This is a genomic window from Geodermatophilus nigrescens (assembly GCF_900129495.1).
Taxonomy (GTDB): Bacteria; Actinomycetota; Actinomycetes; order Mycobacteriales; family Geodermatophilaceae; genus Geodermatophilus; species Geodermatophilus nigrescens.
The window spans coordinates 957571-1183258 of sequence record NZ_FQVX01000001.1 but is presented as its reverse complement, the minus strand read 5'-3'; the positions used below and the strand labels follow the sequence as shown (position 1 = coordinate 1183258).

Here is a 225688-nt window from a genome sequence, read left to right as displayed (position 1 = left end):
GGTCGAGGAAGCTGGTGATGTGCCGGATCCGGCCGTCCTCGATCTCCAGCACGTGCAGCGCCCAGGGCACGTGGCCGCCGTCGTCGGTGGGCCGCCACTGCGCGACGGCCGGCGAGCCGTTCGCCTCGGTGAGCATGAGCCGCGAGTTCCGGCAGCCGCTGCCCGGGCCGAGCATCCAGGTGCCGATGTCGGCGGCGCTGCCCAGCCACATCTCGAACGGCGGCATGTGCTGCGTGGCGTCCTCGTGCAGCAGCTTGACGAACGCGTCGATGTCGTAGCGCTCGAACGCGTCGAGGTAGCGGGTGAGCAGCTCGCGGTGGTCGGCGTCGAGCGGGCGCTCCTCCGGGTCGCCGCCCACGGCCGCGAGCGTGGCGCGGGCCCGCTGCAGCGCGCTGTTCACCGAGGCGACCGTGCTGTCGAGCAGCTCGGCCACCTCGTCGGCCCGCCAGCGCAGCACGTCGCGCAGCAGCAGCACCACGCGCTGGCGGGGCGGCAGGTGCTGCAGCGCCGCGACGAACGCCAGCCGCACCGACTCGCGGGCCACCGCGCGCTCGGCCGGGTCGCCGTCCTCGGGCAGGACCTGCCGGTCGAGCACCGGCTCCACCCACGCCTCGGCCGGCCGCTTGGCGGCCAGCGACGCCTCCACCGGCGACCACGACTGGCCCGAGAGGTCCATGGGCAGCGCCCGGCGCTGGCGGCCCGAGAGCTGGTCGAGGCAGACGTTGGTGGCGATCCGGTACAGCCAGGAGCGCAGCGACGAGCGGCCCTCGAAGTCGCCCAGGCTCTTCCAGGCGCGGACCATCGTCTCCTGCACCGCGTCGTCGGCGTCGAAGCTCGACCCGAGCATCCGGTAGCAGTAGCCGGTCAGCTCCCGCCGGTGCTCGAGCAACCGTGGGTCGAGCTCGCCGGACACCCCGCGCAGCACGCTGGTCACCGCAGACCACCTCTCCTCGTCGACAACCCCGTCGGCGGGCGTCAGTCCACCACGGGGCACCGACCGAACGGGAGTCCCCGGCGGGCTACTGGTAGGTGACCAGCTCCGGGCGCGGGGAGACCTGGGCGATCGTCTCCTCGGGCGTGAGCATCGGGGCGTCCTCGTCGTAGAAGTTCTTCCAGCCCCAGGTCAGCCCCTCGGGGCCGATGCCGCGCAGCACCCGCCAGGTGTCCTGCTTGCTCGGCTGGGGCCCCTGCCCGTCGGCGTGCACCATCACCGAGAGCTCGTCGCGGGAGAGGTCCACCCGCTCGCGGCCCGGGATCATGTCCACCCGGAACTGGTGCAGCACGAGCAGCTTCTGCGGCAGCCGGTTCTCGCGGGTGAGGTCGGCCAGCCAGGTGACCACGCGGTTGACCTCCTCGACGTCGACCGAGCCGATCTGGGTCAGGTGCACCTCGTTCGGGCCCAGCCGCCACTCGGGGTCCAGCGCCAGCCCGACGTGCGGCAGCTCCAGCAGCGGCCGGTAGACCTCGGCCTGCGTGACGAAGTCGGTGCGGCCGGGCTGCAGGTCCAGGACGACGTAGATCCCGGCCTCGCCGGCGGCCTCGACCAGCGGCCGCAGCTCCTCGACCGGCGCCTCGTAGGAGTAGTCGTTGCCCTCGGTCGGGAACTCCGAGGCGACGGTGGCGATGATCTCGAAGGCCGGCACGACGGTGGCGTCGGGCACCAGCGCCTCGTAGGGCGCGGCGGTGTCGCGGGCGCGCTGCACGGTGGCCGGCACGTCCTGCTCCCCCAGCACGCCGAGCGCGCCGGTGCCGGGGTGGCCGTACAGGGCGACGAGGAAGTGCTGCGGGAACAGCACCTGGCCACCGCCCGGGAGCTGGGCGCCGGTGGCCGCGGTCTCCAGCTTCCAGTCCAGCCCGTCCTCGGCGCCGAAGCCCGCGCCCAGCGCGACGACGGTGTCGGCGCCCGCGACCGCGTCGACGACGTCGGCCGAGCCGCGCGGGTCGGTCTGCCCGTCGGTCACCTGCACGGTGGCGCCGGCGGCCCGCGCGGTGGCGACACCGGCCAGCGCCGCGGGGTCGCCGTCGGAGAGGACGACGGTGCCCTCCAGCGGCTCGGCGCGCTCGACCTCGGACAGCTCCCCGGAGGCCTCGCCCTCGGCCGCGTCGTCGCCGTCCTCGGGGCGCAGCGCGGCCGGGGCCTCGGGGTCCAGCCCGGCGACCGCCGCGGCCTCGCCGCCCTCGGCCACCGGGTCGGCCTCGGCGAGGTCGAGGCCGGTGGCCGCGGCGACGGCGTCGGCGGTGGCGGGCACGGAGACGACGTCGGCGTCGCCGGGCGCGGTGTCGGCGCCGACGGCGAGCACGGTGGTGGCGCCGAGCCGGTCGAGCTCCCCGGCGACGGCCTCGTCGCCGTCCTCGCCCTCGGGGTCGAGCAGCAGCGGCACGCCGAGGCCGACGGCGGCCGAGGCGCCGAGCAGCGCGGCGGCGCGGTCGCCGTCGGGCGCGACCACCACGACGCCGGCCTCCTCGAACAGCGCGCGGCTGGTGCTCACCGCGGCGGCCACGGGCTCGGCGTCGGCGACCACGGTGAGCCGCTCGCCGGGCGCCGCGGCGGCGACCGACGCGGGGCCGGCGTCGTCGTCCCCGCCGGACCCCGACGAGGTGCAGCCGGCGGCCAGCAGCAGGGCACTGACGGCGAGGGGCGCGGCCCTGTGTCGCACGCGGGGACCTCCGTCCGCCGGGCGCCCGGTCGCGGGGGACGCGACGACGGCGGCTCGCCCGACCCCGACGACCCTACGAGGTGCTGGACACCGCGGCCCGGGAGCCGGGAGCATCGCGCCCGACATGGACGCGGCGGCGCAGGGTGTCGGGCCAGCCCGACAGCGGATCGACCGGCTGACGGGATCGGCCGGGCGCCGCCGCGTCGCCAGGCTCGGGACATGACCACCGACACCCTCGTGATGCCCACCGACACCGCCCCGTCGCACGCCCGGTCCCCGCGCGTGCGCCAGCTGCTGGTCGACTCCGGCTACGCCCTGCTGTCCTTCCCGCTCGGGATCGCCGGCTTCGTCCTCGCCGTCACCGGGATCGCCCTCGGCGTGGGCACCCTGGTGATCTGGGTGGGCGTCGCCGTCCTCGCCGTCACCCTGCTCGCCGCCCGCGGCCTGGCCGGCATCGAGCGGGCGCAGCTGCCCGCGGTGCTCGGCCGCCCGCTCCCCCGCCCGGCCTACCTGCGGCCCGACGGCGGCCGGGTGCGGCGGATGCTCACCCCGCTGCGCGACCCGCAGTCCTGGCTCGACGTGCTGCACGCGGTGCTCCGCTTCCCGCTGGCGGTGCTGGCGTTCTCGGTCACCGTGGCGTTCTGGGCGCTCGCCCTCGGCGGGTTGAGCTACGGCCTGTGGGACTGGGCGCTGCCGCAGGGGGACAACGAGGACCTCTTCGAGCTGCTCGGGTTCGAGGGCGGCAGCCTGCTGCGCGTCACCGGCTACACGCTCATCGGCCTGGTCGGCGCGCTGGTGCTGCCCTTCGCCGTCCGCGCCGTGGCGGTGCTGCAGGCGTCCCTCGGCCGGGTGCTGCTGACCTCCCGCGCCGCCACGCAGGCCGAGATCGGCCGGCTGTCGCGCGGCCGTGACGCCGCCGTCGCCGCCGAGGCGGTGGCGCTGCGCCGGCTCGAGCGCGACATCCACGACGGCCCGCAGCAGCACCTCGTCCGCCTGGGCATGGACCTCTCCCGCGCCCAGCGGCAGCTCGACCGCGACCCGGCCGCCGCCCGCACCACCCTCGCCGAGGCCGGCGTCCTCGCCCGCGAGGCGCTGGAGGAGCTGCGGGCGCTGTCCCGCGGCATCGCCCCGCCGGTGCTCGCCGACCGCGGCCTGGCCGCCGCGCTCGCCGCGCTGGCCGCCCGCTCGCCGGTGCCGGTGGAGCTCGCCGTCGACCTGCCCGAGGGGCGGCTGGCCCCGGTCACCGAGAACACCGCCTACTTCGTCGTCAGCGAGGCGCTGGCCAACGTGGCCAAGCACAGCGGCGCCGGGGTCTGCCGGGTCGAGGTGGCGCGGGCGGGCGACGCGCTGCGGGTCGTCGTCGAGGACGACGGCATCGGCGGGGCGCAGCTGGTGCCCGGGCACGGCCTGGCGGGGCTGGCCGACCGGCTGCGCGCCGTCGACGGCGTGCTGACCGTCGAGAGCCCGCGCGGGGGCCCCACCCGGACCACCGCCGAGCTGCCGTGGGGCTGACCCCGGAGGGCCGGCCGCTGCGGGTGGTGCTCGCCGAGGACTCGGTCCTGCTCCGCGAGGGGCTGGTCCGGCTGCTCGAGGAGGCGGGCACCACCGTGGTGGCCGCGGTCGGCGACGGCCCGTCGCTGGTGCGCGCCGTCGGCGAGCACCGGCCCGACGTGGCCGTCGTCGACGTGCGGATGCCGCCCACCCACACCGACGAGGGGCTGCGCGCCGCCGTCGAGGTCCGCCGGGCGGTGCCGGGGACGGCGGTGCTGGTGCTGTCGCAGTACGTCGAGGTGGCCTACGCCGACGAGCTGCTCGCCGACGGCCGCGGCGGCGCCGGCTACCTGCTCAAGGACCGGGTGACCGACCTCGACCAGCTGCTCGCCGCGCTCGCCGAGGTGGTCGCCGGCGGCACGGTGCTCGACCCGCAGGTGGTGGCCCAGCTGTTCGCCCGCCGCCGCGGCGACGACCCGGTGCGCCGGCTCACCCCGCGGGAGCGGGAGGTGCTCGGCCTCATCGCCGAGGGCCACTCGAACACCGCCATCGCCCGGGCGCTGGTGGTCACCCCGGGCGCGGTGGAGAAGCACACGCAGCGGATCTTCGCCAAGCTCGGCCTCGCGCCGGACGAGGACCGCAACAGCCGGGTCATGGCGACGCTGGCCTACCTGCGTGGCTGACTGGCCCCCGGCCCTCCGGCAGACCACGGTGGTGCCCGTGACCCGCCGCCCGGTGCTCCTGCTGCTGACCGCCGTCCTGCTCTCCGGCTGCGCCGACGTGGCCACCCCCGACGACGAGGAGCTGCCGGGCGCGGCGCCGTCGTCGACGTCGGCCTCCGCCACCCCCTCGCCGACCCCGGCCTCCGACGACCCGGCTGGCTGCCCCGTCGACGGCGCGGCGGGCGTGCCCGACGGCGCGGCCTCCCGGCCGACGATCGACGTCGACGGCGACGACCGGCCCGACACCGCGTGGATCGCCGACGCCGGCGACGGCGAGGTGCGCTTCGGCGTCGCGACGGCCTCCGGCGGCGGCGCGTCCGCGCCGTTCCCGTCGGCCAGCCCGGTGACGCGCTCGGTCCTGGTCGCCGACGTCACCGGCGAGGGCGAGCTGGTGGCGCTCGCCGACGACGGCCGGCAGGTGCTGCTGTTCGCGCTCAGCGGCTGCGAGATCGTGCCGGTGACGGACCCGGAGGGCGCCCCGTACGCCTTCGACCTCGGGTTCACCGGCTACGGCACCGGGGTGGGCTGCGTCGACGTCGACGGCGACGGCGTGCGCGACCTGGCCGGCCTCGACGCCGCCGACGACGGCACGGGCTACACCGCCACCGCCGTGCGCCTCGACGGCCCGCGGGCCAGCAACACGGACGTGAGCATCACCGTCTCCGACGCCCCGCCCGCCCAGGTGGAGGCGGCCCGCTCGGTCACCTGCGGCGACCTCAGCCTGCTCGACGACGGGGTCGCGCTGCCCGGCTGAGCCGGAACGCGGTCGCGGGCCGTCGGTGCCGCCGGGTAGACAGCGGGGGTGACCGATCCCGCCGACCTCCGCCCCGTCACCGCCGAGGAGTGGCCCGCCTTCAGCCGGGCGATGCTCGAGGTCTTCGGCGACGAGCCGATCGACGACTTCACCGAGAAGGTGCCGGCCACGGCGGAGCTCGACCGGTCGCTGTCGCTGTGGTCCGCCGACGGCCGGGTCGCCGCCACCGCGGGCCTCTACAGCCGGCAGCTCACCGTGCCCGGCGCCGTCGTCCCGTGCGCGGGCGTCACCTGGGTGACCGTCTCCCCCACCCACCGCCGCCGGGGCGTCCTCACCGCGGTGATGCGGCGGCAGCTCACCGAGCTGCACGAGCAGGAGCGCGAGCCGCTGGCGGCGCTGTGGGCCTCGGAGGGCTCCATCTACGGCCGGTTCGGCTACGCGCCGGCCACCCTGCGCGGCAACTGGCGGGGCAGCACCCGCCGGCTGGGCTTCCGGCCGGGCGTCGACGTGGGCACCGGCACCGTCGCGCCGGCCGACGCCGACACCTACCTGGCCGGCGCCTCGGGCGTGGCCGAGGCGCTGCGCCGCTGGGTGCCCGGCGTCCTCGACCGCGACGAGCGGTGGTGGCGGCGCTCGCTGCGCGACCCGGCCGGGCGGCGGAACGGGGCGAGCGCGCTGCGGTTCCTGCTGCACCGCGAGGCCGACGGCGAGGTGACCGGCCACGCCGCCTACCGGGTGCGCTCCCGCTGGACCGACGACGGCGAGGCCGACGGCACCGTCCTGGTCGACGACGTGCGGGCGCGCAGCACGGCCGGGTACGCGGCGCTGTGGCGGTACCTGCTCGACCTCGACCTGGTGCGCTCGGCCGAGTTCGGCTACGGCCCGGTCGACGACCCGCTGCGCCACCTGCTCGCCGACCCGCGCGCGCTGCACACCCGCCCGCTCGACGGGCTGTGGCTGCGGCTGGTCGACGTCGGCCGGGCGCTGGCCGCGCGCCGCTACCCGGCCCCGATCGACATGGTCCTCGAGGTGCGCGACCCGTTCTGCCCGTGGAACGACGGGCGCTGGTGGCTGCGCGGCCACCCGGCCGGGGCGTTCTGCGCGCCCAGCGAGGGCGACCCCGACCTGGTGGTCGACGTCGACGCGCTGGCCGCGGCCTACCTCGGCGGCACGTCGCTGGGCACGCTGCAGGCGGCCGGCCGGGTCACCGAGGTGAGCCCCGGCGCGGTCACCCAGGCCGCGACGGCGTTCTCCTGGCCGGTGACCCCGTGGTGCAACGACCAGTTCTGAGCCGTGCCGGCGGCGGGTCCTAGACGACGTCCTCGCGGGTGGGCAGGCCGCCCGCGGGGCGGTGCCGGTTCTGCTCGTAGTCGTGGACCAGGCCGATGCGGCGGACGTGCCGCTCGTCCTCGCTGAACGGCGTCCGGAGGAACTCGAGCACCAGCTCGGTGGCCTCCTCCACGGAGTGCTGCCGGGCGCCGATGGACACGACGTTCGCGTCGTTGTGCTGGCGGGCGAGCTGGGCGGTCTCGGTGTTCCACACCAGCGCCGCGCGTACGCCGGGGACCTTGTTGGCGGCGATCTGCTCGCCGTTGCCGGAGCCGCCGATGACCACGCCGAGGGTGCCGGGCTCGACGACGACGCGCTCGCCCACCTCGAAGCAGAACGGCGGGTAGTCGTCGACCGGGTCGTACTCGAAGGCGCCGCAGTCCACCGGCTCGTGGCCGGCCTCGGTGAGCGCCTGCTTGAGGTGCTCCTTGAACTCCAGGCCGGCGTGATCGGTGCCCACGAAGACGCGCATGGCCCGAGTCTGTCAGGGTCGGCGCGTGGCGGTGCTCGGGGTCGACGGCTGGCGCGGGGCCTGGGTCGGGGCGCTGCTCGACGGACGATCCGTCCGGTTGCTGCACTTGCGCGACGCCGAGGCGGTCCTCGCCGTCCCGGACGTCGAGGTGGTCGCCATCGACATGCCCATCGGCCTCTCCGACGACGGCCCCCGCGTCTGCGACCAGGAGGCCAAGGCCCTCCTGGGCAGCGCGGGGAGCTCGGTGTTCGCCTCGCCCGTGCGGCCGGTGCTCGCGACGGACGACTACGCCGAGGGGCGCCGCATCTCCGTCGCCGCCACCGGCGGCACGTCGCTGTCCGCGCAGGCGTTCCAGCTGGTCCCGTCCATCCGCGCGCTCGACGACGCCCTCGGCGAGCCGCCGGCCGACCACGTCGTCGAGGTGCACCCGGAGCTCGCGTTCCGCGTCGGCCTCGGCGGCGTCAGCGACCCGAAGGGCACAGCACGCGGGGCGGCGCAGCGGCTCGCCGCCCTGCGCGCGGTGATGGACGTCGAGGAGGCGATGCTCGCCGCGCCGCCGCGGGTGCCGGCGGTCGACGCGCTCGACGCGTGCGCCGCGGCGTGGTCGGCCCGGCGCGTCGCCGACGGCACGAACGCGTGCGTGGGCGACGGCGCCCTCGATGCCCGCGCCCGGCCGATGCGGATCTGCTGGTGACCTTCCGCGAGGTCGGCGACGGGGTCTTCGTCCGCCGGCACGCGTCCCTGGACCTCAACTGCGGCCTGGTCGTGGGCGACGGCGCCTGCCTCGTCGTCGACACCCGCTCCTCCCCCGCCGAGGCCGCCGACCTCGCCGCCGCCGTGCGCCGCGTGACGCCGCACCCGTGGGCCGTGGTGAACACCCACGCCCACTACGACCACTGCTTCGGCAACGCCGCGTTCCGGCCGGCGACCGTCTGGGGCAGCCGGGGCTGTGCGGCGGACCTGCGCGCCACCGGGGAGGCGCAGCGCGCCGCCCGGGTGGCCGAGCTGTCGGCCGCCGGGGACGCCGAGGCGGCGGCGCAGGTCGCCGGGGCGCCCCTCGACCCGCCGGACGCGCTCGTCGACGACGTCGCGGTCCTCGACGTCGGCGGCGTCGAGGTGGTCCTGCGGTTCCTCGGGCGGGGGCACACCGGGCACGACCTCGTCGTCGAGGTGGAGGACGGGACCGTGTTCGCCGGGGACCTCGTCGAGCAGGGCGCCCCGCCGGCGTTCGAGGACGCCTTCCCCGCCGAGTGGCCGGCCACGCTGGGCCGGCTGCACGCCATGGCCCGCGGCGCCGTCGTCCCGGGGCACGGCGCGGTGGTGGACGCCGACTTCGTCGGCGCGCAGCGCGAGGAGCTGCTGGCGGTCCTGGCCGCCGTCCGCGCCGGCCGGCCCGACCGCGGCCCCTACGACGCGGCGACCATGCGCGTGGCCGCGTCCCGGCTCAGGTGGGGCGGGGTCAGGTGAGGCGGCGGACCACCGGCAGCGGGAGCACCCGCAGCAGCGCCGACACCGGCCGCCACGGCCACTCCGGCACGTAGGCGCGGACCGGCTCCCGCTCGATGGCGGCGACCAGCGCGTCGACGCCGGTGTCGAGGTCGACGGTGAACGGCCCGCGGCGGCCCACGTTGATGTCGGTCTCGATGTAGCCGGGCAGCACGGTCGTCACCCGGATGCCGGTGCCGAGGAGGTCGGACCGGATGCCCTCGGCGAGCGCGTTGAGCGCGGCCTTGCCGGCGCCGTAGGCGGTGCGGGTGCCGCGCATCCCGCGCACCGAGGCCACCGAGCTGATGACGACGAGGTGCCCGGAGCCCTGCGCGCGGAACAGCTCGACGGCCGCCTCGCACTGGGCGTGGGTGCCGAGCACGTTGGTGAGCAGCGTGGCCCGGTTGGCCCGGCCGGCGCCGGTGCCCACCGAGGCGCCCCTGCCGATGCCCGCGTTGGCGACGAACCGGTCGATGCCGCCGAGCTCCGCCGCGAGCTCGGGGACGCCGCGCGCGACGGCGTCGGCGTCGTCGACGTCGATCGCCGCGGTGACCACCCGGATGCCCGGGGACGCGGCGAGCAGCTCGTCGCGGAGCTCCTCGAGCAGCTCGCCGCGGCGGGCGACGAGCGCGAGGTCGCGGCCGCGGGCGGCGAAGCGGCGGGCCATGCCCCGGCCGAGGCCGGAGCTGGCGCCGGTGACCAGGATGCGCTGGCGGACGGGTCGCGGCACGCGCTCAGCATGCCGCGCCCGTCCGGACCGGCTCAGCGGCGGGTGAGCTCCAGGGCGTCGGCCGGCACCGAGGACATGTCGGGCTCGGACGTGCGGGTGCGCTTGAGCTCCCAGAAGTCGGGGAGGTTCGCCAGCAGGACGGCGCCGTCGAAGGCCCGCCCGGCGTCCTCGCCCGTGGGCACCTTGCTGATGACGGGGCCGAAGAACGCGACGCCGTCGATGTGCATGACCGGCGTGCCGACGTCGTCACCGACGGGGTCCATGCCCTCGTGGTGGCTCTTCTCCAGCGCCTCGTCGTACTCGGTGGAGGTCGCGGCCCCGGCGAGCTCGGCGGGCAGGCCCACCTTCTCCAGCGCCGGCGCGATGATCTCGTCGAGCTCGCGGCCCTCGTGGTGCCGCAGCGTGCCCATGGCGGTGTAGAGGTCGCCGAGGACCTCGTCGCCGTGCTGCTGGGCGGCGGCGATCGCGACCCGCACCGGGCCCCACGCCTGCTCCATGATCCGCTGGTACTGCTCGGGCAGGTCGCGCCCGCGGTTGAGCACCGCCAGCGACATGACGTGCCAGTGCAGGTCGATGTCGCGGACCTTCGCCGCCTCCAGGACCCAGCGGCTGGTCAGCCAGGCCCACGGGCACAGCGGGTCGAACCAGAAGTCCACCCGCGCCTTCGTGGGGGCGCTCTGCACTGCCTCGGTCATCCGTCGTCTCCCTCTCGTCGTCGGCGGCGCGGGGCCTGTGCACCCCGCGTCCCTGCCGGCTGCCAAGTGCCCCGGACCTGCCCTTGTTCCCCGTGCCCGCCGGGCGTGTCGGCCGTCCGTGGGAAGCTGCCGGTCGTGGCCGTACCCAACCTGACCCGCGACGACGCCGCCGCACGCGCCCGCCTGCTCGCCGTCGACGCCTACGACCTGCAGTTCGACCTGACCGACGGGGACGGTCGCCCCGGCGCCGGCACCTTCCGCTCGACGACGACGGTGACCTTCACCTGCCGCGAGCCCGGCGCGGACACCTTCGTCGACCTGGTCGCCGCGACCGTCCGCTCGGCCACGCTCAACGGGGTGGAGCTCGACGTCTCCACCTACACCGAGGAGGGCGGCCTGCCGCTGCCCGGCCTCGCCGCCGACAACACCCTCGTCGTCGACGCCGACTGCCGGTACTCCAACTCCGGCGAGGGCCTGCACCGCTTCGTCGACCCCGAGGACGGCCAGGTCTACCTCTACACGCACTTCGAGCCGGCCGAGGCCAAGCGCGTCTTCGCCTGCTTCGACCAGCCCGACCTCAAGGGCACCTACACGGTGCACGTCGTCGCGCCGTTCGACTGGCAGGTCGTCTCCAACACCGGCGGGCGCACGATCGAGGCCGGGCCGCAGGGCAGCCAGCTCGTGCACTTCGAGCCGACCAAGCGCCTGTCGACCTACCTGGTCGCGCTGATCGCCGGCCCCTACGCCCGGGTGACCGACGCCTACGAGGGCATCCCGCTGGGGCTGTACTGCCGCGCGTCGCTGGCCCAGCACCTCGACCCGGAGGAGCTGTTCCGGGTGACCAAGCAGGGGTTCGAGTTCTACCACCGGGTGTTCGACTACCCGTACCCGTTCGACAAGTACGACCAGCTCTTCGTGCCGGAGTTCAACGCCGGCGCCATGGAGAACGCCGGCGCGGTCACCGTGCTCGAGGACTACGTCTTCCGGTCCCGCACCAGCCGCGCCCGCTACGAGCGCCGCGCCGAGACGGTGCTGCACGAGCTCGCGCACATGTGGTTCGGCGACCTCGTGACCATGCGCTGGTGGGACGACCTGTGGCTCAACGAGTCCTTCGCCACCTACATCTCCACGCTGTGCCAGGCCGAGGCCACCGAGTACGAGACGGCCTGGACGACGTTCGCCAACGCCGAGAAGGCCTGGGCGTACGCGCAGGACCAGCTCCCCTCCACCCACCCGATCGCCGCCGACATGGTCGACGTGGCCGCCGTCGAAGTGAACTTCGACGGGATCACCTACGCCAAGGGCGCCTCGGTGCTCAAGCAGCTGGTGGCCTACGTCGGCCGCGAGGAGTTCCTCGCCGGCATCCGCCGCTACTTCCGCACCCACGAGTACGGCAACACCACCCTCGCCGACCTGCTCGACCCGCTGTCGGAGGCCACCGGCCGCGACCTCACCGAGTGGTCGCAGCAGTGGCTGCAGACCAGCCAGGTCAACACCCTGCGCCCGGTGTTCGAGCTCACCGACGACGGCCGCTACGCCTCGTTCGCCATCGAGCAGACCGCCGTCGCCGAGCACCCCGTGCTGCGCCGGCACCGGCTGGCCGTCGGCCTCTACGACCGCGGCCCCGACGGGCTGACCCGCACCACCCGGGTGGAGCTCGACGTCGACGGCGAGCGCACCGAGGTCGCCGAGCTGGTCGGGCACCCGGTGGCCGACCTGGTGCTGGTCAACGACGACGACCTCACCTACGCCAAGCTCCGGCTCGACGAGCGGTCGCTGGCCACGCTGCGCACCGACATCGGCGCGCTGCCCGACTCGCTGCCCCGCGCGCTGTGCTGGTCGGCGGCGTGGGACATGACCCGCGACGCCGAGCTGCCCGCCCGCGACTGGGTGCAGCTGGTGCTCGCCGGCATCGACGCCGAGACCGAGATCAGCGTCGTGCAGTCGCTGCTGATGCGGGTGCAGTCGGCCCTGACGTCCTACGCCGACCCGGCCTGGGCCGAGACCGGCTGGACGGCGCTGGCCGACAAGGCGCTGCAGGCGCTCGAGGCCGCCGCGCCGGAGAGCGACGAGCAGCTGCAGTGGTCGCGCACCTTCGCCGCCGCCGCGCGCACCGACGAGCACGCCGCCGTGCTGCGCGGCCTCCTCGACGGCTCCCGGGCGTACGAGGGGCTGGCCGTCGACGCCGACGCCCGCTGGGCGTTCCTCAACGGGCTGGTGGCGATCGGCGCGGCCGGCGGCGCGGAGATCGACGCGGAGGCCGAGCGGGACGCCACCGCCACCGGCGTGCGCCGGGCGGCCACCGCGCGGGCGCTGCGCCCGACGGCGGAGGCCAAGGAGGAGGCGTGGCAGCAGGCCTTCCACGACGCCGACGTGCCGAACGCGGTGCACGAGGCGCTGGTGGCCGGCTTCTGGCACCCGGCGCAGCGCGAGCTCACCGCCGGCTACGTCGACCGCTACTTCGCCGAGATCGGCCCCATGTGGGACCGCCGCCCCGGGGAGATCGCCAAGAACGCCGTCCAGTACCTCTTCCCGCCGGTGGTCGAGGAGCGCACGGTCGAGGCGGCCGACGCCTGGCTGTCCGGCGGGGAGCACCCCGCGCCGCTGCGCCGGCTGGTGAGCGAGGGCCGCGACGGCATCGCCCGCGCGCTGCGCGCCCGCGAGCGGGACGCCGCCGCCGGCTGACCGGCAGGGACGACCGAGGCCCAGGACCCCGCGGGGTCCTGGGCCTCGGTCGTGGAGGGGCCGTGCGCCCGGGGCGCGCGGGTCGCTCAGTGGGCGGCGCGGGAGCTCCGCGGGTGCCCGGCCTGGTCGGACAGCTGGCGCAGGCCGTTGACGATGCCGCCCACCAGGTCGCCGGCGGCGAAGGAGTTCGTCATCGACAGCACGGCCAGGGCGCACGCGCGGTCGGGCAGCCGGCGGGCGGCGGAGGCGCCGGTGACCACCTCGATCACCCGCTGGCCCGGCGAGACGGCCAGCAGCACCGAGTCGGCCGGGTGGCCGCCGCGGGCGTGCAGCTCCTCGGCGCGGATGCGGGTCTTCGGGCCGAGGTCGCCGATCCAGAGCGTGAAGCGCAGGCCGGTCTCGCGCGAGGACATGGTCAGCGCCTCGTCGAGGCGGGCCAGCTCGCGGTAGCTGAAGACGTTGTCGTAGCCCTCGTCGGCCCGGTTCGGCGCGGTGTCGACCGTTCCGGTGTCGTGGGCGTCGGCATCCAGCACGCGGGTCATCGCGGGTCTCCGGGGAGTGTCGTCGGGGAGGTCGGGGTCAACGGGTCACGGGTCCCCGGGTCACCAGGTGCCGCGGGCGCCGCCGAGCGGGCCGCCCGCCGCGGGGGCCGGCGCGCCGGCCGAGACGGCGGTGGCACCGTGCGAGGCACCACTCGCGCTGCCGGCGATGACGTGCGAGCCCACGGCGCTCGAGCCGTGCCCGCCGCCGTGCCCGCCGCCGTGCGCACCGCCGTGGCCGTCGCCGGAGCCGATCGCCGCGGGCTCGCCGTAGAGCGAGGAGCCGACGGCCTGGGTGTCGCCCTCACCGGCCGCGTGGGTCGGGGCGCCCGTGGGCTGCGGCTCGTACCAGACCGGCTCGTGGTCCCACGCCTGGCCGGGCCGGTACCGCACGCCCTGGCGCCTGCGGCCGCCGGGCAGGTAGGTGAGGGCCCACAGGAGGAGGTAGACGGCCAGCGGCGCGACGAGGAAGACGAGCAGGGTCTCGACGACGGTCACGCCCCGGAATCTACCGTCCGGGGAGATCAGCTATGCGTCGGCATGCCAGCCCGGCGGGTGCCGGTGCGCCCACGGGCGGGCCTGCTCCAGCTGCGCGGCGAGCGCGACGAGCGTGACCTCGTCCGCGGGGCGCCCGACCAGCATCGTGCCCACCGGCAGGCCGTCGCCGGTCCAGTGCAGCGGCACGCTGACGGCGGGCTGCCCGGTGACGTTGTACAGCGCGGTGAAGGCGGCGTAGGCCTTCTGCCGCTCGAAGTCGGCCGCTCCGTCGCCGTCGGCGTCGAACCAGCCCAGCGGCCGCGGCGTCATCGTCGTCACGGGCGAGAGCAGGACGTCGAACGCGTCGGTGGCCTCGACGTAGCGGCGGGAGAACAGCCGCAGCGCGGTGAGCGCCTCCATCGCCGCCTGGGCCGACAGCGCCAGGCCGCGGCCGCGCAGCTCGCGGGTGAGCGGCCGCAGCTCCCCCACCCGCTCGGGCGGGACGGGCAGCAGCGTCCCCGACAGCGACCACACCCGCTCGAAGGCGGCCAGCACGTCGGGGGTGAGCAGCCCACCGGGGACGTCGGCCACCTCGTGCCCGAGCGACTCCAGCAGGGCGGCGGCGTCGTCGAGGGCCGCGGTCACCTCCGGCTGCAGGACGGCGCCGGGCATCGGCGACTCCAGCGCCCGCCCGATCCGCAGCCGGCCGACCGGGCGGTCGGCGGCGGCCAGGAAGGTCTCCCCCGGCGGCAGCGGCGGCGCCCACGCGGCGTCCCCGGTGACCGGGCCCGCCATCGCGTCGAGCATGGCCGCGGCGTCGCGGACGGTACGGGCCAGCGGCCCGTTGGTGCCCAGGCCCGTCACGTCGCTGCCGAACGGCGCGTTGCTCACTCGGCCGCGGGTGGGCTTGATGCCGAACAGCCCGTTGACGCTCGCCGGGATGCGGATGGAGCCCCCGCCGTCGCTGCCCTGCGCGAAGGGCACCATCCCGGCGGCCACCGCCACCGCCGCGCCGCCGCTGGAGCCGCCGGCCAGCCGCTGCGGGTCCCAGGGGCTGCGGGCCGGGCCGACGAGGTCGTTGTCGGTGTAGCAGGGGAAGCCGAACTCGGGGGTGTTGGTCTTGCCCAGGCTGATCGTCCCGGCGGCGGCGAGCTTGGTGACGACGGCGTCGTCGGTGGTGGGCACGAAGTCGGCGAAGACCGGACAGCCGAAGGTGGTGCGCACGCCCGCGGTGTTGTTGAGGTCCTTGATGGCCGTCGGCACGCCGAGCAGGGGCGGCAGCTCGCCCCCGGCCCGCACCCGCGCCTCCGCGGCGGCGGCCGCGGCCAGCGCCCGCTCGGGGGTGACGGTGACGAACGCGCCGAGCCCGGCGTCGAGGGCCGCGACCCGGTCAAGGGCGTGCCGCACGAGCTCGGTCGGGGAGACCTCCCCGGCGCGGACGGCGGCCGCCTGCTCGAGCGCGGTGAGGTCGTGCAGCTGCGTCACGGACGGCGACGCTAGCCCCGGCATGTAGAACCGGCGCCGTGGACCCGACCCGCGCCGCGGCCCAGGCGCTCGACGACGCCGACCCCCTCGCCGGCTTCCGCGCCCGCTTCACCGGGGCGGGCGACGACGGCCTGCGCTACCTCGACGGCAACTCGCTCGGCCGCATGCCGCGCGAGACCCCGGCCGCCCTGGCCCGGGTGGCCGAGCAGGAGTGGGGCCGGGGCCTCGTCGGCTCCTGGGCGTCGTGGATCGACGTCGGCACGCGGGTGGGCGACCTGGTCGGCACCGGCGTGCTGGGCGCCCGACCCGGCGAGGTGCTGCTGGCGGACTCCACCTCGGTCGACCTCTACAAGCTGCTGGTGGCCGCCGCCGACGCCCGGCCGGGCCGCGACGCCCTCGTCTGCTGCGCCGACGACTTCCCGACCGACCGCTACGTCGTGGCCGGGGTGGCCGCCGCCCGCGGGATGACCGTGCGGGAGGTGCCCGCCGACGTCGACGAGGGCCTCGACCCGGCGGTGCTGGCCGGGGCGCTGGACGGGCGGGTCGCCGTCGTCGTGCTGTCGGCGGTGGCCTACCGCTCGGGCGCGCTGGTCGACGTCGCGGCGGTGACGGCGGCCGCGCGGGAGGCCGGCGCCCTGGTGGTCTGGGACCTGTCGCACGCGGCCGGGGCGGTGGAGCTCGACCTCGCGGCCGCCGGCGCCGACCTCGCCGTCGGCTGCACGTACAAGTACCTCAACGGCGGGCCGGGGGCGCCGGCGTTCCTGTACGTGCGGCGGGAGCTGCAGGAGGAACTGCGGCAGCCGATCTGGGGCTGGTTCGGGCAGCGCGACCAGTTCGCCATGGGCCCGGCCTACGACCCGGTGCCGGGGATCGGCCGGTTCGCGGTGGGCACGCCGCCGGTGCTGGCCGCGGCGGCGGTGGAGGTGGGGGTGCGGCTGGTGGCCGAGGCGGGCATCGGCCGGCTGGCGGCCAAGGGGCGCGCGCTGACCGCGCTGCTGGTCGACCTCGCCGACGCCTGGCTCGCCCCGCACGGGGTGGCGCTGGCCAGCCCGCGCGACCCCGCCCGCCGCGGCGCGCACGTGACGCTGGCGCACCCGCACGCCTGGCAGCTGACCCAGGCGCTGGTCGACCGCGGCGTGGTGCCCGACTTCCGCACGCCCGACCGGGTGCGGCTGGGCCCGGCACCGCTCTACACGCGCTTCGTGGACGTGTGGGACGCCCTCGACGTGTTCCGCGGCGTGCTCGAGGACCGCTCCTGGGAGGGCTACCCCGAGGAGCGGTCCCGCGTCACCTGAGCCCGGTCAGGCGTGCGCGACGACGACGAGGTTCTCGGTCGAGGCCTGGCCGGCGCGCTGGAAGCAGGTGATGAGGACGAGCCGACCCGGGACCGCCGCCCAGATGTCGGCGGCGCCGGCGAGCTCGTCCTTGTCGTAGCGCTGGGTGCGCTCGACGGTGTAGTCGACCGTGCCCTCGGGCGTGCTGACCTCGACGACGTCGCCGGCGCGCAGGCCCTCGTCGTCGGCCTCGGCGTCGACCAGGGCGTCGAAGCCGTACTCGCCGGTGCCGGTGGCGTGGGCGGCGATGTACACGGTGTTGTCGGCCTGCGCGGCGTCGCCGACCGGGTCGCCGTAGGAGTCGATCCAGTAGGCCGCGGTGAGCAGCGGCGGGTTGATGACCCCGCCGCTCGGGGTGAGCGGCAGGACCGGCAGGTCGAGGCCCAGCGCCGGCACCGCCACGTGGACGTCCGACGACGGCGTCGGGAGGACCGTCCCCTCGGGGGGCAGGGTCGGCTGGGCGGGCTCCCCCGCAGGGGCCGCGGCCACCGGGTCGAGGGACCCGGTGGCCGCGGCGGACCGCCCGTCGGGGGCGACGCCGACGGCGAGCAGTGCGCTGCCGGCGACGCCCAGGGCGGCGACCGCCGTGATCGCGGCGGTGCGCCGCCCCGGTCGCATCAGGCCTGGTCCGTGCCGTCCTCCACCGCGGGGCGGCGGCGGGTGCGGGCGAGGGCGAGGCCACCGGCGCCGGCGAGGACCAGCAGGCCCGCACCCGCGGCGGCGAAGCCGGTCGCGCCCTCGGCCGCCGGGGCGGTCACGCCGGTGTTGGAGCGGAGGCCCGCGTTCCCGGTGACGGCCTGGGTGGTCGGCGCGGCCGGCGGCACGACGGCCGGGGTGTCCGCGGCGACGACGGTGACCTCGACGAGGACCACCGAGACGGCGCCGGACGGCGCCTGCTGGGCGACGACCACGCCGTACTGGCCGGCGGCCGTGCCGGCCGGCAGCACGAAGGTCGCGCGCGACCCGGCGACCTGCGTGGCGAGCGGCGCGGCGGCGCCGGTCGGGTCACCGTTCGCGTCCAGGTTCACCAGGCCGACCTCGACGCCGGTGAGGTCGGGAAGCCCCAGCTCGCGCAGCGGCGAGGCGGCGGTGAGGTCGAGCGTCACGGTCGAGCCGGCCGTCACCGGGGTCGGGAAGGGGCACCGGACGCCGGAGGTCACGTCACAGGGCACCTGCGAGAAGGCGAGCAGCTCGGGGGTGACCGTCACCGAGGCGGGCGCCGCGGCGTCGAAGGTCAGCTCGTAGCCGACCGGGTCGTAGTAGGTCAGCGCCGTGCCGAGGGTGTCGGTGAGGGGCTCGACGAACAGCGTCGCGTCGTCGACGCCGGCACCGTCGTCGGCGGGGAGCGTGACCGTCAGCGTCCCGGTGCCCTGGCCGCTGACCGCGAGGTACAGCGGGTCGAGGGGCGCGAGGGCCGAGGAGTAGGTGACGTCGTAGCTGCCGTCGCCGTCGTCGTCGAAGGACAGCTCGACCTCGGCGGCGGTGTCGTCGAGCTCGACGGGCACCTCGACCTCGAGGGTGCCGGAGTACTGCACCTCGACGGGCGTGAAGACGCCACCGGCGCTGGGATCGCCCATGGTCATGGGGTCCATGGCGCCGCCGAAGTTCTCGACCGGGAGGGCGCTCAGCACGACCTCGGAGGGCTGCAGCGGGATGACGACGTCGGTCGCCGCGGCGGCGGGACCGGCGATGGAGACGAAGAGCACGGCCGAGCCGATGCCGGCGAGGCCGAAGCGCTGGACCTGCCGGCGCACGGGGGTGGAGCTGGTCACGGGGACACCTCTGTCGACCGCAGCGCCCGGTCGGCGCCGATTGCCGCGGAACGTAGCGTCACCGGGCGGTCTCGCTGGGTGGAGGACACGCGACGTGGGACGCGTGGGACGGGACGGGCGGATGGTGCGATCGGGTGGCGCCGACCTCGACACGATCTGCCGTCCGCGAGGCCCCGACGGCGCCGCGGGAGGGCGCGAGTTGCCGAAGAGCGCCGCCGAAGGACGTCGGCAACTGACGGTGCGCTGCCGGCCCTCAGGTCTCGTCGGGGGCGACGCCGATCGGGTTGCGGTCGGGGAACAGGCCGGCGGTGACGACGGCGCGGCGCACCGGCACGAGCAGCTCGCCCAGCCGGTCGCAGCCCGGGTCGCCCAGCGCGCGCCACGGCCCGAGGGCCAGCCGGTCGGTGTCGGCCTCGATGGCGGTGGTCATCGCCAGGCCCTCGGCCGACAGCTCGTCGCCGTCGAGCCAGCCGCGGGTCCGGAGCTCGTCGGCCGCGGCGGCCCACGCGTCGTCGTCCCAGCCGCGGGCGCGCTGCAGCCACTCGCGGTCGACCCGGCCGGCGGCCGCGACGAGCACGTGGGCCCCGGCGCCGGGGACCTCGCGCCCGAGCAGCGCCGCGGTGTGCCCGTCGCCGCGGTGCTCGCGCAGGGTGGTCAGCGCCTGCCACAGCGCCAGGTGCGGTTCGTCGGGCGCGGGCAGCCCCGCGTTGGCCGCCGCCAGCGGCCGGCCGGGCAGGTCGACGGCCGCCGCGGCGGTGGACGCCAGCGCGGCCGCCTCGGCCGCCTCCGGGGACGCCGCCCACTCCCCCAGCACCCGGCGCACCGCGGCGTCGACCCCGGCCAGCCGCGCGTCGAGCGCCGCGGCCGGGGTCACCGCGTCCCACACGGCCGGCACCCGCCGGGCCACGAAGGACGGCGCGAAGTTGTAGAAGACCGCCGTCACCACCTCCGGGCCGACCGGGCCCAGGGGGGCCGCCCGCAGCGCGAAGTAGGTGGACCAGAAGCCGGTGGTGCCGGCCGCCTCACCGGCCGCCCGCGCCTCCTCGGCGAAGTAGGTCAGTGCGTGGAACGGCTCGGCCAGCGCCCACATCCGCCGGGCGGTGCCCGCCGACGTCATGCCGGGGCCCCGCTCACGCGCTGACGCTCTCGGGCACGCCGAGCCACTCGCGCCAGCGCGGGTCGACCGTGCGGGCGCCGAGCAGCCGCCAGGCCGCCCCGCTCGGCGTCCGCGGTGGGTGCGGCAGCTTCCAGCCGAGCTCGGCCAGCGACCGGTCGGCCTTGGTGTGGTTGCACTTCCGGCAGGCCGCCACGACGTTGTCCCAGGTGTGGGTGCCGCCGCGGCTGCGCGGGACGACGTGGTCGATGCTGGTGGCCGAGCTCCCGCAGTAGACGCAGGTCTGCCCGTCGCGGGTGAACACCGCCCGGCGGGACAGCGGCACCTGCGCCGGGTAGGGCACCCGGACGTAGCGGGTCAGCCGGACGACGACGGGCACCGGCAGGCTCACCCGCTCGGCGTGGACCACCTCGGCGGCGGCGTCGACCGGCACCGCCTTCTCCGCGAGCACGAGCACGATCGCGCGGCGGCTGGAGACCACGCACAGCGGCTCGTAGGTGGCGTTGAGCAGCAACGTGGCGGCCGTCGTGCCGGACGAGGGCACGGGCAGCCGGGGGACGGGGACGGGGTCGCGTCGCGGACCTGGGTGGCCCACCGGCGACGACCCGGACGCGGAACGCGACACGGAGCACCTCCGACACCCCGGACCGCCGTACCGGGGCGGCCCGCGGGGTTGTGCCCATCCTGCCCTGACGAGCGGGAACGGCGCGCGGGGGAAGTCCGGGGCACCTCCCGCCCGCCCGGTTACGGTCGGGCGGTGCGCTACCCCGACGCCGAACGGCTCGACCTCGTCGAGGACCTGCACGGCCACCGCGTGGCCGACCCCTACCGCTGGCTCGAGGACCCGGCCGACCCGCGGACGCGGGCCTGGACGGAGGCGCAGGACGCGCTGACCGCCGGCGTCCTCGGCGCCCTGCCGTTGCGGCCGGGGTTCGCCGCCCGGCTCGAGCGGCTCGTGCACGCCGGCGCCGTGGGCGTCCCGGTGCACCGCGGCGGCCGCGCCTTCTCCACCCGCCGCGACCCCGGCCAGGAGCACGCCGTCCTGCGGGTCCGCGAGGCCGACGGCACCGTGCGCGTCCTGGTCGACCCGGTGGCGGTCGACCCCTCCGGCACGACGACGCTCGACGCCTGGTCGCCGTCGTGGGAGGGCGACCGGCTGGCCTACCAGCTGTCCACCGGCGGCGACGAGGAGTCGCGGCTGTACGTCCTCGACGTCGCGACCGGCGAGCAGCTCGACGGGCCGGTCGACCGCTGCCGCTACTCCCCCGTCGCCTGGCTGCCCGGCGGCGAGGAGCTGTTCTACGTCCGCCGGCTGGCGCCGGGACAGGTACCCGCCGGCGAGGAGCAGTTCCACCGCCGGGTGTGGCGCCACCGCGTCGGCGCGGACCCCGACGGCGACGTCCTCGTGCACGGGGAGGGGCTCGACCCCACGAACTACTACGGCGTGCGGGTCAGCCGCGACGGCCGCTGGCTGGTCGTCTCCGCCTCGGCCGGCACCGCCCCCCGCGACGACGTGTGGCTCGCCGACCTGGGCGGGACCGGGGAGCTGCGCGAGCTGCAGGTCGGCGTCGACGCGCAGACCGCCGCCTGGGTGGCCCGCGACGGCCGGCTCTGGCTGCTGAGCGACCGCGGCACCCCGCGCTGGCGGCTCGCCGTCGCCGACCCGGCCGACGAGGCGACCTGGCCGGTCGGCGCGTGGGCCGACGTCGTCCCGGAGGCGGAGGACGGTGTGCTCTCCGACGTCGCGCTGGTCGACGGCGCGGACGGGTCGCTGCAGGTGCTCGCCGTCCACTCGGTGGACGCCACCGACCGGCTGTCGGTCTGGGCCGGGGACGGCTCCGGCCGCCTGGCCGGGGTGACCGGCCTCGGCGCCGGCAGCGTCTCCGGGGTGAGCGCCCCGCCGGAGGGCGGGACGACCGCCTGGGTCGGGTACACCGACCACTCCACCCCGCCGTCGGTGCTGCGCTGGGACGCCGCCGAGCCCACCGCGCTGGTCGAGGACGAGCGCGCCCCCGTGGCCGGCGAGGTGCCGGACCTGACCGTCGTCGAGACGCACGCGACCTCGCGCGACGGGACGCCGGTGCACCTGTTCGTCCTGTCGGCCGGCGGGGTGCCCGACACCCCGCGCCCGGCCGTGCTGTACGGCTACGGCGGCTTCAACGTGGCGCTCACCCCCGCGTACTCGGCGCAGGCGCTGGCCTGGGTGGCCGCAGGCGGGGTGTGGGCGGTGGCCAACCTGCGCGGCGGCTCCGAGCACGGCGAGGAATGGCACCGCGCCGGCATGCGCGAGCGCAAGCAGAACGTGTTCGACGACTTCGCCGCGGCCGGCGAGCACCTGGTCGCGCAGGGCTGGACGACGCACGCGCAGCTCGCGGTGATGGGCGGCTCGAACGGCGGGCTGCTCGTCGGCGCGACGCTCACCCAGCGCCCCGACCTCGCCGCCGGCGTCGTGTGCAGCGCGCCGCTGCTGGACATGGTGCGGTACGAGCGCTTCGGCCTCGGGCGCACCTGGAACGACGAGTACGGCACCGCCGAGGACCCCGAGGAGCTCGGCTGGCTGCTGGGCTACTCGCCGTACCACGCGGTCCGCGAGGGCACCGCCTACCCGGCGACGCTGTTCACGACGTTCGAGTCCGACACCCGGGTCGACCCGCTGCACGCGCGCAAGCTCGCCGCGGCGCTGCAGGCCGCGACGAGCGGCGAGGCGCCGGTGCTGCTGCGGCGGGAGACGTCGGTGGGCCACGGCGCCCGGGCGGTGAGCCGCACGGTGGGTCTCGCGGCCGACCAGCTGGCGTTCCTGGCGGCGGCCACCGGGCTGTCCGGGTGGGGCGCGGCGGGTGGCGGGGACGGCGCCGCGACCTGACACGATGGGCGGTGATGACTGCCCTACCCTCCGTGACGGCCGCCGACTCGGGGCTGGCCGACTCGATGCCCGAGTGCGTCTCGGACCCGACGACGCTGTGCGCGAAGGTCTACGACCTGTCCGGGATCGACTGGCTGGCGAACAACGCCGAGGCGCTGATCGAGAAGCCGGCGCGGATCCTGCTGGTCCTCGTCGTCGCCTTCGTCGCCCGGTTCATGCTCCACCGCGCCATCCGGCGGCTCACCGACCGCACCGCCACCGGCGGGGTGCCCACCCTGCTGCGCCCGCTGCGCAACCGGGGCGCCGCCGGGCAGGTCATCGAGCAGGTCGCCGCCCGCCGCACGCAGCGCGCGGAGGCGATCGGCTCGGTGCTGCGCAGCGTCGCGTCGTTCGTGGTCATGGGGATCGCCGTCGTGCTGGTGCTCGGTGAGCTCGGCCTCGACCTCGCGCCGATCGTGGCCAGCGCCGGCGTCGTGGGCGTCGCGCTCGGCTTCGGCGCGCAGAACCTGGTCAAGGACTTCATCGCCGGGATCGGGATCATCCTCGAGGACCAGTACGGCGTCGGAGACGTCGTCGACCTCGGCGAGGCCAGCGGCACGGTCGAGGCCGTGGGCCTGCGGATCACCCGGCTGCGCGACGTCAACGGCGTCGTCTGGTACGCCCGCAACGGCGAGGTCCTGCGGGTCGGCAACAAGAGCCAGGGCTTCGCGCAGGTGGTCATCGACATGCCCGTCGCGCACGACACCGACCTCGAGCGCTGCCGCTCGGTGATGCAGGAGGTCGCCGACGCGATGTACGTCGAGGAGGAGTGGTCGGCGGTGCTGCTGGCCGAGCCGGAGTCGCTGGGCGCCGAGCAGATCACCGCTGCCGGCGTCACGATGCGGCTGCAGGTCCGCTCCACCAGCGCCGACCAGTGGAGGGTCGCCCGCGAGCTGCGGATGCGGCTGCAGGAGCGGTTCGCCACCGAGGGCATCCGCACGCCTCCCCCGCTGCTCGGGGCGAGCACCGCGACCGGGACGGGCGTCCCGTGACCGGGGAGGCCGGCGGAGGCGAGCGGCCCTCCTTCCGCGCGGTCTTCGCCGTCCCGGAGTTCCGGCCGCTGTTCGGCACCTACACCCTGTCGACGATCGGCGACGAGCTCGCCCGGGTGGCGCTGACCGTCCTCGTCTACCAGCGCACCGACTCCCCGCTGCTCGCGGCGGTCACCTTCGGGCTGAGCTTCCTGCCCTGGGTGGTCGGCGGCCCGGTGCTGGCCACCATCGCCGACCGCTTCCCCCGGCACCGCGTGCTGATCGTCAGCGACGTCGTCCGGGCCGTGCTCGTCGCGCTCATGGCCCTCCCCGGCCTCCCGCTGTGGGCCCTGCTGGCGCTGCTGCTCACCGTCTCGCTGTGCGCGCCGCCGTTCGAGTCGGCGCGGTCGGCGCTGATGGCCGACGTCCTCGACGGCGAGCGCTACGCCGTCGCCTCCTCGCTGACCAACACCAGCTCCCAGCTCGCCCAGGTCATCGGCTTCGTCGGCGCGGGCGCCCTCGTGGGCCTGCTCGGCCCGTCGGCGGTGCTGCTGCTGGACGCCGCCACCTTCGCCGTCTCGGCGGTGTGGCTCTCCGCCGGCCTGCAGCGGCGGCCGGCGCCGGCCGCGTCGTCGGACGAGCCGGCGTCGGTGTGGCGGGAGACCGCCGAGGGCCTGCGGCTGATCCGCGGGATCCCGCGCCTGACGGCGATCATCGCGCTGCTGTGGCCCGGCGTGCTGTTCACCAACGTGGCCGAGGGCATCGCCGCGCCGCTCACCGACGACCTGGGCGGCGCCGCGCTGCAGCTCGGCGTCCTGCTCGCCGCCAACCCGCTCGGGCAGACCGTCGGCGGGCTGGTGGTGGCCCGGTTCCTCGGCACCGAGCGGGCCGGGCGGATGGTCCCGGGGCTCGTCGTCGCGTCGCTGGTGCCGGTGCTCCTGGCCGGGCTGGTCGCGCTCGTGGCCGGCCCCGGGCGTGCGGCGTTCGTCACGGTCGTCGTCCTGCTGTTCGTCGGCGGGCTCGGCTGCAGCTGGCTCATCCCGCTCAACGTCGCCTTCGTGCAGGCCGTGCCGGCGGCGTTCCGCGGCCGGGCCTTCGGCGTCGCCGTCAGCGGTCTCTACGGCGTTCAGGGCCTCGGCGCGCTGGGCGCGGGGCTTGCGGCCGAGCGGGTGCCGCCCGCCGCCGTCGTCGCCGTCGCGGGCGGGCTGGGCCTGGTCGCCGTCCTCCCCGGGCTGCTCGGGCTGGTCCGCACCCGACCCGGCGTGGCGGGACGGCACCGCGCTGCGGGACCATCGGTGTCATGAGCGAGGCGAGCCGGTCCCTGCCCTCGGCGCGGACCTTCTACGACGAGGTCGGCGGCGAGCCGGTCTTCCGTCGGCTGGTCGCCCGCTTCTACGCCGGTGTCCGCAGCGACCCGGTGCTGGCGCCGCTGTACCCCCAGGACGACTGGGAGGGGGCCGAGACCCGCCTGCGCCGCTTCCTGGAGCAGTACTGGGGCGGCCCGACGACGTATTCGCAGGAGCGCGGCCACCCCCGGCTGCGCATGCGGCACGCCCCGTTCGCCATCGGCCCGGCCGAGCGCGACGCGTGGCTGCGGCACATGCGCGACGCCGTCGACTCCCTCGACCTGACCGCCGAGCAGGACGCGGCCCTGTGGGGCTACCTGACGATGGCGGCGCACAGCATGCAGAACCGCTGGCCCGACGACGCGCCCGGCGACCTCTCCCCCGCCTGAGCCCCGACCCCTGCCGCCCGCCGTCACCGACGCCGGTCAGGAGCGCGCGCCCGCACCCCCGAGGAGCCCGGTGACCTCCCCTGCCCCCGCCCCGTTCCGCCGCACCGACGCCGACTGGTGGCGCGACGCGGTCTTCTACCAGGTCTACATCCGCAGCTTCGCCGACGGCAGCGGCGACGGCGTCGGCGACCTCGCCGGCATCCGCGCCCGCCTGCCGCACCTGGCCGCCCTCGGCGTCGACGCGCTGTGGATCACGCCGTTCTACCCCTCGCCGATGGCCGACCACGGCTACGACGTCGCCGACCCGCGTGACGTCGAGCCCGTCTTCGGCGACCTGGCGGAGTTCGACGCGCTGCTCGCCGAGGCGCACGCCGCCGGCATCCGGATCACCGTCGACCTGGTGCCCAACCACACCTCCGACCGGCACGCCTGGTTCCAGGCGGCGCTGGCCGCCGGCCCCGGCTCCCCGGAGCGGGCGCGCTACCTGTTCCGCGACGGCCGCGGGCCCGACGGGTCGCAGCCCCCGAACAACTGGCCGTCGGTCTTCGGCGGGCCGGCGTGGTCGCGGGTGCCCGACGGCCAGTGGTACCTGCACGTCTTCGCGCCGGAGCAGCCCGACCTGGACTTCACGCACCCGGAGGTCGTCGCCGACCTCGAGACGACGATGCGGTTCTGGCTGGACCGCGGCGTCGACGGGTTCCGCATCGACGTCGCGCACGGCATGGCCAAGCCCGCGGGCCTGCCGGACATGCAGCCGATGGAGGACACCGGCCTGCTCGACGACCACGGCCCCGGCGACCTGCGCTTCGACCAGGAGGGCGTGCACGACGTGCACCGCCGCGTCCGCGCCGTCCTCGACGGCTACCCGGGCACGATGGCCGTGGGCGAGGTCTGGGTGTCCGACGACGCCCGGCTGGCCCGCTACCTGCGCCCCGACGAGCTGCAGCTGGCGTTCAACTTCAAGCTGCTGACCGCCGACTGGGACGCCGACGACCTGCGCGACGCCGTCGTCCACTCGCTGGATTCGGTGGCGGGCGTGCCCGCGCCCGCCTGCTGGGTGCTGTCCAACCACGACCGGCCGCGGCACGTCACCCGCTACGGCGGCGGGGAGACCGGCACCCGGCGGGCCCGGGCCGCCGCGCTGCTGCAGCTGGCGCTGCCGGGCGCTGCCTACGTCTACAACGGCGACGAGCTCGGCATGCCCGACGTCGACCTGCCCGACGAGGCGCTGCAGGACCCGATCTGGGAGCGGTCCGGGCACACCGAGCGCGGCCGCGACGCCTGCCGCATCCCGGTGCCGTGGTCGGGCGACGCGCCGTCCTACGGGTTCTCCACCTCGCCGGACACCTGGCTGCCGATGCCCGCGGGCTGGGCGCCGCTGACCGCCGAGGCGCAGGCCGCCGACCCCGGCTCGGTCCTCTCGCTGTACCGGGCCGCGCTGGCGCTGCGCCGCACCTCCCCCGCCTTCGACGGCGAGTCGCTGGAGTGGCTGCCGGCGCCCGAGCGGTGCCTGGCGTTCCGCCGCCCGGGCGGGCTGGTGTGCCTGGTGAACCTCTCGGCGGCGCCGGTCCCGCTGCCCGAGGGGCGGGTCCTGCTGGCCAGCGAGGACGTCGCCGGGGGCACCCTGCCGGCCGACGCGGCGGTCTGGCTGGTCGCCTGACGGCGCGCCTCCCGGGACTCGCCGTCCCGGGAGGCGCCTCCGGCCCGCGCGGGTAGCATCCGGAACGGAACAGAGCGTCACGGGGGACGCTGCCACGCGGTCCTCGACCCCTGGTCGGGTGACCTTCTCCGGGGGAGGCTCGCCCAGCCATGGCGCTGCTGCAGGTCCAGGGTCTGCGGAAGTCCTTCGGGGCCCGCCGGGTCCTGCGGGACGTCTCCTTCACCGTCGACGACGGCGAGGTCGTCGGGCTCGTCGGCACCAACGGGGCCGGCAAGTCCACCCTCGGCGACGTCCTCGCGGGCATCACCGCCGCCGACGCCGGCTCGATGACGCTGATGGGCCACCCGTACGCGCCGCTGTCCCCCGACGACGCCCGCCACCTCGGCGTCGGCGTGGTCCAGCAGCTGGTGCGGATCGACCCCGCGCTCACCGTCGCCCAGGCCGTCTTCCGCGGCACCCCGCAGGCCGGCCGGCCGCAGGCCGAGCTGCGCCGGCAGGCCCAGGTGCTGCTCGCCGAGGTGGCGCTCGACGTCGACCCCGACACCCCGGTCGGCGACCTGCCGCACTTCGTGCACGGCCTGGTGGAGACCGCCCGGGTGCTCGCCGAGGACACCCGGATGGTCGTGCTCGACGAGGTGTCCGCGGCGCTGCTGCCGATGGAGGTGTCGAGCCTGCACGCCGTCACCGGCCGGCTCAGCCGTCAGGGCCGCGGCGTCCTCTACATCAGCCACCGGCTCCCCGAGATGCTCGAGGTCGTCGACCGGGTGCTCGTGCTGCGCGACGGCCGGATCGCCCTCGACCGCCCCGCCGCCGAGCTCGACCCGGTCCGCCTGGCCGCCGAGACCGTCGGCGAGCCGGTGTCCCTGCCGGCGCCCCGCGTGGCGTCGGCAGCCGCCTCGGTCCCGGAGCCCGCCGTCCCCGAGCCCGCCGTCCCGGAGCCCGCCGGAGCGGCGCCGGTGCCGGCGCGCACCTCCCCGCGGCTGGCGCCGTCGGACGAGGTGGCGCTGCGCGTGCGCAACCTGCGGGTGCCCGGCGCCGTGGAGGGCGTGGACCTCGTGCTGCGCCGCGGCGAGGTGATCGGCCTGACCGGCCACCGCTCCTCCGGCGTCCGCGAGATCGCGGGCGCGCTGAGCGGCGAGCTGCCGGCGATCACCGACGAGCTGGTCCTGCACGGCGAGGAGCGCTGCCTCGGCGAGGACGACGCCGCGCTGCACCTGCCGGCCTACCGGCCCGACGACGACGCCTACGGGGTCGACCCGGGCGAGACGATCGCCCGCACCCTGAGCCAGGAGGCGTGGGGCGCGCTCACCGACGTGCGCAGCGAGATCGCCACCCTGCGCGGCGTCATCCGCACCGTGCACCAGCTCGACGTGAAGACGCTGAGCATCACGACGATGTTCGGGGCGTTGTCCGGCGGCGACCAGCACAAGCTGGCGCTGGCGCGGTGGATGTCCTCGGCGCCGCGCGACGTCGTCGTGCTGCACGAGCCGACCCGCGGCCTCGACGTCCGGGCGCGCACGCAGGTGCGCAAGCTGCTCGACGAGGCCACCGCGGACGGCACCTCGGTGGTCGTCGTCTCGGTCGACCCCGACGAGCTGGCCGAGTGCTGCGACCGCGTCGGCATCGTCTCCGGTGGCCGCGTCGCGCGGTGGATCGACACGAGCGAGCTCGCCGTCGACGCCGTCCGCGACCGCATCGTCGAGGCCGCCACCGCCGCCTGAGCGGCCGGGTCACCCCGCCCCGGCCGTCCCTGCCCGGCGCCCTCCCCGGCCCCCGTCCGGGGAGAGCGCCGGAGCGGGTCAGACGGCGACGGCGCCCGCGACGGCGCGCAGCTTGTGCCGGGCCAGCGCCAGGTTCCCGGTGACGCGGTTGAGCACCAGGTAGATGAACAGGCCGGCGTTGCCCTGGCCCTTGAGCACGTTGATCAGGTGGTACTGGCCGGCCAGCGTGATGAGGATGTCCTCGATCTCGTCCTTGAGCTCCAGGTCGGAGATCGTGCGGAGCTTGGCGCGGACCACGTTGGAGTTGCCCGCGGCCGCGACGTTGAGGTCGAAGCCGGGCGTGCCGCCGTAGGCGAGGGCCATGCCGCTGTCGATGTCGACGATGGCCGCGCCGCTGGCGCCGTCGATGGAGAGCAGGTCGGCGATGACGTTGTCGAGCTGTGCCACGGATGGGGCTCCTGTCGTTCTCGGAGGGGGACGCAGCGGGGCGCTGCGCACCGGGTCGGGGGGTGACCCGGGCCGGCCGGGAGGGCCGGCGTGGTGGTGCTGCGGGGCGGGCCGGGGCGGTGCCCCGGTCCCGTTCCGCACCGCCCCGGCCGGAGCCGGGTGCGGAGCCTGACGCTGGGCCGGTACGGCGACGGCGGGACGGTCCGGTGCGGGATCCGGGGGCGGCGGTCCCGGCGGGGGGCCCGGTCGGGGTCCCGGTTGGGGTCCCGGCCGCGCTGCCGGGGCCGCCGGGGCTGCCGGCGGGGGCTCGGCCGGTGGTGCCGCCGGGCGCTCCTCCGGGGCGGGACCCGCGTCCGGCCCCGGCCGCGGGTCCCGGTCGGGGACCTGCGACCGCTCCGGTCCTCCTGTGTCCGCGGGATCGACGGGGTCCACCAGGTCATGGCGTCCCCACGACCACAGCGATGCCCACCACCCGGTTGCCATGCCTGTGTTCCGCCTTCGCCGAGGGCCTTGCACCACCCAGACAACACGTCCCGGGAGGGCCGGGCAAACCGGCGGGCGTCTCTGCAGGTGAGCGGGCCGCCACCCACCGCGACGGTCCCGGCGACCCGCCGGAGGCGGCCCGGCGGGCCCGCGGGCGCGCCCGCCCGGCCGCCGCCCCGGCGCACTCCGGTACCTTCCGCCGGGAACTCGCGGGCCCGCCCGCCGCCTGTGGAGGAGACGCCGTGAAGACCCGGGACCTCGCCTACGTCGCCCTCTTCGCCGCGATCATCGCGGTGCTGGGGACCCTGCCGGCCATCCCCGTCGGCGCCGTGCCGATCACCGCGCAGACCCTCGGCGTGATGCTCGCCGGCGCCGTCCTGGGTGCCCGCCGCGGCTTCCTCGCCGTGCTGCTGTTCCTCCTGCTGGTCGCGGTCGGCCTGCCGCTGCTCTCGAGCGGCGCCGGCGGCCTCGCGCCCTTCGCCGGCCCGACGGCGGGCTACCTGTTCAGCTGGCCGTTCGCCGCGGCGCTCATCGGCTGGCTCACCGAGCGCCTGTGGGACCGCTACAACGTCGCCTGGGGCATGGCCGTCAACGTCCTCGGCGGCATGGTGCTCGTCTACGCCGTCGGCATCCCGGTGACCGCCGCCGTCCTGGACGCGCCGCTGTGGGCCACGGCCACCAGCGCGCTCGCCTTCGTCCCCGGCGACCTGCTCAAGGCGTTCGTCGCGGCGGCCATCGCCGACGTCGTGCGGCGCAGCTACCCGGTGATCGAGCGTCCCCGGCGGGCCGTCGGCAGCCGGTGAGGTTCCGCCGTCCCGGGACGGCCGGGGCGCCCGCCGCGGCCGACGTCGCCGACCCCGGCCGCGGCATCGAGCTGCGCGGGGTCGGGCACCGGTACGGCGAGCGGGTGGTGCTCGACGGCATCGACCTGACCCTCACCGAGGCGCGCGTGGGCGTCGTCGGCGCCAACGGGTCGGGCAAGTCGACGTTCGCCCGGCTGCTCAACGGGCTGGTGGTGCCCACCTCCGGCAGCGTCACCGTCGACGGGCTGGACACCCGCACCCAGGTGCGGGCGGTGCGCCGGCGGGTGGGCTTCGTCTTCCAGGACCCCGACGCGCAGATCGTGCACCCGACGGTGGCCGAGGACGTCGCCTACGGGCTGGAGAACCAGGGCGTGCCGCCCGCCGAGCGGGCCGCGCGCGTGGCGGAGGTGCTCGAGCGGTACGGCCTGGCCGGGCACGCCGACCACCCCGCCCACCTGCTCTCCGGCGGGCAGAAGCAGCTGCTGGCCATCGCCGGGGTGCTCGTCATGCGCCCGGCCCGCATCGTGTTCGACGAGCCGACGACGCTGCTGGACCTGGTGAACGCGCGCCGCGTGGCGGGGCTCATCGCGGGGCTGGAGCAGCAGGTCGTCGTGGTGACCCACCAGCTCGACCTGCTCGACGGCTTCGACCGGGTGCTGGTGGTCGACGGCGGCCGCGTGGTCGAGGACGCCTCCCCCGGCCCGGCGGTCGCCGCCTACCGCGCGCTGATGGCCGGCCGGTGACCCTCGCGCTGTACGTCCCGCGGGCGAGCCTCGTGCACCGGCTGCCGGCCGGGGCGAAGCTGCTGTGCCTCGCGGCCCTCGCCGTCGCGCTGTTCCTCCTGCCGACGCTGCCCGCCGCCGCTGGCGCGCTGGCCGGCGTGCTGGTGGTGGGCCTGGCGGTCGCGCGGCTGCCGCCGGCCGTGCTGGCCCGGCAGGCGCGGGCGGTGCGCTGGTGGCTGCTGGCGCTGCTCGTGGTGCACGCACTGACCACCGACCTGCGCACCGGGGCGCACGTGGCGCTGCGGCTGCTCGCCCTCGTGCTGGCCGCGGCGGTGGTGACGGCGACGACGCGGGTCAGCGAGATGGTCGCGGTGGTCGAGCGGCTGTGCGGCCCGCTGCGCCTGGTCGGCGTCCGCCCGGCGCGGATCGGGCTCGTGGTGGCGATGGCGCTGCGGTTCATCCCCGTGCTCGTGGAGCGCGCCGACCGGATCCGCGCCGCACAGGCCGCGCGCGGCGGGTCCCCCCGCGGGGTGCGGGCGCTGCGGACGACGGTCGCCCCGCTGCTGGTGCAGGTGCTGCAGATGGCCCACGACGTCAGCGAGGCGCTCGACGCCCGCGGCGCCGACGACGACCCGCCCCGGCGCCGCCGGCGCCCGGCTCCTGCGGAGGCCTCCCCGTGACCGTGACCGAGATCTGGTTGACCACCGAGGCCGCCGCCCCGATGCGCCGGGTGCCCACCGCGCGGCTGGTGGCCGGGCTGGGGCTGGAGGGCGACCGCTACGCGCTCGGCGGCGGCACCTGGGCGCGGTACCCGGACCTGGAGAAGCAGCTGACGCTGATCGACGGCGCCGACGTGGCGGCGGTGGCCGCCGAGGTGGGGGTGCCGCTGACGCCGGGCGACACCCGCCGCAACCTGGTGACCACCGGCGTCGACCTGCCCGCGCTGGTGGGCCGCTTCTTCGCGGTGGGCGACGCGCTGCTGTTCGGCATGAAGCGCTGCCCGCCGTGCGCGCACCTCGAGCGGCTGACCGGTGCGCGGCTGGTGAAGGCGATGGTGCACCGCGGCGGGATCAACGCCGCGGTGTTCGCCGGCGCGGAGATCGCCGAGGGCGCCGTCGTCCGGCCGGTGACCGACGAGGAGGCCGCCCGCCGCGGCGCGCCGACCGGTGCCGACCGGCCCGTGCCGCGGCTGGTCGCGGGCTGAGCCGTCGGCTCCTCCGTCCGCCCGGCCGCCCGGCGGAACCCCGGCGCCCGCCGGTCCGTCGAACCGGTGTGGACACCCTCCGCACGCTGCTGAACCTGGTCTGGCTCGTCCTGCACGGCTGGATGCTGGCGCTGGCCTACGCGCTGGCCGGGCTGATCGCCTGCGTCCTCGTGGTCACCATCCCGTTCGGGATCGCCGCGTTCCGGCTGGCCGGCTTCGTGGTCTGGCCCTTCGGGCGGACGACGGTGCGCGCGCCGGGCGCCGGGGTGGCGTCGGCGGTGGGCAACCTGCTGTGGTTCCTGGTCGCCGGCTGGTGGCTGGCGCTGGTGCACCTCGCCGCGGGCGTCGTCTTCTGCCTGACGATCGTCGGCATCCCGTTCGGCGTGGCGTCGTTCAAGCTGGCCGCCGTCGGGCTGTTCCCGCTGGGCAAGCGGGTGGTCGAGACGGCGCCGCCGCGCGACTGGATGCACGCCGGCGGCGGCGTGGTGCAGGCCGGCGCGTACCGCTGAGGCCTACTCCCCCGCGGCGGCGGCCGGCTCGGGCTCGTCGGCCCAGCGGAGCAGGAACTCCTTCTCGTCGGGGCTGAGCCGGCGCGGCCGGTCGATCGTGAAGTCGAACGGCACGAGCAGGGTGCTGCCGGTGACCGCCAGGCGCTCGTGGTCGAACACCTCGTAGTGGCAGGTGAAGGCGGCCGCGCGGATGCCCGACACCCAGATCTGCACGTCGAGCGGGCGGGCGGAGTAGACGACCGGCCGCTTGTAGGCGATCTCGTGGGCGGCGACGACGGTGCCGCGGCGCAGGCCGGTCCGCTCCTCCAGCGACGCCCGCTCGAAGAACAGCGCCACGCGGGCCATCTCGAAGTACTGCAAGTACACGACGTTGTTGACGTGCCCGTAGGCGTCCATGTCCGACCAGCGCATCGGGACCTGCACCGTGAACCGCACGGTCCGACACCCTGCCGCACCGGTCCCGTGCCCGTCGACCGCGACCTACCGTCGGGACCGTGGACCCGTGGGACGACGGCGCACCGGGCGTGCTCGTCCTGCCGTCGGGACGCCGCGTGCGCGGCCGCGGGCTGCGCCGTCCCCTGCCGGCAGGACCGGAGCCGGGCTTCGGCGTCTACCTGCTCGGGCGGCGCCCGCCGGCCCTCGCCTGGGAGGGCCGCTGGGTGCGCTGGCCGGACTTCCGGCTGCCGGCCGACCCCGGCGACCTGCGGGCCGCGCTGACCGAGGCCTGGGAGCGCTCGGCGACCCAGCGGGTCGAGGTCGCCTGCGGCGGCGGGACTGGCCGCACGGGGACGGCGCTGGCGTGCCTGGCCGTGCTCGACGGCGTCCCGCCGGAGGAGGCGGTGGCGTTCGTGCGCCGCCGCTACCGGGCCCGCGCCGTGGAGACCCGCCGGCAGGCCCGCCTCGTCGCCGCGTTCCGCCCGTGAGCGGCCCGGAGACGCCGACGGCCGGCCGGAGCGGGTGCTCCGGCCGGCCGTCGGGGGGCCTCGCCGCGGACTGGCCGCGGACTAGTCGCGGGTGAGCTTGCGGTAGGTGGCCCGGTGCGGGCGGGCGGCCTCGGGGCCGAGCCGCTGCACCTTGTTCTTCTCGTAGTCGGCGAAGTTGCCCTCGAACCAGAACCACTTCGAGTCGCCCTCGTAGGCGAGGATGTGGGTGGCCACGCGGTCGAGGAACCAGCGGTCGTGGCTGACCACCACGGCGCAGCCGGGGAACTCCAGGAGCGCGTTCTCCAGGCTGCTGAGCGTCTCGACGTCGAGGTCGTTGGTCGGCTCGTCGAGCAGCAGCAGGTTGCCCCCCTGCTTGAGCGTCAGCGCCAGGTTCAGCCGATTGCGCTCACCGCCGGACAGGACGCCGGCCGGCTTCTGCTGGTCCGGGCCCTTGAAACCGAAGGCCGCGACGTAGGCCCGCGAGGGCATCTCGACGTTGCCGACCTTGATGTGGTCGAGACCGTCGGAGACGACGTCCCACAGCGTCTTCTTCGGGTCGATGCCGCTGCGGCTCTGCTCGACGTAGGAAACCTTGACCGTCTCGCCGACCTTGATGTCGCCGTCGTCGGGCTTCTCCTCGCCGACCAGCATCTTGAACAGCGTGGTCTTGCCGGCCCCGTTCGGGCCGACGACGCCGACGATGCCGTTGCGCGGCAGCGTGAAGGACAGGTCGTCGATGAGGAGGCGGTCGCCGAAGCCCTTGGTCAGGTCCTTCGTCTCCACGACCACGCTGCCCAGCCGGGGGCCCGGCGGGATCTGGATCTCCTCGAAGTCGAGCTTGCGGAACTTGTCGGCCTCGGCGGCCATCTCCTCGTACCGCTGCAGGCGGGCCTTGCTCTTGGCCTGGCGGGCCTTGGCGCCCGAGCGCACCCACTCGAGCTCCTCGGCGAGGCGCTTCTGCCGCTTGGCGTCCTTGGCGCCCTCGACCTTGAGGCGGGTGGCCTTGGTCTCCAGGTAGGTGGAGTAGTTGCCCTCGTAGGGGTAGGCCCGGCCGCGGTCCAGCTCGAGGATCCACTGGGCGACGTTGTCGAGGAAGTACCGGTCGTGGGTGACGGCGACGACGGTGCCGGCGTACTTCTCGAGGTGCTGCTCCAGCCACGCGACGCTCTCGGCGTCGAGGTGGTTGGTGGGCTCGTCGAGCAGCAGCAGGTCGGGCGCCTCGAGCAGCAGCTTGCACAGCGCGACGCGGCGGCGCTCACCACCGGACAGGACCGAGACGTCGGCGTCGCCGGGCGGGCAGCGCAGCGCGTCCATGGCCTGCTCGATGCGGTTGTCGAGCTCCCAGCCGTCGTTCTGCTCGATGACCTCCATGAGCTCGCCCTGCTCGGCGAGCAGCGAGTCGAAGTCGGCGTCGGGCTCACCCATCGCCGCGCTGACCTCCTCGAAGCGGGTCAGCGCGTCGCGCAGCGGCTTGACCGCCTCCTCGACGTTGCCGCGCACGTCGAGCTCCTCGTTGAGCGGCGGCTCCTGCAGCAGGATGCCGACGGTCGCCTCGGGCGCCAGCGACGCGTCGCCGTTGGAGGGCTGGTCGAGGCCGGCCATGATCTTGAGGACGGTCGACTTGCCGGCGCCGTTGGGGCCGACCACGCCGATCTTGGCGCCGGGCAGGAAGGACAGCGTGACGTTGTCCAGGATGACCTTGTCGCCGTGCGCCTTGCGGGCACGGGCCATGGTGTAGATGTACTGAGCCACTGGGCGTTCGAGCCTTCCGTCGGTGCGCGGTGTCCGTGCGCAGGGAGGGCGGGCCGGTGCGTGGTCCGGCCCGGCCCCCGTGCGTTCTCGGTCCCGATCCTCCCAGTCGCGGGCGGCTAGTGGAGAGCCGGTTCGGGCAGGGCGCCGTGCGCCGTGCCACCCGCGGACGAGTCGGGGTCCAGCTCGTACAACGGCTCGGAGGGCCCGGAGTAGTCCCGGCCGTCCATCTCGTCCTCCGGCGTCCCGTCGAGCGCCTCCCGCAGCGCCTCGTCCACGGCCTCCTGCACCGGGGGCGCGGCGGTCGTGCTGCGCTGCGTCTTGCGGAACTCGGCCGTGCCCCGGCTCAGGTCGAGGCCGACGGCCCGGGCCCGGATCCGCGGCCGGCTGCCCCGGCCCTTCTCGTTCTCCCACTCCTCGGTGCGCAGGAGGCCGCGGACGACGACCGGGTCGCCCTTGCTGACGCTGGACGCCACGTTGGCGCCCAGCTCGTTCCAGCACTCGACGTCGACGAAGAAGCTGGACCCGTCGACGTAGGTGCCGGTGGCCGCGTCGTAGCGGCGCTCGGTGGAGGCGACGCGGAAGTTGGTCACGGCGCCGTTCTGCGTGCGCACGCGGGTGGGTGAGGCGACGACGTTGCCGGTGACGGTGATCTCGGTGGCGCTCACGGTGCTCCTCGGGGTCTCGCGGCCGGCGCGGTGCCGGCCCGACGACGACCCTGGGCCCGCCGGCGGCCCGCGGACGGCGTCCGCGGCGGCCTGTGGACCCACCGGCGCCTGTGGACGCCGCACGAGCGGATCGTCACCCCGCCGTGCCACGGCGCACACGGGTGCCGCGGGAGGTGCCATCATCGGCGACCGAGCGCCCGTAGCTCAGCGGATAGAGCAGGTGCCTTCTAAGCACTTGGTCGCAGGTTCGATCCCTGCCGGGCGCGCTCCTCCGATCGGTCGCCGCGCACTTGTCGTCGCGTGCAAGTGACGCCGAAGGTCGCCGCAAGTGGCGCGCGGCACGGTGCTCCCGAGCACCCGGGGACGGTCCCGGGCCCGATCGAGGAGCCGGACATGACCCAGGTCCACGACCCCCGCCACACCGCCCAGCCGTACGCCCCCCAGGGACACGGCCCCTACGCCCCGCCGCCGTTCCCGGCCCCCGGCTTCGGCGCCCCGGCGCAGCAGCCGAGGAAGAAGCGCACCGGCGCGATCGTCGGCAGCGTCGTCGCCGTCCTCGTGCTCGCCGGCCTCGGCATCGGCGCGTTCCTGCTCTTCGCCCCGCGGGTGCTCGACACCGCCGAGGCCGAGCGGGAGATCGCCTCGCTGGCGCAGGAGCAGGTGGGCGTGACGCTGACCGACGTCAGCTGCCCCGACGACGTCGACCTCGCCGCCGGCACCGTCACCACGTGCACCGGCTCGCTCGAGGGCCAGGACGTCACCTTCACCGTCGAGCAGACCGACGACGAGGGCAACGTGACCATCGAGAGCGACCAGGTCTACGTGCCGGTGGCCGACGTGGAGGCGCTGCTGACCGAGCAGTTCGCCACCGAGGCCGGCCTGACCGTGAGCTCCACCTGCGACGCCGGCGAGCGCACCGTGCTCGTCGCCGCCGACGGCCTGCAGCTGACCTGCACCGTCGCCCTCACCGACGACCCGGCCAACACCGGCGAGGTCCTGGCGAACGTCGACGCCGCGGGCAACGTCACCTTCGACGCCTCCTGACCGACCGCCCCGCGGGCGCCCCCTGACCCCGGGCGCCGCGACACCTCCTCACAGACGAGTGGCCCGGGACCGCACAGGTCCCGGGCCACTCGTCGTGGTGCAGGTCAGCGCGAGGGTGACCAGCCGATGGCCGGTGCCACGTGCCGCGCGACGTTCTCCAGCAGCGCGGCGTTGTACTCGACCCCGAGCATGTTCGGCACGGTGATGAGCAGGGTGTCGGCCTCGCGGACGGCGGCGTCCTTGGCCAGCTCCTCGGCGACCTCGTCGGGCTCGCCGGCGTAGCTGCGGCCGAAGCGGGCGCGCACGCCCTCCAGCAGGCCGACCTGGTCGGACGAGCGGCGCTCGTCGCCGAAGTAGACGCGGTCGAGGTCGGACACGATCGGGACGACGCTGCGGCTCACCGACACCCGCGGCTCGTGCTCCCAACCGGCCTCCGCCCACGCGGCGCGGTAGCGAGCGATCTGCTCGGCCTGCAGCTCGTCGAACGGCACTCCGGTGTCCTCCGACAGCAGCGTCGAGCTCATCAGGTTCAGCCCCTGGCGGGCCGCCCACTCGCCCGTGGCCCGGGTGCCGGCGCCCCACCAGATGCGGTCGGCGAGGCCGGGCGACTGCGGCTGGACGGCGAGCCGGCCGCGGGCGCCGCCGGTCATGCCGGGGGCGGCGTCGACGACGGTCGCGCCGCGCACCGCGGCGAGGAACAGCGCCGTCTTCTCCCGCGCCAGGTCGGCGTCGGTGGCGCCCTCCGGCGGGACGTAGCCGAAGGCCTCCGAGCCGCGCAGCGCCGTCTCCGGGGATCCCCGGCTCACGCCGAGCTGCAGCCGGCCGTCGGCGAGCAGGTCGGTGGCCGCGGCCTCCTCGGCCATGTACAGCGGGTTCTCGTAGCGCATGTCGATCACGCCGGTGCCCAGCTCGATGCGCGAGGTCCGCGCGGCCATCGCCGACAGCAGCGGGAACGGCGAGGCCAGCTGCCGGGCGAAGTGGTGCACCCGGACGAACGCCCCGTCGAGGCCGAGCTCCTCGGCGGCGACGGCGAGCTCGACGGTCTGCACCAGCGCGTCGCGCCCGGTGCGCACCCGCGAGCCCGCGATCGGCTGCCAGTGACCGAAGCTCAGGAACCCGATCTTCTTGTCCACGCCGGAGACCAGCGCGAGGGGCGGGGCGGATGTTCCCGTTGGGACGGTGTCGTCACCGGATGTGACCAGGTGACCACGACATTCCGAGGGCGGGTTCCGTCACTCCGGCAGGGACGTCGGCGAGGCTGTCCGGGTGACTCTCAGCGCCCCCCACGTGCCGCGGCCCCGGGCCGACCAGCCCGGCGAGCGCGGCAGTGCACCGGCGGGGACGAGGCTGCGGGCCATCGACACGCTGCTGGCCGACCGCGGCCAGATGTTCCGGGCCCTCTTCCTCTCCTCCCCCGTCCCCAAGGCCCTCGTCGACCTCGACGGGCACCTCCTGGTCGTCAACGACGCGCTGTGCGCGCTGGCCGGCCGCGGGATGGACGACATGGTCGGCCGGCACGTCGACCTGCTGGCCCACCCCGACGACGCCCCGCTGCCCGACGCCCCCGCTCCCGGCGAGGACGCCGCCCTCGACCCGTGGCTGCGCCAGGACGGCGAGCGCCGCCTGCGCCGCGCCGACGGCACCGAGCTGTGGGTGCAGCAGAGCCACGACGTCGTCCACCGCAGCACCGGCGAGCCGCAGTTCGCCGTCCTGTCGCTGGTCGACGTCACCGACCGCCGCCGGGCGGAGGAGGACCTCGTCCGCCGGGCGTTCACCGACCCGCTGACCGGCCTGCCCAACCGGCGGGCGCTGACCGACCGGCTCGCCCACGCCCTCGCCCTGTCCCGCCGCCGCGGGCTGCAGGTGGGCCTGGTGCACCTGGACCTCGACCGGTTCCAGGCGGTCAACGACACCCTCGGCACCGAGGCCGGCGACCAGCTGCTCAGCCAGGTCGCCGACCGGCTGCGCTGGAGCACCCGCGTCGAGGACACCGCCGTGCGCCTGGGCGCCGACGAGTTCCTCATCCTCGCCGAGGACGTCGAGGACCTCGACGGCCTGCGGGCGCTCGCCGACCGGCTGCTCGCCGTCCTCGACGACCCGTTCCAGCTCGGCGGCCGGGAGATCGTGCTGTCGGCGAGCGTCGGGCTGACCCTCGGCTCCGACGTCGCCCCCGACGACCTGCTCAAGCAGGCGCACAGCGCGATGACCCGCGCCAAGCGCGACGGCAGCCAGGGCCGCATCGAGGTGCACGACGGCGGCCTCACCGAGGACGAGGTCGACCTGCTGCAGCTGGAGACCGACCTGCGCCGCGCGCTGGAGGAGGACGAGCTCCGGCTCTTCTACCAGCCGATCGTGTCCCTCTCCGACGAGACGCTGCTCGGCTACGAGGCGCTGATCCGCTGGCAGCACCCCACCCGCGGGCTGCTGCCGCCGGGCGCCTTCCTCGACGCCGCGGAGAACAACCGGCTGACGTCGAAGCTGGGCGCCTGGGTGCTCCGCCGGGCCTGCACCGACGCCGCCGGCTGGCCGGCCGGGCTGCGGGTGCACGTCAACGTGTCCGCGCGGCACCTGGCCGAGGAGGGCTTCACCCGGCTGGTCGCCGACGCCCTCGACGAGTCGGGCCTGCCGCCCGAGCGGCTGGAGCTGGAGATCACCGAGTCGACGGCGCTGTTCGCCGCCGAGGCCACGCTGCAGGCGGTGCAGGAGGTGACCGAGCGGGGCGTCACGCTGGCGCTGGACGACTTCGGTACCGGCTACTCGGCGATCACCGCGCTGCACCGGCTGCCGATCCACACGGTGAAGATCGACCGGTCCTTCGTCGCCGGGGTGGTCCGCGAGCCGTCGTCGGCCGCGCTGGTGCAGGGGCTGCTGCAGCTGGGCCAGGGCATGGGCCTGCAGGTCATCGCCGAGGGCATCGAGGACCTCGACCAGGCCGAGTGGCTGCGCCGGCACGGCTGCGCGATGGCCCAGGGCTACGCCTTCGGCCGGCCCGCGCCGCTGCCCAGCCGCGCGGACACCACCTCCGCCGAGGTCATCGTCGGCAAGGCCGCCGAGGAGGCTGCCGCGGTGCTCGAGGCGGTCACCGGCGAGCTCGAGGCCGTCGTCGCCGAGGACCTGCCGGTGGCCGGCGGCGACGGCATCGACCTCATCGCGCTCGAGGACGACGACGACCTGCCGTTCCCGCCGCGCCCGTTCCTCAAGGTCGTCGACGACACCGACGAGCCCCACCGCGACGGGGACGAGCCCCGCGCCTGACCCTCAGGCGCGGGGCAGCGCCAGCGGCACCGGCCGCTTCGGCGCGCGCCCGTCGCCGGAGGACCGGCCGCGCACCCGGCGGGCGATCCACGGGGCGACGAACCCGCGCACCCAGGCCGCCTCCTCGGCCAGCGCCGCCCGCAGCGCGCGCGGCGGGGCCGGGGGCAGCGGGGTGCGCCAGTCGTCGCCGCCGGTCACGGGCACGCCGAGCGCCTCGGCCGCCGCACGGGCGATCCGCCGGTGGCCCTCGGCGGTGAGGTGGATGCGGTCGCTGTCCCAGAGCCGCCAGTCCAGCAGCCAGTCCGCACCCCACTGGTCGAGCACGACGGCGCCGTGCCGCGCCGCGATCGACCACAGCGAGGCGTTGAACACCGCGACCCGGCCGCGGGTACGCCGGATGATCGGCGTCAGCCGCGGGTCGACGCCGGTGGCCAGCAGCACGTCGGCGCCGTCGGCCCGGAAGCCGGCCACCGCCTCCTCCAGGGCGGCGGCCAGCCGGTCGGGGTCGGCGCCCGGGCGGAGCAGGTCGTTGCCGCCGGCGACCAGGCTGACCAGGTCGGGCCGGGCGGCGCGGGCCACCGGCACCTGCTCGGCGAGCACCTGGGGCAGCAGCCGGCCGCGGATGGCGAGGTTGGCGTACTCGACGTCGTGCGGCGCGGCAGCGGCCAGGTGCCCGGCGAGCCGGTCGGCCCAGCCGCGGTACTCGCCGGGGCGATCGGGGTCGGGGTCGCTCAGCCCCTCGGTGAACGAGTCGCCGAGGGCGACGTAGCGGCGCCAGGGAGAGCGGGACGGTGCGGGCACCCGACCACCTCAGCACGCGCCCCCGGCCTCACCCGCGCCAGGTCTCGAGCAGCCGCAGCCAGATCTCGTTGACCGTGGGGTAGGCCGGGACGGCGTGCCACAGCCGGCTGATCGGCACCTCCCCGACGACGGCGATGGTGGCCGCCTGCAGCAGCTCGGCGACCGCCGGACCGACGAAGGTGACGCCCAGCAGCACCTCCCGCGAGGTGTCGACGACGGCGATCGCGGTGCCCTCGTAGCCGTCGGCGAACAGCGAGGCGCCGGCGACCGAGCCGATCGGGTACTCGACGACGCGGTGCGGCACGCCGGCCTCGCGGGCCTGCGCGCTGGTCAGCCCGACGCTGGCCACCTGCGGGTCGGTGAAGACGACGGCGGGGGTGGCGGCCCGGTCGGCGGTCGCGGTGTACGGCGACCAGTCCTCGACGGCGACCTCCTCGCCGCGGGCGCGGGCGACGATCGCCGCGGCGGCCTGGCGCGCCTGGTACTTGCCCATGTGGGTGAGCTGGCGGCGGCCGTTGACGTCGCCGACGCCGTAGAGCCAGGGCAGCCCGCGCACCTGCAGCGTGTCGTCGACGTCGAGGTACTCCCCCGGCTCCAGGCCGACGGTCTCCACGCCGATCCCGGTGGTGCGCGCCTCGCGGCCGGTCGCGACGAGCACCTCGTCGCCGCGCAGCTCCTCGGTGCCGACGGTGAGCACGACCTCGTCGCCGTCGCGGCGGGCGGCGGTGACGTCGGCGTCGAGGCGGACGTCGACGCCGCGGTCGCGCAGCGAGGCGAGCACGGCGTCGCCGGCCTGCGGCTCGGCGCCGGGCAGCAGCCGGTCGCCGCGCTGCAGCAGGGTGACGGTGGAGCCGAGGGCGTTCCAGGCGAAGGACATCTCGCAGCCGACGTAGCCGCCGCCGATCACCAGCAGCCGGCGCGGGGCTTCCTTGGCGCTCGTGGCCTCGCGCGGGGTCCACGGCTGCACGTCGGGCAGGCCGTCGACCGGCGGGACCGCCGCGGCCGACCCGGTGCAGACGGCGACGGCGTGCCGCGCGCTCAGCCGGGTCTCGGTGCCGTCGGGGCCGGTGACGACGACGGTGCGCTCGCCGTCGAGGCGGGCGGTGCCGCGCAGCAGGTCGATGCCGGCGCCCTCGACCCACGAGACCTGGCCGGCGTCGTCCCAGTTGCTCGTGAAGGAGTCGCGCCGCTCGAGGGTGGCGGCGACGTCCTGCTCGCCGGTGACCGCGGCGGCCGCGCCCTTGACCGCCCGCGCCTCGGCGATGGCCTCGGTGCCGCGCAGCAGCGCTTTGCTCGGCATGCACGCGTAGTAGGAGCACTCACCGCCGACGAGGTGCTCCTCCACCAGCACGGCGCTCAGCCCCCCGCGGACGACGACGTCGGCCACGTTCTCACCGGTGGACCCGGCACCCAGCACGACGACGTCGTAGGTCTTCTCATCTGCGCTGCTCACGGGCCCATCCTGGCCGGTGTGGTCGACTGGCCGCATGCCCGTGTCCCCCGCCGAGTTCAGCGCCGCCCTGCGCCGGTACGCGGCGGGGGTGGGGCTGCTGACCGTCCGCGACGACATCGACGACGTCGGCACGACCGTCACCTCGGTGATGAGCGTGTCGGCCGACCCGCCGCTGGTGGCGGTCGGGCTCACCGCGGACGGCTACCCGGCGGAGGTGCTGGAGGCCGTGGGCTCGTGCGCGGTCAGCGTGCTCGCGGCCGGGCAGGCGATCCTCGCCAGCCGGTTCTCCTCGGCCGGGCGCCCCTCGGCGCGCCACCTGCTGGAGGGCGTGCCGTGGTCGCGGGCGCCGCACAGCGGGGCGGTGGTGCTCGACGGCGGCGTCGTCGGACTGGACTGCCGCCTCGACCGGCTGGTGGAGGCCGGGGACCACGTGCTCGCGCTGCTCGCCGTCGAGGGGGTGCCGGTGCTGCACGAGGACGCCGCTCCCCTGCTCCGCCTGGGCGGCCGCTACGTCGACGCCCCCGGGGGCCGATAGCGCTACAACGGCCCCGACGGTCGGCGTGACCTGGGACACAGGCGCTTCCCGGCGCGGGCAGGTCTAGCGTCGGGGGCGATGAGCGAGCCGCAGACCCCCGTGCCGTCCGCGCTCCGGCGCGCCCTCGCGCGCGCCGAGCGGGGGGTGACCCTCGACGCCGGCGAGGCGGAGACGCTGCTCTCGGCGAGAGGCCTCGGCGACGGTGAGCCGCTCGACCGGCTGCTCACCGCCGCCTCCCGGGTGCGCGACGCGGGCCTCGCCTCGGCCGGCCGTCCCGGCGTCGTCACCTACAGCCGCAAGGTCTTCATCCCGCTCACCCACCTGTGCCGCGACCGCTGCCACTACTGCACGTTCGTGACCACGCCCGGGCAGCTGCGGGCCCAGGGCAAGGCGCCGTTCCTCTCCCCCGACGAGGTGCTCGACATCGCCCGGCAGGGCGCGGCGCTGGGGTGCAAGGAGGCGCTGTTCACCCTCGGCGACCGCCCCGAGGACCGCTGGCCGGTCGCCGCCGAGTGGCTGGAGGCGCACGGCTTCGACTCCACGCTCGGCTACCTGCGCGCGATGGCGATCCGGGTGCTGGAGGAGACCGGGCTGCTGCCGCACCTCAACCCCGGGGTCATGACCTGGGAGGAGGTGCAGCGGCTCAAGCCGGTGTCGGCGTCGATGGGGATGATGCTCGAGACGACGGCGACCCGGCTGTGGTCCGAGCCCGGCGGCCCGCACTTCGGCTCCCCGGACAAGGAGCCGGCCGTGCGGCTGCGGGTCCTCGAGGACGCCGGCCGCTCCGCCGTCCCGTTCACCACCGGCGTGCTGCTCGGCATCGGCGAGGACGCCGCCGAGCGGGTCGACGCCGTCCTGCGGATCCGGGCCGCGCACCAGCGGCACGGGCACGTGCAGGAGGTGATCGTGCAGAACTTCCGCGCCAAGCCGCGCACCGCGATGGCCGCGCACGACGACCTCGCGCTGCAGGAGTACGTGGCCGCCGTGGCCGTCACCCGGCTGCTGCTCGGCCCGCGGGCGCGGGTGCAGGCGCCGCCGAACCTGTCGGACTCCACCGAGCTCGGGCTGCTGCTGCGCGCCGGCGTCGACGACTGGGGCGGGGTCAGCCCGCTCACGCCCGACCACGTCAACCCCGAGCGGCCCTGGCCGAACATCGACAAGCTGGCCGCGCTGACCGCGGAGGGTGGCTTCACGCTGCGCGAGCGGCTGGCCGCCCAGCCGCGGTACGTGCTGGAGCCCGAGCCGTGGCTGGACCCGCGGGTGCGCCCGCACGTGGCCGCGCTGGCCGGGCCCGACGGCCTCGCCGTCGAGGGGCGGGTCCCGGCCGGGCTGCCGTGGCAGGAGCCCGACGAGGCGTGGGTCTCCACCGGCCGCACCGACCTGCACGTGGAGGTCGACACCGTCGGGCGCACGTCGGACCGGCGCGGCGACTTCGACGCCGTCTACGGCGACTGGGCGGACCTGCGGGACCGGACGACGGCGGCCCGCGACGGTTCCTCCACCGCCCTGCCCGTCGGCTCCCCCGAGGTGCACGCCGCGCTGCGCGCCGCCGAGCGCGACCCGGCCGGCCTCAGCGACGCCCAGTACCTGGCGCTGCTCGGCGCCGACGGCGCCGACCTCGAGGCGCTGACCGCGCTGGCCGACGGCGTCCGCCGCGACGTCACCGGCGACGACGTCACCTACGTCGTGAACCGGAACGTCAACTTCACCAACGTCTGCTACACCGGCTGCCGGTTCTGCGCGTTCGCCCAGCGGCGCACCGACGCCGACGCCTACACGCTCTCGCTGTCCGAGGTGGGCGACCGGGTCGACCGCGCGTGGGCCGCCGGCGCCACCGAGATCTGCATGCAGGGCGGCATCCACCCCGACCTGCCGGGCTCGGCCTACCTCGACCTGGCCCGCGAGGTGAAGCGCCGGCAGCCCGGCATCCACCTGCACGCCTTCTCGCCCATGGAGATCGTCAACGCCTCCGCCCGCACCGGGCTGTCGTTCGAGGACTTCCTGCGCGCGGCCAAGGAGGCCGGCCTGGACAGCGTTCCCGGCACGGCCGCGGAGATCCTCGACGACGACGTCCGCTGGGTGCTGACCAAGGGCAAGCTGCCCGCGGCGACCTGGCTGGAGATCATCGCGACCGCGCACCGCGTGGGCATCCCGACGACGTCGACGATGATGTACGGCCACGTCGACACCCCGGCGCACTGGGTGGCGCACCTGCGCACGATCGCCCGCCAGCAGGACGAGACCGGCGGGTTCACCGAGTTCGTGCTGCTGCCGTTCGTGCACCACAACGCGCCGATCTACCTGGCCGGCGTCGCCCGGCCCGGGCCGACGGTGCGGGAGAACCGGGCGGTGCACGCCGTCGCGCGGCTGCTGCTGCACGGGCGGATCGGCAACATCCAGACGTCGTGGGTGAAGCTCGGCGACGTCGGCACCCAGGCGGTGCTGCAGGGCGGGGCCAACGACCTCGGCGGCACGCTCATGGAGGAGACGATCAGCCGGATGGCCGGCAGCGAGAACGGCTCGCTGAAGACCATCGCGGAGCTGGAGGCCATGGCCGCCGCCATCGGCCGGCCCGCTCGCCAGCGCACCACCGGGTACGGCACCCCGACCGACGAGCGGCTCGCCACCGCCCGCTCGGAGGAGGGCCGCCGGGCGCTGACCCTGTCGATCACCCCCGCCTGAGCCGGGAGGGCGCGGCCGGCCGATGAGTCCGCCCGGGCCGCGCCGTCTCCCCTCATGACACCGGCACGACGCGAGGGAGCACCGATGCTGACCGACACGAGGGCCTTCAGCGGCATCGCCGTCCGCGACCTGGCGGCGGCCCGGCAGTTCTACGGGGAGGTCCTCGGGCTGCGGACGTCGGAGGACAACGGCAACCTCTGGCTGCACCTGGCCGGCGGCCGGGACACGTTCGTCTACGAGCAGCCCTCCGCCACCCCGGCGAGCTACACCGTCCTCAACTTCCAGGTCGACGACGTCGGCGCGGTGGTGGCCGGGCTGACCGCCCGAGGGGTGCGCTTCGAGCGCTACGACGGCATCCCGCAGGACGAGCACGGCGTCATGCGCGGGCGGGGCCCCGACATCGCCTGGTTCACCGACCCGTCGGGCAACGTCCTGTCGGTGCTCGCGGGGGGCTGAGCCGCGGGCTGACGGGCCCGGACGCGCCGATGGGCCGCCGCGGGAGGTCCCGCGACGGCCCACCGGGTCACGCCGTCAGCCGACCGGGTAGTCGACGACGTACCGCGGCTGGCCCTGGTTGCTGGTGTCGGCCTGTGCGCCGACGTCGTTGACCACGTGCCGGATCACGCCGATGCCGTCGAGGTGGACGGTCATCACGTGGTGCAGCCGCACCCCCGGCGTCTCCGGCACCTCGAACCCGCGCTCGGTCGTGATCCCCGGGGCGGCGTTGCGCTGGTAGCCGTAGACCCCGCCGCCGTACAGCTGGTGCCGCTGCACGTCGTCGGCGACCTTGTACCCGGCCCAGCCGAGCGTGCCGTCCGGCTGCTGCCAGTCGGCCTGCGACGGCGGGTCGTAGGGCAGCTCGTTCTGGTACAGCACCGTGGTGCCGTCCTCGCCGTTCCAGATCGTGTTGAACGTCTGGAAGTGCTCCACGAACAGCCCGGTCGCGGTCACCCGGTCGCCGTTGACCTCCGCGCCCACCCGGCCGGTGTTCGTGCGCCACCGGTCGGTGTCGCCGAGGTAGCCGGCGGTGAAGGGCTCGAGGCCGTGGTCGGCGCGCCACACCCAGGTGTGGTCGATGAGCACGTCGTCGCTGTTGACCTCGAGCGCGGTGTCCACCTTGCCCACGTGCGGGCCGCCGACGCGGAAGTAGACGTCGGACAGCGTCGTCGGGTCGGCCGCGTCGGACCGCCCGCCGTTGCCGTTCGGCTTGCCCACCTGCAGCAGAGCGGGCGACTCGACGGCGCCGGCGTCGATGGTCACGCCGGCCACGACGACGCCGGGGACGTCGGCGACCGTCATCGGCACCGCACCCCGGGCGGCGGTCAGCGTCGCGTGCCCGATGCCGAGCACCACGGTGCCCGCACGCTTGACGTCGATGCTGCGCGCGACGTCGTACACGCCGGGCGTGAGCAGCAGGTGCCCGCCGCGGGCCAGGTGGTTGTTGATCTGCTGCACCGGCGTCGACGGCGTCGCCACGAGGAATTCGCCGATCGGGATGGTGCGCCCCGCCGTCGTCCCCTCGTCCCAGCTCACCCCGCGGGTGTCCTGCCGGGCCGCGGGCACCCGGACGTTCCACCGGCCGTCGTCACCGACGAACAGGTAGGGCTTCTCCCGGCTGACCGGGGTGGTGTCCAGCGTCGTGTACGGCGGGTTCGGGAAGCCCGCCTCCGACGGCGCGCCCTCGACGCCGGCGAACACCTGGTTCCAGACGCCGTTGGACCACGAGGCGAGCGAGCTGTTGCGGGTCAGCCACTGCTGCTGCGAGCCGTTGACGACGTCGCCGAACGCCGAGTCGGCGATGAACCCGCCGCTGGCGTACTGCGGGCCGGCGGTGCAGTAGTCCATCAGCGACAGCGTGCCGCCGGTGACCTGCACCCGGCGCAGCGAGACCGCCTGGGAGACCGCCCAGAAGTTGGCGGTGGAGCGGCAGCCGTCCTGGCCGGCGGCGTTCACGTCGACGGTCAGGTTGGACACGGTGCGCCAGAAGTTGTTCAGCGCGATGCAGTTGCTGGTGCCGCCGCCGTCGAGGCAGCGGTTGTAGCTCTCGACCTTGCCGTTGATGACCACGTCGGAGGGCTGCTCGCCGAGGCCGGTGATCTCGGTGTAGTAGCCGACCTTGATCTGCAGCGGCTGCTCGTCGGTGCCGTACGTGCCGGGCCGGAAGAGGTAGGCGTAGCGCTCGGTGCCCATCTCGTTGTCGCGCTGGCGCTCCCAGGTGGCGTCGAGCGTCGCCTGGATCTGGCTGACGGGCATGGACGGGTCGAAGACCGTGACGTTCTGCCCGAGGGCCGGCGCGGTCGGGCTGGTGGAGGGCGGCGGGGCGGCGGTGGCCACGCCCGCGGCGAGGGGCGAGACGGACAGGGCCGTCGCGACCGCGAGGGCGGCGCCGAGGCGGCGCCGGGCGGGAGAGGGAGCTGCTGGCTGCACGGACGTCCTCATCGTCGAGGGTGTACGCACGGTGTGACTGCTGTCACGGTGCGGTCACAACGTAGACGATCCCGTCTCGCCTGCCACTCCCCTCCCGGGCTCAGGTGGCCGGCAGCAGCTCCCGGCCCGCGGGAGCCGCGGCGGGCAGCGGCTCGTGGTCGTGCACCGGCGCCGGCTGCGGCCGGCCGAAGAGGTAGCCCTGCGCGTGCGAGCAGGCCAGGTCGCCGAGCAGCGCGTGCTGCTCGCGGGTCTCCACGCCCTCCGCGACGACCTCCAGCCGCAGGCTGCGGGCCAGCTCGATGATCGAGGCCACCAGCGTCGTCGAGCGGCCCTCGGAGCCGAGGTCCTGCACGAAGCTGCGGTCGATCTTGACGATGTCGGCGGGCAGCCGGCGCAGGTAGGACAGGCTGGAGTAGCCGGTGCCGAAGTCGTCGATGGCGATCCGCACGCCCAGCTCCCGCAGCTCCCCCAGCTGGCCGACCACCTGGTCGACGTCGCGCAGGAGCACGCCCTCGGTGACCTCGAGCGTCAGCTGCCCGGCCGGGAGGCCGGCGGCGGCGAGCACCCGGGAGACGGTCCCGACGACGTCGTCGTCGGCGAGCTGACGCGGCGAGAGGTTGACCGCGATGCCGATGGGCCGGCCCGACTCCGCGGTCCACGCGGCGGCCTGCCGGACCGCCTGCTCGAGCACCCAGCGCCCGATCCCGACGATCGAGCCGGACTCCTCGGCCAGCGGCACGAACTCCGCCGGGGGCACCAGCCCCCGCTCGGGGTGCTGCCAGCGCACCAGCGCCTCGTAGCCGGTGGTGACGCCGTCGGCCAGGGAGATCGTGGGCTGGTAGTGGACGGTCAGCTGGCCGGCGGCCGCGGCGACGGCGAGGTCCTCGACCATCGTGGCCTTGTCCTCGGCGGCCTGCGCCATGCCCGGCGAGTAGCGGACCAGGCGGTTCTTGCCCAGCGTCTTGGCCCGGTACATCGCCAGGTCGGCGTTGCGCAGCAGCGTCCCGGGCCGCCGGTCGCCCGCGGTCGCGGTGTCGGCCACCCCGATGCTCACGTGCACCGACAGCGGCCGCCCGCCGGCGTCCACCGGCTCGGCCAGCGACGCCAGCACCCGCTCGCCGACCCGCTCGGCGACGTCGGCCCCGCCGTCGACCACGACGGCGAACTCGTCGCCGCCGAGCCGCGCGACGGCGTCCGAGGGCCGGGTGCTGGCGCGCAGCCGCTCGGCGATCGCGGTCAGCAGCTGGTCCCCGGCGGCGTGGCCGCGGGTGTCGTTGACGTCCTTGAAGTCGTCCAGGTCGAGGAACAGCACGCTGACCGGGCCGGGGCGGGCGGCCAGCAGCCGCTCGGTCAACTCGAGCAGCAGCGTGCGGTTGGCCAGGCCGGTCAGCGGGTCGTGCAGGCCCTGCTGCTCGTTGAGCCGCCAGGAGGCCAGGTGCGCCAGGCTCGCGGCCAGCACGAACACGCCGTGCACGACCGCCCACAGCCACGGGTCGTGCTGCGCGGAGGCGTGCCCGAAGACCTCGTGCGGGAACAGCGCGCCGAGCGCCCCGTGGTGGAGGACGACGACGGCCAGCGCCAGCCCGAAGGGCCACCAGTCCTGGTAGAGCGAGACCACCCCGACGACGACGAAGAAGGCGAAGTGCGCCTCGGTCAGGCCGTCCATGACGTGCACCAGCAGCGCGCAGGCGACGAGCAGGCTGAGCGAGGTCCCGGCGGCGCGCATCCGGCGGCCGGCCCCGGGCAGCAGGCTGAACGACAGCGGGTAGAGCGTGAGGGCGGCCGAGACGAGCACCGCCACGACCGACTCGCCGCGGGCGAGCGCGAGCGCCGCGAGGCCCGCGGCGCCGAGGACCGACAGCCGCAGGATCATCGTGTGCCGGCGCTGCCAGATCTCGTCGGGCAACAGGCGACCCTCGGGGAGCAGGGCGCGGACACGGGCGAGCACGCGGGGGGCCATGCGGTCCCATCGGCGGGATCGGTCGTGCACGACAGGATCGATCCCGTTCCGCTCCCCCTCCGGGGTGAGCGGCGCTCAGACGGTGGCGACCGGCTCCGCCCGGGGCGCGGGGACCACCACCGGCGCGGCCGGCACGTCGTGCGCCGGCTGCGGGCGGCCGAACAGGTGCCCCTGGGCGTGCGAGCAGGCGAGGTCGCCGAGCAGGGCGTGCTGCCGGGCGGTCTCCACGCCCTCCGCGACCACCTCCAGGCCGAGGCTGCGGGCCAGCTCGATCATCGAGGCCACCAGCGTCGTGGAGCGGCCGTCGCTGCCGAGCTCGGCGACGAAGCTGCGGTCGATCTTCAGGACGTCGGCCGGCAGCCGGCGCAGGTAGCTCATGCTCGAGTAGCCGGTGCCGAAGTCGTCGATGGCGATCCGCACGCCTAGCTCCCGCAGCGCCGCGAGCCTGCCGACGACGCGGTCGACGTCGCGCAGCAGGACGCCCTCGGTCACCTCCAGGGTCAGCTGGCCCGCGGGCAGGCCGGCGTCGGCCAGGGTCGCGGCGACCAGGGCGACGACGCCGTCGTCGTCGAGCTGGCGCGGCGAGAGGTTGACCGCCATGCCGACCGGCCGTCCCGCCTCCGCCGACCAGACCGCCGCCTGGCGCACCGCCTGCTCGAGCACCCAGGCGCCGATCTCGACCACCTGCCCGCCGGCCTCGGCCTGCGGGATGAACTCCGCCGGCGGCACCAGGCCGCGGGTGGGGTGGTGCCAGCGCACCAGCGCCTCGTAGCCGGTGGTGCGCCCGTCGGAGAGGTCGACCGTCGGCTGGTAGTGCACCTCCAGCTGCCCCGACGACGTCGCCAGCGACAGGTCGGCCAGCAGGTCGACCTCGTCCTGGGCCGCCTCGGCCATCCCCGGCAGGTAGCGCACCAGCCGGTTCTTGCCGAGCGCCTTGGCCCGGTACATGGCGAGGTCGGCGTTGCGCAGCAGCGTGCCGGGGCGCCGGTCGCCGGCGGTGGCGGTGTCGGCGACGCCGATGCTCACGTGCACGGCCAGGGGGCGGCCGCCGATGTCGATCGGCTCGGCCAGCGCCGCGAGCACCCGCTCGCCGACGGCGGCGGCCTCGTCGGCGTCGCCGTCGACCACCACGGCGAACTCGTCGCCGCCCAGGCGCCCCACCTCGTCGTCCTCGCGGGTGCACGCCCGCAGCCGCTCGGCGATCGTGACGAGCAGCTCGTCGCCGGCGGCGTGACCGCGGGTGTCGTTGACGTCCTTGAAGTCGTCCAGGTCGAGGAACAGCACGCTCACCTGGCCGCCGCGGCGGGCCAGCCGCGCGACGATGCCCTGCACCAGGCGGGTGCGGTTGGCGAGGCCCGTGAGCGGGTCGTGCAGCCCCTGCCGCTCGTTGAGCCGCCAGGAAGCCAGGTTGGCCAGGCTCGCGGCCAGCACGAAGCCGCCGTGCACGCACGCCCACAGCCACGGGTGGCGGAAGGCCGCATCGTGGTCGAACACGGAGTGCGGGAAGAGCGTGCCGACGGCGCCGTGGTGCAGCACGACGACCGCCAGCGCCAGGCCGAACGGGAGCCGGTCCTGGTACAGCGACACCAGCCCGACGACCACGAAGAAGTGGAAGTGCGCCTCGGTCAGCCCGTCGGCCACGTGCACCAGCAGCACCGACGTCGCCAGCAGGCTCGCCGTCGTGCCGGCCGCGCGCAGCGTGCGGGACGCGCCGGGCAGCAGGCAGAACGACAGCGGGTAGGCCGCCGCCGCGGACGCCGCCAGCGCCGCCGCCGGTGACCAGTCCCGGAGCAGCGCGAGGACGCCGATCGCCACCGCCTGCACCGCGGCGAGCCGCAGGAGCACGGTGTGCCGCCGCTGCCAGACCTCGTCGGGCAGCGGCCGGCCCTCGGGGAGCCAGCGGCGGAGGCGGCCGAGCACGGGGACGTCCATGCGGCGGGTATCGGCCGCACATCCGCACCGGATCAGTTCCGTTGCGTAGTGGTCACCCCGCGGGGTGAGCGGAGCGGAACGAGGCCGTGCGCAACAGCCGGCCGGCACCGGGTAGGACGGCGCGGTGCGAGCCATCACCTACACCCGGCCCGGCGGTCCCGAGGTCCTCGAGCTGACCGACCGCCCCACCCCGCAGCCCGGTCCCGGCGAGGTGCTCGTGCGCCTCGCGCGGGCCGGCGTGAACCCGACCGACTGGAAGTCCCGCACGAACACCCAGCCCGGCCCCGAGGGGCAGGTCCCGGGCCAGGACGGCGCCGGCACCGTGGAGGCGGTCGGCCAGGGCGTCGACGCCGCGGTCGTCGGCCAGGCCGTGTGGGTGTGGGAGGCCGCCTGGCAGCGCCCGTGGGGCACCGCCGCCGAGTACACCGTCGTGCCGCTGCGCCAGGCGGTGCTGCTCGGCCCCGACCCCTCGTTCGAGCTCGGCGCGGCCCTCGGCATCCCGTTCCTCACCGCGCACCGCTGCCTGACCCTCGGCGAGTCCGTACCCGACCGGGTCGGCCCCGGCTCGCTCACCGGCCGCACCGTGCTGGTGCAGGGCGGCGCGGGCGCCGTGGGCAACGCCGCGATCCAGCTGGCCCGCTGGGCCGACGCCACGGTGATCGCCACGGTGAGCAGCCCGCGCAAGGCCCAGCTGGCGGCCGCGGCCGGCGCCTCGCACGTCGTCGACTACCGGCAGCAGGACGTCGTCGCCGAGGTGCGGAAGGTGGCCCCCAAGGGCGTGGACGTCGTCGTGGAGGTGTCGGCGGCCCGCAACGCGGCCGTCGACGCGCAGGTCGTCGGCATGCACGCCGCGGTCGCCATGTACGCCGACGACGGCGGCGCCGAGGTGACCATCCCGGTACGCGCGCAGATGGCGCCGAACGCCCGGTGGAACTTCGTGCTCGTCTACACCGAGCCCGAGCGGGCCAAGGTCATCGGCGTCGAGGACGTGAACGCCGCGGTGCTCGACGGCGCCGTGCGGGTGGGCGAGGACGTCGGCCTGCCCCTGCACGTCTTCCCGCTGGCCGAGACCGCGCAGGCGCACCAGGCGGTGCAGGACGGCGCCGTCGGGAAGGTGCTCGTCGACGTGACCGCCTGATCAGGCGGGCGTCATCGAGGGCAGGCGCTCGGTCCGCTCCGCCACCCGCCAGGCGGCGTGGGCGGGCAGGGCGCGGCTCCACGCCTCACCGTCGTCGGTGCGCCGCCCGTCGCCGTGCAGCGGGGTGCCGCCGCGGGCGTGCTGCACGCCGTAGGCGACCTGGACGAGCTTGGTGCCCACGCCGCGCCGGCGAGCGGCCGGGCCGACGTAGACCTGGTGCACCAGGCCCGGGCCGGTCCACCAGCGCAGGGCGGCCACCTGGTCCTCGCCGCGGACCCCGGCGCGGCGGGCCTCCGCCGCGGTGAGCACCGTGCCGTCGGCGAAGCGGGCGTCGGAGAAGGCGACGAGCGTCGTGGCCGGCGGGGCCGCCGCCGGCTCGGGCAGCTCGACGTACCAGAGCAGCGGCGCGGTGGGCATCGCCACCTGCACCGACCGGACGCGGTCCCCGGCGACGTCGGCGCGCACCAGGAGCTGCCAGCCGCCAGGCAGGCGTCCGTCCGGCAGGTCGACGACGCTGCCGGCGGGGAAGGCGTCGCCGAGGACGGCGGCCAGCACCCGCTGCGCCGGCGAGCCCGGCTCCCCCTCGGCGGGGAGCCGGGCCCACCAGCCGGTGCGCGGACCGTCAGGCACGGCGGACGCGGCGCCGCAGCACCCCGATGAGCACGACGACGAGCGCGACGAAGAGGACGCCGAAGCCCCAGAGGGTCAGCTCGGACCCGCCGCCGGTGGTCTCGAGAGCCGGCTCGTCGACGGCGTCGGCCACGGGCGCGGGCGAGCTGCCGCCGGCCGTCCCCGTGCCGGCCCCGGAGGTCCGCCCGGCCGAGGGCGCCGGCGCGCCGTCGGACTCGGCGGCGGTCCCGCCGGCAGTGTCGTCCGCGGTGCCGGTCGTGCCGCCGGACGCCGTCCGCCCGGTCCCGGCCGGCGCGGCGGCCGCAGTGCCGGTGCCGCCCGCGGGGGCGGTGCCGGTGGTGCCGGTCGTCGTGCCCGTGGTCGTGCCCGTGGTCGGCCCGGAGCCGGTGGTGGTCCCGCTGCTGCCGTCGCCGCCGGTGGGCGTGCCGCCGGTGCCGGTCCCGTCCGGGACACCCGTGTCGCCGCCCGTGGAGCCGCTGTCCCCGCCGGTCGAGCCGCTGTCCCCGCCGGTCGAGCCGCTGTCCCCGCCGGTCGAGCCGCTGTCCCCGCCGGTCGAGCCGGTGCCGCCACCGCCAGGCACGGGGACGACCGTGCCGCCGTCGCCGCCGGTGCCCCCGTCGGACGGGCCGCCGTCACCGGCGGGCGTCCGGGTCAGCGGGCGCGCGAGGGCCAGGGGCAGCGACACGTCCCCCGCCACGGTGAAGGTGGTCGCGGTGTCGGGGTCGTAGCCGGCCGGCGGGTCGGCCGGCTGCAGCGTCCACGAGGATCCCGGCAGGAAGTGACCGGTGTGCACCAGCACACCCTCGGCGTCGCTCGTCTCCGTGCCGAGGTCCGCACCGCCGGTGCCGATGACCGGCACGGGCTCGCCGTCCTCTCCGGGAACCGTCGTCCGCGCGGGGTAGCCGTCACCGGTGAGCGCGTAGGCGGCGCCCGCGACCGGCACCTGCTCGTCCCCGACCAGCGTGGTGACCGTCGTGGTCACCGTGGTGCGGAAGACCGACTGGACCGGCACGGCGACGTCCTGGCCGGTCCAGCAGTCCGGCCCGGCGCCTCCGAGGAGCACGAGCCCGAGGTCGGGCTGGCAGATGCCGACCGTGCCCAGGACGAGGCCGGCCGGGTCGGCGAAGCCGGTCCCCGCACCGGTGACGACCGCCTCGTAGACGCCGTCCACGAGGCGCTCCTCGTCCGTCTCCTCCCAGAGGCCGGCCATGGTCGCCGAGACGGTGCACTCGCCCGCGGGGTCCGTGGTGCAGGACGCCCGCCAGCCGCTCCCGTCCACCGCAGTCAGCGTGACGGTCGTACCGGAGAGGTCGAGGTCGTCGGGCACGGGCCCCTGGGGCGCGACGGTGAACGTGACGTCCTTGCCGGTCCCGAAGGTGGGGACGATCGGCTCCGGACCGGGCTCGGGCGCCGGATCGGGGGTGGTCTCCGGCGTCGGCTGGGTCGTGGGCACCGTCGGCGCGGGGACGACGGGTTGGGTGGCGTTGCCGTTGCCGTTGGCCGCGCCGTTGCCCCCGGGGACCGAGTCGCCGACGCCCTGGCCGTTCGTCGCGCCCTGACCGGAGCCGCCGACGCCGCCGGTCCCCTGTCCGTTGCCGTTCCCGCCCCCGGTGCCGGGCACGGGGTTGAGCGGCGGCGCCGTGTCGGCCGGCCTGTTCTGCCCGGCCGCGTTGCCGTTGTTCGCGCTGCCGTTGCCGGTGCCGTTGCCGTTGCCCGCGCCCTTGTCCGGGCCCGCCAGCGCGGGGCCCGCGGTCGCGCCGGCCACCACCACCAGTCCCAGGCCGAGGGCGGCACCGCGGGAGGCGCCGCGGCGCCACGGGGATCGAGTGAGCTGGGCGGGCATGGGATCTCCTGACGCGGTCTCCTGCGACCGTCGTCAGGAGCCGGTCGGAGGGTGCCGCGCGCCCCGGCGCCGACAGCCCCGGGAGACCCGACACGCCGCGGCGACCTGCGGCGACGTCCCGCCGTTCCCACCGGTCACTCGGGCCGGACGTGACCGTCCGGGTCCGGCGGACCGCTCAGCCGGTGGACGGCTCCGGCATCGGCAGCGCGAGACCGGTGCCGGCGACGACGTCGAGGTCGGCGGTGTCGCCGTCCCCGCCGTCCACCCAGGAGGACTCCACGATCGTCACCACGGTGCCGGCGACGGAGCTGGCGTACTCGGCGCCGGAGAGCTCGTCGGGCCCGCCGGGGTAGCGCACGCCCTCGCGCAGCAGGTCGCTGACGTTGCCGCTGCCGTTGGTGTCGGCGAGCGCACGCAGCTGGCGGGCGGCCGCGGCGTCGCCCATGTCGACCGTCGACACCGACACGACGACGTCGCGGCCCTCGACGTCGGTGGACCACAGCGCCCGGGACAGCCCGGCGCAGTCGGTGGACTCGAAGAAGGAGGCGACGTCGCCGTAGGCGTTGCCGAGGCAGGTGTCGGCCGTCTGCACCTGCTGCAGGACGTAGGTGCGCCCGTCCTGGACGCTGGTGGTCCCGGGCGTCGGCCCGGTGGCCGTGGGGGTGGCCGGCGCGCTGGTCGGGGCGGGCGGCTCCTGCGCGGCGGCGTCGCCGTCCCCGCCGCCGGTGAGGCCGACGACGAGCCCGACCAGCAGCGCGACGACGACCAGGCCGGCGACGGCCAGCAGGACCAGCCGCCGGCGGTCGGACGGCGGGCGGTCCCGCGGGCCGTCGAGCGGGGCCGGCGGCGGCGCGGCGGGCGCGGCCGGGACGGCGTGCGGCCAGCCGCCACCGGGCGGCCCGGTCGGGTCGTCACCGAACAGGCCGCCGAGCCCGCCGGTGTGGTCGGCGAGCTGCTCGGGCTGGGGTGCGAGACCGGGAGCGGGGACGGCAGCGGGTGCCGGGGCGGCCGTGCCGGATTGCACGGCGGGGGCGTCGAAGCGGGCGGTGGCCGGCGCCGCCGGGGGCGGGACCGGCGCGGCGGGAGGCGCGGGCGGCGCGGCGGGCGGCGCGCCGGGGCCGGCGGACGCCGGCGCGAGCCCCGCGGCGGCGGCCCGCGCCGCGGCCTCCTCGTCGGCGCGGATGGCGGCGGCGGCCACGGCCGCGGCGGCCACCGGGTCGACCAGCGGCCCGCCGGGCGCCCGCGCCGGAGCGGGCGCCGGGACGGCCGCAGGCGGCGCGGGGGCGGACGGGGCGGGCGGAGCCGTCGGGGAGGCGCCCGCCGCGGAGGCCGCCATCGCCGCCGGGGCCAGCAGCTCGCGACGGCGCAGGACGTACGGCGAGTACGGGAAGCCCTCGCCGTTGAGTTCCTCGACCGTGGGTCCGCGGCCCTCGTAGCCCAGCGCGGACAGCGCGGCGCGCACGTCGGCGGTGGTCCAGAGCCGCGGGTTGTCCACGCCGGCGTAGCGGGCCGCGCGGGAGACGCCGAGCAGCAGCGAGCGGGACTCGAGGAGGGCCACCTGGTCGCCGTCGCCGAGGTCGCCGTCGGCGGGCACGAGACCGGTGAGGTCGCCCACGAGCACCGTGAGCCGGGCGATCCGCCCCGGCTCCAGCCCGGCGCGGCGCAGCCGCACGGCGGCGTCCATCCCGGCGCGCATCAGGCCGTCGAGCGGCGTGGAGCCGCCGCCGGCGATCTGCAGCACCTCGCCGGGGCCGGCGCCCGGGCCGATCGTCCAGGAGCCCTCCGGCGTCGCGGTGACCACGCCGCCCTGGCGGACCTCGGCCACCCGGACGACGGCCACGCCCTCGGGCACGAAGAGCACGGCGTCGGAGATGCGCCGCTCCATCGGCCCGTCGACGACGGGGAGCGAGGCGACGACGGCGCCGCGCACCGCGCCCCCGCGGTCCCAGCGGGTGAGCTCGGCGAACAGTGCTCGCTCCCCCGCCGTCTGCGGCGGCACGGGGGTCAGGGGCAGCACGGGGTCCTCCGGGGAACGGGTGGGGTGCGCGGGCGCACGGGCGCGGCGCGGACCGGGGACGGGCCCACACGGGCGTCCGCGACCGACGCTACGTCATGTGACGGGCCGGTCCGGGACGTCAGCGGGTCGGCGCGCCGCCCAGGGCCGCCGCCGGCTCGGCGGTGCGGCCGGGCTCGACCGGCTCCCGCCAGGTGGCCAGCCAGCGGCTGCGAGCGACCAGGTCGACCGCCGTCCACAGCGCCGTGAAGGAGGCCAGGACCAGCGCGATCGACCACCACGACCAGTTCCACGGCGGCAGCAGCCCGGCCGCGTCCTGGAGCCAGCCGGCGGCGTAGACCGCGGCGGCCGTGGCCGGCGCCGCGCTCCAGCCGGGCAGCCGGAAGGTGACGGCGAGGTCGATGCAGACCGCCCCGACGAGCAGCACGAGGGGCAGCACCGACGGCGGGAAGTCCAGCGCCACCAGGCCCAGCCACATCACCGCGCGGTAGGCGAGGTAGACCCCGGCGACCGTGGTCGAGGTCCAGCGCAGACCGACGACCTTCCGCGCGACGACCAGCGAGAGCAGCCCGGCGCACAGCAGCCAGGCCGGGTGCACCCAGGAGGGCACCGGCAGCATGAACATCGTGGGCGTCTGGCCCTGGGAGGCGGCGAAGTCCAGCAGCTGCTGCTCCGCCGTGGTCTCCCCCGCCTCGTAGGCGCGCAGCGACAGGACGCCGTACTCCTGGTGCTGGTTCGGGAAGACGACGTTCTCGGCGAAGAACAGCCACAGCCCCAGCGACACCAGGTCGCGGACCCGGCCCGGCGCGGCGTACAGCCACCAGCCGCGGACGGCGCCGGCGAGCATGATCGCCGTGCCGATGTAGAGCAGCGCGTGGCTCGGGCTCCAGCTGGTGATGTCGAGCCCGTTGATGCGGTGGTTGAGGATGTCGATCGGGATGGCCACCAGGAAGGTGGCGATACCGACCTGCATGAGCCGCAGGGCGCGGCGGTCCACGCCGTAGCCGGTGTAGCTGTGGAACACCACGAGCGCGATGACCACCGCGGTGCCCGCCGAGTTGAGCAGGTGCGGGGGCGCCAGGTCGTCGCGCAGCCACTTGAAGTGCCAGGACACGTCCCAGGACGAGCCGAGCATCTTGAGCAGGAACGCGCCGAGCCAGGCGGTGTAGATCCAGCGCAGCTCCTGCTGGGTGGTCCCGCGCCCGGGCCGGCCGGGCGTCATGTAGGCGAGCCACAGCCAGCGCAGCAGCGCGACCGGGTGCCGGAGCCCGGCGCCCAGGGAGCCCGGTGCCGGCGGCACGGTCCGGGCGGGCGCGGAGGGGGCGGGTCGGGGCACGACGGGACTCCCAGGGAAGCGGGTCGGGATGGGCCGAGGCTACCGGCGCGGACGGCGGATTCCGACCCCTCGAGTGGCACCGGTGTGCCGCGTGCGGTAGACGGCGGGCGCACGGGGCGGCCGGGACGGACGGGACGCCACGGCGGACGCGACGTAGGGTCGGTCGCCGTGGCGGACAACGGCGGGCACCTGGTCTGGATCGACTGCGAGATGACCGGGCTGGACCTCGGCCGGGACAAGCTCATCGAGGTCGCCGTCGTCGTGACCGACTCCGAGCTCAACGTCCTCGACCCCGGCCTGGACCTGGTGATCTCCGCCGACGACGCCGACCTGGAGGGCATGGCCGACGTCGTCACCGAGATGCACGCGAAGTCGGGGCTGACCGAGGCGGTGCGCGCCTCCACCCTCACCGTCGCCGAGGCCGAGCAGCAGGTGCTGGCCTACGTGAAGCGGTGGGTGCCCGAGCGGCGCACCGCTCCCCTGTGCGGCAACTCGATCGGCACCGACCGCGGGTTCCTCGCCCGCGACATGCCGGAGCTCGACGACCACCTGCACTACCGGATGGTCGACGTCAGCTCGATCAAGGAGCTGGCCCGCCGCTGGTTCCCGCGGGTCTACTTCGCCCAGCCGCCGAAGGGCCTCGCGCACCGGGCCCTGGCCGACATCATCGAGTCGATCCGCGAGCTGGCCTACTACCGGCGGACGCTGTTCGTCGACCTCCCCGGCCCCTCGACGTCGCAGGCCCAGCGCGCCGCCGGCGAGGTCACCGGCACCTTCGCCGACGTGCTGGCCGCCGCCGACGCCACCCCGCCGGCGCCCGCGCCCGGTGTCACACCCCCGGCCGCGTCGGAGGGCTGAGCGGCTCCGGTATCCTCGTCCGTGCTCCCCGGTGCCTCAGGGTCCCGGGAGTGCGCGCGGTGGGTGTAGCTCAGCTGGTAGAGCACCAGGTTGTGATCCTGGGTGTCGCGGGTTCGAGCCCCGTCACTCACCCCATGTCCGGAGGCCCCGGTCGGTTCGCCGACCGGGGCCTCCGCGCGTCCCACGCCGATCCCGCCGACGTGGTCGGACCGGGACTGCGGCGCGCGCCGCGGCTGTTGCACCAAGATGCCGCGGGGCGTGCGCGCCGCCGCCCCTCCGCCGTTCCGGCGACCACCGCACCACCCCGGGAGACCTCCGCATGACCACGACCGCCCCGCCCCGCCCCGACGACGCCGGGACCTCCCCCGGGGACGTCGTCGCGGAGGCCGCGCGGCGCCGGACCTTCGCCGTCATCAGCCACCCCGACGCCGGGAAGTCCACGCTCACCGAGGCGCTGGCCCTGCACGCCCGGGTCATCGGCCAGGCCGGCGCGGTGCACGGCAAGGCCGGCCGGCGCGGCACGGTGTCGGACTGGATGGACATGGAGCGCGCCCGCGGCATCTCCATCACCTCGGCGGCGCTGCAGTTCTCCTACCGCGACGCGGTGGTCAACCTGCTCGACACCCCGGGGCACGCCGACTTCTCCGAGGACACCTACCGCGTCCTCACCGCCGTCGACGCCGCCGTCATGCTCATCGACGCCGCCAAGGGCCTCGAGGAGCAGACGATGAAGCTCTTCGCCGTCTGCCGGCACCGCGGCATCCCCGTCGTCACCGTGGTGAACAAATGGGACCGCCCCGGCAAGGACGCGCTCGAGCTCATGGACGAGGTCGCCGAGCGCACCGGCCTCACCCCCACCCCGCTGACCTGGCCGGTGGGCATCGCCGGCGACTTCCGCGGCGTCCTCGACCGGCGCGACGGCTCCTACCGGCGCTACACCCGGACCGCCGGCGGGGCGACGATCGCGCCCGAGGAGGTCCTCTCCGCCGAGGCCGCGGCCACCCGCGAGCCGGAGGCGTGGGCGCAGGCCCGCGAGGAGGTCGAGCTGCTCGACGAGACCTCCGGCGCGCACGACCAGGAGCTGTTCCTCTCCGGCGAGACCACCCCGGTGCTCTTCGCCTCCGCGGTGTCGAACTTCGGCGTGGCCGCGCTGCTCGACGTGCTCGTCGACCTCGCGCCCGCCCCCGCCGGGCGGCCCGACGAGGGCGGCGTCCCGCGCCCGGTCGACGCCCCGTTCAGCGCCTTCGTCTTCAAGGTGCAGTCGGGCATGGACGCCGCGCACCGCGACCGGCTGGCCTACGTCCGCGTCTGCTCCGGCGTCTTCGAGCGCGGCATGGTGGTCACCCACGGCCCGACCGGCCGCCCCTTCGCGACCAAGTACGCCCAGCAGGTGTTCGGCCGCGAGCGGGAGAGCATCGACACCGCCTACCCCGGCGACGTCGTCGGGCTGGTCAACGCCTCGGCGCTGCGTGTGGGCGACACGCTCTACGCCGGCCGCGCGGTCACCTTCCCGCCGCTGACCACGTTCGCGCCCGAGCACTTCGCCGTCGTCCGCAGCCTGGAGACCGCCAAGCACAAGCAGTTCCGCCGCGGCATCGAGCAGTTGGAGTCCGAGGGCGTGGTGCAGGTGCTGCGCTCCGACCGCCGCGGGGACGCGTCCCCGGTGTTCGCCGTCGTCGGCCCCATGCAGTTCGAGGTGGCCGCGCACCGCATGGCGCAGGAGTTCTCCGCGCCGGTGCACCTGGAGCCGCTGCCGTACACGCTGGCCATGCGCACCGACGAGGAGTCGGTCGCGGGCATCACCGCGAGCTCGGGCACCGAGGTGATGCGGCGCAGCGACGGGGAGCTGCTCGCGCTGTTCACCACGAAGTGGGTCATGGGCATGGTGCGCAACGGCAAGCCGCACCTGACCCTGGAGCCGCTGGTGGCCGCGCAGCTGGCCTGAGCAGTCAGGGCACCCGCGCCGGCCGGTCGAGCGGGTGCGCCGCCTCGTCGGCGGGCATCCGCGCCAGCAGCACGGTGAGGAGCGCGAGCACCGGCGGCGCGAGCCCGGCGACGAGGAACACCGGCCCGACGCCGGCACCCTCGCTGAGCGGCCCGGCCAGCGCCACCGACACGGGCACCAACGCCCCCGAGACGACGAAGTCCAGGCTGGAGACCCGGCCGAGCAGCGCGGGCGGCACCCGGCGCTGCAGCAGCGTGCCCCACAGCACCATGCCGCCGTGGATGCCGGCGCCGGACAGCACGGCCGCGCCGACCATGACGCCGACGTGCGTGGCGAGGCCGAAGGCCAGCAGCGGCACGCAGCCGGCGGCCCACAGCGCCATGGTCGCGGTCAGGTAGCGGCGCGGTAGCGGCCGGGAGGCGACGGCGAGGGAGGCGAGCGCCCCGCCGACGCCGAAGCCGGCGAGCACCAGCGCGTGCTCGAAGGGCCCGCCGCCTGCCCGGTCGCGCAGCGCGAACGGCGTGAGCACCTGCAGCGGGCCGGTGGTCGCGAGCAGCATGAGCGAGCCGAACAGCAGCGTGGCCAACAGCCAGCGGGTGCGCACGAGGAAGGCCAGGCCCTCGCGCAGGTCGCCGAGCAGCGCCCGGGCCGGGTGCCGCTGCTCGGCGCCGGGCTCGCGCGCGACCGGGAGCAGCGGCAGGCCCAGCACGCACGCGGTGGCGGCCAGTGAGGCGCCCGCGGTGGCCAGCAGCGCCGCGCCCGGGGAGACGGCGGCCACCAGGAGCGCGGCCATCGCCGGCCCGGCCACCTGGTAGAGCACCGGCCGCATGGCGCCCTCGAGGCCGTTGGCGGCGAGCAGCTGGTCGGCCGGCAGCAGCGCGGGCAGCAGAGCCGAGTACGCCGGGTAGTGCAGTCCCAGCGCCACCCCGCCGAGCAGGCCGACGACGGCCAGCAGGCCGAGCGGGAGTTCGCCGGCCAGCGACAGCAGGGCCGCCGCGCCGACCGGCACCGCCGACAGCAGCGTGACCGCCAGCAACAGGTGCCGCTGCGGCACCCGGTCGGCCAGCACCCCGCCGGGCAGCGTGGCCGCCAGCGTCCCGGCGGCGGCCAGCCCGGTGACCAGCGACAGCTCCGCCGGCCCGCCGCCGAGCGCCACGACCTGCCACACCGCGGTGACCGCCCACGCGCCGTTGGCCACGAGCGACAGCCCCAGCGACAGCGCCAGCCGCCAGTAGGCCGCCGTCCGCAGCGGGACCAGCGCCCTGGGCAGCGTCACCGGCCCTCCTCCCCCGGCGGCGCGTCCGGCCGGTGGTCCCATCGTCGCCCGCGGGGGCCCGCAGCACGCGCCGGTCCGCGCAGGGCGCAACGCGGACGCGCCCGGCCGCAGCGACACGCCGGGGCGTCCCGCGCCGCCGCATGCCCGGCGCGCCGGGCGGGCACCGGTCCTCCATGACGGACTGGCGTGACTCCCTCGACGGACTCCCGCTGGAGAGCCGCCTCAAGGCGCTGCTCGTCTACGAGCTCGCCTCCGACCGGGTGCCGGGCGCACCGCTGGAGGTGACGACGTCGGCCGTGCGGGCCGTCGCCACGGCGGAGGGGCTCGACCCCACCCAGCCGTGGGTCGGCGCGGCCGCGGCGCGCATCAGCGCGCTCCCGGCGCAGGCGCCGGTGCCGTCGCGGGTGTGACGGCCGGGGCAGCCGGGGCTCCTGCGCCCCGGCTGCCGGACACGCGCCCGGAGGGTGCCGCCGCACCCGCCCCGCGCCTCGGACGCTGGCGCCATGACGACTGCCTACGCCTACGGGACCGCCCACGCCGTCGTGATGGTCGGGTCGGTCGGCACCCCGGAGGGTCTCCAGCCCCGGCAGATCGGGCCGGCGCACGCCACGATCGGCCGGGTGCACGGCCGCAGCCGCAAGTCGCTGTGCGGCGCCTACGTCGCCGTCGACGACCAGGTGGAGTGGCCGCCGTCCGAGCTCGAGGAGCACCAGCTGTGCGCCGAGTGCGCGGAGCTCGCCCGCCTCTGACCGCTCAGCCCCCGGCGACCGAGGGCAGCACCTGCACCACCGCGCCGTCGTGCACGGGGGTCTGCGCGCCCGCGGAGAAGCGGACGTCGTCGCCGTCGACGTAGACGTTGACGAACCGGCGCAGCGCCCCGGCCTCGTCGCGGATCCGCCGCTCGAGGACGGGGTGCCGGGCGGCGAGGGCGTCGAGCAGGCCGGCGACGGTCGGCGCGGCGGGGTCGACCCGCAGCCGCCGCTCGCCGCCGGCCAGGTCGGCCAGCACGCCGGGCAGCACCACCTCGACGGTCACGGCAGCCGGGCCGCGCGCACGCACAGCACGTCGGGCAGGTGCTGCGCCACCGTGGTGAACGTGTCGCCCTCGTCGGCGCTGGCGTAGACGCAGCCGTCGCGGGTGCCGACGTAGACGCCGGTCGGGTCGCCCTCGTCGACGCAGGCCGCGTCGCGCAGCACCGCCGTCCACGACGCCTCGGGCAGGCCGGCGCCGAGCTCGGTCCAGCTCTGCCCGGCGTCGCGGGTGCGGTGCACGCGCAGGCGCCCGCCCGGGGGCGTCCGGTCGGCGTCGGCGACCAGCGGCACGACCCAGGCCGTGCCGGGCGTGCGCGGCGAGGCGAGCACGGGGAAGCCGAAGTCGGCCGGCAGGCCCGCGGCGATCGACGTCCACCCCACCCCCGCGTCGTCGCTGCGGAAGACGCCGAAGTGGTTCTGCGCGTAGAGCCGGTCGGGATCGCCGGCGTCGGGGGCGACCTTGTGCACGCACTGCCCGTACTCGGGCGCGGGCTCCGGCAGGAAGGGGGCGGTGATCCCGGAGTTGCGCGGCGCCCAGCCGTCGCGGCCGTCCTCGCTGGCGTAGACGCCGCCCGCGCTCATCGCCACGACCACCCGGTCGGCGGTCGGGTGCGGCAGCACGGTGTGCACGGCGCCGCCGCCCCCGCCGGGCTCCCAGGTGGGCCGGTGCGGGTGGTCCCACAGGCCGCGGACCAGCGCGAAGCTCTCGCCGCCGTCCTCGCTGCGCCACAGCGAGTGCGGCTCGCAGCCGGCCCACACGACGCCCGGTCGCGCGGCGACGTCGGGGCGCAGCTGCCAGACCCGGGCCAACGCGGCGCCGGTGTCGGCCGGGAAGCGGATGGCGCCCTCGTCGGTCTCCGACCAGATGCGCCCGAGGTCGTCGGACCAGGTGACCGTCGGCCCCCAGTGCCCGTACTGGACGCCGGCGAGCACCCGGGGCGCCGCGCCGCGGACGTCGAGCCCGACGGCGGCCACCTCCTGGGCCACCAGGTGCGGGCCGTCGAGGGTCCAGGTGCGCCGGTCGTCGTCGCTGCGGGCCAGCCACAGCCCCTTGCGCGTGCCGATGGCGAGCAGGTCGGCCACGGGTGTCCTCCCGGTCCCGGCGGGGCCCGGCCGACCCCGCTCGGAGGACAGACCGGGCCGGCCGCCGGAACTGAGCGGTGGCCGCTCAGCGGCGGGTGGCGCCCCCGGGGCCGTCACCGGTCACGTGCGCGCGGCCGTTCTGGTCGGCCAGCCCGGGTGCGAGCTTCTCGGCCTCGGCGCGCAGCTTCTCGGCGGCGGTGGCGTGCTCCTGCGCGTGCGCGGCCCGCTGGCGGGCCTCCTGCTCGGCCAGCCGGGTGCGCTCCTCGACCTCGGCGCGCTCACGGCGGGCGCGGGCGGCCTGCTCCTCGGCCAGCGCCTGCTCCTTCTCCGCCTGCGCACCGCGCAGGCGCGCCTCCTCGAGGTGCTCGCGCGCCTGCTGGCGCTGCTGCTCGCGGCGCCGCGCCCCGGCGACCCTGTTGCGCTTGGCCAGGGCCAGCGCCAGCACGGCCAGCAGGGCGAGCGCGACGACGACGATGAGCACGATCAACCAGGTGTCCACGGTGGTCCCCCTCCTCGGGTCGAGCGGGGGGTTCCCGGGCGCGGACGCCCGGAAACGGAGATCACTTCAGGGCGGACCCGGCCTGCCACTGGTCCCACGGGACGGTCCAGTCGGCGATGTCGGAGGTCAGCGTGCCGGCGTCGGAGTTGACGATCTCGACGACGTCGCCGGGCTGGGAGAACTCGTAGAACCAGCGTGCGTTCTCGTTCGACAGGTTGATGCAGCCGTGGGACACGTTCTCCCGCCCCTGCTGCGCCACCGACCAGGGGGCGCCGTGGACGAACTCGCCGCTGTTCGACAGCCGCACCGCCCACTTGACCGGCGTGCGGTAGCCCTCGGGGCTGTCGACCGGGACGCCGTAGGTGCTGGAGTCCATGACGCGGTCGGCGTTGAGCTCGGTGACCACGTGCGGGCCGTTGTAGCTCGGGTTGTCGGGGCTGCCGGCGCTCATCGGGAAGTCCTGCACGAGCGTGTCGCCGTCGTAGACCTGCAGCCGGTGGGTGCTCGCGTCGGCCACGGAGACGTGCCGCTCGCCGACGCGGAAGCTGACCGTGCGGTCCTTCTCGCCCCACACGCCGTCGCCGAACGGGACGCCGAAGAGGTCGGCGTCGAGGGTGACGTCGGTCTGCGCCGGCCAGTACTGCGACGGGCGGAAGTGCACCTCGGTGTCGCTGATCCAGCTCCACACGCCGTCGGTGGGCGTGGAGCTGGTGACCAGCAGGTGGCTCTCGACGGCGGCCTTGTCGGTGATCGGCTCGTCGAAGTAGACGCGGATGGGCATGCCGACGCCGACCGTCTGGCCGTCGAGCGGGCCGATCGAGGGCGTGCTCACCGACGCGGGCGTCACCGTGGTGAAGGTGCTGCGCGCCTCGGCCCGCTCGTCGTCGGCGTTCGCGGCGGTGGCGGTCAGCGTGTACGTGGTGCCGTACGCCAGGTCCTCGTCCGGCGTCCACAGCTCCGTGCCCTCGGCGGGGCCGTCGGTGACCTGCCCGGGCACGGCAGCGCCCGCGCCGTCGGTGACGGTGACCTCGGACAGCTCGCCGTCGGTGACGGAGATCTCCACCGGGGAGGACGGCGCGACGTCGGCCGCGCCGTCGCCGGGCAGCAGCGACACCTGCGCCGGCGGGGCGTCCTCGGTCGTCGGTGCCGCCGCGGAGGTCTCGCCGCCCGCCCCGGTGCACCCGCTCAGCAGGGCCAGCGCCCCCGCCGTGACCAGCGCCGCTGTCCGTCGCACGCCTGCTGCCTCCTCGTCCCCGGCCGGCCGCGGCCCGGTCGGGCACGGCGCGTCCGGGCCCAGTGTCCCCTCGATGTGCGGAACGGCACCGTCTCGGCGTCCCGGCCCCGGCGGTGACCTCCCGCGGGGCGCTGGTATCGTTTCCCCTCGGAGCCCGGCCAGCCGGGCGACACGCGCCATTAGCTCAATTGGCAGAGCAGCTGACTCTTAATCAGCGGGTTCGGGGTTCGAGTCCCTGATGGCGCACCAGGCCACCTGGCCACTGACCTGCACATCCACCTGCTCGGACGGCCCTCACGGGCTCCTCCGGCGCGGCTGCAGTCCGCAACGAGTCCGCGGCGCCATCCCCCTGGAGCCCCCTCCACGCAGCTGACCCGCCGGTCGCACCGGCCTCGAGCGCGACTCCGACGCGGTGCGCCTCCGTCCCGCGGCACCCATCGGCGTGACGTCGGGCACAGTCGATGTCCGACCGCGTCCTCGGAAGCGGCCGTCACCGGTGCACGTGCTCGGTCGACGGCCCGGCGGCGTGAGCGTCGGTGCGCGCCGAGCGGCGCGCCCGTCCTGTCACCGCCCCCGGCGCGGTGTCACGCCGGCGGAGCGGAGCGCAGCCGCGGGGGCACGCGATTCGGACCGGCTTCGGCGGGCCGGGCTCGGTCCTGGCGGTGCAGCCGGACGGCCACGACCGCGACGTCGTCGTCGGGTCGCCCGTGGACGAGCTGGCTGATGAGCCCGTCGCAGAGCTCGTCGAGCGGCCGCTCCGCGAGCTGGGCGGCGGCCTGCTGCAGGCGGGTCATGCCCTCGTCCAGGGGGCTGTCCCGGCGCTCGAAGAGCCCGTCGGTGAAGAAGAGCACCGTCGTCCCGCGGGGGAGCACGACCGTCCGCTCAGCACGGTCGACACCCGTGCGCACACCGAGCAGGAGGTCGGCGCGCTCACCCTGCAGGAAGTAGGGACGCTGTCCGGGCTCGACCACCAGCGGCGGCGGGTGCCCGGCGTTGGCCCACACCAGCCGCGTGACCCCGCGGTCCCACTCCTCGGCCGTCTGCTCCAGGCGGGCCACCGCGGCCGTCGCGAGCGTGTGCACCTCGAGCAGCGCCATCGACGACTCCAGGCCGGCGAGCGCCTCCGCCGGTCCGGCGTCGCTGAACGTCGCGATCCCCCGGAGGAGGCCACGGAGCTGGGCCATGGCCGCGGCCGCGGTGACGTCGTGCCCGACGACGTCACCGATGACGAGCATCGTCGCGCCGCTGGGTTGCATGAAGGCGTCGTACCAGTCGCCGCCCACCCGAGCGGCCTCGCTGGCCGGGACGTAGCGGACGACGATCTGCGCGTGGTCGGGCTCCGGCGGCCGGGTGAGGAGGGTGCGCTGGAACTCGACGGCGATCCGCTCCTGGGCCGCCGCGAGCCGGGCGTTGTCCAGCACGAGCCCCGTCCGCTGCGCGATGTCCCGCGCGGTCAGCTCGTCGTCGACGTCCTGCCGCCGGCCGGCGTCCCGGAAGAGGGTGAGCGCGCCGAGCACCCGGTCCCGGCCCCGGACGGGGAGCACCACCGCCTCCTGCACGGCCGTGGTGGCCAGCAGGTCGCGCGCCTCGCCGGGCGGGAGGGCGGCCAGCTCCTCCGCCCGTGACCTGCGGACCACCTCACCGGTCACGAGCACGCGCGCCACCGCGGAGGTCACCGACAGGACGTCCTGCCGGACCGCGGCATGGCGCTGGAGCACCTCACGGGACCCCGCCTCGACGTGCCAGCTGCCGATGTCCCGGGGGTGGCCGTCCTCGTCGAGCAGGGTCACGATGCACCCGTCCGCGAGCGCCGGGACCAGCAGCCGCGGCAGCCGGGCGACCGACGCGTTGACGTCGGTCGCCTCGACCAGGATGGTGTTCACCTGCACCAGCAGGGCCAGCCGCCCGGCGGCCCGCTCGGCGAGCTCCGTCGCGCGCTTGCGGGCGGTCACGTCGGCGAAGTACAGCGACAGGCCCTCGGGCGTCGGCCAGCAGAGCACGTCGTACCAGGCGTCGAGCGGTGCCGGGTAGTACGCCTCGAGGGTCTGCGGCTGCTGTGTCTCCACCGCCGTCCGGTAGCCGGCCTCGAACTCGTTGCCCACCGTCGCGGGGAACGCCTCCCAGATGGTCCGACCGATCAGCGATCCGCGGGGGTGCCCCAGGAGGTGCTCGGCCGCGGCGTTGAGCATGGTGAACCGCCACTCTCGGTCCAGGGACAGGAAACCCGAGGGCATCGCCTCCAGCACCCGGGTCGTCCGGAGCTGGGAGTCCCGCGTGTCGGTCGTGTCGTAGGCCGCACCGAGCAGGCGGGTCGCCGTCCCGAGCGGATCGCAGAGCGTCTTCCCCCTGGCCTGCACCCAGCGCGTCGCACCCCCCGGGAGGACGACGCGGTACTCCGCCTCGTACTCGCCGCAGGTGTCGATCGAGGTCTGGACCGCCGATCCGACCCGGCCCGCGTCGTCGGGGTGCACCCGGGCGTCGAAGCTCTCGATGCGCTCGTCGAACTCGCCGGGAGCGAAACCGAAGATCTCCTGCAGGCGCGCGTCCCAGACCAGCCGCCCGGTGAGGAGGTCCCAGTCGAAGCTGCCCACCTCGCCCGCGTCGACCGCGAGCGTCCAGCGCAGCCGCTCGGCGTGGTGCTCGGCGGTCAGGGTGGCCACCTGCAGCTCGCCGCCCACGGCCCGGCCGACCATCTCCAGCAGCCGCACCTGCGCGTCGGTCCACTGCCGGGGCTCCGGGTCGAACACGCAGACCGACCCGAGGACGTGGCCGTCGATGTCGATCAGGGGCACGCCGAGATAGCCACGGACACGTCCCGCGCGCACCGGCGGCAGATCCGACGCCGCAGCATGATCCCGCGCGTCGGTGAGTGCCATCGGCCGGCCGCCGGCCGCCGTCAGGCTGCACAGGGAGTCCTCCAGCGCGTCGCGGGTGCCCGTCGTTCCCGCCGCGGCGCCGCCCGCCCCGGCCACGATCTGGACATCGGCCAGCAGGGACACCTGGCCCGCCGCCGCACCGAGCAGCCGGGCAGCCTCGTCGGCCAACCGGTCGAGCACCGGCCCGCTGTTCGACGCCCGGAGCCGCTCGACCGCCTCGACCCGGCGCCGGTCGCCGGTCAACGCAGCCGCGGCCTGCGCCGCCGGGAGCCGGGATCCGTCGGCGTCCCCGACCTGCACATCAGACGATCGGTCCACGCCAGTCCACGACCTCTCGTCCCGGCCGGCATCCACCAGCGGTGGACAATGTAAACGGCCCCCACCGATCGAGGTCTCCTCGGCTCGACACGCCGACCGGCGGTCGCATGTCGCTCGTCGCTGTCGGGGCGGCCCGCTCCGCGCGAGCGGCTCGCCTGACCCACGGGCGGGCGGTGGAGTAGAGCACTGCACCGAGGGGGCTCCCATGGGGTGGCCGACAGGACGCACGACCCGGCCCGCGGGCACGGGCCGGCGCAGGGTCGTCCGAGCGAGCCGACGAGCGCCTGCACCGAGCCGAGGAGCTCCGAGCCGCGGACGACGCCGGCGCGGGTGGCTGACCCACCCGGGGCGGTGCTAAGCCATGCACCATGGTTGCCGACAGGCCTCCGCCCGAGGGACCGCAACCGTTGAGCGAGCGCTTCGCGGTGGTCTCGACGGCGACGGTGCAGCGCTGGGCGCGCTCGGCTCGACGGCAGGCGCAGGTGCTGCGCGAGCAGGCCGTCGTCGAGCGCGCGCGTGCGCGTGACCGTCGAGGCGGGGGATCTCGAGGCGACGCCGACAGCGCGGCGACCGCCGTCCTGGCCGAGCGGCTCCGCGCGGCCGACGCCCGAGCCAGGAACCTCGCACAGGCGCAGCGCAGCAACCGACGCATCGGCATGGCCATCGGCATCCTGATGGCCCGCCACGGCCTCACCGAGGAACGGGCCTTCGACGTCCTGCGCGCCGCGAGCAGCCACCGCAACATCCGGCTGGCGAGCATCGCCGAGGAGGTCATCCTCACCGGCGCTCTGGACGGCGGACCGGCGCGCCCCCGCGCCCCTGGCCGCGGACGCGCCGGCCGGCCCTGAGCCGGCCGGCGCGACGCGGTCGAGTGCGCCGCTCTCGCCCGGATGAGCACGAGGGAGGACCGCACCGAGCACGCGAGTGGGGTCGGCTCACGTGACCGCCGTGACGTCCACGGGCGATCCCGCTCCTTCCCTCGGCGTCCGGCGGGGGGGGGCGGCTGTGCTCGTTCGGACCGGCCCGGCGTGTCCGCTGACTCTGCTCACCTGGCTCCTCGGAGCCCTGACGCTCGCCGAGCCCTGGTTGCGCTACCGCCGTCGGGGCGGTGACCACGGTCCGGACGCGCGGGCCGCCTACCTCGACGGTGCCGCCGCGTGGTCGGACGCGGAGCACGACGTGCCGGCCCCGACGCTCAACGAGGGACCGTGGGACCTCGGCCTTCCTGGCCTCGTCCCACTGCGCGCCGACGAGTCGGCGACTGGGTGGATGGATCAGGAGACCGAGGCGGCTCCGGTGGCCACCGCGGCTGAGTTCCGGCAAGGGCGGCTGAGCGGCCGCGTCGGCCGCCTGGAGCGGGCGGCCCGACAGCCCGCGGATGGACTGCCGGACCTGGGCACCGCGCCTGCCGGCCCAGCGCGGCGCCGTGTCGCCAGCATGCCCTCGGTCAGCGACCCCCGCCGCCCCGCCCGGGATCCGGCCCGGGCATGGCGCCGGTGACGGACAACTCCTCGGCGATCGTGACCAGCTTGCGGTTCGTCCTCGAGGAGGTGGTCACCAGGAGACGGAACGCGTCATCCGCGGTGATCTTGTACCGCTCCATGAGGATGCCTTTGGCCTGCCCGATCAGGTCGCGGCTGGCCACCGCGACGCGCAGGTGCTCCTCCGCCTGGGCGCCGGCCAGCGCGATGGCGCCGTGGCTGGCGAAGACCAGGCCGATGGACTCGGCCTCCTCACCGAAGGCGCGGGGCTCCTGGGCGTACAGGTTCAGCGCGCCAAGGGTGCCGCCGGTGACGAACAGCTGGAACGACAGCATGCTGCGCACCCCGAGGCGTGCGGCCTCGGCGGCGAAGCGAGACCATCGCCGCTCCTCGCGGATGTCGTCGATGCGCACGGTCTGCTCCTCGTAGACCGCGTCGAGGCACGGCCCCTCTCCGAGGCGTTCCTGCAGCCGGTCGATCCGACGCGGCAGGTCGCCGGTCGGCGCGCGGGACTCCACCTTGCGGCGTTTGATCACCAGCGTGATGCCGCACTCGTCGGTACCGGGGACCGAGTGAACCGCCGCACTGGTGATCGCCTCCAGCGTCGCCCCGACGTCGCCGTGCTCCTCCTGCAGGGAGCGGGCCACTTGGCTCATGACCTCGCCCAGGTCGGATCCGGAGCCGTGGGGGGCGCGGCCACTCCCGGAGGTCGGCGCCGGCCGCTGCTCCTCGCCGCTCTGCTCCGAACGGCCGGCTCGGTCCGGGCTGTCGTTCACCTCCCGCACCCTAGGACGGGGCCGCCGCCTGGAGCAGTGCCGGGAGCCCCACCGTCCGCATGCGCACGGAGCAGCGGGTGGCGCTCGTGCGGGGCGGACCGGTTGCGCTCGGCCAGGAGCGCAGGGCCGTGCCGGGTGGGGCGGCTCGACGAGCGAACCGGTACACGTCCCGAGCCTCAGCGGGGCAGTCGTCAGCGGCTGACCTCCGGGACGTCCGCGGATCGTCGCCTCACCGCTCGCGCGTCGACCACGGTTGCGCGACGTCGGCGATGACGGCCTCCCGTCCCCCGATCACCGTCGGGTCAGCTCCGCAGGGCGTCACCGGCGCGCACTGGGGCCTGCTCCACTCGGGACCCGGAGATCGATCTGCCGCGGAATCGATGAGGCGACACACCTCATGCACTGTCGGGATCGCCATTCGTGGTGACGAGTTCCGGGAGTCCGGTCAAGAACCCCGGCGGCGCGGGCAGCGAGCAAGAGGCCGGCCGCCGACGACGAGGACCTGGCGTCGAGCGCCGGCCGAGGCCAGGAGGCGCAGCGGACGCCGCGCGGGCGCGGGCGATCGCTCGCAGCGGACAGCCGCGCCCGTCGACACGACGACGGGGCGCGACTCGGGCTCCCGGTGCGGCGGTCCGCGACCCGGCGAGGCCGGGGCTCGGTCCCGACGGGGTGCCCGGCCACCTGGCGGCACCGCGCCCGAGAACAGACGCGAGCCGCGGCCACAGGCCTGTCCCCCGTGCAGCTGGTCGAACGACCGCACCGGCCCGCTCCCGTCCTACTCGACGCGATCGTCGATCGCTACGAGCCTTCTTCGCCGCCCGATCGGTCACGGCCGCCGCGACGACCGCGACCTGTTCGACGCGGGCGGAGCTTTCGTGGCGGCGTGCCGCCGCCGTGCACGCGTGCGCAGCGGCTCGATCGACGCCCAGCGCCGGGCGGGCGCGGCACCCGGTCCTCCGACAGGAGATCGACGGAGGTGATCGCCACAGTCGTACTGCAGGCCGACTGGAGAACGCCGCGCACGCTGGCTGGTGCGTGAGGAGGCCGGACGACGCTGGCGGTGATGGCGGCCACCTCGTCGGCGACCAGCCGCCTTCCGGCGCTCGGGGAGAAGCCGCATGCCATCCGTCGACACGCCCGGCAGCGCGGGCGACCTCATGACGCTCGCGGAGACCGCGGCCTACCTGCGGACACCGGTCGCCACACTTCGCTACTGGCGGCACCGCGGCGAGGGGCCGGCCGGTTTCCGTCTGGGCCGCCGGGTGGTGTTCCGGCGGGCCGACGTCGACCAGTGGCTCGACGCCCGGCGGCGAGCCCAGGCGCGCTGACCTCCGCGGAGGTCAGCCCTCGCCTGGGTGCAGTCGCGGCAGGCCGGCGTTGACGAGCGCCTCCTCCGCGGCCGCCAGCAGCATCGCGTCCTCGACCGCCGGCCAGCCGGCACCGAGGGCGAGCCGCGCCCACAGGTCCACCTCGGAGGCCGAGCCGCCCATCCCGACGTAGGCGATCCACAGCTCCGTCAACGTGAGCCCGCTGAGACGGCAGGCCAGGTCGACGTCGTCGATGTGCACCGACACCACCGCTCGAGTCGTGCTGTCCCCGCTGCCCGGGGTCGTCCCCACGTTACGTCCGACGCCGGGTCCCAGCACTCCGTCGCCGCCCTCGCCGGCGTCGTCCGCCACCGGGCGTGGCCGGCGCTCGCCGTCCCGGTCAGTGCGGGAGCCGCAGCGCCGTCACCGACGCCTCCGCACGCCGGGCGGCGCCGCTCGCCCGGGCGGCGTCCATGGCGTCGGCGACCTCGTCGAGCTGGTCGGCCAGCAGGTGGCCGTACAGGTCGAGGGTCATGGTGGCCGACTGGTGCCCGAGCATGGTCTGCACGACCTTGACGTTCGCGCCGCTGGCGATCGCCAAGGAGGCGGCGGTGTGCCGCAGCCCGTGCGGGGTGAGTCCCTCGAGGCCGGCGGCGCGGACCGCGGGGTCGAAGCTGAGCCGGCGGAAGTTGCGCAGGTGCAGCAGCCCGCCCTTCTCGGCGGTGAACACGAACTCCGCCGGCCCCTTGCCCGCCACGTGCGCGGCCAGGTCGTCGGCGAGGAAGCGCGGCACCGGCACCTGCCGGCGCTGGTGGGTCTTGGGCGTGCCGAACACCGCGTGGCCGTTGACGTCGGCGACCGCCTCGGTGATGAGCGCGCGGCGGCGCAGCAGGTTGAGATTGCGCACCCGCAGGGCGGCCATCTCGCCGTACCGGACGCCGGTGTAGGCGAGGAAGTAGATGACCAGCCGGTCCCGGCCCGCGGCGTCCGCGAGCGCGTCGACCTGCTCGTGGGTGAGGAAGACCTGCTCCTTGCGCGCCGCCCGGGGCAGCGGCACGCCGGTCGCCGGGTTGCGCGCCAGCCGGCCGTCGCGGACGGCGAAGGTGAGCACTAGCGACAGCACCCGGTGGGCCTGGCGCACCGTGGCCGCGCTGAGGCCGGAGCGGTACAGGTCGGCGACCCAGCCCGCCACGCCCTGGTAGGTGACGTCCCCGAGCCGGACCGGCCCCCAGACGGGCAGGACGTGCGTCCGCAGCGCGCTGTCGTACCCGCGCCGGGTGGTCGCCTTAAGGTCCACCCGGGTGGACAGCCACTGCCCGGCCCACTCGGTGACGGTGATGCGGGTCTTGCGCGGGTCGACGTAGGCGCCGGTGTGCACCGAGGTGGTGATCGAGTCCAGCCAGGCCTGTGCGTCGGCCTTCCGCGCGAAGTGCCGGGCGTGCTCCTTGCCGGCGACGTCCCGGTAACGCGCCCGCCACTGCCCGCCGGGACGGCGGGCGATGCTCGGCACGTCAGCGGACGCCGGCGGACCGGCCGCCGACGCCCCCGGCCGAGGAAATGGCAGTCCGCAGCGAGTCCGCAGAACGCCAATCTTCGACCATTCCCGGCCGTCGATCTCCGACCATTACCGTCATCCTCGACACCCCCCGGTGACCGGACGTTTGCGCAGGTCGGCAGGCTAGCGGACGCTTACGGTGCAGGTCGAGAGCGCACCGGGGGAAGACCAGAGAATGGCACTCCGGGGCCGCTCTTAATCAGCGGGTTCGGGGTTCGAGTCCCTGATGGCGCACCACCCCGAGAGCGGCCCCTCCCACCTGGGACGGGTCGCTCTCGTCGTCTCCGGAGCTCAGCGGAGCGCCAGGCCGTGCTCGGCCAGCGCCTCGTCGAGGAGGCGCAGTGCCTTCGGGCCGACGCCGTGCAGCGCGGCGAGCGACGCCCGCGGCACACCGGCCAGCTGGTCGAGACGGGTGTAGCCGGCCAGCTCCAGGGCGGCGGTGGCCGGCCGGCCGATGGGCGGCAGCGTGTCCAGCGGCGTCACGCCGCGGAGGCTAGCGGCGCACGGCACGCACCAGCCCGCGGACGCCGAGCACCGCGGCGCCCGCCCCGACCACCCACGGCCCGGCGGTGACGAGCGGGTCGAGCGCCTGGTGCCGGGCGTCGGAGCGCCCGGTCCGGGAGCTGAGCCCACCGTGGGTGGTCTCCGTGGAGAGCCCGGTCGCGGGCGGCACCGGCCGGCCCGAGGCGAGCTGGCGCAGGGTGCTCCCCCACGCGTCGATGCGGTCGCCGACCACCAGCAGCGTCCAGTGCGCCAGCCGGCCCTCGCTGAAGCGGGCGTAGGCGAACCGGCGCACCGCCCCCGAGACGCCGTGCAGCGGCTGGGCGGTGCCGAACACCGGCGTCACGAACGCGTGCTCGATCGACCGCTCGCGGCCCTCGGCGCCCGGCTGCCGCTCGGGGAAGTCCCACCGGGCGCCGGTGTCGGCGGGGTACTGCAGCTTCGGGTACGACGGCCGGTCGGCGGGGTCGAGGTCGGCGCCCCAGCCGGGGATGCGGGCCCGCAGCTCCTCCCGGCTCGGGGTCGGCGTCCGCTTGTCGCGGAGGTAGGCGCTGGGGATGTCGGACTCGGTCACGGGGACTCCTCAGGCCGCGTCGGGGACGATGACCGGCTTGATGCAGCCGTCGAGCTTGCCGGAGAACACGTGGTAGGCCTCGGCGATGTGCTCCAGCGGGAAGCGGTGGGTGACCACCTCGCGCGGGGTCAGGTGGCCGTTGCGCACGTGCTCGAACATCCGCGGCCACTGGCGCTTGACCGGCGTCTGGTTCATCCGCAGCGTGAGGCCCTTGTTCAGCGCGTCGCCGAACTTCACCGCGTTGGGGATCGGCCCGTAGGCCCCGACCACGGAGACCGTGCCGCCCTTGCGCACGCCGTCGATGGCCCAGTTCAGCGCCACCGGTGAGCCGCCCTGCAGCTTGAGCTTGGTGCCGGCGACGTGCTGGAGGAGGTTGCCGTCGGCCTCCGCGCCCACCGCCTCGATGACGACGTCGGCGCCCAGGAAGTCGGTCTGCTTCTTCAGCTCGACGACGACGTCGTCGTACTCGTCGTAGTCGAGCGTCTCGGCGTGGGCCATGGTCCGCGCCTTCTCCAGCCGCTCCTGCAGGTGGTCGACGACGATCACCCGCCCGGCGCCCATCAGCCACGACGACTGCGCGGCCACCAGCCCGACCGGCCCGGCCCCCAGGACGACGACGGTGTCCCCCTCGGCGATCTCGCCGAGCTGGGCGCCGAAGTAGCCGGTGGCGGCGGCGTCGGTGAGGCAGACGGCGTCCTCGTCGTGCATCCAGTCGGGGATGCGGACCGGCCCGACGTCGGCGAAGGGCACCCGCACGTACTGGGACTGGCCGCCGTCGTAGCCGCCGGTGGTGTGCGAGTAGCCGTAGATCGCGCCGACGGCCGTCGCGTTGGGGTTGACGTTGTGGCAGTTGGAGTACAGGCCGCGGGCGCAGAACCAGCACGACCCGCAGAAGATGTTGAACGGGACCATCACCCGGTCGCCGACCGCCAGGTCCTGCACCGACGGCCCGACCTGCTCGACCACCCCGATGAACTCGTGGCCGAAGGTGTGCCCGACCCGCGTGTCCGGCATCAGCCCGTGGTAGAGGTGCAGGTCCGAGCCGCAGATCGCGGCGAGCGTGACCCGCACGATCGCGTCGTTCGGGTGCTCGATCCTCGGCATGTCCTTGTCCTCGACCCGGACCTTGTACGGGCCTCGGTAGACCATCGCGCGCACGCGGCGCCCCTCTCGTCGTGCCGGGACGCCGGTCGCCGGCGTCCTCGCGGGCGTGCCCGCGGTCCGGAGCCGGGAAACGGCCCGGGGCCGTCCGGCCGGGGTCAGGCGGTCGTGCCCTCCCGGCGGACGGCGGGACGGGACCGGCGGGCGGCCGCCCGGGTGGCGACCCCGAGCAGCCGCCGCAGCTCGGCCGCGTCGGGACCCAGGTCGTCCTCCAGGCCGGTCAGCACCCCGGCGGCGTCGCGGGTGAGGTCCCGGCCGGCGGGAGTGAGCCGCACCAGGCGACCGCGGCGGCGGGTGGGGTCGTCAACGGTCTCCAGCAGGCCGAGCCGGGAGAGCCCGGCGACGAGGTCCTGCTGGGCCTGCCGCGTGGTGCCCAGCCGGCGGGCCAGCTCGGCCGGCGCGGTGCCGTCGGGCCCGAGGTGGGCGAAGACGAGCGTCTGCGCGGCCGACAGCCGCGGCCAGCCGCGCGCCGCGAGGTCCTCCCGGACGACGGCGTCGAAGGCCCGCCCGGCCTGCAGCAGCAGGTAGGCCAGCGGCAGCGCGTCCGGCGGTTGCACAGCCGTCAGGTTACCTGACACCCTTGTGTCAGGAGACCTGACAGCAGGAGGGCGCGGTGCGGATCGTGGTGTTCGGGGCGGCGGGCGGCGTGGGCCGGCACGCGGTGCGACTGGCGGCCGGGCGCGGCCACGAGGTGGTCGCCGTGGCGCGGCGGGCGGGCGACTCCCCCGGCGTCGAGGAGCGCACCGGGGACGTCCGCGACGCCGCCCTGGTGGCCGGGGCGGTGAAGGGCGCGGACGCAGTGCTGTGGTGCGTCGGGGTCACCCGCTCCTCCGGCGGGGACGTCGGCCGGTCGGTGCTGCCCGGCCTGGTCGAGGCGATGCGGGCGGCCGGCGTCCGGCGCTTCGTCGGCGTCTCCGGCGCGGGCGCGGACCTGCCCGGTGACCGCAAGGGTCGCGGCGCCCGCCTCGTCTCGGGCCTGACCCACCGCCTGGCCCGCGACCTCGTGGAGGACAAGGAGGGCGAGTACCGGGTGCTCGCCGCCTCGGAGCTCGACTGGACGCAGGTGCGCCCGCCCCGGCTCGCCGACCGGCCCGGCACGGGGAGCTACCGGCTGACGGACGAGGCGCCGGGGCTCCGCGCGGCGCCGGTGGCGAAGGCCGACGTCGCCCTCGCCCTGGTGGAGCTGGCCGAGGGCCGCGACTGGCTCGGCGCCGCCCCCTTCGTCGTGGCGGGCCGGCCGTGACCGTGCTGGTCGCCGGGGCCACCGGCACGGTCGGCGGCGAGGTCGTCCGCCGCCTGGCCGCGCTCGGCGCCGACGTCCGCGCCGGCGCCCGCGACCCCGGGCGCGCGGCCGCCGGGCTGCCCCCGGGCGTGCCGCCCGTGCGGCTCGACCTCGAGGACCCCGCCTCCTGGCCGGTCGCGCTCGAGGGCGTCGACGCGCTGTTCCTGCTGCGCCCGCCGGAGGTGGCCCGGGCGAGCCGGCTGCAGCCCTTCCTCGACGCGGTCGTCGCGGCCGGGGTGCGACGGGTCGTCGTCCTGTCGGTGCAGGCGGCCGGCCGCAACCCGCTGCTGCCCCACCGGGCACTGGAGGAGCGGGTGGAGGCCACCGGGCTGGCCTGGACCCACCTGCGGCCGGCCAACTTCTTCCAGAACCTGCTCACCGTGCACCGCGAGGAGATCCGGGACCGGTCGCGGATCTCGGTCCCGGCCGGGAACGGGCGGACCGCCCACGTCGACGTCCGCGACCTCGCCGAGGTGGCCGCCGCGGCGCTGACCGGGCCGGGCCACGAGGGACGCGCCTACGAGCTCACCGCCCGTGAGGCCCCGACCTTCGCCGAGATCGCGGCGACCCTGTCGGCGGTGCTGGGCCGCCCGGTCGTCTACCCGCGGCCGGGCATCGTGGCCTTCGCCCGCGAGAAGCGGGCGCAGGGCGTCGCGCCCGGCCTCGTCCTGGTCATGACCCTGCTGTTCACGACCACCCGGCTCGGCCTGGCCGGACGCACCACCGGCGACCTCGCCCGCCTGCTGGGCCGCGAGCCGACCACCCTGCGCCGGTTCGTGGAGGACCACGCCGACGCGTGGCGGACGCCGGAGGGCGCAGGGGCATAGCGCCCGGCCGGGCGGCGTTCCGCGGACGTGAGCGAGCCCCGGGACGTCGACGTCGTGGTCATCGGCGCGGGCCAGGCCGGCCTCTCCGCCGCACACCACCTGGCGCGACAGGGGTTCGCTCCCGGCAGCGGCTTCGTGGTGCTCGACGGCGACGCCGCGCCGGGCGGTGCCTGGCAGCACCGCTGGCCCTCGCTCACCCTCGCCACCACGCACCGCGTGCACGAGCTGCCCGGCCTGGCCTTCGAGCCGGCGTCGGAGGACCTGCCCGCCGCCGAGGCCGTGCCCGCCTACTTCGCCGAGTACGAGCGCCGCTTCGCCCTGCCCGTCGAGCGGCCGGTGCGGGTCTCGGCGGTGCGCCGCACGGACGACGGGCGCTTCGCCGTCGAGACCGACCGCGGCACCTGGCGGGCGCGCGGCCTGGTCAACGCCACCGGCACGTGGACCCGCCCCTTCGTGCCGCACTACCCCGGCCAGGAGACCTTCCGTGGCCGGCAGCTGCACACCGTCGGCTACCGCGGCGCGGCGGAGTTCGCCGGGCGGTCGGTGGTGGTCGTCGGCGGCGGCGCGTCCGCCGTGCAGCTGCTCGGCGAGATCGCGCCCGTCGCCCGCACGACCTGGGTCACCCGCCGCCCACCGGTCTGGCGCGAGGGCCCCTTCGGCGAGGAGCAGGGCCGGGAGGCGGTCGCCCGGGTGGAGGCCGCCGTCCGCGCCGGCCGGATGCCCGGCAGCGTCGTCGGCGTCACCGGACTCGTGGTCACCCCGTGGGTGCGCCGGGCCCTCGACGACGGCGTCCTCACCCGGCTGCCGGTGTTCGACCGGATCACCCCCGACGGCGTCGCGTGGGACGACGGCCGGACCGTCGCGGCCGACGTGATCCTGTGGGCCACCGGCTTCCGCGCCGCCGTCGGCCACCTGGCCCCGCTACGGCTGCGCACCCGCGACGGCGTCATCCCGGTCGAGGGCACCACCGCCGTCGACGAGCCCCGGCTGCAGCTGGTCGGCTACGGCCCGAGCGCGAGCACGATCGGCGCCAACCGGGCCGGCCGGAGCGCGGCGGTGGCGCTGCGCCGGCTGCTCGCCGCGGACCTGCCTCGCAGCGCCTGACGGGGGCGTCCCCCAGCACCGGATGGGGGACGGTCCAGGGTCGGCCTGGGGTCCTCCCCGATGTGCCCGGCACCCCCGGGCCGGGAGGGTCTCCGCCATGACCTCGCAGCCCCTCCCCCTCGCGCGGTGACGCCGTGATCGTCGCCACCGACCTCACCAAGCGCTACGGCGACCGGGTCGCCGTCGACGGCGTCTCCTTCACCGTCCGCCCCGGCCACGTGACCGGCTTCCTCGGACCCAACGGCGCCGGCAAGTCGACGACGATGCGGATGGTCATCGGTCTGGACCGGCCGACCTCCGGCACGGTCACCGTCGACGGCGCCCGCTACGCCGACTCCCCCGCCCCGCTGCGCGCGGTCGGCGCGCTGCTCGAGGCCCGCGCGCTGCACCCGGGCCGCACCGCCCGCGCACACCTGCGCTGGCTGGCCGCGAGCAACGGCATCCCGGACTCCCGGGTCGAGGAGGTGCTGGGCCTCGTCGGGCTCGGAGCGGTGGCCGGGCAGCGGGTGGGCCGCTTCTCCCTGGGCATGGGCCAGCGGCTGGGCATCGCCGCGGCGCTGCTCGGCGACCCGCCGGTCGTCGTCCTCGACGAGCCGGTCAACGGCCTGGACCCCGAGGGCATCCGCTGGGTGCGCACCCTGGCCCGCAGCCTCGCCGCCGAGGGCCGCACGGTGCTGGTGTCGAGCCACCTCATGTCGGAGATGGCGCTGACCGCCGACCACCTCGTCGTCATCGGCCGCGGCCGGGTGCTCGCCGACTGCCCGATGCCGCAGTTCATCGCCGAGCACGCGGCGTCCTTCGTCCGGGTGCGCAGTCCCCGCGCCGGGCAGCTCGCCGAGCTGCTGCGCCGCTCGGGCGCCGACGTCACCCGCGACGGCGACGAGCTGCACGTGCAGGGCGTCGACGCCGCGACCACCGGCGAGCTCGCCGCGGGCGCCGGGCTGGCGCTACACGAGCTCGGTCTCGTCACCTCCTCGCTCGAGGAGGCCTTCATGACCCTGACCGCCGGCAGCGTCGAGTACGCGGCCGCCCGTCCCGCCGCTCCCCGGACCGAGGTGACCCGGTGACCGCATCGACCCTGACCGCGCCCCGCACCGCCGCCGCGCCCGCCCGCGCCGGCCTCGGCCGCGCCCTGCACGCCGAGTGGATCAAGCTCTGGACGGTGCGCTCGACCGGCTGGTCGGTCGTGTCGATGGTCGCTCTCGGCGCCGGCCTGACCACCCTGGTCTGCGCGCTCATCGCCCCCGACCTCGCCGCCGGGACCGAGAACGAGCCGGTCGGCGCGTTCATCACCTGGGGCCTGCTGTTCGCCCAGGTGACCGCCGTCGTCCTCGGGGCGCTCGCGGTCACCAGCGAGTACGGCACCGGGATGATCCGGGCGACGCTGGCCGCCACCCCGCGCCGCGGCACGGTCCTCGTGGCCAAGGCGGTCGTGCTCTCCGCCGTCCTGTTCGTCGCCGGCGTCGTCACCGCGACCCTCGGCTGGCTCGGCGGCAACGCCTTCCTCTCCGCCGAGGGCATCGGGATCGGCCTGGGCGACGACGGGATGCTGCGCTCGCTGCTCGGCTCCGGGCTCTACATGGCCGGCCTCGGCCTGCTCGCGATGGGTGCCGGGCTGCTGCTGCGGTCGACCGCCGCGGTGGTGTCGGTGGTGCTCGCGGTGGTGTTCCTCGTCGGCAACCTGGTGATGCTGCTGCCGGGCGCGCTCGGCGAGTGGCTGACCAAGCTGATGCCGGGCAACGCGGGCTCGCGGATCGCGATGCCGGAGTCGTTCAACCCGATGCTGCTCGAGCCGTGGACCGGGTTCGCCGTCTTCGCCGCCGAGGTCGCCGTCGTCCTCGCCGTCGGGGCGCTGGTCTTCACCCGCCGCGACGCCTGAGGGGTCTCCCGCACGCCCGTGCTCTGCCCACCCACGGTGGGCAGAGCACGGGCGTGCACAGTGGAGGGGTGACCTCCCCCGACCCCACCGCCGCCGACCCGACCGCCCTCGGCCGCGAGCGCGCCGCCGCCCTGCTGGACCGCCTGGAGGCCGGCGACGGCCCGGGCGCCGACGCCGTCCTCGCCGACGTGACCGAGGTGCGCGACCTGGTCTACGTCGGCGCGGCGCTCACCTCGCTGGCCCGCGCCGAGGGCCGCTCGCTCCCGCCGGCCCAGCGGGCGCAGGCCAACACCCGCCAGCTGAACCTGGGCGCCGCCCGCGACGCCGCCCGCAACGACCCCGCCGCGCTGCGCGTGTGGCTGCGCCGCTCCGCCGAGGAGCTGCTCCTCCTGCGGGGGCTGCGCGCGGCCGCCGACGCGATCGCCGGCTGAGCCTCAGGCCGGGACCGGGTCCGGCACGGACACGGGCACGACGGCGGTCCGCGGCTCCAGGTGCACCCCGGCGATCATGCAGCGCACCGAGCCGCCGGCCAGTTCCACGGTGGGCACCGCCACCGGCAGCAGCTGCGCGGAGGCCTCCACCGCCGCCCGCTGCTCCCGCGTCAGGCTCGCCGCGGCGCGCGCCGACAGCGCGAGCACCGGCCCGTCGCTGCCCTGCACCTCCAGCGCGTTGCCGGCGAACTCCCCGACCTGCGCGGCGGTGAGCGGGACGACGGTGCGCCCGCCGGCGGCCAGCCGGTCGGCCAGCCGGGACCGCTCCGCGGCGGACGGCAGCAGCTCCAGGCCGGCCAGCGCGTACTCGCCGGCCACGCTCATCAGCACGTTGGTGTGGTAGACCGCGCGGCCCCCGGCGTCGACGGCGTCGAACACGACCGGCTCGTAGCCGAAGCCGCGGCAGAACCGGTCGAGCGCGACCGGGTCCACCCGCCGCGAGCGGGCCACGTAGGCCACCCGCGCGACGTGGTCGAGCACCATCGCGCCGGTGCCCTCGAGGAAGACGCCGTCGTGCTCGAGGCCGGAGAGGTCCACCACCTCGTGCACGCGGTAGGCGGCCTTGAGGAACTCGACGACGTCGCCGCGCCGCTCCCGCCGCCGGTTCTCCGCGTACATCGGGAACAGCGCCACCCGGCCGTCGGCGTGGGTGGACAGCCAGTTGTTCGGGAAGACGGAGTCGGGCCGGTCGGGCTCGGGGTCGTCGAACAGGTGCACCCGCACGCCGGCGTCGGTGAGCGCGTCCGCCAGCGCCGTCACCTCGTCGTGCGCCCGGCGGGCGAGGACCGCCGGGTCCTCCCCCACGGCCGCGGCCTGGAAGGCGTTGTCGGCGAGGGTGAGCGGGTTGGGCCGGAAGGCGTGCGGCCGCACCAGGACGACGGCCGCGGGCGCCTGACCGGGGGCGGTCACGAACCGATCGGCAGGAGCGCGGTGAGCATGCCGAAGAGGTCCTTGGGGTCCTCCGGCTCGGCGACGAGGTCGATGTCGTCGACCCACGGCGTGCCGCGGACCGCGTCGCGGACGTAGCGCAGCGCGGAGAGGTCCTCGATCGCGAAGCCGACCGAGTCGAACAGCGTCACCTGCGACGCCGAGGAGCGCCCGGGGCGGCGGCCGGCGACGACCTCCCACAGCTCGGTCACCGGGAAGTCGGCCGGCATGGCCTGGATTTCGCCCTCGATGCGGGTCTGCGGCGGGAACTCGACGAACACCTCGACGTCGTCGCGCAGCAGGATCGTCGGGTCGAGCTCGGTCTTGCCGGGGCAGTCGCCGCCGATGGCGTTGAGGTGCATGCCCGGCTCGATCCACTCGTCCTGCAGGACCGTGGCACGGGCCTTGTCGGCGGTGCAGGTGGTGACGACGTCGGCGCCGCGGACCGCCTCGCGCCCGGAGGCGGCGATCGTCACGTCGAAGCCCAGCGGCGTCAGGTTGCGGGCGAGCTTGGCCATGGCGGCGGGGTCGGTGTCCCAGACGGTGACCTCGGAGATGCCCAGCGCGGCGCGCATGCCCAGCGCCTGGAACTCGGCCTGGCTGCCGGCGCCGATCAGCGCCAGGCGCCGCGAGTCGGGGCGGGCGAGGTGGCGGGCGACCATCGCCGACATGGCGGCCGTGCGCAGCGCCGTCAGCAGGGTCATCTCGGCGAGGAAGACGGGGTAGCCGTTGTGCACGTCGGCCAGGGCGCCGAACGCGGAGACGGTCTGGTAGCCGCGGGCGGGGTTGCTCGGGTGCCCGTTGACGTACTTGAAGGCGTAGGTCTCGCCGTCGCTGGTGGGCATGAGCTCGATGACGCCGAACGGCGTGTGGCTGCCGACCCGGGCGATCTTGTCGAAGGACTCCCAGCGGGCGAAGTCCTGCTCGATGTACCGGGAGATGCCGTCGATGATCTGCTCGGGCCCGGTCTCGGCCGTCCAGCGGACCATGTTGCGCACGTCGACGAAGAGCGTCATGCGCAGAAGGTAGGGCTGGGCGATCTGCACACACAATGAGCGATGAGCGCGCGTTGTGCGCAGACTCTGACCGGTTTGCCTTGATCACCTGTACGTTCTGTGCATGGCGGACCTGAGCGAACTCGACCGGCGCCTCCTCTCGGCCCTCCGGGAGGACGGCCGCGCCCCGGTGGCCGAGCTGGCGCGCCGGCTCGGCGTCACCCGCGCGACCGTGACCAGCCACCTCGACCGGCTCGTCGCCGACGACGTGATCGTCGGCTTCACCGTCCGGGTGCGCGACGAGGCCGCGGCCGGCGGGGTGCGCGGGGTGTCGCTCATCGAGGTGGAGGGCCGCTCCACCGACGAGGTGATCCGGCGGCTGCGCGGCTTCCCGGAGATCGAGTCGATGCACTCCACGAACGGCGCGTGGGACCTCGTCGCGGAGCACCGCACCGCCGACCTCGTGGAGTTCGACCGGCTGCTCAACCGCATGCGCTCGGTGCCCGGGGTGATCAACAGCCAGACGAGCCTGCTGCTCACCTCCGTGCTGCGCTGAGCGCTCAGCCGCGGGTGGCGGCCCGCGCCAGCGGCAGCCCGGCCACCAGGACGCCGGCGACCAGGACGTAGCTCCACGGCAGCCCGACGCCGGCGGCGAGCAGGCCGAGCGCGAGCGCGCCGATCGCGGTGCCGGCGTCGAAGGAGGCGTTCCACATCGCGCTGGCCGCCGTCGACCCGCCCTCCCCGGCCCGGGCGAAGGCGGTGACCAGCGTCAGGTTCTGCACCGCGCCGTAGCCCGCGCCGAACACCGCCGACCCGGCCAGCACCCAGCCCGCCCCGGCGCCCAGGCCCAGCGCCACCAGGGCGAGGCCGGCCGCGGCGACGACCAGCCCGGCGGGCAGCAGCAGGCGGGTGCCCACCCGGTCGGCGAGCAGGCCGGCCCGCCAGCGGGTGACCGCGCCGGTGGCGCCGAAGACGAGCAGCGCCGCCGTCGCGAGGACGCCATCGGGCCGCTCGATCGGCAGGAAGGTGACCAGCCCGCCGCCGGCGAGGGTGACCAGCAGCAGCACCGCCGAGGGCGCCAGCGCCGCGCGGACGGCGGCCCGCGAGGACCCGCCGGCCGCCCCCTGCCAGGGCACCGACCGGGCGAGCACCGGGACCAGCGGCAGGGCCAGCACCGGGGAGGCTGCCAGCCAGGCCAGCCAGCCGGCGTGGCCGTCCAGGACCAGCGCGGCGCCCGCGGGCACCGCCAGCAGGTTGGGGACGGCGATCGCCAGCCCGTACAGGCCGATCGACTCCCCGCGGCGCTCGGCGGGCGCCACCTGCGCGGCGAGCACCGCCCCGAGCACGGTCAGCACCGCGAAGCCGGCGCCGCGCACCGCCGAGACGGCCGACAGCCACACCACCCCGTCGTCGACGGCGTAGAGCGGCGACGGCGCGCCCAGCGCGAGCAGCCCGGCCGCCAGCACGGGGCCGAGGCCCAGGCGGGCGGTGAGCGCGGGCACGACCGACTGCACGGCGATCGTGACGAGGAGGAAGACAGCGGTGACCACGCCGGCGGTGTCCGGGGAGGCACCGCCGGCGACCGCGTACGCGGGCAGCGAGGCCAGCGTCAGGCAGTAGCTGACGAACCCGAGCGTCGTGGCGCCCACCAGCGCCCGCATGGCCGGGAGCCGCCACAGCGACGTCCGCCCCGTCGTGCCCGGTGCCACCGCGTTCCCCCTCCGCGGGCGACCTCGCCCGGCGGCCCAGCATGACCGTCGCCCTGACGGCCGCCGGGTAGGGGGTGCCCGTGCTGCTGACCGTGGGCCACGGCCCCGACGACCGCGACCGCCTCGGCGCCCGCCTCACCGCGGCGGAGGTGGCGTCGCTGGTCGACGTCCGCCGCTTCCCGGGCAGCCGCGGCGACCCCGACGTCCGGAGTGACCGACGTCCTGGCTCACCGTGACGCGTCCTGGCTCACGGTCGACGATGAGCCAGGACGCAGCACGATCAGGCGGGCTGATCGTGCTGCGAGCCGCGGTCAGCCCATGTGCGGGTAGCGGTGGTCGGTCGGCGGGGCGAACGTCTCCTTGATCGAGCGGGTCGACGTCCAGCGCTGCAGGTTCTGCGCCGCGCCGGCCTTGTCGTTGGTGCCCGAGGCCCGCCCGCCGCCGAACGGCTGCTGGCCGACGACGGCGCCCGTCGGCTTGTCGTTGACGTAGAAGTTGCCCGCCGCGAACCGCAGGGCGTGCTGGGCGTGCGCGATCGCCGCCCGGTCCTGGGCGATGACGGCGCCCGTGAGCGCGTACGGCGCCACCGACTCCATCTGGGTGAGCACGGTGTCGTAGTCGGCGTCGTCGTAGACGTGCACCGCGAGCACGGGGCCGAAGTACTCGGTGGTGAAGACCTCGTGCCCCGGGTCGGTGCCCTCGATGATCGTCGGGCGGACGAAGAAGCCCTCCGAGTCGTCCTTCTGCCCGCCGGCCACGATCGACAGCGCGGGGTCGTCGTCGACGCGGTCGATGACGCCGGACAGCTTGGAGAACGACTTCCGGTCGATGACCGCGCCCATGAAGTTCGACAGGTCGGTGACGTCGCCCATGGTCAGCGACTCGGTGGTGGCGACCAGGTCGTCCCGGAGCCGCGTCCACACCGACCGCGGCACGTAGGCGCGCGAGGCCGCCGAGCACTTCTGCCCCTGGTACTCGAACGCGCCGCGGACCAGCGCGGTGCGCAGCACGTCGACGTCGGCCGAGGGGTGGGCGACGACGAAGTCCTTGCCGCCGGTCTCCCCGACGACGCGGGGGTAGCCGCGGTAGTTCGCGATGTTCTCCCCCACCGTGCGCCAGAGGTGCTGGAAGACCGGCGTCGAGCCGGTGAAGTGGATGCCGGCGAGGTCGCGGTCGGCGAGCACCACCTCGGAGACGGGGATGCCGTCGCCGGGGAGCATGTTGATGACGCCCGGCGGCAGGCCGGCCGCTTCGAGCAGCCGCATGAGGAAGTGCGCGGCGAACTGCTGGGTGGGCGCGGGCTTCCAGACGACGGTGTTGCCCATGAGCGCCGGCGCGGTGGGCAGGTTGCCGGCGATCGCGGTGAAGTTGAAGGGCGTGACCGCGTAGACGAAGCCCTCGAGCGGCCGGTGGTCGCTGCGGTTCCACACGCCCGGCGACGACTCCGGCTGGGCCGACAGCACCTCGCGGGCGAAGTGCACGTTCCAGCGCCAGAAGTCGACGAGCTCGCACGCCGAGTCGATCTCGGCCTGCTGGGCGGTCTTCGACTGGCCGAGCATCGTGGCCGCGTTGAGCGTCTGCCGCCACGGCCCGGCCAGCAGGTCGGCGGCCTTGAGGAACACCGCGGCGCGGTCGTCGAAGGACAGGTCGCGCCAGGCCGGCGCGGCCGCCTTGGCGGTGGCCACGGCCTCCTCGGCGTCGGCGTGGGTGGCGTGCGCCGCGGTGCCGAGGACGGCGGTGTGCCGGTGCGGCTGGACGACGTCGAAGCGCTCGCCGCCGGCCATCCGCTGCTTGTCGCCGATGGTCAGGGTCAGCTCGAGCGGCTCGGCGGCGAGCTCGGCCAGCCGGGTCTCGAGCGCGGCCCGCTCGGGCGAGCCGGGCGCGTAGCCGAGCACCGGCTCGTTGCGCGGCGGGGGGACGCGGGTGGTGCCGTCCATGACAGGGCCTCCTGGTCGGGTCAGCGGGAGACGAGGGCGCGCAGGAAGAAGCGCAGGTTGGCCGGGCGCTCGGCGAGCCGGCGGGTGAAGTAGCCGTACCAGTCGCGGCCGTAGGGGACGTAGGCCCGCACGCGGGTGCCCGAGGCCGCCAGCCGCTGCTGCTCGTCGGTGCGGATGCCGTGGAGCATCTGCACCTCCCACGAGTCCGCGGTGCGGCCGTACTCGGCGGCCAGGCGCTGCGCGAGGTCGACCATCGCGGGGTCGTGGCTGCCGACCATCGGGTACCCCGGGCCGCGCATGAGCACGCCCAGGCAGCGGGCGTAGGCGGCGTCGACGTCGCGGCGGCCCTGGTGGGCGGCCGACGGCGGCTCGTCGTAGGCCCCCTTCACCAACCGCACCCGCGAGCCCGGCATGGCCAGCGCCCGCACGTCGTCCTCGGTGCGGCGCAGCGCGGCCTGCAGGACGGCGCCGGTGCCCGGGTGGTCGCGGCGCAGCTCGGCGAGGACGGCGAGGGTCGAGTCGACCGTCGTCGAGTCCTCCATGTCGAGGGTGACCGTGGTGCCGATCGCGGCGGCCGCCTCCACCACCGGGCGCACCAGGTCCAGCGCGAGGTCGTGCCCGCCGGGCAGCGCCTGGCCGAACGCCGACAGCTTCACCGACACCTCGGCGTCCGGGCCGAGGTCCAGCGGGGCGAGGCCCTCGAGCAGCGCCAGGTAGGCGTCGCGGGAGGCGCGCGCCTCCTCCGGCCCGGTCACGTCCTCGCCGAGGTGGTCGAGGGTGACCGCGATGCCCTCGCCGGTCAGCCGGCGGACCACCGCGAGCGCCTCGGGCAGCGTCTCGCCGGCCACGAACCGCTCGACCACCCGCCGGGTGACCGGCGTCCCCACCAGCGCCCGGCGCAGCGCCGGGCGCCGCGAGGCGCCCAGCAGGACCGTCTTCGTCGTCAGCACCTGCATCCCTCCGTCCCCGTCGGGACCGACGCTAGGGACGCCGGGACGCGCCTGCCAGGGACAGACGTACGGCGCCGTCTCATACAGTCGTATGGTGCGCGACGACCTGCAGGACGTGGTGGACGAGGTGGCGCGGCTGCTCGCCGCTCCCGCGACGCTCGAGGACGTCGACTTCACGCTGGTCGCCTACGCCGCGCACCCGCTGGAGGACGGGGACGTCCCGGCGATGGACGCCGTGCGCACCCGCTCGATCCTCGGCCGCGGCTCCACCCCGGCCACCCGCCGCTGGTTCGAGGACCTCGGCATCGCCCGCGCGCGGGGTCCGCTGCGCACGCCCGCCGACCCCGGCGCCGGGATCCTCACCCGCCTGCTGCTCCCGGTCCGGCACGCCGACCGCACCCTGGGCTACCTGTGGCTGCTCGACGGCGGCCGCACCGACCCCGCCGACGAGGGCGACCCCGCGCTGGCCGCCGCGGTCTCGCTGGCCGCGCGCGCCGGGGAGATCCTGGCCCGCCGGCAGGAGGAGGACGACGACGGCGCCGCGCTGGCCGCCCTGCTCGGCGGCCCCGCGGCCGGGCGCGAGCGGGCCGCGGCCGCCCTCGCCGCCCGGTTCGACGGCGCCGGCGTCGCGCTGGTCGCGCTGCGCCCGGCCGGCGGCGCGCCTCCGTCCGGCTGGCGCCCGCCCGCGGGGGCGGCGGTGGTGGGCGACGAGGTCGCCGTCGCCGTCCGGCTGCCCCGCCCCGGCGACCCGCGCCCGGCCGGCGCCGCCGCGGCCGCCGCGCTCGCCCGGCTGCCCGCCGGGAGCAGCGCCGGGGTGGCCGAGCCCGCGACCGCGGTGGCGGACCTGCCCGGGCGGTGGGCGCAGGCCCGGTCGGCCGCGGCGGTGGCCGCCGTCGTGCCGCGGCTGGCGCCGGTCGCCTCCTGGGCCGAGCTCGGCGGCTGGCGCACCGCGGCGGCGATGGCGGCGCCCGACCCCGCCGTCGCGCCGCTGCTGGCCGAGCCCGCGCTGGCCGCCACCGCCGAGGCCTACCTCGACACCGCCGGCAGCGTGGCGCGGACGTCGGCGGCGCTGGGCATCCACCGGCAGACGCTGTACTACCGGCTGGCCCGGATCACCGCCCTGACCGGCCTCGACCTCGCCGACGGCGACACCCGCCTGCTGGTCCACGCCTCGCTGCGGCGGGCCCGGCTGCCCTGAGGCCCGGCCACCCCGGTGCTCAGCGCCGGGCGAGCTCGCGCTCGGCGGCGGCCAGCACGCGGGGCACCAGGCGGCGGTGCAGGGCCGACAGCGGCGGCCACAGCAGCCGGCCCCACGGTCGGTCGTAGCGCAGGCTCGTCGTCCAGGTGACCCGCCGCCCGGCGGTCCGGACGACCATCTCGGCGCTCAGCGACGCCGACGCGGTCTCCAGCCGGATCCGGTCCGGGGCGCGCTCCCCCACGCGCCAGCCCGCCACGGTGTCCGGCGAGCGCCGCGGGTCCAGGCGGAAGCCGAGCAGGACGCGCCAGATGAGCACCTCCGCCGGGCTCGGGACGTCGCCGAACAGCGCCCGGGCCCACTCCTCGGCGCCCGCCTCCACGCCGGTGGCCAGGGTGCACCGATCGGCGTAGTCGACGGCGTCGAGGCAGCTCCCCGCCCGGTCGGCGGCGAGCGCGCCGCGGACCACTCCCGTGCTGGTGACCATGCCGGTCCTCCCTCTCGTATACGGTGCCGTACACGAGACGGTAGCGCTCGTATACGGCGGCGTACAGGAGGTCGGGTGGGCACGGTCCGGACACCGCGCGAGCGCTGGGTCGAGGAGGGCCTGCGGGCGCTGGCCGCCGGCGGGCCCGACGCCGTCCGCGTCGAGGTGCTGGCCAAGGCGATCGGGGTCACCAAGGGCGGCTTCTACGGCCACTTCGCCGACCGCGGGGCCCTGCTGACGGCGGTGCTCGACGCCTGGGAGCGCGAGGCCACTGACGACGTCCTCGCCCGCGTGGACCGCGAGGGCGGCGACCCGCGCGCCCGCGCCGTCCGGGCCGGCGCGCTCACCTTCTCCGGCGACCGCCTGCTGCCCGTCGACCTCGCCGTCCGCGACTGGGCCCGGCGCGACCCTGCTGTCGCCGAGCGGCTGCGGCGGGTCGACGGCCGGCGCATGGACCTGCTCCGCGAGGTGATCGGCGCGACCGTCAGCGACCCCGACGAGGTCGAGGCGCGCAGCCTGCTGGCCTTCTGCGTGGCGATCGGCGAGCACCTCCTGGCCGCCGACCACCGGGGGCGCAGCCGGGCCGAGGTGCTCCGGCGGGCGGCGGACCTCGTGCTCGGACCGCGGGGAGGGTGACCAGGGACACCCGACGGGTTGCGGAACCGAACCGTCTCGCCGCGACGGCGTCAGCGGCCTGGCCTACCCTCGGGTGGCTGATGGCTGCGGGAGGAGAGGCGTTGCCTCGAGACGCGGGCGGCGCCGGCGACGTCCTCCGGGACCTCCGCACGGCCACCGCCGTGGAGCACGAGCAGGTCGAGACGACCCTCGCGCTCATGGACCACGACCTGGACGCCGGCCGCCTGGTCGGTGTGCTGGCGCTGCTGCACGCCTTCTGGCGCGCCGCCGAGGAGGGGCTCGACGCGTGGGCCGCCGCCCACCCCGCCGACGCCGCGGCCCTGCAGTGGGACCGCCGCCGCCGCGCCGAGGTCTACGCCGCCGACCTCGCCGCGCTGGGCGCCGACCCCGCTGACGGCGACCGGCCCGAGCTGCCCGCCGTCCCCGACACCGACGCCGCGCTCGGCCGGATGTACGTGCTGGAGGGCTCGACGCTGGGCGGCACGTTCATCGACCGGCACCTGGCCTCGCTCCCCGGCCTCGCGGGCGGCCCCCGGCTGCGGGCGTTCAGCCCCTACGGCGAGGACACCGGCGCCATGTGGGCGGCCTTCCGCCGGTTCACCCGCGCGCACGTGGAGGACGGCGGCGACGCCGGCCGCGTCGTGGCCGCCGCCCGTTCGACCTTCGCCGTCCTCGCCGGCTGGTGCGCTCCCGCCGCCCGGCCGCAGGGGGCACCCGCGTGACCGACGTCGACGCCACCGCCGGGGCGGATACCGCCGGGGCCGACACCGCCGGGGCAGACGTCGCCTGGCTGGCCCCGGGCGAACCGGTCGACCTCGACAACTGCGCCCGCGAGCCCATCCACGTCCCGGGCAGCGTCCAGCCGCGCGGCGTCCTGCTGGCGGTCAGCGAGCCCGATCTCGTCGTCGTCCAGGCCTCGGAGAACCTCGCCGGGCTGACCGGGGTGGTCTGGTCCGACGCGCTCGGCCGGCCGCTCGCCGACGTCCTCGGCGTGGCGCCGAGCGACGCGATCGTCCGCTCGGCCAGCGCCTTCGGCGACCTGCGCGAGCGCAACCCGGTCGAGGTGACCCTCGACGTCGACGGCGACCCCGTCCCGGTCGACGCGATCCTGCACCGCGCCGTCCTCGGCGGCGCCCGCGACGGCCACGGCCAGCCGGTCGACGGCGAGCCGCCGCTCACCAACCTCGTGGTGGAGCTGGAGCACGCCCGCGGGCCGCGGCCGTTCTCCTTCCCGAACACCTACCAGGCGGTGCGCGGCACGGTCACCGAGCTCAACCGGGCGAGCAGCCTCCAGGACCTCTACGACATCACCGCCCGCGCCGTCCGGGCCCTCACCGGCTTCGACCGCGTGATGGTCTACCGCTACGACGCCGACTACAACGGCGAGGTCGTGGCCGAGGCGAAGGTCGAGGGCCTCAACTCCTTCCTCGGCCTGCACTACCCCGCCTCCGACATCCCGGCGCAGGCGCGGGCGCTGTACGAGAAGAACTGGCTGCGGCTGATCAGCGACGTCGACTACGAGCCGAGCCGCATCCAGCCGGTCGCGCACCCGGCCACCGGGCAGCCGCTGGACCTGACCTACTCGACGCTGCGCAGCGTCTCGCCCATCCACGTCGAGTACCTGCAGAACATGGGCGTGCGCGCCTCGATGTCGATCTCGCTGCTGCAGGACGACCGGCTGTGGGGGCTCATCGCCTGCCACCACTACGCCGGCCCCCACCAGCCGCCGTTCGCCACCCGCGCGGCCGCGGAGTTCCTCGGCTCGACGCTGTCGCTGCGGCTGGTCGACCGCACCGCCGAGGACGAGGTGCACCGGGCACTGCAGGTGCGCTCGACGATGGCGTGGCTGACCGCCGCCACCCTCGACGAGGACCGCCCGCTCGCCGACACGCTGCTGGGCGGCACGAGCCTGCTCGACGTCCTGCCCGCCGACGGCGTCACGGTCTGCCTGCAGGGCAGCAGCGGGACCAAGGGCGAGGCACTGCCCGGCGACGTCCTGGAGCGCGTCGTGTCCTGGGCGGCCGCGCGCGGCGAGGAGCTGGTCGCCACCGACGCGCTGCAGCAGGACGCCCCGCACCTCGGCGTCCCGCTCGACCTCGTCTGCGGCGTGCTCGTCCTGCCGCTGCCCGAGGGCCAGTACGTGCTGTGGCACCGCCGCGAGGCCGTACGGCACGTCGACTGGGGCGGCGACCCGCACAACAAGGCCCTCGCCGAGCGCGAGGGCGACGAGGTGCGGCTCAGCCCGCGCAAGAGCTTCGACCGCTGGCGGGAGACGGTGCGCGAGCGCTCGCAGCCGTGGACGCCGCAGGAGCGCGGAGAGGTCCTGCAGCTGCGCGGGCACCTGCTCGAGGCGCTCTACGCCCGCTCGCGCAGCATCGTCCGGGCCGCGGAGACGCTGCAGCGCAGCCTGCTGTCCGACCCGACGACCACCGACGGCCTCGAGGTCGCGGTGCGCTACGTGCCGGCCACCCGCGAGGCCCAGGTCGGGGGCGACTGGTACGACGTCTTCGGCCAGCCCGACGGCTCGACCATGCTCGTGATCGGCGACGTCGTCGGCCACGACGTGCAGGCCGCGGCGTGCATGGCGCAGCTGCGCGGGCTGCTGCGCGGCATCGCCTACGACAACGGCGACAGCCCGGCGCGGGTCCTCGGCCGGCTCGACGCCGCGATCGAGGGCCTCGACCTCCGGGCGATGGCCACCGTGCTGGTGGCCCGCCTCTCCCCGTCCGACGACGGCGGCGCGGCGACGCTGCGCTGGTCGAGCGCCGGGCACCTGCCCCCGGTGACCGCCGGCCCCGACGGCACCGCCGTCACGCTGACCGGCGGCCGGCCCGGGCTCCTGCTGGGCGTGAGCCCCGCGGCTCCCCGCGTCGACGCCGAGGTGCGGCTCGAGGCCGGCTCGACGCTGCTGCTCTACACCGACGGGCTCGTCGAGCGCCGCGACGAGGGCTTCGACGACGGCATCGACCGCCTCGGCGTGGCCCTCGCCGACCTGCGCGACGCCTCCGTCGAGGAGGTCAGCGACGCGGTGCTCGCCCGGCTCGTGCCGGAGGGCGCCGAGGACGACGTCGCGCTCGTGGCGGTCCGCCTCCGGAGCTGACGGGCCGGCCGGCGCGGGTCTCCCCGCACCGGCCGCCCGTCCCGGTCACGCCGGGTCGGAGAACCCGGCCTCCAGGCCGTCGCCCTGAGCGCCGCCGTCGGCCGGCAGCGGCGCCTCGTCCTCGGCCGCCCGCACCTCCGCGTCGTTGTCCTGCGGGGCGCGGTCGACGCCGCGCGCGAGCTCGGCGAGCAGGCGCTCCTCGTCGGGGCGCAGGTCGCCGGTGCCGAGGCGCTCGCCCGGCTGCCCGGCGTCGGAGCCGGAGGCCATGCCGCTGTCGGGCAGGTCGGGGTCGGTCACGGTCGCCCTCCGGTCAGCGCGGGAAGTTCGGCTCGAGCCGCGGCACGATCTGCATCTCCGGCACGTACGCCGCCGGGTGCATGGTGACCAGCGTGCGGACGGCGTCGGCCACCGCCGCGGGCGGCATCATCAGGTGCCCGGGGATGCCCCACTGCTCCATCATCGGGGTGTCCATGGCGGCCGGGATGACGCTCATGACCCGCGCCGGGAAGGGCCGCTCGCTGCCGTCCTCGGCCTTCACGGCCTTCTCCCGCAGCTCGCGCTGGATGCAGCGGGTGGCGTTGAGGAAGCCGGCCTTGGAGCCGTTGTAGGCGATCGCGCCGCTGCCCGACGTGATCGCCGACAGCGACACGATGTGCACGACGTCGGCGGTGCGGCCCTCGGGCAGGTGCTGCACCCGCTTCATGAACTCGCTGGTGAGGAAGACCGGCCCCTCGCAGTTGACCGCCATGACCCGGCGGTAGTCGTCGAGGTCGATGTCGGTGATGTAGCCCGGGCGGTCGATGCCGGCCACGTTGACCAGCAGGTCGAAGGCGTCCCCGTGCTGGTCGAAGAGCTGCGCGACGACCGCGCGGCGGGCCGCGTCGTCGGTCACGTCGAGCGTGACGACGTCGGCGCTGCCGCCGGCGTCGGTCACCAGGTCGCGGGTCCGCGCACTGCCGTCGGCGTCGATGTCGGCGACGACGACGTGCGCGCCGGCCTCGCCCAGCGACACGCACGTCGCCCGGCCCAGCCCGCTGGCCCCGCCGGTGACCAGCGCCACGCGGCCCTTGAGCTCCCCTGCCACCCGTTCCTCCGTTCCGGCCCGCGCGGGGCCGTGATCACGATCCGTCCCCGCCACTCTCGCCGAGGACCGCGCGCCCCGCAGGTCGGGACGCCTCCCGCGCGCGGACGGCGGGTCAGGCGGGGGCGGCCCAGGCGTCGGCGAGCGTGACGGTCACCAGCTGCCGGCTCTCGACCAGCGCGAGCATCTGGTCGAGCACCGCGGTGAGCGAGGGCTGGTTGGCGTGGCCGACGACGATCGCCCGGGCGGTGAACCACTGCTCGGCGGCGGCCATGAGCCCCTCGGCGGACACCACCCGGCCGTCGTCGAAGGTGCCGTTCCACATGACCGTCGTCGGGTGGCCGAGGTCGGCGGCGATGGCGTCGACGCGCTCGTCGTGCGAGCCGAAGGGCGGCCGCCAGAACGGGGTGGCGGTCACGCCGAGGGTGCGCCGCATGAAGTCCTGGTTGCGCCGCAGCTCCTCGGCGACCTCGGCGTCGGACACGGTGGTGAGGTCCGGGTGCGACCAGGTGTGGTTGCCGAAGGCGACCTTGCCGGACTCGATCAGCGGCCACAGGTCGCGGGCGTTGTCGCCCCACGTGCGGTAGCTGCCGTTGGGGAAGAAGGTCAGCCGGGTGCCGGTGTCGCGGCACAGGGCGACCAGCGCGGCGACCACCTCGCCGTTGCTGCCGTCGTCGATGGTCAGGGCCAGCTGCGGGCCGTCCCCCGGCAGCTCCTGCACCACGCCCGCCGGCGCGGGGGCCGCGACGATGCCGCCCGGGCCGGTCGGCGTCGCGGGCGCCGGCGTCCGGGCGGGCGCGGGGTCGGGTGCGGCCAGGTCGAGGCCGGCGGCGCCGCGCCCGACGGCGGCGCCGGTGAGCCCGGCGGCGAGGAGGTACAGGAAGCCCCGGCGGTCCACGCGGCGGACGCTAGGAGCACCCCGCGGCGCGTCCCGGGCAGCGACACAGCGGCGCTCGCGCGCCGGGCACGCTGCGTGGGGTTCCGGCTACGCCGCCGGGACCAGCCCGGCCTGCTCGATGAGGCGCGCCTGCTCCCGGCACCACGGCGACCACTCGTCGAACTGGGAGGCCTCCTGGCGACGGCGGAAGTCGGCCCACCCGAGCAGCTCCCACTCCCCCACCTCGCTCGGGTCGGGGTCGGGCGTGCCGGTGAAGCGGCCGAGGTAGACGGGGCAGACCTCGTTCTCCACGACGCCGCGGAACTCCGCGCGGTAGCGGTACCCGGGCAGCGCCGGGCGCAGGTCGGCCACCTGCAGGCCCAGCTCCTGCGCGGCGCGGCGGGCGATCGCGGCGGCGTCGTCCTCACCGGGCCCGGGGTGGCCGCAGACGGTGTTGGTCCACATGCCGGGGAAGGTCTGCTTGTCCTCGGCGCGGCGGGTGACCAGCAGCCGGCCGTCGTCGGCGAACAGGTAGGCCGAGAACGCGCGGTGCAGCGGCGTCTCCCCGTGGTGCACCAGCGGCTTGGGCATGGTGCCGATCGGCGCCCCGTCGTCGTCGACCAGCACGATCAGCTCCGCCGCGGTCACCGTCACGCCGCCCATCCTCCCCGACGCCGGGGGTTCCGCCACAGGCCCTCCGGGCACCGGGGGGACATGGACCGGTTCCGCAACGACGGCCTGACCTTCGACGTCCGCGACGGCGGCCCGCCCGACGGCGAGCCGGTCGTCCTGCTGCACGGCTTCCCGCAGGACTCCTCCGCCTTCGACCGGATGGCGCCGCTGCTGCACGGCGCGGGGCTGCGCACCCTCGCCCCCGACCAGCGCGGCTACAGCCCCGGCGCCCGCCCCTCCGGCCGCTCGCCCTACCGGCTGCGCGCGGTGGCCGGCGACGTCGTCGCGCTGCTCGACGCGGCCGGGATCGAGCGGGCGCACGTCGTCGGGCACGACTGGGGCGGCGCGGTCGCGTGGGCGCTCGGCGCCTGGCACCCCGGCCGCGTCCGCACGGTGACGTCGCTGTCCACCCCGCACCCGGGCGCCGTCACCAAGGCCCTGCTCACCAGCGACCAGTGCCTGCGCTCGTCCTACATGGCCGCCTTCCAGCTGCCGGTGCTGCCCGAGCGGCTGCTGCTGGCCCGCGACGGCGCGGCGCTGCGCGGCGTCCTGGAGAACGGCGGCCTGCCGCCGGACGCCGTCGACCGCTACGTCGACCGGATGCGCGAGCCGGGCGCCCTGCCGGCCGCGCTGGCCTGGTACCGCGCGGTGCCGCTGGCCGCCCGCGACGCCGTCGGCCGGGTGGGCGTGCCGGTGCTCCACGTGTGGAGCACCGGCGATCCCTTCCTCGGCCGCACCGCCACCGAGCGCACCCGCGAGTTCGTCACCGGTCCCTACCGGCTCGAGGTGCTCGAGGGCGTGCCGCACTGGATCCCCGAGCTGGCCGCCGAGCGCGCCGCCGAGCTCGTGGTGGCGCACACCCGCGCAGCCGCCTGAGCGCTCAGGCGGGCGGCCCGTCGGCCAGGGGCAGTCGCACCACGAACCGCGTCTCCCCCGGCCGCGACCGCACCTTGAGCACGCCGCCGTGCCGGGTGGTGACGATCCGCCAGGCGACGTCGAGGCCGAGCCCGGTGCCCTGCCCCACCGGCTTGGTGGTGAAGAACGGCTCGAACACCCGCCGCCGCAGCTCCTCGGGGATGCCCGGCCCGGTGTCGGCGACCTCCACGACGGCGGACTCCCCGTCCAGCGCGGTGCGCAGCGTCAGCGTGCCCTCCCCCGCCATCGCGTCGAGCGCGTTGTCGATGAGGTTGGTCCACACCTGGTTGAGCTCGGCGGCGAAGGCGGGGACCGGCGGCAGCGACCGGTCGTACTCCTTGACCACCCGGATGCCCGGGCCGGTCTTCGCGCTGAGCATCACCAGCGTCGCGTCGAGCCCCTCGTGCAGGTCGGTGGGCTGGTGCGGGGTGCGGTCCAGCTGCGAGTACTGCTTGGCCGCGCCGACCAGGTGGGTGATCCGGGCGGTGCTGTCGACGATCTCGGCCAGCAGGAGCTCCGTCTCCACCGTGTAGGCGAGCCACCGCAGCGCGGGCTCGAGGAAGTCCTCGTCGACGGCGCCGGCCACCTGGTCGAGCTCCGCGGGGCCGAGCCCGGCCGGCACGAACACCGACGCGAGCTCCCAGGGCCGGGCGACGTCGTGGTCGTCGAGCCAGTCCGACAGCTCGTCCTCGCGGTCGGAGCGCTGCAGCGCGGTGAGCTCCACGGCTCCGTCGATCCCGGCGACGAAGCGCTCCTGCAGCTCGGTCAGCCGCCGGAGCTGCTCGCCGTCGAAGCGGCCGTCGGCCAGCAGCGCGAGCTTGTGCCGCATGCCGGCCACCCGCTCGCGCAGCGAGGCGGTGGCCCGCGACGCCGCGGCCGCCGGGTTGTTGAGCTCGTGGGTGAGCCCGGCGGTCAGCTTGCCCAGCGCCAGCAGCCGCTCCCGCTGCGCCACGAGCTCCTCGGTGTTGCGGCTCCCGAGGAACAGGCCCTGCAGCAGGTGCACCGCCATGGGGAACCAGCGGCGGAACACGGCGGCGAACTCGCCGGCCGGCAGGGCCAGGAACGTGCAGTCGGTGACCGCGCGCACCGACGACGGGTAGACCTGCGACACCTGGTCGCCGAGGTAGAACTGCACCGCGCCGGCGTAGACGCCGCGGTGGTCGGTGCGCGCGGTCTCCACCTCGTCGCGGCCCACCCGCCGCGTCATCCGCAGCGTCCCGGACAGCAGCACGTAGAAGCACTCGGCCGGCTCGCCCTCGGTGCAGACGTCGCTGCCGGCGGCCACGTCGACGACGTCGCCGGTCGAGGCCACCCAGGCCAGCTGCTCGGCGTCGAGGTCGCCGAAGAGGAACAGCTCGCGCAGCTCGTCGGGCGCGAGGCGGGTCGGCGCGCTCACCGCTCCTCCAGGTACCGGTGCACCAGCGTGACGGCCATGGCGCCCTCGCCCACGGCGGAGGCGACCCGCTTCACCGACTGGGCGCGCACGTCGCCGGCGACGAACACCCCGGGCAGGCCGGACTCGAGGAAGTACGGGTCGCGCTGCAGCCGCCAGCCCGGTGGCCGCTCGCCGTCGACGAGCAGCTCGGGACCGGTGAGCACGAAGCCGTGGTCGTCGCGGTCGAGGACGCCGTCGAGCCAGTCGGTGCGCGGCTCGGCGCCGATGAAGACGAACAGGTGCGACGTCTTCGCGGTGTGCACCCCGCCGTCGGGGCCGGCGAGGTCGATCTCCTCCAGGTGGTCCCCGCCGCGCACGGCGGTGACGGTGGTGCCGGTGCGGACGACGACGTTGGGCAGGTCGGCGAGCTGCTGGATGAGGTAGTGCGACATCGACGCCTCCAGCGACGGGCCGCGGACGAGCAGGGTGACGCAGCGGGCGTGGCGGGAGAAGAACACCGCCGACTGGCCCGCCGAGTTGGCCCCGCCGACGACGAAGACGTCCTGGTCGGCGCAGGCCTCGGCCTCGGTGAGCGCCGAGCCGTAGTAGACGCCGCGGCCGGTGAAGGAGTCGGCGCCGGCGGCCGGCAGCGTCCGGTAGGAGACGCCGGTGGCGAGGACGACGGCGTGCGCGGCGATGCTGCCGCCGTCGGCGAAGTGCACCACCCGGGCCGGGCCGCGGGCCTCCAGCGCGGTGACCTTGCGGGCGGTGAGCACCTCGGCGCCGAACTTGGCCGCCTGCCGCCGGGCGCGGTCGGCGAGCTGCCCGCCGGAGACGCCGTCGGGGAAGCCCAGGTAGTTCTCGATGCGGCTGCTCTGCCCGGCCTGCCCGCCGGTGGCCTGGCGCTCGACGAGCACCGTGCGCAGCCCCTCGGAGGCGCCGTAGACCGCGGCGCCGAGCCCGGCCGGGCCGCCGCCGACGACGACGAGGTCGAAGAAGTCGGTGCTCGGCTCGACGGTCAGCCCGACCGCGGCGGCGAGCTCGGCCTCGGTGGGCGCCAGCAGCGCGTCCCCGCCCGGCGGCACGACGAGCGGCACGTCCTCCGGCGCGGCCCCGGCCGCGGCGAGCAGCCGCCGCCCCTCGGGCTCCTCGACGCTGTACCAGTGGTAGGGCACCGCGTTGCGGGCCAGGAAGTCCCGCGCGGCGAACGACGGCGCCGACCAGTGGTGGCCCACCAGCTTGACGTCCTCGACGGCGACGTCGGGGCTGGCCGCCCAGGTCTCGACCATCGCGTCGACGACCGGGTAGAGCTTCTCCTCCGGCGGCTCCCACGGCTTGAGCAGGTAGTGGTCGACGTCGACGACGTTGATCGCCTGGATGGCGGCGTCGGTGTCGGCGTAGGCGGTGAGCAGCGCCCGCCGCGCGCGGGGGAACAGGTCCATCGCCTGCTCGAGGAACTCGATGCCGTCCATGCCCGGCATCCGGTAGTCGGCGAGCACGGCGGCCACCCGGTCGCCGCGCAGCTTGAGCTCGCGCAGCGCGTCGAGCGCCTCCTCGCCGGAGGACGCGCGCACCACGCGGAACCGCTCGCCGTAGTGGCGGCGCAGGTCGCGGGCGACGGCGCGCGAGACGCCGGGGTCGTCGTCGACGGTGAGCAGGACGGGGCGGGCCCGGGCGCCGGGCGCGGGGGACTCGGGGGGCGTGGTCACGACTCCTCCAGGGGAACGGGGTGGGGGCCGGCGGCCGCGCCGCCGCCGGCCGGGATCCGGGGGTGGACCTGCGGCCCGTCGACGCCGCAGTGCAGGCACTCCTCGACCGGCAGGCGGCCGCCGGCGGGGCGCTCGGGCGGCCGGCGGACCGCCGCCGCGGCCACCAGCGCCCCGGCGACGAGCAGCCCCGCGCAGATGAGCAGGGCGGTGCGGAAGCCCGCCGCGAACGCGTCCGGGTCGGTGTAGTCGTCGCCGATGCCGGCGACGACCGGCACCACGGCGACGGCGAGCAACCCGGCGGCGCGGGCGACGGCGTTGTTCACGCCGGAGGCGACGCCGGCGTAGCGGTCCTCGGCGGCGTCGAGGACGGTCGCGGTGAGCGGCGCGACCAGCAGGGTCAGGCCGGCACCGAAGAGGACCGTGCCGGGCAGCACGTCGCCGACCCAGGAGGCGTCCTCACCGACCCGCAGCAGGAGCAGCAGGCCGGCCGCGGCGACCAGCGGCCCCGCGGTGAGCAGCGGCCGGGCGCCGATCCGCTGCGCGAGCGCGCCGACCCGGGCGGAGAACAGCAGCATCAGCGCGGTGACCGGCAGCAACGCCGTCCCGGCGACCAGCGGGCTGAACCCGGCGACCACCTGCAGGTGCAGCACCAGCAGCACGAAGACGACCCCGAGCGCGGCGTAGACCAGCAGCGTGACGACGTTGGTCGCGGTGAACACCCGGCTGCGGAAGAGCACCGGCGGCACCAGCGGGTGCCGCGACCGGCGCTGGACGACCGCGAAGGCGGCGAGCGCGAGGACGCCCGCGGCGATCCACGCGAGCGCGCCGGGCCCGCCGCCGTCGGCCGTCGTCAGCCCGTAGGTGAGCCCGCCCAGGCCGGCGACGACGAGCGCCGTCCCGGTCCAGTCCAGGCCGGGTGCGGCGGCCGGGTCGCGCGTCTCGGGGACGTGCTTGGCCGCCACCGCGACGATGAGCACCGCCACCGGCAGGTTGACCAGGAAGACCGCCCGCCAGCTCCACTCGACCAGCCACCCGCCGAGGAACGGCCCGACGGCGCCGGCCACCCCGCCCAGGCCCGACCACGCGCCGACGGCCGCCGCGCGGTCCTCGGGGGCGAAGGACGCCGAGATGATGGCCAGGCTGCCCGGGGTCAGCAGCGCTCCCCCGACGCCCTGCAGCGCGCGGGCGACCACGAGCGTGCCGACGTCGGGTGCCAGGCCGCACAGCAGCGACGCCGCAGCGAACCAGACCACACCGACGACGAACACGCGCCGCCGGCCGAGCCGGTCGCTGAGCGAGCCGCCGAGCAGGATCAGCGAGGCGAGGGTGAGCGTGTAGGCGTTGACCGTCCACTGCAGGCCGGTGAACGAGGCGTCCAGGTCGGCGCCGATGCGCTCGAGCGCGACGTTGACGACGGTGCCGTCGAGCATCGCCAGGCTCGACCCCAGCACGGTGGTGAGGAGGACCCAGCGCCCCTGGGGAGTGCCCATCCGCAGTCCGCGGTCCGGCTGCGGCCGGGACGTCACGCACGGAGCCTTCCCCGCGGCACCGGGGCTGTCAACGAGCCCGGTCCCGCATGGGCGGCGGGCGCCCGGGGCACCCCCGGGGTCCTGACCGACCGAGCCGAGGAGGCCTCGATGTCCACCGCCACCACCCCCCGCCGCCGCTGGCGCGTCGCCCTGGCCGGCGTCGCCGTCGCCGCCGCGTCGTTCACGACCGCCGCGTGCGGGTCCGACGTCGTCGACGACGACGTGCAGCAGAACGTGGAGGAGGGCGTCGACGACGCCGAGCAGGAGGTCGAGGACGCGACCGACGGCGAGGACTCCGACGGCTGACCCGGCCGGGTGCAGAGAAGTCTTTGCAAAGGGTTCTCTGCACCCGTAGCCTCGGCGCGTGCCCGACCTGCCCCCCGAGGACACCGTCGACGTCAGCGACCCGCGCACCCTGCGGGCACTGGCCCACCCCCTGCGCACGGGCCTGCTCGCCCTGCTGCGCTCCGAGGGCCCCTCCACCGCGTCGCGGCTCGGCCAGCGGCTGGGCGAGAGCAGCGGGACGACGAGCTACCACCTGCGCCAGCTCGCCGGCTTCGGGCTGGTCGAGGAGGTGCCCGGTGAGGGCACCGCGCGGGAGCGCTGGTGGCGCGCCCGCCACCGCAGCACCCGCTGGCGCACCGAGGACCTCGTCGACCGGCCCGGCGGCCGGGAGGTCCTCGAGGAGCTCACCCACCAGCTGCTCGGCCGCCAGCGGCGGATGCTGGCCGCGCACGCCGAGCAGCGCGAGGAGCTCGAGCCGGCCTGGCGCGACGCGGTCTCGCTCAACGACTGGGCGCTGCGCCTCTCCCCCGAGGCCGCCGCCGAGCTGACCGAGGAGCTCAACGGCGTCCTGGAGCGCTGGCGGGCGACCCGCGAGGAGCCCGGCCGGCCGCTCGTGCACGTGCTGGTCGACCTCTTCCCGCTGTCCGAGGACCCGGGATGAGCGCGTCGCTGACGGTCCGCGCGGCCGGCCGGCGGTTCGTCGGGCTCACCGCGCTGCGCTGGCTGCCGGTGGGGCTGAGCGCGCCGGTCACCGTGCTGCTGGCCGCCTCGCGCGGGTTGTCGCCGGCCGACGTCGGCGTCGTGATCGCCGTGTACTCCGTCGTCGTCCTGGTGCTGGAGCTGCCGACCGGCGGCCTCGCCGACTCCCTCGGCACCCGGCCGGTGCTGGTCGCCTCCGCCGTGTTCAGCACCGCCGGCCTGGTCGCCCTCGGGTTCGCGGACAGCGTGGCCGCGTTCGCGGTCGCCGAGGCGCTGCGCGGTGTCGGGCGGGCGCTGGACTCCGGCCCGCTGGAGGCCTGGTACGTCGACACGGTCCGCGCCGCCGACCCGGACGCCGACGTCGCGCCGGGCCTGTCCCGCGCCGGCGCGGCCGACGGCGCGGGCCTGTGCCTGGGCGCCGTCGTCGGGGGCCTGCTGCCGCTGCTGTCCGGCCGGGCCGGCGACGACGCCCTCGTCCTGCCGGTGCTCGCCGCGGCGGTGCTGACGGCGGTGTCCGCGGTCGCGGTCGCGCTGCTCGTCGTCGACCCGCCCGGCGCCCCGCGCCGGCGCCTGGCGGACGCGGGGGCCGGCGTGCGGGCCGTGCCCGCCGTCGTCCGGGACACCGCCCGGCTGGTCGCCCGCGACCGGCTGTTGCGGCGGGTGCTCGCGGTCTCGCTGCTGGTCGGCGCGGTGCTGTCCACGCTGGAGCTGCTCGGCCCGCTGTACGCGGCGGAGCTGACCGGCAGCGGCGCGTCCGGGGCGACGCTGTTCGGCGTCGTCATGGCGGTGTCGTTCGCGGCGGCCGGGCTCGGGGCGCTCCTCGCGCCGGCCGCGCGCCGGCTGGCCCGGGGCTCCGGTCCCGTGGCCGCGGCCGGGCTGGCCGCGGTGGGGGCGCTCGCGATCGCGGCGGTGCCCCTGGCCGGCCCGGTCGCCCTGACCGCCCTGTTCGCCGTGTTCTACGTGGGCAACGCCGCCGCCTGGCCGCTGTGGAAGTCGGTGCTGCACGGGCGCGTGGGCGCGGGGCGGCGGGCCACGGCGCTGTCGGCGTCGTCGTTCGCGCTGCAGATCGGGGCGCTCGGCGGCTCCCTCGGCCTGGCCCGGCTGGCCGACGCCGCGGGGCTGTCCGCCGGCTTCCTCGGCGCCGCCGTCGCCGCGCTGCTCACCGGGCTCGTATCCCTGGGGCTGCGGTCCCGGTCACCGGTTGCCGCGTCGCGCACCGGGTAGCGGCGGGTCATGGCTGAGCTCCCCCAGGCACACCTCTCGGGCCTGCGCGTCGCGGTCACCGGCGCCAGCGGCAACGTCGGCACCGCGCTGCTGCGCCGGCTGACCGCACCGGGCAGCGGGGTGGCGGAGGTCCGCGGCCTGGCCCGCCGGCAACCGCCGGACACCGAGCCGTACTCGTCGGTGACCTGGTACCACGCCGACCTGGGCGAGACCGCGAGCGAGCAGGCGCTCACCAACCTGCTCGAGGACGTCGACGCCGTCGTGCACCTCGCGTGGGCGCTGCAGCCCGGGCGGAAGAGCGACGAGCTGCACAAGGCGAACGTCGACGGCACCCGGCGGGTGATGCGGTCCGCCGTCGCGGCGGGGGTGCAGCACGTCGTGCACATGTCGTCGCTGGGCGCGTACGCCGCGGGCGGGGGCGCCCGGCCGGTGACCGAGGACTGGCCGGTCACCGGCATCCCGTCGTCGCAGTACAGCCGGCAGAAGTCCGAGGCGGAGCGCGTGGTGCGCGAGGTGGTGGGCCGCAGGCAGGACGTCACGCTCACCGTCGTCCGCCCCACCCTCGTGCTGCAGCCGGAGGCGGCCAGCGAGATCGGCCGCTACTTCCTCGGCCCGCTGCTGTTCGGCGCCGCGCGCCTGGTTCCCGCGCAGGTGGCGTCGGTGCTGCCGCTCCCCCTGCCGTCGCTGCGGGTGGGGCTCGTGCACGCCGACGACGTCGCCGACGCGATCACCCGCATGCTCGACCGGCGCGCACCCGGCCCGTTCAACCTCTCCGCCGACCCGGCGCTCGACGCCGACGGCCTGGCCCGTGCGCTCGGGACCACGCGGATCCCCGTGCCGGCCGCGGTGCTGCGCGCCGGGCTGACCGCGGCCTTCCGCGCGCACCTGACGCCCACGGAGCCGGGCTGGCTCGACCTCGGCCTGCGGTCGCCGGTGCTGGAGACCGCGCGCGCCCGCACGCAGCTGGGCTGGCAGCCGGCCCACCGCGGTGACGACGTGCTGCGCCAGTTCGTCGCCGCGCTCGCCCGGGGCGACGGCGGCCCCGGACCGCTGCTGAGCGCCTCCGGCGGCCGCGAGCACGACCCGGCCGGAGACCCGCGCAACGTGCCGAACCGCCGCCCCGACTGAGGCGTCGGCGCGCCGCTGACCAGCGGTTCTCTCCTGTCCACAGGGGTTGTTCGCGTCTCCGTTCGAACGTATGATCGAAGGCGTGACGACGGTCCTGCCCGCTCCCGCCGGGACGCCTGCCGTGGGGCGGGCGTCCGGGCCGCTGGGGCTGGCGCAGGCGTGTGATCGGGAGGTGTCGCGGCAGTCGGCGCTGCGGTACCGGGCGGTGGCGGCGTTCGCGCTGTCCCGTCCTGCGTCGGTGGACCGGCCGCAGGGCACGCGGGGTGCGATGTCGGCCGACCGGTGGGCTGTGCGACCGGAGCTGCTGCGGTCGGTGAGCGAGTGGGCCACCCAGGAGCTGTCGATCGCCCTGTCGCTCACCTCTCACGCCGCCGAGTCCCTCTTGACCACCTCCCTGACGCTCGTGCACCGGCTCCCGGCCACCCTCGACGCGCTCGAGGCCGGCGCCGTCCACGCCGGGCACGTCACCGCGCTGCTCGACCACGTCGCACCGATCGCAGACGACACGGTGCGCGCCGCGCTGGAGCGGGACCTCCTGGCCTGGGCCACCCGCCGGGGGACGGTGTGCACCCCGGCGCAGCTGCGGGACAAAGCCCGCCGGGAGGTGCTCAAGCGCAAGGCCCGGTCGGCCGCCGAGGACCTGGCGCGGGCCATCACGCGGCGCGGCCTCTCGTACCGACCGGACTCCTGCGACGGCATGGCGGTCGTCTCCGCACTGCTCACCACTCCCGAAGCCGCGGCGCTGATGGCCGCGCTGGGCGCCTACGCCGATGCGCTGCTCGACGACGGGCGCACCCGCGGCCAGAAGATGGCCGACGCCCTGCTGGACCTGGTGCTGCGGCCCGGGGCGAACGGGCTGTCGCCGGTGCAGGTGGTGCTCACCGTGGTCGCTCCGGTCGGTGCGCTGCTGGGCGGTGACCAGCCGTGCGAGATCGACGGGCAGGTCGTCCCCGCCGAGGTCGTCCGCGCCCTGCTCGCCGCCCTCACCGGCGCGCGCACCACCCCCTCCGAGGACACCGCGGCCGAGGACACCGCGGCCGAGGACACCACGGCCGAGGACACCACGGCCGAGGACACCACGGCCGAAGACACCACGGCCGAGCGCACCGCGGCCTCCGGCACGGCCGAGGGCGTCAGCCTGGTCAAGGGCGAGGACCCGCTGCGCGGCCTGAGCGACGCCGCCATCGCCCAGCACATCGCCGAACTGGAGGCCGACGCCGCCTGGTGGGCGGAGATCGAACGCCGGGTCGCCACCGGCGAGCTGTACGCCGACCTCGACCCCGCCCACGACGACGAACCCTGGCCACCACCCGGCTGGGCGCCACCCCGGGACGACCCCGATCCCGACGACCGGGCCGACCACTCCGAGGACCGGGCCGACCACGACCCAGACCCGCCGCCCGACAACGCCGGCCCACCCGAGCCCGACAGCTGGTGGGCGCGCGCCGACGCTGCGGTGGACGACGCCGGCGCCGCCCTGCTCGACGCCGAGCAGGCGGTCGGGCGTGCCCGGCGCCTGGTGGCCACCGCCGAGCGCGCCGACACCGCCGACGAGACCTCCTGGGCCGCCAGTCCCGCCGGGCGGGTCACCGCCGCACCGGACGCCCTGAGCGCCCTGGCCGCGGCCACCGACGACGCCCGCCTCGACCTCGCCGACCTGCTCGACCGCACCGCCGGCGGCGGCCTGGCCGACCGGCCCCGCATCGCGGTCACCGACGCCCTCACCGGCGCCCTGCTCACCCTCACCGACCTACCGGAGCTGCGCCGCGCCGCCCGCGCCGGCACCGGACTCGCCGCACCCAGGGGAACCGACGGCTACCGCCCGGGTGCCGCCCTCGACCGGCACGTCCGCGCCCGCGACCGCCGCTGCCGCTTCCCCGGCTGCCGCCGACCCGTGCCCAAGCGGGGCGAACTCGACCACGGCACCCCCTGGCCGCTCGGCGCGACCGCCGCCGGCAACCTCACCGGCTTCTGCACCGGCCACCACCGCGGCAAGCACCAGGCCCCCGGCTGGACCCACACGCTGCAGCCCGACGGCACCCTCACCGTCACCACCCCGAGCGGACTCACGGCGAGCACGGAGCCGCCCCCGTACTGACGGCGACGGGGAACCGTCAGCTCCGGCTGGTCCAGGCGCCCACCGACCGGCCGGTGGCGGCGAAGACGTCCGCGGCCTGCTCGGCGCGCAGCGCCACGAACAGGCCCTCCGCCTCCGCGAGCACCACCTCGGGACTGTCCTCGGCCACCAGCCGGGCGTGCGCCGTGGTCCGCCGGCCGACGGTCTCGCCCATCTCCGCGCTGAGCAGCAGCGGGACGCCCAGGTGCACCGGCCGCCGGTAGCGGACGGTCAGCGTGGCCGTCAGCCCGCCCCGCCCGGCCGCGCGCAGGGCGCGGGCGAGCACGTGGTCGAGCAGCGTGGCCACCACCCCGCCGTGCACCAGCCCGGGCGGCCCCTCGTGCGGCTTGCCCACGGTGACCCGGCCGGTCGCCCGCCCGTCCGGGCTGTCGGTGGCCACCAGCGGCGGCGCCACCGGGCTGCCCGGCCCGTACACCGGGCTGTACCAGCGCTCCCCCGTCTCCGGGTCGTCGACGCGGGCGATGTCGTACAGGCCGCGCCCCGCGGTGCGCAGCCGCGCGGCCAGCTCCCGCGCGGCCACCGCCGCGGCCTCGAGCTCGGCGTCGGGCACCTCGGTCCGTACGGCGGCGTCGACCAGCTCGCGCAGCGCGTCACCCAGCTCGCCGACCGCCGCCCGCCGGGCGGCGCGCCCCTCCGGCGTGAGCGGCTCAGCCACGCGGCATGCCGGCCGCGCGCAGCAGCCCGCTGCCGACGATCACCCGCTGCACCTCGCTGGTGCCCTCGTAGAGCCGGTAGAGGCGGGCGTCGCGGTAGAAGCGCTCCACCGGCGTCGTGCGCAGGTAGCCCAGCCCGCCGTGCACCTGGACGGCGCGGTCGGTGGCCCGGCCGACCATCTCGCTGCACCACAGCTTCGCCGACGACGGCCCGATCGAGGTGTCCTCACCGGAGTCGTACCGCGCGGCCACCTCGCGCACCATCGCCCGGCCGGCCACCGTCTCCGCGTGCATGTCCGCGATCAGCGCCTGCACCAGCTGGAACCGGCCGATCGGGGCACCGCCCTGCTTCGCCGTCGCGGCGTAGGCCACCGACTCGTCGAGCACCCGCTGCGCCATCCCCACGCACAGCGCCGCGATGTGCAACCGCCCGCGGGAGAGCACGGTGAGCGCCTTCGAGTAGCCGCGCCCCTCCTCGCCGACCAGCGCGTCGGCCGGCACGTGCACGTCGTCGAAGAACACCTCGGAGGTCCACGCCCCCGACTGGCCCATCTTCACGTCCTTGGGCCCGAGCGTGACGCCGGACGCCTTCGCGTCGACGACGAAGCTGGAGATCCCCCGGCCGCCCTTCTCCTCCGGGTCGGTCCGGGCGAAGACGACGAACAGGTCGGCCAGCGGCGCGTTGGTGATGTAGCGCTTGGCCCCGTTGACCACCCACCCGTCCCCGTCGCGGCGGGCGGCGGTGCGCAGGCCGGCCGGGTCCGAGCCCGCCTCGGCCTCGGTGAGCGCGAACGAGCCGATCAGCTCACCGGCCGCCAACCGGGGCAGGTAGGCCTTCTTCTGCTCCTCGCTGCCGAAGCGCGCGATCACCTGCCCGGCGATGCCGTTGTTGGTGCCGAACAGGGAGCGGAACGCCGGCGTCGTGTAGCCGAACTCGAACGCGAGCTCCACGTCCTCGCTCATCGAGACGCCGAGCCCGCCGTACTCCTCGGGCAGCGCGTAGCCGAACAGGCCCATGTCGGCGGCGGCGCCGCGCAGCTCCTCGGGGATGCGGTCGTGGAGGTCGATCTCCTCCTCGCGGGGGACCACCACCTCCCGCACGAGCTGGCGCACCGCGTCCCTGATCTGCGTGAAGTCCTCGGCGTCCACGCCCCCATGGTGCCGTCCGGAGGCCTTGCGGACGACCGGGGAGGACGTGGGAGATGTAACACGGACGCCGGATGTTCCCCGAGCCCGAGGCCAGGACGTTCAGCTACCGACCGAGCACTCCCCGTTGTGAGCTGCGGCTGCGCGCACTACGTTCGTCCCCGGTGCCCGAACCCAGCGGCGCCCGCAGTCCCCCGGAGTCCCCGTGCACCTCTCCGTCGCACTCGTTCCTGCTCCCGCCCAGGTGGTCGTCCGCCTCACCGGAGACGCCGGGCGGTCGACCCTCGACCGCCTGGTCGCCGCCCTGACCGACGCCGCCGGCCGCGGCACCGGCAGCGTCGTCGTCGACGTCGCCGGCGCCCGCTTCGGCGACGGCACCGGCCTGCAGGCGCTGGCCCGCTTCAGCGACACCCTCGCCGCGGCCGGCCGCCGCCTCCGGGTGGTGGGCGCGCCCGCGGCGGTCCGCCGCCAGGTCGCCGACGCCGGGCTCGGCGCGCGGCTCGAGCTCGACGGCCCGCTCAGCGGGCAGGACCCCGTGCCCCCGCGGCCGGACCGCCGGGTGCCGGCGCAGCGCCGGCACCCGGAGCCCAACCCCCTGCACGGGCGCGAGGCGCCCCTGCCCCCGACCGTCCCGTTCGTCCTCGACCGGCGGCGCTGAGCCCCCGGCCAGGACGTCTCAGGCCAGGGCGTCCAGGCGCGCCATGTCCTCGTCGGAGAGCGAGAGACCGGCGGCGCCCATGTTCTCCGTCAGGTGGTCGACCGACTTGGTGCCCGGGATGGGCAGCACCACCGGCGACTTCTGCAGCAGCCAGGCCAGCGCCACCTGCGCAGGGGTGGCGTCCAGCTCGCGGGCGATGTCGGCCACCGGGCTGTGCGGCGCGGCGAGGTCGCCGGTCGCGATCGGGAACCACGGGATGAACGCGATGCCGTTCTCCGTGGCGTAGTCGAGGACGTCCTGCGACTGCCGGTTCGTGAGGTTGTAGAGGTTCTGGACGCTGACGACGTCGACGATGTCGCGGGCGTCGCGCAGCTGGTCCACCGAGACCTCGGAGACGCCGATGTGGCGGACCTTGCCCTCCTCCTGCAGCTCCTTGAAGGCACCGAGCTGGTCGCCCAGGGGCACCTGGGTGTCGATGCGGTGCAGCTGGATGAGGTCGATGCGCTCCACCCGCAGGTGCCGCAGGGAGAGCTCCACCTGCTGCTTGAGGTAGGCCGGGCGCCCGACCGGCGTCCAGATGCCGGGGCCCTGACGGGTCAGGCCGGCCTTGGTCGCGATGACCAGGCCCTCCGGATAGGGGTGCAGCGCCTCGGCGATGACCTGCTCGCTGACGAAGGGCCCGTAGGAGTCGGCGGTGTCGATGAGGTCGACGCCCTGCTCGACGGCGGCGCGCACGACGCGCAGCGCGCCGTCCCGGTCGGCCGGCTCGCCCCAGACGCCCGGGCCGGGCAGCTGCATGGCGCCGTAGCCGAGACGGTGGACGGTCAGGTCGCCGCCGAGGGCGAAGGTGTCGCTGAGCTGAGCAGTGGTCATGCCCGGTGCCAGCACACCAGCCCGCGCAGGTGTTCCCCGGGGCGTGTTCGATGGGCGGCGTGGGCGAGATCCTGGTGCTGCGGCACGGCGCGACCGAGTGGAGCAAGAGCGGCCAGCACACCGGCGTGACCGACCTGCCGCTGCTGCCCGAGGGCGAGGAGCGGGCCCGCTCGCTGGCCCCGGCGCTGGCGCGCCGCACGATCGTCGAGGTGTGGACCAGCCCGCGGCAGCGGGCCCGGCGCACCGCGGAGCTGGCCGGGCTGACCGCCACCGGCGTCGACGACGACCTCGTCGAGCTCGACTACGGCGGCTACGAGGGCCGCACCACCGCCGAGATCAGCGAGGGGCTCGGCCGCGAGTGGTCGGTCTGGCGCGACCCGGTCGTCGCGGGCGACACCCCCGGCGAGACCCTCGAGCAGGTCGGCGAGCGGGTGGACCGCGTGCTCGCCCGCGCCCGCGCGCGCCTCGACGACGGCGACGTCGCCCTGGTCGCGCACGGCCACGTGCTGCGCGTGCTCACCGCGCGCTGGCTGGGCCTCGAGCCCGCCGCCGGCGCCCTGTTCGCCCTCCCCGCCGGCGCCTACGGCGTCCTCGGCCACGAGCACGCGCGGCCGGTGCTCACGGGGTGGGGACTGGGCTGACCTCCCCGGCCGGCACCGGCGCGGCGGGCCGGCCGAACAGCCAGCCCTGACCCAGGTCGGCACCCAGCGCCGCGACCTCCTCGGCTGCCTGCTCGGTCTCCACGCCCTCGGCCACCACCACGGCGCCCAGCGCGTGGGCGTGCGCCGCGACCGTGCGCACGACGGCGCGGGCGCCGTCGTCGGGCAGCGCCGACACCAGCGCCCGGCCGAGCTTGACCACCTCGGGCCGGACGACGTCGAGCAGCGAGGCGCTCGACCAGCCGGCGGCGACCTCGTCGAGGGCCACCCGCCAGCCGCGCTCCCGGAAGGCCTCGAGGACGGCGAGCAGGTGGCCGCGGTCGGCGACGGCGGCCCGCTCCCCCACCTCGAGCACGAGCTGCCCGGGAGCGATCCCCGCGGCCTCGAGCGCCTCGACGGTGCTGGCGAGGTCGGCGCCGGGCTGGAGCACCGACGTCGGCTGGGTGTTGACGAACAGGTCGGCGCCGCCGAGCCACCCCGCCGCGCCCGCGATCGCGCACTCGCGGCCCACCCGGTCCAGCCGCGGCAGCCAGCCGGCGGAGTCGGCGACGAAGAACAGGTCCCCGCCGTCGACGGCGCGGCCGTCGGAGTCGGCGCGCAGCAACGCCTCGTGGGCGACGACGGACCGGTCGGCGAGGTCGACGATCGGCTGGTAGGCCGACCACAGCTCCGCCTCCGCCAGCACGCCGACCTCCGCGGTGACCCCCCGCCGGGCGAGCTCCTGCGCCAGCGTGGGCGCGGTCAGCAGGCCCCGCACGAGCGCCGTGTACTCGTTCGCCGGGTCGGTGGCCACGCGCACGGACTCCGCCTCGGCCCCGGTCAGCTCCCGCGAGATCCGGTCGAAGAACAGCTCCACCCGCAGGCCGTCGCGCTCGTCGGAGAGGTCGAGCACGCCCGGGGCGGAGAACACCGACAGGCCGACCGCCCGCGCGACGGCGGCCACGTCGGGCAGCACGTGCTCGGCCGGGCTGGCCAGCAGCACCCGGGTGGCGGCCTCCGGGAGGTCCCACGTCTCGCGCCGCCGGGCCGGGGGCAGCACCGTGGACACCGGACTCGACACGCGCTGCAGGATGACCGACGGTGCGTCCCCCCGCGACCAGGCGCACCGGACGCACCAGATCCGGGACGCCGTCGCGCCGCCGGGCGACCGCGCGGGACCCCGGAGGCCCTAGGGTCCCCCCATGGCCGCCGCACTGATCACCGAGCCGCCGGCACGCACCGGACGCGGAGGGCGCCCCCGCGACCCCAGCCGCGACGACGTCATCCGCGCCGCGATCCTGCGGCTGCTCGGCGACGTCGGCTACGGGGCGCTCACGATGGACGCCGTCGCCGCGGAGGCCGGCGTCGGCAAGGCCACGATCTACCGCCGCTGGCGCACCAAGCAGGAACTCGTCGTCGACACCGTCTCCGACCTCAACCGGTCCTGGACGGTCGACGCCGACACCGGCTCGCTCGAGGGGGACCTGCGCCAGCTGGTGCACCGGATGGTCGAGATGATGGCCAGCCCGGTCGGCGCGGCCACCCGCTCGCTGCTCGCGGCCATGCAGCACGAGCCGGCCCTCATCGAGGCCTACCGCGAGGGCCCGCTGGCGGTGTGGCGCCGCGCCTACGCCGACATGTGGGCCCGGGCCCAGGCCCGCGGCGAGGTCGGGCCGGAGATGCCGCAGTCGATCCCGGCCGAGGCGAGCACCGCCCTGCTCGTGCAGCGCTGGCTGGTCACCCGCGAGCCGGTCGACCACGAGTACGCCGACGCGGTCCTCGAGACCCTCGTCCTGCCGGCCATCCGCCGCGGCGCCTGAGGCTCACCAGCCGAGGGTGCCCGGCTCGCCCTTGAACGGGCCGACGACCTCGCCGGTAATCCAGCCGCCGTAGAAGTCGCCGGCCTGGGCGCGCACCTGCTCGCCGTCGACCGTGGCCCGCTCCACCCGGCTCGAGTAGAACGCCAGCGCGCCGCGCAGGTGCTCGTAGCCGGCGGTGGGCTGCTCGTAGGACCAGGCGACGGCGGGGTACCGGCGCCCGTCGACGACGGCGTCCCAGTAGGTGGCCGCGCCCTTCCACTCGCACCACGACGACCCCCGCGCGCGCTCCAGCACGCCGGGGGCGACGTCGTCGCGGGGCACGTAGTAGACCGGCGGGTGGCTGGTCTCGCAGACCCGCACCGCGCGGGTGGTGTCCGCGACGACCCGCCCGCCGAGCTCGACGACGACCCGCCGCGGCGTCACCTCGGCCGAGGGCGGGCGCGGGTAGTCCCAGACCGACTCCTGCCCGGGGCCGGCCGGGTCGCGTCGCGGGGTGCGCACCGGCTCAGCGCGTGCGGCGCACGACCGTCCGCTTCGTGCGCCTGCGCTGCCGCACCTTCTGGGCGACGACCAGCGACGTCAGCAGGCCGAGGCCGCCGATGGCCGCCTTGCCGGCCGGGGACTGCAGGAACCGCACGACGGCGGCCTGCCCCTGGGCCTTCAGGCGCGTGGGGCTGCCGCGGAAGGCCAGCTGGTCCAGGGTGGCCGCCAGCGACTCGCGGGCGGCGTCGATCTCCAGCTGGATCTCTCGTGGGTCGCGAGGCACGGCGACAGCCTGCCAGACGCCGCGCCGACCGGCCCGTTCCGGCGATCACGGGCACCCGGCCGGGCGATCCTGCCTAGACTCGGCGGCCACGCGGGAGTGGTGTAACGGCAGCCACGCCAGACTTAGGATCTGGTGCCCTCGGGCGTGCGGGTTCGACTCCCGCCTCCCGCACCCGGCCGGCTCAGCCCGGCGAGACGGTCAGCTCCACCTGGGGCGACGGCAGGTCCGGGTCGTCGGCGTCGACCACGGCGAGCAGGTGGACGGCGTCGCCGTCGGTGCCGCGCAGCGCCAGGCCCTCGACCTTGGCCACGCGGCCCCCGACCTCCGGCATCGGCGCGACGTCGAGCACCCGGCCGCCGTCGGCGAGCACCAGCGCGGTGGCCACCACCGGGCCGTCGTCGACCGCGTTGGGGGTGTCCTCCGCCGCGGCCGACAGCAGCTCGCGGCCGTCGGGCAGGGCGACGGCGTCGGTGACCGCCAGCCCCACGCCGGCCACCTCCCCGAGGTCGAGGACGTGCACCCGCCCGAGCGGCACCGCCTCCGCGCCGGCGCGCCCCAGCAGCACCGCCACCAGCGGCGCGAGCGGCACCTCGACGGCGGCATTCGGCACCCCGGCGGCGAGGTTGCCGCGCTGGTACCAGCGCAGCACGTCGCCCGCCCGGCTCGCCCCCTCCAGGTTGAGCTGCCCCGCGGGCACGCCGAGGCGCGCGGCGACGGCGGCGTACAGCGGGGCGAGGTCGGCGGTGCGGACCGCCGGCCGCCCGCCGTCGAGGGTGACCAGCGCGCTCCGCGTGCGCCGCGCGGCCGACCCGGAGCCGAGCAGCAGCACGCCGGGCTCCCCGCCGGCCTCCACCGGGCACGCGACCTCGAGGTCGGGCTTGAGCGCCTTCGTCCCGGCCGCCTCGGAGAAGCGGTCGTGGCCCTCGACCGGCGGGAACAGCCGCACCGGCCCGACCCCGCCGGGGCGCTGCCAGGCGGCCCACGTCGCGTCGTCCTGCACGACCAGCCAGCCGTCGCCGAGCGGGGCGATCCCCGAGGCCGCGGTCACCGGGGCGCCGTCGTCGAAGCGCAGCTCGCGCACGGCCGTGACGTCGATCCGCACCGCTCCTGACTGCCCACCCGGCCCGGCGTGACACACCCGTCTTTCCGCAGGTCGGCACGCTGAGGTCGGGTCCGGGGCCGCTGCAGACGGCCGCGAGCCGTCGTACGGTCGGGAGGACCGCCCGGTCGTACAGCGAGGTCCGCCGGGCCGGTCCCTCTTCCCCGCACGCTCGTCCTCCGGACACGACCCGTCGGAGCCCATGACCTCCCCGCGCAGCGAGAACGCCCCCCGTCCCGGCCCCGCCGACGAGACGCCCGACGAGAAGGCCGACGAGAAGCCGGCCCGCCTCCAGCTCAGCCCCGTGCAGGTGGCCGCCGGTGCGCTCGCCGCGGTCTCCTCCGCGGTGGTGCTGTCCTTCTTCGGCGTCGCCGGCACCGTCATCGGCGCGGCGCTGGCCAGCATCGTGAGCACCGTCGGGTCGGCGCTCTACAGCGCCTCGCTCACCAGCACCAGCGAGAAGCTGCGCAGGGCCCGCGAGCACCGGCCGGCCCCCGCGCCGGGCACCGCCGGCGAGGCGGCGACCCGCGAACTGCCGCCCGCCCTCGACCCGCGCCGGGCGCCCGCCCGGCGGCGGCCCCGGTGGGTGCGCGTGGGGGCGTACGCCGCGGCCGTCTTCGTCACCGCGATGGTGATCGTCACCGGCATCGAGCTGGTGGGCCAGCAGCCGGTGTCCGCGCTGGTCGGCGGCACGGAGACGTCCTCGTCCTCGACCACCATCGGCGAGCTGTCCAACGCCTCCTCCTCGCGGGACACCACCGACGACCCCGCGGAGACCGGCGACCCCGCTGAGGGGACGACGGAGGCCCCGGCGAGCACGGCACCGGCCGACGGGACGCCCGCGGACGAGACGTCCACCGACGACGCCGAGCAGACCGGCACGCCGACGGAGGAGCCCGAGGAGAGCACCCCGGCGACCGAGAGCGGAAGCGACGGGTCCGGCGAGGGCTCCGAGGAGGAGCCCGGGTCCGGCGACGACGCCGGGGAGACCGCGCCGGCGGAGCCCACCACCCAGGCGCCGCGGACCGGGGCCGGCACGACCGGGGGGCCCACCGGCTGACCCGCCGGGGCGCTCAGGAGCCGACGAGCGCCCGGTGCAGCACCGCCACCAGCTCGGAGCGGGTGACGATCCCGGCGAGCCGGCCCGCCCCGTCGACGACGGGCAGGTGCCGCAGCCCGCGGTCGGCCATGAGCGCGACGAGCTCGGAGACCGGGGTGTCCTCGCCGACGGTCGTGACCGGGCTGCTCATCACCTCCGACACCGGCGTCAGCGCCACGACGTCGAGGTTGAACAGGTCGTACACCGTCACGATGCCGACCACGTGGCCCTCCGCGTCCACCACCGGCAGCGCCTTCACCGCGTGCTGGTTCATCAGCATCCGGGCGCGGTAGAGGGTCTCCTGCGGCTGCACGGTGCGCACGTCGCGGGCCATCAGCGCGCCGACGCGCAGCTGCCCGAGCCGGCGGTCCAGCGCGTGCGCCTCGGCGTCGCGGACCAGCGCCAGCACGTCCCCGGGCAGGACGTCGAGGCCCCGGTCCAGCCGCTGCATGGCAGCCCGGACGTCCTCGGCCCGCAGCCCGACCCGCTCGGTGGGCGGCGCGTCCGTCCCCGGGGCAGGCGCCGGCGGCTCGGGCACGTGCGGGTAGGGCCGGCCGGTGAGGTTGTTGACGACGGCGGCGACGGCGAGCAGCACGACCGTGTCGACGCCGACCGGCCACAGCGCGAACAGCCACCCGTGGTCGGCCACCGCGGACGTGCCGACGGCGGCGAAGAGCGCGCAGGCGCCGCCCGGCGGGTGCACGCAGCGCAGCACCATCATCAGCGGGATGGCCACCCCGACGGCGACCGCGGCGGCCAGCGTGACGTCGTCGAGCAGCTTGCCGGCGGCGACGCCGACCAGCGTGGACAGCGTGTTCCCCATGAGCACCGGCCACGGCTGGGCCAGCGGGCTGGCGGGCGCGGCGAAGAGCAGGACGGCGGTGGCGCCCATCGGCGCGACGATCCACGGCAGCCCGGCCGGCCCGCCCGGCACCAGCGACGCGCTCAGCCCCGCCAGCCCGATGCCGAGCAGCGCGCCGAGCCCGCCGCGGAGCACCTCCGAGCGGCGGTAGCCCACCGGCCCCGGCCGCAGGCCGCCGATCCACGCCCGCCGGTCCGCGCGCACGCCGCTCCTCCCCCGCGGGTGCCCGTGCCCGCCGCGGGCGGCACCCTACGCGGCGGGGTGCCGGATCAGGCCGGGCCGAAACGCCACCGGGTCTGGCTGGCCGGGGACCGTGCGAAGCCGAACACCGTCACCGGCGCGACGCGGAACACCAGCGCGCCGCCGTAGGGGTCGACGAACGCGCCGTCGGCCACCTCGAAGCGCCACTCCGGGCCGTGGTCGGCCTCCCACGCGGCGGCCAGCCCGCGCAGCCGGTCGTCGTCGGCGACCCGCTCGGCCACCCCCTCGACGACGACGTCGAGGCCGCCGCCCGCCGGGCTGCTCACCGTGAGCACCACGGCCGGGTTCGTCTCCAGGTTGCGGGCCTTGCGCTCGTGCGCGCCGGTGCAGAAGTGCAGGGCGCCGTCGCGCCACACCGTCAGCAGCGGGGTGACGTGCGGGCGGCCGTCGGGCCGGACGGTGGAGATCCAGGTGATCTGCGCGCGGCGCAGCGCGTCCTCGGCCTCCTCCCAGGGGCGGGCGGTCGCGCCGGGCTCGCCGTAGCGGACGTCGACGTCGGTGCGCGGGACGATCGTGGTCACGGCTCCTCCTCGGGGGTCGGAGTGCAGACCCCTGCGGCGCCCGGGACTCATCGCCCCCGCCGGCGCTCAGCCCGCGCGCAGCACCCGGGCGACCTCCGGCACCAGCGCGGCGAACGCCTGGCCGCGGTGGCTGCGGGCGTCCTTCTCCGCGGGCTCGAGCTCGGCGGAGGTGAGCTCGAGGCCGTCGGGCACGAAGACGGGGTCGTAGCCGAAGCCGTGGGTGCCGCGTGGCTCGCGCACCACCCGCCCGCGCCACTGCCGCTCCAGCACCGCCTCGGCGCCGTCCGGGGTGACCAGCGCGGCCGCGCAGACGAACGCTGCGCCGCGCCGCTCGTCGGGGACGTCGCCGAGCTGGCCGAGCAGCAGCGCGGTGTTCGCGGCGTCGTCGCCGTGCCGGCCCGACCAGCGCGCCGAGAGCACCCCGGGCATGCCGTTGAGGGCGTCGACGGCGATCCCCGAGTCGTCGGCGACGGCCGGCAGCCCGGTGTACCGGACGGCCTCGCGGGCCTTGAGCAGGGCGTTCTCCGCGAAGGTCGCGCCGGTCTCGGGCGCCTCCGGGTACTCGGGGACGTCGCGCAGGCCGACCACCTCGACGCCGGGGACGGCGTCGGCGAGCAGCCGCTGCAGCTCGGCGAGCTTGCCGGCGTTGCGGGTGGCGAGGAGCAGGCGGGTGGTCATCGCTGCAGGGCCTCCTGCTGGATCCGGGTGAGCTCGGCGCAGCCGGCGACGGCGAGGTCGAGCAGCCGGTCGAGGGTGGGCCGGTCGAACACCGCGCCCTCGGCGGTGCCCTGCACCTCGACGAAGCCGCCCTCGCCGGTGCAGACGACGTTCATGTCGGTGCCCGCGCGGACGTCCTCCTCGTAGGCGAGGTCGAGCCGGGGCTCGCCGTCGACCACCCCGACGCTGACCGCCGACACCGACTGCACCAGCGGCGCCTTCTTGCCGGCGAGCTTCTTCCGGTCGGCGAGCCACGAGACGGCGTCGGCGAGGGCCACGTAGGCGCCGGTGATGGCCGCCGTCCGGGTGCCGCCGTCGGCCTGCAGGACGTCGCAGTCGAGGGCGATGCTGTTCTCGCCGAGGGCGCCGAGGTCGACGGCGGCGCGCAGCGAGCGGCCGATGAGCCGGCTGATCTCGTGGGTGCGGCCGCCGATCTTGCCGCGCACCGACTCGCGGTCGCCGCGGGTGTGGGTGGCGCGCGGGAGCATGGCGTACTCGGCGGTGACCCAGCCCAGGCCCGAGCCCTTGCGCCAGCGGGGGACGCCCTCGGTGACGCTGGCCGCGCACAGCACGCGGGTGCGGCCGAACTCGACGAGCACCGAGCCCTCGGCGTGGTCGAGCCAGTTGCGGGTGATCTTGACCGGGCGGAGCTGGTCGGCCGCGCGGCCGTCGGGGCGGGTCACGGGCCCCGACAGTAGTGCCGTCGAGGAGGGGGGCCCGGAGGGTCCCGCGACGAGGCGGCCGCCCGGCCGCCCGCCGGGCGAGATGCCAGGATCGCCCGGTGCGATCGGAGCTGCGGACGGTCCGGACCGGCGGGGTGCCCACGGTGGTGGACCTGACCGGGGAGTGCGAGGAGTTCGTGCGCGGGGAGGGCGACGGGCTGCTGCAGGTCTTCGTGCCGCACGCGACGGCGGGGCTGGCGATCATCGAGACCGGGTCGGGCAGCGACGACGACCTGCTCGCCCAGCTCGACGAGCTGCTCCCCCGCGACGACCGCTGGCGGCACCGGCACGGCAGCGCCGGCCACGGCCGCGACCACGTGCTGCCGGCGTTCGTGCCGCCGCACGCCACGGTGCCGGTGCTCGACGGGCGGCTGCAGCTGGGCACCTGGCAGCGCATCTGCCTGGTCGACCCCAACCGCGACAACCCGCAGCGGCAGGTGCGGCTGTCGTTCCTGCGGGGCTGACGCGCCCCTCCCCCCGCGGCGTCGGCGGGGCACGGCAGGATGCCGGTCATGAGCGAGACCGCGCCCGCACCCGTCCGCCTGGCGCCCGGTGACCCGGCGCCGGACTTCACGCTGCCCGACGCCGACGGCACCCCGGTCTCCCTCGCCGACCGCCGCGGCCGGCGGGTGATCGTGTACTGCTACCCGGCGGCGCTGACCCCCGGCTGCACCACGCAGGCGGTCGACTTCACCGCGGCGGCCGGCGAGCTGGCCGAGGCCGGGCTCGACATCATCGGCATCTCGCCCGACCCGCCGGAGAAGCTGGCCCGCTTCCGGGAGCAGGAGGGCCTGGGCATCACCCTGGTCTCCGACCCGGACAAGTCGGTGCTCGCCGCCTACGGCGCGTTCGGCACGAAGAAGCTGTACGGCAAGGAGGTGCAGGGCGTGATCCGCTCCACCTTCGTCGTCGACGCCGAGGGCCGGATCGAGCGGGCCGCCTACAACGTCAAGGCCACCGGCCACGTCGCGAAGCTGCGCCGCGACCTCGGGCTGGGCTGAGCCGGTCGCCCCGGCTCAGTCGCGCACCCCGAGCACGCCGGTCACCAGCGCGTCGATGACGGTGGTGGCCGCCTTGAGGTCGGGGTCGCGGGAGACCATGACGTCGGAGTAGAGGAATGACTCCCCCAGCCGCACCACGGCGTAGGACAGCAGCGGCAGCGCGATCTCCGGCGTCAGCCCCCGCTCCTCGACGTCGCGCTCGAACAGCGCGGTGTAGGCCTCGGCGAGCCGGGGCTGCACGCGACCGCGGGGGTCGGTGAGCACCCGCAGCGCGGTGGTCGGCTCGTCGTCGATGAACCGGCGCAGCGACGGCGCGGTGCCGAGCACGTGGCGGAAGTCCTCGGCGATCGCCAGGCTGCGCAGCCGGCCCGGCGGCTCGGCGCCCTCGGGGCGGGCGTCGTGGGCCTCGGTGGCGCGGCGCAGGGTGCGCTCGGCGAGCCACCACATGGCCTCGCCGAGGATGGCGTCGCGGTTGCCGACCCGCCGGAAGAGCGTCACGCGGGAGATGCCGAGCTGCGCGGCGAGCGTCGTGGTGTCCAGGCGCTCGCCCGCCAGGAGGGTGCGCGCCGCCCGGTGGACGACCTCTTCCCTCGGCGCGATCACGGCCCGAGCCTAGGGGCCGGGCGAGCGGCGGGGACACGGTGCACGGCCGCCCCTCCCCCGGACGCGGGAGGGGCGGCCACCGTGCGAGGACGGTGGCCGCCCCCGGGGGCGGTGCGCGGCTCGGTCAGACCGGGCAGGTGTTCCGGTAGTCGGAGACGTCCCCGAACGCCGAGACCGACGGGCCGGGGCAGATGAACTGCGAGTACCGGGTGTCGGTGTCGACGAACCGCTTGAGCCAGGCGATCGTGTTGGCCGCGATCACCGTGTTCGGGCTGTTGGGCGCGAAGTGGCTGGCGCCGTTGAGCTCGAGGTAGGCCCGCTCGGGCGCGTTGGTCAGCGAGTTGTAGAACGGGATCGAGTGGCTGCTGACCGACGCGACGCTGTCGTTCTCGGCGCCGATGACCAGGGTGGGCGTGCGCACCTCGGGCCAGGTCTTGTCGGTGTTCCAGCCGGTCAGCGGGACGGCGGCCCGCAGCGTCGGCCGGTCCTTGGCCGCCTCGAGCGTGCCGCCACCGCCCATGGAGTGGCCGACGACGGCCAGCCGGTTGGCGTCGACCCGCGCGCGGACCGAGCTCGAGCGGGTCAGGTAGTCCAGCGCGGCCAGCAGCTGGTCACCGCGCGCGGAGGGCTGGTCGTAGCGGGAGTTGGTGTCGAAGACGATGACGACGAAGCCCTGCGAGGCCAGCCGCGGGCCGAGCCAGGCGACCGTCTCCCGGCCGGCGGTGTAGCCCGGCGAGATCGCGACGCCACCGAAGGTCCCCTGCGTGGTGGTCGTCGGGTAGTAGATCGTCGCCGCGCCGAAGCCCGGGGTGGAGAAGTCCGAGACGGTGGTCGACGTGCTGGCGAACGGCCCGGTGGCCGCGGAGATGCTCGCCTGCGTGGGCGCCGGCCCGCGCCACCAGGACTCGTCGGCGCTGGCCGGGGAGGTGCCGGCGACCACGGTCGCCAGGGCCGTGACGGTCGCCGCGACAGCGCCCGTCAGGAGACGTCGGATTCGCACGGAGGTCCTTTCGAGGAACCGCGGGCACGCAGCACCCACCGCGGGAGGGGACGGACCGCTTCGGCGCCGGGCCCACTCTCTGTGGTCTGCGTCACGCCTCTGCGTGACCGAAACGTAACGGGCGGGTCCGCCCGGCGGAAGGGGTCGCTGGAACATTTCTCCGGGATGTTCCACTCCGGGCGTGTCGCGCCCCCACCTGCGTCTTCGCCGGGCCGGTGGCGTCAGGCGGTCCAGGTCCCGGGCCGCGGCTGACCGTACCGACCGCCGTCCCAGCCCGGGTCCCACGGGAACGAGCCGGGCGGGGAGGACCACGTCAGCTGCAGGGCGGGCACGGAGTACTCGGGCGGGCGGCGGTACCAGCGGTTCGCGCCGAAGAGGACCTCCCCCGGGTTCGGGCACTCCTCCACCACCAGGCCACCCCGCACGGCGGGTTCGTCGAGAAGCTCGCCCGGCACCAGGGACCGGCCGAGGACGACCTCGCCGGCGACCGCGTCGAGCAGCGCGTGCGTGGTGGTGGCGCCGAGCCCGACGACGACCAGCTCCGGGTGGCCCAGCCCGAACAGGCCGATCGTGTAGCCGAAGGCCGGCTCGCCCGGCTGCTCGCCGGGACCCACGTACTGCACGGCGAAGCGGGAGCGGCGGATGACGGCGGCGAGGTGGGCGTCCTCCTGGTCGAGCCAGGCGGTGGTCTGCGGGTCGGACGTCATGCCGGAGAGCCTGCGGTCGGGCACCGACAGGACGGCCGGGCGTTCCCCCGGTCGTGGACGGCGGGCGCGCCTGTGGACGGCGGTGCCCAGAACGTCGGTGCCCGGACGTCCGTGCTCAGTCCCCCGCCGCCCCCTCCCCCGCCTGCCGCTTCGCCCGGGCCCGCCGCTTGCCCTCGTGCATCGCCTGGACGCGGGCGACCGGGATGGTGTGGCCCTCCGCGAGCAGGTCCGCCGGCAGCTCCTGCGGGTCGGGCAGCAGCGCCGTCCACGGGTCGCCGTCGCCCAGCCGCCCGGACGCCGTCGTCACCGTGACGTCGCCGGGGCGGACGGCGGCCAGGTCCTCCCACGACACCGGCGCGGACACCGGCAGTCCGGGACGGATCCGCGGGCTGTAGGCGGCCACGATGGTCGAGGAGCCCGAGCGCGTGGAGTCCAGGAAGACGCGGCCGTGCCGGTCCTCCCTGATGTAGGCGGTCGTCGCCACGTCCGGGTCGAGGGCGGCGGCCCGGGCGGCCAGCGCGCGGGTCGCGGCCGCCGCGTCCTCCGGGCCGACGCCGCGCACCGGCACCACGACGTGCACGCCCTTGGACCCGCTGGTCTTCACCGCCCCGGCCAGGCCCGCCGCGTCGAGCGCCTCGCGCACCAGGCCGGCGGCGGCCACCACGACGTCGAAGTCCGCGCCCTCCGGCGGGTCGAGGTCGAGCACGATGCCGGTCGGCGCGGTCTCCGCACCCGCCTGGAAGAAGGGGACGTGGAACTCCACGGCACGCTGGTTGGCCAGCCACAGCAGCGTGCGGCGGTCGTCGCAGAGCACCTGGTGCACCTCGCGGTGCGCACCGTAGGACCAGACCGGCACGGTGCGCACCCAGTCCGGGGCCCCCTTGGCCACGTTGCGCTGCATGAACGGCTCCTGGCCCGGCCGCACCCGCTTGACCGACAGCGGCCGCCCGGCCAGCTGCGGCACGATCCGGTCGGCGAAGCGGTCCAGGTGGTCGACCAGGTCCCCCTTGGTCACCCCCAGCCCGTCACCGAGGGGCTGGTCGAGGCTGGTCAGCCGGACCCCGTCGCGCTCCTCGTCGGCCACCGGGCCACCGTGCCCGCCGGCCGCGCGGCGGGCAAGCGCTCAGACGACGTACGTGGCGCCCGGCCGGACCAGCTCGGCGGCGGGGAACACCGCCTGCGCAGCGGCGAGCTGAGCCGCCGGGTCGACCCAGGCGGGCACGTGCGTGACCAGGAGCCGGCGCACCCCGGCGGCGGCCGCGGCCTCGCCGGCCTGCCGGCCGGTCAGGTGCAGGTCCGGCGGCAGGTCGTCGCGCTCGGGGTGGGCCGCCTCGGCGAGCAGCACGTCGGCGCCCCGCGCGAGGTCGACCACCGCGGCGCTCGGCCCGGTGTCGCCGGTGTAGACGAGCGACGACCCGTGCGCCGTCAGCCGGATGGCGTGGCACTCGGCGGGGTGCGCGGTGCGCGCCGTCCGCACCTCGAACGGCCCGAGGACGGCGGAGACCGGGGTGACGGCGAAGTCGAAGACGTCGGTCAGCGGGGCGCCGTCGGCGTCATACGCCTGCGCCAGCCGGCGGTCGGCCCCGGCGGGCGCGATGAGCGGCACCCGGCGGCGCGAGGAACGGCCCGACCAGCGGTGCCACACGACCATCGGCGCGACGTCGAGGCAGTGGTCGGCGTGCAGGTGGGTGAGGTAGACGGCGTCGATCGAGTCCGGGTCCGCCAGCGCCTGCAGCGCGCCGAACGCGCCGTTGCCGAGGTCGAGGAGCACCCGGAACCCGTCGTGCTCGACGAGGTAGCAGGAGGCCGCCGACGTCGGCCCGGGGCCGCTGCCCGAGCAGCCGACGACCGTGAGCCTCACGGCGTCAGGCTAACGACCGGGCTCAGCGGGCGTGCAGGACGGCGTCGGCCGGGACGGTCAGCACGCCGTCGGCCCAGGTGACGCCGGTGAGGTCGGCGACGACGACGTCCGCCTCGCCGGTGGCGACTGCGCGCTCGCCGATCCCGAGCACGCGGGCCCCGGCGGCGCGGCCGGCGGCGATCCCGGCCGGGCTGTCCTCGACGACGACGGTCTCCGCAGGCTCCAGCCCGAGCAGGCGGGCGCCGATCAGGTACCCCTCCGGGTCGGGCTTGCCGGTCCGCACGTCGCGGCCGGTGACCATCGCGCCGGGCAGCGGCAGGCCCGCCGCGCGCAGCCGGGCGCCGGCCAGGTCGGGGGTGCCGGAGGTGACCACGGCCCAGACGGCGGGCGGCAGCGAGGCCAGCAGCTCGGCGGCGCCGGCGACGGCCGGGACGGTGTGGGCGTCCTCGAGCTCGTAGCGGTCGATCAGCGCGGTCGCGGCGTCCCGCCGGTCGGCGGCGACCAGGTCGGCGACGGTGTCGGCGGCGCGGCGGCCGTGCACCACGGCCATGACCGCCACCGGGTCGAGGCCCTGCTCGAGCGCCCAGCGCGACCACGACGTCGTGACGGCGGAGTCGGAGTCGACCAGGACCCCGTCGTTGTCGAAGAGCAGTCCGCGGGCGGGCAGCGCGATGCTCACGCCCAGAGCTGGCCCTCGAGCGCGGCGGTGGCCTCCTCCAGGGTGCCCGCGTAGGCGCCGGTGGACAGGTACTTCCACCCGCCGTCGCAGACGATGAACACGATGTCGGCCCTGCGGCCCGCGGCCACCTCGCGGTCGGCGACGCCGAGGGCGGCGTGCAGGATCGCGCCGGTCGAGATGCCGGCGAAGATCCCCTCGCGCTCGACGAGCTGCCGGGTGCGGTGGACGGCGTCGTCGGGGCCGACGGAGAAGCGCGAGTCGAGCAGCTCGGGGTCGTAGAGCTCGGGGATGAACCCCTCGTCGATGTTGCGCAGCCCGTAGACGAGCTCGCCGTAGCGCGGCTCGGCGGCGATCACCTGGACGCCGGGCTTGTGCTCGCGGAAGTAGCGCGAGCAGCCCATGAGCGTGCCGGTGGTGCCGAGGCCCGCGACGAAGTGGGTGATCGACGGGAGGTCGGCGAGGATCTCCGGCCCGGTGCCGGTGTAGTGCGCCTCGGCGTTGGCCGGGTTGCCGTACTGGTAGAGCATCACCCAGTCGTCGTGCTCGGCGGCGAGCTCCTTGGCCATGGCGACGGCCTGGTTGGAGCCGCCGGCGGCCGGCGAGCTGATGATCTGCGCGCCGTACATCTGCAGCAGCTGCCGGCGCTCCACCGAGGTGTTCTCCGGCATGACGCAGATCAGCTTGTAGCCACGCTGCCGGGCGACCATCGCGAGCGAGATCCCGGTGTTGCCGCTGGTCGGCTCGAGGATCGTGTCGCCGGGCTGGAGCTCCCCGGCCTTCTCCGCCGCCTCGATCATCGAGATGGCGGCGCGGTCCTTGATCGAGCCGGTCGGGTTGTGGTCCTCGAGCTTGGCCCACAGCCGCACGTCGGACGTCGGCGACAGGTTGGGCAGCCCGACGAGCGGGGTGCCGCCGAGCGAGTCGACGAGGGAGGCGAAGCGGGCCATGCGGGGGCTCTTCCGGGAGGAGGGGTGGGTCGGGGTGGGCGGCGTCAGCAGCCGCCGGCGACCGCCGGGAGGATCGTGACCTGGTCGCCGTCCTTGACGGCGGTGTCGAGCGCACCGGTGAAGCGCACGTCCTCGTCGTTGACGTAGACGTTGACGAAGCGGTGCAGCTTGCCCTCCTCGGTCACCAGGCGGCCCTTGATGCCGGGGTGCTTGGCGTCGAGGTCGTCGACGAGCGCGGCCAGGGTGTCCCCGCTGCCCTCGACGGTCTTGTTGCCGCCGGTGTGGGTGCGCAGGATGGTCGGGATCCGGACCTCGATGGCCATGGCGTGCGGTTCTCCTCGGGAGGGTGGGGACGTGCGGGGACGCCTCGGGGGCGTGGGCTTGCCAGGGGGAACGCCGGTCCGCCGCGGGGGATTCCGTGCCCCGCGGCACAGGAGCCGGGCCGGTCGCCGCTCAGTCGTAGACGACGGTGGTCGGCGAGTGGCCGAACAGGTAGGACTCGACGACCTCGACGTCCTCCTCGCTCACCTCGCCGTCGACGATCCGGAAGCTGCGGAACTCGACCTCGTCGCCCTCGAGCCCGGTGCGGTTCCCGTGCTCCCGCGTGGAGACGAGCACGTAGTGCGCGTTCGGCTCGGAGGCGTAGCTGACGTCGGTGCGCGACGGGTGCGCCTCGGTGGCGGTGTGCGAGTGGTAGATCACCACCGGCTCCTCGTCCCGGTCGTCCATCTCCCGGTAGAGGCGCAGCAGGTCGGCCGAGTCGAACTCGTAGAACGTCGGCGACCGGGCGGCGTTGAGCATCGGGATGAACCGCTCGGGACGGTCGCTGCCCTCGGGACCGGCGACGACGCCACAGGCCTCGTCCGGGTGGTCCTCCCGGGCGTGGGCCACGATGGCGTCGTAGGTCGCGCGGTCGATGCGCAGCACGGGCCCAGTCTAGGTGGCGCCCCCGCGGTGCCGGGACGACGGTCGCCCGACCGGGGCCGGACACCGCGCCGATCCCCACCGGATACGGTGCGGACCCGTGGCGGTCGAGCTGGTCATGGTGGCGGGGGTGCTCGCCGTCGCGCTCCCCGCACTGTGGCTCGGCCTGCGCGGGCTGTCCCGCCGGAGCGGGCACTACAGCAGCGACGTCACCGCCGACCGGGTGTCGCTGGCGCTGCTGGTCGCCGTCCGCTCCCTGACGCTGCTGCTCGTGCTGGCGCTGTCGGCCGTCGTGCTCGTCTCCGCCGTCGGCGCGATGGTGCGCGACCTCGAGCTGCCGAGCCTGGTGCCGGTGTTCTTCGTGCTGGACCTGCTGCTCGCGGCGCTGGTGCTGCTCACCTTCGGGCGTCGCGTGCGGCGGCGACCGCGTCGACCAGCGAGCCCTGCAGCCCGGTGAGCCAGTAGTAGACGGCCAGCTGCTGGCCCTCCTCGCCGGCCGGGTCCTCCGGCGGCTCGGTCTCCTCGGTGACTCCGATCCGCTCGCCGAGCGCGAGCCGCAGGTCGTTGGTGGTGCGCAGCCAGGCGCCGGCCTGCTCGGGGTCCAGGCGCACCTCTCCCCCGCCGGCGGGCAGCGAGGCCCGGACGGCGGCGAGGTCGTCGGTCTTGCCGCCGCGCAGCGCCGTCTCGGTCAGCTCGCGGTAGTCGGCGGCCAGCGCGGGGTCGCTGCGGTGCCCAGCCGGGAGCAGGCGGGCCAGCACCGGGTCGCCGTCGACGTCGTCGGGGTCGGCGGTCAGCAGCTGCTCGAGCTGGTCGAGCAGCATCCCGAGCACGCCGGACTCGGCGGGCTCGAGGCGGGCGACGACGTCGCTGCCCCTGCGGCGGAACGGCCTCATGCGTCCTTCTGGTAGGTGGCCCACAGGCCGTAGGCGTGCAGCCGGCTGGTGTCGTGCTCCATCCGCTCCCGCGGGCCGGAGCTGACCACGGCCTTGCCGTCGTTGTGCACCTGCAGCATCAGCGTGGTCGCCGTCGGCTCGTCGTAGCCGAACAGCTCCCGCAGCACGTGCGTCACGTAGGTCATGAGGTTGACGGGGTCGTTCCAGACGATGGTCACCCACGGGCGGTCGAGGTCCTCGACCTCCTCCACCGTGGGATCGGGCGTCCGTGTCGGCGCGAGCGGTCCGGCCACGCGACCACTCTAGGACGGCGGCCTCCCCGGTCCCCGCGGGTGCGCCCCCGGCGGCCGACCTAGGGTCGGGATCATGCCGACGGGTCCCGCACTCCTCACCGACCGGTACGAGCTGACGATGGTCGCCGCCGCGCTCGCCGACGGCACCGCCGACCGCGACTGCGTCTTCGAGGTCTTCTCCCGCCGGCTGCCGCACGGCCGCCGCTACGGCGTCGTGGCCGGCACCGGCCGGCTGCTGGAGCAGCTGCCCGCCTTCCGCTTCGGCGACGAGGAGCTGGCCACCCTGCGCGAGCAGGGCCTGACCGACGCCCGGCTGCTGGACTGGCTGGCCGACTTCCGCTTCACCGGCGACGTCGACGGCTACGCCGAGGGCGAGTTCTTCTTCCCGCACTCCCCCGTGCTCACCGTGCGCGCGCCCTTCGCCCAGGGCGTGCTGCTGGAGACCCTGGTGCTGTCGGTGCTCAACCACGACAGCGCGATCGCCTCGGCGGCCGCCCGGATGGTCGGCGCGGCGTGCGAGCGGCCGTGCATCGAGATGGGCTCGCGGCGCACCCACGAGCAGGCCGCCGTCGCCGCCGCCCGGGCCGCGCACCTGGTCGGCTTCGTGGCGAGCTCCAACCTGGAGGCTGGCCGGCGCTACGGCGTCCCGACGACGGGCACCAGCGCGCACGCCTTCACGCTCCTGCACGACGACGAGGCCGCCGCCTTCCGCGCGCAGGTCGACACCCTCGGCGTCGGCACCACGCTGCTGGTGGACACCTACGACGTCGTCCAGGGCATCCGCACCGCCGTCGAGGTGGCCGGGCCGGAGCTCGGCGCGATCCGGCTGGACTCCGGCGACCTGCCCACGCTGGCCACCGCCGCGCGCCGCCAGCTCGACGAGCTCGGTGCGGCGAAGACGAAGATCATCGTGACCAGCGACCTCGACGAGTTCGCCATCTCCGGGCTCATGGCCGCGCCGGTCGACGGGTACGGCGTCGGCACCTCGCTGGTCACCGGCTCCGGCGCCCCGACGGCCGGGATGGTCTACAAGCTGGTCGAGCGCGACGGCGTGCCGGTGGCCAAGCGCTCGGAGGGCAAGAACTCCACGGGCGGGCGCAAGTCCGCCGTCCGCCGGCACGACGCCGACGGCACCGCCGTCGCCGAGCTGGTCACCGCGGGCCCGGTCGAGCCGCGCGACGGCGACCGCTCGCTCGTGGTGTCGCTCGTGCGCGGCGGCGCGGTGGTGTCCCCGGCCTCGCCCGCGGAGGCGCTCGCCGCGGCCGCTGAGCACCACCGGCGGGTGCGGGAGGCGCTGCCGGCCGAGGCATGGGCGCTGTCCCGCGGGGAACCGGCCCTGGAGACGGTGAACTCGGGAACGGAGGTCACGCGGTGACGCGCGCACTGGTGGTCGTGGACGTGCAGAACGACTTCTGCGAGGGAGGCAGCCTGGCGGTGGCCGGCGGCGCGGCGGTGGCGGCGGCGGTGACCGCCCACGTACGCTCCGGCGGGTACGACCACGTGGTGGCCACCCGCGACCACCACGTCGACCCGGGCGGCCACTTCGCCGAGCAACCGGACTACCTGGAGACGTGGCCGGCGCACTGCGTCGTCGGCACCGGCGGGGTGGAGCTGCACCCGGCGCTGGACCGCGAGCCGATCGAGGCGGTCTTCGACAAGGGCGAGTACGCCGCCGCCTACTCCGGCTTCGAGGGCCGCGCCGACGGGGTGCCGCTCGCCGACTGGCTGCGCGGGCACGGCGTGGACGCCGTCGACGTCGTCGGCATCGCCACCGACCACTGCGTCCGGGCCACCGCGCTCGACGCCGTCGGGGAGGGCTTCGCCACCCGCGTGCTGCTGCACCTGACGGCCGGCGTCGCCGAGGGCTCGACCGCGGCGGCCCTCGACCAGCTCCGCACCGCCGGCGTCGAGCTGGAGGGCAGCGTGCACGGGGGCCATTAGCGCGACGAAGGCCCCACCCGGGTGAGGCGGGCCACCAGGGAGGTGAGCCGCCCCCGCGAGTGGTCGTGCCCGGTGGCGGGCCCGGAGGGTCCCCGCCGGGTGCGACGGCGGGGCTCAGCTCAGCCGGGGGACGGCACCTGGCCGCGGTGGAGGCCGGTAGGCCGACAGATCACAACGCCTCCAGCACCTCGTCCCTCGTGAAGCCGAGGACCTGCAGGACGGCGTCGAGGTAGGGCTGGTTCAGCGCGGTGTGCGCCTGCTCGCGCACCACCGGCTTGGCGTTGAAGGCGATGCCGAGGCCCGCGGCGTTGAGCATGTCGAGGTCGTTGGCGCCGTCGCCGACGGCCACGGTCTGCTCCAGCGGGATGCCGTGCTCGCCGGCGAAGCGGGCCAGGGCCCGGGCCTTGCCGGCGCGGTCGACGATCTCCCCCACCAGGCCGCCGGTGAGGCGCCCGTCGGCCACCTCGAGGGTGTTGGCGGCGGCGAAGTCCAGGCCGAGCGAGGCGGCCAGCGGGTCGGTGATCTGGGTGAAGCCGCCGCTGACGATGCCGCAGCGGAAGCCGTGCCGCTGCAGCGTGCGGATGAGGGTGCGGGCCCCGGGGGTCAGCTCGAGGTGCTCGCGGACCTCGTCGAGCACCTCCACCGGCAGGCCGGCCAGCGTGGCCACGCGGGCGCGCAGCGACTCGGCGAAGTCGAGCTCGCCGTTCATGGCGGCGGCGGTGATGCGCGCGACCTCGGCGGCCCGCCCGGCGCGGGCGGCCAGCTCGTCGATGACCTCGCCGCGCACGAGCGTGGAGTCGACGTCGAGGACGATCAGCCGCTTGCTGCGCCGGGCCAGGCCCACGGGCTCGACGGCGAGGTCGGCGCCGGTCGCGGTGGCGACGGCGGCGAGCGCGGTGCGCAGCGCGGTGGCCTCGGCGCCGGAGACGGTGAGCTCGAGGGCCGTGACGGGGTGGTCCGACAGCCGCCGGATCGCGTCGATGTTGCCCCCGACGCCGGCGATGGCGGTGGCGGCGCCCGCGACGGCCGACGGCGGCACGGGGCGGCCGAGCAGGGTCACGTGGTGGGCGCGGCCGGGCGCCGCGGCCCGGCGGTCCGACGCCGACTCGACCGCGACCCGCACGCCGGTGGCGGCCTCGACGCCGTCGGCCAGCGTGCCGAGCGCGGCCAGGAAGGCCTCCTCGTCGACCGGCCCGTCCGCGGGCAGCGCCCCGACGACGACGCCGAGCACGAGGTGCCCGTGCACGACGACCTGCTCGACGTCGACCACCTCGAGCGGCGGCACGCCGGCGTCCCCGGCCAACGCGCCGAACAGGCGGGCGGTGACCCCGGGCCGGTCGGCGCCGGTGACCGTGAGCAGCGCGCGCGGTCCGTCGCTGGGGCTGTCCGGCCGGACGCGGGGCGTGGGGTCGAGCGGCACGGCGGTCATCGTGCCGCACCGGTCTGCGGCGCCCGGGCGGTGGTCCCGCGGAACGACGACGCCCCGCCGGCCGGGGCCGACGGGGCGTCGTGGTGACGTGCGATCGCGGTGGCCGTCAGGCGACGGCCGGGCGGGTCAGAACGGGTCGGGGTCGTTCGGACCCTGACGCGGGCCGGTGCCGTTGGCGAGCTCGCTGACCCCGCCGTAGGGCTCGTGCCGCTTGCCGACGTGCGCCTCGGCGTGCAGCCGCTCGATGAGGTGCGGGTAGTGCGCCTCGAACGCCGGGCGCTCCGACCGGATCCGCGGGATCTCGGTGAAGTTGTGCCGCGGCGGCGGCGAGGAGGTGGCCCACTCGAGCGAGTTGCCGTGGCCCCACGGGTCGTCCCGCAGCGCGAGCCGGCCGTACTTCCACGACTTGGCCACGTTGTAGAGGAACGGGATGGTCGAGGCACCGAGGACGAACGAGCCGATCGTCGAGATGACGTGCAGCGTCGTGAAGCCGTCGGTGGGCAGGTAGTCGACGTACCGGCGCGGCATGCCCTGGGTGCCCAGCCAGTGCTGGACCAGGAACGTGGCGTGGAAGCCGATGAACGTCAGCCAGAAGTGCAGCTTGCCCAGCCGCTCGTCCATCATCCGGCCGGCCATCTTCGGGAACCAGAAGTAGATGCCGGCGTAGGCGGCGAACACCACGGTGCCGAAGACGACGTAGTGGAAGTGGGCGACGACGAAGTAGCTGTCGTTGACGTGCCAGTCCAGCGGCGGGCTGGCCAGCAGGACGCCGGTCAGGCCACCGAGGAGGAAGGTGACGAGGAAGCCGATCGAGAACAGCATCGGCGTCTCGAAGGTCAGCTGGCCGCGCCACATGGTGCCGATCCAGTTGAAGAACTTGATGCCGGTGGGGACCGCGATCAGGTAGGTCAGGAAGGCGAAGAACGGCAGCAGGACCGCGCCGGTGGCGTACATGTGGTGCGCCCACACCGTCAGCGACAGGCCACCGATGAGCAGCGTCGCGCCGACCATGCCCTTGTAGCCGAACAGCGGCTTGCGGCTGAACACCGGGATGACCTCGGTGATGATGCCGAAGAACGGCAGGGCGATGATGTAGACCTCGGGGTGGCCGAAGAACCAGAAGAGGTGCTGCCACAGCATCGGGCCGCCGTTCTCGTCGGAGAAGACGAGGGCACCGAGCTGGCGGTCGGCCAGCAGCGCGAGCAGCGCGGCGGTGAGGATCGGGAAGGCCAGCAGCACCAGCAGGCTGGTGACCAGCGTGTTCCAGGTGAAGATCGGCATCCGGAACAGGGTCATGCCCGGCGCCCGCAGGCAGACGATCGTGGCGGTGAAGTTGACCGCGCCGAGGATGGTGCCCAGACCCGAGACGGCCAGGCCCGCGATCCAGAGGTTCGCGCCGGCACCCGGGCTGTGGACCACGTCGGACAGCGGGGTGTAGGCGTACCAGCCGAAGTCGGCCGCGCCGCCCGGCGTGAAGAAGCCGGAGACGAGGATCAGGCCACCGAAGAGGAACAGCCAGTACGAGAAGGCGTTCAGCCGCGGGAACGCGACGTCGGGGGCACCGATCTGCAGCGGCATGATCAGGTTCGAGAACGCGAAGAACAGCGGCGTCGCGAACATCAGCAGCATGATCGTGCCGTGCATCGTGACGAGCTGGTTGTACTGCTCGGGCGAGAGGAACTGCAGCCCGGGCTGGCCGAGCTCACCGCGGATCAGCATGGCCATGAAGCCACCCACGATGAACCAGGCGAACGAGGTGGCCATGTACATCAGGCCGATGGTCTTGTGGTCCGTGGTCCGCAGCAGGTTCGAGAGCCGCGCACCCCGCTGGACCTCGCGAGCCGGGCTGGGCCGGCTCACGATCGGTGCAGGCGCGATCGTCACGGCCGCAGCTTAGACCGACTCGGCGGGACACGTCCGGCCTGCCCGGGCAGGCGCGCCGCCGCACACGGGACCCCTCCGGCGCGACGCAGGGTCACATCATGATCACGATGGTTTCCGCCCTGCTCAGGCAGGGAACAGGAACGTCCGGCTCTGGAGATCCCAGGCCCCGGCCACCAAGGCCACCTGCTCGGGAGGTCCACCGTGGAGATCCTCTGGAACATCATCGTGCTGATCGTGGTCGGCGCCATCGCCGGCTTCATCGCCCGTGCCGTCGTCCCCGGCAAGCAGTCCATGAGCGTCGGGATGACGATCGTCCTCGGCATCATCGGCTCGTTCGTCGGCAACCTGCTCGGCAGCCTGCTCAGCGGACGCGGCTTCGAGCTCGGCACCGCCGGGATCATCGGCTCGATCATCGGCGCCATCGTGGTGCTCCTGGTCTACGTCTTCGCCACGCGCGGACGGGCCCGCGGCACGCGCGTCTGACCCGGTGACGGCCCCCCGCGGGGCCTGACCCACCAGCCCCGGAGGGGCCCGGCCACGTCGGCCGGGCCCCTCCGGCGCGTCCGGGGTCAGGCAGTCCGGGGTCAGGCGGCCCGGGTCAGACGGTCCAGGTGGTGACGTCGACGGCAAGGGTCACCCGGACCCGCGGGCGCAGCCCGGCCAGCCGCCCGGCCAGCTCCCCCGGCGCGAGGTGGCGGGCGTGCGGCCCCATGCCGACGACGGCGGCCACCGCGCGGGCGTCGAGCTCCAGCTCCTCCCGGTGCGCCGCCGCGCCCGCCGGCCGCAGGTGCGGCTCCAGCGAGCCCGACAGGCGCGCCGCCTTGTCCGGGTCGACGCGCAGCAACCCGAGCGGGCCCACCAGCTCGGCGAGGTGGTCGGGCGCGGGGGTGGCCACCACCAGCCGCCCGCCGGGGCGGAGCACCCGCGCCGTCTCCCGGCCGTTGCGCGGCGCGAAGACGACCATGGCCCGGTCGACCGCGCCGTCGCGGACCGGCAGGCGCGCCCAGGTGTCGGAGACGACGGCCATCGCGCGCGGCGAGGCCCCGGCCGCCCGGCGCGCGGCGTACCGCGAGGAGTCGAGCACCACGCCGACCGCCTCCGGCAGCGCGTCGAGCACGCCCGCGAGGTGGTGGCCGGTGCCGCCGCCGAGGTCGAGCACGGACCCGACCGGCCCCTCCCCCGCGGCCACCGCGGCGGCGAGCGCCGCCGTCAGCCCGGCGTAGGTGCCCGCGGCGAGGACCTCCGCCCGGTCGGCGACCATCTCCGCGCTGTCGCCCGACGGCGGCGTGTGCCCCGGCGGCAGCAGCGTGACGTGGCCCTGCCGGGCGCGGTCGAAGGAGTGGCCGGCCGGGCAGCGCAGGCCGGTGTCGGCGGGCAGGGCCGCCAGCGGCGCGCCGCACACCGGGCAGGCCAGCAGCCCCACGGCGCGCGGCGGCCAGGACCGACGGCTCACCGGGCCGCCGCCGTCGCGGGCAGCGCGGGCGGGGGCGGCGCCTCGGCGGCCCGCCCGGGGACCACGGCGACGGCGGCGAGCGCGGCGGCCGCGCCGACCGCGAACGCCGCCCAGTAGCCGGGCCCGCCGTCGACGAGCAGCGCCGCGGCCGGGACGGTGAGCGCCGCCGCCAGGTTCTGGACGGTGTTGTGCGCGCCGAGGGCGCGCCCGGCCCAGGCGCTGCCGGCCTGCTCGGCCACCGAGGTGAAGGCCACGCCGTTGGGGCTGACCGTGGCGACCGCGGCGACGGCCACCGCCGCGGCCGCCACGGCGGGACCGAGGACGCCGGGGGTCAGCGCGGCGACGACGGCGAGCACCCCCACGACGACGGCGACCGCCGCGGCCACCCGGCGCAGCGGCCCGAGCCTGCTGCCCACGCGGTCGGACCACGTGCCCGCGCCCAGCCGCGCGGCCACCCCACCGGCCTGGGAGGCGGCCAGCAGCGTGCCGGCGCCGGCCGCGCTCCAGCCGCCGTCGCGCACCAGCCAGTCGAAGGCGAGCCCCGCGACGGCGAACTGCGGCACCACGAGCAGGGTGCTCGCCGCGTGCACCCGCCACAGCACCGGGCCGCGGTAGGGCGAGGCGGGCCGCGCGGCGCCGGGGGCGCGCGGCGGGCGGGCGGGGTCGCGCACCAGCACGCCGACGAGCACCGCCGTCGCCGCGCAGCCGGCCGCGAGCAGGGCGAGGGCACCGCCGGGACCGTCGCCGGCCAGCCGCGGCAGCAGCAGCCCGGCCAGGCCCACGCCCAGCGGCTGCCCGGCCTGGCGGACGCCCATCGCCAGGCCGCGCTGCTCGGGCGGGAACCAGCCGAGGACGAGGCGGCCGCTGGCGACGTGCACCGAGGCGCTGCCGCCGCCGGCCAGGAGCAGCCAGAGGCCGGTGGCGAGGGCGCCGTCGGCCAGGGCCGCGCCGGTGAGCGCGCCGGCGGCCACGGCCAGGCCGGCGGTGAGCACGAGCCGCTCGCCGTACCGGTCGGCCAGCGCTCCCCAGAGGAGCAGCGTGCAGACCAGCCCCGCGGTCGGGGCGCTGACGAGCAGGCCGACCTGCGGCAGGGTCAGCCCCTCGGCGCGCAGCGCGACGGTGAGGAAGGGCAGGCCGTTCTGCGCCGCGCAGGCGGCGACCAGCCCGGTGAGGCCGACGCCGAGGTGGCGCCAGCGGGCGCGGGGCGGAGCGGCGGGCTCGGCGGCGGGCGTCGTCACCGCGGGACGGGGTGGAACGTGACCCCGGTCAGCGCGCCGGCGTCGGCGACCGCGGTCACGAAGGTGCCGTGCGGCTGGCGGCGGCGGTCGGTGGGCGAGCCGGGGTTGACCAGCCGGAGGCCCGACGGCGTCCCCTCGCTGGGCGCCACGGTGTCCCACGGGATGTGGCTGTGGCCGAAGAACAGGACGTCGGTGTCCGGGAACCGCGCGGCGCAGCGGCGCTCGCGCCCCTTGGCGTCCCCGGTCTCGTGGACGACGGCGATCCGCAGTCCCTCCACCTCGGCCCGGGCGACCTCCGGCAGCCGCTCGCGCAGCGGGCCGTGGTCGTTGTTGCCGTGCACGGCCAGCAGCCGGCGGGAGCGGGCCTCCAGGAGGTCGAGCAGGGCGACGTCGACCCAGTCGCCGGCATGCACGACGAGGTCGGCGGCGTCGATGGCGGCCCAGAGGGAATGAGGTAGGTCACGCGCACGCTTCGGCAGGTGCGTGTCGGCGGTCACCACCAGCGAAACGGCCACGCCGACATGGTCGCAGGGGGCTAGTTTTCGTCGCGGCCGATGACCTCGGCCGCTCTCCGCACGAGTCCCCGAGGACCCCCATGACCCACCCGTCGTCCCCCTCCGCAGAGCCGGTCACCCCGGCGTCGGAGCCCTACGAGAAGCGCTGGCTGGCGCTGGGCGTCATTGCGATGACCGTCCTCCTGGTCATCCTCGACGCCACGATCGTCAACATCGCGCTGCCCGCCGTGTCGTCCGACCTCGGCATCAGCGCGGCCACGCAGCAGTGGATCGTCACCGCCTACACCCTCACCTTCGGCGGCTTCCTGCTCCTCGGCGGCCGCATCGCCGACTTCTGGGGCCGCAAGCGCACCTACCTCGTCGGCGCCGCGGGCTTCGCCATCGCCTCGGCCCTCGGCGGCATCGCCCAGAACGAGGGCATGCTCTTCGCCGCCCGCGCGCTGCAGGGCGTCTTCGGCGCGCTGCTCGCGCCCGCGTCGCTGGCCCTGCTGACCGTCCTGTTCACCGACCCGAAGGAGCGGGCCAAGGCCTTCGGCGTCTACGGCGCGATCGCCGGCGGCGGCTCGGCCGTCGGCCTGCTGCTCGGCGGCGTCCTCACCGAGTACGCCGACTGGCGCTGGTGCTTCTGGGTCAACCTGCCGGTGGCGCTGCTCGCCGTCGTCCTGGCCATCCCGATCGTCCCGGAGAGCAAGGCCCCCGGGGACACCAAGTACGACATCCCCGGCGCGGTGCTCATCACCGTCGGCCTCGCCGCGATCGTCTACGGCTTCACCCGGGTGGCCGAGGCGTCGCAGACCAATGCGGGTGAGGCGCAGGCCGCCAACGGCCAGATCGCCGCGCAGGGCGGCCGGGACTTCGTGACACCGGCCAGCGGCTGGACCGACGGCCTGGCGTGGGTGTTCATCGTCGGCGGGCTGGTGCTGGTGGCGCTGTTCGTGCTCCTGGAGCTGCGCACCCGCAACCCGCTGCTGCCGATGCGCATCGTCCTCGACCGCAACCGCGGCGGCGCCTACCTCACCTCGACGCTGGTCGGCGCCGGGCTGATCGGGGCGTTCTTCTTCCTGAGCCTGTACTTCCAGCAGGTGCTCGGCTACGAGCCGGTGGTCGCGGGCGTCGCCTCGCTGCCCACCACGCTGGGTGTGTTCATCTCCGCCGGCGCGGCCAGCGCCCTGGTGCCGCGGATCGGCCCGAAGCCGCTCATGGTGCTCGGCGGGCTGCTCGCCGCGGCGGGGCTGTTCACCATGTCGTTCCTCGGCGTCGACAGCGGCTTCTGGGCCCTCGCCTTCCCGGGCCAGCTGCTGCTGGGCCTGGGGCTGGGCTTCACCTTCGTGCCGCTGTCGAACCTCGCGCTCGTGGGCGCCGGCGAGCACGACGCCGGTGCCGCGAGCGCGATGCTCAACGCCACCCAGCAGGTGGGCGCCTCGATCGGCACCGCCGTCCTGGCCTCGCTGTCGGTCGGCGCGATCAGCGCCTACTCGGCCGACGTCCTGGCCTCGCCGACGCCGCAGGACCCCGCGGCCGTCGCGCTGCAGGCGCAGGTGGAGGGCTACACGACCGCCTTCACCTGGGCCGCCGCGCTGCTGGTGCTCGGCGCCGTCGCCGCGGCGCTGCTCATCAAGGCGACCAAGGACGACCTGCCCACCGGGGACGCCCCCGTCCACGTCGGCTGACGCGCAGGCCGACCTCGCAGGGCCGCCCGCTCAGCTCCCGGGGCGGGCGGCCATCGCGCGGAGCCGGGCGTTGTAGGCCTCGAGCTCCGCGTCGTCGGTGCGCACGGCGGCCCGGTCGATCCGGCGGCCGCGACGCTCCTCCGACCCCATCCAGCTGAACAGCACCACGGCCAGCACGAACACGGTCGGCAGCTCGCCGAAGGACCAGGCGATGCTGCCGGCCGTGTTCTGGTCGGCGAGGGGGTCGACGCCCCAGCCGGCCGGCGGCTCGGCGAAGGTCCGCACCACCAGCGACGTCGACATCATGATCGCGACGCCGAAGAAGGCGTGCAGGGGCATCGGGATCAGCAGCTCGAGCATCCGCCCGGCGTGGCCGACCTGCCGGGGCCACGGGTCCTGGGCGAGGATCGGCCCGAAGAACAGCAGCCCGGTCACGGTGAAGTGGGCGAGCATGAACTGGTGCCCGAACGGGTCGCCCATGAGGGCGTCGAACACGGGCGTGAAGTAGACGCCGTAGAGGCTCACCAGGAACAGCGGCAGCGTGAACAGCGGGTGCGAGACGAACCGCGCCACCCGGCTGTGCAGGGCGTCGAGCAGCAGCGCCCGTGGCACGCCGGCCACCCCCCGGCCGCGCGGCAGCGCGCGCAGGGCGAGGGTCACCGGCCGGCCGAGGAGCAGCAGGAGCGGCGCCACCATCGACAGCACCATGTGCTGGGCCATGTGGACGCTGAACAGCACCATGCTGTAGCCGTTGAGCCAGGTGCCCGTGACGGCGAACAGCGACAGGCAGCCGGCGACCCACGCCGCCGCGCGCCACCACGGCCAGGCCACGCCCGAGCGGCGCACCCGGACCACGCCGACGGCGTAGGCGGCGATCCCGAGCAGCGCGAGCACCGGCAGCACCGACCAGGCGTCGAGGTGCGGCAGGAACATGCGTCCCCACGTGGGTGGCTCGCCGGGCACCCACATGCCCGAGTGGTGCCCGTGCTCCACCAGTACCTCCGGTCCGATCCGTCTCCGTCGTCCACTGTCCCACTCGGCTAGTCGTGGACGGGCGCCTCGTGACCGGCGTGCGCCTCGGCCTCCAGCTGGAAGGTGCAGTGGTCGACGTCGAAGTGGGCGCCCAGGCAGGTGCCCAGCGAGTCGAGGATCCGCCCGCCGTGGCCGTCGGCGAGCGCCTCGTCGGTGACGACGACGTGCGCGGACAGCACCGGCAGGCCCGAGGTGATGGTCCAGGCGTGCAGGTCGTGGACGCCGATGACGCCCTCGACGCCGAGCACGTGCGCGCGCACCTCGTCCAGGTCGACGCCGCGCGGGGCTGCCTCGAGCAGCACGTCGAGCGACTCGCGCAGCAGCGACCACGCCCGCGGCAGGACCAGGCAGCCCACGACGAGCGCGGCGACGGTGTCGGCCGGCGTCCACCCGGTGAGCGCGACGACGGCGCCGGCGACGAGGACGGCGACCGAGCCGAGCGCGTCGCCGAGCACCTCCAGGTGTGCGCCGCGGACGGCCAGCGAGGTGCCCCGGCCGCGGTGCAGCAGCGCCAGCCCGGCGAGGTTCGCGGCCAGGCCCCCCGCCGCGACGACGAGCACCACGCCGGAGTCGATCTCCGGCGGGTCACCGATCCGGCGGACCGCCTCCACCAGCACGAAAACCGCGACCCCGGCGAGCAGCAGCCCGTTGGCCACCGCGGCGAGGATCTCCACCCGCTGCCAGCCGAACGTGCGCCGGCCGCGGGCGGGCCGCTGTGCCAGCGTGACCGCGCCGAGGGCGAGGCCCACGCCGAGCGCGTCGGTGGCCATGTGGCCGGCGTCGGCGAGCAGTGCCAGTGAGCCGGACACCACCGACCCGACGACCTCGGCCGCCAGCACCGCCAGCGTGAGACCCAGTACGACCGCCAGCCGGCCGCGGGAGGCCCCCGCGGCGGTGCCGTGGTCGTGCGCGTGCCCGGCTCCCATCGGCCCACCTCCCCCACCAGTGTGCTCCGGGAACGGCACGGCCCCCTGCCCGACGTGCGGGGAGGGGGCCGGGGGCCGGCTCGCGGCGGCCGGGATGGCGACCTGGACGGCGGCCTAGATCGTGACGCCGCGCTCCCGCAGCCACGGGATCGGGTCGACCTTCTGGCCGTCGATGCCGCCGACGTGCACCTCGAAGTGCAGGTGCGGGCCGGTCGACTGACCGCGGTTGCCGAGCAGGGCGATGGTGTCCCCGGCGCGGACCACCTGCCCGGGCTGCACGAGGACCTCCTCCATGTGCCCGTAGACGGTGACGTCACCGTTCTCGTGCTGGATGTAGATCACGTTGCCGTAGCCGCTGGCGGGGCCCGCCTCGAGGACGACCCCGTCGGCGGCGGCGTACTCCGGCGTCAGCATGGGGGCGGCCAGGTCGATGCCGGCGTGCAGCGTGCCCCAGCGGGCCCCGAAGGTGCTGGTGAGCCGGGCGCCGTTGACCGGCAGGACCGTCTTGGGCCGGGCGGCCTCGGCCGCTGCCGCGGCGGCGGCCTCGGCGGCGACGCGGTCGGCGTCGGCCTGCACCTGGGCGGCGGTGGCCTGCTCGGCCTCGCGGGCGGTGCGGCTGGCGGTGACCGCGCCCAGCAGCACCGCGTCGGAGCGGAGGGTGGCCTGCTCGGCGGCGGCCGAGAGCTCCCCGCCGTCGATGCCGAGCTCCTGCGCGACGCTCACCGAGGTGCTGGTCGCCTCGGGGCCGTCGGCCTGGGCGACCCGGTCGCCGACGGAGAACGTGGCCACGCCGACCGCGCCGACGAGGGCCGCGGCGAGGTAGAAGGCGGGGCGGCGGCGCGGGAGGCGCAGGCCGCGGTCGCGGTGCCGGCCGTGCCCCGCGACGACGGTGACGGGAGCCCGGTCGGGCCGGTCGTCGGTGTCGTCGTCCGTGGCGGCGGGCTCCTCGGCCTCGCCCGAGGGGTCGTCCGTGGCGGGCGCCTCGACGGTCTCGAGCGGCGCGGCGGCCACGGCCTCGAGGGCCTGGGCGCCGGCGGCCTCGGCCAGCCCGGCGGCGTCGGCGACGCCGGTCACCGGCTCGGCCGCGAGGACCTCCTCGACGACGTCGGCGGGCACCTCGGTGGGCACCTCGGCGCGCGTGTCGACGACGACCGCGCGGACCTCGAGGGCGGCGGGTGCCGAGCGGGGGTGCGGCGTGGGCCGCGGGCGCGGGCTCGGACGGCGGGCGGGACGGGATCCCGGACGGGGCTCTCCGGTCGGCGACGTCTCCCCCTGACGTCGCTGCGGGGCCGTGCGGGCGGCCGCTCCGGCCGGGGAGCGACGCCGGTCGGACGTCGCCGCCGCGGCCTTCCGGAGGGGGCCGGCCTCGCCGTACTGCGGGGCCCTCCCTCCGTCGAGGAGGCGGTCGGGGTGGAGCTCGGTCATGCACCTGACTTCCGTCGGGGACAGGGACGTACTGCGGTGCCCGGGGGAGCGGGCGGGGCCCATGTAAACACGTCGTGACCGGTTCGTGATCTGCAGAGGTGGGTATCGAGGACCGGATGTGTGGCCCGTGCCACAGAGCTGCACGGGTGTCATTCGACGGCCCGTCGACCCCGCGTCACGGTCGGTGACGAACACGCCGGTTGAGCGTTGAACCAGGGGCGATCAGGCCCACAGCGGGCAGGAGGCCCTCCGAGACCCCGCTCGACGACCCGAGGAGCAGACTCGTGCGCGCAGTCACCTGGCACGGACGTGCCGACGTACAGGTGGACACCGTCCCCGATCCGAGGATCGAGGAGGACACCGACGTCGTCGTCGAGATCACCTCGAGCGGCATCTGCGGGTCCGACCTCCACCTCATCGAGGTCATGGCCCCGTTCATGTCGAAGGGCGACGTCATGGGCCACGAGCCCATGGGGATCGTCCGCGAGGTGGGCTCCGCGGTGACCGCCGTGAAGCCCGGCGACCGGGTGGTCGTCCCCTTCAACATCTCCTGCGGCACCTGCTGGATGTGCTCGCAGGGCCTGCAGTCGCAGTGCGAGACCACGCAGAACCGCGAGCAGGGCTTCGGCGCCTCGCTGTTCGGCTACACGAAGCTCTACGGGCAGGTCCCGGGCGGGCAGGCCGAGTACCTGCGGGTGCCGTTCGGCAACACGCTGCCGATCAAGGTGCCGGACGGCCCGCCGGACGACCGGTTCGTCTACCTCTCCGACGTGCTGCCGACCTCCTGGCAGGCCGTCCAGTACGCCGCCACGCCGCCCGGCGGGACGCTGCTCGTGCTCGGGCTCGGCCCGATCGGCGACATGTGCACCCGCATCGCCTCCCACCTGGGCTTCCGGGTCGTCGCCTCCGACGTCGTCCCCGAGCGGATCGCCCGGGCGACCGCCCGCGGCACCGAGGTCATCTCCTCCACCGACCAGGACGACGTCGTCGGCGAGATCCGCGAGAAGACCGACGGCCGCGGCGCGGACGCCGTCATCGACGCGGTCGGCATGGAGGCGCACGGCTCGACCGGCGCCCAGTTGGCCCAGAAGGCGACGGCGATCCTCCCCGACGCGCTCATGGCGCAGGTGATGAAGGTCGCCGGCATCGACCGGCTGGCCGCCTTCAACACCGCCATCGAGGCGGTGCGCCGCGGCGGCACCGTCTCACTGTCGGGCGTCTACGGCGGGGCCACCGACCCGGTGCCGCTCATGCGCATGTTCGACAAGCAGGTGCAGCTGCGCATGGGCCAGGCCAACGTGTGGCGGTGGGTGCCCGACATCCTGCCGCTGCTGGCCGACGGCGACCCGCTCGGCGTCGATGACTTCGCCACCCACCGCGTGCCGCTGGAGCAGGCGCCGCAGGCCTACGCGGACTTCCGGGAGAAGAAGGACGGCGCGGTCAAGGTGCTGCTGCAGCCCTGACCCGCACTGTGAGCACACCCACCGGCCGCGCGGGGCATGTCCCGCGCGGCCGGTGCCTTGCCGTTGGGTAGGACAACCACTCGGACGACGACGTCCGCATCGCCCCGTCCGCCGTCGTCCCCCTGGAGCCCCCCCGTGCCCCGCGGTCTGCTCGCGCTCGCCATCGGCGCCTTCGGCATCGGCACCACCGAGTTCGTGGTCATGGGCATGCTGCCCCAGGTCGCCGCGGACCTCGGGGTGTCGGTGTCGGCGGTCGGCCTCCTCATCTCCGCCTACGCGATCGGCGTGGTGATCGGGGCGCCGACCCTGACCGCGCTCGGCGTGCGCTTCTCGCCCCGCCAGACGCTGGTCGCGCTGATGCTGGTGTTCGTCGCCGGCAACGCCCTGTCGGCGGTGGCCCCGACCTACGAGACGCTCGTCGCCGCCCGGGTGCTGACCGCGCTGGCGCACGGGTCGTTCTTCGGCGTCGGGGCGGTGGCCGCCCGGCGGCTCGTGGCGCCGGAGCGGGCGACCCAGGCGATCTCGCTGATGATGGTCGGGCTGACGCTGGCCAACGTCGCCGGCGTCCCGCTGGGCACGCTCGTCGCCCAGCAGCTGAGCTGGCGGCTGGTGCTCGGCGGCATTGCCGTCATCGGGCTGCTCACCATCGCCGGGTTGCTCGCCTGGCTGCCGGCGGGGGCCGGGGAGCGCAGCGACCTGCGCAGCGAGCTGGCCGCGTTCCGCCGCCGGCAGGTGTGGCTGGTGCTGGGCCTGACGATGATCGGCTTCGCCGCGCTGTTCTGCGTCTACAGCTACGTCAGCCCGATCCTCACCGACCTCGCCGGGCTGCCCGAGGCGTGGGTGACGCCGGTCCTGGCCCTGTTCGGCGTCGGGACGACGGTCGGCACCCTGGCCGGCGGGCGGCTCGGCGACCGCTTCGGCTTCTCCCTGGTCGTCGCCGGTCTGCTGGTCACCGCGGTCCTGCTGGTCGTGTTCGCGCTCGTCGCCCGCGTCCCCGCGGCCGCCGTCGCCCTGCTGGTGCTGTTCGGCCTGGTCGCCTTCGCGATGGGCCCGGTGGTGCAGAACGGCGTCATCGAGGCCGCGCGGGTGCCCGGCGGCAGCCTGGTGTCGGCGGCCAACCAGGCGGCGTTCAACCTGGCCAACGCCATCGGCGCGGCGCTGGGCGCGCTGGTCCTCTCCCGCGGCCTCGGCTACACCGCGCCGATGTGGGTCGGCGCGGGCCTCGCGCTCGCCGGCGCCGCGCTGGCGCTGGTCGCCCGCCGCGCCGGCCGCCGCGAGGACGCGGTGGTCGACGCCGACGTCCGGGCCTGGCGGCGGGCCGTCGCCCGCGACCTCGACGCCGCGGCCCGAGACGCGGCCTGAGACCTGCGACTGGATCGCGCACGGCGGGTAGGAGGGCCGTCATGACGACGACCACCGCCGAGAGGTCAGGACAGTTCACGCTCGGGGACCGCACGGTCAACCGGCTCGGCTACGGCGCCATGCAGCTCGCCGGGCCGCACGTGATGGGCCCGCCCGCCGACCGCGACGCCGCCGTCGCCGTCCTGCGCCGGGCCGTCGAGCTGGGCGTGGACCACATCGACACCAGCGACTACTACGGCCCGCACGTGACCAACGAGGTCATCCGCGAGGCGCTGCACCCCTATCCGGAGCAGCTGACGATCGTCACCAAGGTCGGCGCCCGGCGGACGCCGGAGGGCGAGTGGCCCGAGGCCCTCTCCCCCGAGGAGCTCCGGCAGGCGGTGCACGACAACCTCGAGCACCTCGGCGTCGAGGCGCTCGACGTGGTCAACCTGCGGATGCCCGGCTTCGCCGCGCCGGTGGAGCGCTCGCTCGCCGAGCCGTTCGGCGCGCTCGCCGAGATGCAGCAGGAGGGGCTCGTCCGGCACCTCGGCGTCTCCAACGTGACGACGCAGCAGTTCGCCGAGGCCCGCGCCATCGCGCCGGTCGTGTGCGTGCAGAACCACTACAACCTCGTGCACCGCGACGACGACCCGATGCTCGACGCGCTGGCCCGGGAGGGCGTGGCCTACGTGCCGTTCTTCCCCCTCGGCGGGTTCAGCCCGCTGCAGTCCGCGGCGCTGGAGACGGTGGCGCGGCGGCTGGAGACCACGCCGATGCAGGTGGCGCTGGCGTGGCTGCTGGCCCGCTCCCCCAACATCCTGCTGATCCCCGGCACCTCGTCGGTGGCCCACCTGGAGGAGAACCTGCAGGCGGCGATGCGGGTGCTCGGGCCCGCCGAGCTGGAGGAGCTCGACCGGATCGGCGGCAGCGGGGAGCCCGACGTCGACCTGTGATCAGGCCTGGCCGACGCCCGCCCCGACCGGGCCCAGCACCCGGTCGAGGTGGGCGTTGGCGAACACCCCGGCCGGGTCGAGCCGCGCCCGCAGCGCGGTGAACTCGCCGAACCGCGGGTAGCGGCCGGCCAGGGCGGCGGCGTCGAGGCCGTGCTCCTTGCCCCAGTGCGGCCGCCCGCCGGCCGCCCCGGCGATCGCCTCGAACGCGCGGAAGTACGCGCCGGGTTCCGTCCGCGCGGGCACGTGCACGGCCACGTAGGCGGTGTCACGCCCCGACGCCGTCGACAGCGGGACGTCGTCGGCGGCGGCCACCCGCACCTCCACCGGGAAGGCGACCCGGTGCGGCCCGGCGTCGACCACCCGCCGCAGCTCGGCGAGGACCGCCGGCGCCGCCGCCCGCGGCACGGCGTACTCCATCTCGCGGAACCGGACCCGGCGGCGGGAGACGAACACCCGGTGCGCGGCGTCGGTCCACGTGCGCGCGCCGAGCGCCCGGGCGGAGAAGCGGGCCAGCGGCGGCACCAGCGCGGGCACCCGCCGGCCCGCGGCGACGACGGCGGCGAGCCCGGCGTTGGCGAGCACCTCGTCGTCCCACAGCGCCCGCGCGCGGGACAGCGGCGCCAGTTCGTCGAGCGGCACCCGGGTGTTGCGCTTGAGCAGGCACCGGTCGGTGTGCGGGAACCAGTAGAACTCGACGTGGTCGGTGGCGGTCATGACCTCGTCGAAGCGCTCGAGGAGGTCGGGCAGCCGGGCCGGCCCCTCGTCGGCCCGCAGGGCGAAGGCCGGCACCGCCTGCAGGGTCACCGTGGACAGCACGCCGAGCGCGCCGAGGCCGACGCGGGCGGCGGAGAAGACGTCGGGGTGCTCGCCGGGCGAGCAGCGCAGCACCTCGCCGTCGGCGGTGACCAGCTCCAGCGCCCGGAGCTGGGTGGCCAGGCCGCCGAAGCGGGCGCCGGTGCCGTGGGTGCCGGTGGACAGCGCGCCCGCGACGGTCTGCCGGTCGATGTCGCCGAGGTTGGTCAGCGCCCAGCCGCGCGCGGCGAGCTCCGCGTTCAACCGGTGCAGCGGCGTGCCGGCGCGGACCGTGGCGAGGCCGGCGTCGTCGACGTCGACCAGGCCCGCGTGCCGGTCGAGGCGGAGCGCGACGTCCTCGGGGCGGCCGATGCCGCTGAAGGAGTGCCCGCTGCCCAGCGCGGTGACCCGGCGGCCCGCGGCGGCTGCGGCGCGCACCGCGTCGGCGATCCCGCCGGCGTCGGGCGGGCAGACGACGGTGAGGCCGCCCGCCCGCTGGTTGCCCGCCCAGTTGCGCCAGCTGTCCGCCACGCGGCCTCCTCGGTGTCCGCGGCAGTGTGGCCGTCGCGGGGCGGCGCGTCGAGGACTCCCGCGCCCGCCCTCCGCTCGCCCCTCTGCTTGCCCCTCTGCTTGCCTCGGTGCGTGCACGCCGGGAGGCTGCGCTGCCGTGACCCCCGACCGGCTCGACGACCTGACCGCGGACCTCGACCCGCCGTTCGCCGTCCTCGACCTCGACGCGCTCGACGCCAACGCCGACGACCTGGTGCGCCGGGCGGGCGGGCGGCCGGTGCGGGTGGCGAGCAAGTCGGTGCGCAGCCGGGCGGTGCTGCGGCGGGTGCTCGCCCGGCCGGGCTTCGCGGGGGTGCTGGCGTACTCGCTGGCCGAGGCGCTGTGGCTGGCAGGCGGGGACGACCCGGTGAGCGACGACGTCGTCGTGGGCTATCCGTCGGTGGACCGGGCGGCGCTGCGCCGGCTCGTGGCCGACCCGGTGCTCGCGTCGCGGGTGACGCTGATGGCCGACTCGCCCGAGCACCTCGACGCCGTCGACGCGGTGGCCCCGCCCGGCCGGCGGCCGCCGGTGCGGATCTGCCTGGACCTCGACGCCTCCCTCCGCGCCGGGGGCGGGCGCGTGCACGTCGGCGTGCGGCGCTCGCCGGTGCACGACCCGGCGGGTGCCGCGGCGCTGGCGCGCGCGGTGCACGGGCGGCCCGGCTTCGTGCTGGCCGGGCTGATGGCGTACGAGGCGCAGGTGGCCGGGGTGCCCGACGCGCCGCCCGGCCGGCCGCTGCGCGGGCTCGCGGTGCGCGGGGTGCAGGCGCTGTCGGTGCGCGAGCTGGCCGGGCGCCGGGCCGCGGCGGTGGCCGCCGTGTCCGCCGTCGCGCCGCTCGGGTTCGTCAACGGCGGGGGCACCGGCAGCCTGGAGCGGACCGCCGCCGACCCGTCGGTGACCGAGGTGGCCGCCGGGTCGGGGCTCTACCAGCCGACCCTGTTCGACGGGTACCGCGCCTTCCGCGGGCGGCCCGCGCTGGTGTTCGCGCTCGCGGTCACCCGCCGCCCGGCGCCCGGGGTCGTCACGGTGGCGGCCGGCGGCTGGATCGCGTCGGGCCCGCCCGGCCCCGACCGCTCGCCGCGGCCGGTGCACCCGGCGGGGCTGCGGCTGCTCGGCACCGAGGGCGCCGGCGAGGTGCAGACGCCGCTGCGCGGGCCGGGCGCCGCCGGGCTCGGGATCGGCGACCGGGTCTGGTTCCGGCACGCCAAGGCCGGGGAGGTGTGCGAGCACGTCGGCGAACTGCACACGGTGGCCGGCGGCCGCCCGGCCGGCGCGGTCGCGACCTACCGGGGCGAGGGGCGGGCGTTCGGCTGAGCGGAGGGCCTCCCCGTCCGTCGATCATCGGATGCGTGCACGCGACACGGCACAACACGCCGGCCGGCCGTGCACACGTCCGATGATCGACTCGAGCGGCCTCCTCAGTCGGCGTCGTTGGCCAATAGCGCCCGGGCCTCGGCGGCCTCCTCCTCGGTGAGCCCGCCGGAGCCCTCCGGGTGGTCGACCTGGGTGTCGATCCAGCGCTTGTGCGCCTCCCAGGCCGACTGCCGCGTGGCACCGAGCGCCCGGCCGATCTGCGCCCACGAGGCGCCGGTGGAGCGCGCCGTCCGGACGGTGAGCTGGCGGCCCTGACCCGCCCGCCGGGCGATCACCTCGCCGAGGGCGAGCAGCTCGAGCGCCTCGTCGCGCGTCAGCGGGCGGGGGCCGGTGGGGTCGTCGGGATCGGCCAGCGAGTCACGGGAGCGCAGCTCGTCGAAGCGGATGACGGCGCTGGCGAGGGTGTGCCGGCGTTCGAGGTCGTCGACGTCCATGACCCAGCGTCCGTCAGGCCCGCCTGACAGTCAAGCGGGCCTGACAGCCCGAGGGTGCCTGAGGGGCGCCCGGGACGGCTGGGACGCCGTACGGCGGTTCAGGTCACGCCCGCGGCGGATCGGCCGAAGAACCACCCGGTCTCGTTCCGGGACCGCTCAGTCCTCGCGAGGAGTCGCTCCGTGTCCCACCCCCCGCAGGCGCCGTACCAGCAGCCCTACGCTCCGGTCCAGCCGCCGTACGTCCCCCAGCAGAAGGGCGCCGGCCTGGCCGTCGCGTCGATGGTCCTGGGGATCATCGCGCTGCTGCTCAGCTGGGTGCCGATCATCAACAACGTCGCCGCCGTCATCGCGGTCGTCGGCCTGGCGCTGGGCATCCCCGCGCTCTTGCGCGCCCGGCGCGGCACCCACCGCGGCAAGGGCCTCGCGATCACCGGCCTCGTCACCTCCGTGATCGCCATCGCCGTCGTCATCGCGACGCAGGCCTTCTACGCCAGCGTCATCGACGAGGTCGCCGACAGCCTCGACCAGGAGCTCGGCACCGCGGTCCCGTCGGCGGGCGCCCTGCCCGAGGGCGGCGCGGCGGAGCTGGTCGAGGGCGCTCCCGAGGAGGCCCCGTCCGGCGACCTCGTGCCGCTGGGCGTCCCGGCCCAGGTCGGCGACTACCAGGTCACCGTGGACGCCGTCGAGCTCGACGCCGACGCGTCCGTGCAGGCCGCCAACGACTTCAACGGGCCCGCCACCGGCCAGTACGTGCTCGCCCAGCTGAGCGTCACCTACACCGGCGACACGGAGGGCATGCCCGGTTTCGACCTGACCGCCGTCTTCCACGGGTCCGACGCCCGTCAGTACAGCGACTCCGAGTGCATGGCGGTCCTGGCCGACGACGCGATGGACGTCCCGACCCTCAACCCGGGCGGGTCGGACACCTTCCAGTTCTGCATGGACGTGCCGCCGGCCGCCGTCGCGGGCGGGCAGCTGTCGATCGAGCCGACGCTCAGCTTCGACTCCGACGACCGCGTGTTCTACGCCCTGCCGTAGTCCCCGCTCCCCCGCCACCGGCCGGACTCCCCACGACGGGGGTCCGGCCGGTGTCGTCTCAGCGGGCGCGGGCGACGCGCTGCTCGTCGAAGACCGGCTCGTCCGACTCGTACACCCGGCCGTCGCCGCCGAAGACGAGGAAGCGGTCGAAGGAGCGGGCGAACCAGCGGTCGTGGGTGACCGCCAGGACCGTGCCGTCGAAGGCCGCCAGCGCCTCCTCCAGCGACTCCGCGGACAGCACGTCGAGGTTGTCGGTCGGCTCGTCGAGCAGCAGCAGCGTGGCGCCCGAGAGCTCCAGCATCAGCACCTGCAGCCGCGCCTGCTGCCCACCCGAGAGGGTGCGGAACGGCTGGTCGGCGGAGTCGGTGAGCCCGTACCGCCGCAGCACCGCCATCGCCCGCCCGCGGTCGACGCCCGGCCGTCCCGGTTCGCCGTGCCACAGCAGGTCCACCGGCGTCCGGTCCAGCCACTCCGGGTGCGCGTGCGTCTGGGCGAAGAAGCCGGGGACGACGCGGGCGCCCAGCCGCCACGAGCCGGTGTGCGCGACCTCCTGGCCGGCGAGCAGCCGCAGGAAGTGCGACTTCCCGGCCCCGTTCGCGCCGAGCACACCCACCCGGTCGCCGTAGAACAGCTCCAGGTCGAACGGCCGCATGAGGCCCGACAGCTCCAGCTGCTCGGCGGTGACCGCGCGGACGCCGGTGCGCCCGCCGCGCAGCCGCATCGCCACCTTCTGCTGGGGCGGCCGGTCCGGCGGCGGCCCGGCCTCCTCGAAGCGGGCCAGCCGGGTCTGCATCGCCCGGTAGCGCGAGGCCATGTCCGGGGAGTTGGCCGCCTGCTGCTGCAGCGTGCGGACCAGCTCGACGAGGCGCGCGTGCTCCTCCTCCCAGCGCCGGCGCAGCTCGGCCATCCGCTCGTGCCGCGCCTCGCGGGCCTCGGGGTAGGAGGCCCACCCGCCGCCGTGCACCCACGCCGTCCGGCCCTCGACGGTGACCACCCGGTCGGCCACGCGGGCGAGCAGCTCGCGGTCGTGGCTGACGAACAGCACCGTCTTGCGGGTCTCGAGCAGCCGCTCCTCCAGCCACCGCTTGCCCGGCACGTCGAGGTAGTTGTCCGGCTCGTCGAGCAGCAGCACCTGCTCCGGCCCACGCAGCAGCGACTCCAGCGCCAGCCGCTTCTGCTCCCCGCCCGACAGCGTCGACAGCTCGCGGTACTTGCAGCGGTCGTAGGGGACGCCGAGCGCCGCGACCGTCACGGTGTCCCAGGTGACCTCGGCCTCGTAGCCGCCGGCGTCGCCCCACTGGCCGAGCGCGTCCGCGTAGGCGAGCTGGGCGGCCTCGTCGTCGGTCTCCATGAGCGCCAGCTCGGCCGCCTCGACGGCGTCCCACGCGGCACGCACCGCGGGCCCCGACAGGTCGACGAGGAACCGCTGGACGGTCGTGTCGTCGCGCACCGAGCCGATGAACTGCCGCATGACGCCGAGGCCGCCGCTGCGGGCGACCGCGCCCGCCTCGGGCACCAGGTCCCCGGCGACGATCCGCAGCAGCGTCGTCTTCCCCGCCCCGTTCTCGCCGACCAGCGCCGCGCGGGCGCCGTCGCCGATCCGGAAGGAGACGTCGTCCAGCAGCACGCGGCCGTCGGGCAGCGTGTGCCGGACCCCGCTCACGTCGACCGATCCCACCCGGTCAGTCTCCCGGGCCGGACAAGCGCTTTCCGGCGGCGGTCAGCCCACCGACTCCAGCCGGGTGCGGGCCAGCCGCTCGACCAGCTCGGGCAGCGCGGTGGCCGGGACGCCGCTGAGGTCGCGGCGGCAGGAGGCGACGACGGTGCCGACGACCTGGGGCCGCATCCGGAACTCCGCCACCAGGCGGGCGACGGCCTCCTCCACGGAGGCGTCCTGCGCGAGGTCGTCGGTCGTCGTCATGCGGCGCGGCCCCTTCGTCCGATCCGGTCTCGGTATCGCGAGCAGCGTCGCCGTCCGCCGGGCCCCGCACCAGGGACCAAGGACCCGGTGTGATCAGGTCGCGAAGTACCCGTTGGTCCCGTCGGCGGTGGCCGCGGCGGCGTCGCGGACCAGCGCCGCGAGCTCGCCGGCGTCGACGCGGTCGAGGGAGGTGAAGCGCACGCAGCTCTTCCCGCAGGAGACCCGCCCCAGCCGTTCCGCGCGCGCCTCGGGCAGGTACGTCCCGTCGACGACCGCGCAGACGTAGAGCGACAGGTGCCGCTTCTGGGCGGCCAGCGACACCAGCGGCCACTGCGTCGTCTCCCGCGCCGACCGGGGCCGGTAGGGCATCAGCCCGTAGCCCAGCATCGACCCGGCGCCGACCGGGACCAGCTGCCGGTCGAGTCCGGGCGCGGCCTCGCGGACCAGCGCGTCGACCCGGCGCAGCTCGGCCTCGCGCGGGCCGGCCGCGGCGAACCACTCCTCGATCGGGTCGCCCACGGCGGCCTCCTCAGTCCAGGACGAGGGAGAGCACGGTGGCGCCGGCGGTCAGCACCATCGCGAGGACGACGACCGCGGCCACCAGCCGCCGTCGCCGCTCGGCGTCCGGGCCACCGGCCCCGCCCATGCCCATCACGACGGCGACGCTACCGGCCGCCGGCCCCAGAGCAGGGTGTCCAGCGCCGTGCCCGACGGCGTCGCGCGCGGCACCGTCCCGAGGCGCTCGACGTCGAGCAGCGCGGCCACCGGCGCCAGCCGGGCGGGGCTGTGCAGGATCGCCGGGTCCTGCGGCCCACCGACGCCCTCCGTGGGGTTCCGGGCGTCGTGGCCGAGCAGCAGGAACCGCCCGCCCGGCCGCAGCCAGCCCACGGCGCGGGTCAGCAGGCCGGTCATGTCCGGGTCGGGCAGGTGCAGGTAGGCGACGAGCACGAGGTCCTGCGACGACGGCGGCGCGTCCCACGCCGTGGCATCGGCGGTCACCCACGTGACGGCGCCGGCGCCCGGCTGCGCCCGCCCGCGGGCCAGCCCGGTGGCGGAGAAGTCGACCGCGGTGGCCCGCCAGCCCAGCCGCGCGAGCCACAGGGCGTGCCGGCCCTCCCCCGCCGCGACGTCGACGGCGTCGCCGGGTGGCAGGTCCCCCACCAGCTCGGCCACCAGCGGGTTCGGCTCGCCCGACCACTGCTGCCGCTCGGCGTAGCGCGCGTCCCAGTCCGCTGCCTGCACGGGCGCGAGTGTGGCAGCGGTGTGCGCGCCGGCCGGGCCGGGGCCAGGGTGGTCGGGTGCGCACCGTCTCGCTGGTCCCCTTCGAACCGGAGCACCTGCTCGCCGTGCAGCCGTGGTTCGACGACCCCGAGACGCGGCGGCGGCTGGGCGGGCGCGAGTGGCCCACCCGCGAGCTCGCCGTGCGCAGCACCCGGTGGACCGAGGAGTTCCGCGGGCGACGGGTGCTGCGCTCGTGCACCTGGGTGGCCCTCGACGACGACGGCGTGCTGGTCGCCCAGGTCGGCGGGGACGTCTACGACCGCTGGACGACGTGGGACCCGGCCGCCGAGCGGGTCGTGGAGACCGACGACCGGCGGACGATGGGCGCGGCCTACGTCGTCGCGCCGTCCCGCCGCGGGCAGGGCGTCGGCGCGGCCACGCTGCGCGCGCTGGTCGCCGATCCGGGCACCGCCGACGTCGAGCAGTTCGTCCTCGGCATCGAGCCGGACAACACCGCCAGCCTGCGCGCCGCGGCCGCCGCCGGGTTCACCCGACGCACCGCCGGGCCCGACGCCGAGGACATGGTCTACCTGCACCTGCGCCGCTGACGGAGGATCGCTCCGTGCGCGCCGCCGTCTCCGCCGTCGACGACCTCGTCCTGCACGCACCGCGTGTCCTGGGGTTCGCCCCCACCGACCGCATCGCCGCCCACTACGGGCTCGACCCGGACGACGTGGAGGACCACCTCCTCGGGTACGGCGCCCGCGGCTGGGTGGGCACCGCCGCGTTCGACGGGACCTCCGGCTGGTTCGTCACCGCCGAGGGCCGGGCCGAGGACGAGCGGCGGATGGCCGCCGAGCTCGACCGGTTCGGCGCCCGCGACGTCGCCGTCGCCGCCTACGCCGACTTCCTGCCGCTCAACGCCCGCTTCGGCCGGGTGTGCACCGACTGGCAGGTGCGGCCCACCCGCACCGACCCGCTGGCCGCCAACGACCACACCGACCGGCGCTGGGACGAGCGCGTGCTGCGCGCCCTCGGCACGCTCGGCCGCGAGCTCACCGCGGCCACCGCCGCGCTGGCCGGGCGCCTGCAGCGCTTCGACGGCTACGCCGCCCGCTACACCTCGGCGCTGGCGCGGGTCGACGGCGGGCAGTGGCAGTACGTGGCCGGCGTCGGCCTCGAGTCCTGCCACACCGTCTGGATGCAGCTGCACGAGGACCTGCTGGCCACGCTCGGCATCCCTCGCGGCGCCGAGGACTGACGGGACCGACCGGCCGGACCGTCGGCCCCGGCTGGCAGCATCCGGCGCATGCCGACGGTCCCGCCCCGCGAGGTCGCGCTGCTGCGGCTGGTCGCCCAGCGGGTGGCCGGCCCGCCGTTCCCCGACGCCGCGGCCGCCGTCCGCGGGCTGCTCGCCCTCCAGGGGCAGGAGCTGCCCGGCGCGCTGACGTCGGTGGCGCTGCGCACCGCGGACCGCTCGCGGGCCGGCGTCGAGGCGGCGCTGGCCGACGGCGCCGTCGTCCGCTCCTGGCCGATGCGCAGCACCCTGCACCTCACGCCCGCCGAGGACCTGCCGTGGATGCTCGACCTGCTCGGTCCCCGCGTGCTCGCCGGCGCGGCGCGGCGGCGGGAGGTCGTGGGCCTGACCCTCGACGACCTCGAGCGGGCCCGCGGTGTGGCGGTCGCCGCGCTCTCCGGCGGGCGCCGGCTGGGCCGGAAGGAGCTGTTGGCCGCCCTCGCCGACGGCGGCTGCGACGTCGCCGGGCAGCGGGGCTACCACTCGCTGTGGTTCCTCGCGCAGACCGGGACCCTCGTCCTCGGCCCGCTGGAAGGGGGCGACCAGGCGTTCGTGCTCCTCGACGAGTGGGTGCCCGCGCCGCGGCGGCCCGACCGGGAGGAGGCCCTGGCCGAGCTCGCGCTGCGCTACTTCACCGGGCACGGCCCCGCGGGCGTCGCCGACCTGGTCCGCTGGGCCGGCACCACCGTGCGCGACGCCCGCGCCGGGCTCGCGGCCGTGCGCGACCGGCTGGCCGCCGTCGACGTCGACGGCACCGAGCTGTACCTCGACCCGGAGGTGCCCGACCGGCTGACCGCCTGCCGTGCGGAGGCCGAGGGCCTGCACCTGCTGCCCGGCTTCGACGAGGTGGTGCTCGGCTACGCCGACCGCACCTGCACCGTGCCCGCGGAGCACGCCGACCGGATCGTCCCCGGCGGCAACGGCGTCTTCCGCCCCACCGTCGTCGTCGGCGGGACGGCGGTGGGCACCTGGCGGTGGACCGGGACGGGCACGAGGCGGGTGGCGAGCGCGGAGCCCTTCACCGCCTTCCCCGACGGCGTCGCGGAACGCGTGCCGGAGCTCGCCGCCGCACTGCCCTGAGCGCTGCGGAGGCGGCCCCCGCACCGCCGGGCGAGGGTGGGGCCATGGAGTACACGCGCCTGGGCGCCACGGGTCTCGAGGTCTCCCGGATCTGCCTCGGGATGATGAGCTTCGGCGAGCCCGGCCGCGGGATGACGCCGTGGAGCCTGCCCGAGGACGAGGCGATGCCGCTCATCCGGTCGGCGCTCGAGGCCGGCGTCACCTTCCTCGACACCGCCAACGTCTACTCGGCCGGCTCCAGCGAGGAGATCACCGGGAAGGCGATCCGGGAGTTCACCACCCGCGACGACGTCGTCCTGGCCACCAAGGTGCACGGCCGGATGCGCCCCGGCCCCAACGGCGGCGGGCTGTCGCGCGTCGCGGTCCTGCGCGAGCTCGAGGCGAGCCTGCGCCGGCTGCAGGTCGACCACGTCGACCTCTACCAGATCCACCGCTGGGACCCGGTCACGCCGATCGAGGAGACCCTCGAGGCGCTGGACTCGGCCGTCCGCAGCGGCAAGGTCCGCCACCTCGGCGCGAGCAGCATGTGGGCCTGGCAGTTCAGCAAGGCGCTGTACACCGCCGGCGAGCGCGGCTGGCACCGCTTCGTGTCGATGCAGGACCACTACAACCTGCTCAACCGCGAGGAGGAGCGGGAGATGCTCCCGCTGTGCGCCGACCAGGGCATCGGCGTCATCCCCTGGAGCCCGCTGGCCCGCGGCCGGCTCGCCCGCGACTGGGACGAGACGACCCACCGCTCGGAGAACGACGCGTTCGGGGGCCGCCTCTACGACGAGCGCAGCGACCGCGCGATCGTCGAGCGGGTGGCCGACGTGGCCGCCGGGCGGGGCGTCCCCCGGGCCCAGGTGGCGCTGGCCTGGCTGCTGGCCAAGCCGGTGGTGACCGCGCCGATCGTCGGGGTGACCAGGCCGGGACACCTCGACGACGCGCTCGCCGCCGTCGACCTGCGCCTCACCGACGACGAGGTCGCCCGGCTCGAGGAGCCCTACACGCCGCACGCCGTCGCCGGCTTCTGACGGAGATCACGCCCGCGCCACGCCGGTCGGGGGTGCGGGCCCGGGAACGATGGGTGCGTGTCCGTCGTCCGCCCGCTGCTCGGCCCGCCGGTGCCCGGGCCGCGCGCGCTGTGGCGGGCCGGCGGGCGGCGCGGCGTCACCGCGGCGGTGTGCCTGGCCGTCGCGCTGGGCACCGGGGCGGCGCTGGGCCGCGTCGACCTCGGCTCGGCGGCGGCGCTCGCGTCGTTCACCGCCGTCTACGGGCACGCCCTCCCCTACCGCCGCCGCGCCGGCGTGGTGGCCGCCGTCGGCGCGGTGCTGGTGGCGAGCAGTGCGCTCGGCGCCCTGACCGCCGGGCACCCGGTCGCGCTGGTCCTGGGCTGCGCGGCGCTCGCGGCCGCGGCAGTCGCGGCGGGCGTCGTCTGGCGGGTGGGCCCGCCCGGCCCGCTCGGCGTGGTGCTCGTCGCCGGCGGGTCGAGCGCCCTGGGCACCGCCCCGGGCGGGACGGGGCCGCACGTGCTGGCCGCCGCGGCCGGCGCAGCGCTGGCCTGGGCCGGCTGCATGCTGCCCTGGCTGTGGGACCCCAGCGGCCCGGAGCGCCGCGCGCTGGAGGCGGCCGAGGCCGCGGTGGGCGGCAGCCCGGCCGGCGCGGCCCGGGCGGTGCGGCTGGCCGACGTCGCCGTGCGCGGGGGCAGCCGGCGCGGTCGCGCGGACCTGCGCCGGCGGCTCGGTGACGTCGAGGCGCGCTTCCTGGCCGCCCTGCCGGACGCGGTCCCCGACGCCGGCGCGGCCGCGCCGCCGGGTCCCGCGCCCGCCCGCTGGTGGCACGTGCCGGCGGCCGCGACCGCCCTGCGCCTGGGGGCGGGCGGCGCCGCGGCGGGGCTGGCCGCCGTCGCGCTCGGCCTGGCGAGCCCGTACTGGGCGGTCACCACGGCGGTGGGCGTGCAGCTGGGCACCGACGCCCGGGCGACGCGCGCACGCGGGCTGCAGCGGGCGCTCGGCACGGCGGTCGGCGTCCTGCTGGCCGGCGTGCTCGTGGCGCTCGACCTCCCGCTGCCCGCCGCCATCGCGACCGCGGCGCTGCTGCAGCTGGTGGTGGAGCTGCTCGTCGCCGCGCAGTACGTGCTCGCCGTCTCCTTCATCACCCCGCTGGCGCTGCTGCTCGTGCACCTGGGCAACCCGGCGACGACGGCCGGCGGGCTGGTGGCCGAGCGGCTGGCCGAGACCGGCGTGGGCGTCGTCGCAGCGCTCGCCGCGGGCCTCGCGCTGCTCCCCCGCGCGTCGAGCCGGCGGCTGCCCGCGGCGGTGCGCGAGGTCACCGCCGCGGGCGCGGCGGCCGACGACCGCCGGCTGCACGCCGCTCTCGACCACCTGGCCGAGGTGTCGGCCGGCGCCCGCGCCGAGCTGCTGCCCACCCCCGCCGTCACCGCGGGGGTGCACCGCGCCCGCGCGGTGGCCGACCTGGGCTGGGCGTTGCTCGGCGCCCGCGCCCGCGGCGACGGCCCCCTGGCCGCGGAGCTCGCCCGCCGGCTCGCCGCCGGTCAGCCGGCCAGCTGAGGCGCCAGCTCCTCGAGGTCGTCGAGCACCAGCCCGGCGCCCAGCGGGCCGAGGCCGAGGAACCACCGGTCGTCGTCGACGGCCACCGAGCGGTCCTCGGCGACCGCCGGGATCGACGCCCACAGCGGCCCGGCGGTGACCTGCTCGGCCGCCGTCGCGCCGTCGGCCCCGTAGGCGCCGTAGAAGAGCAGGTCGCCGTCGGCGGAGGTCACCTGCTCCGGCGAGACCTCGACGAAGGTCTCCGACGTGCGCTGCAGCTCCGGCCGGGCGAAGCCGACCTCGGCGAGCACCGACCCGATGAAGGACCCCTCGCCGTAGAGGCGGATGAGCGTCCCGTCGAGGAAGCGGGCGACGCTGACCTCGGTCTGCGCCGGGTCGCCGTAGAGGCCGCCGACCTCCTCGGCGCGGGCGGCGAACTCGTCCAGCAGGTCCTGCGCCTGCTCCTCGCGCCCGAGGGCCTCGCCCGCGAGCAGCAGGTTCTCCTGCCAGGTCTCCCCGATCGCCTCGGCGAACACCGTGGGGGCGACCTGGGCGAGCTGGTCGTAGAGGTCGGCGTGCCGCACGGAGTTGGACAGGATGAGGTCCGGCTCCAGCGCGGCGATCGCCTCGAGGTCGGGCTCGGCGATCGTGCCCACGGCGGCGATGTCGGCGGGGTCGACGCCGGCCTCGGCGACGAACCCGGGCAGCTCGTCGCTCACGTCGGTGCGGACGGCCCCGACCGGGGTGACGCCGAGCGCCAGGACGGCGTCGAGCTCACCGGTGTCCAGGACGACGACCCGCTCGGGCGAGCCGGTGACCTCGGTCGTGCCCGCGGCGTGCGCCACGGTGCGGGTCTCCGCCGACGCCGGGGCCCCCTCGGCCCCCGCCTCCGCCTCGGTCGACCCGCACCCGGCGAGCACCGCCACCACCGCCACCGCACCGGCCACGCGTCCGCGCGCCGTCCGTCCCCAGAGCACCGTCGCTCCTCCTCCCGGCGCCGGACCGTCCGGCACCGGGAGACAACTTAGGGCAGCCTTGCCTGACCTCGAGTCAGGGCCTCCGCTCGACGAGGAAGACGGGGATGACCCGGTCGGTCTTCTGCTGGTACTCGGCGTAGGGCGGGTAGGCGGCCACGGCGCGCTCCCACCACTGCGCCTTCTCCTCGCCGGTGATCTCCCGGGCGACGCCGTCCCACGGCTCCGGGCCGTCCTGCACGGTGACCTGGTCGGGGTGCTTGCGCAGGTTGGCCACCCACGCCGGGTCCTTCGGCGCCCCGCCCTGCGAGCCGACCATCGCGTAGACGCCGCCCTCCTCGACCCGCATCAGCGGCTGCTTGCGGACCTTGCCCGTCGTGGCCCCCCGGGTCGTGAAGATGACGACCGGCAGGCCGGTGTCGCGCAGCGTGTTGGCCTCGCGCCCGCCGGTGGCCTCGTAGCGCTCCACCTGGTCGCGGACCCACTGCTGCGGACTCGGCTCGTACTCACCCTCCAGCGGCATGTCCCGACCGTAGGTCGCGGCCGCGCGGGCGGCACGCCGGCTCAGCGGGCGTCGACGGTGTGCGGGACGAAGAAGCTCAGGTTGTCGGTGATCAGCCCGTCGCTCTCGCGGATGCCGAGGCCCGCGGGCTCGCCGTCGACCACCCAGGCGCCGAGCACCGGGTGGTGCGGGCCGTCGACGCCGGCGAAGTCGGGCAGCGGCGCGAACTCCTGGACGACGAAGCCCTCGGTGCCGTACCGCCCGGGCAGCGAGGTGACGACCCGCCCGTCGCGCACGATCTCCACGTTGGCGCCCTCGCGGCCCCACAGCGGCTTGCGCACGTAGTCCCGCCAGCTCGAGGGCATCTCGTCGGCGAAGTAGGCCGGCAGCAGCAGCTGGGAGAGCACCGGGTCGCCGCCGAAGAGCCGCCACAGCACCGGCAGCAGCGCCTTGGTGCTCCACAGCATCTTGTAGACCGGCTCGACCCAGGTGGTGCCGCCCGGCCGGGCCGCGTCGGCGAGGACGGCGGCGCCGAACTCGTCGTCGACCAGCCACTCCCAGGGGTAGAGCTTGAAGACGACGTCGAGGTGGCGGCCCGCGGGGTCGTAGAAGCGGCCGTCGCCGGAGTCCAGGGCGATGTCCTCGACGACGACCTCGACGGCCTCGTAGCCGGCCTGCACGACGGTGTCCATCAGGTAGGCGACGGTCATCCGGTCCTCGCCGGAGACGTCGCTGGTGGACCAGGCCAGGTGCACCCGCGGGCGCACGCCGGTCCGCCGCTCCCAGCGGGTGAGGTTGCGCTGCCACGCGGCGACGAGCTTCTCGTGCAGCGCGTTCCACTGGTCGCGGCCCTGGCCGGTGAACAGGTGCCAGTTCCACTGCGCGACGGCCGCCTCGACCAGCCCGGTCGGGGTGTCGGCGTTGAACTCCAGCAGCTTCGGCGGACCCGAGCCGTCGTAGCGCAGGTCGAAGCGGCCGTAGACGCTCGGCGGCTCGCCCTCCCAGGTGGCCCGGATGCCCGAGCGGGCGATCAGCGGGATGCCCATCCGGTCGAACAGGTCGTTCTCGACGACGTGGTCGCCGGCGGCCACGCACATCTCGAACAGCTGCGACACCCACCCCTCGAGGCGGGCGACCTCGTCGGACGTGAAGTCGTAGTACGGACCCTCGCGCCAGTAGCTGCGCACGTCGCCGCCGGGCGTCGTGGTGCGGTTGTAGACCAGGCCGGAGGACTCGATCTCGGCCTCCCAGCCCGGCCGGACGACGCCGGCCTCGACGCGGCGCACCGGCTCAGGACCCCGAGCTGCCGGTGCCGCCGGTGCCGGAGCCGATGCCGCCGGTCACCCGCGTGCCGCTGGCCACCGACCCGGTGCCGGGCAGGCCGTAGCGCTGGCGGGCGGCGGTGTCGCGCGGGTCGACGCGAGTGCCGCCGGAGGGCAGCACGGTGCCGACGGGCAGGCCCGGGCGGAAGCCGCCGAGGTAGAGGAAGAACAGCCCACCACCGCCGCCGCGGTAGTCGTCGTCGCAGTAGTCCTCGTCGACGATCTCGCCGTCCTCGTTGGTGCAGTAGGCGACCTGCTCCTCCTCGTCGTCGCTGCCGCAGCCGGCGAGGAACCCGGTGGCGGCGGTGGCGAGCACCGTCGTCGTCAACGCGCTGCGCACCCGGTTCGAGAACGCCATGGACCCCTCCCGGCTCGGTGGACGCCCTGACCCTAGGTCCCCGGCGGTACCGGCCCGCCCTCCGGTCGGCACGGACGGTCCCGTTCCACTAGCGTGCGGCTCGTCGCCGAGCCCCGGGGAGGCGCGATGGCCGCCAGGGAACCCGCCGAGATCGCCCGCGTCGCGAGCGCGACCGGCGCGAAGAAGGTGCACCGGACGTGGGACCGGGTGCTGGTCAGGGCCTTCCTCGCCGGCGCCTACATCTCCTTCGGCGCGCTGGTGGCGATCACCGTCTCCTCCGGCCTGGACGCCGGGACGTGGGGCACGCTCCCCACGCTGTTCATGGGCGCCGCCTTCACCCTCGGCCTGGTCCTGGTGCTGATCGCCGGGTCCGACCTGGCCACCGGCAACATGATGCTGGTCCCGCTCGGCGCGATGAACGGCAAGCTCGGCATCGGCGACGTCGTCCGCAACCTCACCCTGGTGCTGCTGGGCAACCTGCTCGGCGCCCTGTTCGTCGCGTACTTCCTCGCCGTCTCCACCGGCGTCATCGGCGACCCGGACAGCACCGGCAGCGCGGGGCTGACCTTCGCCCGGCTGGCCGAGATCGCCGACGGCAAGACCCACCACACCGCGTGGGAGACCTTCCTGCGCGGCGTCGGCTGCAACTGGCTGGTGTGCCTGGCGGTGTGGATGTCGCTGGCCGCCACCAGCGTCTCGGGCAAGATCCTCGCGGTCTTCTTCCCGGTCATGGCCTTCGTCGCGATGGGCTTCGACCACGTCGTCGCCAACATGTTCTTCCTGCCCGCCGCGGTGTTCGCCGGCGTCGAGGGCGCCACCTGGGGCGACACCGTCGTCAACTGGCTGCTGGCCGGCGCCGGCAACCTCGTGGGCGCGGTCGTCTTCGTCGGGACGTCGTACTGGTACCTGTTCCTGCGCGACGAGCCGCAGGCCACGCCGACCACCGGGGCGGAGCCGGCCGAGCGCGCCTGAGGCCGCCCGTCGCTACGGTCGCCCGCGTGAGCGAGACCAGCACACCTCCCCCGGACGACGACGCCGCCGCGGCGGCCCGGATCGCCGCCGGCTACGCCGTCGAGGGGGCCGCGCTCGACCTGGGCGCCGTCTCCGCCGGCGGCCGCACCCACCCGGGCGCGCAGGTCCGGCTGCCGCTGTCGTCGCTCAACCGGCACGGCCTGATCGCGGGGGCCACCGGCACCGGCAAGACCCGCACGCTGCAGCTCATGGCCGAGCAGCTGTCGGCCGCGGGCGTCCCGGTCGTGCTCGCCGACCTCAAGGGCGACCTCGCCGGCCTCGCCGAGCCCGGGGAGGCCGGCGAGCGGGTCACCCGCCGGGCGGCCGAGACCGGCGACGCGTGGACGCCGGCCGCGTTCCCCGTCGAGTACCTGGCGCTCGGCGGGCTCGGCACCGGCGTCCCGGTGCGCGCCACCGTCAGCGACTTCGGCCCGACGCTGCTGGCGAAGGTGCTGGGCCTCAACGCGACGCAGGAGAGCTCGCTCGGCCTGGTCTTCCACCACGCCGACGAGGCCGGCCTGCCGCTGCTCGACCTCGCCGACCTGCGGGCGCTGCTCACCTGGCTGACCCGGCCGGAGGGCAAGGCGGAGCTCGCGGGCCTCGGCGGGCTGTCGAAGGCCACGGCCGGCGTGGTGCTGCGCGAGCTCGTGGCGCTGGAGGACCTCGGCGGCGACGTCTTCTTCGGCGAGCCCGCCTTCGACCCCGCCGACCTGATCCGCACCGCGCCCGACGGCCGGGGCGTCGTCAGCGCCGTCGAGCTCCCCGCCGTCGCCGACCGGCCGGCCCTGTTCTCCACCTTCCTCATGTGGCTGCTCGCCGAGCTGTTCGAGGAGCTGCCCGAGGTCGGCGACCTCGAGAAGCCGAAGGTCGTGTTCTTCCTCGACGAGGCGCACCTGCTGTTCAGCGGCGCGAGCAAGGCGTTCCTGACGGCGGTCACCCAGACCGTGCGGCTCATCCGGTCCAAGGGCGTCGGCGTCTTCTTCGTCACCCAGCAGCCCACCGACGTCCCCTCCGACGTCCTCGGCCAGCTCGGCAACCGCGTGCAGCACGCGCTGCGCGCCTTCACGCCGGAGGACGCCGACGCGCTGAAGAAGACCGTGCGGACGTTCCCCCGCAGCGACGTCTACGACGACGTCGCGGAGCTGCTCACCTCGCTCGGCACCGGCGAGGCGGCGGTGACGGTGCTCTCCGAGCGCGGGGCGCCCACTCCCCTGGCCCGCACGGTGCTGCGCGCGCCGCGGGCCTCCATGGGCACCGTGGCGCCCGACGCGATGGCCGCCGCGGTGGCCGCCTCGCCGCTGCAGGCGCGCTACGGGACCGCCGTCGACCGGGAGTCGGCGAAGGAGCTGCTGGCCGCGCGGCTGGCGCCCCCGCCGGCCCCGCCGGAGGCCCCCTCCCGGCGGCAGGAACCGCGCCGGGAGCCCGCGCCGCGCCGGGAGCCCGCCTCCAGCCGGCGCGGGGAGGAGCCTGCCGGCGACGACGGGCTGCTCGCGGACGTCATGGCCTCCCCGGTGTTCCGCAGCTTCGCCCGCTCGGCCGCCTCGGCGCTGGGCCGCGAGCTCACGCGCGGCCTGTTCGGCACCCGCCGGCGCCGCTGACGCCGCTCCCCGGGTGCGGGCCGCCCGCCCGAATGGCACCGTCGAGCGGCACGCGGAACCGGGGAGGCACAGGGCGATGCGGTACAGGGAGGGCGGCGACCTCGACACGTCGTCGATCCAGGACCGGCGCGGCCGCGGAGGCGGCGGCGGGTTCGGCGGGCGCGGCGTCGCGGTCGGCGGCGGCGGGCTCGGCCTGGTCGGCATCCTGGTCCTGGTGCTGTTCCAGGTCCTCGGCGGGGGCGGCGGAGGCGGCACCGGCGGCGGTGGGCTCGGCGCGCTGTCCGGCGGGCTCGGCCCGGGCGAGACGGCCGACAACAGCGCGCTCGAGCAGTCCTGCGACGACAGCGGCGACGCCAACACCTCCGTCGAGTGCGCCGTCGTCGCCGACATCGACTCGATCCAGGACTACTGGTCGCAGGCCCTCGACGGCTACGTCCCCACCGACACGGTCTTCTTCTCCGACCAGGTCAGCACCCAGTGCGGCGGCGCCACCAGCGGGTCGGGCCCCTTCTACTGCCCGGCCGACCGGCTCGTGTACATCGACCTGACCTTCTTCGACACGCTGCGCAGCCAGTTCGGCGCCGAGGGCGGCGCGTTCCCGAACGCCTACGTGCTCGCCCACGAGTACGGCCACCACGTGCAGAACCTGCTCGGCACCAACCAGCAGGTGACGCCGGGCGAGACCGGGCCGACCAGCGGCACCGTGCGGCTGGAGCTGCAGGCCGACTGCTACGCCGGCGCCTGGGCCAACCACGCGACGACGGTGCCCGACGAGTCCGGCGCCCCGCTGATCACCGAGATCACACAGGCCGACATCGACGCGGCGCTGGACACCGCGGGCCGCATCGGCGACGACTTCATCCAGGAGAACCTCGGCGGCGGCCGGGTCGACCAGGACGCCTTCACGCACGGCTCGTCCGAGCAGCGGCAGCGCTGGTTCCTCACCGGCTACGAGACCGGTGACCCCGCGCAGTGCGACACCTTCGCCACCGACGACCTGGGATGACCCGGTGACCGAGCACCTGCGGGTGACCCGGGACGGCGCCGTCGCCGTCCTCACCATCGACCGCCCGGACAAGCGCAACGCCATGACGGCGGCCATGTGGGCGGCGCTGCCCGGCGTGCTCGCCGGCTTGGCCGGGGACCCGGACGTGCGGGTCCTGGTGGTCACCGGCGCCGGCCCGAGCTTCTGCGCCGGCGCCGACATCGCCGACCTGCTCGGCGGCCCCGACGCCGAGGACCCGATGGCCCGGCTGCGCCGCGACAACCTCGCCGCCCAGGCGGCGCTGCGCGACTTCCCCAAGCCGACGATCGCGATGGTCCGGGGCCACTGCATCGGCGGCGGCGTGGAGCTGGCCACCTGCTGCGACCTGCGGTTCACCGACCCGACCGGCGTCTTCGGCGTCACCCCGGCGAAGGTGGGGATCGTCTTCACCCCGACGTCGACCCGCCAGCTCGTGCAGCTGGTCGGGCCGGCCACCGCCCGCTACCTGCTCTACTCCGGCGAGCTCGTCGACGCCGAGACCGCCCTGCGCACCGGCCTGGTCGACCGACTGCTGCCCGCGGGCGACCTCGCCGGCGAGGTGCGCCGGTTCGCCGAGGTGCTCGCCACGCGCTCGGCGCTCACCCAGCGGGCGGCCAAGGAGATCACCGCCGCGCTGGCCGCCGGCACCCCCGGCGACGACGTCGAGGAGCTCGCAGGGCGCTGGTATCGGGAGACCGCGGCGGCCGGCGAGCTCGCCGAGGGCGTGGCCGCGTTCACCGAGCGCCGGGCGCCGCGCTTCCCCTGGCGGGGCTGACCCGGCTCCCCCGGCGGGGCTGACCCGGCTCCCCCGGCGGGGCCCGGTCAGGCGACCGACAGGCCCTGCTCCTCGGCCTCGACGGCGGCGTTCCACTCCGGCTTCTCGGCCTGCCAGCGGTCCTCGGTGCGGCCGATGCGCCAGTAGCCCGACACCGACAGCCGCTCGCGCGGGACGCCGAGGCCGGTGCGCACGAACCGGCGGAGCTCCCGGACCGAGCCCGCCTCGCCGTGCACGAACACGTGGACGTCGCCCTCGGGAAGGTCGGCGCCGAGCACGGCGGCCACCAGCGCCACCCCGGGCGCCGCGCTGCGGTGGACCCAGGTGACCCGCACGCCGTCGCCGGCGGCGAGCTCCTGCTCCTCCTCCGGGCCGGCGACCTCGAGGAACACCTCGGCGCGGGCGCCGGCGGGCAGCACCTCCAGCGCGGCGGCGATCGCCGGGAGCGCGGTCTCGTCGCCGGCCAGCAGGTGCCAGCCGGCCGTCGCGTCGGGCGTGTAGGCACCGCCGGGGCCGAACAACTGCAGCGTGTCGCCCGGCCGGGCGGCCAGCGCCCACGGGCCGGCCACGCCCTCGTCGCCGTGGACGACGAAGTCGAGGGTCAGCTCGCCGGCGTCGGCGTCCCACGCACGCACCGTGTAGGTGCGGGTCACCGGCCACTGCTCGCGGGGCAGCCGCTCCTGCACGTCCTCGACGTCGAAGGGCGCGGCGTAGCCGGCGCCCGGCGGCGGGAAGAGCAGCTTCACGTACGAGTCGGTGTGTTGCGGCGCGAAGCCGGCGAGGCCCTCGCCACCGAGCACGACGCGGACGACGTGCGGGGTGAGCCGCTCGGTGCGCACGACGGTGCCGGTGCGCGGCGTCCGGCGGCGGCGGGGGTTCGGGTCGGCCACGGGCCCTCCTCGAGTCAGGGAAGGCTCACCTTACTCCGAGCGGGCGGGGGCCTCCTCGGCGCGGGCGGGGCCTCTCCCAGCAGACCCGCAGGCCGGAGCCCGTTTCCGGACAGTCCCGTCCGGGTAGCCGGTGGCCTGCGGGAACGACGCCGTCCCGGCGCTGCCGCCCGGGCGAGCACTGCTGCCCGGACGGCGTCCGACCCGCACTTCCCCACGGCTCAAGCCGAGCGGTGTCCCCACCGCCGGCGTGCTCCACGCGCATGCGCTCCGGCGACGACCGTCGATCCGGGATGTGTGCGTGATCGCTTCCCGGGTAGCGAGATGCCGACCGAGATCCACTCAGGAGGAACGATGACCCACTCCATCGACGCCCCCCTCCCGCCGCCGCCCTCCTCGGGCGCGACCGGCTATGGGGACACGAGTACGACCTCGACCACCACCTCCGGCTCGCCGTCGACCACCGACGTGGCGAAGGACGAGGCCCGCAACGTCGGCCAGACCGCCAAGCAGGCCGGCAGCCAGGTCGCCTCGACCGCCGCCGACCAGGCGAAGAACGTCGTCGCCGAGACCAAGCAGCAGGCGCAGAGCCTGGTCGAGCAGGGCCGCACCCAGGTGCGCCAGCAGGCCGTCTCGCAGCAGCAGAAGGCCGGGCAGAGCCTGGCCGGGCTCGCCGAGCAGCTGCGCAACATGGTCGAGGGCAACGCCCCGGCCCCCGGCCCCGCCCGCGACCTCATCACCGAGGGCGCCGGTCGCGTGCAGCAGTTCGCCGACGTGCTGCAGAACCGCGAGCCCGCCGACCTGCTCGAGGACGTGCGCAGCTTCGCCCGCCGCAAGCCCGGCGTCTTCCTGCTCGGTGCCGCCCTCGCGGGCGTCGTCGCCGGCCGGCTGACCAGCGGCGTCAAGGCCGCCCACACCGACGACTCGTCGTCGCGCCAGGGCCTGTCGTCGACGACGTCGACCTACGGCTCGGGCAACTACGTGGACCCGGCGCCGGCCTACTCCGGCTACGAGACCACGACGACGACCGGCTACCAGACCACCGGCGCCGGCTACGGGACGACCACGGGCTACGAGAGCACCGGCTACGAGACGACGACCGGGTACGAGACGACCGGGACCACCGGCACCCCGCTGCCGCCCCCGCCGTACGGCACCGTGCCGCCCGAGGGCAGCGTCGTGCCGCCGGTCGCCCCCGCCGGCTGGGACGACCCGACCCGCCGTCCGGGCCAGGGGGTCTGAGCCATGTCCTCCCCCTACTCCGGCGCGACGCCGGTGGGCGGCCAGAGCGGCTACCCGCCGGAGCCGCCGCAGGCCAACTACGCGGTGACCCCCGGCTACGAGCAGGGCACCGGCTACGACCAGGGCACCGGCTACCAGCAGGGCGCCACCGCCTACGGCCAGGACACCGGCTACACCGACGCCTCCTACGGGGCGCACGCCGGTGACCGCGGCACCCCGATGACCGAGGCCGGCCGGCCCGACGTCGAGGGCGCCTCCGTGGGCGAGCTCATCAGCGAGGTCACCAAGGACTTCTCCGTCCTGATGCGCCAGGAGATCGCCCTGGCGAAGGCCGAGGTCACGACCGAGGCGAAGAAGGCCGGCCAGGGCGCGGGCATGCTCGGCGCCGCCGGGTTCGCCGGCTACATGACGATCCTGTTCCTCTCCTTCGCCCTGTGGTGGGCGCTGGAGAACGTCATGGACGCGGGCCTCGCCGCGCTCATCGTGGCCGTCCTCTGGGGCGTCATCGGCGCCGTCGCCTTCGTGATGGGGCGCAAGAAGTTCCGGCAGGTCAACCCCAAGCCCGAACGGACCGTGGAGACCCTCCAGCAGGTCCCCGGCGCCCTCAAGCCCCACTGACCCCGGCCCTGCGGGCCCCTCACCCTCCCTGGAGCAGACATGACCAGCAGTGACCCGGACGTCATCCGCCGGCAGATCGAGGAGACGCGGCGCGAGCTCAGCTACGACGTCGACGCCCTCAACGAGAAGGTCAACCCGGCGCGCGTCGTCGACCGCCGCATGGCCTCGGCCAAGGGCCGCTTCGCCAACGTCAAGGACCGCGTCATGGGCTCCGCCCACGACACCCGGTCCTCGGCCCGCGGCACCACGCAGAACGCGCTGAGCTCGGTGCAGGGCACCGCGCACGACGCGGTCGGCTCGGTGCAGGGCGCGGCCAGCAGCGCGGCCGGCACCGTGCAGGACGCCGCCTCGCAGGCCGCCCACGCCGTCCAGCAGGCGCCTGACGCGGTGGTCCGCCAGACGCAGGGCAACCCGCTCGCGGCCGGGCTCATCGCCTTCGGCGTCGGCTGGCTGGTCTCCAGCCTGCTGCCGGCCTCGCAGAAGGAGCAGCAGCTGGCCCAGCAAGCCGAGGCGGCCCTGCGCGAGCACAAGGACCAGCTCCTCGCCCCGGCCAAGCAGGCCGCGCAGGAGGTCGGCGAGCAGTTGAAGCCGGCCGCCCAGCACGCCGTCGAGGAGGTCAAGGGCACCGCCCAGGACGCCGCCCAGACGGTGAAGAGCGAGGGCCAGTCGGCCGCGCAGGACGTGCAGGGCCAGGCCCAGCAGTCCCGCGAGTCGGTGCAGAGCCAGGCCAGCGGCAGCTGACCACCGCACTCCCCGCACTCCCTGCAGCGCCCCGCCGGGTCCTCCCGGCGGGGCGCTGCCGCGTCCGCGGGCTCCCCCCGCCCGGGTGAGCGGCCCGGCGGCCGGCTGCACCGCCGCGCCGTCCCGGCCGATCCCTCCCCCGTGACGACGGCGACCGCCCCCGACGCCGCGCGGCTGCGCGCGCTCGAGGCCCGGGTCGCGGAGCTCGAGGCGGAGCGGGCCACGCTGACCGCGCTGGTCGACGCCCGCGGCGAGGAGCTGGCGGTCGCCGCCCGCATGCTGCGCGCCCGCGCCGCCACCATGACCGGCGTCGTCGACGCGATCACCCGCCAGTCGGTGGTGGGCACCGACCTCGACGGCGTCGTGCGGGTGTGGAACCCCGGCGCCGAGCGGCTGCTGGGCGTGCCGCGCGCCGCGGTGGTGCGCCGCCGCCGGATCACCGACTTCCACGACCCCGCCGAGCTCGGCGGCCGGGGGCTCGACGCGCTGGTGCGCACCGCCGCCGAGTGCGGCAGCGACGTCCGCGACTGGACCTACGTGGCCGCCGACGGCACCCGCCGCACCGTCTCGGTCGCGGTCACCCCGCGCTCCGACGGCAGCGGCCCCGGCGGCGGGCAGGACGGCTGGACCTTCGTCGGCACCGACATGACCGAGGTGCGCGCGGCCGAGCGGCTCAAGGACCAGTTCGTCGCGCTGGTCAGCCACGAGCTGCGCACCCCGCTGTCCTCGGTGCTCGGCTACCTGGAGCTCGTGCTGGACGACCCCGACCTCGGTGCCGGCACCCGCCGGCATCTCGGCACGGTGCAGTGCAACGCCGCCCGGCTCGAGCGCCTGGTCGGCGACCTGCTGTTCACCGCCCAGGTCGAGGCCGGCCGGTTCGCGCTCACCCCGGGTGAGGTCGACCTGGCCGCGCTGCTGCGCGCCGCCGGCGAGTCCGCGCAGGTGACCGCGGACGGCGCCGGGGTGACGCTCGCGGTGACCGCGCCGGCGTCCGGGCCGGTCGTGCCCGGCGACGCGCTGCGGCTCGGCCAGGCCGTCGACAACCTGGTGTCCAACGCGGTGAAGTTCACGCCCCGCGGCGGGCGGGTGGAGCTCGGGCTCGGCACGGCAGACGGCAGAGCGGGGAGTCCCGCGGGCGGCGAGGTCTCGATCGAGGTCCGCGACACCGGCGTCGGCATCCCCGGCGCGGAGCGGGCCGGCCTCGGCACGCGCTTCACCCGCGCGACCACCGCGGTGCGCGCCGGGGTGCCCGGCGTGGGGCTCGGGCTGTCCATCACGCACGCCATCGCGGCGGCGCACGGCGGGCGGCTGGAGCTGGCCAGCACGGAGGGCCGCGGCACCACCGCGACGCTGGTCCTGCCGCGCTGAGCACACCGTCCTGCGCCGGTCGTGCGGGGGTCCCGCGGAAGACCTGCGCGGGCGGTGGCAGGCTGATGATCGTGAGCACCACGCAGGACGGCGACACGGCGCGGAGGACCCCGGGCCCCGACGGCGAGCTGCCGGCCCGGCTGCTGGCCTTCCTCGACGACGCCCCGGCGCCGGACCTGCCCGCGGCCGACCCGGTGCTGGTGCGGCGGCTGCGCGCCCGGGCCACCGGCTGCGCCGGCACCCGCGTGGTGCCCGAGCCGCGGCGCGGTCAGGCCACCAGCCGGTAGCCCACCCCGCGCACGGTCCGGATCTCGGCGGCGGACAGCCCCGCGGCGGAGAGCTTGCGACGCAGGTTCGACATGTGCGCCTCGACCAGGCGCAGGCTCCCGGCCCAGTCGGTGCGCCACACCTCGCGCAGCAGCGTCTCGCGCTGCAGCACCCGGCCCGGCCGCGACGCGAGCGCGGCGAGCAGGTCGAACTCGGTGCGGGTGAGGGCGACCGGCGCGCCGTCGACGCGCACCTCGCGGGTGTCCTCGTCGACCTCGAGGTCGGCGAGCCGCACGACGGCGTCGTCGGGGACCGGCGGCACCGCCGCGGCCGCGGGCCGGCGCAGCAGGGCCTGCACCCGCGCCACCAGCTCACGCGGGGAGAACGGCTTGGCCATGTAGCCGTCGGCACCCACCGCGAGACCCACGAGCAGGTCGACCTCCTCGGCCCGCGCGGTCAGCATGAGGACGTAGCAGCCGCTCTCGGCGCGCAGCTGCCGACACACCTCCGTGCCGTCGCCGTCGGGCAGCCCGAGGTCGAGGACGACGAGGTCGGGCGCCGACCGGCGCACCTCCGCCAGGCACTCGGTACCCGAGCCGACGGCGCGGACGTCGAGCCCGGCCCGCTCGAGCACCGTGACCACGAGCTCGCGGATCTCCTCGGTGTCCTCCACGACGAGCACCGACTGCGCGCCCACCGCGCCTCCCGTCCCGGCGACCCCGGTGGCCGCCCCGGGGGGAGCAACGGCGGCGGCGCCGCCCGTCTCCACCCGGGCCGGGGCCGCCTCACCCGGGCGGGGTGGCGTCAGGCGGGTGGCGCCGGACGGGTGGGCTCAGACGAAGGCGCTCACCCCGGTCAGCGCGCGCCCGACGATCAGGCTGTTGATCTCGCGGGTGCCCTCGTAGGAGTACAGGGCCTCGGCGTCGGCGAAGTACCGCACGACGTCGTTCTCCAGCAGGATCCCGTTGCCGCCGAACAGCTCGCGGGCGAGGGCCACGGTCTCGCGGGCCCGGCCGGTGACGAACGCCTTGGCCAGCGCGGCCTGCTCGTCGCGGAACACGCCCTCCTCCTGCAGCTGGGACACCCGCACCGCCATGCCGAGGCTCGCGGTCACGTTGCCGGCCATGCGGGCGAGCAGGTCCTGGATCAGCTGGAAGCCCGCGATCGGCCGGCCGAACTGCTGGCGCTCCTTGGCGTAGGCGATGGCCGCCTCGAACGCGCCCATCTGGCAGCCCACCGCCGACCAGGCGACGCCGCCGCGGGTCAGCTTGAGCACCCGGTTGACGTCCTTGAAGGAGTTGCCGTGCTCGAGCTTGTTCTCCGCCGGCACCCGGCAGCCCTCGAAGACGATGTCGGCGTTCTGCACGGTGCGCAGCGCGTACTTGCCCTCCATCTTCGTGGGCGTGAACCCGGGGGTGCCCTTCTCGACCACGAAGGTCTTCACCGAGTCGTCGGCGACGTCGCGGGCGAACACGACGACGACGTCGGCGATGGTGCCGTTGCCGATCCACCGCTTGGCGCCGTCGATCACCCAGCCGTCGCCGTCGCGGCGGGCGGTGGTCTCCAGCCCGCGGGCGACGTCGGACCCGCCATGCGGCTCGGTGAGCGCGAAGGCGCCGACCGTGTCCAGCGCCACCATGTCGGGCACCCAGCGGGCGCGCTGCTCGTCGGAGCCCAGCAGCACGATCGAGCCCATCGACAGGCCGTTGTGCACGCCGAGGAAGGTGGCCATCGACGGGTCGACGCGGGCGGTCTCCAGGGCGATGAAGCCGGTGAACAGCCGCGACGCCCGCGGCCGGTGCTCCAGGTCGTAGCTGCGCCCGACCATCCCCTCCTCGGCGAAGCGCGGCACGAGGTCCAGCGGGAACTCCGAGGACGCCCAGGCGTCGTTGACCCGCGGGCGGACCTCCTCGTCGAGGAAGCGCCGGATGCCCGCCAGCTCCTTGCGCTCGTCGTCGTCCAGCAACGTCTCGTAGCCGTACAGGTCGCCGGTCAGCGCGCCGGTCGTGTCGTCGCTCATCGCAGGGGTCCTCCCGTCGGTGGGTGCCCCCTCCCCTACCCGGGACGGCGCAACTCCATCGCGGCCGTCGGGAACGGCGCGGTGGGCGCCTCCGCCGTCGCGGTGACCGCGAACCCGCGCCGCCGCGCCACCTCCGTGACGGCCGCCCGCACGCGCTCCCGGTCCTCCGGGCGCATGACGGAGAACCCGAGGACCACCCGCCCGCCGGGGGCCAGCACCCGCGCGAGGACGTCCCACTCCGGCGCCGGGGGCGTCCAGAACGCCCGGACGTCGACGGCGACCGCGGCGTCGAAGCGCTCCCCGGCGAGGTCGGCGTCGAGCAGCGGGACGGCGTGCGCCCGCACCCGGCCGGCGTCGACCGCCGCCCGGTTGCGCCGGGTCGTGGCGGCGGCCATCCGCGCCGACCGGTCGACGGCGACCACCGTCCCGTCCCCGACCGCGGCGGCGAGCTCCGTCACCAGGACGCCCGCGCCGCAGCCGACCTCCAGCACCCGCTCCCCCGGCGCCGCCGCCACCACGCCGGCGACGAACGCCAGGCGGTCCGAGGCGCGGGCGGTCACGCGGGCGTCGTCTCAGGCGTGGGCCTGGCCGGTGGACGCGCTGGTGCCGCCGTCGACGGGCAGCACCGCGCCGGTGACGTAGCGGGCGCCCTCGCTCGCGAGGAAGAGCACCGCGGGCGCGATGTCCTCCGGCTCGCCGATGCGGCCGAGCGGGACGCGGTTGACGTGCGGCGCGAGGGAGGCCTCGTCGCGCGGGACGTCCGCGTTGATCTCGGTGAACGTGAAGGCGGGGGCGACGGCGTTGAGCCGCACGCCGCGACCGCCCCAGTCCAGCGCCAGCGACTGCACGAAGACGGTCACCGCCGCCTTGGACGCGTTGTAGGCGGCCTGTCCCCAGTCGCCGCGCAGGCCGGAGACCGAGGAGACGGCGACGAGGTTGCCGCGCGACTCCGCCAGCACCGGCAGCGCGGCCTTGGCCAGGTGGAAGAAGGCGTCGACGTTGGTGGCGCGCAGGTGCTCCCAGGCGTCGTCGGCGAGGTCGGTGAGCTCTCCGCTCTCGTACGCGGCGGCGTTGCTCACCACGACGTCGATGCGGCCGAACCGGTCGACGACGTCGGCGACGAGCTGCCGCACCTGCGCGGGGTCGGAGACGTCGGCCGGGAGCGCCGCGGCGCGGTCCGCCGGGACGCCCTCCAGCGCCGCCTCCAGTTTCTCCCGCCGGCGGCCCGTGACCGCGACGGTGGCGCCGGCGTCGAGGAAGGCGCGGGTGATGGCCAGGCCGATGCCGGAGCCGCCCCCGGTGACGAGGACGACGGAGCCGGTGAAGTCGAACGAGGAGGTCGCCATGGCCTGCTCCTCCCCCGCTCCGGGCACGCGGAACCCCGGATCAGCCCAGCGCGTCGGTGAGGACCGCCACGAGCCGCCCGACCTCGCCCGGGTCCGGCGCGTGGTCCGGGTCGACCTCGGTGACGCACAGCCCGCGGAACCCGCTCGCCGCGCACAGCCGGCGCAGCACCGCGGCGACGTCGTCGAGCGGCAGTCCCCGCCCGTGGTCGGGCACGTCCGCCAGTGGCAGGTCGAGGAACTCGACGACGTCGACGTCGAGGTGCACGAGGAAGCCGTCGGGCCCGTCGACGGCCGCGGCGGCCCGTGCGGCGGAACCCTCCGGGTCGGCCGCGACCGCGCCGGCCGGGATCGCCCGCAGGCCGATCCGGCCGGCCGTCGTGGCGTCCGGCTCGGCGGCCCGCACGCCGACCGCGACGACGTCGTCCACCGCGAGCAGCGGGCGGGCCGGGCCGGCGGCGAGCAGGCCGGGGTCGCACCCGGGCAGCGCGAGGACGTGCGCCAACGCCATGGAGTCCGCGACGCCGGTGGGGTTGTCGGCCGGCGTGCGCAGGTCGACCCCGCCGTCGACGTAGACCAGGCCCGGACGCAGCCCGGCCGCGCGGGCGCCGGCGACGAGCCCGACCGTGGTCGTGCACTCCCCGCCGACGACCACCGGCAGCCGCCCCGCCGCCAGCGATCCGGCGACCGCGTCCCGCACCGCGACGAGGCCGGCGGTGACGCGCCCGGCATCGCGCACCCGGCCCTCGGGGGCCCGGCCCGCCGCCCAGCGCGCCGGGGCGAACAGCTCGCGCACCGCCACCTCCCGGGTGCGGGCCAGCGCCGCGGGCAGGCCGGCGTCCGCCAGCGCCGCCCAGGCCCGCTCCTGCCCGGGCCAGTGCGCGGCCGCGCTCGACGGGGCGGCCAGCAGGTCGAGCGCGCTCATGCCGCGGTCCTACCGCGGGCCGCCGACAGGACCTGTCGCGGTTGACACGTGACAGCGGTCGGTGTCACATGGATGCGTGTCCGGTCCGACCGCCCTCGCCACCGACGGGCTGAGCCTCGTGGCCACCGCCGGCTTCTCCGTCCCCGCGGCGCTCCTGGTCGCGGGCGTGGTCGCTGCCATGGTGCGCGACCGGCGGCTGGCCGCCCGGGAGCGGGAGACGCCCGACGGCGCGCACGGGCGCCCGGAGCCGCTCAGTCCCCCGCGAGCGCCCGGAGCTCCGCCTCGACCGCCGCGCTGACCGCCGCCGCCATCTCGGTGCGGAAGCTGGCCAGGAGCGCCTGCGCGGCCGCCGGCTGGAGGCGGGACATCACGTCACCCACCCGGTCGAGCTGCTCGGGCGGCGACGCGGACTCGACCAGGGAGCGCCAGCCGGTCTCGAGGAACATCCCGACGTAGGTGGCGGCGATCTCGCGCACCAGCTCGATCACCCGCGCCTGCGCCGTGATGAGCGCCGACGGCGGCACGCCGAGCTGCATGACCTGCAGGCCGGCGGTCAGCAGCGACGGGTCGGTGACCCGCAGCCGGTCGCCGTCGAGCCGCTCGACCAGGCCGAGGCGGACCAGCTCCTCGACGGTGGCCGGGTCGATCGGCACGCCGGCCCGAGCCGTGAGCTCCCCGGCCGTGGTGTCCTCGGGCTCCGGCGGCAGCCAGGGCGCGAGCAGCGCCCGGTGCAGCGCCAGCGACGCCGATCCGCCGATGGCCGGGGCGGTCGCCAGGGTGCGCTCGATGACGGCGAGCGAGTAGCCCTCGGCGAGCATCTCGCGGACCAGCAGCAGCCGGGCGACGTGCTCGGGGCCGTAGTAGCCGGTGCGCCCGACCAGCCGCGGCGGCGGCAGCAGGCCGCGCGCGGCGTAGGCGCGCACGTTGCGCACCGTGATGCCGACCCGCGCGGCGAGCTCGTCGACCGTGAACTCCCGGTCGCCGTCGTCCGCGCCGGGGGTCTGCTCCTGTGCCTCCATCAGGACGGCATCGTAACGGGATCCACATGTGTCACTTGCCGATGTAACGTCAAACGGTGTCTCATAGGGCCGTGACGTCCATGGGACCAGCGTTGCTCGCCGTGGAGGACCGTCCCGCCGGAGGGGCCGCCCTCGGTGAGGTCGCGCTCGCCACCGCCCTCGGTGCCGGCCTGATGGCCGCCCTGCTCGCCCTCGTGTGGGCCCACCGCACGCGGCGCACGACCGTGCTCGCCCGCGCCGGCGACGCGCTCGGCCGCGCCACCCACGTCCCCGGCTGGGTGGCCCTGCCCACCGTCCTCACCACCGCGTCGCTGCTCGTCGCGCTGCTCGGGATGCTGTGGGACATCGCGCTGCACATCGGCGTCGGCCGCGACGAGGGGCCGCTGGCCAACCCGGCCCACTACCTCATCCTGTTCGGCCTGTTCGGCGTCTTCGCCGGCGGCGTGCTCGCCTGCTCGATGCCGCTCGGCGGGCGCCCCGGCCCGGCCGCCGTCCGCTTCGTGCGCGGCTGGGACGTGCCGGTCGGCGGCGTCCTGCTCACCGCCTCGGGCTCCTACGCGCTGCTCGGCTTCCCCCTCGACGACGTCTGGCACCGCCTGTTCGGCCAGGACGTGACGCTGTGGGGTCCCACCCACCTGATGCTCATCGGCGGCGCCGGCCTGTCGATCGTCGGGCTGCTGGTGCTGGAGATGGAGGGCCGCGGGAGCCCGTCCACCGACGACGGCGACCGGCGGGCCGGCGACCGCGCCCGGTTCGTGCGCCGGGCCTCGGCGATGGGCGGCCTGCTGCTCGGCCTGTCGGTGTTCCAGGGCGAGTTCGACTTCGACGTCCCGCAGTTCCGCCTGGTGCTCGAGCCGTTCATGGTCGCCGCGGCCGCCGGCGCCGCGCTGGTCGCCGCCCGGCTCTGGATGGGCCGCGGGGGCGCGCTGGCCGCCGCCGTGTTCTTCCTCGCCGTCCGCGGCACGATCGCCGTCCTCGTCGGCCCGGTGTTCGGCGAGATCACGCCGACGTTCCCGCTGTACCTGGGCTCGGCGCTGCTGGTCGAGCTGCTCGCGCTGGCCTGGCCGCCCGCCCGCCGCCCGCTCGCCTTCGGCGCCGTCGCGGGCGTGCTGGTCGGCACCGCGGGCACCCTCGTCGAGGGAGTGTGGACCGGCCTCACCCGGGTGCTGGAGTGGAACGGCGACGTCCTGGTCGAGGGCACGCTGATGGCCGTCGTCGGCGGGGTCGCCGGCGGCCTGCTCGGCGCCCTGCTCGCGCTGGGCCTGCGCCAGCGGCTGCCGCGTCCCGCCGTCGCCCGGGGCGTGCTGGCGCTCGCGCTGGCCGCGATCGCCGGCGGGGTGGCCAACGGCCTGGTCGCCACGGTGCCGGGCGACCTGCGGGCCACCTTCGCCGTCGACGAGGTCACCGCCGACCCGCGCACCGCCGACGTCACCGTGACGCTCGATCCGGCCGGCGCCCTCGACGACCCGGCCTGGGTGCAGATCACCGCCTGGCAGGGCCAGGGCCTGGTGGTCACCGACCTCGAGCGCACCGGACCCGGGCGGTACCGCACGACCGAGCCGGTGCCGGTCGACGACGACTGGAAGACGCTGCTGCGCCTGCACGACGGCCGGGTGCTCGCCGCGGTGCCGGTCCACCTGCCCGAGGACCCGGCGATCCCGGCGGAGGAGGTCCCCGCCACCGACGGCGTGACGCGGTCGGCGGTCCCGGAGATCGACGTCCTGCAGCGCGAGCTGACGGCCTCCGGCGGCGGGCTGTGGGCCGCGGCCAACCTGGTGGTGCTCGCCTGCACGCTCGGGGTGGTCGGGGCGATCTCCTGGGGCGTCGGGCGGTACGCGCGCCGCGGCGGCCCCGGCGGGCGCCTCCCCGGTCTACCCGTCGACGGCCCTGTCGCGGCCGGCGTGGGCGGCCGGTGATGCGCCGCGCCCTCCCGCTCGCCGGCGCCGTGCTCGCCCTCGTCCTGAGCGGGTGCGCGGGGACGGCCCCCGCGGAGGCGGGCACCCCGTCGTCGGCTCCGTCGACCTCCTCGTCCGCCCCGTCGTCGGGCTCCTCGTCCGCTGCGCCCTCCTCCCCCGCCGTCCGGGCGGTCGCCGTCGAGGTGGCCGGCGGGCGGGTCACCGGCGACACCGGCCGGATGGTCGTGGCCGCCGGCGAGCGGGTGGCGCTCACCGTCACCAGCGACGTCGCCGACGAGCTGCACCTGCACGGCTACGACCTCACCGCCGACCTCGCGCCGGGCACCCCCGCGACGGTGGAGTTCACCGCCGACCTCCCCGGCGTCTTCGAGGCGGAGCTGCACGGATCGGGCACGGTGCTGCTGTCGCTGCAGGTCGGGTGAGCGTCCTCGCCCACGGGGTGGGGTCGCGCACCGACCTGCCCCTCCCCCTGGGCCTGGCCCTCTACGGCGCGGGCGCGGCCATCCTGGTCAGCTTCGCCGTGCTGCTGCTCCTGTGGCGCCGGCCGCGACTCGGCGGCGCGCACTCGGGGCACCCCCTGCCGCCCCGGGTGCAGCGCGCGGCCGCCAGCGCGCCGCTGCGCCGGGGCCTGCAGGCGCTCGCGCTGGCCGTCGCCGTCGTCGTGCTGCTCGTGGCCCTGGCCGGTCCGGCGGAGACCGACCGCAACCTCGCGCCCTGGGCGCTGTACGTGACGGCCTGGGTGGGCCTGGTGCCGGCGAGCCTGCTGCTCGGGCCGGTGTGGCGGGTGCTCAACCCGCTGCGGCTGCTGTCGCGCGCGCTCCGCCCGCTCACCGGCCCGCCGCGGGGCGCCGCCCGGCTGCCCGCGCTCGGGCTGTGGCCCGCGGCGGTCTCGCTGCTGGTCTTCGTCTGGCTGGAGCTGGTGTTCCCCGGCCGGGCGGAGCCGGTCACCGTGGGGGTGTTCCTGCTCGCGTACGCGGTCGTGCACCTGGCCGCGGCCGCCTGGTTCGGCGAGGACTGGTTCGCCCGCGGCGACGGCTTCGAGGCCTGGTCGACGCTGCTCGCCCGGCTGTCCGTGGTCGCTCGCCGCGACGACGGGGTGGTCGTCGCCCGCTCGCCGCTGTCGAACGCGATGGCCACGCCCGACGAGCGCGGGCTGGCCGCCGTCGTCGTGGTGCTGCTCGGCTCCACCGGCTTCGACGGGCTCTCGCGGACCGTGTGGTGGCAGACCGGCGCCGGCGCGGCCGGCGACACGCTGTCGGGCACGCTCGGGCTGGCCGCCTGCACGGCCGTCGTCGCCGTCCTGTACCTGCTGGGCACGCGGCTGTCAGGGCGGCTGGGCCGGCTGCCGCTGGGCCCGCAGCCCCGCCTGTACGCCGCCTCGGTGGTGCCGATCGCCGTCGGCTACACCGTGGCGCACTACTGCTCGCTGCTGCTCCTGGACGGGCAGACGACGTGGATCCTCGCCAGCGACCCGTTCGGCACCGGCGCCGACCTGTTCGGGACGGCGGCGAACGTGGTCGACCTGCGCGCGGTCGGCCCCGACCTCATCGCCTGGGTGCAGGTGGGCGCCGTCGTGCTCGGCCACGTCGTCGGCGTGGTGCTCGCCCACGAGAAGGCGCTGCGGGTGGCGCCCCGGGCCCCGGCGTCGGACCAGCTGCCGCTCGTGCTGGTCATGGTGGCGTTCACCCTCGCCGGGCTCGGCCTGCTGTTCGGCTTCTGAGGCGCGCCCCGCTCAGCCCCGCTGGCGCCGGCGCCGCCCGGCGAAGGCCTGCTTGACCCGCCGCCAGCGGTTGGGCGTGTGCTCGGCGTCGAGCAGCTCGGTCTCGGCGAGGAAGCGCTCGACCGGGTCGAGCTCCGGCGGCTCGAAGGGCACCAGCGAGCGGCCGGTGGGCCGCATCAGGGCGTCGATGGCGCGCACGAGCGAGCCGCCGTGCTCCTCGACCGCCGCCGCCACCCGCTCCGGCTCGACGCCGAGGTGCTCGCCGAGCAGGCGGTGGCGCAGGCCGAGCACCGCCGCCCGCAGCTCCTCCTCGCGCGGCTCGCCGGTGCGGGCCTCGATCGACACGTCGCACTCGGTGTCCAGGCCCATGGACCGGTTGTTGAGGTTGGACGAGCCGATCCGCAGCAGCCGGTCGTCGAGGCAGGTCACCTTGGCGTGCACGTAGATCGGCCGGCGCCCCTCGGCCACCGGCACCAGCAGCCGGAAGCGGTCGTACCGGTCGGCCTCGCGCACCAGCTCGAGCAGCTTGGCGCGGGCGGTGTCCATCGACTTCACCTCCAGCCAGCTGTCGGCCGTCAGCGGGTTGAGGACGACGAACTCCGGCCCGTCCTCCTCCCCCAGCCGGTCGGCGATGGCCTCGGCGATGCGGCGGTTGGCGAAGTACTGGGTCTCGATGTAGACGGTGCGCCGGGCGGCGGCGATCACCGCCAGCCACAGCAGCTCGATCTCGTGCACCAGCTCCGCGCCGCCGTGCTCGGGGCGGGTGCGGGAGATGGCCACGTCGACGTCGGTGAGGAAGGTCTCGGCGCCCTCGGGCCAGCACGCCTCGACGTCCTCCACCGGGTCGAGGTGCTCGCCGGTGCCGCTCTCCCACCGCTCGCGGGCGAGGTCGCCGAGCGCACGCGCGGCCGGGCCCGAGACCAGGCTCGTGACGTCGTGCCACGGCCCGCGCAGGCGCGTGGAGTGCGGCCGGTGCCGCAGCGGGTGCCGGTCGCGGTGCTCGGAGGTGTCCCAGCGGTCGGCGGTGACGTCGATGCCGCCGGCGAAGGCCAGGCAGTCGTCGATGACGACGATCTTCTGGTGGTGCGCGCCGCCGAGCGGGTGGTGGGTGTCGACGGCGAACCGCAGGCGGTCGGGCGTGCGCCGGTTGAGCAGCACGATCGGGGCCATGCGCCGGTTGAGCGCCACGACCATCCCGAGGTCCCACTGCAGGACGCCGATCTCCAGGCGCGGGTTGGCGGCCACCGCCTGCTCCAGCACGTGGCCCAGGCGGTCCTCGCGCGGCCGGCCGGGGGTGCGCGGGTCCATCCGGATGCGGGGGTCGAAGTCCCAGCCGATGAACAGCACCCGGCGCTCGGCGGCCAGCACGGCGCGCTTGAGGGTGGCGAAGTAGTCGGCCGCGTCGACGAAGACGGCGTGCCGGTCGGCCCGCTCGATGCGCCAGCAGGTCTCCCCGGGCACGAGCAGCGTGTCGTCGGTGGGGCGCGGGACGGGCTCGGTCCGGGGCGCCGGGACGGCGGAGGCGCGGGAGGTCGTCCCGGCGGCGTCGGCGCTCTCGATCACCACGGCAGTTTCCCCGGCAGCGCAAGGTCCGCGCCCAGCGCCCCGCCGGACCGGGTGACGGCGGCGCCGGGAGGTGGCGCCGACCCCGGTGTCGGCGGGCGCACCGGTGTGACGCTTGACACGGGACGCGTCCCTCACTCGACTACGCGGCAGTGGACGCCCGTCCGCCCCGTCGCCCCGAGAGGACGTCATGACAGCTCTCCCCGTGCGCACGACCGGCCCGGCCGCACCCGCGGTCACCACCGACGTGCTCGTCGTGGGGTCGGGACCGGCAGGCGCCTCGGCGGTCCTGTTCCTGGCCACCTACGGCGTCTCGACGCTCCTGGTCACCAAGTACGCCCGGCTCTCCGACACGCCCCGTGCGCACATCACCAACCAGCGCACGATGGAGGCGATGCGGGACGTGGGCCTCGAGGAGCGACTCGTGCGCGAGGCGACCCCGTGGGAGTACATGGGCAACACGACGTTCTGCACGAGCCTGGCCGGCGAGGAACTGGGCCGCATCCCGTCCTGGGGCACGGACACCGTGCGGCACGCCGACTACGAGCTGCAGAGCCCGACCTCGATGCTGGACGCGCCGCAGACGATCACCGAGCCGGTCCTCGTCCAGGCGGCGCAGGAGCGCGGCGCCCGCGTGCGCTTCGACACCGAGTACCTCTCCCACGTGCAGGACGACGACGGGGTCACCACCACCGTCCGCGACCGGCTCACCGGCGCCGAGTACGCCATCCGGTCCCGGTACCTCGTCGGCGCCGACGGGGCGCGCAGCACGGTGGCCGCCGACCTGGACCTCCCGTTCGAGGGGCCGGGCGCCGTCGCCGGCACGCTGAGCATCGTCTTCGAGGCCGACCTGTCGCGGTTCGTCGCGCACCGGCCCTCCGTCCTCTACTGGATGCTCCAGCCCGGAGCCGAGCGCGAGGGCGTCGGCCTCGGCGTGCTCCGCATGATCAGGCCCTGGGACGAGTGGATGCTCATGTGGGGCTACGAGATGGCGGCCGGGCCTCCCGACCTCACCGACGACGTCGTCCGCGAGCTCGCGGTCGCGCTCGTCGGGACCGACGACTTCGAGATGCGGGTGAAGTCGCGCTCCCCGTGGACGGTCAACCACCACTACGCCACCCGGCTCGCCGAGGGACGCGTCTTCTGCGTGGGCGACGCGGTCCACCGTCACCCGCCCACGAACGGCCTGGGCTCCAACACCTCCATCCAGGACTCCTACAACCTGGCCTGGAAGCTGGCCCACGTGCTGTCGGGTGCGGCGTCCCCGGCCCTCCTGGAGTCCTACGACGCCGAGCGGGCGCCCGTCGCCCGCCAGATCGTCGAGCGGGCCAACCAGAGCATCGCGGACACCGGGAAGATCCTCGCCGCGCTGGACCTGTCCGACACCACGGACGTCGCGAAGCTCGAGGCGCAGCTGGCCCTGCGCAAGGCCCCGGGGCCGGAGGGCGAGAAGGTGCGGGCGGCGCTGCGCGAGGCGATCGCCTACAAGGCGTACGAGTTCGACGCCCACGGGGTCGAGCACAACCACCGGTATGCCTCGTCCGCCGTCGTCCCCGACGGCACGCCGATGCCGGAGTTCCGGCGTGACCCGGAGCTGTACGCCCAGCCCACCACCTGGCCCGGCGCCAAGCTGCCGCACACCTGGGTCACGCGCGACGGCCGCCGGGTGTCCACCCTCGACCTCGTGGGGCACGGCCGGTTCAGCGTGGTCACCGGCATCGGCGGGAGGGCGTGGCTCGACGCCGCCCGGGTCCTCGGGTCGGACCTCGGCCTGGCACTCACCCCGGTCTCGATCGGTCCCGGGGAGGAGTTCGAGGACCCCTACGGGACCTGGGCCGACCTGCGGGAGATCGAGGACGGCGGCGTCCTGCTCGTGCGTCCCGACGGCTACGTCGCGGCCCGGTCCGCGTCCTCGCCCTCCTCGGCCGAGGACGCGCTCGGCTGGCTGCGGGGTGCGCTGACCGCGGTCCTCCGCCCCGACGCCGCCTGAGGACCCGTCGGCGCCCTCCCCGGGGACGACACGGGGCGCCCTCCCCGGGGAGGGCACCCCGTGTCGTCGGGCGGGACCGGGGGACCCGGCTCCCCGGCCGGGCCGCCCGGGCCGGCCCCTATCCCTGCTGGCCCAGGTTGGTCACGAGGTTCACCGCCACGGCGATCACCACGGTCCCGAACAGGTAGGACAGCAGGGCGTGCCCCAGGGCGACCTTGCGGATCGACGTGTCCTTGACCTGGGTGTCCGGCATCGCGAAGCTCATCCCGATGGTGAACGCGACGTAGGCGAAGTCGCTGTAGGCCGGCGGCTCCCGCTGGCCGAAGTCGATGCCGCCGTCCCCGCCGTCGTAGTAGCGCCGGGCGTACTTGAGGGCGAAGACCGTGTTGACCAGCGCCCACGACAGGATCACCACCAGGACGCCGACCACCACGGTGGCGACGCCGACGGCACCCCCGGAGCTGGACCGGACGAGGCCCTCCACGACGGCGGCGAGGCTGGCCACCGCGGCGACCAGCACGACCGTGTCCGTGACGCGGGTCCGCCCCTCCTCCTCGGCCAGGTGCTTGGTGCCCCGGGCGTCGCGCGGCCAGCTGATCCGCCACACTCAGACCAGCAGGCCGCCGGCGGCGACCACCCAGCCGACGAGGACCGCGAGCCCGGGGACCCCGGCCGTCGCGACGACCCCCGCGGCGAGGAGGCCGCCCGCGAGGCAGACCAGCAGGCGGCGCCACGACAGGATCGTCGGCCGGTGGTCCGCCTCCGCCTCCGCCGCCGTCGTGCGCGGTGCGGCGCTCACCGGGTCGCCCTGCACCGGGCGGGCGGGGGCCCCGCGCCGGCCTCCCGCACGGCCCGGTGCCGGGCCGTGCGGGAGGCCGGCCGCCGGCGCCTCAGCCACCCGGACGGAAGACGGCACGTACGCACCCGTCCTCCTTCTCCTTGAACATCCGGTACCCCTTCGGCCCGTCGTCGAGCGACATGACGTGGGTGGCCAGGTGCTCGGTCCGCACCTCGTCCCGGCTCATCAGGTCGAGGATCTCGGGGATGTAGCGGTGGCCGTGCTGCTGGGCGCCGCGCAGGGTCAGCGCCTTGTTCATCACCGCCCCCATGGGGAACTTGTCCACGAAGCCGCCGAACACGCCGAGGGCGAACACCGTCCCGCCCTTGCGGCAGGCGTAGATGGCCTCCCGGAGGGCGGTCGGCCGGTCCGACTGCAGCCGCAGCTGCTGCTTGACCTGGTCGTAGAGGTACTGCGGGCCGTTGCTGTGCGCCTCCATGCCCACCGCCTCGATGCACACGTCCGGGCCGCGCCCGCCGGACATCTCGCGCAGTTCGGCGGGGACGTCGACCTGCTCGTAGTCGAGGGTCTCCGCACCGATGTGCGTGCGGACCTGGGCGAGCCGGTTGTCGAACCGGTCGATGACGACGACCCGCTCGGCGCCCATGAGCATCGCCTTGCGCGCGGCCATCTGTCCGACGCCGCCGGCGCCCCACACCGCGACGACGTCCCCGGGCTTCACCTCCGCCTGGTGCGCCCCGGTCCAGCCGGTGGGCGCCGCGTCGGAGGCGAACAGGGCCCGCTCGTCGGAGACCCCGTCGGGGATCGTGAACGCCCCCTGGTCGGCGTAGGGGACCCGGATGTAGGGGGCGTGGCTGCCCGCCCAGCCGCCCATCGCGTGCGAGTAGCCGAAGCAGCCGCCGATGGACTGGCCCCACAGCGCCTCGGTGATCCCCGGGTTCGGATTGCCGTTGTCGCACAGCGACCACAGCTCCTGCTTGCAGTACCAGCACTGCCCGCAACCGATGAACGAGGCGACCACCACCCGGTCCCCCACCCGGTGCTTGGTCACCCCGGGGCCGACCTCGGCGACCGTGCCCATGAACTCGTGGCCGAGCACGTCACCGGCGCGCATCGCGGGGATGTAGCCGCCCAGCAGGTGCAGGTCCGAGCCGCAGGTCACCGACAGGCCGACCTCGAGGATGACGTCGTGGTCGTCGAGGATCCTCGGTTCCGGGACGTCCTCCACGCCGACCTCGTTGACGCCCCGCCAGGTCACCGCCTTCACCGCACACCTGCCCTGGGCGCCGCCTTGGTGAACGCCTCCAGGAGCGCGCCCCCGGGGGTCGCCGTCCGCCGGCCGTGCGGTGCGGGGTCCACCGCCAGCACCTCACCGACCTCGATGAGCTGCTTGGCGCGGCGCAGCGCGGACCGCAGGTCCGCCTGCGGGTCGCTGCCGCTCAACCGGCCCAGCGCGGTGCCCGACGACGGCCGGTCGCGCAGCCGAACCGCCAGCTCGGTGCCCTTGCCGCCCGGGGCCGGGCGGACGCGGACCTCGATCCGGTCGCCGAACTCCGCCAGCGGTGCGGGCAGCTGACCGGTGTCGACGTCCGACGGGTCGCGGAACACGGTGACCACGAGCCACCCCGATGCCGGCTGGCCGGCGCCGGCGGGCCGGGCGGTGGACGGGTCGATCGCCGACCGCACCTGGCGGACGACGCTCCCGCCGGCGCGGGCGGCCAGGGACGCGACGTTCCCCAGCGAGCCGGTCATGACCGGCCTCCCGCGGAGGCGGCCTGCGGGGCCCGCGCGAACTCCTGCACGATGCGTTCGCAGAAGGCCGGCAGGTCGTCGGGCGACCGGCTGGTGGTGATGTTGCCGTCGGTGACGACCTGCTCGTCGACCACCTCCGCCCCGGCGTTGCGCAGGTCCGTGCGGATGCTCGGGTACGACGTCAGCCGCCGTCCCCGCGCGACGTCGGCCTCGACGAAGTTCCACGGCCCGTGGCAGATGCTCGCCACCGGCTTGCCCGACTCGACGAAGTCCCGCACGAACCCGACCGCCGCCGGCTGCATGCGCAGCTGGTCCGGGTTCACCGTGCCGCCCGGCAGCAGCAGCGCGTCGTACTCGTCCACCGACGCGGCGCCGACCAGCCGGTCGACGCCGAACGTGCCGGCGTCCTCCAGGTCGTTGTCGCGCGCCTGGATCTCGCCGTCGTGGATCGACAGCACGTCGGTGCGCGCGCCCGCGTCGTCCAGGGCGCGCCGGGGCTGCTCGAGCTCGACGCGCTCCACCCCGTCGGCCGCCAGGATGGCGACGCGCCGTCCGTCCAGCTCCCCTGCCACGTCAGCTCCCCGCCATCGCCGGGTGCAGGACGACCTTGGTCCAGCCCTCGTCCCGCTTGTCGAAGTGCTCGTAGGCCTCCGGCGCGCCGTCCAGCGGCAGCTCGTGGCTGACGATGAACGACGGCTCGGCCTTGCCGCCGGCGATGAGGTCGCGCAGCTGCCGGTTGTACTTCTTCACAGGCGCCTGACCGCTGCCGATGTGCTGGCCCTTGAACCAGAACATGCCGTAGTCGAAGGCGAGCTTGCCCTGCTTGGCCAGGTCGTCGCTGGCGCCGGGGTCCTGGGGCACGAAGACGCCGACGTTGCCGATCTTCCCGGTGAAGCGCACGGAGGCGACCAGCCGGTTCATCGTGAGGTCGGCCTGCTCCCGGCCGTCGGGCTCGTGCGCCTGGTAGCCGACGCACTCGCAGCCGTTGTCCGCGCCGAGCCCCATCGTCTGCTCGAGGACGGCCTGCACCGGGTCGACCTTCGAGTCGTCGATGGCGATCGCGCCGATGGACTCGGCCAGCTTGAGCCGGTCGGGGTGCCGGTCGACGACCATGACCTTGCCGGCGCCGCGGATGGTCGCCGAGAGGGCGGCCATCAGGCCGACCGGGCCGGCGCCGTAGATGACCGTCTGGTCGCCGGGCTCCACGCCGGCCATCTCGGTGGCGTGGTAGCCGGTCGGGAAGATGTCGGCGAGCATCACGTAGTCGGTCTGGCGCTCCTCCGCGTCCTCACCCAGCCGCAGGCAGTTGAAGTCACCCCAGGGCACGCGCAGCAGCTCCGCCTGCCCACCGGCCCAGGGGCCCATGTCGGCGAAGCCGTAGGCGGCGCCGGCCATCGTGGGCTCCGGCTGCGCGGTCAGGCAGTAGTTCGTGAGCTGCCGCTCGCAGTTCTTGCAGTGCCCGCAGGCGATGTTGAACGGCAGGACGACGTACTCCCCCACCTTCACCTTGTCGACCCCGTCACCGACCTCGACCACCTGGCCGAGGTTCTCGTGGCCGAACCAGCGGCCCGGCTCGAAGTCGGTCCGGCCCTCGTACATGTGCAGGTCGGAGCCGCAGATGTTCGCCGAGGTGATCCGGACCAGGACGTCGGTCGGCCGCTCGATCCGCGCGTCCGGGACGTCCTTGACGCTGACCTGCCGCGGCCCGTCGTAGACGACTGCCTTCACGCTGCCTCCTCGTGCGGGGTGGTCCCCGAGCCCGGCTGGGGTCGGGACCTCGATTGCACCGGTCGCGGCGGGCCACCCGGTATCGGCAGACATGCCGATACCGGCCCGCGCGCCGGACGCCTCGTCCGGGTCGCCCGCCGGGGGCCGGACGTCGACGCCCCCTGGTCCCCGAGCCGCGGATCGGTCGCCGTGCCGATGCCGACGCCGGACCGCGCCCGCACCCTGGAGGTCCGTCGCCGGGAGTCCGCGGCGGGCGGACCACGACGCACCGGCCGATCCGCACACCGGTGGCAGAGGCAGGGGGACCCGATGACCGTCGACCCGCCCGTGGAGGCGCCGGGCACCGACCGGCGGACCGGCACCGCCATGGGCCTCCCGGTGCGCCGGCGCGGGACCCCCGCTCGTCCCGGGGTGCCCGTGCTCCGGCGAGTGCGGGGAGGCGGGCCGTCGTGAACGGGGACGACCCGCGGCTCCGGCGGATGTGGTCGCAGGTCGCCGGTGTCGTCGAGTCGTCCGCCACCGTGCAGGAACGCGCTGCCGAGCACCTGCGGCGGCTCGGCCGGACCCTGGCCTTCGACGTCGGCTGGCTCGCCGTCCGCGACCCGGAGCGGAGGACCCACGTCCCGCTGGCCACCACCGGTCCGGCCGAGGCGCTCGTCGCCTACTTCCGCCGTCCGGAGGCCGACGACGAGGTGGATGCGCTCGGCCTCAACCGGCACCGTCCGCCGTTGCTGGCCACGGAGCTCCCGAGCCCGCTGCCCGAGCTCCGTGCGTGGGCCGAGCACCTCCTCCCGGCGGGCTTCCGCCAGGGTCTGGCTGCCCCGCTGGTCACGATGGGCGGGCGGCACATCGGCTTCCTCAGCCTGCTCTCCGATGATCCGTCCCGACTGCGCGGGGCCGACCGGAGGCTCGTCGCGGCCGTCACCCGGGTGATCGCCGACGACCTGGACCGGACCCGGGACGTCGCCGAGACCGCCCGGATCGTCGGGGACGCCGGCGCCGGCGTCGTCCTCACCCGGGGAGGCGACGTCCTGCCGTTGCCGGGTCTCCCCGACGACCGCCTGCTGACCCCCGGATCGCCGGTCTTCGGGGTCGCCGCCGCCGAGCTGGCCGTCAGCGGCGCGTTCACCTCCTTCCTCGCCCCGGTACCGGGGAACGGCACCGAGCGGCTGGTGCGGGTCACCGCGCTCGACCTCGCCCGCCCGGACCTCGACCACCTCTCCGCCGCGGTGCTGCTGAGCGCCCCGGGCGACCTGCACGGCCTCACCGTCCTGGACCTGCGGGTCCTGGGCCTCGTGACCGAGGGCGTCACCGGTGTCCCGGCCCTCGCGCGGGCCCTCCACGTGGCCGCGGAGGCGGTGGCCGACTCCCTGGGGCGGAGCCTGGTCGCCCTGGGGACCGGCGACCTCACGGCCGCCGCGGTGCGCGCCCTGCGCGGCGGGTTGCGCATCCCGCCGCGGGTGACGGGACCCCTCTGAGCCGCTCCGGCGCCGGCCGGGGACCGGTCGCCCCGCCGACGGCGCGGGCCGGACCCGGGGTGAGGACGTGCTCCTCAGGCCGTGACGGTGGCGTCCCGCCGGCCGTCGCCGGGACTGCGGACCGGCTCGACGAGCGTCTCCGGATCCTGGGACGACTCGACGAGGAAGTCGACCAGCTTGCGGACGGCAGGGCTGGCCGGTGCCCGCCACACCGCCTCCAGGTCCCACGTCAGCGCTGGGACGAGGGGCCGCACCGTGATCCCCTCGACCCCCAGGTGGTCGACGAGCCCGAGGATGCTCACGGCGATGCCGGTGCCGGCTCCGACCGCGCGCAGCACCGCCTCCGGCGCGTTCAGCAGGTCGGGTTCGATGACGACGTGGTCGTGCGCGGCGCCGGCGGGGAACACGTGGTCCACGGCGCGGTCCCACGTCCCGGCGAACGGCTCCCGCGGGAACATCACCAGCACCTCGTCGGCGAGCGCGGCCACCGGCACCGTGACCGCGCCGCTCAACGCGTGCCCGAGCGGCAGCACGACGCCGAGGACGACCTGCCCCAGGACCACGCCGGCGAGGTCGCGCTGCGGGTAGGACCGGCTCCAGACGACCGCCGCGTCGGCCCTGCCCTGGCGGACGGCCTCGACGGCGTCGTCCCCCCGGCCGGAGCTCACCGACACCTCGATCCCGTCGATCGCCAGCGCGGCGTGCCGCAGCGGGCCGCCGAGGACGAGGTCGGCCATGGTGGCCACCCGCAGGGTCAGTCGCTCGCGGGAGTCCGCTCCGGCGGCGCGCACGTCCGCCAGCGCCCGGTCCACCTCCGCCAGGACGATCCGGGCCCGCTCGGCCAGGACGACGCCGGCGACGGTCAGCCGGGCCGCTTCCGGGGTGCGCTCGAACAGCGGGACCCGGAGCTCCCGTTCCAGCGCGCGGATCTGCTGCGAGAGCGACGGAGCAGCGATGTGGAGTCGCTGCGCCGCCCGGCTGAAGCGGCCTTCCTCGGCCACCGCCAGGAAGTAGCGCAACTGGCGCAACTCCATGGTGGATCTTACTGCGGGCGCGTGCCGTCCACGGGCCGCGCGGCCCACCTCCGCCTCGGCCGGGGCCCGTGCACCGCGGCGTCACCCGGCAGGTCCTCGACTCGCACGGTGGTCCTCCCGGGGACGGCGGCCCGGCGTCGCGTCGGCGCCGCTGGTGGCCCACCCGGCTCCCGCACCGGTACCCGGACGGCGCGCGGACACCGGCAGGTCTGCCGATGTCCTCCCCCGGCGGTGTCCCCCAGGTCGGGGGCACCGGTCGGCGTCCGACACGTCGAGCCCCACGACGAGGGATCGTCTGAGCACGGCGGCCCCGCGACCACCGGCTGCGGGGCCGCCGTGCCGCGGCCCCCGGGACAGCTCCTCGCGGCCGGCTCGCCGGCCGGTCCTACAGGACGTCGAGCGGGACCTTGCCGGTCGGCGGGGGGAAGCTCCGGTCGAGCTGGTCCAGCTCCGCCTGGCTGAGGTCGATCTCCAGCGCCGCGCGGTTCTCGACGACGTGCGCGCGGGTCGAGGCCTTGGCGACGGTGAACACGTCGGGTAGCCGCAGCACCCACGCGATGGCCAGTTGGGCGGGGGTGACCCCCTTCTCCGCGGCCAGACCGCGGACGGCCTGGTGCCGGAGCAGTTCGCCGTGGTCCACGGGTGAGTACGCCATCAGGGGCATGCGCCTGCTGCGGCACCAGGGGACGAGGTCGTACTCGGGGCCGCGCCGGGCGAGGTTGTAGAGCACCTGGTCGGTCTGGACCCGGTTCCCGCCGGGGAGCCCCACCAGTCGGTCGAGGTCGGGGACATCGAGGTTGCTCACGCCCCAGGAGCGGACGAGCCCGCGGGAGACCAGCGACTCGAAGGCGGCCACGGTCTCCTCGACCGGGACCCGGCTGCGCCAGTGCAGCAGGTAGAGGTCGAGGTGGTCGGTGCGCAGCCGACGCAGGCTCCGCTCGCAGGCGTCCACCGTGCCCTGGCGCGTGGCGTGGTGCGGCAGCACCTTGCTGACCAGGAAGACGTCGTCCCGCCGGCCGGCGATCGCCCGGCCGGTGAGCTCCTCGGCGGCGCCGTCGCCGTACATCTCGGCGGTGTCGAGCAGCGTCAGGCCGAGGTCGATGCCCGTGCGGAGGGCGTCCAGCTGGTCGTCGGTCCTGCCGGGGTCCTCGCCCAGGTACCAGGTGCCCAGGCCGAGGGCCGGGGCGCTGGTGCCGTCGGGCAGGGTCACGGCGCGCACCGTGGACGCGGTCATGCGGGCTCCTCCGTGGGCGGGGTCGTCGTGGCCCGGCGCCCAGGCGGTCCCGGTGGGATCGCCTGGGCCCCGGCGGGGGCCGACCGCTGCGTCGCGGTGGCCCGGCACGGCGCTCCCGGCCCGGCCTCCTCCGTGCCCGCGGGCCGGTCCCGGGCCGTCACCGGCTCAGTGCACCGGCCGGTGCCCGTCGGACCCGGCCCGCGCCAGGGACCTCGACACCCTCCGGGCACCGGCGTACGCCGCCCCGGCCGCGGCGATCCACGGGCCGCCGACGATCACCGGGTCGAGGACCTGGTGCTTGAGGTCGGTCCGGTGCTGCCCGACCCGCGACCTGAGGCCGTGGTGCGTGAACTCGGCCTTCACCCCGGTCTCGGTGACCGGGTTGTCCGGGTGGAGTGTCAGCAGCGACTTCAGGTGGTGCTCCCAGGCGTCCACGCGGTCGCCGAGGACGAGCAGCAGCCAGTGCGCCGTGCGGCCCTCGCTGTAGCGGTAGGCGTAGCGCCTGATGGCGCCGGAGACGCCCGAGGGCGGCTGGGCGGTGCCGAAGACCGGGGTGAGCATCCCGTGCTCCGGCGACCGTTCCCGCGGGTACCTCTCCGGCTGCCGCTCCGGGAACTCCCAGTGCGCGCCGGTGAAGTCCTCCTGGAACTGCAGCTTCGGCACCGACGGCCGGTCCTTCGGGTCGAGGTCGACGCCCCAGCCCGGGATGCGCGCGCGGAGTTGCTCGGGCGACTCCGCGAGCGGGGGTTTGTGCGGTGTGTAGGTCATCGGGGTCTCCTGTCGCTCACGCCGCGGACGGGACGACGAGGGGCTTGATGCAGCCGTCGAGCTTGGCCGAGAAGATGTGGTAGCCCTCGGCGATGTGCTCCAGCGGTATCCGGTGGGTGACCAGCTCGCTGGGCTTGAGGTAGCCGTTGCGCACGTGCTCGAACAGCCGGGGCCACTGCCGCTTCACCGGGGCCTGGTTCGTGTGGATCGTCAGCCCCTTGTTCATCGCGTCGCCGAACTTGACGGCGCTGAACAGCGGGCCGTACGCGCCCATCACCGAGATGGTCGCGCCCTTGCGGACGGAGTCGATCGCCCAGTTCAGCGCGACCGGGGAGCCGCCCTGCAGCTTGAGCTTGGACGAGGTGACGTGCTGGAGGAAGTTGCCGTCCGCCTCCGCGCCCACGCAGTCGATGGCGACGTCGGCGCCGAGCCAGTCGGTGGTCTTCTTCATCTCCAGGACGATGTCGCCGTACTCGGTGAAGTTGTAGGTCTCGGCGTGGGCGAAGCTGCGCGCCTTCTCCAGCCGGTGGTCCAGGTGGTCGATGACGATGACCCGGCCGGCCCCCATGAGCCAGGCCGACTTCGCCGCCACCAGCCCGACGGGCCCGGCGCCGAAGACGACGACGACGTCGCCCTGCACGATGTCGCCGAGCTGCGCCCCGAAGTACCCGGTCGCCGTCGCGTCGGTCAGCAGGACCGCGTCCTCGTCGGCCATCCAGTCCGGGATCCTCGAGGGGCCGACGTCGGCGAACGGCACCCGCACGTACTCCGCCTGGCCGCCGTCGTAGCCCCCGGTCGTGTGCGAGTAGCCGTAGATGCCACCGACGGCGGTGGCGTTCGGGTTGACGTTGTGGCAGTTGGAGTACAGCCCACGGGCGCAGTACCAGCAGGTGCCGCAGAAGATGTTGAACGGGATCATCACCCGGTCCCCGACCTGCAGGTTCTGCACGGACGAGCCCACCTCGTCCACCACGCCGATGATCTCGTGGCCGAACGTGTGACCGATCCGGGTGTCCGGCATCATGCCGTGGTAGAGGTGCAGGTCGGAGCCGCAGATGGCGGCCAGGGTGACCCGGACGATCGCGTCGTTGGGGTGCTCGATCGCCGGCCGTTCCTTCTCCTCGGTCCTGACCTTGTACGGACCTCGGTAGACCATCGCTCGCATGGGATCCCCTCCTGGGGCACGGGCCCCGGCTCGGGACAGCGCCACGGGGCGCCGGTGACCGGCTGTGCTCGCCGGCCCCTCGACTCTGCGTCGGGCGTCGCACCGGGGCCACCCCAGGCGGGGCCGCACGGGGGGATCCGCCGAAAGATCGGCAGATCTACCGATGCCCGACGTCCTGCGCCGACGGGCGCGGACGTCCCCACCGCCATGGCGTGCAGGTGCGGAGGGTCGCGGGCACACCCGTCCCCCTCGGGCGGCCGCTCCTCCAGGATGAGCGGACCGGGGCCCGGGCGCCGTCGGCAGGACTGCCCATCTCCGTCCCCGGGCGGCCGCCCGGAGCCCGGGGACGTGTCCGGCTGCCGGGCGGGGGTACTGGCCCACCGCCGAGCAGCCGGCCAGGTGGGAGCACCCCGCGGCGCCCCGGTCGGGGCTCCCGCCGCGAGGGGACCTCCGTCATCTCCCCACCACCGAGGGGACGCCATGCCCATCAGACGCAGGCTCGAGGGCCGCACGATCGCCGCCCTGGCGGCCGACGGCTTCGAGAAGGTCGAACTGGTCGTCCCGCTGCGGACCCTGCAGGCGGCCGGCGCCGAGGTGCACGTCGTGTCCCTGCGGCGCGGCCGGATCCGCGGGGTCAACCTGCACGTGCCCGCCAGCCGGGTCCGCGTGGACAGGACGGTCGAGCAAGCCGATCCCGGCGACTACGACGGCCTGCTGCTGCCCGGCGGGTTCATCAACCCCGACCTGCTCCGGCAGTCCGCCGCGGCACGGGAGTTCGTCCGCGCCTTCGCCGCGAGCGGCAAGCCCATCGCCACCCTCTGCCACGGACCGTGGGTGCTCGCGTCGGCGGGGCTCCTGGACGGACGGACCCTCACCTCCTGGCCCGGCATCCGCGACGACCTGGTGTACGCCGGTGCCACCTGGCTCGACCAGGACCTCGTCCGGGACGGGAACCTCACCACCAGCAGGGGACCCCAGGACATGGCCGCCTTCGTCCGCGGGATGCTCGACGCCTTCGCGGCGACGGCACCCGAGCCGGCGCGGGCGGCGCCGCGTCGTGCGTCCGATCCGCAGCCCGAGGCGCCCGTCGGCTGGGCCGTCGGCGCGCTGCGGTGGTCGCCGAAGCCGTCGGCCGCGGCCCTGATGGGCGTCGGCCTGGCCGCTGCCGTCCAGCGCACCCTGAACGGCCCGGACGCGCGGACCCGGCGGAGCCGGGCGGCAGGTCGGACCGGGGGACGCCCGCGACCGCGGTGGCTGCCGGCGGCTCCGTGAGCCGTTACCTCGGACCAGTGCGGCTCTTTCGTCATCGCCAACGGGACTAGCGCGTCCCGCTCAGCGGTATCCGGGCCCACGGGAGTCAGGTGGAGGCACCGTTGAACAGCCAGCGATCCGTGCCGAGGCCCTGATCCCGGGAGCGCACATGACCAGGACCGCGGGCCTCGACCTGGCCGAGATCGCCGCCTCGACCAGGCTTCTGCCCCAGCGCTCGCAGGAGATGCTCCGGACACTCCGCCGCCGCGTCCCGTTCGACGCCGCGTGGATGGCCCTCGCCGAGCCGATGGGCAGCAGCTACACGTGCGCGGCCAGCACGGACACCGACCACCGCACCCTCGAGTACCTCAGCGGTCCCGGGATGGCGCGCGACATCGAGGTGACGGGGACCGACCGCGCCCGCCCTCCACTGAGCGTGTCCGACCTGCCCTACCCGGCCGCGGACCTGCCGACGTGGGCCGACTGCCTGATACCCGCCGGCCTCAACGAGGCCCCGGCCGTCGCGCTGTACGACCGGGGCGGGCGCCACGTCGGGTCCCTCGCGCTCCTGTACGGCAGCGGCGAGCCGCCCTCCCCGGTCGGGCGGGGGCTGTTGCGCCAGTGACCGGTGTCCTGGCACAGGGGATCGACCCGTTGCGCTCGCTGGCCGCGGCGGCACGGGTGGTACGGGGGGCGTCCGCCGGTGCGGTGCTGTGCCGCGAGGGGGCCACCCGGCCGATGCCCGGTCTCGGCGGCGACGCGCTGCTCGCCGAGGGCTCGCCCGTCGTCACCGTCGCACGGACGTGCATCGACGAGGGCCGGCTGTTCGCGTCCTTCCTGTGGCCGCGCGGCGGCCGCCACGCCCCGGACGGGCACGTCCGCGTCACCGTGCTGGCCAGTGCCGCGGAAGCGCCGGCGAGCACGCTCGGGGCGGTCGTCCTCTCCCCCGTGACACACCTCCGGGGCCTGACGCCGCGCGAGCTCGAGGTGCTCGGGTTCCTGGTCGAGGGGTGTTCCAACCAGCAGATCGCCCACGCGCTCGTCGTGGCCCCGCGCACCGTCGCCGCCCACCTCGAGCACGTCCTCGTGAAGCTCGATGCGCCCACGAGGACCCTCGCCGCGGTGCGGGCCGAGCGCGAGGGCCTCTACGTGGCCCCGTCCCCCCCGGCCTGCCGGGCGTGAATGGGCAGTTCGGCCGATGGCCCTGCCCCGCCGGTCCCGGTTCGCTGGGAGGACCGGCCTCCCGGCGGGGTCGGCGGATCCGCGGCGCGTGCGCGAGCGCGTGCGCCCACACGGGGAGGAAACCATGACCAGGCACGAGTCGTCCGTCCGGGCGGCGGGGCCGCAGGCGTCGCGCGCATGAGCCGGCTGCGGTTCCAGCGCTTCATCCGCAGCAGCCTGTGGCTGCTGCCCGTCCTCTGCCTGGCCGCAGGCGTCCTCCTCGTCGTCGCGACCCTCGCCGTCGACCGGGCGACGGGCTACCGGCTGGTCCCGCAGAGCCTCACCGGGACGCCTTCGGACGCCCAGACGATCCTGTCGTCCTTCGCCACCGCCATGGTGTCGCTGACCAGCCTCGTCCTGACGGTCACCCTCGTCGCGGTCCAGCTGGCGATGGGCCAGTTCTCACCCCGCATCGTGACGGCGCTGCTCGACGACCGGTTCAACCAGCTCGCGATCGGGCTGTTCGGCGCCACCTTCCTGGTCGCGGTGCTGACCCTCCGCGAGATCCGCGGTTCCGACACCGGCACGGTGCCGGGGCTGTCGATGCTGCTGTCCTACGTCCTGATGTTCGCCAGCCTCGTCGTGCTCGTCCTGTTCGTGCACCACGCCGGCCAGGGCCTGCGGGTCGCGGGGCTGATCGACCTCGTCGGCGACCGGAGCCGCGAGTTCATCGTCCGGGAGCACGGGGAGCTGCCGGTCGTCACCGGCGGTCCGGACGAGGTGGTCGCGGCGGAGCCCGGCAACGTGGTCCGCGTCGACCGCCCGGCGCTGGTCACCGCCGCCCGGCTGGCCGACTGCGTGCTGGAGCTCGTCCCCGTCGTCGGGGACTTCGTCGTCGGGGGTGCGCCGCTGTTCCGGGTGCACCCGGGCGCGCGGGCTGCGGTGGCCGCGGACGGGGGCCCGGCCCACCGGCTCCGGATCGCCGACGTCGCCCGCCACGTCCTGCTCGGCCCCGAGCGCGTGCACACCGAGGACCTCGCCTACGGCTTCCGCAAGCTCGTCGACATCGCCGTGCGGTCGATCGCGCAGCCGTTCAACGACCCCACGACGACGGTCCAGGCGCTGCACCGGCTGCACGACCTCCTGCGCCAGATGGCCACGCGCCCCCTGCCCCCCGGGGAGCACCGCGACGAGGACGGCGTGGTGCGCCTGCTCGAGCGCACCGTCAGCTGGGACGGCTACGTCCGGCTGGCCTTCGACGAGATCCGCCTGGCCGGGGCCTCGGAGCCGCAGGTCACCCGCAAGATGTGCGCGGCCCTGGCCGACCTCCGGAGCGTCGCACCGCCCGACCGGCAGGAGCCGCTGGACCGCCAGCTCCGGCTCCTGCACGCCGCCGTCCGGCGCGCCCACGAGGACGAGGAGGACGTCGTCGCCGCGCTCACCCCGGACACCGAGGGCATCGGGTCGGGGGCCGACGTCACCGTCGCGCCGCCACCCCGGGTGGTCCCCGCACCGCACTGAGCTCGCCGCGTCCCGGCCCGACCACCGGCGGGGCGGGAACCGGACCTGCGTCGACGCCGACCTCTCCACCAGGGGCCTGGGTGGAGGCCGGGACAGGGCCTTAGTAAGAACGATTCTCGTTTGCGATAGGTTCACGGCCTCCGATCCCGACCCGAGGAGCCCCCGTGAACCGCTCGCGCCTCCGACGCGCCCCCGCCCTGGCCGCCGCGCTCCCCCTCGCCCTGGTGGTGGGGTGCGCCTCCGCCGACACCGGCCGACCGGCCGCCGCCCCCTCGCCCACCGGCGACGGGCACGAGGCTGAGGACGCCTCGGCCCTCGAGGTGGGTGCCAACGCCCCGCGGCTGGCGATCACCTACGACGGCGGGGTCCAGGTCCTCGACGCCGGCACCCTCGAGGTCCTGGCCGACGAGCCGCTGCCCGGGTTCAGCCGGCTCAACCCGGCCGGCGACGGCCGGCACCTGCTGGTCTCGACCCAGGGCGGCTTCCGCGCGCTCGACGCCGGCGCCTGGGCCGAGCCGCACGGGGACCACGCGCACTACTACACCGCCGACCCCCGGCTCACCGACGTCGTGTTCCCGGCCGAGGAGCCCGGCCACGTGGTGACGCACGCCGGCCGCACCGTGCTCTTCGACGACGGCACCGGCGACGTCACCGCGTTCGACAGCGCCGACGTCTCCCGTCCCGACCGGGAGACGCGCGAGTTCAGCACGCCGTCGGCGCACCACGGCGTCGCCGTCGAACTCGCGGACGGCCGGGTGCTCGTCTCCGACGGCACCGAGGACGAGCGCTCCGGGGTCCGCGTGCTGGACGCCGACGGGCAGGAGATCGCCGCCCGCGACGACTGCCCGAACGTGCACGGCGAGACCGTCGCGGCCGGCGAGGCGGTCGTCGTCGGCTGCGAGGACGGCGCCGTCCTGTACGCCGGGGGCCGCCTCACCAAGATCGACAGCCCGGACGAGTACGGCCGCATCGGCAACCAGTTCGGCACCGGGACCTCGCCCGTCGTGCTCGGCGACTACGAGCGCAGCGCGGAGGACCGCTCCAGCACGGTCGCGCTGATCGACACCACGACGGCCTCGCTGCGCCTGGTCGACCTCCCCGCGCCCTACTGGTACCGCTCCTTCGGCCGCGGACCCGGCGACGAGGGACTGGTCCTGACCTACGACGGCGCGCTGCAGGTCATCGACCCCGCCAGCGGCACGATCACCCGCTCCATCCCCGTCACGGCACCCTGGGAGGAGTCGGAGGACTGGCAGGACCCGCACCCCCAGGTTTTCGTGGTCGACGGCATGGCCTACGTGACCGAGCCCGCCAGCCGGCAGATCCACGCGGTGGACGTCGAGGGCGGTGCGGTCTGGAGGAGCGCGCCGCTGGAGGTGACGCCGAACGAGCTGCGCGGCGTCTCCGGTGACGTCGAGGGCGAGCACGCCGGGTGAGCGGGCGCCGCGCCCGCGCCGTCGCGTCCGGGCTCGCCGCGGTCGCCCTGGCCGGCTGCACCGACGCTGCGGCGCGGGACGGGAACGGCACGGTGGACGTCGTCACGACGTCCTACCCGCTGCAGTGGGTGATCGAGCAGGTCGCCGGCCCGGACGTCGCCGTCACCAACCTCGTGCCACCCGGCGGGGACACGCACGGGTTCGAGCCCGCCCCGGCCCAGGTCGTCGAGCTGGCCGAGGCCGACCTGGTGGTGCACCTGTCCGGCGGCCTGCAGCCCGGCGTCGACGCGGTGCTCGAGCAGCAGCCGCCGGCGCACCTGGTGGACGTCGCCGGGCTGGCGGACCTCGACGGCGACCCCCACTTCTGGCTCGACCCGCTCCGGCTGGCCGACGTCGCCCGGGACGTCGGCGCGGTGCTGGCCGAGCTCGACCCGGCAGCGGCGGAGGACGTCGCGGCCCGCGTCGCCGAGGTGGAGTCCACCCTGGCGGCCCTCGACGAGGAGTACGCCACGGCTCTCGCCGGCTGCCGCGGGGCCACGCTGGTGACCGGGCACGAGGCCTACGGCTACCTGGCCGACCGCCACGGCCTCCGGCAGCTGGGTATTGCCGGCATCGACCCGGCCGTGGAGCCCTCGCCGGCCCGTGTGCGGGAGGTGGCGGAGACGGTCCGGGCGGCGGGGGTGCGCACGATCTTCTTCGACGCCGCCGCCTCGCCGGCGACGGCGGCCGCCCTGGCCGAGGACCTCGGCGTGACCACCGACGTGCTCGACCCGATCGAACGCGTCACGCCCCCCGACGACTACCTCGACCGGATGCGCGACAACCTGGCGGCACTGCAGCGGGGACTGGCCTGCGGGGGATGACGGCGGACTCCCCGCACCGGCGGGGAGTCCGCTGACGCCCGGTGCGACGGGGCCGACCGGGACCGGATGCGACCCAGGCCGTTCCCCGTGGGGGAACGGCCTGGGTCGTCGGGGTGGAGCCGAGGAGACACGAGCCGACCTCGCGATCCGCCCGTGTCGCCGCTCCGAGCTGGGCTCTCACGTCCTCGGTCGCCGTCGGCCGTGGACGGCCGGGATGGGCCTTCGTCGACGCTTCTGCGGACCGGATGCGGACCACGGCGCGCGGTCGGGCACCGGCGATGGTCCGGTCGCGCTGGTTCGACGGGTCCGGCGCGGGGAACGACTCGGCGGAGGCTGCCGACCGGGACGGGGACATGGACGAGGAGCTCTGGCCACGACGGCCACGTCCTGAGGCCGCGGGACGCCACTACGAAGCCGAGATCTCCCACCTCGCGGAGCTGCGCTCCGTGCGCGCCGGGTTGCGGGCGTGGGTGGCCGGCGACCTCCGCCGGGCCGGCGCCGACGGTGTGCTCCTCGACGACCTCGTCGTCGCCGTGGACGAGTTGGCCTCGAACGGACTCCGGCACGGTCGGGCGCCGGTGCTGGTGCGCGCGGTCCGGACGGCGGAGTCGCTGCTCCTGGACGTCAGCGACGGGGATCCGCACCACGCGCCCGTGCCGGCCATCGGCCGTGATCCCGCACGCGGAGGCAGGGGGCTGCGCATGGTCGCGCACCTGACCGTCGACCGCGGTTGGACCGTCGCGGGCCACCGCAAGCACGTCTGGGCCCGCTTCCCCGCCGGCTGAGTCGAGGGGGGCGCCGGCCCGTCGGGGAGTCGGCCGGTCCGCCGCTCAGGCGTCCCCACGACCTGCGGGCCGAGCCGACGACGCCCGTGCGACGTCGGCCCCGTGTGCGCTGTCGCTGCGGCGCGGCGGGCCGCCGTACCAGTCCAGGCAGACCAGCGTCGCGTCGTCGCGGAGGTCACCGCCGGTCGCGCGCAGCACCGCCGCGCCGAGCTCCTGGACGACCTCCCGCGGGTGCAGGTCGGTGGTGTGGCGCAACGCCGCCGCCACGTCGAGGACGGCGGCGTTGCGCTCCTGCATGCCGTCGGTGAGGAACACGATCCGGTCCCCCGGCTCCAGGGGGAGGCGCTGCACCTGGAACGACCTGCCGGGCACCACGCCGAAGGGCGGCTCGATCTCCAGTGCCAGGTCCTGCACGCGGCCGTTGCGCACCAGCAGCGGGAACGGGTGCCCGGCATTGACGATCTCAGCGGTGCCGACCGCCAGGTCCACGCGGACCAGCTGCCCGGTGACGAACCGCCCGACGTCTGCGTTGTCCGCGAGCGCGTCGTTGGCGTACCGCGCCTGCGCAGGGAGGGACAAGCCCCTGCGGCGCGCGTTGCGCAGGGCCCCGACGAGCAGGGTGGCGAGCAGCGCGGCCTCGACCTCGTGGCCGACGGCGTCGGTGATCGACACGTGCAGCGCATCGTCGTTGAGCGTGAAGTCGAAGGTGTCACCGCCCACCGAGGCAGCGGGCTCCAGCCAGCCGGCGAGGGTGAACTGCCCGGCTTCGCAGGTGTACGAGGCAGGCAGCAGCCTGCGCTGGATCTCCGCCGCCAGGGAGAACGGTGTGGTGCGCTGGCCCCACTCGAAGACGTCGGTGTAGCGGCGAGCGGCGATGACGACGTAGGCCAGCGCGTGGGCGACCGCGGCGACCTCGGCGATCGACGCCGGCCCCGGCTCTCCGGGCAGGACCAGTTCCAGCAGTCCGATCGCGTCCCCGCGGTCGCTGACCGGCGCGATCACCCGGGCCCCGTCGTCGAGCGGCTGCACGTCGACCTCCTGGCTGCGCAGCACCCGCTCGTAGACGGTGCCGGCCATCGGCACCGTCTCCGCCCGCGCCCCGGCCTGGGCCCGTGCGCCTCCGGCACCGACAGGTCCCGTCGTGAGACGCACGACGGCGCGGCCGCTGAAGTCGGCGATGAGGAAGGTCAGCTCGCGCGCCCCGAGTCTCTGCGCCAACGTCTCCGCTGCTGCCGCGACGGCCTGGGTGGGGGCGCGCCCCTCGAACCCGGCGAGCAGCGTGCCGATGTCCAGACCGGCGACGGGCGAGGTCGGCATGGAGGGACTGTAGGACGGGCGCGTCTCACTACTCGGTGGGCACCTCGCCGGTGCGGACCAGGTGTTCGGCGATGTCCCTGACCTTCCGGTTGGCGTGCATGGACGCCCCGGCGAGCATCTCCCACGCCTGATCAGGCGTGATCCTGAACCGCTCGACGAGGATGCCCTTCGCCTGGTCGATGACCGCCCGCGAGTCGAGCGCGGTCCGCAGGTTCTCGGCCGTGCGGCGGGCGCTGTCGTAGGCGTGCAGGTTCGAGGCGGCCGTCGCCGCGCACGGGCCGAAGCGGGACGCGGCCGCGCGGGCGTCGTCGTCGAAGGCGTGCGCCTGCCGGGCGTAGATGTTGAGGGCGCCGGAGACCTGCTCGTCGACGTCGATCGACAGCGGTACGGAGAAGGAGCTGAGGGCGCCACGTTCGGCCGCCCGGGGCATGTAGTCCGGCCAACGGCTGTCGTTCCGGGTGTCGGCGACGTGGACCGGTGCGCCGGTACGTGCGGCGTGCAGGCAGGGCCCGTGGTCGCGCTCGTACTGCGCCTCGTCCACGTCGACGGCCAACTGGCCGGTGGAGACCACGGTGGTCGGGCGGTCTCTGACCAGGAGCGACACCGACGTCTCGGTGTCGCCGGGCATCACCGACCTGGCCAGGTCGGCCACGGTCTGCAGCAGGTCGTCCATCGACAGCCCTCGCAGGGACAGCCTGGCCAGGTGCTCGAGCGCCTGCACGACGTCCGCGGGCTGAGGGTCATGGCTGCTGGGCATGGCGCGGCTCCGGTCTCACTGCACCGGGGCGGATGACCTCGGCCACGGAATCCGAACTGGAGTCCATGCTGGCTCGGCACGCCGTGGTTGGACGCACACCGGCGTGCGGTGGTCGCCACGTCCACGCCCAGCCTACGCACGTCGGCCGGGAACGGGCGCTGCCGAGCGGGGACACCCAGGTCGAGGACCGCGGGTCGTCCCGGGGCGACCTCGACGGGGGCTGGGGCTCGCTGCCCCGGTCCAGGGCGAGGCTCTCCAGGGGCAACTCGCCGTCGATGATGCGGCGCGCGAGGTCGTCGAGGTCTCCACCGTTGGCGAAGGCATGGGCACGCAAGAGGGACAGTGCGTCGGTGCTGTCGAGTCCCAGGCCGGAGTTCAGGCAGCCCATCGCCTGCCAGACGACCGACCGCCGTTCGGCGGCCGGGGCGTCCAGCCAGACCGGCCCATCGACGAGCCGGCGCGTTGCCCGGTCGTGGGTCCGGAAGGTCGCGGTCACCTCGGCGCCGATCTCCAGCGCCTCAGCGAGACCGAGCGCCCCGACGTCGGTCGGCGGGACCGTGTACAGGTCGAGCACCCCCAGACCACGGAGCTCGTCCTCCAGAGGCAGCGAGATGACCCCGCGGATCGGCGTATTCGTCACCAGTGCGTCGTAGGAGGCCGGCCAGCGCGAGCGGATCGACGCCTCGTCAGCCACCTGGGGGCTGCCCTCGGCGTGGGCGGACAGGCACGGGCCGGCGCCGACGGTGAACTGCAGCCGTTCCGCGGCCGCCGCTGCCGGGTCACTGGCACCGAGTGGCAGCCGGCGGCCGCCGGCGGGGAAGAGACCGATGCCCGCCCCGTCGACCGGGAGCACCCGGGCGCAGGCCCGGGCCAACCGTTCCGGCAGCAGCTCCGGCTCAGGCACCTCGACCGCGAGGTCGGCGAGGACAGCACGGAGATCCTCGACGACCGTCACGGTCCTCCCTTCCCTGGGCGCCTCGTTCGACGGAGACCATCCCGGCGGCCGCCCGCCGGTCACCCGTCCTGGGCAGCTGTCAGCGTCCGAGCGGGAGGACGCCTCCGTTCTGTCCCGCGATGGCGACCCGCTGGAACGTCCGGTGTGCCGTCCGGGTCCTCCGGGTGGTGCCGGATCCGCCCGGGGCGGCTCGGGCTCTCGTCCCCGAGCAGCCTCCGCACGAGGCGTACTGTCGAGGTGCTCGAGCCACGGGCGTCGCTCGACCAGAGGTCGTCGCCCTGACCACGGACACGCTCGTGCTCGCCTGCCGCCTCAGCGGCCTCTCCATCGCCGACCTGTACTGGAAGTACCTCGCCCTCGGCGGCACCCGGACGCGCGCCGAGCTGATGGCCCGGATGACCCTGGGCCACGAGTGGCCGGCCCTCGAGGACCTCGTCCTCTCGGCCGTCGCAGACGAGGCCCTCATCAGCGGCGGCTTGCCGCCTCTCGCTCGCCACCCGGCCCCCTGACCCTCGCCCACCCGCGCCAGGGGGATCAGGCGCACGTCGGCGACGCCGGGCGTCCGCGCGCCCCGGCCGGCCGGCCGCAACCGTCACGACGAGTTCCCCGGCGCCCGGTGCCTGCGGTGTCTCGGACTCGCGTGTGCGACTCCTCCTGTGGGAGGCAGCCGGATCGAGGTCACTGGACTGCGCCCCACGAGGCGTTCCTCCTCCAGGAGGAGAGCGCTAGCGTGGCGCGGTGACAGGCCCCGGCGATCCCACGGAGACCGGCGCGTCGACCGACCGCCCCGATGCGCTGCTGAGCCGCATCGCCCGCCGGCTGCAGCGTGAGCACGGCGACGTGGAGAGCCTGCTGGCCGCCCTCACGCACGCGGCCGTCACCTCGGTGCCCGGTGCCGAGGCCGCCAGCATCAGCTACATCCACGAACGGCGGCACGTGACGTCGCGGGCAGCGACCGCCGACCTGCCCCGGGACCTCGACGAGGCGCAGGACCGGCTGCACGAAGGCCCGTGCCTCGACGCGGTGTGGGACCACCGTTTCGTCCTGGTCGAGGACATGGCGTCCGGGCCGCGGTGGCCACGATTCGCCGCCGAGGCATCCGCACTGGGCGTGGGCAGCAGCCTGAGCCTCCAGCTGATCGTCGCGGGCGACCGCCTCGGCGCGCTCAACCTCTACGCACGCACGCCAGGCGCCTTCGGGGTGGAGTCCGTCGACACGGGGCTGGCGATCGCCTCCCACGCGGCGATCGCCTTGGCCGGCGCGCAGACCGAACACCACCTCCGGACGGCCATCGACAGCCGCGATCTGATCGGCCAGGCCAAGGGCATCCTGATGGAGCGGTACAAGCTGACCGCCGCGCAGGCGTTCGCGGTGCTGGTGCGCGCCTCTCAGGAGGCCAACCGCAAGGTCGTCGACGTCGCCCTGCAGCTCTGTGACACCGGAGCCTGGTCCGGGTCGCCGAGATCCGGGGACCGACTGGACCCTGCTGCGCAGACCTCACGTCACGATCATGCGGACCATCTGCGGGCCAGACCTGACCGCGGCTGACGAACAACGAGGGCCTGACCTGCGAAGCCGCAGGTCAGGCCCTCGTCAACGGGTGGAGCTGAGGGGACTCGAACCCCTGACCCCCACACTGCCAGTGTGGTGCGCTACCAGCTGCGCCACAGCCCCGTTCCCGGCCCGACCGCTTCCGTCCGAGCCAGGGAGAACTGTACATCGCCTCCCGGTGGCCACCGTGGAGGGGGTGGCCGCGCGTCGCCCGGGCGGGCGGGTCAGATCTCGACGCCGCGCTCGGCCAGCCAGTCGACCGGGTCGATGCGGCGGCCGTCCATCCCGCCCTGGTGCACCTCGAAGTGCAGGTGCGGGCCGGTGGACTGGCCGCGGTTGCCGAGCAGGGCGATGGTCTCGCCGGCGTCCACGTACTGGCCGACCTCGACGAGGATCTCCTCCATGTGGCCGTAGACGGTCACGTCGCCGTTCTCGTGGAGGATGTAGACCGCGAGCCCGAAGCCGCTGGCCGCGCCCGCGCGCAGCACCACGCCGTCGGCCGCCGCGTACTCCGGCGTGCCGATCGGGGCGGCGAGGTCGATGCCGTAGTGGAAGGTGCCCCAGCGGGACCCGTAGCCACTGGTGAAGCGGGCGCCGCTGACCGGCAGCACCGTCTTGGGCCGGGCGGCCTCGGCGGCGGCCTCCGCGGCGGCGGCCTCGGCCGCGGCGCGCTCGGCGCGGGAGGCGGCGACCTCCTGCAGGCGGGCCTGCGCCTCGGCCTCGGTGATCGAGGCCATCGGCATGGCCTCGATCACCTCCTCGCCGGTGGCGAGCTCCATCTGGGCGCCGAGCACCGAGGTGGGCTCGGCGGCGGCCTGCTGCGAGCCGGGGACCCCGACGACGGCGGCCCCGATCGCGCCGGCGACGAGTGCGGCGATGAGCAGGTACGGACGGCGGTCCCGCAGCGCGCGCGGCCGGCGGGCGGTGGGCGCGGCGGGAGCGGCGGCCGCGACGGCGGGCACGGCCGCGGTCGCGGGGGTGGCGACCTCGGCGGCGGGCGCGGGCGCGGCGACATCGGCGGGGGCGGGCTCCGCCGGCAGCACCGTGGTGACCAGCGCCGCGAACTCGCGGTCGAGTTCGTCGGCGGACGGGCGCGGGGCCGGGAGCACGGCCGGGAGCACGGCCTCGTCGGCGGCCGGCACGGGCGGGAAGCCCCGCAGCGGGGACACCGGCCGGCCCGCCGGGCGCCGGTGGGCGCCGGACCGCGGAGCGGGGACGCCCGCGGGAGAGCCGTTCGAGGGGCGGGACAGGAGACCCGCGTCGCTCCGGTGACTGGCCAATGCGTGAACCCCGCTCGTTCGTGGGAAGTGGCCCGGCGGGCCCGATCGAGTCGCAGCGATCCAAACACACCGTGACCCGTTCGTGACCCCACGTACGGCGTGTCCGAAGGTGACACGCCATGTGCCCTGCGTCACGAGCGGCTCCTGTGTTTGCCGTGACGGCGGCCCGGGCATGCTGCTCCTCCCGGCGTGGAACACACCGCGCCGGTCCGACGTGACCTCCCGCCGGGCCGACGCCTCCGCCGACGCCCGCACCCTGCGTGCCCCCGCTCCCCCGGCCGGGCCGCGACCTGCCGCCAGGACGGGGCCGCCCCCGGCCGTGCACCGGATGTGCACCCGGGGACCGCCTCGTGGTCCCATGATCGTTCCCCGGCGCGGTCCGCAGGTGCCCCCTCGGCGGCGAGAACCGGTCGGGCACCGACCCTGGACAGGAAGGACCGATGCCTCGATGGCCCAGCCCGAGCGCCCTCTGCGGGAGGTCCCGTGGAGCCGGAGCGTGCCGGCGGCAGTTCCGCCCCACCGCGTCCGGCCGCTGACCAGCGCGACGCTCGAGCAGCACGGGGCCCGGCTGACCGTCCCCACCTACGACCGCGGCGCGCTGGTCCCCGCCGTCGTGCACATGAGCGTGGGCGGCTTCTCCCGCGCCCACCAGCTCATCTACCTCGACGAGATCGCCCAGCAGGGCATCTCCGCCGGCTGGGGCGTCGTCGGCGTCGGGCTGCGCGCCCGGCGGCTGCGGGAGGCCCTCGCGCCGCAGGACAACCTGTACACCGTCGTCGAGCGCAGCCCTGACGGCGAGCGGGCCCGGGTGGTCGGCGTCCTCACCGACTACCTGTTCGCCCCCGACGCCCCGTCGGCGGTGCTCGACCGGCTCGCCGACCCGCGCACACGCGTCGTGACGATGACCATCACCGACGCCGGGTACCTCCTCGATCCCGTCACCCGCACCTTCACCCCCGACGACGACGTCCGGTACGACCTCGCCCACCCCGCGGCGCCGCGCACGGTCTTCGGCTTCCTCGTGGAGGCGCTCGACCGCCGGCGCCGGGCGGGCCTCGCGCCGTTCACCGTCGTGTCCTGCGACAACCTGCACCGCAACGGCGACGCCACCCGCGCCGCCGTCGTCGGTTTCGCCGCGCTGCGCGACGAGGTGCTGGCCCGGTGGATCACCGACCGGGTGGCCTTCCCGAGCAGCATGGTCGACCGGATCACCCCGCAGACCACGCCGGAGGAGCGGGAGGCGGTGGCCCGCCGGTACGGCGTCGACGACCGCTGGCCGGTCGTCACCGAGCCGTTCTCCCAGTGGGTCATCGAGGACGACTTCTGCAACGGCCGCCCGCCGCTGGACGCCGTCGGCGTCCGCTTCGTCCGGGACGTCACCGGGCACGAGCTGATGAAGACGCGGCTGCTCAACGCCAGCCACTCCGCGCTGGGCTACCTCGGCACCCTCGCCGGCCACGAGCGCATCGACGTCCTCATGGGCGACCCCGTCTTCGCCGCCTACGTGACCCGCCTCATGGACGCCGAGGTGACCCCGCTCGTCCCGTGCCCCGAGGGCATCGACCTCGACGAGTACAAGGCGATCCTCGTGCAGCGCTTCGCCAACCCCGCCATCGCCGACCGGCTGTCCCGGCTGTGCCGCCGCGGTTCCACCAAGCTGCCGCAGCACCTCCTCCCCTCGCTGCGCCAGGCGCTCGCCGAGGGCCGGCCGCACGCCCTGCTGACCCTCGCCCTGGCCGGCTGGGTCGCCTACCTGCAGCGCACCGACGACGCCGGTGTCCCGCTGCCGGTCGAGGACGACGCCGGGCCTCGCCTGCAGGCGCTCGCGCTGGCCGGCGGCACCGACCCGCGCCCCCTGCTCGCCGAGACCGCCGTCTTCGGCGACCTCGGCGAGGTGCCCGGCTTCGCCGACGAGCTGGCGGCGGTGCTCACCCGCCTGCGGCGCGACGGCGTCCGCGAGACCGTCGCGACGCTGACCGCGAGCGCCCGGTGAGCGCGCCCCGCGACGGCGGGGCGGCGCTGCCGGCCGGCGTCGTCCGCGGCCTGACGGCGCTGCTGTGCGACGCCGACGGCAACCTGTTCCCCTCCGAGGAGCCGGCGTTCGTCGCCTCCGCCGAGGTCACCAACCGCTTCCTCGCCGAGCTCGGCGACCCACGCCGCTTCACCCCCGAGGAGCTGCGGCTGGCCACCACCGGCATGAACTTCCGGACGACGTCGCGCCGCCTGGCCGCCGAGGCCGGGGAGCCGGAGGCCGACGTCGAGCCGTGGGTGGCCGAGGAGAAGCGCGCGGTGACGGCGTACCTCGGCGAGCACCTGCGCCCGCACGGGCCGACCACCGCGGCGCTCACCGCGCTGGCCGCCCACCTGCGGCTGGCCGCCGTGAGCTCCAGCGCGCTGGCCCGGCTGGCCGCCTGCTTCACCGCCACCGGCCTCGACGCGCTCATCCCGCCGGAGGTCCGGTTCAGCGCCGAGGACTCCCTGCCCACGCCCACCAGCAAGCCCGACCCGGCGGTCTACCTGCACGCCTGCGAGCAGCTGGGCATCACCCCCGCGCAGGGCCTGGCGGTCGAGGACTCCGTGCCCGGGGCACTCTCCGCCGTCCGCGCGGGTTGTCCCACCGTGGGGAACCTGCTCTTCGTCCAGCCCGCCGAGCGCGCCGAGCGCGAGGCAGCGCTGCGCGAGGCCGGGGTCCTCACCGTCGTCTCGTCCTGGCAGGAGCTCGCCGGCCTGCTCTCCCCCGTCCTGACCGGAGGTGGCCGATGAAGGTCGTCTACACCAGCTTCCGCGGCCTGTTCTCCGACAGCCCGCGCGCCGTCTACGAGGCGCTCGTCGCCCGCGGCGACGACATCGAGCACACCTGGCTGACCGCGCCGGTCGCCGAGCACGCGTTCCCGGCCGGCGTCGCGACCGTCCCGTTCGGCAGCCCGGAGTCGATCGCCGCGCTGGAGGCGGCCGACGTCGTCGTCTCCAACGACCACGTGCCCCTGGACTGGGACAAGCGCGCCGACGCCTTCTACCTGCAGACCTGGCACGGCACCCCGCTCAAGCGCATCCACAACGACGTGCTGTGGGCGCCGGAGGGCCGGCTGGCCTACCTCGAGCACGACATCGCGCGCTGGGACGTGATGCTCTCCCCCAACGCCTACAGCACCGGCCGCTTCCGGCAGGCCTTCGGCTTCCCCCGGCCGATCCACGAGACCGGATACCCCCGCAACGACCTGCTCAGCAGCCCCCGGCGCGAGCAGGTGCGGGCCGACGTGCGCGCGCAGCTGGGCATCGACGAGGGCAGGACCGTCGTCCTCTACGCGCCGACCTGGCGCGACGACCTGGTGTTCGAGGGGAAGGGCGAGCGCGACTTCGAGTTCCCGGTCGACCTCGCCGCCTTCACCGAGCGGCTCGGGGAGGACCACGTGCTGCTCCTGCGGCTGCACAACATGGTCTCCGACCGGCTGGAGTCGATCGAGGGCCTGCCGGTCCGCGACGTGTCCAACCACCCGGACATCCGCGACCTCTACCTCGCCGCCGACCTGCTGGTCACCGACTACTCGTCGACGATGTTCGACTTCGCCGTCACCGGGAAGCCGATCCTGCTGTTCACCTACGACCTGGCCGACTACCGCGACCGGCTGCGCGGCTTCTACGTCGACATCGAGGAGATCGCCCCCGGGCCGCTCCTGTCGACCAGCGACGAGCTGCTCGACGCGATCGCCGACCTCGACGCCGTCCGCGCCGCCTCCGCCGACCGCTACGCGGCCTTCCGGGAGACCTACACCTCCCTCGAGGACGGGCACGCCACCGACCGCGTCCTCGACCTGTTCTTCCCGCGCGGCACCTCCGCCGCCGGGGTCCCGACGACCCGAGGAGGGGACGACGATGCGCTTCGCTGACCTCGCACACACCACTGCCCAGGTCACCGGCCTGGCGCCGCTGGGCAGCCGGCCGGCTGCCGCACCGGAGCCGCGGCCCCTGCAGGTGGTCGTCCTGGCCGCCGGCATGGGCACCCGGCTGGGCCGCCCGCTGCCCAAGCCGCTGACCCCGCTGGTGGACGGCCGCAGCATCCTGCGCCGTCAGCTCGACACCGTCGAGGACGTGTTCGGCGGTGCCGCCCAGGTCACCGCCGTCGTGGGCTTCCAGGCCGAGCTGGTCATGCAGGCCGCGCCCGACCTGCGCTTCGCCTACAACCCGCACTACGCGCGCACGAACACGTCCAAGAGCCTGCTGCGCGGGCTGCGCGCGGCGGGCCCGGGCGGGGTGCTGTGGCTCAACGGCGACGTCGTCTTCGACGCCGCCGTCCTGGAGTCCGTGCTGCCGGAGCTGCAGGCCGACCAGAGCTTCGTCTGCGTCGACACCTCGGTGGTCGGCGACGAGGAGGTCAAGTACACCCTCGACGCCGAGGGCTGGATCGACGGGCTGTCGAAGACGGTGCGCGGCGGCCTCGGCGAGGCCGTGGGCATCAACTTCGTGTCCTCCGCCGACAAGGACGTGCTCGTCGAGCACCTCGAGGCGTGCGGCGACCAGGACTACTTCGAGCGCGGCATGGAGACCGCCATCGCCGAGGCCGGGCTGCGGTTCCGTCCGCTCGACATCTCCCGCTGGGCCGCCGTCGAGGTCGACTTCGAGGCCGACCTCGACCGGGCGAACGCGCTGTTCTCCACCAGCCGTCCCCGCCTGCACCCGGTGCCGGACGGCACCCGCCCCTGAGTCCCCGCCGGGGCCTCAGCCGACCGGCTGGGGCTCCGGCGCGGGAGCGGCGCGCTCCGGGTCGCGGAAGCGCCGCACCGCGGCCAGCCCGGCGACGACCAGCCCCGCTCCCCCGGCCACCAGCACCGCCACGGCGAGCCGGGTGAGGACGGCGGGACCGCTGCCGGCCACGTTCGCGCTCCAGAGCACGTCCACGTCGGGCAGGCCCTGCACCAGCAGCAGCCAGCCGAGCACGAGGGCGGACAGGCCCGCCATGACACCGCGCCCGCGCACGGCCGCCCGGACGCCGAGCAGCGCCACGAGCGCGGCCGTGACCGCCGGCAGCGACGCGGAGACCAGCGCGGCCGCGTGCGAGGACACCGTCACCGGCGGCTCGGGCGTGGCCGCGGCGTGCCACAGCGCGGCCGCGGCGCCGGCGCCCAGCGCCCAGGCCAGCGGCCGCGGCCCGCGGGCCAGCAGCCCGGCGGCGGCCACGAGGGCGAACAGGCCCCCGTGCAGCACCCAGGTGAGCGCGGTCGACGGCGGCGGCTCCCAGGTGAGCTCCCCGCGGACGGTGAACGCGGTGTCGCCGTGGCGCATCGGCACGGTCCAGTCGAAGACGGTGTGCTCGTGCGTCGGGTCGGCGGCCACCGCCGGCGGCAGCACGCCCTCGCTCATCCAGTGGGTGCGGTGGTCGTGCCAGGTGTACTGCGGCTCGGTGCTCACCAGGACCCACTCGGGCTCCGCGCGCGGGTCGGCGCCCTCGGGCAGGGTGACCCGGCCGAACCGGTCGAGGTTGATGTGGGTGGCCGGGCTGTGCGCGTTGCGCCACACGCCGTCGGGGCCGATCCGCAGGTAGGGCTCGTCGGAGTAGCCGGGCACGGTGACCTCGGTGCCGGTGGTGTTGACCACCTCGAGGGCGTCGCCGAACTGCAGCACGCGCACCGAGACGCCGCCCACCTGCGGCTGCACCGAGGTCACCCGGCCGTCGAAGTCGTTGCCGGCCACCTCACCGCCGACGTGCGCCGACGCGGGGCCGGCCACCGCGAGCGCGGCGAGGACGCCGAGGACGACGACGAGCAGGCGGGCGGCCGCCCGCGCGGGACGCCCGCCCATCACGCGCCCGCGACGGTCTCGAGGTCGCCGGCGATGTCGCGCGAGGTGTTGCCGGCGTCGAAGGCCACGTGCGCCTCGTCGTCGGCGCCGTAGAGCAGCAGCAGCGAGCTGTGCAGGCGCCCGTCGTCCTCCGCCAGCGGCACGCCGGCCGACAGCTGCGCCTGGTCGACGACCTCCTGCGCGCCGGTCAGCCCGACGAACCGGGTGGGCAGGTCGGCGTCGAAGCGGCCGAGGTACTCGCCGAGCACCTGCGGGGTGTCGAAGCCGGGGTCGGTGGTGACGAAGACCACCTGCACCTGCTCGGCCAGCGCCGGGTCGACGTCGCGCAGGGCGAGGGCGACGTCGGCCATCGTCGTCGGGCAGATGTCGGGGCAGTTCGTGTAGCCGAAGAACAGCAGCGTCGGCTTCCCCGCCGTGGCCGAGGCGAAGTCGTACTCCGCGCCGGTGGTGTCGGTGAGGGTGAACGACGGCCGCTGGAAGGGGTCGCGCAGGTCGATGCCGGCGTAGTCGTCGCCGGGGCCCTCGAGCTCGGCGACGGCACCGCCGCCGTGGTCGTGGCCCTCGGCGGCCGCTGCCTGCTCGCCGTCGTCGGAGCCGCAGGCGGTGAGGCCGAGCCCGGCGGCGAGGAGCAGGGCGGCGAGCCGGCCGCGGACGGGAGCGGTCACGAGGACACGGTACGTCGGCCGGCCCGGTACCCGAGGACGACGCCCGCGAGCCCGACCGCGAGCGCGAGGATCGCGACGAACAGCGCCAGGCCCGCCGGCTCGTTGCTCACCGGGCCGCCGTGGCCGTGCCCGGCGGAGGCGGCGGTGTCCGTGCCGGCGGCGGTCGCGGCGTCCCCGCCGGTGAGGGTGAGCACCGGGGCGGGGCTCGCCGGCTCCTCCTGGCCGTCGACCGTCGGCTCGATCCAGGCCGACTCCGTGCCGTCGCTGTAGGTCTGCACGGCCGGGTAGGACAGCGTGGCGGCGTCCGGGAACGGCCCGCCGGACAGCGAGAACTCCTGGAACTGGCCGGGCGCGATGCCGCCGCCGGCGTCGGCGCGGAACTCCACCACCGACACGTAGGTGCTGATCTCCTGGCCGTGCACCTCCACCGGCTCGGCGAGCTGCGCCGACGTCGTCGTGACCGTCCAGCCGGGCACCGGCTGCGCGCGCAGCGAGGCCATGGCCGCGTCCTCCGGGACGGAGATGCGCAGCGCCACGGTGCTCGCGGTGTCGCTCTCGTTGGGCACCCGGAAGGTGAGCTTCCCGTAGCCGCCGGCCGCGGCGTCGGCCGAGGACACCGTCACGTGCGCCGACGCGCCGGCGGCTCCCGCGACGGAGGCGACCAGGGCGGCCAGCAGCGCGGCGAGCACGACGCCGGCGCGGGCTCCCGGCCGCAGGGAGGTGGGGGGCACGGTTCTCCTTCTCTCGTCCCGCTCGCGCGGGCTCAGCGCACCGGGAAGTCGGTGCTGGCGGTGGTGGCGGTGAACTCGTCGAGCCGGACGCTCACGGCGACCGTCCAGGTGCCGGCGCCCGGGATCGACATCCCGTCGGCCACCCAGTGGCCAGGGCCGGCCGGCTCGAGGTCCACGTCGAGGGGGCCGATCTCCTGCTCGGGCTCGGTGAGCGTCACGCGGAGGTCGGCGGGCTGGGCGAGCTGCCCGTCGTCGTCGAAGAGGTAGAGGTGAAGGGTGTTGGCGCCCGGGCGGGCCGGGTCGACCGAGACCTGGACGCTGCCGGACTCCCCCGCCGCCGACTGCAGGGGCAGGGTGACGTCGACCGGCTGGGCCACCGAGGCGCGCGCCGGCGGGGTGCCCACGAGCACCGCCGAGAGCACCAGCACCGCCGCGGCGACGGCCGCCTCCACGAGCACCGAGCGGCGCAGCGGGCCGACGTCCTCCACCGCGCCGCGGGCCTGCACGGCCGCGCGGGCGCGGGCCGCGGTCTCGACGGGGCCGTCGGGGTCGCCCGCGGCGAACGCGTGCGCGGTGACCCGGCGCCGGGAGCCCGGCCGCGGCCGGGAGACGCCGAGGTGCTGCTGCACCCAGACGCGGGAGACGCCGGCGGCGGCCAGCAGGAGCAGGACCAGCGCCAGCTTGCCCAGCAGCAGCCAGCCGTACGTCGTGGACACCAGGGCGGCCGGGGAGCCGACCTCGCGCACCGACTGGACGACGCCGGTGACCACCAGCGCCGCCACCGACCCGGACGCGATCCGCGACCACCGCGGCAGCGCGCCGGCCAGCTCGCCGGCCTCCGCGCCGGGCCGCACCAGCCCGGCGAGCAGCGCGGCCAGGCCGCCCAGCCACAGCGCCATCGCGGCGACGTGCACGGCGGTGACCGCGGTGGCGAACACCGGCACGGGCCCCGCGACCGGGTGGCCGACCGCCGCGGTGGTGAGCACCACCCCGGCGCCGATGACGGCGAGGCCGGCCTGCTCCTGCGCCGAGGGCTGCGCGCCGCGCCGCCACAGCGGCAGGAGCAGGCCGAGCAACACCAGGGCGAGCGCGGCCCGGCCGAGCGTGGTCAGCCCGAAGGACGACGACGCCGTCGTGGACACCAGCGCGGGGTCGAGCAGGGAGCCGAGCCCGGCGCCGGCGGCGTAGGGGCCCTGCAGCAGGAAGGTGAGGACGGCGGCGCCGGCGGCCGTGCCCAGGCCGACGGAGGTGATCCGCCGCATGCGGGCCGAGGCCCAGCCCGCCGGCCAGCACAGGACGAGGAAGGCCGGGACCCCGAGGCCCGCGGCCAGCCCGGCGAACCCGAGCGAGCGGGCGGCGGGGAGGGCGGCGGCCACGAGCGGGTCGACGTCGGCGTCGTCGGCCACGGCGCCCGCGTCGGCGAGCTCGCCGTCGCCGACGACGAACGCGAAGGCGCCGCTGATCGGGTGCGAGTCGGCCGAGACGATCCGGTAGGTGACGACGTAGCTGGCGTCGGGCAGGTCGTCGCGCAGCGGCACGGTGACGGTGCCGCCGTCCACCTCGGCCGCGCCGGTGTCGACCCGTTCCCCGCCGTCGCCGAGGACGCGCGCGTAGCCCGCGCCGAGGGAGACGCCCTCGCTGAAGGTCAGCGTGACCTGGCCGGGTACCTCGTCGAGGCGGGCGCCCTCCCCCGGGTCGGTGGACACGAGCTCGGCGTGCGCGGCGGCGGGCCCGGCGGTGGCCACGCCGAGGGACAGCCAGCCGGCGAGCAGGACGAGCAGCAGCAGGACCGGGCGCGCCGGCCGGGCAAGGGTGCTCACGCGGTCACCCGCTCGCGGGCGACGAGGGCCGCGGCGCGGCGCGGACGGCCGCGCCAGGCGACCACCGCGATGAGGACCACACCGGCGAGCAGCAGCAGGTGCGCGGCCGCCCGGTCGGCGTGCACGTGCCCGGCCTTCAGGTCGCGCACGGTGGCCACCGCGAGCAGCACGGTGAACGTGGCGAGGAAGGGCAGGGCGCCGGCGGCCAGCCGCGGGACGGCGGCGACGGCGACGAAGGCCGCGGCGACGGCGAGGTTCCAGGCGCCGGTCTCGTGCGCCACGTGCACCGGGGCGCTCATCGCGGCGGTGCCGGCGGTCAGCGACGGCCAGGCCAGGCCGGCCTGCGCGACGCCGACGGCCAGCAGCGCCAGGCGCAGCGCCGACGCGAGCAGCCGGGCCCGGGCCGCCGCGGCGGTGCCGGGGAGCTCGCGGGGCAGCGCACCGAGGACGGCCGCGGTGAGGTCGGGCACCGGCGGTGCGGGGGCCAGCCGGGCGCGCCGGGTGACCGCGCCCGCGGCCTCGGCCCAGGCCGTGCAGCCGGGGCAGCCGTCGAGGTGGCGGTCCAGGTCGGCGGCGGGCATGCCGAGCGGCTCGCCGTCGAGTCGCGCGGAGAGCGCCTCGCGGAACGGTGCACACTGCATGTGTCAGATAGTCGTCGCAAGGGGTCCGTCCGGTTCCCGGTGAGACGGGGATCGCAGCCGGAGGGGTGCAGTGGACGAGCTCGCGCGGGTCGCCGCGGCCGCCGTCGACGGCGACCCGCTCGCGGCGGCGACCCTCGTGCGGTCCACCCAGTCCGACGTGTGGCGGTTGTGCGCGGCGCTCGGTGACCGGGACTCCGCCGACGACCTGACGCAGGAGACCTACGCGCGGGCGTTCGCCTCGCTGCACCGCTTCGAGGGCCGCTCCTCGCTGCGCACCTGGCTGCTGTCGATCGCCCGCCGGGTGTGCGCCGACGCCGTCCGCTCGCGCCGCCGTCGCCGGCTGACGCTGGTCCGTGACGACGCCGACCTCGAGGCGCTGGGCCCCGCCGACGGCGCCGACCGGGTGGGCGAGGGCGCCGCCGTCACCGACCTGCTCGGCCGGCTCGACACCGACCGGCGCGAGGCGTTCGTGCTCACCCAGCTGCTCGGGCTGTCCTACGCCGAGGCCGGCGAGGTGGCCGGCTGCCCGGTCGGCACCATCCGCTCCCGGGTCGCCCGCGCCCGCGGGGACCTGCTGGCGGCCCTCGGGGACGACACGGAGGCCAACGCGCTCTGAACGGCCGGTGAACGGGTATCTAGGCTGCCCGACGGCCGTACGACCGCTCCCGCGTCGGCGACCTCCCCCACCGCCGACCCGGAGCTCCCTCGTGCCCTTCAGCCTGACCCCCAAGGACAACGCCTTCTACGGCCTGTTCACGGCCTCCGCGCAGAACCTGGTCGAGGCGACCACCGTGCTCGGGGAGTTCATCCACGACAACCGGCGCCGGACCGAGCTCGCGGACCGGCTGCGCGAGCTCGAACACGTCGGCGACCAGTCGACCCACGCGGTCTTCCGCCAGCTCAACTCCAGCTTCGTCACGCCGTTCGACCGCGAGGACATCTACAGCCTCGCCAGCCACCTCGACGACGTCATGGACTTCGTCGAGGCCGCCGCCGACCTCGTCGTCCTCACCCGGCTGGGCACCCTGCCGCCGGAGATGAGCCAGCAGACGGCGCTGCTCCAGCGGGCCGCCGAGACCACCGCCGAGGCGATGCCGCGGCTGCGCACCATGCGGGACCTCCCGGACTACTGGATCGAGGTCAACCGCATCGAGAACGAGGCCGACAAGCTCTACCGCCGGCTGCTCTCCCGCCTCTACAGCGGCGAGTTCGAGGCCCTCGAGGTGCTGCGCCTCAAGGAGGTCGCCGACCAGCTCGAGGAGGCCGCCGACGCCTTCGAGAAGGTCGCCAACGTCGTCGAGTCCATCGCCGTCAAGGAGTCCTGACCGCCGATGGACGCGGCCTTCGTCGCCCTGGTCGTCATCGTCGCGGTGGCCCTGGCCTTCGACTACACCAACGGCTTCCACGACGCCGCCAACGCGATCGCCGTCGCCGTCTCCACCAAGGCGCTCACCCCGCGGGTGGCCCTCGCCCTCGCGGCGGTGATGAACCTCGTCGGCGCGCTGCTGTCGACCGAGGTGGCCAAGACGGTGGGCGCCGGGATCATCGAGCCGCCGTCGGGCACCGAGGGACTGGAGATCGTCTTCGCCGCCCTGGTGGGGGCGATCGTGTGGAACCTCGTCACCTGGTACTTCGGGCTGCCGTCGTCGTCGTCGCACGCGCTGATCGGCGGCCTGGTCGGTGCGGCGCTGGCCGCGGTGCACGACGTCCAGTGGCTGGGCGTGCTCGACAAGGTGGTCGTCCCGATGGTCGTGTCGCCGCTGGTCGGCTTCGGCCTGGGCTACCTGTTCATGCTGCTGATCCTGTGGACGTTCCGGCGGGCCAACGTCAGCCGCGCCAACCGCGGCTTCCGCTACGCCCAGATCGTCAGTTCGGCCACGATGGCGCTCGGCCACGGCCTGCAGGACGCGCAGAAGACGATGGGCATCATCACGCTGGCGCTGTTCACCGCCGGGGAGATCGACTCCTTCGAGGTGCCCTTCTGGGTGGTGCTGGCCGCGGCGGGCGCGATCAGCGCCGGCACCTACGCCGGCGGGTTCCGGATCATGCGGACGCTGGGCCGGCGGATCATCCAGCTCACCCCGGCCGGTGGCTTCGCCGCCCAGACCGTCGCCTCGGGCGTCATGGTCACCACGGCGACGGTCTTCGCCGTGCCCGTCTCGACGACGCACATCACGACGACGTCGATCATGGGCGTCGGGTCGACCCGCCGGCTGTCGGCCGTCCGCTGGGGCGTGGCCGGCAACATCGTCGTCGCCTGGGTGGTGACGCTGCCCGCGGCGGGAGCGGTCGCGGCGCTCGCGTACCTGGTCACCGACCTCGTCGTCGGCTGAGCGGAGGAACCCCGGCCCGCGGTCGGCGATAGTCGATCGATCTGGTAGACATAGTCCCCGTGGCGGCGACGGCGGTGCTCCTGGTGGGGCGGATCCACGTCGACCTGCTGCGTGTGTGCACCGCCGCCTGTCCGGTCTGACGAGTCCCGGCGCCTCCCCGGCGCACTCCTCCCCGCTCGTCCCTGCCGAGAGCTGCGCCGACGCGCGCCCGGCACCTCCTGACCGGAGCCCTCCCCCGTGAAGACCCTGATCCTGCTCGCCCTCGCCGGCCTGGGCGCCCAGCTCGTCGACGGCAGCCTCGGCATGGCCTACGGCGTCACCTCGACGACGCTGCTGCTGGCCATCGGCACCAACCCGGCCGCCGCGTCGGCCACCATCCACCTCGCCGAGATCGGCACGACGCTCGCGTCGGGCCTGTCCCACTGGAAGTTCGGCAACGTCGACTGGAGGGTCGTCGCCAAGGTCGGCGTCCCCGGCGCGGTCGGCGCGTTCGCCGGCGCCACCGTGCTGTCCAACCTCTCCACCGAGGTCGCGGCCCCGGTGATGTCGCTGATCCTGCTCGGGCTCGGCATCTACCTGCTCGTGCGCTTCACGCTGCGCGGCATCGACCGGCGCAACCTCGGCAAGCCGGTGCGCAAGCGCTTCCTCGGCCCGCTGGGCCTGGTCGCCGGCTTCGTCGACGCCACCGGCGGTGGCGGCTGGGGCCCGGTCGGCACCCCGGCGCTGCTGGCCAGCGGCCGCATGGAGCCGCGCAAGGTCATCGGCTCGATCGACACCTCCGAGTTCCTCGTGGCGCTGGCGGCCAGCCTCGGCTTCCTCCTCGCGCTCGGCTCGCAGGGCATCGACTTCGCCTGGGTCGCGGCGCTGCTGCTCGGCGGGCTGGTGGCCGCCCCGCTCGCCGCGTGGCTGGTCCGCCACGTACCGCCGCGGCTGCTCGGCTCGCTGGTCGGCGGGATCATCGTGCTGACCAACAGCCGCACCCTGCTGCGCAGCGACTGGATCGACGCCTCCGACCCGGTCCGGTACGCGGTCTACGCGGTCATCTACGCCGTCTGGGCCGCCGCCGTCGCCCACTCCTACCGCCAGTACCGCAAGGACCGGGCGCAGGAGTCGGCCGACGCCCTCGCCGCCGAGGCCGCCCGCCTGGCCGAGGACCTGCACTCCCCGGACGCGGCCGACGCCGCGGACCTCGAGCGCAGCCTGCGCGCCGGCCGCCCCGCCGACCCGCGCGACTGACGAAGGGCCTCCCTGCCCCCCACCGCTCGCGAGCTCGCGGCGGGCCCCTGCAGGGAGGCCGCACCCACAGCTCACCTGAGGCCCCGTCCGGCACCGCCGGGCGGGGCCTCCTCGCGTCTCAGCGGCCGGCCAGCAGGGTCTCCTCCAGCTCGGCGGGCAGCCCCGGCTCGGGCAGGCCGGCCCGCCTCGCCTGCCGCGGCGGGTCGCCCCGGAGCCAGGCCCAGGTGTCGGCGACCGTCTCCCCCACCGGCCGGACCGGCAGCCCCAGCTCCCGCGCGCGGGTGGTGTCGACGTCCCACGCCGTCGCCGCCGTCTCCCAGGGCAGCCAGAACGGCAGGTGCAGCCAGGGCTCCACGCCGGCGGCCAGCAGGTCCTCCTCCGGCACCGGCACGAGCTCGGCGTCGCCTCCGGTGACCTCCCGGCAGGTCTCCAGCAGCCCGCCCAGGGTCGTCATCCCAGCCGGGCCGGTGGCGTTCACCGGGCCCGAGACGCCGTCCTCGGCCATCGCGACCAGCCAGCCGGCGAGGTCGCGGGCGTCGACCAGGGCGATCGGCTGCTCCAGCGCGTCGGGGACGACGACCCGGCCACCCCGGGCGATGCGCTCGAGCCACCAGGGCAGCCGGCGCACGTTGTCGTGGCTGCCGAGGACCAGCCCCGCCCGCGCGGTGAGGAACCGCCCGGGCAGCGCGGCGCCCAGCACCCGCTCGGCGTGGGCCTTGTTCGGCCCGTAGTCGTCGTCGGGGGTGTCCCACACCGGGTCGTCCTCGCCGCGGACCGGGCCCGGCGGCCAGCCGGAGTAGGCGTTGAGGCTGCTGGTGAAGGCGTAGCCGCGCACCCCGGCCAGGGCGGCCGCGGCGTTGTCGGCGGCCGGGCGGGTCTGGCAGGAGGTGTCGACGACGAGCTCGGGCGCCCACCCGTCCAGCGCGCGCGGCAGGGCCGCGGGGTCGTCGCGGTCGCCGTACAGCGCGCGGACGCCCTCGGGGGGAGCGCCGCTCACGCCGCGCGTGAAGGTGGCCACCTCGTGGCCGCGGGCGAGCGCCGCGGTCACCACGTGCCGGCCGAGGAAGCGGGTGCCGCCGAGGACGAGGAGTCGCATGCCCGGCAGCCCAGCCGAGCGGCTCCCCCGCCGTCCAGCCGGTTCGCGGACGGCGCAACGTCGGGTGCGCGGAGCGCGCGCCCCTCAGCCGGCGCGGGACACCTGCCCGGCCGGGGACACCTGGACGGCCCGGGACACCTGGACGGCGGGCACCTGGGGCAGCGGCTGGGAGCGGGCGGCGGCGAGCACCATCTGCGGCGAGCGCGGCAGGCCACGGCGGGTGCACAGCCGCAGCGCCCGCACGCCGGTGATGACGTCGGTCTCCGGCGGGACGACGAGCAGGTCGGCGCGGCGGTTGCCACCGGCCCAGCTCAGGCACACCACGCCCGGGTCCATGCTGCGGAACCCGCCGGTGCGCACCACCCGGCCGTCGACGACGACCTTGCGCGGTGCGGGCTGCCAGCCGTCGAGGGGATGGGTGAAGCGCTCGATGCGCACGCCGCGCCGGTCGAGGGCGGCCACCAGCTCCGGCACCTCGACGGCGAGGTCGCGGCTGCGCGGGTACCACGCGCCGTCGAAGGTGTTCTCGCCCGACCCGGCGTCCGCGCGCAGGCTCACCCGGACGTCGATGCCGCCGCGGAAGCCCTCCGGTCCCCACACCGCCTGGGTCATCTGCTGTCCCCGCCTCCCGCTCGTCCCCGCGGCGGGCCCGCGTCCGGGCCCACCGCAGCGACCGTAGGTCGGCGCGGTGGGGCGGCCCGGCGAGGCGGCGACCGGCCTGTCGAGTCCGTACGGCCCGCCGTCACGGGAGGTCACGATCCGGTCACGGGCATCCGGGAGGCCGCCGTCCGGCGAAGATGCGGCAGGGAACCGTCCCCGGGGAGGCCGCATGACCCGTGAGTCCGTCTTCGACGGCGTCCTCGAGCCCCTGCCGTGGGGGCGGAACGTCTACCTGGTCATCCGCGTCCCGGCCGCGCTGGAGGAGGCGGCCCGGGCGGAGCGGACCCGGCGGGTCGAGGGCCGCGTCGACGACGTCGAGGTCAACCTGGGGCTGAACCGGGCCGAGCCGGCCGTGCTGGCCGACGCGTTCGTCTACGTCGGCCCGGGGCTGCGCCGCCGGCTGGGGCTCGCCCCCGGGGACGCGGCGGCGTGCCGGCTGCGCCCGGCCGACCCCGACGCCGTCCTGGTCCCCGACGACGTGCGGGCGGCGCTGGCGGACGGCGGCCGCCTGCCCGCGTTCGAGCGGCTGACGCCCGGCCGGCGGAGGCAGCTGCTCACGCCGGTGGAGAACGCGGCTCGAGAGGCCACCCGGGCGCAGCGGATCGCCGCCCTGCTGCGGGAGCTGGCGGCCGGGTAGCGCGAGAGCCCCCGCCCGGCGGACCGGACGGGGGCTCTCGGCGGCCTGGCTCAGGCCTTGGGCTTGCGGTTCTTCGCCTTGCCGCGCTCGGTCTGGTCGAGGACGACCTTGCGCACGCGGACGGCGGCCGGGGTGACCTCGACGCACTCGTCCTCGGCACAGAACTCCAGCGCCTGCTCGAGGTTGAGGATCCGCGGCGGCACCAGGCGCTCGAGCTCCTCCGCGGTCGAGGACCGCATGTTGGTGAGCTTCTTCTCCTTGGTGATGTTGACGTCCATGTCGTCGGGCCGGGAGTTCTCGCCGACGATCATGCCCTCGTACACCTCGGTGCCCGGGGCCACCATCATCGAGCCGCGCTCCTGCAGCGAGAACATCGCGTACGACGTCGCCACACCCTGCCGGTCGGCCACCAGCGAGCCGGTGGGACGGGCGCGCATCTCGCCCATCCACGGCTCGTAGCCCTCGAGGTTGTGGTTGAGGACGCCGGTGCCGCGGGTCTCGGTGAGGAACTCGGTGCGGAAGCCGATCAGGCCGCGCGAGGGGACGACGTACTCCATCCGCGCCCAGCCGGTGTCGTGGTGCACCAGGTTCTCCATGCGGCCCTTGCGGGCGGCCAGCGCCTGGGTCAGCGTGCCGACGTACTCGCCGGGGGTGTCGATGGTGACCCGCTCGACCGGCTCGTGCAGCGAGCCGTCGATGGTCTTGGTGACCACCTGCGGGCGGCCGACGGTGAGCTCGAACTCCTCGCGGCGCAGCTGCTCGACGAGGATCGCCAGCGCCAGCTCGCCGCGGCCCTGCATCTCCCAGGTGTCGGGGCGCTCGGTGGGCAGCATGCGCACCGACACGTTGCCGACCAGCTCCTGGTCGAGGCGGTTCTTGATGAGCCGTGCGGTGAGCTTCTTGCCCGAGCGGCCGGAGATCGGCGAGGTGTTGATGCCGATGGTGATCGAGATCGACGGCTCGTCGACGGTCAGCGGCGGCAGCGGGCGCGGGTCGTTGGGGTCGGCGAGGGTGTCGCCGATCATGATGTCCTCGATGCCGGCGATGGCGACGAGGTCGCCGGGGCCCGCGCTGTCGGCCGGGGTGCGGGTGAGGCCCTCGGTCACGAGAAGCTCGGTGATCTTGACCCGCTGGATGGTGCCGTCGGTCTTGCACCAGGCGACCTGCTGCCCGTTCTTCATCGTGCCGGAGTGGATGCGCAGCAGCGCCAGCCGGCCGAGGTAGGGCGAGGCGTCGAGGTTGGTGACCTGCGCGCGCAGGGGCTCCTCGGCGTCGTAGGTCGGCGCCGGGATGGTGTCGAGCAGCGTCTTCACCAGCGGGCCCAGATCCGGGCTGTCGGGGCTGGTGCCGTCGGCGGGCCGGGTGAGCGAGGCCTGCCCGGTCTTGCCGTTGCTGTAGACGATCGGGAACTCGAGCGCGTCGGTGTCGAGGCCGTTGTCCTCGAGCAGCTCCATGAACAGCTCGTAGGTCTCGTCGACGACCTCGGCGATGCGCGCGTCGGAGCGGTCGGTCTTGTTGACCACGAGGATGACCGGCATCTTCTTGCCGAGCGCCTTGCGGAGCACGAAGCGGGTCTGCGGCAGCGGGCCCTCGGAGGAGTCCACGAGCAGCACGACGCCGTCGACCATCGACAGGCCGCGCTCGACCTCGCCGCCGAAGTCGGCGTGGCCGGGGGTGTCGACGATGTTCACCGTCACCGGGTTGCCGTCCTCGTCGGCCAGCCGGATGGCGGTGTTCTTGGCGAGGATGGTGATGCCGCGCTCACGCTCGAGGTCCATCGAGTCCATGACGCGGTCCTGCGTGGAGTCGTTGTCCGTCCCCTCGCCCTTGGCGCGCCCGAGGGCGCCCGCCTGGCGGAGGAGGGCGTCGACCAGGGTGGTCTTGCCGTGGTCGACGTGGGCGATGATCGCCACGTTGCGCAGGTCGTCGCGGGTGGGCATGCGGAAGGGCACCTCAGGGGGAGTCAGGGGGATCCCGCGGCGGCGGCGCACGCGGTACCACGAACAACGGCCGCCGGCCCGGCGACCTTCCCAGCTTAGGCGCTGCGCGCGCCGGCCCTCCCCCGCTACGGGCGGTCGGCCACCGCGTACGTCACCCCGGCGGCGGCGATCGTGACCAGACTCACGGCCAGCCAGGCCGGCAGGCCCGCACCGAGCGCGAGCACGTGCGCCAGGACGAAGGCCCCGACGTAGAGCGCGCCGAGGCCCAGCGCCACCACCCAGCCGCGCCGCTGCACCCACAGCCACCCCGCTGCCAGGCCGCCGGCCAGGAACACCGCGCCGCCGAGCGCCCGGATCCCGGTGCCCTGCGCGACGCCGAAGCCGGCCGCCAGTCCCACGGCGACGAGGGCGGCGGAGGACAGCCGGGTGCGGGCGCGGGAGAGCACGGACGTCGTCATGTGCCCAGTGTCCCCGCACCGCCGGTCACGGCGCCGCGCCCTCCACCGCCGCGCGGACGCCCTCGGCGGTCAGCTCCTCGGCGGGCAGCGGCTCGCCGTCGACGAGCACGGTGGGCGTGCCGGTCACCCCGGCGCGGCTGGCGGCGTCGGTGACCTGCTCGGTCCAGTCGGCGAAGCGCAGGTCGCGGATGCCCCGCTCGACCTCCGCCCCGGTGGCCCCGGCCTGCGCGGCCAGCTCGACCAGCCGGTCGTCGTCGAGCCCTGGCCCGCCCTCAGCGGGTTGCTCGGCGAACAGCGCGTCGTGGAAGCGCAGCCAGGCCTCGACGCCGGCCGCGTCGACGACGACGCCGGCGGCGTTGAGCGCGCGGGTGGAGTAGTCGTCGGTGGAGGCGCGGTCGAGGAAGGCGATCGTGCGGTAGCGCACCTGGACCGCGCCGTCGGCGGCCAGCTGCTCGAGGGTGTCGCCGGCCGCGGCCTCGATGCGGGCGCA

The 225688-nt window shown here is 75.9% G+C and carries 228 protein-coding genes and 5 tRNA genes (2 of these 233 running past the window's edge); 107 read left to right on the top strand and 126 right to left on the bottom strand.

From position 1 onward, the window contains the following. Window positions 1-934: the 5' portion of a sigma-70 family RNA polymerase sigma factor gene (locus BUE37_RS05920; RefSeq protein WP_083628332.1), read on the bottom strand. Its footprint begins 68 nt before the window's first position; 934 of the gene's 1002 nt are visible here — the first part of the coding sequence; the start codon lies at window positions 932-934; the stop codon falls past the left edge of the window. A gap of 85 nt (window positions 935-1019) precedes the next feature. Further along, the gene (locus BUE37_RS05915; protein WP_073419127.1) at window positions 1020-2657 is read right to left on the bottom strand and encodes a hypothetical protein; all 1638 of its coding nucleotides are present in this window, start codon (window positions 2655-2657) and stop codon (window positions 1020-1022) included. Window positions 2658-2876: 219 nt separating this feature from the next. On the opposite strand from BUE37_RS05915, the gene BUE37_RS05910 reads away from it, so the two are divergent. From BUE37_RS05910 to BUE37_RS05895, 4 genes are read left to right on the top strand one after another with little or no spacing between them, the layout of a single operon-like run. Further along, the gene (locus BUE37_RS05910) at window positions 2877-4169 is read left to right on the top strand and encodes a sensor histidine kinase (RefSeq protein ID WP_083628330.1); all 1293 of its coding nucleotides are present in this window, start codon (window positions 2877-2879) and stop codon (window positions 4167-4169) included. Further along, a complete protein-coding gene (locus tag BUE37_RS05905; protein WP_245794317.1) occupies window positions 4160-4831 on the top strand; it encodes a response regulator in 672 nt (223 codons plus the stop codon). Before BUE37_RS05910 ends, BUE37_RS05905 begins: the two co-directional genes overlap by 10 nt. Beyond that, window positions 4824-5624 carry a hypothetical protein gene (locus tag BUE37_RS05900; protein ID WP_073419126.1) on the top strand — a complete coding sequence of 267 codons (801 nt, stop codon included), beginning with the start codon at window positions 4824-4826 and terminating at the stop codon, window positions 5622-5624. Before BUE37_RS05905 ends, BUE37_RS05900 begins: the two co-directional genes overlap by 8 nt. 48 nt (window positions 5625-5672) lie before the next feature. Then, on the top strand, window positions 5673-6914 hold the full coding sequence (locus tag BUE37_RS05895; RefSeq protein ID WP_073419125.1) for a GNAT family N-acetyltransferase: 1242 nt from the start codon (window positions 5673-5675) through the stop codon (window positions 6912-6914). 19 nt (window positions 6915-6933) lie between these two features. Here BUE37_RS05895 and BUE37_RS05890 read toward each other — a convergent pair whose 3' ends face one another. Further along, a complete protein-coding gene (locus BUE37_RS05890; RefSeq protein WP_073419124.1) occupies window positions 6934-7425 on the bottom strand; it encodes a ribose-5-phosphate isomerase in 492 nt (163 codons plus the stop codon). A gap of 25 nt (window positions 7426-7450) precedes the next feature. Here BUE37_RS05890 and BUE37_RS05885 point away from each other — a divergent pair, with 25 nt between their 5' ends. Both BUE37_RS05885 and BUE37_RS05880 read left to right on the top strand, forming a co-directional pair. Then, window positions 7451-8119: a DUF429 domain-containing protein gene (locus BUE37_RS05885; RefSeq protein WP_073419123.1), complete on the top strand. Its 669-nt coding sequence runs from the start codon at window positions 7451-7453 to the stop codon at window positions 8117-8119. Next, the gene (locus tag BUE37_RS05880; RefSeq protein WP_245794315.1) at window positions 8116-8892 is read left to right on the top strand and encodes an MBL fold metallo-hydrolase; all 777 of its coding nucleotides are present in this window, start codon (window positions 8116-8118) and stop codon (window positions 8890-8892) included. The genes BUE37_RS05885 and BUE37_RS05880 overlap by 4 nt, the downstream gene beginning before the upstream one ends. Here BUE37_RS05880 and BUE37_RS05875 read toward each other — a convergent pair. Continuing rightward, on the bottom strand, window positions 8885-9640 hold the full coding sequence (locus BUE37_RS05875; protein ID WP_073419122.1) for an SDR family oxidoreductase: 756 nt from the start codon (window positions 9638-9640) through the stop codon (window positions 8885-8887). The two genes, BUE37_RS05880 and BUE37_RS05875, sit on opposite strands and share 8 nt — an antisense overlap. A gap of 32 nt (window positions 9641-9672) precedes the next feature. Further along, the gene (locus BUE37_RS05870) at window positions 9673-10335 is read right to left on the bottom strand and encodes a mycothiol-dependent nitroreductase Rv2466c family protein (RefSeq protein ID WP_073419121.1); all 663 of its coding nucleotides are present in this window, start codon (window positions 10333-10335) and stop codon (window positions 9673-9675) included. Window positions 10336-10470: 135 nt separating this feature from the next. On the opposite strand from BUE37_RS05870, the gene pepN reads away from it, so the two are divergent. Continuing rightward, window positions 10471-13020, top strand: a complete 2550-nt coding sequence (pepN, locus tag BUE37_RS05865; RefSeq protein ID WP_073419599.1) for an aminopeptidase N — start codon at window positions 10471-10473, stop codon at window positions 13018-13020. An 86-nt stretch (window positions 13021-13106) separates the two neighbouring features. Here the strand turns inward: pepN and BUE37_RS05860 are convergent, their stop codons facing one another. Genes BUE37_RS05860 through BUE37_RS05850 form a run of 3 tightly spaced genes read right to left on the bottom strand, consistent with a single transcriptional unit; the run spans window position 13107 to window position 15521 of the window. Then, on the bottom strand, window positions 13107-13562 hold the full coding sequence (locus BUE37_RS05860; protein WP_073419120.1) for a DUF5130 family protein: 456 nt from the start codon (window positions 13560-13562) through the stop codon (window positions 13107-13109). A gap of 60 nt (window positions 13563-13622) precedes the next feature. Then, entirely contained in the window at window positions 13623-14057 is a 435-nt protein-coding gene (ctaJ, locus tag BUE37_RS05855) for an aa3-type cytochrome oxidase subunit CtaJ (protein ID WP_073419119.1), read from the bottom strand. Between the two features lie 30 nt (window positions 14058-14087). Then, complete coding sequence (locus BUE37_RS05850) at window positions 14088-15521, bottom strand: amidase (protein ID WP_245794313.1); 1434 nt, start codon at window positions 15519-15521, stop codon at window positions 14088-14090. Between the two features lie 38 nt (window positions 15522-15559). Here BUE37_RS05850 and kynU point away from each other — a divergent pair, with 38 nt between their 5' ends. Continuing rightward, window positions 15560-16816, top strand: coding sequence for a kynureninase (gene kynU, locus BUE37_RS05845; RefSeq protein WP_073419117.1), 1257 nt, complete (start codon window positions 15560-15562; stop codon window positions 16814-16816). A 6-nt stretch (window positions 16817-16822) separates the two neighbouring features. Here the strand turns inward: kynU and BUE37_RS05840 are convergent, their stop codons facing one another. From BUE37_RS05840 to BUE37_RS05825, 4 genes are all read right to left on the bottom strand, one after another. Further along, entirely contained in the window at window positions 16823-17473 is a 651-nt protein-coding gene (locus tag BUE37_RS05840) for a class F sortase (RefSeq protein WP_073419116.1), read from the bottom strand. After that, entirely contained in the window at window positions 17473-18627 is a 1155-nt protein-coding gene (locus tag BUE37_RS05835; RefSeq protein ID WP_073419115.1) for a hypothetical protein, read from the bottom strand. Before BUE37_RS05835 ends, BUE37_RS05840 begins: the two co-directional genes overlap by 1 nt. 253 nt (window positions 18628-18880) lie before the next feature. After that, window positions 18881-19744: an SCO6745 family protein gene (locus BUE37_RS05830; protein WP_073419114.1), complete on the bottom strand. Its 864-nt coding sequence runs from the start codon at window positions 19742-19744 to the stop codon at window positions 18881-18883. A 13-nt stretch (window positions 19745-19757) separates the two neighbouring features. Further along, window positions 19758-20285, bottom strand: a complete 528-nt coding sequence (locus tag BUE37_RS05825; RefSeq protein WP_073419113.1) for an HNH endonuclease — start codon at window positions 20283-20285, stop codon at window positions 19758-19760. Window positions 20286-20498: 213 nt separating this feature from the next. Between BUE37_RS05825 and BUE37_RS05820 the strand changes: the two genes are divergently transcribed. The 6 genes from BUE37_RS05820 to BUE37_RS05795 all read left to right on the top strand — a co-directional run bounded on the left by BUE37_RS05820 (window position 20499) and on the right by BUE37_RS05795 (window position 28730). Then, complete coding sequence (locus tag BUE37_RS05820; RefSeq protein ID WP_073419112.1) at window positions 20499-22604, top strand: prolyl oligopeptidase family serine peptidase; 2106 nt, start codon at window positions 20499-20501, stop codon at window positions 22602-22604. Between the two features lie 32 nt (window positions 22605-22636). Further along, entirely contained in the window at window positions 22637-23635 is a 999-nt protein-coding gene (locus BUE37_RS05815; RefSeq protein ID WP_245794311.1) for a mechanosensitive ion channel family protein, read from the top strand. Beyond that, complete coding sequence (locus BUE37_RS05810; protein ID WP_073419111.1) at window positions 23632-24918, top strand: MFS transporter; 1287 nt, start codon at window positions 23632-23634, stop codon at window positions 24916-24918. The genes BUE37_RS05815 and BUE37_RS05810 overlap by 4 nt, the downstream gene beginning before the upstream one ends. Beyond that, on the top strand, window positions 24915-25349 hold the full coding sequence (locus tag BUE37_RS05805) for a globin (protein WP_073419110.1): 435 nt from the start codon (window positions 24915-24917) through the stop codon (window positions 25347-25349). The genes BUE37_RS05810 and BUE37_RS05805 overlap by 4 nt, the downstream gene beginning before the upstream one ends. 70 nt (window positions 25350-25419) lie before the next feature. Beyond that, window positions 25420-27009, top strand: coding sequence for a glycoside hydrolase family 13 protein (locus tag BUE37_RS05800; RefSeq protein ID WP_073419109.1), 1590 nt, complete (start codon window positions 25420-25422; stop codon window positions 27007-27009). 149 nt (window positions 27010-27158) lie between these two features. Then, window positions 27159-28730: an ATP-binding cassette domain-containing protein gene (locus tag BUE37_RS05795; protein WP_073419108.1), complete on the top strand. Its 1572-nt coding sequence runs from the start codon at window positions 27159-27161 to the stop codon at window positions 28728-28730. Between the two features lie 78 nt (window positions 28731-28808). Here the strand turns inward: BUE37_RS05795 and BUE37_RS05790 are convergent, their stop codons facing one another. Continuing rightward, the gene (locus BUE37_RS05790; protein ID WP_073419107.1) at window positions 28809-29177 is read right to left on the bottom strand and encodes a hypothetical protein; all 369 of its coding nucleotides are present in this window, start codon (window positions 29175-29177) and stop codon (window positions 28809-28811) included. 725 nt (window positions 29178-29902) lie between these two features. On the opposite strand from BUE37_RS05790, the gene BUE37_RS05785 reads away from it, so the two are divergent. The 5 genes from BUE37_RS05785 to BUE37_RS05765 all read left to right on the top strand — a co-directional run bounded on the left by BUE37_RS05785 (window position 29903) and on the right by BUE37_RS05765 (window position 32898). Then, a complete protein-coding gene (locus tag BUE37_RS05785; RefSeq protein ID WP_073419106.1) occupies window positions 29903-30463 on the top strand; it encodes a biotin transporter BioY in 561 nt (186 codons plus the stop codon). Further along, complete coding sequence (locus BUE37_RS05780) at window positions 30460-31206, top strand: energy-coupling factor ABC transporter ATP-binding protein (RefSeq protein WP_217651133.1); 747 nt, start codon at window positions 30460-30462, stop codon at window positions 31204-31206. Before BUE37_RS05785 ends, BUE37_RS05780 begins: the two co-directional genes overlap by 4 nt. Further along, window positions 31203-31865, top strand: a complete 663-nt coding sequence (locus BUE37_RS05775) for an energy-coupling factor transporter transmembrane component T (RefSeq protein ID WP_073419105.1) — start codon at window positions 31203-31205, stop codon at window positions 31863-31865. Before BUE37_RS05780 ends, BUE37_RS05775 begins: the two co-directional genes overlap by 4 nt. Continuing rightward, window positions 31862-32389, top strand: coding sequence for an MOSC domain-containing protein (locus BUE37_RS05770; protein ID WP_245794309.1), 528 nt, complete (start codon window positions 31862-31864; stop codon window positions 32387-32389). The genes BUE37_RS05775 and BUE37_RS05770 overlap by 4 nt, the downstream gene beginning before the upstream one ends. Before the next feature lie 68 nt (window positions 32390-32457). After that, on the top strand, window positions 32458-32898 hold the full coding sequence (locus BUE37_RS05765; protein WP_073419104.1) for a YccF domain-containing protein: 441 nt from the start codon (window positions 32458-32460) through the stop codon (window positions 32896-32898). A 3-nt stretch (window positions 32899-32901) separates the two neighbouring features. On the opposite strand, the gene BUE37_RS05760 is transcribed toward BUE37_RS05765, so the two are convergent. After that, complete coding sequence (locus BUE37_RS05760) at window positions 32902-33333, bottom strand: acyl-CoA thioesterase (RefSeq protein WP_073419103.1); 432 nt, start codon at window positions 33331-33333, stop codon at window positions 32902-32904. A 59-nt stretch (window positions 33334-33392) separates the two neighbouring features. On the opposite strand from BUE37_RS05760, the gene BUE37_RS05755 reads away from it, so the two are divergent. Further along, complete coding sequence (locus BUE37_RS05755; protein ID WP_073419102.1) at window positions 33393-33821, top strand: phosphatase domain-containing protein; 429 nt, start codon at window positions 33393-33395, stop codon at window positions 33819-33821. An 81-nt stretch (window positions 33822-33902) separates the two neighbouring features. Here BUE37_RS05755 and ettA read toward each other — a convergent pair whose 3' ends face one another. Further along, on the bottom strand, window positions 33903-35573 hold the full coding sequence (gene ettA, locus BUE37_RS05750) for an energy-dependent translational throttle protein EttA (RefSeq protein WP_073419101.1): 1671 nt from the start codon (window positions 35571-35573) through the stop codon (window positions 33903-33905). A gap of 116 nt (window positions 35574-35689) precedes the next feature. Next, a complete protein-coding gene (locus BUE37_RS05745; RefSeq protein ID WP_073419100.1) occupies window positions 35690-36238 on the bottom strand; it encodes a single-stranded DNA-binding protein in 549 nt (182 codons plus the stop codon). 193 nt (window positions 36239-36431) lie between these two features. Between BUE37_RS05745 and BUE37_RS05740 the strand changes: the two genes are divergently transcribed. Continuing rightward, window positions 36432-36504, top strand: a tRNA-Arg gene (locus tag BUE37_RS05740). 127 nt (window positions 36505-36631) lie between these two features. Beyond that, window positions 36632-37282, top strand: a complete 651-nt coding sequence (locus tag BUE37_RS05735) for a DUF4333 domain-containing protein (RefSeq protein ID WP_073419099.1) — start codon at window positions 36632-36634, stop codon at window positions 37280-37282. Between the two features lie 104 nt (window positions 37283-37386). Here the strand turns inward: BUE37_RS05735 and BUE37_RS05730 are convergent, their stop codons facing one another. After that, window positions 37387-38415, bottom strand: a complete 1029-nt coding sequence (locus tag BUE37_RS05730) for an LLM class flavin-dependent oxidoreductase (RefSeq protein WP_073419098.1) — start codon at window positions 38413-38415, stop codon at window positions 37387-37389. 133 nt (window positions 38416-38548) lie between these two features. On the opposite strand from BUE37_RS05730, the gene BUE37_RS05725 reads away from it, so the two are divergent. Further along, window positions 38549-40537: a putative bifunctional diguanylate cyclase/phosphodiesterase gene (locus tag BUE37_RS05725; protein WP_083628326.1), complete on the top strand. Its 1989-nt coding sequence runs from the start codon at window positions 38549-38551 to the stop codon at window positions 40535-40537. A 3-nt stretch (window positions 40538-40540) separates the two neighbouring features. Here the strand turns inward: BUE37_RS05725 and BUE37_RS05720 are convergent, their stop codons facing one another. Both BUE37_RS05720 and BUE37_RS05715 read right to left on the bottom strand, forming a co-directional pair. Then, complete coding sequence (locus BUE37_RS05720; RefSeq protein ID WP_073419097.1) at window positions 40541-41338, bottom strand: SGNH/GDSL hydrolase family protein; 798 nt, start codon at window positions 41336-41338, stop codon at window positions 40541-40543. A 28-nt stretch (window positions 41339-41366) separates the two neighbouring features. Continuing rightward, a complete protein-coding gene (locus tag BUE37_RS05715; RefSeq protein ID WP_245794307.1) occupies window positions 41367-42791 on the bottom strand; it encodes a dihydrolipoyl dehydrogenase family protein in 1425 nt (474 codons plus the stop codon). 34 nt (window positions 42792-42825) lie between these two features. Here BUE37_RS05715 and BUE37_RS05710 point away from each other — a divergent pair, with 34 nt between their 5' ends. The 3 genes from BUE37_RS05710 (at window position 42826) to BUE37_RS05700 (ending at window position 46464) form a co-directional block, all read left to right on the top strand. Continuing rightward, complete coding sequence (locus BUE37_RS05710; RefSeq protein WP_073419095.1) at window positions 42826-43326, top strand: flavin reductase family protein; 501 nt, start codon at window positions 42826-42828, stop codon at window positions 43324-43326. A 78-nt stretch (window positions 43327-43404) separates the two neighbouring features. Then, on the top strand, window positions 43405-46008 hold the full coding sequence (locus BUE37_RS05705) for a bifunctional FO biosynthesis protein CofGH (protein WP_073419094.1): 2604 nt from the start codon (window positions 43405-43407) through the stop codon (window positions 46006-46008). An 84-nt stretch (window positions 46009-46092) separates the two neighbouring features. Beyond that, a complete protein-coding gene (locus BUE37_RS05700; protein WP_073419093.1) occupies window positions 46093-46464 on the top strand; it encodes a VOC family protein in 372 nt (123 codons plus the stop codon). A 75-nt stretch (window positions 46465-46539) separates the two neighbouring features. Here the strand turns inward: BUE37_RS05700 and BUE37_RS05695 are convergent, their stop codons facing one another. From BUE37_RS05695 to BUE37_RS05685, 3 genes are all read right to left on the bottom strand, one after another. Then, window positions 46540-48435 (bottom strand): glycosyl hydrolase family 28-related protein, encoded by a 1896-nt coding sequence (locus BUE37_RS05695; RefSeq protein ID WP_217651132.1) that lies wholly within the window; start codon window positions 48433-48435, stop codon window positions 46540-46542. A 100-nt stretch (window positions 48436-48535) separates the two neighbouring features. After that, entirely contained in the window at window positions 48536-50341 is a 1806-nt protein-coding gene (locus tag BUE37_RS05690) for a putative bifunctional diguanylate cyclase/phosphodiesterase (RefSeq protein WP_245794305.1), read from the bottom strand. 129 nt (window positions 50342-50470) lie between these two features. After that, window positions 50471-52327, bottom strand: a complete 1857-nt coding sequence (locus BUE37_RS05685) for a putative bifunctional diguanylate cyclase/phosphodiesterase (protein ID WP_073419090.1) — start codon at window positions 52325-52327, stop codon at window positions 50471-50473. A gap of 124 nt (window positions 52328-52451) precedes the next feature. Here BUE37_RS05685 and BUE37_RS05680 point away from each other — a divergent pair, with 124 nt between their 5' ends. Then, on the top strand, window positions 52452-53465 hold the full coding sequence (locus BUE37_RS05680) for an NADPH:quinone reductase (protein WP_073419089.1): 1014 nt from the start codon (window positions 52452-52454) through the stop codon (window positions 53463-53465). Here the strand turns inward: BUE37_RS05680 and BUE37_RS05675 are convergent, their stop codons facing one another. The 4 genes from BUE37_RS05675 to BUE37_RS05660 all read right to left on the bottom strand — a co-directional run bounded on the left by BUE37_RS05675 (window position 53466) and on the right by BUE37_RS05660 (window position 59288). Further along, window positions 53466-54095: a GNAT family N-acetyltransferase gene (locus tag BUE37_RS05675; protein WP_073419088.1), complete on the bottom strand. Its 630-nt coding sequence runs from the start codon at window positions 54093-54095 to the stop codon at window positions 53466-53468. It lies immediately after the preceding gene. Next, the gene (locus tag BUE37_RS05670; RefSeq protein ID WP_073419087.1) at window positions 54088-55938 is read right to left on the bottom strand and encodes a hypothetical protein; all 1851 of its coding nucleotides are present in this window, start codon (window positions 55936-55938) and stop codon (window positions 54088-54090) included. Before BUE37_RS05670 ends, BUE37_RS05675 begins: the two co-directional genes overlap by 8 nt. A 175-nt stretch (window positions 55939-56113) precedes the next feature. Next, on the bottom strand, window positions 56114-57955 hold the full coding sequence (locus BUE37_RS05665) for a hypothetical protein (RefSeq protein WP_073419086.1): 1842 nt from the start codon (window positions 57953-57955) through the stop codon (window positions 56114-56116). A 118-nt stretch (window positions 57956-58073) separates the two neighbouring features. Next, the gene (locus BUE37_RS05660; protein ID WP_073419085.1) at window positions 58074-59288 is read right to left on the bottom strand and encodes a hypothetical protein; all 1215 of its coding nucleotides are present in this window, start codon (window positions 59286-59288) and stop codon (window positions 58074-58076) included. 168 nt (window positions 59289-59456) lie between these two features. Here BUE37_RS05660 and orn point away from each other — a divergent pair, with 168 nt between their 5' ends. From orn to BUE37_RS05645, 3 genes are all read left to right on the top strand, one after another. Continuing rightward, window positions 59457-60146 carry an oligoribonuclease gene (gene orn, locus BUE37_RS05655; RefSeq protein WP_073419084.1) on the top strand — a complete coding sequence of 230 codons (690 nt, stop codon included), beginning with the start codon at window positions 59457-59459 and terminating at the stop codon, window positions 60144-60146. Window positions 60147-60205: 59 nt separating this feature from the next. Beyond that, window positions 60206-60281, top strand: a tRNA-His gene (locus BUE37_RS05650). Between the two features lie 184 nt (window positions 60282-60465). Beyond that, window positions 60466-62091: a peptide chain release factor 3 gene (locus BUE37_RS05645; RefSeq protein WP_073419083.1), complete on the top strand. Its 1626-nt coding sequence runs from the start codon at window positions 60466-60468 to the stop codon at window positions 62089-62091. 4 nt (window positions 62092-62095) lie between these two features. Here the strand turns inward: BUE37_RS05645 and BUE37_RS05640 are convergent, their stop codons facing one another. Further along, complete coding sequence (locus tag BUE37_RS05640; RefSeq protein WP_245794303.1) at window positions 62096-63367, bottom strand: MFS transporter; 1272 nt, start codon at window positions 63365-63367, stop codon at window positions 62096-62098. 173 nt (window positions 63368-63540) lie between these two features. Here BUE37_RS05640 and BUE37_RS05635 point away from each other — a divergent pair, with 173 nt between their 5' ends. Next, entirely contained in the window at window positions 63541-63777 is a 237-nt protein-coding gene (locus BUE37_RS05635; protein WP_073419081.1) for a hypothetical protein, read from the top strand. Window positions 63778-63870: 93 nt separating this feature from the next. After that, on the top strand, window positions 63871-64116 hold the full coding sequence (locus tag BUE37_RS05630; protein WP_073419595.1) for a hypothetical protein: 246 nt from the start codon (window positions 63871-63873) through the stop codon (window positions 64114-64116). A gap of 4 nt (window positions 64117-64120) precedes the next feature. Here the strand turns inward: BUE37_RS05630 and BUE37_RS05625 are convergent, their stop codons facing one another. The 4 genes from BUE37_RS05625 to BUE37_RS05610 form a co-directional block, all read right to left on the bottom strand. After that, a complete protein-coding gene (locus BUE37_RS05625) occupies window positions 64121-64402 on the bottom strand; it encodes a ubiquitin-like small modifier protein 1 (protein WP_073419594.1) in 282 nt (93 codons plus the stop codon). Further along, window positions 64399-65481, bottom strand: a complete 1083-nt coding sequence (locus tag BUE37_RS05620) for a WD40/YVTN/BNR-like repeat-containing protein (RefSeq protein ID WP_073419080.1) — start codon at window positions 65479-65481, stop codon at window positions 64399-64401. Before BUE37_RS05620 ends, BUE37_RS05625 begins: the two co-directional genes overlap by 4 nt. Before the next feature lie 85 nt (window positions 65482-65566). Then, complete coding sequence (locus tag BUE37_RS05615; protein ID WP_073419079.1) at window positions 65567-65980, bottom strand: hypothetical protein; 414 nt, start codon at window positions 65978-65980, stop codon at window positions 65567-65569. Window positions 65981-66041: 61 nt separating this feature from the next. Beyond that, on the bottom strand, window positions 66042-67214 hold the full coding sequence (locus BUE37_RS05610; protein ID WP_245794302.1) for an Ig-like domain-containing protein: 1173 nt from the start codon (window positions 67212-67214) through the stop codon (window positions 66042-66044). A gap of 173 nt (window positions 67215-67387) precedes the next feature. Here BUE37_RS05610 and BUE37_RS05605 point away from each other — a divergent pair. Further along, a tRNA-Lys gene (locus tag BUE37_RS05605) sits at window positions 67388-67463 on the top strand. Window positions 67464-67798: 335 nt separating this feature from the next. On the opposite strand, the gene BUE37_RS05600 is transcribed toward BUE37_RS05605, so the two are convergent. Next, window positions 67799-70333 carry a SpoIIE family protein phosphatase gene (locus BUE37_RS05600; protein WP_245794300.1) on the bottom strand — a complete coding sequence of 845 codons (2535 nt, stop codon included), beginning with the start codon at window positions 70331-70333 and terminating at the stop codon, window positions 67799-67801. Between the two features lie 482 nt (window positions 70334-70815). Between BUE37_RS05600 and BUE37_RS05595 the strand changes: the two genes are divergently transcribed. Next, window positions 70816-71256 carry an ANTAR domain-containing protein gene (locus tag BUE37_RS05595; protein WP_139252824.1) on the top strand — a complete coding sequence of 147 codons (441 nt, stop codon included), beginning with the start codon at window positions 70816-70818 and terminating at the stop codon, window positions 71254-71256. Window positions 71257-71855: 599 nt separating this feature from the next. On the opposite strand, the gene BUE37_RS05585 is transcribed toward BUE37_RS05595, so the two are convergent. Further along, complete coding sequence (locus BUE37_RS05585) at window positions 71856-72665, bottom strand: GAF and ANTAR domain-containing protein (protein WP_245794298.1); 810 nt, start codon at window positions 72663-72665, stop codon at window positions 71856-71858. A gap of 1118 nt (window positions 72666-73783) precedes the next feature. Between BUE37_RS05585 and BUE37_RS05580 the strand changes: the two genes are divergently transcribed. Then, window positions 73784-73993 (top strand): helix-turn-helix transcriptional regulator, encoded by a 210-nt coding sequence (locus BUE37_RS05580; protein WP_073419075.1) that lies wholly within the window; start codon window positions 73784-73786, stop codon window positions 73991-73993. 12 nt (window positions 73994-74005) lie between these two features. Here the strand turns inward: BUE37_RS05580 and BUE37_RS05575 are convergent, their stop codons facing one another. The 6 genes from BUE37_RS05575 to BUE37_RS05550 form a co-directional block, all read right to left on the bottom strand. Further along, complete coding sequence (locus tag BUE37_RS05575) at window positions 74006-74233, bottom strand: hypothetical protein (protein WP_139252823.1); 228 nt, start codon at window positions 74231-74233, stop codon at window positions 74006-74008. 139 nt (window positions 74234-74372) lie between these two features. Beyond that, window positions 74373-75482, bottom strand: a complete 1110-nt coding sequence (locus tag BUE37_RS05570; RefSeq protein ID WP_073419073.1) for a tyrosine-type recombinase/integrase — start codon at window positions 75480-75482, stop codon at window positions 74373-74375. Between the two features lie 336 nt (window positions 75483-75818). After that, window positions 75819-76010 (bottom strand): helix-hairpin-helix domain-containing protein, encoded by a 192-nt coding sequence (locus BUE37_RS05565; RefSeq protein WP_073419072.1) that lies wholly within the window; start codon window positions 76008-76010, stop codon window positions 75819-75821. A gap of 10 nt (window positions 76011-76020) precedes the next feature. Then, complete coding sequence (locus BUE37_RS05560; protein ID WP_083628317.1) at window positions 76021-76602, bottom strand: hypothetical protein; 582 nt, start codon at window positions 76600-76602, stop codon at window positions 76021-76023. A 9-nt stretch (window positions 76603-76611) separates the two neighbouring features. Further along, the gene (locus BUE37_RS05555) at window positions 76612-77751 is read right to left on the bottom strand and encodes a zinc-dependent alcohol dehydrogenase (protein WP_245794385.1); all 1140 of its coding nucleotides are present in this window, start codon (window positions 77749-77751) and stop codon (window positions 76612-76614) included. A gap of 110 nt (window positions 77752-77861) precedes the next feature. Next, entirely contained in the window at window positions 77862-78320 is a 459-nt protein-coding gene (locus tag BUE37_RS05550; protein WP_073419070.1) for a MarR family winged helix-turn-helix transcriptional regulator, read from the bottom strand. Window positions 78321-78376: 56 nt separating this feature from the next. Between BUE37_RS05550 and BUE37_RS05545 the strand changes: the two genes are divergently transcribed. The 6 genes from BUE37_RS05545 (at window position 78377) to BUE37_RS05520 (ending at window position 83286) form a co-directional block, all read left to right on the top strand. After that, a complete protein-coding gene (locus BUE37_RS05545) occupies window positions 78377-79006 on the top strand; it encodes an NAD(P)-dependent oxidoreductase (RefSeq protein WP_073419069.1) in 630 nt (209 codons plus the stop codon). Then, window positions 79003-79872: an NmrA family NAD(P)-binding protein gene (locus BUE37_RS05540; RefSeq protein ID WP_073419068.1), complete on the top strand. Its 870-nt coding sequence runs from the start codon at window positions 79003-79005 to the stop codon at window positions 79870-79872. The genes BUE37_RS05545 and BUE37_RS05540 overlap by 4 nt, the downstream gene beginning before the upstream one ends. Before the next feature lie 27 nt (window positions 79873-79899). Continuing rightward, window positions 79900-80976 (top strand): NAD(P)-binding domain-containing protein, encoded by a 1077-nt coding sequence (locus tag BUE37_RS05535; protein WP_073419067.1) that lies wholly within the window; start codon window positions 79900-79902, stop codon window positions 80974-80976. Between the two features lie 134 nt (window positions 80977-81110). Beyond that, complete coding sequence (locus tag BUE37_RS05530; RefSeq protein WP_073419066.1) at window positions 81111-82043, top strand: ABC transporter ATP-binding protein; 933 nt, start codon at window positions 81111-81113, stop codon at window positions 82041-82043. After that, window positions 82040-82855 carry an ABC transporter permease subunit gene (locus BUE37_RS05525; RefSeq protein ID WP_073419065.1) on the top strand — a complete coding sequence of 272 codons (816 nt, stop codon included), beginning with the start codon at window positions 82040-82042 and terminating at the stop codon, window positions 82853-82855. Before BUE37_RS05530 ends, BUE37_RS05525 begins: the two co-directional genes overlap by 4 nt. 68 nt (window positions 82856-82923) lie before the next feature. Further along, a complete protein-coding gene (locus BUE37_RS05520; protein WP_073419064.1) occupies window positions 82924-83286 on the top strand; it encodes a hypothetical protein in 363 nt (120 codons plus the stop codon). A gap of 3 nt (window positions 83287-83289) precedes the next feature. On the opposite strand, the gene ctlX is transcribed toward BUE37_RS05520, so the two are convergent. Both ctlX and BUE37_RS05510 read right to left on the bottom strand, forming a co-directional pair. Continuing rightward, window positions 83290-84255 (bottom strand): citrulline utilization hydrolase CtlX, encoded by a 966-nt coding sequence (gene ctlX, locus BUE37_RS05515; protein ID WP_073419063.1) that lies wholly within the window; start codon window positions 84253-84255, stop codon window positions 83290-83292. Beyond that, a complete protein-coding gene (locus BUE37_RS05510) occupies window positions 84252-85289 on the bottom strand; it encodes an ornithine cyclodeaminase (RefSeq protein ID WP_073419062.1) in 1038 nt (345 codons plus the stop codon). Before BUE37_RS05510 ends, ctlX begins: the two co-directional genes overlap by 4 nt. 103 nt (window positions 85290-85392) lie before the next feature. Here BUE37_RS05510 and BUE37_RS05505 point away from each other — a divergent pair, with 103 nt between their 5' ends. Next, window positions 85393-85824 carry an Lrp/AsnC family transcriptional regulator gene (locus tag BUE37_RS05505; RefSeq protein ID WP_073419061.1) on the top strand — a complete coding sequence of 144 codons (432 nt, stop codon included), beginning with the start codon at window positions 85393-85395 and terminating at the stop codon, window positions 85822-85824. A gap of 4 nt (window positions 85825-85828) precedes the next feature. Here BUE37_RS05505 and BUE37_RS05500 read toward each other — a convergent pair whose 3' ends face one another. Continuing rightward, entirely contained in the window at window positions 85829-86977 is a 1149-nt protein-coding gene (locus BUE37_RS05500) for an MFS transporter (protein ID WP_073419060.1), read from the bottom strand. A gap of 80 nt (window positions 86978-87057) precedes the next feature. Between BUE37_RS05500 and BUE37_RS23275 the strand changes: the two genes are divergently transcribed. After that, window positions 87058-87213: a hypothetical protein gene (locus tag BUE37_RS23275; RefSeq protein ID WP_245794296.1), complete on the top strand. Its 156-nt coding sequence runs from the start codon at window positions 87058-87060 to the stop codon at window positions 87211-87213. Window positions 87214-87288: 75 nt separating this feature from the next. Here the strand turns inward: BUE37_RS23275 and pruA are convergent, their stop codons facing one another. Together pruA and BUE37_RS05490 are read right to left on the bottom strand one after the other, a co-directional pair. Continuing rightward, a complete protein-coding gene (gene pruA, locus BUE37_RS05495) occupies window positions 87289-88914 on the bottom strand; it encodes an L-glutamate gamma-semialdehyde dehydrogenase (RefSeq protein ID WP_073419059.1) in 1626 nt (541 codons plus the stop codon). A 20-nt stretch (window positions 88915-88934) separates the two neighbouring features. Further along, complete coding sequence (locus BUE37_RS05490) at window positions 88935-89870, bottom strand: proline dehydrogenase family protein (RefSeq protein WP_073419058.1); 936 nt, start codon at window positions 89868-89870, stop codon at window positions 88935-88937. An 88-nt stretch (window positions 89871-89958) separates the two neighbouring features. Here BUE37_RS05490 and BUE37_RS24775 point away from each other — a divergent pair, with 88 nt between their 5' ends. After that, window positions 89959-91062, top strand: coding sequence for a helix-turn-helix domain-containing protein (locus BUE37_RS24775; protein ID WP_083628465.1), 1104 nt, complete (start codon window positions 89959-89961; stop codon window positions 91060-91062). Window positions 91063-91081: 19 nt separating this feature from the next. Here the strand turns inward: BUE37_RS24775 and BUE37_RS05480 are convergent, their stop codons facing one another. Next, a complete protein-coding gene (locus tag BUE37_RS05480; protein WP_073419056.1) occupies window positions 91082-91546 on the bottom strand; it encodes a DUF2867 domain-containing protein in 465 nt (154 codons plus the stop codon). A 75-nt stretch (window positions 91547-91621) separates the two neighbouring features. Here BUE37_RS05480 and BUE37_RS05475 point away from each other — a divergent pair, with 75 nt between their 5' ends. The 3 genes from BUE37_RS05475 (at window position 91622) to BUE37_RS05465 (ending at window position 95282) form a co-directional block, all read left to right on the top strand. Further along, window positions 91622-92182 carry a TetR/AcrR family transcriptional regulator gene (locus BUE37_RS05475; protein ID WP_073419055.1) on the top strand — a complete coding sequence of 187 codons (561 nt, stop codon included), beginning with the start codon at window positions 91622-91624 and terminating at the stop codon, window positions 92180-92182. Between the two features lie 80 nt (window positions 92183-92262). Next, window positions 92263-92904 (top strand): biliverdin-producing heme oxygenase, encoded by a 642-nt coding sequence (locus BUE37_RS05470; protein WP_073419054.1) that lies wholly within the window; start codon window positions 92263-92265, stop codon window positions 92902-92904. Beyond that, a complete protein-coding gene (locus BUE37_RS05465) occupies window positions 92901-95282 on the top strand; it encodes a SpoIIE family protein phosphatase (RefSeq protein ID WP_083628464.1) in 2382 nt (793 codons plus the stop codon). Before BUE37_RS05470 ends, BUE37_RS05465 begins: the two co-directional genes overlap by 4 nt. 45 nt (window positions 95283-95327) lie before the next feature. On the opposite strand, the gene BUE37_RS05460 is transcribed toward BUE37_RS05465, so the two are convergent. From BUE37_RS05460 to idi, 4 genes are all read right to left on the bottom strand, one after another. Then, entirely contained in the window at window positions 95328-95579 is a 252-nt protein-coding gene (locus tag BUE37_RS05460; RefSeq protein WP_073419053.1) for a hypothetical protein, read from the bottom strand. 13 nt (window positions 95580-95592) lie between these two features. Further along, complete coding sequence (locus BUE37_RS05455; RefSeq protein ID WP_073419052.1) at window positions 95593-96366, bottom strand: SDR family NAD(P)-dependent oxidoreductase; 774 nt, start codon at window positions 96364-96366, stop codon at window positions 95593-95595. Window positions 96367-96478: 112 nt separating this feature from the next. After that, window positions 96479-97261: a polysaccharide deacetylase family protein gene (locus BUE37_RS05450; protein WP_073419051.1), complete on the bottom strand. Its 783-nt coding sequence runs from the start codon at window positions 97259-97261 to the stop codon at window positions 96479-96481. 87 nt (window positions 97262-97348) lie between these two features. Continuing rightward, window positions 97349-97894: an isopentenyl-diphosphate Delta-isomerase gene (gene idi, locus BUE37_RS05445; protein WP_245794294.1), complete on the bottom strand. Its 546-nt coding sequence runs from the start codon at window positions 97892-97894 to the stop codon at window positions 97349-97351. Window positions 97895-97954: 60 nt separating this feature from the next. Between idi and BUE37_RS05440 the strand changes: the two genes are divergently transcribed. Then, window positions 97955-98788, top strand: coding sequence for an alpha/beta fold hydrolase (locus BUE37_RS05440; protein ID WP_073419049.1), 834 nt, complete (start codon window positions 97955-97957; stop codon window positions 98786-98788). A gap of 4 nt (window positions 98789-98792) precedes the next feature. On the opposite strand, the gene BUE37_RS05435 is transcribed toward BUE37_RS05440, so the two are convergent. Genes BUE37_RS05435 through BUE37_RS05425 form a run of 3 tightly spaced genes read right to left on the bottom strand, consistent with a single transcriptional unit; the run spans window position 98793 to window position 103401 of the window. Continuing rightward, window positions 98793-100223: an ATP-binding protein gene (locus BUE37_RS05435; protein ID WP_073419048.1), complete on the bottom strand. Its 1431-nt coding sequence runs from the start codon at window positions 100221-100223 to the stop codon at window positions 98793-98795. Then, window positions 100220-101911, bottom strand: coding sequence for an NAD(P)/FAD-dependent oxidoreductase (locus BUE37_RS05430; protein ID WP_073419047.1), 1692 nt, complete (start codon window positions 101909-101911; stop codon window positions 100220-100222). The genes BUE37_RS05435 and BUE37_RS05430 overlap by 4 nt, the downstream gene beginning before the upstream one ends. After that, window positions 101908-103401, bottom strand: a complete 1494-nt coding sequence (locus BUE37_RS05425) for an MFS transporter (protein WP_073419046.1) — start codon at window positions 103399-103401, stop codon at window positions 101908-101910. Before BUE37_RS05425 ends, BUE37_RS05430 begins: the two co-directional genes overlap by 4 nt. 147 nt (window positions 103402-103548) lie before the next feature. Here BUE37_RS05425 and BUE37_RS05420 point away from each other — a divergent pair, with 147 nt between their 5' ends. From BUE37_RS05420 to BUE37_RS05400, 5 genes are all read left to right on the top strand, one after another. Further along, window positions 103549-103746 (top strand): hypothetical protein, encoded by a 198-nt coding sequence (locus BUE37_RS05420; protein WP_073419045.1) that lies wholly within the window; start codon window positions 103549-103551, stop codon window positions 103744-103746. A gap of 58 nt (window positions 103747-103804) precedes the next feature. After that, entirely contained in the window at window positions 103805-104386 is a 582-nt protein-coding gene (locus BUE37_RS05415) for a winged helix-turn-helix domain-containing protein (protein WP_073419044.1), read from the top strand. Next, entirely contained in the window at window positions 104383-105648 is a 1266-nt protein-coding gene (locus tag BUE37_RS05410) for an MFS transporter (RefSeq protein WP_083628311.1), read from the top strand. Before BUE37_RS05415 ends, BUE37_RS05410 begins: the two co-directional genes overlap by 4 nt. 9 nt (window positions 105649-105657) lie before the next feature. Next, complete coding sequence (locus BUE37_RS05405) at window positions 105658-106776, top strand: NAD-dependent epimerase/dehydratase family protein (protein ID WP_073419043.1); 1119 nt, start codon at window positions 105658-105660, stop codon at window positions 106774-106776. Between the two features lie 82 nt (window positions 106777-106858). Further along, window positions 106859-108874, top strand: a complete 2016-nt coding sequence (locus BUE37_RS05400; RefSeq protein WP_245794292.1) for an HNH endonuclease signature motif containing protein — start codon at window positions 106859-106861, stop codon at window positions 108872-108874. Window positions 108875-108890: 16 nt separating this feature from the next. Here the strand turns inward: BUE37_RS05400 and BUE37_RS05395 are convergent, their stop codons facing one another. Both BUE37_RS05395 and BUE37_RS05390 read right to left on the bottom strand, forming a co-directional pair. After that, window positions 108891-109568 carry a PaaI family thioesterase gene (locus BUE37_RS05395; RefSeq protein WP_073419041.1) on the bottom strand — a complete coding sequence of 226 codons (678 nt, stop codon included), beginning with the start codon at window positions 109566-109568 and terminating at the stop codon, window positions 108891-108893. Beyond that, entirely contained in the window at window positions 109561-110715 is a 1155-nt protein-coding gene (locus BUE37_RS05390; protein WP_073419040.1) for an acyl-CoA dehydrogenase family protein, read from the bottom strand. The genes BUE37_RS05395 and BUE37_RS05390 overlap by 8 nt, the downstream gene beginning before the upstream one ends. Before the next feature lie 202 nt (window positions 110716-110917). Here BUE37_RS05390 and BUE37_RS05385 point away from each other — a divergent pair, with 202 nt between their 5' ends. Next, window positions 110918-111370, top strand: coding sequence for an STAS domain-containing protein (locus BUE37_RS05385; protein ID WP_083628309.1), 453 nt, complete (start codon window positions 110918-110920; stop codon window positions 111368-111370). Window positions 111371-111388: 18 nt separating this feature from the next. On the opposite strand, the gene BUE37_RS05380 is transcribed toward BUE37_RS05385, so the two are convergent. Then, window positions 111389-112243: an aldo/keto reductase gene (locus tag BUE37_RS05380; protein WP_073419038.1), complete on the bottom strand. Its 855-nt coding sequence runs from the start codon at window positions 112241-112243 to the stop codon at window positions 111389-111391. Window positions 112244-112293: 50 nt separating this feature from the next. Here BUE37_RS05380 and BUE37_RS05375 point away from each other — a divergent pair, with 50 nt between their 5' ends. After that, on the top strand, window positions 112294-112884 hold the full coding sequence (locus tag BUE37_RS05375; protein WP_425432414.1) for a histidine phosphatase family protein: 591 nt from the start codon (window positions 112294-112296) through the stop codon (window positions 112882-112884). Here the strand turns inward: BUE37_RS05375 and BUE37_RS05370 are convergent. Then, entirely contained in the window at window positions 112862-113962 is a 1101-nt protein-coding gene (locus BUE37_RS05370; protein WP_245794290.1) for an EAL domain-containing protein, read from the bottom strand. The genes BUE37_RS05375 and BUE37_RS05370 overlap by 23 nt on opposite strands. A gap of 121 nt (window positions 113963-114083) precedes the next feature. On the opposite strand from BUE37_RS05370, the gene BUE37_RS05365 reads away from it, so the two are divergent. After that, window positions 114084-114701 carry a TetR/AcrR family transcriptional regulator gene (locus BUE37_RS05365; protein ID WP_073419037.1) on the top strand — a complete coding sequence of 206 codons (618 nt, stop codon included), beginning with the start codon at window positions 114084-114086 and terminating at the stop codon, window positions 114699-114701. 3 nt (window positions 114702-114704) lie between these two features. On the opposite strand, the gene BUE37_RS05360 is transcribed toward BUE37_RS05365, so the two are convergent. Together BUE37_RS05360 and BUE37_RS05355 are read right to left on the bottom strand one after the other, a co-directional pair. Beyond that, the gene (locus BUE37_RS05360; protein ID WP_073419036.1) at window positions 114705-115202 is read right to left on the bottom strand and encodes a DUF427 domain-containing protein; all 498 of its coding nucleotides are present in this window, start codon (window positions 115200-115202) and stop codon (window positions 114705-114707) included. A gap of 4 nt (window positions 115203-115206) precedes the next feature. Next, window positions 115207-115467: a DUF3618 domain-containing protein gene (locus BUE37_RS05355; RefSeq protein WP_073419035.1), complete on the bottom strand. Its 261-nt coding sequence runs from the start codon at window positions 115465-115467 to the stop codon at window positions 115207-115209. Between the two features lie 90 nt (window positions 115468-115557). Between BUE37_RS05355 and BUE37_RS05350 the strand changes: the two genes are divergently transcribed. Beyond that, a tRNA-Leu gene (locus tag BUE37_RS05350) sits at window positions 115558-115638 on the top strand. A gap of 10 nt (window positions 115639-115648) precedes the next feature. On the opposite strand, the gene BUE37_RS05345 is transcribed toward BUE37_RS05350, so the two are convergent. Beyond that, window positions 115649-116569, bottom strand: a complete 921-nt coding sequence (locus BUE37_RS05345; protein WP_073419034.1) for a DUF6910 family protein — start codon at window positions 116567-116569, stop codon at window positions 115649-115651. Window positions 116570-116768: 199 nt separating this feature from the next. Here BUE37_RS05345 and BUE37_RS23680 point away from each other — a divergent pair, with 199 nt between their 5' ends. Next, window positions 116769-117626, top strand: coding sequence for a hypothetical protein (locus BUE37_RS23680; protein ID WP_073419033.1), 858 nt, complete (start codon window positions 116769-116771; stop codon window positions 117624-117626). A 13-nt stretch (window positions 117627-117639) separates the two neighbouring features. On the opposite strand, the gene BUE37_RS05335 is transcribed toward BUE37_RS23680, so the two are convergent. The 4 genes from BUE37_RS05335 to rph all read right to left on the bottom strand — a co-directional run bounded on the left by BUE37_RS05335 (window position 117640) and on the right by rph (window position 120709). After that, a complete protein-coding gene (locus tag BUE37_RS05335) occupies window positions 117640-118731 on the bottom strand; it encodes an HPP family protein (RefSeq protein WP_083628305.1) in 1092 nt (363 codons plus the stop codon). Between the two features lie 65 nt (window positions 118732-118796). Beyond that, window positions 118797-119309, bottom strand: a complete 513-nt coding sequence (locus BUE37_RS05330; RefSeq protein ID WP_073419032.1) for a pyridoxamine 5'-phosphate oxidase family protein — start codon at window positions 119307-119309, stop codon at window positions 118797-118799. 66 nt (window positions 119310-119375) lie between these two features. Beyond that, a complete protein-coding gene (rdgB, locus tag BUE37_RS05325; RefSeq protein ID WP_073419031.1) occupies window positions 119376-119987 on the bottom strand; it encodes an RdgB/HAM1 family non-canonical purine NTP pyrophosphatase in 612 nt (203 codons plus the stop codon). Beyond that, entirely contained in the window at window positions 119984-120709 is a 726-nt protein-coding gene (gene rph / locus BUE37_RS05320; protein WP_073419030.1) for a ribonuclease PH, read from the bottom strand. Before rph ends, rdgB begins: the two co-directional genes overlap by 4 nt. Window positions 120710-120807: 98 nt before the next feature. On the opposite strand from rph, the gene BUE37_RS05315 reads away from it, so the two are divergent. Both BUE37_RS05315 and bcp read left to right on the top strand, forming a co-directional pair. Next, window positions 120808-121212 carry a YjbQ family protein gene (locus tag BUE37_RS05315; protein WP_073419029.1) on the top strand — a complete coding sequence of 135 codons (405 nt, stop codon included), beginning with the start codon at window positions 120808-120810 and terminating at the stop codon, window positions 121210-121212. Window positions 121213-121260: 48 nt separating this feature from the next. After that, a complete protein-coding gene (gene bcp, locus BUE37_RS05310; protein ID WP_073419028.1) occupies window positions 121261-121749 on the top strand; it encodes a thioredoxin-dependent thiol peroxidase in 489 nt (162 codons plus the stop codon). 15 nt (window positions 121750-121764) lie between these two features. On the opposite strand, the gene BUE37_RS05305 is transcribed toward bcp, so the two are convergent. The 9 genes from BUE37_RS05305 to BUE37_RS05265 form a co-directional block, all read right to left on the bottom strand. Then, window positions 121765-122352 carry a QsdR family transcriptional regulator gene (locus tag BUE37_RS05305; protein ID WP_139252822.1) on the bottom strand — a complete coding sequence of 196 codons (588 nt, stop codon included), beginning with the start codon at window positions 122350-122352 and terminating at the stop codon, window positions 121765-121767. A gap of 124 nt (window positions 122353-122476) precedes the next feature. Further along, on the bottom strand, window positions 122477-123352 hold the full coding sequence (locus BUE37_RS05300; RefSeq protein WP_217651131.1) for an alpha/beta hydrolase family protein: 876 nt from the start codon (window positions 123350-123352) through the stop codon (window positions 122477-122479). 221 nt (window positions 123353-123573) lie between these two features. Then, window positions 123574-124059, bottom strand: a complete 486-nt coding sequence (locus tag BUE37_RS05295) for a DUF4262 domain-containing protein (RefSeq protein WP_073419584.1) — start codon at window positions 124057-124059, stop codon at window positions 123574-123576. Between the two features lie 115 nt (window positions 124060-124174). Then, entirely contained in the window at window positions 124175-125143 is a 969-nt protein-coding gene (locus tag BUE37_RS05290; protein ID WP_073419026.1) for a DNA polymerase domain-containing protein, read from the bottom strand. Window positions 125144-125182: 39 nt separating this feature from the next. Next, a complete protein-coding gene (locus BUE37_RS05285) occupies window positions 125183-125920 on the bottom strand; it encodes an MBL fold metallo-hydrolase (RefSeq protein WP_073419025.1) in 738 nt (245 codons plus the stop codon). 22 nt (window positions 125921-125942) lie between these two features. Next, window positions 125943-126599 (bottom strand): HAD-IA family hydrolase, encoded by a 657-nt coding sequence (locus BUE37_RS05280; protein ID WP_217651130.1) that lies wholly within the window; start codon window positions 126597-126599, stop codon window positions 125943-125945. After that, window positions 126596-127546 (bottom strand): PLP-dependent cysteine synthase family protein, encoded by a 951-nt coding sequence (locus BUE37_RS05275; protein ID WP_073419024.1) that lies wholly within the window; start codon window positions 127544-127546, stop codon window positions 126596-126598. Before BUE37_RS05275 ends, BUE37_RS05280 begins: the two co-directional genes overlap by 4 nt. Window positions 127547-127590: 44 nt before the next feature. Next, on the bottom strand, window positions 127591-127869 hold the full coding sequence (locus BUE37_RS05270) for a MoaD/ThiS family protein (protein ID WP_073419023.1): 279 nt from the start codon (window positions 127867-127869) through the stop codon (window positions 127591-127593). A 130-nt stretch (window positions 127870-127999) separates the two neighbouring features. After that, window positions 128000-128473 carry a M67 family metallopeptidase gene (locus BUE37_RS05265; RefSeq protein WP_073419022.1) on the bottom strand — a complete coding sequence of 158 codons (474 nt, stop codon included), beginning with the start codon at window positions 128471-128473 and terminating at the stop codon, window positions 128000-128002. Window positions 128474-128570: 97 nt separating this feature from the next. Here BUE37_RS05265 and BUE37_RS05260 point away from each other — a divergent pair, with 97 nt between their 5' ends. Then, window positions 128571-128927 carry a hypothetical protein gene (locus tag BUE37_RS05260; RefSeq protein ID WP_073419021.1) on the top strand — a complete coding sequence of 119 codons (357 nt, stop codon included), beginning with the start codon at window positions 128571-128573 and terminating at the stop codon, window positions 128925-128927. On the opposite strand, the gene BUE37_RS05255 is transcribed toward BUE37_RS05260, so the two are convergent. Beyond that, window positions 128866-129363 carry a DUF2017 family protein gene (locus BUE37_RS05255; RefSeq protein WP_073419020.1) on the bottom strand — a complete coding sequence of 166 codons (498 nt, stop codon included), beginning with the start codon at window positions 129361-129363 and terminating at the stop codon, window positions 128866-128868. The two genes, BUE37_RS05260 and BUE37_RS05255, sit on opposite strands and share 62 nt — an antisense overlap. Continuing rightward, window positions 129360-129656 carry an ATP-dependent Clp protease adapter ClpS gene (gene clpS / locus BUE37_RS05250; protein ID WP_073419019.1) on the bottom strand — a complete coding sequence of 99 codons (297 nt, stop codon included), beginning with the start codon at window positions 129654-129656 and terminating at the stop codon, window positions 129360-129362. The genes BUE37_RS05255 and clpS overlap by 4 nt, the downstream gene beginning before the upstream one ends. 73 nt (window positions 129657-129729) lie before the next feature. On the opposite strand from clpS, the gene BUE37_RS05245 reads away from it, so the two are divergent. Further along, window positions 129730-131031 (top strand): nicotinate phosphoribosyltransferase, encoded by a 1302-nt coding sequence (locus tag BUE37_RS05245; RefSeq protein ID WP_073419018.1) that lies wholly within the window; start codon window positions 129730-129732, stop codon window positions 131029-131031. Further along, on the top strand, window positions 131028-131597 hold the full coding sequence (locus BUE37_RS05240) for an isochorismatase family protein (RefSeq protein WP_073419017.1): 570 nt from the start codon (window positions 131028-131030) through the stop codon (window positions 131595-131597). Before BUE37_RS05245 ends, BUE37_RS05240 begins: the two co-directional genes overlap by 4 nt. A 169-nt stretch (window positions 131598-131766) precedes the next feature. Here the strand turns inward: BUE37_RS05240 and serB are convergent, their stop codons facing one another. Together serB and ctaD are read right to left on the bottom strand one after the other, a co-directional pair. Beyond that, a complete protein-coding gene (gene serB, locus BUE37_RS05235; protein ID WP_139252820.1) occupies window positions 131767-133026 on the bottom strand; it encodes a phosphoserine phosphatase SerB in 1260 nt (419 codons plus the stop codon). A 126-nt stretch (window positions 133027-133152) separates the two neighbouring features. Then, window positions 133153-134910, bottom strand: coding sequence for an aa3-type cytochrome oxidase subunit I (ctaD, locus tag BUE37_RS05230; RefSeq protein ID WP_073419016.1), 1758 nt, complete (start codon window positions 134908-134910; stop codon window positions 133153-133155). 201 nt (window positions 134911-135111) lie between these two features. Here ctaD and BUE37_RS05225 point away from each other — a divergent pair, with 201 nt between their 5' ends. Next, on the top strand, window positions 135112-135393 hold the full coding sequence (locus BUE37_RS05225) for a GlsB/YeaQ/YmgE family stress response membrane protein (RefSeq protein ID WP_245794289.1): 282 nt from the start codon (window positions 135112-135114) through the stop codon (window positions 135391-135393). A gap of 115 nt (window positions 135394-135508) precedes the next feature. Here the strand turns inward: BUE37_RS05225 and BUE37_RS05220 are convergent, their stop codons facing one another. Genes BUE37_RS05220 through BUE37_RS05210 form a run of 3 tightly spaced genes read right to left on the bottom strand, consistent with a single transcriptional unit; the run spans window position 135509 to window position 138116 of the window. Beyond that, the gene (locus BUE37_RS05220) at window positions 135509-136333 is read right to left on the bottom strand and encodes a putative RNA methyltransferase (RefSeq protein WP_073419015.1); all 825 of its coding nucleotides are present in this window, start codon (window positions 136331-136333) and stop codon (window positions 135509-135511) included. 26 nt (window positions 136334-136359) lie between these two features. Next, window positions 136360-137601 (bottom strand): MFS transporter, encoded by a 1242-nt coding sequence (locus tag BUE37_RS05215; protein ID WP_073419014.1) that lies wholly within the window; start codon window positions 137599-137601, stop codon window positions 136360-136362. Continuing rightward, on the bottom strand, window positions 137598-138116 hold the full coding sequence (locus tag BUE37_RS05210; RefSeq protein ID WP_073419013.1) for a metallophosphoesterase family protein: 519 nt from the start codon (window positions 138114-138116) through the stop codon (window positions 137598-137600). Before BUE37_RS05210 ends, BUE37_RS05215 begins: the two co-directional genes overlap by 4 nt. Before the next feature lie 80 nt (window positions 138117-138196). On the opposite strand from BUE37_RS05210, the gene BUE37_RS05205 reads away from it, so the two are divergent. After that, window positions 138197-139786 carry an MFS transporter gene (locus tag BUE37_RS05205; protein ID WP_073419012.1) on the top strand — a complete coding sequence of 530 codons (1590 nt, stop codon included), beginning with the start codon at window positions 138197-138199 and terminating at the stop codon, window positions 139784-139786. A 30-nt stretch (window positions 139787-139816) separates the two neighbouring features. Here the strand turns inward: BUE37_RS05205 and BUE37_RS05200 are convergent, their stop codons facing one another. The 3 genes from BUE37_RS05200 to BUE37_RS24125 all read right to left on the bottom strand — a co-directional run bounded on the left by BUE37_RS05200 (window position 139817) and on the right by BUE37_RS24125 (window position 142872). Further along, window positions 139817-140719 (bottom strand): cytochrome c oxidase assembly protein, encoded by a 903-nt coding sequence (locus BUE37_RS05200; RefSeq protein ID WP_175562788.1) that lies wholly within the window; start codon window positions 140717-140719, stop codon window positions 139817-139819. A gap of 107 nt (window positions 140720-140826) precedes the next feature. Next, on the bottom strand, window positions 140827-141744 hold the full coding sequence (locus BUE37_RS05195) for a cation diffusion facilitator family transporter (RefSeq protein ID WP_073419010.1): 918 nt from the start codon (window positions 141742-141744) through the stop codon (window positions 140827-140829). Between the two features lie 114 nt (window positions 141745-141858). Beyond that, complete coding sequence (locus BUE37_RS24125; RefSeq protein ID WP_245794288.1) at window positions 141859-142872, bottom strand: M23 family metallopeptidase; 1014 nt, start codon at window positions 142870-142872, stop codon at window positions 141859-141861. Window positions 142873-143453: 581 nt separating this feature from the next. Between BUE37_RS24125 and BUE37_RS05185 the strand changes: the two genes are divergently transcribed. The 3 genes from BUE37_RS05185 (at window position 143454) to BUE37_RS05175 (ending at window position 146929) form a co-directional block, all read left to right on the top strand. Then, the gene (locus BUE37_RS05185) at window positions 143454-144632 is read left to right on the top strand and encodes an alcohol dehydrogenase catalytic domain-containing protein (protein ID WP_073419008.1); all 1179 of its coding nucleotides are present in this window, start codon (window positions 143454-143456) and stop codon (window positions 144630-144632) included. 135 nt (window positions 144633-144767) lie between these two features. Then, a complete protein-coding gene (locus tag BUE37_RS05180) occupies window positions 144768-145994 on the top strand; it encodes an MFS transporter (RefSeq protein WP_073419007.1) in 1227 nt (408 codons plus the stop codon). Window positions 145995-146035: 41 nt separating this feature from the next. Continuing rightward, window positions 146036-146929 (top strand): aldo/keto reductase family oxidoreductase, encoded by an 894-nt coding sequence (locus tag BUE37_RS05175; protein WP_073419006.1) that lies wholly within the window; start codon window positions 146036-146038, stop codon window positions 146927-146929. On the opposite strand, the gene BUE37_RS05170 is transcribed toward BUE37_RS05175, so the two are convergent. Continuing rightward, on the bottom strand, window positions 146930-148252 hold the full coding sequence (locus tag BUE37_RS05170; protein ID WP_073419005.1) for a D-arabinono-1,4-lactone oxidase: 1323 nt from the start codon (window positions 148250-148252) through the stop codon (window positions 146930-146932). 136 nt (window positions 148253-148388) lie between these two features. On the opposite strand from BUE37_RS05170, the gene BUE37_RS05165 reads away from it, so the two are divergent. Further along, the gene (locus BUE37_RS05165; RefSeq protein ID WP_073419004.1) at window positions 148389-149585 is read left to right on the top strand and encodes a type III PLP-dependent enzyme domain-containing protein; all 1197 of its coding nucleotides are present in this window, start codon (window positions 148389-148391) and stop codon (window positions 149583-149585) included. Between the two features lie 104 nt (window positions 149586-149689). Here BUE37_RS05165 and BUE37_RS05160 read toward each other — a convergent pair whose 3' ends face one another. Then, window positions 149690-150079 (bottom strand): hypothetical protein, encoded by a 390-nt coding sequence (locus BUE37_RS05160; RefSeq protein WP_073419003.1) that lies wholly within the window; start codon window positions 150077-150079, stop codon window positions 149690-149692. 180 nt (window positions 150080-150259) lie between these two features. Here BUE37_RS05160 and BUE37_RS05155 point away from each other — a divergent pair, with 180 nt between their 5' ends. Next, on the top strand, window positions 150260-151117 hold the full coding sequence (locus BUE37_RS05155) for a DUF4190 domain-containing protein (protein ID WP_073419002.1): 858 nt from the start codon (window positions 150260-150262) through the stop codon (window positions 151115-151117). Between the two features lie 58 nt (window positions 151118-151175). On the opposite strand, the gene BUE37_RS05150 is transcribed toward BUE37_RS05155, so the two are convergent. The 5 genes from BUE37_RS05150 to BUE37_RS24765 form a co-directional block, all read right to left on the bottom strand. Then, window positions 151176-152795 (bottom strand): ABC-F family ATP-binding cassette domain-containing protein, encoded by a 1620-nt coding sequence (locus BUE37_RS05150; RefSeq protein WP_073419001.1) that lies wholly within the window; start codon window positions 152793-152795, stop codon window positions 151176-151178. A 42-nt stretch (window positions 152796-152837) separates the two neighbouring features. Continuing rightward, window positions 152838-153038: a hypothetical protein gene (locus BUE37_RS05145; RefSeq protein WP_073419000.1), complete on the bottom strand. Its 201-nt coding sequence runs from the start codon at window positions 153036-153038 to the stop codon at window positions 152838-152840. A gap of 93 nt (window positions 153039-153131) precedes the next feature. Next, a complete protein-coding gene (locus BUE37_RS05140) occupies window positions 153132-153557 on the bottom strand; it encodes a DUF1801 domain-containing protein (protein WP_073418999.1) in 426 nt (141 codons plus the stop codon). A 10-nt stretch (window positions 153558-153567) separates the two neighbouring features. Next, a complete protein-coding gene (locus BUE37_RS24770; protein WP_281248051.1) occupies window positions 153568-153693 on the bottom strand; it encodes a hypothetical protein in 126 nt (41 codons plus the stop codon). Then, window positions 153690-154280, bottom strand: a complete 591-nt coding sequence (locus BUE37_RS24765; protein WP_073418998.1) for a class I SAM-dependent methyltransferase — start codon at window positions 154278-154280, stop codon at window positions 153690-153692. The genes BUE37_RS24770 and BUE37_RS24765 overlap by 4 nt, the downstream gene beginning before the upstream one ends. A gap of 56 nt (window positions 154281-154336) precedes the next feature. Here BUE37_RS24765 and BUE37_RS05130 point away from each other — a divergent pair, with 56 nt between their 5' ends. The 5 genes from BUE37_RS05130 to BUE37_RS05110 are packed head-to-tail and all read left to right on the top strand — an operon-like array spanning window position 154337 to window position 159188. After that, entirely contained in the window at window positions 154337-154867 is a 531-nt protein-coding gene (locus tag BUE37_RS05130; RefSeq protein ID WP_073418997.1) for a GNAT family N-acetyltransferase, read from the top strand. A gap of 14 nt (window positions 154868-154881) precedes the next feature. After that, window positions 154882-155520, top strand: coding sequence for a hypothetical protein (locus tag BUE37_RS05125; RefSeq protein ID WP_073418996.1), 639 nt, complete (start codon window positions 154882-154884; stop codon window positions 155518-155520). Between the two features lie 48 nt (window positions 155521-155568). Continuing rightward, a complete protein-coding gene (locus BUE37_RS05120; RefSeq protein WP_073418995.1) occupies window positions 155569-156636 on the top strand; it encodes a winged helix DNA-binding domain-containing protein in 1068 nt (355 codons plus the stop codon). Between the two features lie 44 nt (window positions 156637-156680). After that, complete coding sequence (locus BUE37_RS05115; protein ID WP_073418994.1) at window positions 156681-157652, top strand: aldo/keto reductase; 972 nt, start codon at window positions 156681-156683, stop codon at window positions 157650-157652. Window positions 157653-157709: 57 nt separating this feature from the next. Next, window positions 157710-159188, top strand: coding sequence for an FUSC family protein (locus BUE37_RS05110; RefSeq protein ID WP_073418993.1), 1479 nt, complete (start codon window positions 157710-157712; stop codon window positions 159186-159188). Here BUE37_RS05110 and BUE37_RS05105 read toward each other — a convergent pair. The 4 genes from BUE37_RS05105 to BUE37_RS05090 all read right to left on the bottom strand — a co-directional run bounded on the left by BUE37_RS05105 (window position 159173) and on the right by BUE37_RS05090 (window position 162323). Beyond that, window positions 159173-160144, bottom strand: coding sequence for an ABC transporter substrate-binding protein (locus tag BUE37_RS05105; RefSeq protein ID WP_073418992.1), 972 nt, complete (start codon window positions 160142-160144; stop codon window positions 159173-159175). The two genes, BUE37_RS05110 and BUE37_RS05105, sit on opposite strands and share 16 nt — an antisense overlap. Before the next feature lie 73 nt (window positions 160145-160217). Beyond that, window positions 160218-160664, bottom strand: coding sequence for a nitroreductase family deazaflavin-dependent oxidoreductase (locus BUE37_RS05100; protein WP_073418991.1), 447 nt, complete (start codon window positions 160662-160664; stop codon window positions 160218-160220). 41 nt (window positions 160665-160705) lie between these two features. Then, window positions 160706-161929: a glutathionylspermidine synthase family protein gene (locus BUE37_RS05095; RefSeq protein WP_073418990.1), complete on the bottom strand. Its 1224-nt coding sequence runs from the start codon at window positions 161927-161929 to the stop codon at window positions 160706-160708. Between the two features lie 4 nt (window positions 161930-161933). Further along, window positions 161934-162323 carry a hypothetical protein gene (locus tag BUE37_RS05090; RefSeq protein ID WP_073418989.1) on the bottom strand — a complete coding sequence of 130 codons (390 nt, stop codon included), beginning with the start codon at window positions 162321-162323 and terminating at the stop codon, window positions 161934-161936. A gap of 126 nt (window positions 162324-162449) precedes the next feature. On the opposite strand from BUE37_RS05090, the gene BUE37_RS05085 reads away from it, so the two are divergent. The 4 genes from BUE37_RS05085 to BUE37_RS05070 all read left to right on the top strand — a co-directional run bounded on the left by BUE37_RS05085 (window position 162450) and on the right by BUE37_RS05070 (window position 166731). Beyond that, the gene (locus tag BUE37_RS05085; protein WP_073418988.1) at window positions 162450-163295 is read left to right on the top strand and encodes a formate/nitrite transporter family protein; all 846 of its coding nucleotides are present in this window, start codon (window positions 162450-162452) and stop codon (window positions 163293-163295) included. A 26-nt stretch (window positions 163296-163321) separates the two neighbouring features. Further along, window positions 163322-164932: a helicase HerA-like domain-containing protein gene (locus tag BUE37_RS05080; protein WP_073418987.1), complete on the top strand. Its 1611-nt coding sequence runs from the start codon at window positions 163322-163324 to the stop codon at window positions 164930-164932. 76 nt (window positions 164933-165008) lie between these two features. Beyond that, on the top strand, window positions 165009-165938 hold the full coding sequence (ypfJ, locus tag BUE37_RS05075) for a KPN_02809 family neutral zinc metallopeptidase (RefSeq protein ID WP_073418986.1): 930 nt from the start codon (window positions 165009-165011) through the stop codon (window positions 165936-165938). 4 nt (window positions 165939-165942) lie between these two features. After that, window positions 165943-166731, top strand: a complete 789-nt coding sequence (locus tag BUE37_RS05070; RefSeq protein WP_073418985.1) for an enoyl-CoA hydratase/isomerase family protein — start codon at window positions 165943-165945, stop codon at window positions 166729-166731. Window positions 166732-166778: 47 nt separating this feature from the next. Here the strand turns inward: BUE37_RS05070 and BUE37_RS05065 are convergent, their stop codons facing one another. Further along, complete coding sequence (locus tag BUE37_RS05065) at window positions 166779-167621, bottom strand: siderophore-interacting protein (protein WP_073418984.1); 843 nt, start codon at window positions 167619-167621, stop codon at window positions 166779-166781. 351 nt (window positions 167622-167972) lie between these two features. On the opposite strand from BUE37_RS05065, the gene BUE37_RS05060 reads away from it, so the two are divergent. From BUE37_RS05060 to BUE37_RS05040, 5 genes are all read left to right on the top strand, one after another. Beyond that, window positions 167973-168860, top strand: coding sequence for a hypothetical protein (locus BUE37_RS05060; RefSeq protein ID WP_073418983.1), 888 nt, complete (start codon window positions 167973-167975; stop codon window positions 168858-168860). 3 nt (window positions 168861-168863) lie between these two features. Further along, window positions 168864-169478: a phage holin family protein gene (locus BUE37_RS23040; protein ID WP_083628297.1), complete on the top strand. Its 615-nt coding sequence runs from the start codon at window positions 168864-168866 to the stop codon at window positions 169476-169478. A 39-nt stretch (window positions 169479-169517) separates the two neighbouring features. After that, a complete protein-coding gene (locus BUE37_RS05050) occupies window positions 169518-170219 on the top strand; it encodes a DUF3618 domain-containing protein (protein ID WP_073418982.1) in 702 nt (233 codons plus the stop codon). A gap of 141 nt (window positions 170220-170360) precedes the next feature. After that, a complete protein-coding gene (locus BUE37_RS05045; RefSeq protein WP_073418981.1) occupies window positions 170361-171587 on the top strand; it encodes a PAS domain-containing sensor histidine kinase in 1227 nt (408 codons plus the stop codon). 71 nt (window positions 171588-171658) lie between these two features. Beyond that, window positions 171659-171874: a hypothetical protein gene (locus BUE37_RS05040; protein ID WP_139252819.1), complete on the top strand. Its 216-nt coding sequence runs from the start codon at window positions 171659-171661 to the stop codon at window positions 171872-171874. On the opposite strand, the gene BUE37_RS05035 is transcribed toward BUE37_RS05040, so the two are convergent. The 6 genes from BUE37_RS05035 to BUE37_RS05005 all read right to left on the bottom strand — a co-directional run bounded on the left by BUE37_RS05035 (window position 171856) and on the right by BUE37_RS05005 (window position 177161). Next, window positions 171856-172551, bottom strand: a complete 696-nt coding sequence (locus tag BUE37_RS05035) for a response regulator transcription factor (protein ID WP_073418979.1) — start codon at window positions 172549-172551, stop codon at window positions 171856-171858. The genes BUE37_RS05040 and BUE37_RS05035 overlap by 19 nt on opposite strands. 135 nt (window positions 172552-172686) lie before the next feature. Continuing rightward, window positions 172687-173874: an acyl-CoA dehydrogenase family protein gene (locus tag BUE37_RS05030; RefSeq protein ID WP_073418978.1), complete on the bottom strand. Its 1188-nt coding sequence runs from the start codon at window positions 173872-173874 to the stop codon at window positions 172687-172689. Window positions 173875-173909: 35 nt separating this feature from the next. Then, on the bottom strand, window positions 173910-174434 hold the full coding sequence (locus tag BUE37_RS05025) for a methyltransferase domain-containing protein (RefSeq protein ID WP_073418977.1): 525 nt from the start codon (window positions 174432-174434) through the stop codon (window positions 173910-173912). Window positions 174435-174446: 12 nt separating this feature from the next. Then, on the bottom strand, window positions 174447-175220 hold the full coding sequence (budC, locus tag BUE37_RS05020; RefSeq protein WP_073418976.1) for a meso-2,3-butanediol dehydrogenase: 774 nt from the start codon (window positions 175218-175220) through the stop codon (window positions 174447-174449). A 40-nt stretch (window positions 175221-175260) separates the two neighbouring features. Continuing rightward, window positions 175261-176142: an arginase family protein gene (locus tag BUE37_RS05015; protein ID WP_073418975.1), complete on the bottom strand. Its 882-nt coding sequence runs from the start codon at window positions 176140-176142 to the stop codon at window positions 175261-175263. A gap of 251 nt (window positions 176143-176393) precedes the next feature. Further along, the gene (locus BUE37_RS05005; protein ID WP_073418973.1) at window positions 176394-177161 is read right to left on the bottom strand and encodes a MerR family transcriptional regulator; all 768 of its coding nucleotides are present in this window, start codon (window positions 177159-177161) and stop codon (window positions 176394-176396) included. A gap of 101 nt (window positions 177162-177262) precedes the next feature. Here BUE37_RS05005 and BUE37_RS05000 point away from each other — a divergent pair, with 101 nt between their 5' ends. From BUE37_RS05000 to BUE37_RS04990, 3 genes are read left to right on the top strand one after another with little or no spacing between them, the layout of a single operon-like run. Beyond that, window positions 177263-179077 carry a hypothetical protein gene (locus BUE37_RS05000; RefSeq protein WP_217651129.1) on the top strand — a complete coding sequence of 605 codons (1815 nt, stop codon included), beginning with the start codon at window positions 177263-177265 and terminating at the stop codon, window positions 179075-179077. Continuing rightward, window positions 179077-179499, top strand: coding sequence for a cupredoxin domain-containing protein (locus BUE37_RS04995; RefSeq protein WP_073419579.1), 423 nt, complete (start codon window positions 179077-179079; stop codon window positions 179497-179499). Before BUE37_RS05000 ends, BUE37_RS04995 begins: the two co-directional genes overlap by 1 nt. Beyond that, window positions 179496-180797, top strand: coding sequence for a hypothetical protein (locus BUE37_RS04990; protein ID WP_073418972.1), 1302 nt, complete (start codon window positions 179496-179498; stop codon window positions 180795-180797). Before BUE37_RS04995 ends, BUE37_RS04990 begins: the two co-directional genes overlap by 4 nt. A 12-nt stretch (window positions 180798-180809) precedes the next feature. On the opposite strand, the gene BUE37_RS04985 is transcribed toward BUE37_RS04990, so the two are convergent. Then, a complete protein-coding gene (locus BUE37_RS04985; protein ID WP_245794287.1) occupies window positions 180810-182363 on the bottom strand; it encodes a phospholipase D-like domain-containing protein in 1554 nt (517 codons plus the stop codon). A gap of 187 nt (window positions 182364-182550) precedes the next feature. Between BUE37_RS04985 and BUE37_RS04980 the strand changes: the two genes are divergently transcribed. Next, complete coding sequence (locus BUE37_RS04980) at window positions 182551-184350, top strand: FAD-dependent oxidoreductase (protein WP_073418971.1); 1800 nt, start codon at window positions 182551-182553, stop codon at window positions 184348-184350. Between the two features lie 118 nt (window positions 184351-184468). Here the strand turns inward: BUE37_RS04980 and BUE37_RS04975 are convergent, their stop codons facing one another. The 6 genes from BUE37_RS04975 to BUE37_RS04955 form a co-directional block, all read right to left on the bottom strand. Then, window positions 184469-184957: a DUF1345 domain-containing protein gene (locus BUE37_RS04975; protein ID WP_217651128.1), complete on the bottom strand. Its 489-nt coding sequence runs from the start codon at window positions 184955-184957 to the stop codon at window positions 184469-184471. Beyond that, the gene (locus BUE37_RS24120) at window positions 184958-185149 is read right to left on the bottom strand and encodes a hypothetical protein (protein WP_217651127.1); all 192 of its coding nucleotides are present in this window, start codon (window positions 185147-185149) and stop codon (window positions 184958-184960) included. 91 nt (window positions 185150-185240) lie between these two features. Beyond that, window positions 185241-186407, bottom strand: a complete 1167-nt coding sequence (locus tag BUE37_RS04970) for a zinc-dependent alcohol dehydrogenase (RefSeq protein WP_245794286.1) — start codon at window positions 186405-186407, stop codon at window positions 185241-185243. Window positions 186408-186412: 5 nt separating this feature from the next. After that, on the bottom strand, window positions 186413-186901 hold the full coding sequence (locus BUE37_RS04965) for an SRPBCC family protein (protein WP_073418969.1): 489 nt from the start codon (window positions 186899-186901) through the stop codon (window positions 186413-186415). Continuing rightward, window positions 186898-187473 (bottom strand): type 1 glutamine amidotransferase domain-containing protein, encoded by a 576-nt coding sequence (locus BUE37_RS04960; protein WP_073418968.1) that lies wholly within the window; start codon window positions 187471-187473, stop codon window positions 186898-186900. Before BUE37_RS04960 ends, BUE37_RS04965 begins: the two co-directional genes overlap by 4 nt. Before the next feature lies 1 nt (window position 187474). Beyond that, the gene (locus tag BUE37_RS04955; protein ID WP_073418967.1) at window positions 187475-188629 is read right to left on the bottom strand and encodes a glutathione-independent formaldehyde dehydrogenase; all 1155 of its coding nucleotides are present in this window, start codon (window positions 188627-188629) and stop codon (window positions 187475-187477) included. A gap of 449 nt (window positions 188630-189078) precedes the next feature. Here BUE37_RS04955 and BUE37_RS04950 point away from each other — a divergent pair, with 449 nt between their 5' ends. Beyond that, the gene (locus BUE37_RS04950) at window positions 189079-190107 is read left to right on the top strand and encodes a GAF domain-containing protein (protein ID WP_083628294.1); all 1029 of its coding nucleotides are present in this window, start codon (window positions 189079-189081) and stop codon (window positions 190105-190107) included. A gap of 74 nt (window positions 190108-190181) precedes the next feature. Here BUE37_RS04950 and BUE37_RS04945 read toward each other — a convergent pair whose 3' ends face one another. The 4 genes from BUE37_RS04945 to BUE37_RS04930 form a co-directional block, all read right to left on the bottom strand. Continuing rightward, a complete protein-coding gene (locus tag BUE37_RS04945) occupies window positions 190182-191141 on the bottom strand; it encodes a LysR family transcriptional regulator (protein WP_073418966.1) in 960 nt (319 codons plus the stop codon). A gap of 385 nt (window positions 191142-191526) precedes the next feature. Next, complete coding sequence (locus BUE37_RS04940; protein WP_073418965.1) at window positions 191527-192375, bottom strand: aldo/keto reductase; 849 nt, start codon at window positions 192373-192375, stop codon at window positions 191527-191529. Window positions 192376-192540: 165 nt separating this feature from the next. After that, window positions 192541-193143 (bottom strand): hypothetical protein, encoded by a 603-nt coding sequence (locus BUE37_RS04935; protein WP_073418964.1) that lies wholly within the window; start codon window positions 193141-193143, stop codon window positions 192541-192543. Window positions 193144-193159: 16 nt separating this feature from the next. After that, complete coding sequence (locus tag BUE37_RS04930; RefSeq protein WP_073418963.1) at window positions 193160-194308, bottom strand: zinc-dependent alcohol dehydrogenase; 1149 nt, start codon at window positions 194306-194308, stop codon at window positions 193160-193162. A gap of 480 nt (window positions 194309-194788) precedes the next feature. Between BUE37_RS04930 and BUE37_RS04925 the strand changes: the two genes are divergently transcribed. The 7 genes from BUE37_RS04925 (at window position 194789) to BUE37_RS04900 (ending at window position 201325) form a co-directional block, all read left to right on the top strand. Beyond that, on the top strand, window positions 194789-195580 hold the full coding sequence (locus BUE37_RS04925; RefSeq protein WP_073418962.1) for a type 1 glutamine amidotransferase domain-containing protein: 792 nt from the start codon (window positions 194789-194791) through the stop codon (window positions 195578-195580). Window positions 195581-195728: 148 nt separating this feature from the next. Beyond that, window positions 195729-196184 carry a hypothetical protein gene (locus BUE37_RS24355; RefSeq protein WP_245794285.1) on the top strand — a complete coding sequence of 152 codons (456 nt, stop codon included), beginning with the start codon at window positions 195729-195731 and terminating at the stop codon, window positions 196182-196184. 113 nt (window positions 196185-196297) lie between these two features. After that, the gene (locus BUE37_RS24350) at window positions 196298-196741 is read left to right on the top strand and encodes a helix-turn-helix transcriptional regulator (RefSeq protein WP_245794284.1); all 444 of its coding nucleotides are present in this window, start codon (window positions 196298-196300) and stop codon (window positions 196739-196741) included. Window positions 196742-196918: 177 nt separating this feature from the next. After that, window positions 196919-198241: a DUF2254 domain-containing protein gene (locus BUE37_RS04915; protein WP_073418961.1), complete on the top strand. Its 1323-nt coding sequence runs from the start codon at window positions 196919-196921 to the stop codon at window positions 198239-198241. A 164-nt stretch (window positions 198242-198405) separates the two neighbouring features. Next, window positions 198406-199677: a zinc metallochaperone AztD gene (gene aztD / locus BUE37_RS04910; protein ID WP_139252818.1), complete on the top strand. Its 1272-nt coding sequence runs from the start codon at window positions 198406-198408 to the stop codon at window positions 199675-199677. Beyond that, window positions 199674-200540: a metal ABC transporter substrate-binding protein gene (locus tag BUE37_RS04905; RefSeq protein ID WP_073418958.1), complete on the top strand. Its 867-nt coding sequence runs from the start codon at window positions 199674-199676 to the stop codon at window positions 200538-200540. Before aztD ends, BUE37_RS04905 begins: the two co-directional genes overlap by 4 nt. A gap of 353 nt (window positions 200541-200893) precedes the next feature. Further along, entirely contained in the window at window positions 200894-201325 is a 432-nt protein-coding gene (locus BUE37_RS04900) for an ATP-binding protein (RefSeq protein ID WP_073419576.1), read from the top strand. A gap of 45 nt (window positions 201326-201370) precedes the next feature. Here the strand turns inward: BUE37_RS04900 and BUE37_RS04895 are convergent, their stop codons facing one another. Genes BUE37_RS04895 through BUE37_RS23675 form a run of 3 tightly spaced genes read right to left on the bottom strand, consistent with a single transcriptional unit; the run spans window position 201371 to window position 204354 of the window. Beyond that, window positions 201371-202642 (bottom strand): PP2C family protein-serine/threonine phosphatase, encoded by a 1272-nt coding sequence (locus BUE37_RS04895; RefSeq protein WP_073418957.1) that lies wholly within the window; start codon window positions 202640-202642, stop codon window positions 201371-201373. Between the two features lie 28 nt (window positions 202643-202670). After that, complete coding sequence (locus BUE37_RS04890; protein WP_073418955.1) at window positions 202671-203399, bottom strand: GAF and ANTAR domain-containing protein; 729 nt, start codon at window positions 203397-203399, stop codon at window positions 202671-202673. Continuing rightward, the gene (locus tag BUE37_RS23675) at window positions 203383-204354 is read right to left on the bottom strand and encodes an ANTAR domain-containing protein (protein ID WP_073418954.1); all 972 of its coding nucleotides are present in this window, start codon (window positions 204352-204354) and stop codon (window positions 203383-203385) included. Before BUE37_RS23675 ends, BUE37_RS04890 begins: the two co-directional genes overlap by 17 nt. 296 nt (window positions 204355-204650) lie before the next feature. Here BUE37_RS23675 and BUE37_RS23265 point away from each other — a divergent pair, with 296 nt between their 5' ends. Beyond that, window positions 204651-204863: a hypothetical protein gene (locus BUE37_RS23265; protein WP_139252817.1), complete on the top strand. Its 213-nt coding sequence runs from the start codon at window positions 204651-204653 to the stop codon at window positions 204861-204863. A 229-nt stretch (window positions 204864-205092) separates the two neighbouring features. After that, on the top strand, window positions 205093-205902 hold the full coding sequence (locus BUE37_RS04875; RefSeq protein ID WP_073418951.1) for a GAF and ANTAR domain-containing protein: 810 nt from the start codon (window positions 205093-205095) through the stop codon (window positions 205900-205902). 53 nt (window positions 205903-205955) lie between these two features. Here BUE37_RS04875 and BUE37_RS04870 read toward each other — a convergent pair. Together BUE37_RS04870 and BUE37_RS24345 are read right to left on the bottom strand one after the other, a co-directional pair. Then, window positions 205956-206028, bottom strand: a tRNA-Ala gene (locus tag BUE37_RS04870). A 101-nt stretch (window positions 206029-206129) separates the two neighbouring features. Beyond that, window positions 206130-207074 carry a M23 family metallopeptidase gene (locus BUE37_RS24345; RefSeq protein ID WP_281248048.1) on the bottom strand — a complete coding sequence of 315 codons (945 nt, stop codon included), beginning with the start codon at window positions 207072-207074 and terminating at the stop codon, window positions 206130-206132. 607 nt (window positions 207075-207681) lie between these two features. Here BUE37_RS24345 and BUE37_RS04860 point away from each other — a divergent pair. From BUE37_RS04860 to BUE37_RS04845, 4 genes are read left to right on the top strand one after another with little or no spacing between them, the layout of a single operon-like run. Beyond that, the gene (locus tag BUE37_RS04860; RefSeq protein ID WP_073418949.1) at window positions 207682-209178 is read left to right on the top strand and encodes a mannitol dehydrogenase family protein; all 1497 of its coding nucleotides are present in this window, start codon (window positions 207682-207684) and stop codon (window positions 209176-209178) included. Further along, the gene (locus BUE37_RS04855; protein WP_217651126.1) at window positions 209175-209948 is read left to right on the top strand and encodes an HAD family hydrolase; all 774 of its coding nucleotides are present in this window, start codon (window positions 209175-209177) and stop codon (window positions 209946-209948) included. The genes BUE37_RS04860 and BUE37_RS04855 overlap by 4 nt, the downstream gene beginning before the upstream one ends. Continuing rightward, the gene (locus tag BUE37_RS04850) at window positions 209945-211072 is read left to right on the top strand and encodes a CDP-glycerol glycerophosphotransferase family protein (protein WP_073418947.1); all 1128 of its coding nucleotides are present in this window, start codon (window positions 209945-209947) and stop codon (window positions 211070-211072) included. Before BUE37_RS04855 ends, BUE37_RS04850 begins: the two co-directional genes overlap by 4 nt. Beyond that, window positions 211059-211886, top strand: coding sequence for a phosphocholine cytidylyltransferase family protein (locus BUE37_RS04845; RefSeq protein WP_073418946.1), 828 nt, complete (start codon window positions 211059-211061; stop codon window positions 211884-211886). Before BUE37_RS04850 ends, BUE37_RS04845 begins: the two co-directional genes overlap by 14 nt. A gap of 15 nt (window positions 211887-211901) precedes the next feature. Here BUE37_RS04845 and BUE37_RS04840 read toward each other — a convergent pair whose 3' ends face one another. Genes BUE37_RS04840 through BUE37_RS04820 form a run of 5 tightly spaced genes read right to left on the bottom strand, consistent with a single transcriptional unit; the run spans window position 211902 to window position 216838 of the window. After that, entirely contained in the window at window positions 211902-212981 is a 1080-nt protein-coding gene (locus BUE37_RS04840) for a hypothetical protein (RefSeq protein WP_073418944.1), read from the bottom strand. Beyond that, window positions 212981-213646, bottom strand: a complete 666-nt coding sequence (locus tag BUE37_RS04835; RefSeq protein ID WP_073418942.1) for an SCO family protein — start codon at window positions 213644-213646, stop codon at window positions 212981-212983. The genes BUE37_RS04840 and BUE37_RS04835 overlap by 1 nt, the downstream gene beginning before the upstream one ends. Further along, a complete protein-coding gene (locus BUE37_RS04830) occupies window positions 213643-214377 on the bottom strand; it encodes a YcnI family protein (RefSeq protein ID WP_083628284.1) in 735 nt (244 codons plus the stop codon). The genes BUE37_RS04835 and BUE37_RS04830 overlap by 4 nt, the downstream gene beginning before the upstream one ends. A gap of 32 nt (window positions 214378-214409) precedes the next feature. Beyond that, window positions 214410-216197 carry a copper resistance CopC/CopD family protein gene (locus BUE37_RS04825; protein WP_083628282.1) on the bottom strand — a complete coding sequence of 596 codons (1788 nt, stop codon included), beginning with the start codon at window positions 216195-216197 and terminating at the stop codon, window positions 214410-214412. After that, complete coding sequence (locus BUE37_RS04820; RefSeq protein WP_073418941.1) at window positions 216194-216838, bottom strand: zf-HC2 domain-containing protein; 645 nt, start codon at window positions 216836-216838, stop codon at window positions 216194-216196. The genes BUE37_RS04825 and BUE37_RS04820 overlap by 4 nt, the downstream gene beginning before the upstream one ends. A 70-nt stretch (window positions 216839-216908) precedes the next feature. On the opposite strand from BUE37_RS04820, the gene BUE37_RS04815 reads away from it, so the two are divergent. The 4 genes from BUE37_RS04815 to BUE37_RS04800 all read left to right on the top strand — a co-directional run bounded on the left by BUE37_RS04815 (window position 216909) and on the right by BUE37_RS04800 (window position 220407). After that, window positions 216909-217454, top strand: a complete 546-nt coding sequence (locus tag BUE37_RS04815; protein WP_073418939.1) for a sigma-70 family RNA polymerase sigma factor — start codon at window positions 216909-216911, stop codon at window positions 217452-217454. Window positions 217455-217545: 91 nt separating this feature from the next. Next, the gene (locus tag BUE37_RS04810; protein WP_073418937.1) at window positions 217546-218163 is read left to right on the top strand and encodes a DUF47 domain-containing protein; all 618 of its coding nucleotides are present in this window, start codon (window positions 217546-217548) and stop codon (window positions 218161-218163) included. Window positions 218164-218169: 6 nt separating this feature from the next. Then, window positions 218170-219171: an inorganic phosphate transporter gene (locus BUE37_RS04805; protein WP_073418935.1), complete on the top strand. Its 1002-nt coding sequence runs from the start codon at window positions 218170-218172 to the stop codon at window positions 219169-219171. 237 nt (window positions 219172-219408) lie between these two features. Further along, window positions 219409-220407 (top strand): sulfite exporter TauE/SafE family protein, encoded by a 999-nt coding sequence (locus tag BUE37_RS04800; RefSeq protein WP_073418934.1) that lies wholly within the window; start codon window positions 219409-219411, stop codon window positions 220405-220407. Window positions 220408-220525: 118 nt separating this feature from the next. Here BUE37_RS04800 and BUE37_RS04795 read toward each other — a convergent pair whose 3' ends face one another. Next, window positions 220526-221503, bottom strand: a complete 978-nt coding sequence (locus BUE37_RS04795; RefSeq protein ID WP_073418933.1) for an NAD-dependent epimerase/dehydratase family protein — start codon at window positions 221501-221503, stop codon at window positions 220526-220528. Window positions 221504-221587: 84 nt separating this feature from the next. Beyond that, window positions 221588-222115 (bottom strand): DUF5994 family protein, encoded by a 528-nt coding sequence (locus tag BUE37_RS04790; RefSeq protein ID WP_073418932.1) that lies wholly within the window; start codon window positions 222113-222115, stop codon window positions 221588-221590. Between the two features lie 217 nt (window positions 222116-222332). Between BUE37_RS04790 and BUE37_RS04785 the strand changes: the two genes are divergently transcribed. Beyond that, complete coding sequence (locus BUE37_RS04785; protein WP_073418930.1) at window positions 222333-222800, top strand: YdeI/OmpD-associated family protein; 468 nt, start codon at window positions 222333-222335, stop codon at window positions 222798-222800. A 50-nt stretch (window positions 222801-222850) separates the two neighbouring features. On the opposite strand, the gene typA is transcribed toward BUE37_RS04785, so the two are convergent. From typA to BUE37_RS04770, 3 genes are all read right to left on the bottom strand, one after another. Continuing rightward, window positions 222851-224740: a translational GTPase TypA gene (gene typA, locus BUE37_RS04780; RefSeq protein ID WP_073418928.1), complete on the bottom strand. Its 1890-nt coding sequence runs from the start codon at window positions 224738-224740 to the stop codon at window positions 222851-222853. Window positions 224741-224865: 125 nt separating this feature from the next. Continuing rightward, entirely contained in the window at window positions 224866-225198 is a 333-nt protein-coding gene (locus tag BUE37_RS04775; RefSeq protein ID WP_073418926.1) for a hypothetical protein, read from the bottom strand. A 25-nt stretch (window positions 225199-225223) separates the two neighbouring features. Next, window positions 225224-225688: the 3' portion of a DsbA family protein gene (locus tag BUE37_RS04770; RefSeq protein ID WP_073419571.1), read on the bottom strand. It continues 297 nt past the right edge of the window; only the last 465 of its 762 coding nucleotides appear in the window; its start codon lies beyond the right edge, outside the window; it ends in the stop codon at window positions 225224-225226.

Excerpts from the sequence above, each read along its gene's own strand:
- BUE37_RS23040 (WP_083628297.1), top strand. The coding sequence starts at position 168,864 with ATGTCCTCCCCCTACTCCGGCGCGACGCCGGTGGGCGGCCAGAGCGGC.
- BUE37_RS05275 (WP_073419024.1), bottom strand. The coding sequence starts at position 127,546 with ATGGCCCGCTTCGCCTCCCTCGTCGACTCGCTCGGCGGCACCCCGCTC.
- BUE37_RS05410 (WP_083628311.1), top strand. The coding sequence starts at position 104,383 with ATGAGCGCGTCGCTGACGGTCCGCGCGGCCGGCCGGCGGTTCGTCGGG.
- BUE37_RS04890 (WP_073418955.1), bottom strand. The coding sequence starts at position 203,399 with ATGCCCAGCAGCCATGACCCTCAGCCCGCGGACGTCGTGCAGGCGCTC.
- budC (WP_073418976.1), bottom strand. The coding sequence starts at position 175,220 with ATGGCGACCTCCTCGTTCGACTTCACCGGCTCCGTCGTCCTCGTCACC.
- BUE37_RS05255 (WP_073419020.1), bottom strand. The coding sequence starts at position 129,363 with ATGAGGCCGTTCCGCCGCAGGGGCAGCGACGTCGTCGCCCGCCTCGAG.
- BUE37_RS05580 (WP_073419075.1), top strand. The coding sequence starts at position 73,784 with ATGCCATCCGTCGACACGCCCGGCAGCGCGGGCGACCTCATGACGCTC.
- BUE37_RS23680 (WP_073419033.1), top strand. The coding sequence starts at position 116,769 with ATGACCTCCCCGCGCAGCGAGAACGCCCCCCGTCCCGGCCCCGCCGAC.
- BUE37_RS04820 (WP_073418941.1), bottom strand. The coding sequence starts at position 216,838 with ATGCAGTGTGCACCGTTCCGCGAGGCGCTCTCCGCGCGACTCGACGGC.
- BUE37_RS05145 (WP_073419000.1), bottom strand. The coding sequence starts at position 153,038 with ATGACGACGACCGACGACCTCGCGCAGGACGCCTCCGTGGAGGAGGCC.
- BUE37_RS05405 (WP_073419043.1), top strand. The coding sequence starts at position 105,658 with ATGGCTGAGCTCCCCCAGGCACACCTCTCGGGCCTGCGCGTCGCGGTC.
- BUE37_RS04795 (WP_073418933.1), bottom strand. The coding sequence starts at position 221,503 with ATGCGACTCCTCGTCCTCGGCGGCACCCGCTTCCTCGGCCGGCACGTG.
- BUE37_RS05425 (WP_073419046.1), bottom strand. The coding sequence starts at position 103,401 with ATGGGCACTCCCCAGGGGCGCTGGGTCCTCCTCACCACCGTGCTGGGG.
- BUE37_RS05830 (WP_073419114.1), bottom strand. The coding sequence starts at position 19,744 with ATGACGTCGGCGGGCACCGCCCGGCGGATGTGGGCGCTGGCCGAGCCG.
- BUE37_RS05805 (WP_073419110.1), top strand. The coding sequence starts at position 24,915 with ATGAGCGAGGCGAGCCGGTCCCTGCCCTCGGCGCGGACCTTCTACGAC.
- BUE37_RS04840 (WP_073418944.1), bottom strand. The coding sequence starts at position 212,981 with ATGGGCGGGCGTCCCGCGCGGGCGGCCGCCCGCCTGCTCGTCGTCGTC.
- BUE37_RS05160 (WP_073419003.1), bottom strand. The coding sequence starts at position 150,079 with ATGGACGTCGACGACCTCGAACGCCGGCACACCCTCGCCAGCGCCGTC.
- BUE37_RS05295 (WP_073419584.1), bottom strand. The coding sequence starts at position 124,059 with ATGACGTCCGACCCGCAGACCACCGCCTGGCTCGACCAGGAGGACGCC.
- rdgB (WP_073419031.1), bottom strand. The coding sequence starts at position 119,987 with ATGACCACCCGCCTGCTCCTCGCCACCCGCAACGCCGGCAAGCTCGCC.
- BUE37_RS24350 (WP_245794284.1), top strand. The coding sequence starts at position 196,298 with ATGCCCGGTCTCGGCGGCGACGCGCTGCTCGCCGAGGGCTCGCCCGTC.
- BUE37_RS05420 (WP_073419045.1), top strand. The coding sequence starts at position 103,549 with ATGTCCACCGCCACCACCCCCCGCCGCCGCTGGCGCGTCGCCCTGGCC.
- BUE37_RS04995 (WP_073419579.1), top strand. The coding sequence starts at position 179,077 with ATGCGCCGCGCCCTCCCGCTCGCCGGCGCCGTGCTCGCCCTCGTCCTG.
- BUE37_RS05120 (WP_073418995.1), top strand. The coding sequence starts at position 155,569 with ATGCCGACGGTCCCGCCCCGCGAGGTCGCGCTGCTGCGGCTGGTCGCC.
- BUE37_RS04845 (WP_073418946.1), top strand. The coding sequence starts at position 211,059 with ATGCGCTTCGCTGACCTCGCACACACCACTGCCCAGGTCACCGGCCTG.
- BUE37_RS05245 (WP_073419018.1), top strand. The coding sequence starts at position 129,730 with ATGCCGACGGGTCCCGCACTCCTCACCGACCGGTACGAGCTGACGATG.
- BUE37_RS04980 (WP_073418971.1), top strand. The coding sequence starts at position 182,551 with ATGACAGCTCTCCCCGTGCGCACGACCGGCCCGGCCGCACCCGCGGTC.
- BUE37_RS05910 (WP_083628330.1), top strand. The coding sequence starts at position 2,877 with ATGACCACCGACACCCTCGTGATGCCCACCGACACCGCCCCGTCGCAC.
- BUE37_RS05100 (WP_073418991.1), bottom strand. The coding sequence starts at position 160,664 with ATGCCGCTGGAGGGTGAGTACGAGCCGAGTCCGCAGCAGTGGGTCCGC.
- BUE37_RS04915 (WP_073418961.1), top strand. The coding sequence starts at position 196,919 with ATGAGCCGGCTGCGGTTCCAGCGCTTCATCCGCAGCAGCCTGTGGCTG.
- BUE37_RS04805 (WP_073418935.1), top strand. The coding sequence starts at position 218,170 with ATGGACGCGGCCTTCGTCGCCCTGGTCGTCATCGTCGCGGTGGCCCTG.
- BUE37_RS05700 (WP_073419093.1), top strand. The coding sequence starts at position 46,093 with ATGCTGACCGACACGAGGGCCTTCAGCGGCATCGCCGTCCGCGACCTG.
- BUE37_RS05175 (WP_073419006.1), top strand. The coding sequence starts at position 146,036 with ATGACGACGACCACCGCCGAGAGGTCAGGACAGTTCACGCTCGGGGAC.
- BUE37_RS05115 (WP_073418994.1), top strand. The coding sequence starts at position 156,681 with ATGGAGTACACGCGCCTGGGCGCCACGGGTCTCGAGGTCTCCCGGATC.
- BUE37_RS05490 (WP_073419058.1), bottom strand. The coding sequence starts at position 89,870 with ATGCAGGTGCTGACGACGAAGACGGTCCTGCTGGGCGCCTCGCGGCGC.
- BUE37_RS24355 (WP_245794285.1), top strand. The coding sequence starts at position 195,729 with ATGACCAGGACCGCGGGCCTCGACCTGGCCGAGATCGCCGCCTCGACC.
- BUE37_RS04900 (WP_073419576.1), top strand. The coding sequence starts at position 200,894 with ATGGACGAGGAGCTCTGGCCACGACGGCCACGTCCTGAGGCCGCGGGA.
- BUE37_RS05705 (WP_073419094.1), top strand. The coding sequence starts at position 43,405 with ATGAGCGAGCCGCAGACCCCCGTGCCGTCCGCGCTCCGGCGCGCCCTC.
- BUE37_RS04925 (WP_073418962.1), top strand. The coding sequence starts at position 194,789 with ATGCCCATCAGACGCAGGCTCGAGGGCCGCACGATCGCCGCCCTGGCG.
- BUE37_RS05375 (WP_425432414.1), top strand. The coding sequence starts at position 112,294 with ATGGGCGGCGTGGGCGAGATCCTGGTGCTGCGGCACGGCGCGACCGAG.
- BUE37_RS05710 (WP_073419095.1), top strand. The coding sequence starts at position 42,826 with ATGCCCGTGTCCCCCGCCGAGTTCAGCGCCGCCCTGCGCCGGTACGCG.
- BUE37_RS04940 (WP_073418965.1), bottom strand. The coding sequence starts at position 192,375 with ATGACCGCGTCCACGGTGCGCGCCGTGACCCTGCCCGACGGCACCAGC.
- BUE37_RS05085 (WP_073418988.1), top strand. The coding sequence starts at position 162,450 with ATGGCCGCCAGGGAACCCGCCGAGATCGCCCGCGTCGCGAGCGCGACC.
- BUE37_RS04895 (WP_073418957.1), bottom strand. The coding sequence starts at position 202,642 with ATGCCGACCTCGCCCGTCGCCGGTCTGGACATCGGCACGCTGCTCGCC.
- BUE37_RS05860 (WP_073419120.1), bottom strand. The coding sequence starts at position 13,562 with ATGACCCGCGTGCTGGATGCCGACGCCCACGACACCGGAACGGTCGAC.
- typA (WP_073418928.1), bottom strand. The coding sequence starts at position 224,740 with ATGCCCACCCGCGACGACCTGCGCAACGTGGCGATCATCGCCCACGTC.
- BUE37_RS05645 (WP_073419083.1), top strand. The coding sequence starts at position 60,466 with ATGACCACGACCGCCCCGCCCCGCCCCGACGACGCCGGGACCTCCCCC.
- BUE37_RS05380 (WP_073419038.1), bottom strand. The coding sequence starts at position 112,243 with ATGACCACTGCTCAGCTCAGCGACACCTTCGCCCTCGGCGGCGACCTG.
- BUE37_RS05050 (WP_073418982.1), top strand. The coding sequence starts at position 169,518 with ATGACCAGCAGTGACCCGGACGTCATCCGCCGGCAGATCGAGGAGACG.
- BUE37_RS05630 (WP_073419595.1), top strand. The coding sequence starts at position 63,871 with ATGACGACTGCCTACGCCTACGGGACCGCCCACGCCGTCGTGATGGTC.
- BUE37_RS05015 (WP_073418975.1), bottom strand. The coding sequence starts at position 176,142 with ATGAGCGCGCTCGACCTGCTGGCCGCCCCGTCGAGCGCGGCCGCGCAC.
- BUE37_RS04935 (WP_073418964.1), bottom strand. The coding sequence starts at position 193,143 with ATGACCTACACACCGCACAAACCCCCGCTCGCGGAGTCGCCCGAGCAA.
- BUE37_RS05685 (WP_073419090.1), bottom strand. The coding sequence starts at position 52,327 with ATGGACGTCCCCGTGCTCGGCCGCCTCCGCCGCTGGCTCCCCGAGGGC.
- BUE37_RS05365 (WP_073419037.1), top strand. The coding sequence starts at position 114,084 with ATGGCCGCCGCACTGATCACCGAGCCGCCGGCACGCACCGGACGCGGA.
- BUE37_RS05270 (WP_073419023.1), bottom strand. The coding sequence starts at position 127,869 with ATGGCCATCGAGGTCCGGATCCCGACCATCCTGCGCACCCACACCGGC.
- BUE37_RS05480 (WP_073419056.1), bottom strand. The coding sequence starts at position 91,546 with ATGGTCACCAGCACGGGAGTGGTCCGCGGCGCGCTCGCCGCCGACCGG.
- BUE37_RS05840 (WP_073419116.1), bottom strand. The coding sequence starts at position 17,473 with ATGCGACCGGGGCGGCGCACCGCCGCGATCACGGCGGTCGCCGCCCTG.
- BUE37_RS05060 (WP_073418983.1), top strand. The coding sequence starts at position 167,973 with ATGACCCACTCCATCGACGCCCCCCTCCCGCCGCCGCCCTCCTCGGGC.
- BUE37_RS04790 (WP_073418932.1), bottom strand. The coding sequence starts at position 222,115 with ATGACCCAGGCGGTGTGGGGACCGGAGGGCTTCCGCGGCGGCATCGAC.
- BUE37_RS05200 (WP_175562788.1), bottom strand. The coding sequence starts at position 140,719 with ATGTTCCTGCCGCACCTCGACGCCTGGTCGGTGCTGCCGGTGCTCGCG.
- BUE37_RS05870 (WP_073419121.1), bottom strand. The coding sequence starts at position 10,335 with ATGACCGAGGCAGTGCAGAGCGCCCCCACGAAGGCGCGGGTGGACTTC.
- BUE37_RS05470 (WP_073419054.1), top strand. The coding sequence starts at position 92,263 with ATGGCTGCGGGAGGAGAGGCGTTGCCTCGAGACGCGGGCGGCGCCGGC.
- pruA (WP_073419059.1), bottom strand. The coding sequence starts at position 88,914 with ATGGACGGCACCACCCGCGTCCCCCCGCCGCGCAACGAGCCGGTGCTC.
- BUE37_RS05635 (WP_073419081.1), top strand. The coding sequence starts at position 63,541 with ATGACGGACTGGCGTGACTCCCTCGACGGACTCCCGCTGGAGAGCCGC.
- BUE37_RS05890 (WP_073419124.1), bottom strand. The coding sequence starts at position 7,425 with ATGCGCGTCTTCGTGGGCACCGATCACGCCGGCCTGGAGTTCAAGGAG.
- BUE37_RS04785 (WP_073418930.1), top strand. The coding sequence starts at position 222,333 with ATGACCCGTGAGTCCGTCTTCGACGGCGTCCTCGAGCCCCTGCCGTGG.
- BUE37_RS04965 (WP_073418969.1), bottom strand. The coding sequence starts at position 186,901 with ATGACCGGCTCGCTGGGGAACGTCGCGTCCCTGGCCGCCCGCGCCGGC.
- BUE37_RS04850 (WP_073418947.1), top strand. The coding sequence starts at position 209,945 with ATGAAGGTCGTCTACACCAGCTTCCGCGGCCTGTTCTCCGACAGCCCG.
- BUE37_RS05555 (WP_245794385.1), bottom strand. The coding sequence starts at position 77,751 with ATGGTCTACCGAGGCCCGTACAAGGTCCGGGTCGAGGACAAGGACATG.
- BUE37_RS04775 (WP_073418926.1), bottom strand. The coding sequence starts at position 225,198 with ATGACGACGTCCGTGCTCTCCCGCGCCCGCACCCGGCTGTCCTCCGCC.
- BUE37_RS05510 (WP_073419062.1), bottom strand. The coding sequence starts at position 85,289 with ATGACGCTCTTCGTCGACGTGCGCAACATGGTCCGCTGGACGGCCGAG.
- BUE37_RS04945 (WP_073418966.1), bottom strand. The coding sequence starts at position 191,141 with ATGGAGTTGCGCCAGTTGCGCTACTTCCTGGCGGTGGCCGAGGAAGGC.
- BUE37_RS05670 (WP_073419087.1), bottom strand. The coding sequence starts at position 55,938 with ATGCCCGCCCAGCTCACTCGATCCCCGTGGCGCCGCGGCGCCTCCCGC.
- BUE37_RS05205 (WP_073419012.1), top strand. The coding sequence starts at position 138,197 with ATGACCCACCCGTCGTCCCCCTCCGCAGAGCCGGTCACCCCGGCGTCG.
- ypfJ (WP_073418986.1), top strand. The coding sequence starts at position 165,009 with ATGCGGTACAGGGAGGGCGGCGACCTCGACACGTCGTCGATCCAGGAC.
- bcp (WP_073419028.1), top strand. The coding sequence starts at position 121,261 with ATGAGCGAGACCGCGCCCGCACCCGTCCGCCTGGCGCCCGGTGACCCG.
- BUE37_RS05005 (WP_073418973.1), bottom strand. The coding sequence starts at position 177,161 with ATGGAGGCACAGGAGCAGACCCCCGGCGCGGACGACGGCGACCGGGAG.
- BUE37_RS05195 (WP_073419010.1), bottom strand. The coding sequence starts at position 141,744 with ATGGGAGCCGGGCACGCGCACGACCACGGCACCGCCGCGGGGGCCTCC.
- BUE37_RS05090 (WP_073418989.1), bottom strand. The coding sequence starts at position 162,323 with ATGGCGTTCTCGAACCGGGTGCGCAGCGCGTTGACGACGACGGTGCTC.
- BUE37_RS05440 (WP_073419049.1), top strand. The coding sequence starts at position 97,955 with ATGGACCGGTTCCGCAACGACGGCCTGACCTTCGACGTCCGCGACGGC.
- serB (WP_139252820.1), bottom strand. The coding sequence starts at position 133,026 with ATGACCGCCGTGCCGCTCGACCCCACGCCCCGCGTCCGGCCGGACAGC.
- BUE37_RS05795 (WP_073419108.1), top strand. The coding sequence starts at position 27,159 with ATGGCGCTGCTGCAGGTCCAGGGTCTGCGGAAGTCCTTCGGGGCCCGC.
- BUE37_RS05735 (WP_073419099.1), top strand. The coding sequence starts at position 36,632 with ATGACCCAGGTCCACGACCCCCGCCACACCGCCCAGCCGTACGCCCCC.
- BUE37_RS05030 (WP_073418978.1), bottom strand. The coding sequence starts at position 173,874 with ATGAGCGACGACACGACCGGCGCGCTGACCGGCGACCTGTACGGCTAC.
- BUE37_RS05505 (WP_073419061.1), top strand. The coding sequence starts at position 85,393 with ATGGCGGACCTGAGCGAACTCGACCGGCGCCTCCTCTCGGCCCTCCGG.
- BUE37_RS04930 (WP_073418963.1), bottom strand. The coding sequence starts at position 194,308 with ATGCGAGCGATGGTCTACCGAGGTCCGTACAAGGTCAGGACCGAGGAG.